The organism is Nocardia sp. CDC159 (assembly GCF_023740735.1).
Classification (GTDB): Bacteria; Actinomycetota; Actinomycetes; order Mycobacteriales; family Mycobacteriaceae; genus Nocardia; species Nocardia pulmonis.
This window is the reverse complement of record NZ_JAMRXH010000001.1, coordinates 57,672-285,476: the sequence shown is the minus strand read 5'-3', so window position 1 is coordinate 285,476 and position 227,805 is coordinate 57,672. Positions and strand designations below refer to the sequence as shown.

Genomic DNA, 227,805 nt, shown 5'->3' with positions numbered 1-227,805 from the left:
GCGACGATCGCGAGCACCGCGACCGGAATGTTGAGCAGGAATACCGAACCCCACCAGAAGTGCTCGAGCAGGAATCCGCCCAGCGTCGGGCCGAGCACGATGCTGACCATGGACACCGTCGACCAGGCCGCCATCGCCTTGCGGCGCTCGTCCTCGGCGAAGGTGGTCATCATGATCGACAGCGTCGAGGGCATGAGTACCGACCCGCCCACACCCATGGCGGCGCGGGCGGCGATCACCTGCCACGGTTCGGTCGCCAGCACCGCGAACAGCGACGCCGCGCCGAAGATCGCCAGTCCGGTGATCAGCGCCAGGCGGCGGCCGAACCGGTCGGACAGGCTGCCCGCGGTGAGCAGCAGGCCGGCGAAGACCAGCACATAGGCGTCGAGGATCCACTGGATGTCGGCCGGGGTGGCGTCGAGTTCCCGGATCAGCGACGGGATCGCGAGATTGAGCACGGTGCTGTCGAGCCCGATCACCAGCACCGACAGGCACAGCACGCCCAGTACCCACCAGCGACGCGGATCGCGGGCGATTTCGGCGGCTGCTACTCGTACATCGTTCGATTTCACTCGCACAGCGTACGATAAAACTGGAACAGTGTGCGAGAGAATTAAGGTGATGGGGTGACCAAGCCGTTCTCCTCCGTGTGGCTGCGCCCACCGCGCCAGCCCAAGACCTCCGGCCTGCGGCGCGAGCAGATCGTGGCCGCGGCCGTGGAACTGCTCGACGCCGAGGGGCTGGACGCGCTGAGCATGCGCAAGCTCGGGGCCAGGCTGGGCGCGGGGGCGACGAGCCTGTACTGGTATGTGGCCAACAAGGACGAGCTGCTGGAGCTGGCGCTGGACCAGGCGTGGGGCGAGGTCGAACTACCGGATCCCGAGCGCATGTCGTGGCGCGAGGCCTCGTCGAGGGTGGTCTACAGTCTGCGCGCGACCATGCGCGCGCATCCGTGGATGGCCGGTCTGATCGGACGGCTACCGAGCGTGGGACCCAACGCCTTCGCCCTCACCGATGCGATGCGCCGGATGTTCGTCGCGGCCGGATTCGTCGACATGGACGTCTACTACGCCAACAGCACGCTGATCAGTTTCGTCTTCGGCCAGGTGATTCCGGAGGTCGCGATGACGCAGTCGATGGGCCGGGTCGAGGACTACGACATCGACGGCATGCGAAGCGCCATGAACCAGCTCGCGGGCCAACAGTATCCGGAGATCGTCGCGGACTACGAGAGTGTCGGTCCGCAGGACGTGACCACCGCGCGGGCGGTGGCCTTCGATTTCGGATTGCTCTGTGTGCTCGACGGATTGCAGGCCCGGCTCAACTCCACTGCTCCCGCACGCCCGCGAACTCCTCGGCAGCCGGATCCGCGGTGATCTGATCGTCGTCGGCGTCGTAGTCGTAGAGTTCGGCGTAGCGCCCCCAGTCGATGGCGATATCGAGCTGGCGGCGCGCGTCGTCGGGACCGAAGCCGCGGCGCAGCAGATCCAGGAAGAAGCTCGACCGCAACCGGCCGTCGGCGCTGCCCGCCAACCCTTTACAGATCGTGCGCACCAGCGGCGCGCGGTGGCGGGCCTGCTCGGCGAAGATCTTCTTGCTTTCCTGGATATCGGCGGTGGTGAAGCGGGTGCCGGTCGCGGTGAGCGCCACATCGCCGGATTCGACGGTGATGAAGCCGAGCATGGCGGCGGCGTCGACCAGCGGCAGCAGATCGTCGATCTCGAAGTTCAACTCGTCGGCGATCTCGGGCAGATCGGCCCGCCCGCCCGAGGCGTAGACCAGCTCGACCAGACCGGCCAGCCCGCCGACCGAGGCGTCGGGCAGCGGCGTGGCGGTCGGGGTGGCCTTATCCGGTTCGGGCAGGGCGCGTTCGGTGTCGCGGCCGGTGAGCAGGCCGTAGATCTCGTCGACGAGCAGTTCGAATCCCGGGGCGCGGCGGTCGCGCGGGCGCGGCATGGTCACCGGGATGTCGGCGATGATGCGGCCCGGATTCGAGCCCAGCACCACCACCCGGTCGGCCAGCAGCACCGCCTCCTCGATGTTGTGGGTCACCACGCAGACGCACCGGGTCGGGAAATCGTCGGTCTCCCAGAGGTTCACCAGTTCGGTGCGCAGGTTCTCCGCGGTCAGTACGTCCAGCGCGGAGAACGGCTCGTCCATCAGCAGCAGGTCCGGTTCGAGCACCAGCGCGCGGGCGAAGCCGACCCGCTGGCGCATGCCGCCGGACAGCTCCTTGGGATAGGCGGTCTCGAAGCCGTCGAGGCCGATGAGGTCGATCGCCGCGAGCGCGCGGCGGCGGCGCTCGGCGGGTGCGACGCCGCGCGCGGCCAGTCCGAGTTCGACATTGTCCTGCACGGTCAGCCACGGCATCAGCGCGAAGGACTGGAACACCAGTGCCGCACCGGGATTGGCGCCGTCGAGGCGGCGCCCGCGGTAGCGGACCTCGCCCGCGGTCGGCGCGATCAGGCCCGCCATAGTACGCAGCAGCGTCGACTTGCCCGAGCCCGAGCGGCCCAGCAGGGCGACGAATTCCCCGTCGTACAGCGACAGATCGATGCGCTCGAGTACGTCGAGCCGGTCGCCCGCCGCGCCCCGGAACGACATGCCCACGCCGTCGACCTGCAACAGGACCGCACCGGCCCCGGTTTGCGTTGTGGTCATGAAAGCCCTCCTGTCACAACGAGTATCGGCGTTCGGCCAGGGCGTACAGGCGGCGCCAGAACAGTCGGTTGATGCCCACCACGTACACGCTCATCACGACCACACCGACGAGGATGCGCGGCCAGTCGCCGGTGGTGGTGGCCTCGGAGATGTAGGCGCCCAGCCCCGCCGCGGTGAGGGTGGTGCCGCCGTGGCTGACCACCTCCGCCACGATGGAGGCGTTCCAGGCGCCACCGGCGGCGGTGATCGCGCCGGTGACGTAGCTGGGGAAGATGGCGGGCAGAATGAGCTTGCGCCACCACAATCGGCGCGGCAGCCGCAGGTTCGCGGCGGCCTCGCGCAGATCGTTGGGCACCGCGCTCGCCCCGGCGATCACATTGAACAGGATGTACCACTGTGCGCCCAGGGCCATCAACAGCGCCCCGGCCCAGTTCAGGCTCGCACCGGTGGCCACGAGCACCGCAGTCACCAGGGGGAACAGGAAGTTGGCGGGGAAGCTGGCCAGCACCTGCACGACCGGCTGGGCGAAGCGGGAAACCCGGGGATTCAAGCCGATCCACACCCCGACCGGCACCCAGATCAGGCTGCACACCACGAGCAGCACCAGCACGCGCACCAGGGTGAGCGCGCCGAGTCCGAACGCGTGGGCCACCTCGCCGAGGCCGACGGTGTCGGCGATATAGGAGACCACCCGGTAGCAGCCCCATCCGACGACCGCGGTCAGCACCAGCCCGAACGCCACGTCACCGGCGCGCCGCCGTCCCGCCGCCACATGCAGCGGATGTTCGGCCAGCCCGAACACCCGCATCAGTCGGTCGAGCGGAAAGACCAACGGCCCCAGGATCTTTCCGAGCAGCTCGGGAATGTGGGAGCGACGCAGCAGCTCCAGGGTCACGCTACGGGGGGCCTGTGCGGACTTGGAATCCTCGAAGCGGAAGCGTTCGGCGAACGCGGTGAGCGGGCGCCAGAACAGTACATTGACCCCGATGACCATCACGATCATCACCGCGATCGCGATCAGCACCTTGCCGATATCGCCCTCGTCGTTGGCGGTGGCGACGTAGGAGCCGATGCCGGGCAGCATGTAGGTGTGGTTGTTCACGCTGATCGCCTCGGAGGCGACCAGGAAGAACCAGCCGCCGCCGAAGCTCATCATCCCGTTCCAGATCAGCGGGAACATGCCGCTGGGCACGTCCACCCGCCAGAACCGTTGCCAGCGCGACAATCTCAGGTTGCGGGCCGCCTCGTCGATCTCGCGCGGCTGCGACACCAGGCTGTGGTAGAAGGCGAAGGCCATGTTCCACGCCTGCGAGGTGAAGATGGCGAAGATCGACGCGCATTCCAGCCCCAGCTGCGACCCCGGAAACAGGGCGATGAACGCGGTGATGGTCACCGACAGGAAGCCCAGGATCGGCACCGACTGCAGGATGTCCAGCAGCGGCAGCAGCACCGTGCGGGTGCGCCGCAACCGGGCCGCGGCGGTGGCGTAGACGAAGGTGAACACGATCGACAGCCCCAACGCCGCGAACATGCGCAGCAGCGAGCGGGCGGCGTAGTAGGGCAGATCGGCGGCGTCGGTGGAGACAGTGGTATTCGTCTCGCCCTCGTGGAAGGGCACGTTCAGCCCGCTCGAGACGTGCACGATCAACCAGATCAGCACGGCCGCGCCGAGGAAGACGACCACGTCGGCGACCCGCGAGCGCGGGCGGTCATAGGTGCCGTGGGCGGGGTAGGAGCGCAGGAGGGTCATCAGTGCTCCGATCCGGTGGCCACGCCGATATTCCAGCCGACGCTCGTCACCGACGGCTCGAGGCTGAGGCGGCTGACCGCGGATTCCATCTGGCGGTCGTCGCGCTGATCGCCGACCAGTTCGGCAAGCACCTCCACTTGGCCGGGCGCGTCCTCGGAATTGCGGCTCGAGATCGACACCAGGCGAAAGTCGGTGCGCGTCAATGCCTGGACCAGCAGTGCGCGCACATGGGCCACATGGGCGTCGCTGGTGACGGCGGTGAACACATAGGTGGTGGTCTGCTCCTGCCCGGCCTCGGGGCGGCGATCGACCGCGCGCCCGGCCCAGCGCAGCGCGATATTGACCGTGACGATCACGACCGTGCCCGCGGCGGCGGTGTCGAACATGCCCGCCCCGGCCAGCGAGCCCACCGCGGCCGAACACCACAGCGTCGCGGCGGTATTGAGCCCGCGCACGGTGAAGCCCTCGCGCATGATGACGCCCGCGCCGAGGAAGCCGATGCCCGAGACGATCTGGGCCGCGACCCGGGTGGGATCGGCGGTGGCGCCGTGGAAGCCGTGCGCCGACAGCAGCACGAACAGCGTCGCGCCCGCGGCGACCAGGGTATTGGTGCGTAGCCCGGCCATGCGGGCGCGATACTGCCGCTCCAGGCCGATCACCGCGCCGCAGCCGACCCCGGCCGCGAGCCGTAGCAGCATCTCCAGCGTTGTCATGGCACCCTTCCGGATTCGGCGGCGACCCGCGCCGCGGAGGCTACCGGACGGGAATCGGAAATCCCTGCCGCCCGCGGGGGTCGTCGAGTGAATAGTTGGCGAATCGGTATGGAGAACTGCCATCAGGCATGACGACCACCTCCTTTCGGGCGCAGGGCTAGCAGGCGCTTGCGAGTTAACACCGGATGGAAGTAGTTCGCAACTTTCTCGACGCCCCGACGCAGGAGGGGTCAGCGATACATCGCGCGGTACGCGGTAATGACCGCGACCAGATGATCGACCACCTGATCGCGCGTCACCCGCAGCGACCCGTTCAACCACGCCGAGAACATGCCCGCATTCCCCGAGGCCATGGTCACCGCCGCCAACCGCCGCCGCTCGGGATCGTCGATATGGGTGAACAGATGATCCTGGATGAGCCGGGTGAACGCGGGCATGACCGCGATGGTGGTCTGGCCCAGCCCGGTACTCGAATACGGCTCGACCAGAAACAGCCTCGACTTGCGCGGATCCTCGAGCACCTTGTCGACCAGCAGTCCGGCCAGCTCCCGGTCGCGGGCCGGATCGTCGGCGGCGGCGAAGGCGGTCATCGGTTCCAGGAATTCGTCGGCCACCTGGCGGTAGAGGGTGTCGAGCAGCTGGTCGCGACTGCTGAAGCTCTCGTAGAAGTAGCGGTCGGTCAGTCCGGCCGTGCGGCACACCGCGCGCATGGTGACCGCCCCCGCGCCCGCCTCGCCGATCAGCTCGAGCGCCGCCTCGAGCAGCGCCGCGCGGCGCGCCTCGCGGCGCTCGGTGAGGGTGGTCCCGCCCCAGATGCGGGGTTCACCGCCGGTGGAGTCCTGACCTGTGCGCACGGGCCAACAGTAGTGCCCCCGGGCCGCGCCGCGGCGGGTGCCCGCCGGTCGAGCGGTGGACCGGTCATCGATACGGAGTGATAACGGGCCGTTAACTCCCCGGGCATAGCGTCCACCCGAAAATTCAGTGGTTCGTCGGAAGGTGGGCGTGTGGGCAACCCCGGTACTGGGGTCTGGGCGGGGGTCGGCGGATTCGGGGCGACGGCGGTGACTACTCCGCTGCGACGCGTTGCCGCAGTTCAGGATCGGCCCCCCGCGTCGGTGCCGCTCGCCGCTCCGGCCGCCGTGCCGCGTCCGCGCCATATCCCGATCGCCCCGGCGCAGGAGCGGATCTGGGCGGCCGCCCGCGTGGGGCGGTCCGGTGACTGGAACGTGGCTCGGGCATGGCGAATTCGTGGCGGGGAGGTGAATCCCGCGGCGCTGGCGAGTGCGGTCGCCGATGTGGTGGCCCGGCACGCCCCGCTGCGCACGCGGTATCGGCTCACCGAGCACGGTCCGGCGCAGGTGGTGGCCGAGCCCGGCGGCGCGCGGGCGGATATCGCGGTGGCGGCGATCACCGAGGACGAGTTGGCGGCGCGGGTGCGCGAATGCGCCCGCGCGGAACTGGATCTGGTGCACGAGCTGCCGCTCCGGGCCCGGGTGTTCGTGCTGGGGGAGCGGGATGTGGTGTTGGCCTTGACGATTCATCACATCGCCGTCGACGGCCGCTCGGTGGCGCCGCTGGTGCGCGATCTGACGACGGCGTATCGGGCGCGCTGCGCGGGGCGGGCGCCGCGGTTCGCGCCGTTGCCGGTCGACTACATCGATTACACGCTGTGGAAGCACGCCCAGCTGGGCGACTACGCCGACCCGTGGAGCCGGGCCTCGGCCCAATTGCGGTACTGGGCCAATGCTTTGGTGGGACGGCCCAGCCCGCTGGCCTTTCCGTACGACCGGCCTCGGCCCGCCCGTCCGGACACCGAGGGCGCGCTGGTGCCCGTCGCCTTCGACGCCGCGGTCCAGCGCGGCCTGCTCGAGCGCGCGCGGCGGGCGCGGGCCAGTGTGTTCATGGTGCTGCAGGCGGCATTCGCGCTGTGCGTGGGCGATTTCGCGCGCTGTCCGGATGTCACGGTCGCCACCGCCGTGGCCGGTCGCGAGCATCGGGTACTCGACGAGCTGGTCGGCAATTTCGCCGACGACGTGCTGATGCGCGTGCGCCTGGACCGCTGCGCGGACGCGGGCGAACTGCTCGAACAGGTGCGGCGGGTGGCGCTGGCCGCGTTCGCCCACCCCGATACGCCCAATCCGCGGCTCGAGCGCTGCCTGCCGCAGGACGCGGAGCATCCGCTGTTCCAGGCGACGCTGATCCTGCAGCGTGGCGTCGTGCACGGCCCCGGCCGCGCGGTTCCGGCCATCGACGAGATCGCCACGGGTGTGACGATCGCCAAGCACGATCTGGAGTTCGCGCTGACCGAGCTCTACCACCGCGACGGCACGCCCGCGGGCATCACCGGATCGCTCTGCTATCCGACCGCGCTGTTCGATCCGGCGACGGCCACGGCGTTCGTGCGACGGTTCATGGCCACGGTCGACCTGCTCGCCGGTGGGTACGACGGCGGGCTGCGTTCGCTGCTCGCCGCGGCCCGGGATCGGTAGCGTGGGGGCATGGGTTTCATCGGTGAACTGTTCCCCGGCAAGAAGCTGGTCGACGAGGGCAGCGAGGACAGCGACGGGCAGACCCATCGGCCTCGGCTCGATCTGGATCTCGACGCGGGAGTGATCCGGTTGCGCCCGCCGGGCACGGGTGATCAGCCCAAGAGCTCGTCCACGTAGCACCAGCGCCACTTCTCACCGGGTTCGACGCTGCGCATGACGGGGTGGCCGCTGTCGTGGTAGTGCCGGGTGGCGTGGTTGCCGACCGAGGAGTCACAGCAGCCGACCTGGCCGCAGCTCAGGCACATCCGCAGGTGCACCCAGGTCAGGCCCTCGGCCACGCATTCGTCGCAGGACTCCGGCAACTGTGGCAGGGGGACCTTCGGGGCGTCACGCAGATGGTCACACCCCGCCGCTCCCGGGACGAGCAGGGGTTCGCCCGGTTCGTCGTCGGCCTCGGCCACGCGGTCGATGGTCGACTCCTCGATGTCCAGGGTGGTCAGGACGTGTTCGAGCACCTCGTGGTCGTAGGTGCCGGAATCGCGTGCGCGCAGGAGGGTTTCGCGTTCGGCGGCCAGCATGGCCAGGCGCAGCCGCCGATATTCGCCGCTGGGGGTGATGCGCACCGATTCGGCCCGGCCCAGCTGTTCCCAGGCGGCATTGGCGCGGCGGGCCACCCGTTCGCGCAGCGCGGTCACGATCTCCGGCGGCGTCTCCGGGGCGATCTCGGATTCCAGCGCGGCCAGGCCCGCGGTGGTGGCCTGCTGCAGCAGATTCGCCTCGGCCAGCGCGTCCTCGGCGCGGCTGGGTCCGCGCAGGCGCAGCAGCCGGATCAGCCAGGGCAGCGAGAAACCCTGCAGCAGTAGCGTTCCGCCGACCACCACCAGCGCCAGCAGTTTCAGCGTCGCCAATTGCGGTGTGTCCGTGGGCAACAGCAGCGCACCGGCCAGGGTGACCACCCCGCGCATACCCGCCCAGGACACCACCGCCGGGGCGGTCCAGGCGGGTTTGGGCTTGCCGCGCGGGCGGCTCTCCACGAACCAGGCGAAGTAGATGGTCGGGAACACCCAGATCGGGCGGACCACGACGACGGTGGCGAGTACCGCGGCGCAGGTGAGCAGCAGGGTGGTGTGGCCGATGCCGCTGGCCCAGGCGTCTTCCAGGATATGGCGCACCTCGAGGCCCATGAGCAGGAAGACGGCGTTCTCCAGGATGAATTGGATGGTGCGCCAATTGGTTCGGTCGGCGATGCGCGAGGCCGCGCTCTGCCACACCGGCGCGCCCTGGCCCAGGATCAGTCCGCACACCACCACCGCGATGACCCCCGAGGCGTGCGCGGCCTCGGCGGGTAGATAGGCAGCGAACGGCGCCAGCAGCGACAGGCTGGTGTCGAGCACCGGATCGGTGATGCGGCGGCGCAGCACCGCGAGCACCGCGGCCGCCACGATGCCGATCGCCGCGCCGCCGACGGTGGCGATCGCGAAATCGGCCCCGGCGTGCCAGATGCTGAACGCCCCGGCCATGGCCGCGATGGCGGTGCGCAGGGTGACCAGCGCGGTCGCGTCGTTGAACAGCGCCTCGCCCTCGAGCAGTGTCACGATCCGCCGCGGCATCCCGACCCGGCGCGCGATCGAGCTGGCCGCCACCGCATCCGGCGGTGAGACCACCGCGCCGACCGCGACCGCCGCAGCGAACGGCACGTCCAGCAGCCGCCACACCACCAGCGCCACCGCGAACGTGGTGAACAGCACCAGCCCCACCGACAGCAGCGCGATCGACAACTTCTTGGGCCGGAACTCCACCAGCGAGGTGTTGATGGCCGCGGTGTACACCAGCGGCGGCAGCAGCCCCAGCATCACGATCTCGGGATTGATCTCCACGCTGGGCACGAAGGGCAGATACGAGGCCGCGATCCCGGCCAGCACCAGAAACAGCGGTTCGGCCACCCCGATTCGCCGCGCCAGCGCGGCCAGCCCGATCGCCGCGGCGACCAGCGCCACCAGACCGAAGGCGATATGCACCCGATCATCCTGTCATTGCGGATCGCGACCAGGGACATCGGATCGATCTTGTCGTCAGGGGTGCGGCTGTGGCCTGGAGGCTGTCGGCGGGCCACAGCCGATAAACGCTGATCGCGGCCTTCCAGACATACTGGTTGGCGTGAGCGCGTTTCGGGAGAGCTTCTCGTCCGGCCCGATCGGCACCGGATCGGGACCGATCGGACTGCCCAAACCGCGGCGCACCGAGCTGGTGTTGTGTGTGGCGGCGGTGGCGCTGGTGGCGGTGGCCGGACTGGGGATGGCGGCGGCGGCCGGCGGGGGTGAGGGGAGTTCGCTGCAGTGGGCGCTGGGGGTGTTCGCGGTGCTGTCGCTGCTGGCCCATCTGGCGGTGCGGGTGCTGGCGCCCAAGGCCGATCCGGTGATCCTGCCGTGCGTGATCCTGCTCAACGGGCTCGGCCTGGTGCTCATCGATCGGCTAGACCGCGCCGAGGCGGCCACGGCCGCCGCGGCGGGCAAGGCCGCGCCCTCCTCGGACGCGGCGCACCAATTGATCTGGACCGCCGCGGGCATCGCGCTGTTCGCGCTGCTGCTGGCGCTGGTGCGCAATCACGGCCAGCCCGCGAAATACGCCTACACCTGTGGCCTGGCGGGCCTGGTGGCGCTGCTCGTCCCGGCGGTGCTGCCGTCGCGGTTCAGCGAGGTCAACGGCGGTAAGAGCTGGATCATGTTCCACGGCTTCTCGATTCAGCCCGGCGAATTCGCCAAGGTGCTGCTGCTGATCTTCATCGCCGCGTTCCTGGTCGACAACCGCGATCTGTTCGGCACGGCGGGCAAGCGCTTCCTCGGGATGACCGTGCCGCGACTGCGCGATCTCGGGCCGCTGCTGCTGGTGACGTTCGTATCGGTGCTGGTGCTGGTGTACGAGAAGAACCTCGGCTTCTCGCTGCTGGTGTTCGGGACCGTGCTCGCGATGGTGTACATCGCGACGCGGCGGGCGTCGTGGCTGTTCATCGGCGTCGGCATGTTCGCGATCGGCGCGGTCATCGCCTATCAGCTGTTCGCGCACGTGCGGGTGCGGGTGCGGGTGTGGGAGGACCCGTTCGCGACCTACTACACCAACGGCTATCAGATCGCCCAGGGCCTGTTCGGACTGGGCACCGGCGGCCTGTGGGGTGCGGGCCTGGGCGGCGGCCGCCCGCAGGAGGTGCCCTTCGCCAAGACCGACTTCATCATCGCCACCATCGGCGAGGAACTGGGCCTGTTCGGCCTGACCGCGGTTCTGCTGCTGTTCACCGTGATCACCATCCGCGGCTTCACCGCGGCCCTGGCCACCCGCGACGCCTTCGGCAAACTCCTCGGCGGCGGCCTGGCCTTCTCCATCGGCTGGCAACTGTTCGTGGTCGTCGGCGGCGTCACCAAACTGATCCCCCTGACCGGCCTCACCACCCCCTTCATGTCCTACGGCGGCTCCTCCCTGCTCGCCAACTACGTCATCATCGCCCTGCTCATGCGCATCTCCCACGACGCCCGCACCGTAGCCACCCCCGCCGCACCCCCACCCGCCCCCATCGCCGAGGCAATGACCGAACACATCCGCCAACCGGGGCCGCTGCGCCGGGCGCGGTAGCGAGGTGTCAGCGCTCGGCCCGCAGTGCGGTGACACTCGCCCGGACGGGTCGTGCACGAAGATGTTCCGCCGCGGCCGATTCGGGCCGTGGACTCGGTGAGAGGTAGCGGTCAGCTGGTGGGCGGGCCAGGTGGAATCGGGTGGGACTCCAACGGTTTGCCCGCATCTCGCCAGGCGAGGATCCCTCCGGCGAGGGTGGTGGCCTCGTGGCCCGCGCGGCGGGCCAGGGCGGCGAAGCGGCGGGAGTTCTCGCCGATGGGGCAGACGAAGACGAGGGGGCGGGTGCGGGGGAAGGGCATGCCGTGGGTGAGCATGTCGTCGAGATGGTCGTCGCGGATGTTGATGGCGCCGGGGACGTGGCCGATGCGGTAGGCCATGGCGCCGCGGGTGTCGACGATGATGGGGGAGTCCAGGGTGGGGAGGTCGTCGGGGGGCAGGGCGGGGACGGCGGCGAGTTCCTCGGGGGTGGGGGTGGGTGTGTGGGTTGCGGTGCGGCCGAACAGGTCCGGGCGGCGTTTCTTGAGATAGGACACGTACGGCTCGATGCGGTCGCAGACGATGACCACCGCGACGAGGGGGCGCTCGGCGTCGATGGGCGGGAGCTCGGGGGCGCCGAGCAGGTCGACGGCCGCGGCGTAGCTCGCGCCGCTGGTCGGGCCGGCCAGGACGCCGTGGCGCAGGGTCAGGTCCAGGGTGGCCTCGATGGCGCGCGCGGAATCGACGGTCACGATGCGGTCGTAGAAATCGGGCTGGAACAGGCCGACATCCCACATCTCGGTCTCCGAGCGGATGCCGGGGATGAAATCCGATCGCTCCGACACGACCGCGATGGTCCGCAATTCCGGATGGTGTTTGCGCAGATATGTGGCCGCGCCCCGGGTCGATCCGGTGGTGCCCAATCCGCCGATCAGGTAATCGATCCGGGTGATGCCGTCGCGGGACAGGTCCTCGTGGATCTCGCGGCCGGTGCCGTGATAGTGCGCCTCGATATTCTTCTCGTTGGTGTACTGCGAGGGATGGTGATACGCACCGGGGTTCTTGGCCATCGCCGCCTCGATCACCGAGGACACGTCGTTGGGGGTGGTGGGGTCCGGGCACTCCGACAGCCCGGGCAGCTCCTCGATCTCGGCGCCGAACAGCTCCAGCAGCTCGCGCACCTCGGCCACCTTGATCCGATTGGTGACCGCCCGCAGTCCGATGCCCCGCACGGCGCCCAGAATCCGCAGCGCCTTGGCCGTGTTCCCGCTCGACGCCTCGATGAAATGCTGTCCGCGCGCGGCGATCTCGTCGATCTCGTCGCGGACCATGCCCCACGCCACCCGGTCCTTCACCGATCCGAACGGATTGTAGAACTCGAGTTTCGCGTACAGCTCGACCTCGGCCAGCCCGTGCACGGCCGGATCCAGTCGCAGCAGCGGGGTGTTGCCGATCAGATCGGTGATGTGGTCGTAGCGCATCAGGGCCTCACCAGCGCCGGCTCGTACTCGCCGTCGCGGCATACCCGGAATTCGCCCGCATGCCGCGTCACGGCGAGCTTGGGCGGCAGCGGATGCATGGATGCGGCGGCCGCCGACAGATCCGAGTGATAGCCGGCCGTATTCGCGAACACCACCGGGTCACCAGGCCGCGGGCAGTGCGCCAGCCACACCTTGTGATTGGTGATCATGTCGCGCTCGAGGCACAACCGCCCGGCGAAGAACACCCCCACCGGCGCATCGTCGCACTCGCCCGCCCCGGCGCGGGGCAGCAGCACCGGATCCACCATCACCTCCTGATCGGCCGGGGTGACGGTGTCGCGGCTGAGGTCCAGATTGACCAGCACGCTCCCGTCGGCGGCCCGTTTCACGAATTCCACCCGGGCCACGGTGATTCCGGCGTGGTCGACCAGCGATTTGCCGGGCTCGAGCCACAGCTCGAGCAGGTTCTCCTCGGCGACCTGCGCGACCGTGCGTCCGCCGTGCGCGTCCAGCGGCGCGGTGAGCAGATCGGCGAGCATGCGGGCGGCGGGCACGGTATTGGCGTACTTGTGGAACACCGGTGTGCCGTGCACGCCGGTGTCGTCGATATGGAAGCCGAAGGTGTTGGCGCCCCAGGTCATCGGCTCGCCGCGGCCCAGCAGCGCCGCGCGCAGCGCCGCCACGTAGCCGTCGAAGCGGTCGGCGTCGGCGGTGAACACCTGCCGAAAGCCGCCGCCGATATCGATGACCGTGGGCGCCAGCCCGTGGCCGTAGGCGCGCTCCACCAGCCCCAGGCACTCCTGCACCGCGCGCACCCGCTCGGCTGGCTCGCCGGAGTCGAGATGAAAGGCGAAGCCGCGCAGCTCGATCCGGTCGCGATGCGCCGCCGCGATCGCCAGTGCCTGCTCCGCCTCGGCGAGCGCGATGCCGAATCGGCTCAGCGCGCTCGCCGGGAATCCCGAGACGCGCAGCAGGACGGGCACCTGCCCGCCCCCCGGCGCGAGTTCGGCCAGCCGCCGCAGCTCCCACACATTGTCGACATTGACCGTCACCCCCGCCTCGGCCAGTTCCCGCAGGAACCGCTCGCCCTTGGGCCCGGTCACCTCGATGCGCTCCGGTCCGAACCCCACCTCCCGCGCGGCCGCCAGCTCCCGCGGCGAGGCCGCGTCGACCGAGATCCCGGCGTGCTCGGCCGCGCGCAGTAACGCGCGCGAGCGATTCACCTTGTGCGCGTAGCAGATTCGGTACCGCGACAGGTGCAGATCGAGTACGGCGCGCAACCGCGCCAGATTGTCGTCGAAGACCTGGGGGAACACCAGGTGCGCGGGCGAGCCGAACCTGCGCAGCGCCCGATCGACCGCGTCGGGGGTGTCGAGGAACGCGCGCACCAGCGGATCGATCTTCGCCGGTAGCGCGGGCGGCACGTCGGTCATACGGCCGTTTCCGTGGGCTGCGGCTCGTCCGGAGTCGTGGCCGGGCGTACCGAGACCGGGTTGTAGCCGCCGTCGCGCAGCGCCTCGAAGGCGCGATGGCGATTGCGCGGGCTGCGGAACTCGGCGACCACGCGCTTGCTGATCAGGTCGATGTCGTGCACCCGGATCTGCATCGACTCCAGCACGCCGGTGATGGTGTGCACGCAGTGTTTGCAGTTCATGTCCGGGACATAGAACACCCGATCCTCGGCCGCGGGCGCACTGGTCTCGTCGGCGCTGTCGCCGGGCACCTCGGCGACGGTGAGTCGGTCGGCGATCGCGGTGAACGTCTCGACGAACCGATCGACCACCACCGGCAGGATGCTGTAGTGCCCGCCGTCGACCTGATGCGGCATGGCGGCCAGACAGGCCGGGCGGGTGCCCGGCGGCAGCAACGCGTACTGGCGCGAGATCAGATCGAGCTCCTCGTGGTAGCGGGCGATGGCCGCCTCCACCGACAGGCCCTCGTGCCTGGTGGCGCGGCGCATGACGGTGTGCGCGTCGTCGATGGTGGCGTCCTTCATCGCGCGCAGCGTCGCGACCGTGTCGGCGGTGTAGCGGACGGTCCCGTCGGGCTGCACCGCGAACCGCACCGGGATCATGCCGCGCCGATAGGTCGAGGCCTGCAGTTCCCAGTACCAGCGGGTGGCCACGGCCGAGAAGATCCCGGAATCGCGCATGCCGCAGGCGAATTCGGCGGGCGTGCGGTACGGCGTCCAGCGCGCCAGCAGCGCGTGCTGGGCCAGCGCCCGGCCGGTGGCCTCGATGCCGACCCGGAAGATCTCGATCGGTTCGTGATCGGTGGTGGTCGCGACCAGGATCGCGCGATCGCGCGGGCCGACCATCGAAATGCGTTCGGCCAGTGCCTGATTCGACTTCAGCGCATGCCACAGCGCCAGCACGGTCTCGCGGGCGGCGATCGGCACGATCGGCCCCAGTCCGCCGGAGTGGTGGAAGCCGGTATTGGGAATGCCATCGGAATCGGTCCAGGCGATGCGATGGGTGGCGCTGGTGACCTGATCGGGGCGGCACGGCCGCATGAACCGTTCCAGATACAGCCGCTGCGACAGGGTCAGATGACTGTTCGGCTCGGAACGCACCACCGCGCAGGTGTATTCGATGCGCGCGGGTCGCGCGGGCGGCAGCTCGGCGAACAGGCCGGGCCGGGCCAGTCCGGCGAGCACCCGGGAGGCGGCGCGCCGGTCGTAGCTGGGGGAGCTCATCGGACCTCCGAGGCGATCGAGGCGACACATCGAACGAACCGGTCGATATCGTCGCCGGTGGTGTGGACGTGGGTGCGCACCCGCACCGAATCCGCGTCGGCGGCCCACCGGTGGACGCCGCGTCCGGCATCGGCGGCGCGGCCGGGGTGGGGGCGGTCGGCCGCCTCGATCACCGGCAGCGGCCTGTGCGTGGTCGAGGCGCTCGCGCGATGGAACTCGGCGACGGCGAGGAACAGCTCGCGGATCCGCGCCGGATCGAAGGGTCGGTCGGAGGCGGCCGCAGACCGAGGAAGGACCGGCAAAGACGCAGGTGACCGCAACGCGACGCTCCCTTCGGGTCGTACGCTCCGACTCCACCACGATACGCACTTTCCGACGACCGGTCCGAAGGTTCTCGCCTACAACGGGTTTGGTCGATCTCTTGGTAAGTTGATCACCATGGCACTGAGTGCGCAGGAGCGCGAGCAGTTCTTGGCCGAACCCCATATCGGCGCGCTGGCGGTCGATGCCGGGCCCGGGCGGGCACCGCTGACCGTCCCGGTCTGGTACGACTACGAGCCGGGCGGTGAGCTGTGGCTGCTGACCGGGGCCGAGTCGAAGAAGATCGAATTGATCAAGGCCGCGGGCCGGTTCGGCATCATGGCCGAGCGGCAGGAGCCGTCGGTGCGGTATGTGAACGTGGAGGGTCCGGTCACCCGGATCACTCCGGCCACCGACGAGCAGCACCTGCACATGGTGCGGCGGTATCTGCCCGAGGAGAAGGTCGAGGCGTATCTGCGGGTCGCCGCCGAGCTCGGCGAGCAGGTCGTGGTGGCTATGCGGCCCGAGCATTGGTACTCGGCCGATTTGGGCGCGCTGTAGGCGAATTCGACACGCCAAGACGCGACTTCACTCGGATGCGGTGAGCTGACTCACTCGGTACCGTCATGCCGGTGAGTGCAACGGGCGTGGGGACCAGGATGCTGGCGGTGCTGGGCGATCCGCGCCGCGGCGGGCTACCCGCGTCCGCGCTCGACGACGCGGTGACCGCGCTCGCCTCGCTGTGGCTGGTCACCGGCTTGGCGCTCGGGAGTTGGGCGCATGCGGCGGTGCCGGAGCCCGGATCGTTGTTCGCCGCCTGGCATCTGGTGTTCGACAGCGGATTCGCCGCGCTCGCGGGGTGGACGCTCGCGCTGGTGTGGCGACGGGCCCGCGGCGGCGCGCGCGGCTTCGCGGCCGTGCCGGTGGGCTATCGGTCGACGGTGGTCGCGGTGGCCGGTTTCACGCTGTCGGCGGTCGTGGATGTGGTGTGGCATGCGGCGTTCGAGGGGGAGGGCGGCATCGGAATCCTGTTCTCTCCCGGACATCTCGGGCTCGCCCTGTCGATGCTGGTGCTGGTCACCTCGCCGGTGCGCTCGGCCATGGGCCGCGCGGACGTGGGGGAGGCGCCGCCGCTGCGGTTGCTGTGGCCGGCGCTGCTGACGATGGGGCTGGCCGCGGCGCTGGTGATGGTCATGGTGGGCTACGGCAATGCGATCACCTATTCCGCCGTGCGCATCGTGGAGGCGCTGTCGCGACCGGAGGACGGTGCGGCGCGCGAGCTCGCGGCGGCGCTGGTGCTCACCGCGGCGGTATTGCTGCTGCCGCTGCTGTTCCTGGCGCGGCGGTGGCGGCTGCCGTTCGGCGCGGCGGCGCTGACGATGCTGCCGGTGGTCGCGGTGTCGGGGGCCGAGACCGGCGGGGACAATGTCAGCGTGCTGGTCGCGTTCGCGATCGCCGCGGTCGGGGTGGATCTGCTGATCCTGTGTCTGGATCCGTTCGCGGCCCGGCCCGGGGCGTACTGGGGATTCTCGTGCGCCGCGGCGTTTTTCACCTGGTCGCTGTATATCGGCATCGCCTCGGCGGCAGCCGGGCAGGTGCCCTCGGCGGTCGAGCTGTGGGTGGGCGTGCCGATCATGGCCGGACTGCTCGGGTGGTTGCTGGGCATTCTCATGCTGCCGACCCGGCATCCCGTGCCGCCTGTCGTCCCATAAGTGCGTGCGATGCGAAGGTGCGTGGGATGCCACCGCGGGGCGTTTCTGCTCGGCCGGTGGGCGACCCGCGGCAGGGAATTCCGGTGGCGGCGGGTGGGGTTCGTGACCTACCGTCCGGTCCGTGGAAATCGGAAGAGGTTGGGACAGCGTGGCGACGCTGGTCGACGGCTGGGTGTGGCGGCGGGCGCAGCGGGCGGAGATCGTGCCGCAGTTGCTGCGCGAAACTCGGATCATGCCGTGGCTGGCTCCGCGCCTTCCGCTGCCGGTGCCCGTTCCCGAGCCGATCGACGGTGAGCCTTTCGCGGTGCGGCACCGCATGATCGCGGGCGCCGCGCTGGCGGGGCCGACGGCGGCCCATGGAATGGCACTCGGTGCATTTCTGCGCGCACTGCACGATTGTCCGGTCGGTGAGGCGCTGCGACACGGGCTGTCGTCGGCGGAACGCACGCGCGCGAACCGGGCGGCGGACGTCGAGGAATTCCGTGACCGGGTGGTTCCGCTGCTACCCAGCGATATCCGGCCGCGTGCGCTGGAACTGCTGGACACCGTCGCGGAGCTACCGGCCGATACCGTGGTGCACGGCGATCTGGGGCCCGAGCACATCCTGGCCGACGCCGACGGGCTCACCGGCATCATCGATTTCGGTGATGCGCAGATCGGCGACAGCGCCATCGATCTGGCCTGGGCGCTGTACGGTACGCCGCCCGCGTTTCGGCAGGCGCTGGCCGCGAGCTACGGCGTGACCGATGCCCAGCGGGAGCGCGCGCTGGTGTGGCACCGGCTGGGGCCTTGGCACGAGGTCACCTTCGGGCAGCTCACCTCCGACGACGAGCTGATCGACAGCGGCGTCGCGGGTGTGATCGCGCGGCTGACGGACACCGTGCCCGCTGGGTGAGGCCGTCAGTTTCCGGCGGGGTCGGGTCCGCCCGGATTGCACATCGCCTGCACGGTCGCGTCGTAGCCGACGGCCGTACGCCACGGCTCGAGGTTCCAGCTCGGCTTGTTCGGTTTGACCAATCGTGCCCATTCCCAATGGCATCGGAACTGGTCGTACATGCCGGGAGTGTCGGCGTCGGGGGCGGCGGTGAGCACCTCGGCCCAGGCGCGGTTCAGCGCCGCGGGGAAGGTGTCGGCGCGTCCGGCGGCGGTGGGATAGACGCGCAGGCGGCGGCCGTCGGCGTCGGCGGTCCAGTCGGTGTGATCGATGAGCGCGCTGTCGGCGAATGGGTCGGTCGTCGGGATCGCGGGGGTGGTGGCGACGACGGTTGTGGTCGTCGGGTGCGCCGTGGTCGTCGCGCGCTGCGCCACCGGCTCGGACCGATCCGGGGCGCCGCAGGCGCCCAGCGCGGGGATCAGTGCCGACAGTGCCAGCGCGCCGATTCGCAGCATGCCCAGCCGCACCGGAAATCCCTTCTGTCGTGGCCGTCTCGCCCCCGCCACGGTACCCGCGGGTCCGATCGGCACGTCTGTCTTGCCCGAAATGCCGGTCGGGGCAACGTACAGTAGGACGCGTGGCCGCTCAGCTGACCAGGGGACAGGTGGACCGACTCACCGTCGACGACATCGTCGTGGCCGTCCGGCACAGCGAGCCGGTCGACGTTGCCGCACTGCTGCTCGATGCCGCGGGCCGGGTCCGTGGCGAGGGCGATCTCATCTTCTACAACAAACCGACCGGACCGGGCCTGCGCCTGATGCCGGGCGACGAGCCCGCGCTCGCCCTCGAACTGCGCCGCGTTCCGGCCGATGTCGATCACGTTCGGGTGGTGGTGACCCTCGACGACCGCCAGGCGCATTTCGGCGACTACCCGCCCACCGAGCTGCGCATCGTCGATCCGGCCGGAAATATGCTCTACCAGTACCTGATCGAGGGGCTGGGGCCCGAATCCACGGTCATCGCCTTCGATCTGGACCGGGTCGGGGCGGACTGGCAGGTGCGGGTGCTCGGGCACGGCTATGCGGCCGGATTCGAGGCGCTGGTCAAGGCGCACGGCGTGCCGATCGGCGGCGTGCCGGGGGAGCAGTGGGTCTATCGCGGTCCGGCCGTGCTGAATCCGGGCCAGGAGATCTCGCTGCAGGAGATCCGCAAGGGCGAGCTGACCATGGTCAAGCTCGGTCTGCAGTGGGATCCGGTGAAGGTGCACAGCGCCCGCGGGCTGCGCGATGTGGAGATCGACCTGGACGCCTCGGCGCTGCTGTTCGTGGGGCACGATCTGGTGGATTTCGCCTTCTACTACCAGCTTTCGTCCCGCAACGGGGCGGTGCGCCATTCCGGCGACAATGTCACCGGTGAGGGTAAGGGCGACGACGAGATCATCACCGTCGATCTGTCGCGGTTGCCTGCGCAGGTCAGCTCGTTGGTCTTCGTGGTCACCTCCTACGCCGGGCACACCTTCGAGCGCCTGCGCAACGCGTTCTGGCGTTTGATCGACGGCACCACCAATGCCGAACTGGCACGGGGCAATCTGCGCGCGGGCGGCCAGCACACCGGCATGATCGTGGCCAAGGTCTATCGCGACGACGCCACCTGGCGGCTGGCCGCCATCGGCGAGCCGATCCAGGCCGGACATCCGGTCGAGGCCGTGGCGCCGGTGACGCGCTTCCTGTAGGTCGCGATGCATGCTGAGCAATTGTTTGCCGGGTCTGGTTTTCCGGCCGCGGCGAACCTACTATGTCCTCTCGCGGGGGCGGCCCGAACAGTGCGGGTCCCGTCCCGTCGAAGCGGGAAAGCGGAAGCGTCGACCGTAGGGGTGACATGACATCACCGGCCGTGAAATGCCTTGTCTGGGAAGTGGACAACACCCTGTGGGACGGTGTCGTCTGTGATTCGACCAGCGGTGCGCTGCGACCGGACGCCCTGCGGGCGCTGCGCACCCTGTCCCGCCGCGGCGTGCTGCACGCGGTCGCCAGCCGCGGCGAATGGGCATGGACCACCGGCAAATTGCACAAACACGGCCTGCACGGACTGTTTGCCGCCGTCGAGGTCGGCTGGGGCCGCAAATCCGCAGCAATCCACCGTATTGCCCACCAACTCCGCCTGGACCTCACCACCATCGGCTACATCGACGCCGAACCCCTCGAACGCAGCGAGGTAGCCCACGCCCTCCCCCAGGTCCGCTGCTACGCCGCCCGCCACGTAGACGTCCTCACCGCGCTCCAAGAATTCCGCGCCCCCGCCACCACCACCCCACCCCCCACCTCCCCAATGGGCTTCGCCCACATAGCAGCCCAGTAACCCAACCCGCGGTCCGCCGCTCACCTACCCGCCCGCACGATTCCCACTCGTTCCGCTCGGATACGTCGCTTCTCCGCCCAGGTCGCCCACGAACTCCCCTCGGCCCGCGACCCCCGCTGCGGGTGGTTACGGATTTTCGCTCGGGGCCGCGGGTTCCTGGCCTCGGCGGCCACGGGTTCCCCCATCGAGCGGTCAGCCGTTCCCACGCTTGGGTGGCCGTCTGTTTCCGCGCCCAGCGGCGATCTGTTTCCCCGGCGCGGCGGCCACTCATTTCCCCCGCCGAGCGAAGCGAGGCGGGGGTCAGGCGCTTTCGGTGGTGATGTGGACGATGGGCAGGTGTAGGGCCGCGGGGGCGGTGGCCGGGACGGCGGGGTGGTTGGGTGGGGTGGGGGAGATGCGGCGGTAGGGCTCGGTTTGGGGTGGGCGGGTGTCTTTTTCGCCCTTGTTGGGCCAGAGGGCGGCGGCGCGTTCGGCCTGGGCGGTGATGGTGAGGGAGGGGTTGACGCCGAGGTTGGCCGAGACGGCGGAGCCGTCGACGACGCTGAGGGTGGGGTAGCCGTAAACGCGGTGGTACGGATCGATGACGCCGTGATCGCGGTCCGCGCCGATGACCGCGCCGCCGAGGAAGTGGGCGGTCAGGGGGATGTTGAAGACCTCGCCCCAACTGCCCCCGGCAATGCCGCCGATCTTGTCGGCCACGCGGCGGGTGACCTCGTTGCCCGCGGGAATCCAGGTCGGATTCGGTTCGCCATGGCCCTGTTTGGAGGTGAGCTTGCGGCCGAACAGGCCGCGCTTGGTGTAGGTGGTGATCGAATTGTCCAGATGCTGCATGACCAGGCAGATGATCGTGCGCTCGCTCCAGTTCTTCACCGTCAGCATCGACAGCAGCCGCACCGGATGCTTCAGCACCTCCAGCACGAAGCGCAGCCAGCGCGGAATCCGCCCGCCGCCGTCGACCATCAGCGTCTGCAGCAGCCCCATCGCATTCGAGCCCTTGCCGTAGCGCACCGGCTCGAGATGGGTGTCCGCGGTGGGATGAATGGAGGAGGTGATCGCCACGCCCCTGGTGAAATCGCGCGCCGGATCCACCCTGCGGGTCGCCGCGCCCACGATCGACTCGGAATTGGTGCGGGTCAACTGCCCCAGCCGCGGCGAGAGCTCCGGCAGAATTCCCCTGTCCCGCATGGCGAACAGCAGCTTCTGCGTCCCGCGCGTCCCGGCCGCGAGCACCACATGCCCGGCGGTGTAGGAGCGCGGCGCCTTGCGCACCCACGCCCCGGTGCGCTGGGTGTCGACCTGCCACCCGCCCTCGGGCAGCGGCCGCACCGCGGTCACCGAGGTCATCGGAATCACCTGCGCCCCGGCCTTTTCCGCGAGATACAGATAGTTCTTCACCAGCGTGTTCTTCGCCCCGTGTCGACACCCGGTCATACATTCGCCGCATTCCAGACACCCCGTCCGATCCGGACCCACGCCACCGAAGTACGGATCCGGCACGGTCTTGCCCGGCTCGCCGAAGAACACCCCGACCGGGGTCTGCACGAAGGTGTCCCCGACACCCATATCCTCGGCGACCTGCTGGAACACCTCGTCGGCCGGGGTGATGTGCGGATTGCGCACCACACCGAGCATCTTGGTGGCCTGCTCGTAGTACGGCGTCAGCTCGTCGCGCCAGTCGGTGATGTCGCGCCACTGCGCGTCTCGGAAAAACGGCTCCGGCGGCACGTAGAGGGTGTTGGCATAGTTGAGCGACCCGCCGCCCACCCCCGCGCCGCCCAGTATGAGCACATCGCGCAGCAGATGGATGCGCTGGATGCCGAAGCAGCCCAGCCGCGGCGCCCACAGGAAGTTGCGCAGATCCCAGCTGGTCTTGGGCAACTCGTCGTCGGCGAAACGCCGCCCGGCCTCGAGCACCCCGACCCGATAGCCCTTCTCCACCAGGCGCAGCGCCGTGACGCTACCCCCGAAGCCCGAGCCCACGATGAGCACGTCGAAATCGGTGTCGCGCTGGGGCATGTGCAACTCCTTGCTCGCGGTCGCCTGTGACCTCGGTAACGGTACTCCCGGGTACGCTACCTGTGTCGCAGGGTACCTCTTACCAGCCTGGGTCGCCGGCGAGCGGGATGTTCACCCAGCTCGGCCGGTTCGGATCCAGTTCCAGGTGCTGGGGCCGCAGCCCGCTCTCGTTGAGCAGCGGCCGCAGCGGCAGGCTGCGCGGGAAGTTCAGCGCGAACACGTCCACCCGCAGCCGATGGCCCGGCGCCAGCACGCCCTCGGTCGGATTGAGCCCGATGTCCACGACGGTGGGCTCGCCCGGCACGACGGGCTGCCGGGTGTCGAGGGTGAGGATCGGATAGGGATCGGTGTAGTCGCCGTTGGGCGAGCGCGTCGCCCGGTCCTCGTTCACCGCGCGCAGCGATGCGGTGAGCTGCCCGTAGGTCCATTGGGTGGAGCGCCCGTCGGGCGCGACGTCGTTGACCGTCACCGCCCAGAATCCGTCGGTGGCGTCGAGCACGGTATTCAGATGGACCGCGATCGGCCCGGATACCTGGGTCGGCGCGGTGACCGGGGGACTGGTGAAGGTCAGCGCACCGGTCTCGGCGATCCGGGAATCCTTGGTGCACAGATCGAGGACGGCCGTGAACCCGCCCGTGCCGGTCGCCGCGTCCTGCGAGCACATCGTCGCCAGCCCCGGGGCGACGGTCAACCGCGCCGGTGCGCCCGGGGCCGCCGCCAGACTGCCGTCGTGGGCGCTGATCGCGACGGTCCCCGACGGCGCGGCATCCAGATACAGCCGCCGGTAATCCATTCCCGGCCGCGGGAATTCCGGTGCCGAGATCCAGCCGCCGCCCTGCTGCCACACCGTCACCGGCGCGAAGCCGTCGATGCCGTTGTCGATGCCCTTGAGCCACTTGTCGAACCACGCGCGTTGCAGCACGTCCAGCCGCGGCGGCGCGCCCGGCGCGCCCAGTCCCGAACTGGAGGAGACGTGGAAGGTGTTGCCCATGATCAGTTTCTTGTGGCTGCCGGGCAGTGGAATCGCGCGATACAGCGTGGTCTGGTCGTAGCTGAAGATGTCGTGCCAGCCGCCATAGAGGAAGGACGGAACCTCGATCCGGCCGGGATCGCCCAGCCAGGCGGCGCGGATCGGGCTGTCGTCCTCGATGAGTGCGCGCAGATAGTCCGGCACGGCATCGATACTCGGCACGGTCAGCGCCGCGATCAGATAGTCGACGAAGGTGAACGGATCGGCGAGTCGATCGGCCAGCCAGCGCATATCGAAACGGCCGGTCAGCAGCGATTGCACATCCGGGATCAGCTTGCTGCCGTCGACCGCGGCCAGCCACATCGGCAGGAAGCCCGTGCCCACGCCGCCACCGGTCGCGGCGATATCGCGCAGCAGATCGTTACCCGGCACCACCGGGAAGATGGCCTTCAGGCCCGCGGGACGGCGTTCGGCCGTCTGCAATTGGTTGATCGCCGAATAGGACACCCCGGACATGCCAACCGCGCCGTTGGAAAACGGCTGCCGCGCCGCCCATTCCACCACCTCCGCGCCGTCGCGCTGCTCGCGCTCGCCGAAGACCTGCCAGGTGCCCTGGGAGAAGCCGGTGCCGCGGACATCGACCACCACCTGCACGTAGCCGCTGCGAATCAGGTTGCGGTCCGCGGTGAACGTCCGCGCCAGTCCGCCCGGCAGCGCCTTGCCCAGATCCGACGCGCCGCCCAGCCCGATTCCGGACAGGTCGAAGCCGCGCAGGAAGTTCATCAGCGCCTCGGAGAGCACGGGCACCGACAGCATCGAATCGGCCACATTGGACACGAGTTTCGTATAGGGCGTCAGATTGACCACGACCGGCAGCTGCTCGGTGACCGGACCGGCCGCGTCGGCCGGGCGATACACATTGGCCTTCAGCACCGTGCCGTCGCTCATGGTGATCGGCACGTCCCAGTCGATGTGCACGCCCGGATAGCGAGCCGGACCGTCGTGCAGGGCGGTCCAGGCCCCGCCCGGATCGGGGTCGGCGTGGGTGACCGGTGCGAGGGCCAGCGCGCCCAGCACGAGCGCCGAAACCGCCGCGGTTAGAAATGTCCGGATTCGACGACGTCGTCGAAACATATTGTCACCCCACGCTATTCACCCGATCGGGGCCCGCTCCCGACCACTACTGGGCGGTAACCGTAACCTGTGTCACTCCGGGCCACAACTGTGATACATCCCATTGGGATCGGGGATCACCTTTGTTTGCACTGCTCTCCCTATGGCACCCTGTGCGTCATGACGGGGACCACACCGCGGGCGCGGGCGCGCGCCCGAACCATGGCCGACATCGTCCGCATCGGCCGCGAACATCTGGCCGTGCACGGGGCGGCGGCGCTCTCGCTGCGGGCGGTGGCGCGGGATCTGGGCGTGGTGTCCTCGGCGGTCTACCGATACGTCCGCAGCCGTGACGAATTGCTCACCCTGCTGGTGGTCGACGGCTACAACGAACTGGCCGACGCGGTCGACGCCGCACTGGCCGCCGCGCCCGACGATCCGGCGCAGGGGCTGCGGGTGCTGGGGCGGGCCGTGCGCGAATGGGCGCTGGCCGAACCGGCGCGCTACGGGCTGCTGTTCGGCACCCCGGTGCCGGGGTACCAGGCCCCCGCCGAGCAGACCGTCGCGCCGGGCGTGCGGGTCATCGCCGCGCTGCTGCGGGTGATCGAAAGAGCGTACGCCGCAGGGATTCTCGCCGAACCCGCTCCGCTGCCGATGATCGAACGGCCGCTGTCGGGCGACTTCGCGCGCATCCGAGTCGAATTCGGGCTCCAGGTGCCCGATTGGCTCCTGGCGCGGGGGATCTCGGTGTGGACCGGCCTGTTCGGCGCGGTGAGCTTCGACGTGTTCGATATGTACGGGGCCGACACCTTCGCCGACCGCGCGGACCTGTTCGAGCGGCATCTGGACAATTTGGGCGGCATACTGGGATTACCGGCGGCGTCCACGCCCTAGTGCGCCCGCCGCCGCGGATGTGCATTTGTCGCAGACATCGTGCAGGATGTCACAACCTGATGAAAGGCACTCTCAGCTTCCCCTCAGCACGGTGATGTGAGACTGAACGGCGAGATGAACGATCAAACCGAACCGATCCCGGTCGTCCCGGACCCCCGCCCCCGTGGTCGCCACGCCCGGCACGCGCGAGCCGACGATCAGGCCGCCGATCGGTCCGGTGCCGCGCCCACCCCGGCCGAACACACCCCTCGCCTGGACCCGGGCGAGCCGTCGCCCGAGGTCGCGCCTCGCCGGAGTCGCCGGGCCGAGGCCGCGGCTGGCAGCGCCGATCGCCCAGCGGCACGCCGCGGCGACGCCGACGAGCCTTCCGCGCGTCGCGCCGAGCGTGGTGCGGCACGCCCCGCCGCCCGGGCTCGTCGGGGCAACCAGGTCGAGGAAACCGCCCACCGGGCGGAGCGGCCCGCGCGCCGATCCCGCGCGGCCGCAGCCGAATCCGACGCCGAGACCCGCCGCCCTCGCGGCAAGGGCGCCACGGCCGCCGATCTCGCCGACGCGCCGACCGACCGGTACGTCCCGGCCAAGCCGAATCGGGGCACCCGCCGGGCCGTCGCCAAGCGGACGAGCCGACGGGGCCGGGCGGTGCGGATCGTGGGCAGGCTCGCCGCGGCGGCGACCGCGGTGGTCGTGGTGTCGGGCACGGGATTCGCCTACTACACCGAGAAGGCCGTGAACGAGGGCTTCACCCGGTCCAACGTGATCAGCGAGGCCGATGCGGCCGCCCTCGACGGCGATATGAACATCCTGCTCATCGGCCTGGACACCCGAAAGGATCAGAACGGCAACGACCTTCCCAAGGACATCCTCGATCAGCTGCACGCGGGCGACGGCAGCGAGGGCGGCTACAACGCCAATTCGCTGATCCTGGTGCACATTCCGAAGGATCTGAAGAAGATCACCGCCTTCTCCATCCCGCGCGACGACTACGTCGCGGTCACCGGCATCCCCGGCTACGACCACGTCAAGATCAAGGAGGCCTACGGCCTGAAGAAGGCCCAGGTCGAGCAGAAGCTGCAGAATCAGGGCGTCAAGGACAAGATCGAGCTGGAACGCCAGGGCCGCGAGGCCGGGCGCGAATCCATCGTCCAGACCGTCAAACAACTCACCGGCGTGCCGATCAACCGCTTCGCCGAGGTCTCCCTGGTCGGCTTCTACGATCTGGCCAATATTCTCGGCGGCGTCGACGTCTGCCTGAACCACGCCGTCAACGACGAGTACTACTCCGGCGCGGTGTTCCCGGCCGGACGCCAGCACCTGGACGCGGCCAACGCGCTGGCCTTCGTGCGCCAACGCCACGGCCTGGACAACGGTGACCTCGACCGCACCCACCGCCAGCAGGCATTCCTCACCTCGGTCGCCAAGCAGCTCAAGGACTCCGGCACGCTGACCAATGTCGGCAAGCTGCAGGCGCTGATCACCGCCGCGCAGAACGACATCGTGCTCTCGCAGGGCTGGAATCTGCTCGACTTCGCCCAGACCATGGGCAAGGCGGGCTCGATCCCGATCGAATTCCACACCCTGCCGGTGAAGGCCTACGACAATATCGACGGCCAGGACGTCAACATCATCGATCCGGCGCTGATCAAGAAGACCGTGCGCGCGGCATTCGGCGTGCAGACCCCGCAGCCGACCACGCCCAAGTCCGCGCCGCTGAGCACGGTCGACGTCCGCAATGCGGGCGCGGCCGCCGGAATGGCGGCCAAGGTGTCGAACTTCCTGGCGGACAAGGGTTTCCACCAGGGCGACGCCGCCAACGCGCAGTACGGCGACGGGTCCAGCTCGGTGGTCTACTATCCGGCGACCAGTACCGACGCCGACGCCACCCAGGTCGCCGACATGCTGGGCGGGCTGCCGACCGCACCGTCGAAGAATGTCGAGCCGGGCCGCGTGCGCGTGGTCATCGGCAGCGATTTCACCATGCCCGACAGTGCCTCCGCGACCGGATCGGCGTCGACCACCTCGACCGCCGATCCCTCCGGCACGAGCACCTCGACCTCGACCCCGACCGGCAGCGGCGCCTCGGCCTCGGCGACGCCCGCCGACGGCGCACCGGATTCCGGCAAGCCGGTTACCACCAGCATCGGCTCGGACATTCCCTGCGTGAACTGAATCCGCGTGGGTGCGCGGGCCGCTCGGCGGCACCGCTTAGGATGCCCCGGTGACCGGATACGACGACGCGTTCGACCATCTCGACACCTCGGCCCTGCCGCCGCGCCAGCAGCGCATCCTCGCCACCATCCAGGAGTGGGTGGTCCGGCACGGATATCCGCCCGGCACGCGGGAGTTGGGCGAGGCGGTGGGACTGCGATCGACCTCGTCGGTGTCCAAACATCTGAAGGCGCTGGAGGACAAGGGTTTTCTGCGCCGCGGTGAGACCGTGACGCGGCCCATCGATGTGCGGCTGTTCCTGCGCGCGGCCGCACCCCGCGAACGGGACGAGGATTCGGTGCCGGTCCCGGTGGTCGGCGACATCGCTGCGGGCACGCCGATCCTGGCCGAGGAGCACACCGACGACATACTCACCATGTCACGCCAGATGGTCGGCCGCGGAACGGTTTTCGGGCTGCGGGTGCGGGGCGATTCGATGATCGATGCGGCCATCTGCGATGGCGACATCGTGGTGGTGCGCCAGCAGCACGAGGCGAACTCCGGTGACATCGTGGCCGCCATGATCGACGAGGAGGCGACGGTGAAGGTGTACCGCCGCCGCGGCGGGCACGTCTATCTCGAACCCCGCAATCCGGCCTACGACGTCATCGATGGCGATCGGGCCGTGGTGCTGGGCAAGGTGGTGTCGGTGCTGCGGCGGGTGTGACGCCCCGTCCGGTTTGGCCGGAATCGCGCCGGGTACGACCGTGGTCATGAGCGGAGCAGTGACGAACCGGGCCGCGGATATCGTGGCGGGCTGGCCGCAGCCGTCCCGCGCCGCCGCGCTGGCGGTGCTCGACGCCTACGGTGAACCGCACGAGGCCACCGACAGCGCCCTGATCTGGCACGGGGTCGGACCGTGGCGGCGGCTGGTGGCCTCGCGCAGTTACTGGGAGCACAACTTTCCCGCGCCGCACACCGATTCGGTGTCGGGTGTCGTGGAGTATCCGGTGCCGGTGGCGATGTATTCGACGCTGGCGCGATTCGACGGCGGCCTGACCGTCGATCGCACCACCGGCGAGGTGTCGTCGCTGTGCCACGACGAGCGGTCCAACCTGCTGGCGCTGAATCTCATGCACGACATCGTCAGCGGTGCGCGTTCGCCGGAGCAGGCGCGCGACTACTACACCAAGGAATTCCTGGATCACCGCCGCGGCAAGCCCACGCCCTATATGGAGGGTCTGCGCTTCGAACCGCGATCGGCCCCCGATCCGGACGAGCGCCTGATCTCCGAGGCGGATCTGGCCGCGGCGGTCGCGGAGCGGGGCGATCGGCCTGAGCGGTGATCATCGGTTCCGGCTCAGGCGCCCACGTAGGCGGCCAGATGCTCGCCGGTGAGGGTGGAGCGCGCGGCGACCAGTTCGGCTGGTGTGCCCTCGAAGACGATCGTGCCGCCGTCGTGGCCCGCGCCGGGGCCCAGGTCGATGATCCAGTCCGCGTGGGCCATCACCGCCTGGTGGTGTTCGATGACGATGACCGACTTACCGGCGTCGACGAGGCGGTCCAGCAGCCCGAGCAGTTGTTCGACATCGGCGAGGTGCAGGCCGGTGGTCGGCTCGTCGAGCACGTAGATGCCGCCCCGGTCGGCCATGTGGGTGGCGAGTTTGAGGCGCTGGCGCTCGCCGCCGGACAGGGTGGTCAGTGGCTGGCCGATGGTCAGATAGCCCAGGCCGACGTCGGCGAGGCGCTGCAGAATGGCATGCGCGGCAGGGTTTTTGGCCTCGCCGGAGCCGAAGAACGCCTCGGCCTCGGTGACCGGCATGGCCAGCACCTTGCTGATATCGTGCCCGCCGAGCTTGTACTCGAGCACCGACGCCTGGAATCGCTTGCCCTGGCACTCCTCGCAGGTGCTCGCCACCCCGGCCATCATCGCCAGATCGGTGTACACCACGCCCGCGCCGTTGCAGGTTGGGCAGGCGCCCTCGGAATTGGCGCTGAACAGGGCGGGTTTGACGCCGTTGGCCTTGGCGAACGCCTTGCGGATCGGATCGAGCAGGCCGGTGTAGGTCGCGGGATTGCTGCGCCGGGAGCCGCGGATGGGCGTCTGGTCGACCGACACCACACCCTCGCTGGCCGGAATGGAGCCGTGGATGAGCGAGCTCTTGCCGGAACCGGCGACCCCGGTGACGGCCACGAGCACGCCGAGCGGAATGTCGACATCGACATCGCGCAAATTGTTGGCCTTCGCACCGCGAATCTTCAAGGCACCGGTGGGCTTTCGCAGCGTCTCCCGCAGCGCGGCCCGATCGTCGAAGTGGCGGCCGGTGACGGTGCCGCTGGTGCGAAGCTTGTCCACGGTGCCCTCGAAGCAGACCGTGCCGCCCGCCGCCCCCGCGCCGGGACCGAGGTCGACGATGTGGTCGGCGATCGCGATGGTTTCCGGCTTGTGCTCCACCACCAGCACCGTGTTGCCCTTGTCGCGCAGCCGCAGCAGCAGCTCGTTCATCCGCTGGATGTCGTGCGGGTGCAGGCCCGCGGTGGGCTCGTCGAAGACATAGGTGACATCGGTGAGCGCGGAGCCGAGATGTCGAATCATCTTGACTCGCTGCGCCTCTCCGCCCGACAGGGTGCCCGCCGGTCGATCCAGCGAGAGATAGCCCAGCCCGATCTCCACGAACGAGTCCAGGGTGTGGCGCAGCGAGGCGAGCAGCGGCGCGACCGACGGCTCTTTCAGTCCCGCAACCCATTCGGCCAGATCGCTGATCTGCATGGCACAGGCGTCGGCGATGCTCCTGCCCTTGATCTTCGACGATCGGGCGCCCTCGTTGAGGCGGGTGCCGTCGCAGTCGGGGCAGGTCTGGAAGGTGACCGCCCGCTCCACGAACGCGCGGATGTGCGGTTGCAGCGCGTCGACGTCCTTGGACAGCATCGACTTGCGGATGCGGGGGATCAGGCCCTCGTAGGTCAGGTTGACGCCGTCGACCTTGATCTTGGTGGGCTCCTTGTAGAGCAGGTCGTCGAGTTCACGCTTGGTGTACTTGCGGATCGGCTTGTCCGGATCGAAGAAGCCGCAGCCGGTGAAGATCCGGCCGAACCAGCCGTCCATGCTGTAGCCCGGAATGGTGAGCGCGCCCTCGTTGAGCGATTTGCCGTCGTCGTAGAGCTGGGTCAGGTCGATATCGTTGACCGAGCCGCGCCCCTCGCAGCGCGGGCACATGCCGCCGGTGATGCTGAAGCTGCGGCGCTCCTTCGTCATCGTCCCGCCACGTTCCACGGTGACCGCGCCCGCCCCGCTGATCGAGGCGACATTGAACGAATACGCCTGGGGCGAGCCGATATGCGGCGTGCCGAGGCGACTGTAGAGGATGCGCAGCATGGCGTTGGCGTCGGTGGCGGTGCCGACCGTGGAGCGCGGATCGGCGCCCATCCGCTGCTGGTCGACGATGATCGCGGTGGTCAGATTCTCGAGCACGTCGACATCGGGTCGGGCCAGGGTGGGCATGAAGCCCTGCACGAAGGCGCTGTAGGTCTCGTTGATCAGCCGCTGCGATTCCGCGGCGATGGCGTCGAACACCAGCGAGCTCTTACCCGAACCGGAGACGCCGGTGAACACCGTCAGGCGGCGCTTGGGGATCTCGACGCTGATGTCCTTCAGATTGTTCTGGCGCGCCCCGGTCACGCGAATCAGCTCGTGGCTGTCCGCACCGGACGGGGCGGTCGAGCGGGCGGCCTTCGTGGTGGCCTTGGCCATGGTGTCTTCCTCTCTCGGCCGGGCCGCCGTCGGCGTGCTCGACGGCGGCCGCGGCGGGGTGGAGTTCAGCCGACTTGCTGGATTCGAATCATGTTGCCCGCCGGGTCGCGGAACGCGCAGTCGCGGACGCCGTAGGGCTGGTCGGTTGGTTCCTGGACGACCTCGGCGTCGGTCGCCTGCAACTTCTCGAAGGTGGCATCGACATCCTCGGCGGCCAGCACCAGGGTGGCGAAGGTGCCCTTGGCCATCATCTCGGTGACGACCCGGCGCTCCTCGTCGGTCAGGCCCGGCGTGGCCTGCGGCGGATACAACACGACATTGATCTCGGGCTGCCCCGCGGGGCCGACGGTGATCCAGTGCATGCCGCCGTAGCCGACATCCTTGCGAATCTCCCAGCCCAGGGTGGTGCCGTAGAAGGCCTTGGCGGCCTCCGGATCGTTGTGCGGAAGGAAGCTTGCGTGAATGGTGGTGTCCATGTCGCTCACGCTAATTGCGACCCCGCGGGCGGTGCTTCTCGATTCCTGATCGGTCTGGTGACCTGTTTGGCGACGCACGACGGTATCCCCTCGGTCGCCTGCGCCGCCTCGCGCCGATAGACGCTGGGCGACATGCCCACCAGTTCGGTGAAGCGGGTGCTGAAGGTGCCCAGCGACGAACAGCCGACCGCGAAACACACCTCGGTGACACTGAGATCACCGCGCCGCAGCAGCGACATCGCGCGCTCGATGCGCCGGGTCATCAGATAGGAGTAGGGCGATTCGCCGTAGGCGGCCCGGAACTGGCGGCTGAGGTGTCCCGCCGACATGTGCGCGTCGCGCGCGAGCGCCTCCACGTCCAGCGGCTGGGCGTAGTCCCGGTCGATCCGGTCGCGGACGCGACGCAGCCGCGCGAGATCGCGCAGATACTGATCACCGGCGGGTTTGCTGGTCACCTACGAGATCGTGTCACGTCATATCCGAGTTGCCCAGTTTGCTTCCGGATGGGGCGATGCGGCCTATGCCTGCCGTCCGAAATCGGGCATGGCGACCTCGCGCGGCGACTTGTCGGGGCGCAGCCCGCGCCAAGACGGATGGCGTAGGCGGCCGTCGCCGGTCCATTCGGTGAAGGTGACCTCGCCGACGAGTTGCGGATCGACCCAGATGGCGTCCTTGACGTCGGCGGAGACCGTGGGGGTTGGGCGGCGTAGGGGGCGCAGTCGGGTCTCGAGGTCGGTGAGGGTGGCCTGGGTGAAGCCGGTGCCGACGTTGCCGATGTAGCGCAGCGCGCCGGTGTCGTCGTGGACGGCCATGAGCAGCGAGCCGATGCCGCCCGCGCGTCTGCCGGTGCCGGGGCGCCAGCCGACGATGACGACCTCCTGGTCGCGGGTGTTCTTGACCTTGATCCACAGTGGGGTGCGGCGGCCGGGTAGGTAGGGGCTGTCGAGGCGTTTGCAGACGATGCCTTCCAGGCCGAGGCGTTCGGCTTCGGCGAGGACCTCCGGGCCGCTGCCGGACAGGCGCGGCGGGACCTGCCAGCGGGGGCCGCGCGGGTCGAGCTGTTCGAGGAGTCGGCGGCGCTGGTCGTAGGGGAGGTCGATCAGGGCGCGGTCACCGATGTGCAGCAGATCGAAGATCAGGTAGGTGGCGGGCACCGAGCGGGTCAGCGCACTGATCATCGCGGGGTTGCGCTGATGCATGCGCGGTTGCAGAGCCTCGAAGGAGGTCCGGCCGTCGGCGGTGAAGGTGACGATCTCGCCGTCGACGACGATGGGTGGGTCCGCGGGGGCGAGATCGGCGAATTCGGGCCAGGCGGCGGTGATGTCCTTGTCGTTGCGCGACATCAGGCGCAGGGTGTCGCCGACGTATCCGATGGCCCGGATGCCGTCGAATTTCACCTCGTAGTTCCAGCGCGCCCCGTCCGCCGGCAGGGCGCCCGCCGTCGCCAGCATCGCCGCGTAGTACGGCAGCCGTGTCACACCCGCCTCGTCGTCATCGCCGGTCCTCCGGGAGCTCGAACGGTGCTCGACAATCGATCGGATGATACCGACCGGTCGAACTAATCGAGTGGAGCTGGCGGGGTGAGTCCGCTGGTGGTCAGCGGCAGCAGTTCGGATCGAGGACCACGCACAGGGCGGTGAGGGCGTCGCGGCGGGCGCGGTGGAAGGTGTTCATGCCGCGGCGCTCGGATTCGATGAGTCCGGCGTTGCGAAGCTGGCCGAGATGATGGCTCACCGTCGATTCCGACAGCCCGACCGCCGCGGCGAGATCGCCGCTGTTCTCCGCACCGCCCGCGCTGGTCAGCAGCAGCGACATCAGCTTCACCCGCACCGGATCGGCAATCGCCTTGAGCCGCAACGCCACTTCGAGGGCGGCGGCGTCGTCGACCGGCCCCGCCGCCACGGGTGGGCAGCAGACGGGTGCGGACATATCGATGACGGGCAGCGCCTTGGGCATGAGATCGACTCTAGCGACTTTATTGACATATGTCGAAGAGGTGGGGCAGACTCGGGTCGTCAGTTCTTCGATATATGTCTCACAAGTGGAGGTTCGAAGTCATGTCCCGCATCCAGCTCGCCCTTGATGTCGACGATCTCGACCAGGCGATCCGGTTCTACTCGACGCTGTTCAACGCCGAACCGGCCAAGCGCAAGCCCGGCTACGCCAATTTCGCCATCGCCGAGCCCCCGCTGAAGCTGGTGCTCATCGAAAACCCCGGCCGCGGCGGCGGCATCAACCATCTCGGCATCGAGGTCGAATCCTCCGAACAGGTGCACGGGGAGATCGCGCGGCTGTCGCAGGCGGGGTTGTTCACCGAGGAGCAGATCGCGACCACCTGTTGTTTCGCCACCCAGGACAAGGTGTGGGTCACCGCCCCGGACCGGGAGCGGTGGGAGGTCTACACCGTCCTGGCCGATAGTGAATCCTTCGGTACCGCACCGGAACTCGACGATGCCGAGGCGGTGCGGATGTGCTGCGGCCCCGCCGCGGAGGCCGCCGCCGAGGGTGGGTGCTGCGGCAGCGCCGCGGAGGAAAAGGCGGTGGCGTCCGGGTCGAGCCGCCGCTCCTGACCCTCCGGTGCGCGGTGGAGTTCATCGGCCGTTCGCTTGCCCACGATATAGATGACCGTCAATATCGATGCATGTCGAATCCAGTGCCGATAGGTGTGGCCGCATCGGTCTGTGCGGCCACACCCCGCACCCGCTCGCCCTTGGACGCCGAGACCGCGACCGAGCTGGCCGTGATGTTCAAGGCGCTGTCGGACCCGGTGCGGCTGCGGCTGCTGTCGGCGATCGCATCGCGGGCGGGACAGGAGGCGTGCGTATGCGAGGTGTCCGACGGTCTCGACGTCGGCCAGCCCACCGTGTCCCATCACCTGAAGGTACTGCGGCAGGCCGGGTTGCTGACCAGCGAGCGCCGAGCGTCCTGGGTGTACTACCGGGTGGTTCCCGAAGCGCTGCAACGGCTTTCGGACCTGCTGGCAGCCGAGGCCGGATCGACGGTGACCGCGTGATCACCCTCTCCACTCTGGACCGGTTCCTGCCGGTATGGATCGGCGCGGCCATGGCCGCGGGACTGCTGCTGGGCCGCGCGGTTCCGGGTCTCGGGCAGACGCTGGCGACGGTCCAGGTGGACGGTGTCTCGCTGCCGATCGCGATCGGCTTGCTGGTGATGATGTATCCGGTGCTGGCGAAGGTCCGCTACGACCGGCTCGGCTCCGTCACCGGCGACCGCCGCCTGCTGTTCGGCTCGCTCATCCTGAACTGGGCCATCGGTCCCGCGCTGATGTTCGCCCTGGCCTGGGCGCTGCTGGCGGATCTGCCCGACTTCCGGACCGGGTTGATCATCGTCGGCCTGGCCCGGTGCATCGCGATGGTGATCATCTGGAACGATCTGGCCGGTGGCGACCGCGAGGCCGCCGCGGTGCTGGTGGCGTTGAATTCGATCTTCCAGGTGCTGATGTTCGCCGTGCTCGGCTGGTTCTACCTGGCGGTGCTGCCCGGTTGGCTGGGCCTGGCGCGGAGCGAGATCCATGTCTCGCCGTGGCAGATCGCGAAATCCGTGCTCATTTTTCTGGGTATCCCGCTGCTGGCCGGTTTCCTGACTCGTCACTTCGGTGAAAGGGCAGGAGGCCGAGACCGGTACGAGAACACCGTGCTGCCCCGGCTGGGCCCGTGGGCGTTGTACGGACTGCTGTTCACGATCGTCATCCTGTTCGCGCTGCAGGGCGACCGAATCACCGCCCACCCCCTCGATGTCGCGCGCATCGCGATACCGCTGCTGGCGTATTTCGCGCTCATGTGGGGCGGGGGCTACCTGCTCGGCGCACTGCTGGGCCTGGGCTATGAACGCACCACCACCCTGGCGTTCACCGCCGCGGGCAACAACTTCGAACTCGCCATCGCCGTCGCGATCGCCACCTACGGCGCGAGCTCCGGCCAGGCACTCGCGGGGGTGGTCGGCCCGCTCATCGAGGTCCCCGTCCTCGTCGGTCTGGTGTACGTCTGCCTGGCGCTACGAAACCGTTTCCCGCGCAATCCCATCGAGCATCCAACCGGAGCACTGTCATGACCGGCGACGCGACTACTCCCATCCCCAGCGTCCTGTTCGTTTGCGTCCACAACGCCGGGCGCTCCCAGATGGCCGCCGCCTTCCTCACCCACCTGGCCGGACCCCGCGTCGAGGTCCGCTCGGCCGGATCGGATCCCGCCGAGCGCGTCAATCCCATCGCGGTGGCGGCGATGCGCGAGATCGGCATCGATATGTCCGCCGAGGTGCCCACCGTGCTCACCGGCGCCGCGGTCGAGGCGTCGGACGTCGTGATCACCATGGGCTGCGGCGATGCCTGCCCGTTGTTCCCCGGAAAACGCTATCTGGATTGGAAGCTCGACGACCCGGCCGGTCAGGGCATCGACGCGGTGCGCCCGATCCGCGACGAGATCGAACGCCGAGTCCGTGGTCTGCTGGCCGAACTCGGAATACCGTCAGTGGCCTAGGGCTGCTCCGGAACGATCACCGTGATCTCCCCGCCGAGGTGGTAGTCCCCGCTCAGCCGCAGGTGGTCGCCGCTCCAGAAGCGGCCCGGGTCATACCAATTGGGCCGCTTCTCCGGCAGCAGACCCATGGCCTGATAGGTCAGGGCGACGATCTCCGCGCAGTAGGCGTTCTCGAGACCGGTGTCGCGCTTCTTCCGCCGCGGCAGCGGCACCCGGCCCGCGAACCAGCGGCTCGCCAGGGCTCCGGTGGACGGGAAGGGCATGCCGTCCAGCCGCGCGACCGTGCGCAGCGCCGCGTCCTCCATGTCGCGGGTCACCGGGCGGTCCAATTGGCGCAGCCACGCCTGCTGCCCGTATTCGTGGGCCCAGCGCAGGACCGCGGCCCGCAGATCGTGCAGTTGTGCGCCGCGATGGTGGTTGCCCGACCACAGGTCCGGCAGGGCGCGGCCGAGTTCGGCATGCCACATCAGCGGCGGCAGGTCATCGATGACGACGGCCATGCCGACATGGTTGACCGGGCTGTTGGTCAGGCTCCGGATCGTGCGGTCGGCGCCGGAATGACCGCGGAACAGCCACAGATCCCCGGTGCGGGTGAGCTCCACGGCGGCGTCGAGACCGATGCTCGAGGGCGATTCGCGTGACACGGCGACTAGCCTAGGCGCATGCGCTGGTGGAAGATATTGGGTCTGGCAGGGATGGCCGGTGTCGCGGCGACCGGGGTGGTCATCGTGCGCGACCAACGCAAGCGTCGCGCCTACACCCCGGACCAGGTCCGCGAACGCCTGCACGCGCGGCTGAACGAGCGCCAGCCGTAGTGTTCGACTACGACGCCGAACTGCGCCGTCACCAGTCGCGGCTGACGGCGGCCCTCGAGGTGGGCCCGCGCGACATCGTGCTCGATATCGGTTGCGGCACCGGACAAACCACCCGCACGGCGGCGCGGCTCGCGGTGCGGGGCACCGCCTTCGGCGTCGATATCTCCGCGCCGATGGTGGCGCGCGCCCGCGAACTCGCCGCGGCCGAGGGCATCGGCAATATCGGTTTCGAACACGCCGACGCCCAGGACCATTCGTTCCCGTCCGCGCATTTCACCCTGGGCATCAGCCGATTCGGCACCATGTTCTTCGCCGATCCGCTTGCCGCCTTCGGCAATATCGCGCGCGCGTTGCGCCCGGATGCGCGGCTGGTGCAACTGGTGTGGCAGCGTGGGGACCGGCAGGAGTGGGTCGTCGCGATGCACCGGGCACTGACCGGCACCGATCCCGCGCCCGCCGACCTCGCCGGCGGAGCGTTCTCGCTGGCCGACCCGGACGCGATGGACGACATTCTCACCACCGCCGGATTCCGCGACATCCGCCGTACCGAGGTGCGTGAATCCCTGTGGTACGGCACCGATCCCGACGCCGCCGTCGCCGCCGTGCGCGCCCTGCGCATGGTCGCCGACCTGCTCGCGCCGCTGGCCGCCGCCGACGCCGCCGACGCGCTCGTCCGGCTGCGCGCGACCATGGCCGCGCACTGCCGCGCCGACGGCGTCTGGTTCGACTCGCGCGCCTGGCTCGTCACGGCGCGCCGCTAGACGAAGCGAGTCAGGAAGGTGCGCAGTACGGTGATCAGCGCGGCCGGATTGTCTTCCTGCACATTGTGTCCCGCGTCCGGCACGACCGCCAGCTCCCACCCGGGTAGGCGCGCGACCAGCCGTTCCGCCGTGCCCTGGGCGAGTACCCGGCTGCGGGCGCCGCGGACCAGTAGCACCGGCAGTCCGCTCAGCCGCGCCGGAATCCGGTCGGTGGCGGCGAGAATGGCGTCGAAGTCGGGTGGGCGCAGATCGCCCTTCGGCACCCACTCGCCCGCGGGCGTCCGGCGGAACAGCGTGCTCATCCGGTAGGCGACGGTGGCATGGTCGGCTCGCGGACTGATCCGCAGCGCCGCCCCGATCACCGTCCGCAGATCGCGCACCGGGCCGAGTCCGGATATGAATGTCCGCATCAGCCAGGTACTTTCGAAGTCCACCCCGGGCGCGACATCGATCAGCGCCAGCCATGGGACCCGATCGCGCCACGCCCGGGCCACCTGCGCCGCGACTACCCCGCCGAGCGACATGCCGACCAACCCGAATCGCTGCAGGCCCAGGTGATCGGCCGCGGCGACGACATCGGCGGCCATGGTGTCGATGCGGTAGCTCTGCGTCCAGTCGCTGTCGCCGTGGCCGCGCAGATCCAGCGTGACGAGCCGGGCCGTGTCGCGCAGACCCAGGCAGACGAAATCCCAGGTGTGCGCGGTCAGCCTGCCGCCGTGCAACAGCAGGATCGGCGATCCGGTTCCGCCCCAGTCGAATCCGTGCAAGCGGCAGCCCGCGTGGAAGAAGTGGAACGCACGCGGCGGCGTCGGGTCGTGGATCCGCACGCCCAATGCCGTCGCCAACTCGGTCATCGCCGGAATGCCGAACGATCCGTCCATACTCCACCTCGCTACCTCGATACTTCAAGGTAGCGAGTCTTACCTTGACTGGTCAAAGTAAGACGGGTCACTCAGCGTTCGATGGGTTCCACCGGTTCATCGCAGCTCGACGGTGGATCCACCTGTGAGCAGGGGACCGGCGGGCGGGTGGGGTGGTAGGTCGCCGGGACGCCGCCGGTGCGGGCGAGGGTGGCGAAGGCCTCCACCGCGTCGGTGGGGTGGCGGACCAGTTCCGGATCGTCCACCACATTGACCGTGTAGAGGCCGAAACGCGGTGTGTAGGAACCCCATTCGTAGTTGTCGGTAATGCTCCAGTAGTTGTAGCCGATGACGTTCATGCCGTCGGCCTTGGCGCGCTGCAGCCAGTAGATGGTGTCGCGCAGGTGGTCGGCGCGGGTGTAGCCGTCGGGGCGGGGATTGTTGTTCTCCGTGGGCATACCGTTCTCGACGACGTAGAGCGGTTTGCCGGGAAACTGCCGGGCGTAGTGGCGCAGTGCGTAATAGATGCCCTCGGTTTGCAGGGGCAGGTGCCACATGCCCGCCGCACCGGCGGCGGTGGCGCCCTGCTGGGGTCCCGGGTCGGGGCCGAAATAGTAGTCCACGCCGATGAAGTCGAGCCGGTCGCGGACCTTGTCGACGAAGGGTTGGTTCACCTCGGTCTCGATTCCGGGCACGAAGCCGATATTGCTGGTGACCCAGGCCTTCGGCTGCACCTCGTGGATGTGGTCGTAGATGGCGTTGTGCGCCTGGGCGAGCCGGTCCATCGCCTCGGGCCACTGCTCGTCGGTGAGCGCGCCGATCCGCCGCTCGGTGCCCAGATACGCGCCGGGCTCGTTGATGGTCACCCAGATCGGATCGCGGGAGGCGAAGTGCTCCACCATCTTCCGGGCATTGACCAGCCAGTCCTCGACCATGCCCTGGTGGCGCCAGCCGCCGCGCTCGGCGGCCCAGCCGGGATAGACCCAGTGGTCGAGGGTGAGCATGGGCGTCATGCCCGCGGCGAGGATGGCATTGACGATCGCGTCGTAGATGGACAGCTCGGCATCGTCCCAGCGATCCGGTGCCGGCTGCACCCGGGCCCATTCGAGGCTGATCCGGAACACCTTCGCGCCCAGGCGGGCCGCACGGTCGATGTCGGCGGCGTAGCGGTCCAGGAAGCGCACCGAATCGCGATACGGATCGACCGTGCCCTCGGCGATGAACCGAGTCCAATTGCTGTCCGGCGCACGGCCTTCGGACTGGAAGCCGGAGGCGGCAACGCCCCACAGGAAGTCCTGGCCCAGCGCGGGCAGCTCCGGCGCGGCCTGGGCGGGCGCGGTGGCCGCGACCGGACCGCCCGCCAGCACGCAGGCCAGCGCGGCCGCCGTGGCCACCAGCCGTCGATGCGTAGACTGTCGCATTCCGCAACAGTAGCTACGAAATAGCCCAAAACCGTGTCGCGACCCGGCGTGTCGGGTGGGTCAGGACGTTGTGGTCACCGCTTCGGTTCGAGGCGGCCGGATTGTTAGGGTGATGGGGTGAATTCCCCGGAGGCGTCCAGAAGCTAGCCGCCCGGCCCGTGTGCCGGGCGGCGTTGTGAGCGTGGCACCCGCCCGTCGTCGAACGACCGGCGTGGTTCGGGATCTCGCAACGCCGGATGCTGCCAGTTTCCTGGTGGCCGGTGATGGCTCGCCCGCCACCGCAACTCGTCTCGGGCGCCGCGGGATGGCGCCTGATGTATCCGGGGAGTTCTATCCATGCCCATTGTGGTATTCGTGCTGGCTGTCGCCGTTTTCGCGCAGGGCACATCCGAGTTCATGGTGTCGGGGCTGCTGCAGCGGATCGCGGCCGATGTCGGGGTGTCGCTCGGTGCGGCCGGATTGCTGACCTCGCTGTTCGCGGCCGGGATGGTGGTCGGGGCACCGATGATGGCGGTTGTGGCGGGCCGGTTGCCGGTCCGGTACTCGGTCACCGTGTTCCTGGGGGTCTTCTGTATCGCGCATGTCATCGGGGCGGTGACAACCGGGTTCGCGGTACTGCTGGTCACCCGGGTGGTCGCGGCGGTCGCCAATGCCGGTTTCCTCGCGATCGCGCTGGCGGCGCTGCCGCGGCTGGTGGGCGCGACGATGGTCGGGCGCGCGACTTCGGTGGTGGTGTCGGGGGTGACGGTGGCCTGTATCGCCGGCGTACCCGCGGGCACGCTGCTGGGGCAGGTCTGGGGTTGGCGTTCGGCGTTCTGGGCGGTGGCCGTCGTCGGTGCGGTGGTGCTCGTGCCGGTGTGGGCGATGCTCGGCGGTGCGGCGCGCGCGGGCGATGAGCTGGCCGGGGCGGCGCGGTCGATGCGCGGCGAATGGTCGGTGCTGCGGCAGCGGCCGACCCGGATCGCCGTTGTCGCCGGAGTTCTGGTCAACGCGGCGACCTTTGCCGGGTTCACCTATCTCGGCACCATCACGACCGGCATCGCCGGCGGCGGCCGGTGGGTTCCGGCCGTGCTCGCCCTGTTCGGTGTCGGATCGTTTCTGGGGGTGACGGTCACCGGTCGCTACAGCGACCGTCACCAGCGCCGCATCGTGACCGCCGGAACGGTTGTCCTGACCGGAAGCTGGCTGGTGGCCGCCCTCACCGCGCACACGCTGATCGGGGTGATGGTGATGTCGACGGTGGCCGGTGCGGTCGCGTTCGGCGTCGGTTCGACGCTGATCGGCGCGATCGTGCGGACCGCCACACCGGCCGCCCCGCGGCTCGCGGGCGCGGTGGCGACCACCGCCTTCAATATCGGGGCCGTTCTCGGTCCCGCCACCGCCGGTCTGGTCGTCGACCACACCGGGCATCCGGTGACGGCGCTGTGGTGCGGCGCGGCCTTCACCGCGGCCGCGGTGGGTGTCGTCCTCGTGAGCCGAGGTCGGCCGATCGCGGACGCGGTCGAACCGGTGCGCGCCGATGCGCGCTAACGCCGCACTGTCGGTGCGAGATCGGCGGCGGCTGGTCGAGCGGTGCCGGGACCGCCCGATCGCGCGGGTCGCCGCCGAGCTGGGCATCTCTCGCCAGTGTGCGAGCAAGTGGGTCAATCGGTTTCGCCGATATGGGGAGCTCGGTCTACTCGATCGGTCCTCGGTGCCGCGGCATCAGCCCACCGCGACCGCCGCGGACGTGCTCGGGCGGATCGAGCGGCTACGGCGCGAACACGGTTGGTCGGCGCGGCGCATCGCCGCCGAACTGTCCGCCGGAGGCGTTGCGGTGTCGGCGCGCACGGTCGGTCGGCATCTGGCCCGGCTCGGGCTGAACCGGCACCGCGAGCCCGGCGCGGGCGCCGAACCGGCTTCGCGCCGCGTCATCGCCCGCCGACCGGGACAGCTGGTCCACGTGCGCGTCGAGAAGGTGGGGCGCGTCCCCGGCGGCTGGCGAACCCGGGACAGAGATCTCGGCCACGCCGAGGCCGTCGTTCGACCCGGAACCCACGGCAGCCGTGCCGAATTCGCGTTCCGGTACACCGCGGTCGACGACTACGCGCGACTGGCCTACGTCGAAGTGTTGCCCGACGAACAGGCCGCCACCGCAATCGGGTTCGTCGTCCGAGCGCGATCCTACTTCGCCGCGCACGGCATCGATCGGATCGAATGGATCCTGGCCGGCAACGGATCGTGGTACCGGACGCAGGATTTCGCGAAGGGTCTGCTCGGTGCCGGCCACCGGCGTCTCCCGGCCTAGGCGGCCGCCGTCTTCGCCCGCCGGGCTCGTGCTCGCCGGGCGAAGCCGTAGGCCGCGATCGCGGCCGGGATGTTCATGAGCACCCCGTACACCGCGGGCGGCACGGCCATGGCCTTGTCGTGCAGAACCGAGGTCGCCACCGCGATGGCCAGCGCGCCGTTGTGGATGCCGATCTCCATGGCGGCGGCGATCGCCTGATCGGCCTCGATGCGCAGCAGGCGCGGGACCGCGTAGCCGACGGCCAGTCCGATCGTGGCCAGCAGCAGGCAGACCGCCGACAGCGCGCCGATATTCGTGGTGAGCGTGCGGAAGTCGCGGGCCACGGCCGCGAGCACCACCAGGGCGAGCACCACGATCGAGGCCACCTTGACGGTGCCGCGGGCGCGCTCGGCCCAGCCCGGGAAGCGGTGGCGCACCCACATGCCCAGCGCCACCGGGACCAGCATGATCGCGAACACCTGGGCGAACTTGTCCGGCCGCAGGCCGATTCCGGCGTCCCCGTCGAGGAACAGCGTGTACGCCAGCCCCACCCACAGCGGCAGCGTGAACACCGTCAGCACCGAATTGACCGCGGTCAGAGTGATATTGAGGGCGACATTGCCACCGGCCACGTGACTGAACAGATTCGCCGAGGGCCCGCCCGGCGTCGCGGCGAGCAGCACCATCCCCGCCGCGACCGCACCCTCGAGCCGGAACAGATAGATCAGCCCCAGGCACACCACCGGCAGCAGCACCATCTGGCATACCAGCGCCACCGCGGCCGCCTTCGGATAGCGCAGCACCCGCGCGAAGTCGGCCACCGTCAGCGTCAGGCCCAGACCGAACATGACCAGCGCCAGCGCCAGCGGCAAAAACACCGCGAACAACGATCCCACCGTCAACTCCTCCTGCGTGCCAATCGGATTCGAGACTAGCCGGTCTTGTCCAGTGCGAGCGAGGACGAGATGCCTAGCGAGAGGTAAAGATGGGCTCGGCGAAACGCGAATCGCGCGCGCCGACAACCTCGGCGACGCGCGCGATTCATCCTTCCGTCCCGGCCTCCTTTCGCCTGGACCGGGACGGAAGCCCTTCCCCTGGGCCGATTTTCAGCAGTTGTTCGGCGCGGGCTTACCCGCGAAGCGATCCGCGAGGTAGTCGATCGCGCGTGGGGCGTTGAGCATGCCCGTGCCGTGGTCCGCGCCGTGCAACATCTCGAACTGCACCGGGGTGCCCGCGTGGCAGTACCGGGCGACGACCTCGCGGACCAGCTGCGGGTTCACCACGTCGGCGTCGCCGTGCCACTGGTAGATCGGCGACTTGGGGACGCCGTCGAAGGTCTCCAGGCTGTTCGCGTGCAGGATGTGGATCTGGGTGGCGTTGACATCGTCGGGGGTGCCGTTGAAGTAGTCGGTGAACTTCTTGTTGGCCGCGTCGGCGATGATCTGCTCGGTGCACGCGTTGGCCATCCGGTTGCGCAGCGCGAGTCCGGCCGGATTCAGCCACTTGTCCAGCGACATATCCTTCGGATACTCCCGCTCGAGTCCGATCGCACCCGCGAAGCCCAGTCCGAACAGCGGATTCGGGGCGCCGGACACGTCGAGCGCCAGCTTGCCGATGTTCTCCGGCACACCGCCGAGCGCCGTGCCCACGATCCGCAGTTCGGGCGCGTACTCGGGAGCGAGCGCGGCCGCGAAACCGGTCACCATGCCGCCGCCGGAATAGCCCGCCAGCCCGATCGGGCTGTCGGTCAGGCCGATCTGCTTGAACCGCTTGATCGCCCGCGCGCTGTCGAGCACGAGCCGCCCGCCCATCCGGGCCGCACCGTAGGCGCTGGTGGGCCCGAGGTAATCCGGCACGGTCACCGCCCAGCCCCGGGCCAGCAGCAGGTTCAGCGCCACCGACTCCTTCACCTCACCGGTGAACAGCCCATGCGAAGGTGCACACTGCAATCCGAGCGCGTTGATGAACGGCTGATACGACACCAGCGGCTGATTGTGGCCGCCGCCCGGCGGCACCAGCACGGTGGTCACCGCCGCGATCGGATCGCCCGCGGAGTTGGTCGACCGATACACCAGCTGCCAGGCGGTCGAACCCGGGAACAGGCCCTGCGGAAGCTGTCGGCTGCGCACGACATCTCCGGGCTTGTAGTTCCCGATGTCGCCGGGCGCCGCGTAGAAGGGATCCGGGTCGGCGGTCGGGTAGATCGCCGCCTGGGCGGGGGTGGCCGTCGCCAGCCCCGCCGTGAGGGCCACCGTCGCCACCGCGAGCCGTGCTGCCATGCGCCGCACAGTCGCTCGCCAGCGTCGTCCCGCGCGAATTCCGGTCATCGTCATACCTGCCACTTCTTGCCGTGTCGCAAACTGGGGAAAAGGGAAGCGGCGCGCTTTTCGCGTCGCCCCGCGATAACTCGTGAAACTTTCTTGCATTTGCCGTGGAACAATGGGGTCGACCTCACGCCGCGGCCTGGATCTCTTCATCGGGCCGCCCGTAGGCGGCCAGGATCTTGGCGCGCTTGCGCGGAGCGATATTGGCACGACTGATGTCGCCGTCGAGGTGCTCGAGCAGCCGTTCGTCCATAATCCGCCGCCACAGCGGGGGGATGACCGCGAACAGGATCATCGTCGCGTAACCCGCCGGCAATTGCGGCGATTCCTCGCTGCTACGCAGCGTTTGATACCGACGGCCCGGATTGGCGTGGTGGTCGCTGTGTCGCTGCAGATGGAACAGGAAGATATTGGTCACCAGCCGGTCGCTGTTCCAGCTGTCGCGCGGCGAGCAGCGCGCCCACCGGCCGTTGGGCCGCTTGGCCCGCAGCAGGCCGTAGTGCTCGATGTAGTTGACCGTCTCCAGCAGCGCCGCGCCCAGCACCGCCTGCAGCAGCAGATACGGCAGGATGCGCCAGCCCCACACCGCGATCACCGAACCGAACAGCACCAGCGTCATCGACCACGCCTGCAGGATATGGTTCTGGATGGTCCACCAGCCGAGGCCCTTGCGGCGCAACCGATTCCGTTCCAATTCGATCGCCGAGCGCAGCCCGCCGAACACGCTGCGCGGCAGGAACTCGTACAGCGATTCACCGAAACGCCCGCTCGCCGGATCGTCGGGGGTGGCGACGCGCGCGTGGTGACCCTTGTTGTGCTCGACGAAGAAGTGCCCGTAACCCGATTGCGCCAGTGCGATTTTCGCCAGCCACTGCTCGGCCCGCTCCACCCGGTGACCCAGTTCGTGGGCCGCATTGATCCCGATGCCGCTGACGAAGCCGAGCGTGGCCGCCAGTCCGAGCTTGTCCACCAGGCTCAGCTCATCGCCCGCCCACATGGCACAGGCGATGAGCAGGCCGATCAGCTGAACCGGCAGGAACAGGAAGGTGCACCACCGGTAGTACTTGTCATTGGACAGCGCTTCGTAGTCCTCGTCGCGAGGGTTGTTGCCGTCCTCGCCCACCACCCAGTCCAGGACCGGGATCACGATGAAGATGATGATCGGACCGATCCACCAGAACACCGGCAACCCGGTGCGTAAAACCAGCTGCGACGGCAGCAAGGCGCTGGCCGGCGCGATGAGCCCCAAAACCCACAGGTGACGCTTGGGGTCTGGGGAATTCGTTCGTTTGCTGAACGTTAGCATGCACATTCCCTCATATAGATACCCGAGACCCCTGGTTGACTGCCCGTTGTCGCTCCCAGGTCTGTTATCACGCGTTACATATAGCCGTCCTGACGTCGAAATTCCACTCGGAAGCGGCCGTTTTTAGCCCGGCTAAACTGTTTTCAGTTGGCGTGAACGACGAGGCCGGTCGGTCCGAAGAATCTTCGAGATCTGCGCGAGATTTTCCCGTGATAGATGTGACCACGGGTTGTGTTCCGGGTCACCCCCGGCCGGGTGAAATCTGAGTGTGATATCGGTGTCCGGCGGTTTGCCGAGGTCTAATCGGCGATGCGGGTGACCAGATCTTCGATGTATGCGCGGAAAAGCGCCACCATGTCCACTTTGTCCGAATCAAGCAACCATTGCAGCTGTAAACCGTCCATCATCGCCAGTACCTGACGCGCCACCGCGGCGGTGTCGACGTCGGGCCGGACGGTGCCGTCGGCGATGCCGTCGTCGAGCGCGCGGGCCAGCCAGGCCGCGCCGTGGCGATAGCGCCCGACCGCCCACGCGTGCGCGGGATGGGTATCGGCGACCGCCTCGCCGGTGACCACGGTGAACAGCCGGGCCAGCCCGGCCGTGCGGACATTGTGTTCGACCAGCCGGACCAGCGCGTGCAGCACGGCCGGGCCGCGCAGTTCCTCCTCGTCGCCGAGGCGCTCGGCGTCGAGCCGGTCGCGATAGTCGAGCACGGCCGCCAGCAGCGCCGCCTTGGTGGGGAAGTGATGCAGCAGCCCGGGCTGCGACAGCCCGCACCGATCGGCGATCTCGGCGATGGACGCGCCGCGAAAGCCGTTGTCGGCGAATGTCTTCAGCGCGACCTCGAGAATGCGCTCCTTACGCGCGTCGCCGCGACTCGGTGTGGGCATGTCCGAATCCTATCGCGATCGTCGGGTGTTACCTACCGAGTACTCGGTTAGTATGGCCGTCATGGCACACGGTCGTGCCAGTCGTGCAGAGAGGGTCCCTGATGAGCCGCGCCACCGAAGGCCGCATCGCATCGATTTCGCTGCGGGGAGGTGCGGGCGCCCTGGCCGGATGGGAATGCGCCCCACCGCCGGGGGTGGCCGGGCGCGGCACGGTGGTCCTGGTGCCGGGTTTCACCGGGTCCAAGGAGGACTTCGCGGCCATGCTGCCCATTCTCGCCGATGCCGGATTCCGTTGTGTCGCATACGATCAGCGCGGTCAGTTCGAATCCGACGGTCCCGACGATCCGGCCCGCTACGGCATCGACGACTTCGCGGGCGACCTGCTCGGCATCGTCGAGGGGCTCGGCGCGCCGGTGCATCTGGTGGGCCATTCGTTCGGCGGCTATGTCGCGCGGACCGCGGTGGTGGCGCGTCCCGAACTGTTCGGCAGCCTCACCCTGCTGGCCTCGGGTCCGTCCTCGGTGGAGGACATCGCCTTTCCGTCGCCCACCCGGGTGGAGCAGATGATCGAGGCCGGCGGTCAGGACGTGGTGTGGCAGATGCTGGCCGAGGCGGGCGCGGCCGCGCATCCGGACGAGGCGAAAAGGCAGTTCCTGCACCGCCGTATCCACGCCACCAAGAAGGCGAATCTGGTCGGCATCGTGCGCGCCATGCGGACCCGTCCGGTCGCTCCCGCGCTCGTGCGCGCGGCCGGGATTCCGATCCTGGTGGGCTACGGCGATACTGGCGACCTGTGGGCGCCCGAGATCCATGCGGATTTCGCGCGTCAACTGGGCGCACGGGTGGCAGTGTATCCGGGAGTGGGTCATCTGCCGAACGAGGAACGGCCGCAACGGGTTTGTGCCGATCTGGTGGCGTTCTGGAACGGGATCGAGCCCTGAGCGGACGCGCGGACCGGCCCGATAAGTAACGATTCATTCTGGGTAGATCCGAGTAGTTTGAGGGGCGATAATCGGTCGTCCAACAATGAGAGAAGCTGCAAGAGAAGTTTTCTCAATTTCAGAAAACGATCTTGTTGACTTGATAAGTTAATGACTATTCCTTTCTCATGCGCGACACCGGCGGCCGTTGCCCGGCCGGCGGCTCGACGAGGAGTAGCCACAATGGATCAACTCAGTAGGCGCAAGGCACTGTTGGCGGGCGGAGCCCTGGGCGCATTCGGTGCGCTGGCCTGGGTGACCCCGGTGCGGGCGGAACCGTGGTCGTGGTCGCCCGCGGGCTCGGTGGCCGGTGGCGGGAACGGCGCGGATCCGCTGTCGGTATGGGATCCGGAGGCCGATCCCGTGGTGGCGGCGTTGTTCGAGCGCGGAGAGGTGGCACGGGTCAACGATCTGCTGCGGACCTGGACGCGCAACGGTCAGCCGCTGCCCCCCGGCCTGCCACCGGACCTGCGTGATTTCATGGAGTACGCGCGGCAGCTGCCGCCGTGGGTCGATCCCGGCAAGCTGGCCACCGCGGTGGAGTTCAACAAGAAGCGCGGGCTGTATCTCGGTGTCCTGTACGGGCTCGCCAGCGGCATGATGAGCACCGTCATCCCGAACGAGGCGCGCGCGGTCTACTACTCCAAGGGCGGGGAGTATCTGAAGGACCGCATCTCCAAGACCGCCAAGCTCGGCTACGACATCGGCACCGCCAACGCCTACGCCCCCGACGGCGAAATGATCGTGACCTGCCTCAAGACCCGGCTGGTGCACGCCGCGGTGCGCCATCTGCTGCCGCAGTCCCCGCACTGGAAACAGTCCTCCGGGCACGACATCCCGATCAGCCAGAACGACATGCTGGTCACCTGGCACAGCCTGCCGACGACGGTCATGCGGAACCTGGTCGCGTGGCGGGTGCCGATTCCGGCGTCCGAATCGGCGGCGTTCCTGCATTCGTGGCAGCTGTGCGCGCATATGCTCGGCATCCGCGACGAATACATTCCCAACTCCTGGGACGAGGCGAATGCCCAGGCCGGGCAGGTGCTCGATCCGGTGCTGGCGCCGACCCCCGAGGGCATCGATCTGGCCCATCGGCTGCTCGGCCTGGGCGCGCAACTCGATCTGAGCCTGCTCAGCCGCGGGGTGCTGGGCGCGTTCACCCGATTCCTGCTGGGGGACAGGATCGCCGACTGGCTGGCCATCGGCCGCGAGCCAGTGTGGGATCCGCTGCTGCGGGCCAGCTGGGGGCCGTTCATCGCCGTGCGCGAGGGCCTGCTCCCGGTCGTGCCGCTGGCGCCGGACGCCTATTGGCTGTTCGACGAGTTCCTGCGCCAAGCCGCCCTGCTCTATCTGGCGGAACTGCGCATGCCGATCAGTATCGAACTGCCGCAGGCGAATCGGGCGCGCTGAGTGCGGCGGCGGACGCTCACCCGTGCGGGTGCAGGGCGCGCGGCGGCCGTCCGTGGTGGCGGCGGAAGGCGGTGCTGAAGGCGAAGGGATTGGTGTAGCCGACCTTTCGGGCCACGGTGGCGACCGGCTCGCCGCGGGCGAGCAGGTCCGCGGCAAGTGTCATGCGGCGGCTGGTGAGGTAGGCCAGCGGGGATTCGCCGAACAGGGCGGTGAAGCGGCGGTAGAGCGTCGCCCGGGAGACCGCGGCGTGTGCGGCCAGCGATTCGGCGGTCCAGGGGCTGGCCGGGCTGGAGTGGATGGCGTAGAGAATCCGGGCGACGACCGGATCGCGCAGCGCCGCACGCCATCCCGGTGAATCCGGTTCGGCGCCCGCGAGCCAGGCCCGCAGCGTATGGGCCAGCAGCGCGTCGAGCAGGCGGTCGCGCACCACCTGACGGCCCGGGCCGATGGTGTCGATCTCCTCGTCGAGCAGCGCCAGGGCGGGCGAGGCGCCGGATTCGGCGGTGACGCAGACATATTCGGGCAACGCGTCGAGCAGTCGCCGTCCGGCGATATCGGTGCTGCCGTAGGTACCGGCGATCACGACCGCGCGCGGTCCGTGACCGGGCGCGGGCGCGCGCAGCGCGGTGCACCGTCCGCCGTCCACCGGCGCCGATCCGTCCGCGCCGCTCTGGGGCCCGGGCCCTCTGATCAGGGCGACATCGCCCGCACCCAATTCGTCGGCCGTGCCGTCACGACTGATCGAGGCGTGACCGTGCAGCACGGCGTAGAGGGTCAGCGGCGCGGCCCGATCGGCCAGCCACGACCACGGTGCCTGCCGATCGGCCCGCCACAGCAACGAGCCCTCCGCGCGGATTCCCTGCAACATCTCCGCGAGCACATCCACGGCTACGACGCTACCGACTGCGGCGCACCGGACACGAAGTATGCGCGTCACCCGGCCACGACACGCCAGCGCTCGGTCAGTATGCGGGCGCGGGCGGCTGCGGTGAGTCCGCCCACGCGGCGCGGGTGTAGCGCGCGGCCGGTACGGTGAGCCCGCTTACGCGGCGCGGATGTAGCGCGCGGCCGGGTACGGGCGAGCCCGCCCACACGGCGCGGGTGTAGCGCGCGGCCGTCCTGTCGCGGGTGGCGCACTCGCCACCGTCCCGGTCCTGTTGTCCGCGCGGGGATTCGTGCTTATGCGGGTGCGCGGCCCGGTGAACAACTGGGAGCTCGCCGACAAGCGGCAGGGGCTCAGGGCGCGTTCGCGAGATCGTATTCCGCGCGGCGGCGGGCGAGTGAGCGCAACGCGAGGTCGGAAACCTCGTCGCGCACGAACGCGGGCCGCAGATCCGGATCGGGCGGATCGTAGTAACGGTGGAAGGTCGGGGTCAGCCCCGAGGAGATCGGCGGATTGACCCAGCTCCAATCCGTCGGGCAGCCGCGCCCCGCGGCCTTCTCCCGATCCACGTGATCGCAGAACTGCTTGGCCACGGAATGGTGATCCACGATGCGCGCACCCGCCTTGCGGAACGAGTGCAGCACCGCGCGATTGAGCTCGACCAGCGCCCGGTCCCGCCACAGCGTCCGCTCGTGGGACTGATCCAGGCCCATCAGCTCACCGATCAGGGGGAGCGTGTTGTAGCGGTTCGCATCGGTCAGATTGCGCGACGCGATCTCGGTTTCGACGAAATTGCCGCTGAACACCGTCAGGTAGGACAGGCCGCCGACCTCCAGGCGCATATTCGAAATCGCCGGCAGGGCATGCCATTTCAGCCCCAGATCGGCGAACCAGTCGAATTCGGGATGTTCGATCGCCACCTCGAGCACGACCTCGCGCGGCACCTCGAACCAGTCGATCGACCGGTCCGCGGAGTGGATCATCACCGGCAGGATGTCGAACGGGGTGCGCTCACCGTGCCAGCCGAGGTCTTCGGCGAGTTCGGTCAGTTCGATGTGCAGGGGATCGCCGGTGACCGAGCCGTCGGGGTTGCGATAGCCCGCGTACCGGATCAGCTGCGGGCTCAGGATGTGCATGCCGTCGCCACCGACCGGACGCGGCGGCCCGACCAGGATCATCGGCCGGATCGCGCCACCATTGGTCGCCGCGGCCATATAGTCCCAGCACGCCTCGGCCAACTCGCGCGGAGTGCGGACGTGTCGCGCATCGCGTAGCGTCAACGCCCGCCACATCGCCCGGCCCACACAGCGATCGGCATTGCGCCAGGCCAGCCGGGCGCCGATGGCGATCTCCTCGGCGGTCTGCCAGTAGCTTCCGGTCGAGGCCAGGATCGCCAGCGCCACCCGGCGCCGGTCGGGCGGCAGATGCGCCAGTTCGGGTAGTCGGAAGAATTCGTCGCAGTCGCCCAGTTGCTCGAGCAGTGCGGGATCAATCGGCATGGGCCGCCCCACTCCCGTGGCGGAACATTTGCCAACCGGGCGGTCGGATCGCTTCATCAGGGCTGATCAATTGTGCTGCTGGGCAATTCACGGCAGATCTCCGGGTGGTGCGGAAGTATGCTAGGCGTAAGCTGCAGCGCCTCCGGTATGTTCCCACAATCTTGCGTCGGCACGATGGCGTTTCAGAACAACGATGCTCCCGTCGGTTCGACGGTCCCGATGACCGGAGCCGTCCGCATCGCCTTGATCTCGTCCATTCCAGCCAGCCGGTCGGTCGGGACCAGCCCGAGATCGTCGGTATCGCGGCAGTTCACGGCGGCGACGAGACTGGTCGGCCAGTGGCGACGCGCCGCCGGAGCCCAGCGGGGCAGCCAGGGCGGTCCCGATGTACACCAGGGTGGCCGGGCAGAGCATCGATCCAGCAGCCGGTCTCCAGGGGAATCCGACTGTGGCGGGGGATATGTCGACGGAACCGGGAAATTCCGCTGTGGCACTCACGCGAGTGTCGCGGTGTCGGGGTTGGCGTATCGGAGCCGATTCGAGGTGCCGGGGTGTATCCACTGCGACCGGTATCGCGGCCGCGACCGGTGTCGCCGGGTTGCTACTGATTCCGGCGGCGGATGGGGTGGTCGCGGCGCGCGCCTGAACGGATTACTGACCGCGGACGAAGCGCAGCGACTCCCGGATGGCCGCCATATCGATCTGGAGGCTCGGATCGCGTTGCTGCGCTTCCTCGAATTCGAGCATGACATCGTCGATCGTGCTACGCCGCGCCATGGCGACGAGTTCGGCGTGCACGTGCTCGCTCAGCGACACGCCAGCGGCGGCCGCGCGGCGGCCTAAGACGGACCACGCCTCGTGCGGTAGGTCGTACGTGTGGATCAGTGCCGTCGCACCCGGATCGGCCGGTGCCGCAAGCTGATCCGGCCGCTCGGATTCGAGGAACTCCACCACGGCATCAATCGGCGCCGGTCGACCGGCGAGCGCGATCAGTTCGCGGCGTACGTAGTCGACCGGCGGAAGGCCCGCCGCCCGGGCGCGGCGGCGCAACACGTCGGCGGTCCGTGCGGGAAGATCGTCGATCTCGATGAGCGCCATAGCCACACACCGTAGTGGATGAGTCCGATTGGAGCGGTCCTAGCGAGGTCTCGGTTTCGACTCGAACTTCGGTGGCTGTTCCGGTCGCCGCGGGGCGTCATCTCGCCGACCCATGAATTCCGTTGTGGCGCAGAGCTGTACGTCGGGTTCGGCGTGAGCGTGGCCGGGCCGGCCGCGAACCGGCCAGCGGACGTCGCCGCCCGCTGGGCGGAATTCGCGCCGGGTATCGGCGCGTCGTGCCGGGGCGTGCGCCGCCCACGGTGCGATGGGGGTCCGAGGCTCTTCTTGATTCGGCGATGAGCAGCGCTGGGGTGTGCGCCGGGGGAGTGCGGCGATGGCCTGCGGTCTTCGGCAGTGGGGTGGATGCGAACACGCGTTCGGGGGGAGTGGAACTGGGCCGCGGGCGCGTCGGACCGATCGGCCGATGGCGAATTCGGCGGCGGTGCCGAAGTTTTGAGGGCGAACTCCATGACGGTGCGGCGGGTGTACTCGGAACCCGTTGAGCGAGAGGGGATCACGGTGATCGAGGCCGCCGCCGTCTCCGGTGGCGGTGGCGGCGGTGGCGGCACCGACAAGGAGGGAGCGAAGGGGTCCGGGGGCGGGTTCGGAATCGGTGCCAAACCGGTCGGGATCTATGTGGTCAAGGACGGGCAAGTCAGCTGGCGGCCCGCCATCGATGTGAACCGGCTGATGACGGTGGTCGGCATCGTCGCCGTCACGGCGTTGGTCGTCGGGGCGCGCATCGCGAAATGGCAAGCGCGGCGCTAGCGTTCAGGAGCGCAGGCGCAGACCCAGCGCCAGAATCGCGGCACCGAGGATTACGCACACGGGCTGTAACCAGCTGCCGGTGCGAATCACGGCCAGTTGCACCAGGATCCAGCCGATCAGCGCCGATCCGCTGAGGACCGCGGCGGCGGCAGTGCGGCGATTCTTGTGTGCGGCCCACCAGGCCGTGGCCGCCATCGGTGCGCCGACGATCAGCGCGAGCATGATCGCAGCGAAGGCCGGACTGTGCCACGGCAGTCGCTGTTCGAGCGTGCCGCCCAAGGAGACGACACCGGTGGCGAGACCGGCGGCACCGGTGAGGGCCCAGATTGCCACGAGCCCGGACAACAGTGCCAGCGTGAGGCGAAGGGTTCTGGTGCGTGCGTCGATCCTCATGCTCCGACTGTGCTGCCCGGCGGACACCGCGGAAAGGGCCGAGAGTCCCCGCCATGCGGGCCGCGCGACCATCGTCTCCATATCGCCTGCGGATGGCCCTCGCGGTGAGGACCTTCGGCCATCCCGCCCGCGATCCGGACCGCCGATGCTGAAGGCAACAGGAGCTGAAAGGTGGAAAACCGTGATCGATTTCAGTGGGAGAAGCGCGATCGTGACCGGCGGTGCGCGGGGCATCGGCGCGGCCGTGGCCGCGGCCCTGGTGCGGGAGAAGATCGGCGTCGTCATCGCCGATCTGCTCGAGCATGAGGGCGCCGCGGTGGCCGAATCACTGGGGCCGGAGGCGATGTTCCGCCGGCTCGATGTCACCGACGAATCCGGCTGGCAGCGGGTTATCGCCGATGCCGAGGCGCAGTTCGGGCCGTTGGCAGTGCTGGTGAACAACGCGGGCATCGTCGATTTCGGCAGCGTCGAAACCGAATCCCCCGCGCTGTTCCGCCATGTGGTCGATGTCGATCTCTACGGCGGCTGGCTCGGCATGCATCTGTCCGCGCCGCGGCTGCGAGCCGCCGGCGGAGGAGTGATCGTGAACGTCTCCTCCATCGCGGGGCTGGCCGGATACGCCGGGATCGCGGGTTACGTCGCCGCCAAATGGGGCCTGCGTGGACTGACCAAGGCCGCCGCGGTCGAGCTGGGGGCGGCGGGAATCCGGGTGTGCTCGGTGCATCCGGGGCCGATCCACACGCCGATGACGGCGGGAATGAGCGAGGCGGTCGCCGCGGCGCAGCCGCTGCCGCGCTTCGGTGAGCCCGAGGAGGTCGCGGCCATGGTGCGGTTCATCGTCACCGAGGCCACCTTCTCCACGGGCTCGGAGTTCGTGCTCGACGGCGGCGCTACCGCGGGCCAGTGGCTGGCCCTGCCCGAAGCGTCCTGACGGAGGACCCGATGTCGAACGCCCATCCTGATCCGGACACCCTCCGCGCCGCGCTGACCATGGCGGTGCGCGCGCCCTCGGTGCACAACAGCCAGCCCTGGCTGTGGCGCGTGGGCGAGCGCACGGTGCAGCTGTACGCCGACCCCAGCCGCCATTTGCCGCGCACCGATCCCGATTACCGCGATCTGATCGTCAGTTGTGGTGCGGCGCTGCATCATCTGCGCATCGCGGCGCGGGCGCTCGGCTGGGAGACCGTGGTGCACCGGCTGCCGAATCCGGCCGACACCGATCATCTCGCCGCGGTCGAATTCCGTTCGAGCACACCGACGATCGAGGCGGTGGAGCTGTCGCGCGCGATCTCCCGGCGGCGCACGGACCGTCGCAGGTACACCTCCTGGGAAGTGCCGACCGCCTACCTGACCGCGATCGGTGCGGCCGCCGCGGCGAACGGCGCGCTGGTGACGCATGTCGAATCGGGACCGGCGCGGGCGACATTGCTCGAGGCCTTCGAGCAGGCGGCCGCGCGGCATGCGCGCGATGCCGATTACAACGCCGAGCTCGCCCGGTGGAGCGGCCGCCATGCCTCCCCGGCGGGAGTTCCGGCGCGCAGTGCCGTGGTCGCCGACGAGCCGACGACACGGAGGTTCGCCGATCCGGTTCTGCCCCAGGTCGTTGTCACCGATATCGACGCTGTCGACCGGCTGCTAATGATCAGTACCGCTAGCGATGACCGGGTGTCGAGGCTGCGAGCCGGGGAGGCGCTCAGCGCGGTCCTGCTGACCGCGACCAAGCTCGGCCTGGCCAACTGTCCGCTCACCGAACCGCTGGAGCTCCCCGAGACCCGCGCCGCCATTCGCGGGCGTGCTGGGCGATAGCGGTCACCCGCAGTTGATCGTCCGGATCGGCTGGGCGGCAACGAGTGCGGACCTCGCCCCCGCGACACCGCGGCGGGCCCTGAACGATGTCGTGTCCCCGCTGTAGGCGGACCGGCGATGACTCTCAACGAATATCGAGGAGAACCCATGAGTGAGCAAGCAATCGTCGCCGCCGTCGACGGCTCGTCGGTGTCGTACAACGCGGCCGCCTGGGCGGCCGCCGAGGCGGCGCTGCACGGTCGGCGTCTGGAACTGGTCACCTCAGTGAACGTTCCGGTCGGGTGGGGCCCGGGCGCGGTGATGACCGATATCGATATGGATTGGCTGCGCAAGGACGGTGAACGGATCCTCGCCGAGGCCGCCCGCATCGCCCGCCTCTCCGTATCCGAATCACCCGAGATCACCACGACGCTGACCTTCGACCCGATCATCTCCGATCTCATCGCCCGCTCGAAGCGTGCACACATGATTGTTGTCGGCAGTCGTGGTCAGGGAGCGCTGCGGCGTGGACTGCTCGGCTCGGTCAGCACCGCGGTCACCCGGCACGCGGATTGCCCGGTGGCCGTGATTCATTCGTGGTCGGCGATCGACCCCGTGTCGGCGGACAAGCCGGTGCTGGTCGGCGTGGACGGCAGCGAGTACAGCATGCCTGCCCTCGAGCTGGCTTTCGACGAGGCCTCGCGGCGCAAGGTCGGCCTGACCGCCCTGCACGCCTGGAGCGATGTCCCCATCGGCATGGACGTGCCGATGATGGGCTGGGACAACACCGTCCGGGAAACCGAGCAGGCAGCGTTCGCCGAAAGCCTGGCCGGCTTTTCCGAGCGCTATCCGGAAGTGCCGGTGCGGCGAATCCTGGTGCAGGACCGGCCGGTGCGTGCGCTGGTGGACGAGTCCGACAACGCCCAGCTGGTCGTCGTGGGCAGCCACGGCCGCGGCGGCTTCACTGGAATGCTGTTGGGCTCCACCAGCAATGCGGTACTGCACTCGGTGGAAACCCCGCTTGTGATCGTGCGCCGGCGGAAGACAGAAGAAGAGACAGGATAGGGAGCCGGGCCCTTTCGTTGCCGCTGCCGCGTGCCGGAGAACCTTCGGAACGCGGCATCGCCATGCACGCTATTTCGTGCGTCGGCGCGTCCTGCCGGGCTCAGCAGCCAGTTCGGCCCGATATCCGATGTTCGCCACCGGCATAGGCATAGGATCACTGCGCGGCGCGTATCGACTCGTCGCACCGACCACCGGCTACCTTTGCGCCGGTGGGATGCCTCTCTGAATAGCCAGAGAGGTGGATCGAGGCCCGGGTGCCAGTCCGGCGATTCTCACCCCTCTGCCGCACATACGCTGGCACCGGTGTGGCGGAGCCGACCCAGGGCAGAGTTGCCAGACGAGTGCCGCCGGACTTTGCAGGAGCGGATTCGGCGGCACCGTCTGGCATACACCAGCCCAACCAGAACACCGGTGTCCCAGCTGACAAACGCCGGCGCCCTGTTCGGGTGGCTCCAGGGGGAATGTACGGCCCGCGCGGTAAGCGGATTGCCCCACACCGGTCCGCAAATCTCCACGGCGGATCTCGAAGCATCAAGCCATTCCATGCCATAGACCAGGCCCTGCGGGGTTGTCGGCGGCGGTGTTGGATACCCGCGACCATGCCGCACGGCAGCGCGGCAACGGCGACAGTCGTGCTGCTGTGTCAATGGCCAGTTGGTGCTCCCCATGGGCGGCCTGTTGTTCTCCCCGCTGGCGGCCAGTTATGAGTCCCCAGCGGCGGCCAGTTGTTTCCCCATGGCCAGTTATCTCCCCACCGCCGCAAACGGTTTCGCGGCGGTGGGTGGTTGGTCATCGCAAGGGCTTCACCCCTTGCCCGGAGGTTGCTTGGGCGAGCCGAAAGCTGTCGCCGGAGGTGACCACGACATGAGCGTGATGAAGCAGGCGATCGACTGTGGCGGTGGCCAGGGTCTTGGGCATGATCTCGTCGAAGCCCGACGGGTGCAGGTTGCTGCTGACGGCCATCGCTCGGCGCTCGTAGGCGGCGTCGACGAGACGGTAAAACCCTTCTGCGGCATCGGGACTGACTGGCAGCAGGCCGATGTCGTCGACGATGATCAGGTCGCTGCGGATCAGTCGGGTGATGGCGCGGGCGATCGAGTCGTCGACGCGGTGGCGGCGGATGAGCGCGCCGAGGTCTTCGATGGTGAACCAGGCGACGGTGAGTCCTTCCTCGACCGCGGCCTGGCCGAGTGCTTCGCAGAAGTGGCTCTTGCCGGTGCCCGACGGCCCGCAGATGCAAAGGTTCTCTTTGTTTTTCACCCATTCGAGGGTTTTCAGTGCGTCCTGGGTGGGGCGCGGGATCGAGGACGCGGTTTCGTCCCAGTCGCCGAAGGTCTTTCCGGCGGGGAACCCGGCGCGTTTGCGGCGGGTCCGCAGGTTGGTGGCGTCGCGGCCGGCGGCTTCCTCGGCCAGCAGCACCCGCACGACCTCGGCGGGATCCCAGCGTTGCGCTTTGGCGGTCGGGACGAGATCGGTCAGGGCGCGCCGCAGGTAGGGCAGTTTCAGTCGCTTGGTCAAGGCGATGGCCTCGGCCAGGGGGTCGCCGTTGGATGCGGCGATGCGCAGTGGGGCGGACATCAGTGATCGCTTTCGAAGTCGTCGTCGGTGGCGGCGGGCAGGCCGAAGTTGGACCAGGCCGAGGTGCCCGGCTGCAGGCTGTGGCTCTCGCTGGGCCGGGTCGGTTCGGTGTGCTGGCGGCCGCGGTTGTGGGTCAGGATGCGGATCAGGTCGTTCTCGGCGAAACGGCCTGCGATGGCGGCGATTCCGAGTGCTCGGTCGACGTCGGCGGGCGGGTGCAGCTTGGCCAGGGTGACGGCCTCGGCCATCTTCGGGCGGATGCGGCGAGTTCCGACGGCCGCGGCTTCGGTCAACCACGCTGCCGCGCCCGGCCCGAGCGCGAGGAACGCGGCCTCCTCGGCGCTGGCCGCGCGCGGGGTGCGTTCGCCGTGATGGTCCGGGCGGGGCGGGTAGTGCTCGTCCTTGATCGACGGCTTGCCCGGCCTGGACCGATCGTGGCGGGCGACCTCGGTGGGCCCGTGATCACCGACAGCGGTGACGATCAGCTCGTCGCCGTGGAAGCGGACCCAGACCCGGGTGTCGACCAGGGTGTGGGGGACCGAATACTTCACGCCCTCAACCGAAACCGTCGAATCCCAGTTCACTCGCCGGGTGGTGCCGAACGCGACGGTGAACGCGGTCGCCGGCAACGGATGCAGCCGGGTCCGTTCCTCCGCGAGGGCCTCGACCGGACGGCGCCGGGTCTCGCGGTGCTCGCGGTCGTTGACCTGCTCGCAGAACTCCCGGCAGGCGGTCTCGAGCTCGCCGAAGGTGCGGTAGGCGGGCAGCAGGTTGGTCATCGTCGGCACCAGATCGGCCTTCGCGATCCGCACCGTCGCCTCCGATCCGCCCTTGGTCCGCGGGCATGCAGGTGCGGATCGTCATCCCGTAATGCCGTGCGACATCGACGATTTCGGGATGCCGCACCGCGATCCCGGCGATGTGCTCGACCGAGACGGTCTTCTCGTTGTCGGTCAACGCATAGGTCGGCACTCCACCGATCCGGCGCAGCGTGGTGTCCAGGCACGACACCACAGTCGGCAGCGTCTTGTCCATCACCGGAACGACCACCCGAAACCGCGACCACGCCAGCCACGCGCACCACAACTGTGTTTGGCGGCCACCGATTTTCGGGCCGTGGCCCCAATCCCACTGCAACCACAACCCCGGCTCCGGGATCCACGGCCGAAACACCCGCCGCTGCCCCTCCCGCAGCCGCTTCTTCACCTCCGCGACCGCGCGGCGGGTGGTGCGTTCCCCGCCGGTGAAACCCATCGCGGTGATCCGTTTGTGCACCACATCGGCACGAATCCGGCCGTCGGAACGAACCACCAACTCCTCGATCTTGGGCAGATACTCATCGATCGGACGCGCCCGATGTTCCCGCGCCACCGGGCTCTGCCCGGCCGCCCGCAACGCCACGTACCGCGCGACCGTGTGGTGATCGCAGCCCGCCAGCTCGGCTGCTGCCCGGTAACTCCCCCGTAAGGTCATACGCCTCAAGGATTTCCATGATCTCCCTACTGGACTTCACGCCACACGAGGCAACCCGCGCAGCAACCCAGAACATGCTCAACACGCCGGGGAAGTATCTGGCCGCCCACGGGGAACTCGATGGCCGCCAGCGGGGCCCTATATGGCCGCCCGCGAGGAGTATCTACTGGCCGCCGTCACTGCTGAGAAGCTGTGGGTCAGTGCTCGAGGGAGGTGGCGTGCTCGAGCAGGAGCCGGCGCTCTGCTGCGGCGACGGCGCGGCGGGTGTCGAGTAGGGCGTCGGGGGTGACCGAGATGGAAGTGATGCCCATGCAGACGAGGTGCTCGGCGAACTCCGGGTGGGTGGAGGGGGCTTGCCCGCACAGAGACGAGGTGATGCCGAGGCGGCGCGCGGTGGTGACGATGGCGGCCGATCGCGTCGAGGACGGCGGGATCGGATTCGTCGAACAGGGAGGCGCATTCCTCCGAATCGCGATCGACGCCGAGGATCAACTGGGTCAGATCGTTGCTGCCGATCGAGACTCCGTCGATGCCCAGGCCGACGTATTCCGGTAGCCAGTGGATCACCGACGGCACCTCGGCCATCACCCAGCGGTGCATGTCGCGGTGGCGGCCCAGTGGTGTCGCGTCGATCAGTTCCAGGCAGGCCTCGAGTTCCCAACGGGTGCGGACGAACGGGATCATCAGGTGCAGGTTCGGGGTGCGTTCGCGGACGCGGGCCAGGACGGCCAGTTCGAGCCGGAACACCTCGGGGTCGCGGATGTAGCGGTAGCAGCCGCGGTAGCCGATCATCGGGTTGCGTTCCTCGGGCTCATAGCGGGTGCCGCCGGTCAGCGAGCGGAATTCGTTGCTGCGCAGGTCCGTTGCGCGATAGATCACGGGACGGGGTGCGAAGGCGGTGGTGATGCGCGACAGCGATTCGGTCATCGAGTCGAAGAACGTGCGCTGTTCGCCGCGGGCGATGAGTTCACGGGGATGCCAACCGCCGAGGGCCTGGGTGAGCAGCGTCTCCGCGCGCAGCAGGCCGACGCCGTCGACGTCGGTGACGGCCACTCGCTCGGCGACATCGGGCAGTGCCAGGTTCACATAGATCCGAGTCCCGGTGACCTCGGAAAGGGCTGCGGGAGAAGGTGATTCGGCGGCCACGTGAACAGCGGCCGTGGATGTGCCCGCGCGTGCGGCGCGGACCTGCCCGGTGGTGCCGTCGACGGTGATCCACCGGCCGTCGGAGAGCGTGGAGGTCGCGGTGCGGGTGCCGACCACGCACGGGACGCCGAGCTCGCGGGCGACGATGGCGGCGTGGCAGGTCATGCCGCCGCTGTCGGTCACCAGCGCCGCGGCCCGCGCGATCGTGGGCAGCCAGTCCGGATTGGTCATGGGTGCCACCAGCACTTCGCCCTTGTCCAGCGCTGAACCCTGGTCCGGGGACACCAATACCCGAGCGGGGCCGCTGGCCTGGCCGGGGGCGGCGGCCAGGCCGCACCTCGATGCTCGTCGTGGTCGGTGTCTCCGGCTGGGGTTGGTCGTGCAGGGTCGTGATCGGACGTGCCTGTACCAGCCACAGGTCGGTGTCGTCGAAGGCCCATTCGACGTCTTGCGGGCGGCCGCTGTGGTGCTGCTGGACCTGCAGGGCGAGGCGGGCGACGGCGAGAATCTGGGATTCGTTCAGTACGGTCGAATCGGTTTGTGCCTCGGGCAGTTCCACGTGCTGGTCGCCGTCGGGGCCTGCCACGATGGCGTAGTTCTGGCGGCCGGGGTGGGTGGCGATCAGGGTGGGGCCAGTCGCGTCGAGCAGGTAGGTGTCGGGTGTGACCGACCCGGATACCACCACCTCGCCCTGCCCGTGCGCGGCCTCGATGACCAGGCGGTCGCGGTGGCCGGTCGCCGGGTCGGCGGTGAATGCGACGCCTGCGGTACGCGCGGTGACCATTTGCTGCACGACGACGGCCATTTCGGGAGTGTCGATCATCTTGCGGCGGGCCCGGTAGGTGATGACGCGGGGCGTGAACAGCGAGGCCCAGCAGTCCCGCACGGCGGCAAGCAGTTTGTCGTCACCGCGGATATTGGTCCGGGTGACGTTCATGCCCGCGAAGGAAGCGGTCGCGCCGTCCTCGCCGACCGCCGAGGAACGGACCGCGACCGAAACGGCTTCGCCGAGTGCGTGATAGGCCGCCAGTATCGCCTCGCGCACAGCGCCGTGGAGGGGCGTGTCGAGGACGAGTTCCCGCATGCGCCGGCACAATTCGTCCAGCTGTCGAGCGTCGACGGCGGGGCTTGCCGCAGCGGCTTGAAGGGCGGCGGTGTGCATGGCCGCCAGCTCGGCTCCGTGCGGACCCTGGTCGATCACCTGTTGATAGCCCGCCCGTAGCAGGACGAAGCCCGGCGGCACGGGCAGTTTCGCCGCCACGAGCTCCCCGAGATTCGCGCCCTTGCCGCCGGCTCGGTCGGCGTCGGCGAGCCGAAGTTCGTCGAGCCCTGCCACATAGTCGCCCATCACGACTCCGATCCGTTGAGGTGAAGCATTGGCCTGCAGCCAGATTCGCCGACGAACGGGTCTGAGCACTATGGCCGAAGGTCCTCGACCGCAGGGCCTCAGTTCGAGGATTTTCGATCACCGCGCACTTTGGAGGCGTAGACGGCGGCCTGGGTGCGCCGTTCCATGCCGAGCTTGGCCAGCAGGCGTGAGACATAGTTCTTGACCGTCTTCTCCGCCAAGAACATTCGTTCGGCGATCTGCCGGTTGGTCAGGCCCTCGCCGAGCAGATCGAGCAGGGTGCGTTCCTGTTCGGTGAGGTTGGCCAGGGGGCCGTCGGGTTCGGTGCTGCGGCGCAGTCGATCCATGAGGGCGGCCGCGGCGCGATTGTCCAGCAGTGAGCGGCCGGATCCGACGGTTTTGATGGCTTCGGCCAGTTGCATGCCTTTGATGTCCTTGACGACGTAGCCGCTGGCTCCGGCGAGGATGGCGTCGAGCATGGCCTGTTCGTCGGTGAAGGAGGTGAGGATGAGGCAGCGCAGGTCGTCGAGCCGGGACAGCAGTTCGCGGCACAGTTCGATGCCGTTGCCGTCGGGTAGTCGCACGTCGAGCACGGCGACGTCGGGGCGCAGGGCGGGGATGCGAGCCAAGGCCTGGGAGACGTCGCCCGCCTCGCCGATTACGGTGAGCTCTGGGTCGCCCTCGAGCAGGTCGGTCAGGCCGCGGCGGACGATCTCGTGGTCGTCGACCAGGAACACCTTGATCATGGGGTGGTGTCCAATCGGTAGCGGTGGATTGAGATCACAGTAGGTGGGCCGAACGACTGTCGAACATGGCCGAAAGTCCCTTTCTACGCGAGTCGGAGCCGACGCTCAGTATTCGCGGATTTCCAGGACATCGGTGAGCGGTCGGCGGGGCGTCGGCGGCAGTTCCTGACGATCGGGGGCGGTGCCGATGCGCACGACGACCTGGGGCAGGGTCGGCTGTGACAGCAGGGTCGCCACCGTGCGTCGCCCGGCCGCGAGTTCGGTGATGTGCGTGACGGGGCAGGTGGCCAGTCCCGCAGCCGTGGCCTCGAGCAGGATCGCCGACAATGCCTCGCCGGTGTGCAGCCACACCATCGGGGAGTCGGTGTAGGAGCCGAGCACCACCAGCTGGGACCGGTCGGTGAGATCGGCGCGGCGCGCGGAATGCGCGGTGGAGGGAAATTCTCGTCCGATATCGACGCGCGCGCGCTCGGCGGCCGACACCAGCGCGTGGGGCGGTATCCCTTCGGCGGTATCGGAATTGCCTGCCCACCAATGCAATTCGTGCTGATACATCATGTCGTAGCGGCGGGCGGAGGTCGTATGCTCGGAGACCGCGGCCAGCCGCGCGTGACCCTGTTCGCCGAGCACATCGAATTCGAGGCCGTGCGGGGTGACCAGTGCGCGCAGCCTCGGAACGAGGTCGGTCCAGCCCTCGGGCGCGAGCATCGGCAGTCGGTCGGTGTAGCGATCGACGATCGCGCGAGCGCGGGGGGCGATGCCGGTGGGCGGGTCGGGCCAGGGGCGGAAGGTGATGCTCGCCAAATGGTCGGGACGTTCGTAGTCGGGCAGCCGCACGGTGTCGGTGTGCCAGCCGTAAGCGGCGAAGGCGGTGCGGGCGTGGTGCAGCGCCGCGCCGCAGCTGATCGTGCGTTGGCGGCCGTGCGGGTCGGCGGCGGGCAGCATCCGGTCCGGGTCGGCGTGCAGATGCAGCTCGACGCCGTCGAAGGTCCACCGCCAGGGTTGGGTGTTGTGCACCGAGGGCGCGCGGACCGCGAGGCGCATGACCGCCAGCAGCGTCGCATGGTCTGGGACCGGGGTCGTCGTGAGGGGGTCGCTTGTTGTCATGGTTCGAGCATTGCCCTCGCAGCCCGGCGCGCATACGGCCTTCGGGCCTCGGGGCCGAAGGCCCATGGTCACTCGCCCGGCAGTGCACCGCGTGCCGGACGGGGAGCGCGGCGCAAGTGGTCGATCGCGGCGGCGAGCAACCGATGCGCTTGCTCGGCGATATCGGCCAGAGCGGGCTGGGCGGTGGCGCGAAGCACTATCCGCGGATCCGCGGCCTCCACCACGGTGTCCGTGCCGGTCGTACGCACCACGACATTGCACGGCAGGAGAAGTCCCGCTTGCGGATCGGCCCGCAGCGCACGGGCGGCCAGGCTCGGATTGCAGACACCCAGAATGAGGTAGCGGTCGATGTGCTCGCCGAGCTCCTCGCACAGGGTGGATTGGACATCGATCTCGGTCAGGACGCCGAAACCTTGTTCGCGCAGGGCTTCTCGGGTCGACTGCACGACGTCGTCGAAGGGCTCGGTCCGGTGGACGGTCATGGCCAGCGGAGGGGCCACCGGGACGCGGATTTCGGTGATCAAGCGCCTCGGGTCGGTGACCTCGTCGGGGCCGACCAGATACACCTCGCTGGGCTGCCCGATCCTTCGATAGCCGGATTCGCGTCCCCACAGCTTGAGGGCGCGGTGCGCCGAGGCCAGGCCGCCGTAGTCGCCTCGATGGCAGGTGCGGGCGATCAGGGTCGCGGGTGCGATGACGACCTCCGCGCCGGAGCCGGGGCCGAGCATCGTTCCGGGCTCGACGGGTATCTCGAAGTCCACCACGGTACTCTCGGCCACCCGGGGGTCGTCGCGGTAGCAGATCGCGGGGGAGCCGCACGCAGTGAGTTCCGCCCGGCGCAGCGCCGTGTTCAGCGCGGCCATTCCGGCGGTGATGTCTTCTCCGGGACGGTCGGCGCGAATCCTCTGGGACACCCGCAGGACCGCCCGGGGGACCACTTCGCAGACGTCCACTCGGTAGTCCATCGCGAGAATCCTTTCAGCGTGGTTGGCGGATGAGTTGGGCGGCGATATCGGCGGCCCAGGTGCAGATCTGGCTGCGATTGCGGTAGTCCCCGGCCGCCTTCTTGGCCATGGCGGCGGCCGGGAAGCCTGTCGCGTCGGCCTTCAGGCGGCCACCGAAGAGGGTGTGATCGCGAGCGTGGAGACGCTCGGCGACCGTTCGAACAGCGTTGCCGCCCAGGATTTTCGGCGGGTTGGGCCCGTCGAGGGAATGGTCGAGGGGACCGCTGCCGAAAACCCAGACCGGGCGCTCGCGCAATTGCTTGCCGAATCGGCGGGCGAATCCGCGCGCGTGACGATGCCAGCGGCCCATATAGAGTGCCCCGCCGAGCACGACGGCGTCGTATCCGTCGAGCGAACGGATCTCACGGGCGTTCGCGATGTCGGCGGGGATGTGCGCGGCGCGCAATTCGTCCCCGATCCAGTGCGCGATTTCCGCGGTGCCGCCGCGCTTGGAACCGTATGCGATCAGAACCGAGGGCTGGGTCATGGCGAATCTCCTGCGGGTCGGCGTTGTCGAGATCCACCGTCCCAGCGCGGGGATTCGGGCAGTAGGGGCATTCGTTGTCGTGCCCGAGGCCCAATGGCAGCGTCGAATTCAGGCCAGCGGAACGGCCCATCTCAGCCGTGTCCCGGGACCGAGCGCGCTCGCGGTGGCCGCCGGTGCGGTGGTGAAGGTGCCCTTGCGTTGTTCGGCGCGGCTGGCCAGGTTGTCGAGCCCGCTGGGCGTCACCGACTGCGGGAGGCCGCGTCCGTTGTCCTCGGCGACGACTTCGACGTCGTCGCCGACCGTCACCGTGATGGTGAGGGTATCGGCGCCGGAGTGGCGGACGGCGTTGCTGGTTGCCTCGCGTACAACGGCTTCGATGTGGTCGGCCAGTTCGCCGTCGACGACCGAGAGCGGGCCGGTGACGCGCAGTGAGGCCGCGAGGGGTGTGTCGGCGGTCTGCTGGTGGATCGCGTCGTCGAGGCGTTGGCGCAGGCGGGTGACGCGGCCGTCGCCGCCGTGCAGGTCGAAGATGGAGGTGCGGATCTCCTGCACGACCTCCTGCAGGTCGTCGACCGCGCGGGAGATCCGTTCGCGCACTTCGGGTTTGTTGCTGCGCGAGATGGTGCCCTGCAGGGACAGGCCGATCGCGAAGAGCCGCTGGATGACGTGGTCGTGCAGGTCACGGGCGATGCGGTCGCGGTCGGTGAGCACGCCGAGTTCGCGCATCTGTTCCTGGGCGGCGGCCAGTTCCATGGCCAGGGCGGCCTGGTTGGCGAACGACGTTGTCAATTCCAGGGTTTCGTCGTCATAGGGGGGCGCCTCGGGCGACCGGGCGGCCACCAGGACGCCGAGGCTGGATTTCGAGGTGTGCAGGGGCAGCAGCAGGACCGGGCCGGAGGTGGGCAGTTCGTCGGCGAGACAGGCGGCCGCGGGGCTGTCGAAGCGGTACGCGGTCTGCTCGGTGAAGGCGCTGCCGACCCCGGTGCCGCGGGTGGGCAGTTCGCGCCCGGCGAGCTTGCCGGCGGGGCCGTCGCACCGGGTGATGCGCAGCGTCGCGACTTCGTCGGGCGGGAGATCGGTATCGAGGCTCACCGCGAGAAAGGCGGCCTCGGATTCGGTCAGCCGCCGGGCGTGGTCGAGCAGATGCCCCAGTACCTGCTCCGAGTCGGTGCCGGCGAGGAATTCGGTGGTGATGTCGCGGGTGGCGGCGATCCACCCCTGGCGGCGGCGGGCCGATTCGTAGAGGCGGGCATTGTCGATGGCCACCCCGGCCGCCGCGGCCAATGCCTTCACGATCACCTCGTCGTCCTCGGTGAACAGCTGCCCGCCGAACTTCTCGGTCAGATACAGGTTGCCGAAGACCTCGTCGCGGATACGGATAGGCACCCCGAGGAAGGTGAGCATCGGCGGGTGATGGGGCGGGAAGCCGACCGAGGCCGGATGGTCGGCCAGGTTGTCCAGGCGGATCGGTTTCGGCTCGTCGATGAGCACGCCCAGCACGCCGCGTCCTTCGGGCAGGTGTCCGATGTGGGCGCGCAGTTCGTCGTCGATGCCTTCGTAGATGAATTGGATCAGTTCGTGGCCGTGGCCGCGCACGCCGAGGGCGCCGTAGTCGCTGCCGACCAGGGTGATGGCGGTGTGCACGATGGTGCGCAGCGTCTGGTCGAGTTCGAGTCCGGCGGTGACGGTGAGCATCGCCTCCACGAGGCCGTCCATGCGGTCGCGGGCGTCAATGATCTGCTCGATCCGGTCGCGGACCTCGGCGAGCAGTTCCCGCAGCCGCAACTGCGAGAGCGTCTCGCGCACGGAGTAGGCGTCGTTGGACGGGCGCTCGGTCACCGGAAGGCCTCCCTGGTCGGGCTGCTCGCTCCGGAGCCGCGGCTACGGGACTCTGGGAGGGAGTCGGACCTATTTTAGGCAGCCGTTCAGATCCTCGGCGAGCGGAACGGCGAGTGGCAGCACTAGGGCCGAAGGTCCTTCGTCGGAAGCGACCGACCTGTCGCTCGGGACTTCGGTCCTTCCCCGCGACCACCGGTTGCTCTTTCGAGTACCGCAGTCGGCCTGTGAAATCGACTCGTGTGGACCAGGGCGGGCTCGGCCCGGCGCAAGGAAGGCTGTCACGATGTCGATCGTTACCTTGACGATGAATCCGGCGATCGATCTTGCCACCAGCACACCACGATTGGTGCCCATCGACAAGATGCGTTGCACGACACCGCGATTGGATCCGGGCGGCGGGGGAATCAACGTGGCGCGCACCGCGGCCGTGCTGGGGGAGACCGTGACGGCGATGTTTCCCGCGGGTGGGCACACGGGCCGGCTGCTGGAGCAGTTGGTGGCCGAGGCGGGCATCTCGATGCGGCTGGTGCCGGTGGCCGGGCTGACCCGGGAGAACATTTCCGTCACCGACATGTCCTCGGGCGCGCAGTACCGGTTCGTCTTTCCCGGTGTTGCGCTCGATGCCGACGAGCAGCTGCGTTGCCTGGACGAGGTCGAGGAGATCGCCTGCGGCGCAAGATTTCTCGTCGTCAGTGGCAGTCTTCCGTCGGGAGTTGCGCCGGATTTCTTTCAGCGGTTGGCCGATCGCGCGGCGAGCTGGACGGCCCGGCTGGTGGTGGACACCTCCGGTGCGGCGCTGCGGGCGCTGCGCGGCGGGGTGTATCTGCTCAAGCCGAGTGTGCGGGAATTGGGTGACTGTGTCGGTCGGCCGCTGCGAGACCGAGACGAGCAGATCGCGGCGGCACGCCAGCTGATCACCGAGGGTGTGGCTCGTATAGTCGTGGTTTCGCTGGGGGCGGAGGGGGCGTTGGCTGTCACCGAGGGGTCGGCCGAATGGTTCGCGCCGATCCGGGAACCGGTGATCAGTGGCATCGGCGCGGGCGATGCGATGGTCGGTGGCATCACGGTGGGCCTGTCGCGCGGTCTCGGATTGTCTGCCGCAGTCCGGCTGGGGATCGCGGCCGCCACCGCGGCCCTGGGCACCCCGGGCACCGCCCCGGGACGACCCGAGCACATCGACGAGCTGTATCGGCGGCTCGACGGGCGCGCCGCGCCGGAAACGGACGGGTCGAAGGTCGATTCCACGGATTACCTCTGGGACTCCCCGAGCGGGACTGCGAGCGTGACGCTGGACAGGTAACGAAGGCAGCTTTTGAAAGTCGGCGTACTCGGCGTCGGCGGCTGTCGTGAAGGCGCTCGTCATGACCGAATTGCGCCCGCTGGACACGGGTTTCATTGAACTGGAGGACTCCGACCGCCACATCAGCCTGGGGATCGGAGCGGTCGCGATCATCGCGGGGGCACCGCCGAGCCGGGAGGAGTTCCGGGCCGGAGTGGCCGTCGGATTGGACCGCAATCCACGCCTGCGTCAACGAGTGCGCCGGGCACCGCTCGATGTTAAGGCGCCGACCTGGCAAGACGATCCAAATTTCGACCTGGCGCATCATATCCGGTGGACCGCTTTGCCCGGGCCCGGTGACGAGCGGTCGCTGCGGGAGCTGGTCGCGAACGAGCTCGTCGAGCGCCTCGATCGCGACCATCCGCTGTGGGAGTGCGTCGTGGTGGACCACCTCGCCGGGGACCGGTGGGCCGTGCTGGTGAAGGCCCATCACAGCATGGTTGACGGCATCTCCGGCATCACGCTGTTCGAGAGCTTCTGTGACCGGGCGACCGGCGAGGGGAACGCCCAGCGCGCCGAAAAGCGTGGACCGTCCACCGTTTTCGAGACGGTGACGCGTGCGCTCCGCCTGCCCGTCACCGCGGCGCGGCTCGCTGTGTCGATGCTGCGCACGTTGCCGCCGGTGCTGTATGCGGCCGCCGGCCCGGCGACCGGATCGTCGTTCAACGGTCCGATCGGGCGCCAGCGGCGCTATGCGATCGCCCGCGCGTCGCTGCCTGAGATCCGAGAGATCGGCAGGGCATTCGGCGTGACGGTCAACGACGTCGCGGTCGCCGCGGTGGCCTCGGCGTATCGCGAGGTTTTGCTGGGGCGTGGTGAACAGCTCACTCCTGGCAAGGTTCGTGTCTTGGTGCCGGTGTCGGTCCGTGCCGAAGACGCGAAATATGTTCCGGACAACCGCGTTTCGGCCATGGTGCCGACGCTGCCGGTCGAGGTGGCCAATCCGGTCGAGCGATTGAAGGCGGTGCACGGACAGATTTCGGCCCACCGCTCGCGCGGCGAGGCCGAGGCGCAGCGGTCACTGCTGTCGCTGGCCGGGCTGCTGCCGTTCCCGATGGTGGCGTGGACGTTCCGACTGGCGTCGCACTATCCGCAGCATGCGATCAGCGCGCTGGCGACCAATGTGCCCGGCCCCCGCCATCGGCTGACGATGCACGGCCGTGAGGTGCTCGAGATCCTGCCGTGCATCCCGATCGCCATGCGCCTGCGCACGACGATCGCCATTCTCGGTTACGCCGATCGCCTGGCGTTCGGCATCACCGCCGACTACGACAGCACGCCTGATATCGACGCGCTGGCTGCGGGGATCAAAGCCGGTGTGGGTGAGCTGCTGTCGCGGGCCCGCGAGCGCGGGTCCGGCTAGCGGAAAGTGCCTTCCCGGGACTTTCGGCTCTGCACGGCAGGGGTGGTGAGCTGATGGGATAGCGGGCACGTCAGTGCAGTGGAAGGAGGCGAGCGACGGTGAATCCGGGCGAGCCGAAACCGACGATCGAACCGAAAGTTCTGATCACGACGAGTGGACCGGTGGCGGAGCGGGAAGTCACCCGTGCCGAAGGGGCCTTCGTTCGCGTCATGCGCCGTCATCGCCTCGATCTGCTCGTCCAGGTACGTCTGACGGCGCGACCTGCGGACGAAGCCGCGGTACTGGTGCAGGCCGGTCTCGCATTGCCGCGGACACGGGTGCGCACGCAGCTCGCGAGTCCGGTCGGCTTCGCCGCGACCTTGGCGGCGCATCGGCTGGATTGCCAGCTGGTGCGGATTTCCGCCGGACGGTTGATGCGTGGGTGGCCCGATCCGGCGCGTCGCCCGCTGGCTTATTCCAGCGGGCGGGCCTCGATCGTCCGGCGCAAGGTGTGCCCGCTCGGCGCCCACGGCCTGGACGAGGCCGTCGCGATGCTCGACGCGCTCGATTACGACGCCCTGTTGTTCACCGATCGGGGCACGGGTGAGGACGCGATCGTGTACTGGTCCGGGCCGTTCGGGATTCGGCTCGCTCGCCAGCACAGCATGCGTCCTCCGGTGCGGGCAGGGGTGCCGTGGACGGTCGACCCGCATCCCGCTCGGACGTCCACCGAGACCGAGGCGGCCGAGTGGCTGTGCCGGTACGGGTTGCCGTTCGTCTTCTGTACCGACCCGTCCGATCGGCGCGGGCGGTTGCTGTATCGCCGCTACGACGGGGATATCGGGGTCGTGGTTCCGGCGGGCACCGGTTCATGAGGTGGCGGCCCAGGCGTGGGTGGCTCGGGCGACGGTTTCTCCCAGTGGGATGGTGGTGTCCAACCCGACGGCCTCGGGCCACGAAGTATCGTCGTGTGCCATGGCGGCCGCGATGGCCGGGGTTGCCTCGGATTCGCCGCCGGTGCGGGCGGCGATGCGCGCCGCGGTGACCGATTCGGGTGCGCGGCAGACGAATTCGAGCAGGGCGGCGTCGGCTTCCTCGGCGAGTGCGGCGGCGCGCCGACGTTGTTCGGCGTCGGTCCAGCTGGCGTCGAGGATGACCGATCGGCCGTGGCCGAGGTGGGTGCGCGCCTCGTCGAGCAGCGCGGTGTAGACCGCCGCCTTGGCCTCTGGCGAATAGGCCCCGTGGCCGTATTCACCGCTGGCGCCGTGGATTTCGCCGGTTGCGCGCAGCCTGGTGCGGATGTGGTCGCTGGACAGGACGACGGCTTGGGTGGCCGCCGCGAGTTCGGCGGCGACGGTGGACTTTCCGGTTCCGGGCAGCCCGCCGACCAGTGCGAGGCGAACCGCGCCGGCTTCGAGGTGGCGCAGCGCGATCTCGCCGTGCCGTACGGCATGGTCGGCCGACTCGGCGCCGCCCTGCTGGTGGCGGATGCAGTTCACCTTGGCCCGCACGACGGCGCGGTAGGCGAGGTAGTGGTGGCGCAGCGACGGTGGGGCGGGATCGCCGGTGGCGGTGCAGTATTCATCGATCACGGTTGTGGCCAGGTCGGGGTGTCCGAGGAATTCCAGGTCCATGGCGAGGAAGGCGATGTCGTCGAGGCGGTCGAGATGGCGCAGCTCGTCGTCGAAGTCGAGGCAGTCCAGCACACGGAAACCGTCGGGCAGGGCGAAGATGTCCCCGGCGTGCAGGTCGCCGTGCCCGTCGACGATGCGGTGCTCGGCGATCCGGCTGTCCAGCAAGGGTTTACGGCCGTCGAGGAAGCGGTGTACCAGGGTGGTGATTCGCTTGATGGTGTCGCCCGGGACCGGCGGATCGGTGAGCCCGTCCAGCAGTAGCGCCCATCGGTCGCGTAGGGCCTCGATGGTTCCGGCGCGGTCCACCTCCGGGCCGTGGTCGGTGCCGTCGTGGAACCGTGCCAGCATGGCCAGCAGTGCCGACAGTGCGGTGCGCGCCCGCTCCGGGTCGTCGAGCATTCGGGTCAGCCGGTCATCGTCGGGCATGCGGCGCATCACGAGTACGGGTTCGCTCGGCCCGCCCTCGGGGTCGTCGAGATGGGAGACGCCCAGGTACACATCCGGCGACAGCCGGCGGTTGAGTTCCAGCTCGCGGGCGATCGCTCGCTCGCGTCGTTCGGGCGTGCCGAAGTCGAGGAAGTCGGTGACCACCGGCTTCTTGATCTTGTAGGCCCGGTCTCCGCACAGCAGCACCAGCCCGATATGGGTTTCCTTCATCTCGGCCCATGGCGCGTTGGTTGGGGTCATGACTTCGATGGTCCTCTCAGTGGCTGAAACGGAACGCGCGGCGATGAATCTGAAATGCGGGAGTGCGCGCGCGGCGGGCGGGGAGGAGGGGCCGCGCTCGGAAGAACCGGTGCTTGGTGATCTCGGCCAGGGCCAGGTACAGCACGATCATGACGGCCAGAGCGAGGAAGAAACCACCGGGCAGCGGTGGGAAGCCGAGGGCATGGGCGACGGGGGTGGACGGGAACAGTACCGGCAGTAGCCGTGCCCAGCGCGTGCAGGACCGCGGTGCCGGGCAATGCGGACGCGGACGCCGCCGACAGCCACGCGCGCGGACGGTCCGCCGGAATGCCGCTGCGAGGCAAGGGAAGTCACGATCGCCCCAGCGGCTCAGGGCGCTGAGGGAGTGTCCGCGATCCGGAGGATCTCGGCTAGCGGTCGACGTGGTGTGCGGGCCGGAGCGTCGGTTGCGGCGGGTGCGTTCCCGACGCGGATCAGGGCTTGCGGCAGCGCTGTGCGGCCGGTGAGTTCGCCGACGATGGTGCGGCTGCGTGGAAGCTCGGTGAGATGGGTGAGGGTGCAGGTGGCGTAGCCGGCGACAGTGCATTCGAGCAGCACCGCCGACATCGCCTCGCCGCAGCGCAGCACGCTGTCGTGGTCGTCGGCGTCGGTGGACAGCACCACGATTCGGGAATGATCGACGATTCCGCTGCGGCGGGAGTCCCCGTGCGTGGTCGGGAATGTGCGGCCCACCGCAACACGATCGCGCTCTTCGTCGTTGATCAGCGCGGAGCGCGGAATACCGGACGCGGCCACCACATGTCCTGCCCACCACTGTAATTCGGCCTGATAATCCGATTCGTAGCGGCGCAAGGCGATGGTGAGCTCGGAGGCGTGGGACAGCCGCGGGCGGCTGTCGTCGCCGAGCACGTCGAGTAGCGCATCGTCGGGATCGACGAGGGTTCGCAGTAACGGTGCGAAGTCGGCCCAGCCCTTCGGCTCGGTGAACGGCAGCCGGTCGGTGCGCCGGGTGGTGATGGCCGCGACGCGCTCGCGGTCGGCGTCGGTCACGATGGGTGTGGGAGTGAATCGGACCGTCGCGAGGTGATCGAAGCGGTTCGGGTTCGGGAAACGGACGACATGGGTGCGCCATCCCGCGGCGGCCATGGCCGCGCGCAGATGATCGAGTGCGATGCCGCAGCTGAGGATAAGCTGTCGTCCGGAGGGGTCGGTGGTCGGCAGCATCCGTTCGGCGACCGCGAACAGTCGCAGCGCCGTGCCGTCGAAGACCCAGCGCCAGGGCTGGCTGTTGTGCAGTGACGGCGCCCGCCCGGCCAGTCGGACGGCCTGTTCGATGATCTCGCCGGTGGGCACGGGGTTCATGAATCCTCACGGTAGGCAGCCGCGAGCGGGGCGGGCAGGGTCGTTGGTCCTCGACCGGACGTGCCCCCGACCCCGGGAGCGGGCGCTCCGGCGGGACCTACGACTCTTCCTGTCACGGTCGGTGCGGGCGCAGGCTGGAGCTGTGCAGGGCAGTGACGAACCGAAGGTGTTCCTCGATCCGCGCCGCTACGACGCGGTGATCTTCGATATGGACGGTGTGGTGACCGACAGTGCGCGCATCCACGCGGCGGCCTGGCGGGAGCTGTTCGACGGCTTTCTTGCCGAGCGCGATTCCGGGTTGGGGGAGAATCTCGAGCCCTTCACCGAGACCGACTACGAGCGTTTTGTCGACGGCAAGCCACGGGCCGACGGAGTCGCGGATTTCCTTGCCTCTCGCGGCATTTCGCTACCGTGGGGCGCGCCCTCGGATCCGCCCGACGCGGTCACCGTGTGCGGGCTCGGCAACCGCAAGGATCGGATGTTCCTCGCACGCATCGCCCGCGACGGCGTGCCCGCGTTCGCGTCGACGGTCGCGCTGGTGCGCCGGTTACGCGCGGCGGGCATCGGCAGTGCGATCTTCTCCGCCAGCCGCAATGCCGCCCAAGTGCTCCAGGCGGCCGGAATCGGGGATCTGTTCTCCGTCCGGGTCGACGGCCTGGTGGCCGAAAATCTGGGCCTGGCGGGCAAACCGGATCCGGCGATGCTGCACGAGGCCGCGCACCGGCTCGGCGCGGACCCGGAGCGGACGGTGGTCGTCGAGGACGCCGAGGCGGGGGTGGCCGCCGGACGGCGGGGTGGTTTCGGGTGGGTCGTCGGTGTGGACCGGGTCGGGCACGCCGACCGGCTGGCCGCCGGTGGGGCCGACGTGGTCGTCACCGATCTGGCGGAGATCGGGATTCACGACGGTTTCCGGCGCATGTCGGAGCTGCCCGATGTGTTCACCTACTGGCCGCGCATAGTCGATCTGGTCGACGGCGAAAAGGTCGCGGTGCTGGCCGATTTCGACGGCACCCTCGCCAAAATCGTCCCCGATCCGGCGGCGGCGCGACCGGCCGAGCACGTGGGGGAGACCCTCGCACGCTTGGCGCGGCACTGTCCCGTCGCGGTGGTGAGCGGGCGTGATCTCGCGGACCTGCGGGAGCGCGTGGGAACTGAGGGGATCTGGTACGCGGGCAGCCACGGCTTCGAGCTGCTCGCCCCGGACGGGACCCGCCATGTCCACGAGGCCGGTGCCGCGGCCGAACCCGCGATCGCTCGGGCCGCGGTCGAACTCGGGGACCGGCTGCGCGATATCGCGGGGGTCGTGGTGGAGCACAAGCGTTTCGCCGTCGCGGTGCATCATCGCAATGTCGCCGCGGACCGGGTGGCCGCGGTGGTGGCGGCCGTGCACGAGGTCGGGGGACAGGCCGGACTGCGGGTCACCGGCGGCCGCAAGGTCACCGAGCTCCGTCCGGATCTGGACTGGGACAAAGGCTATGCGCTGCGATGGATCCTCGATCGCCTCGACGCTCCCGCGCTGCCGGTCTACCTGGGTGACGATCTGACCGACGAGGACGCCTTCGACGCGATGGGTGCCGACGGCGTGCCGGTCGTGGTGCGCCACAGTGAAAATGGTGATCGCCGCAGCGCCGCTCACTTCGCCGTCGACGGTCCGGCGCGGGTGCGGGAGCTCCTGGGCCGGCTCACCGAGCTGTTGTCGGGCGCGGCCACCGCGATCGCTTCGGAGTCGTGGCTGCTCACCTACGACGGGTATGTGGCGGCGGAAGAGAAGCTGCGCGAGGCTTTGTGCACGGTCGGCAACGGCTATCTCGCCACGCGCGGGGCCGCACCCGAATCGCGGGCTGGGGCACAACACTATCCGGGCACCTATGTGGCCGGGGTGTACAACCGGCTGCGGGATGGGGTCGCCGGGCACGTGGTCGACAACGAGAGCATGGTCAACGTCCCGAACTGGCTGCCGGTGTCGTGGCGCATCGATGGCGGCGCCTGGTTCTGCGTCGACGAGGCCGAATTGCTGTCCTATCGACAGGAATTCGATCTGCGCCGCGCTGTTCTGACCCGCCGCCTGCGTTATCGCGACAGCGAGGGCCGTATGACCACGGTCTGCCAAAGCCGGTTCGCCGCGATGCACGCACCGCATCTGTGTGCACTGGAAACGACCGTGGAACCGGAGAATTGGTGCGGAAAACTGACGGTGCGCAGTGCGATCGACACCGGCGTGCGCAACAGTCTGGTCGAGCGGTATCGGGAACTGTTGGATCGCCATTTCGCCGTGGTGTCCACCGAACGGCCATCGCCCTCTACGGTGCTGGTCCTGGTGCAGACCAACCAATCCCGTATTTCGATCGCGACCGCCGTGCGCGTGGCGGTCCGGAAGAACGGCGGTCCGTGCGAGGCGACCGGCCGACCCGTCGACGAGGACGAGATGGCTGGCGACGAGTTCGATATCGAGGTCCACGCCGGGGACGCCGTGACAGTGGAAAAGATGGTCGCCGTTTTCACCGGCCGCGATCACGCGGTCTCGGCCCCACAGGTGCAGGCGGTGCGCGAACTCGACGATCTCGGCGCGTTCGCGGATGTCCTGCACGCGCATACGGTCGCGTGGGAGCACCTGTGGGCCCGACTGCGAATCCATCCCGACGGCAATGCGCAGGCGGCCAGAACGGTGCGGCTGCATCTGCTGCACCTGGCGCAGACGCTGTCGCCGCACACCGCCGCTCTCGACGTCGGCGTACCCGCCCGGGGGCTGCACGGGGAGGCCTATCGCGGACATGTGTTCTGGGACGAGCTGTTTGTGCTGCCCGTGCTGAACGTGCGCATCCCCGCGATCACCCGGTCGCTGCTGGGGTACCGGTATCGGCGGCTGCCCGAAGCGCGGCGGCTGGCGCGCGAAATCGGTTGTGCGGGTGCGCTGTTCCCCTGGCAGTCGGGCAGCGACGGCCGGGAGGAGAGCCAGCGGCTACATCTGAACCCGCGGTCGGGCCGCTGGCGACCGGATGCGAGTCCGCGAGCCCGGCATGCCGGAATCGCGGTCGCCTACAACGTGTGGCAGTACTACCAGGTGGCCGGGGACCTGGACTTCCTGGCCGCGGTCGGTGCCGAGCTGCTGGTCGAGATCGCGCGATTCTGGGCGAGCAGCGCCGTCTACGATCCGGCTGACGACCGCTATCACCTGCGCGGGGTGATCGGGCCCGACGAATTCCACTCGGGCTATCCGGACGCTCCCTACGACGGCATCGACGACAACGCCTATACCAATGTCATGGCGGGGTGGGTGATTCGCCGGGCGCGCGAGGCGCTGGATCTGCTCGCGCCGCGGGCCCGGGCCGAGTTGATGGAGTCGCTGGGCGTCGCGCCGCCGGAGCCCGCGCACTGGGCCGAGGTCGCCGATCGGCTCGTGGTGCCGTTCCACGACGGGGTGATCAGTCAGTTTGCCCGGTATCAGGAATTGGCGGAATTGGATTGGGACGACTACACCCGCCGCTATGGCGACATCGGCCGCCTGGACCGCATCCTCGAGGCCGAGGGCGACGACGTGAACCGCTACCGGGTCGCCAAGCAGGCCGACGTGCTCATGCTGTTCTATCTGCTGTCCGCCGACGAACTGCGAGAGCTGTTGGGGCGCATGGGCTATGAGCTGCCTGCGGAGATGATCCCCCGAACGATCGACTACTACCTGGCCCGGACCTCGCACGGTTCCACCCTGAGCGCGGTCGTGCACTCGTGGGTGCTGGCCCGCGCCAACCGCGACCGCGCGATGGAGTTCTTCGGCAATGTACTGGAATCCGATGTCGCCGATATCCAGGGCGGAACCACTGCCGAAGGTATCCATCTGGCCGCCATGGCGGGCAGCGTGGACCTGCTGCAGCGCTGCTTCACCGGCCTCGAGATCCGAGCGGACCGACTGATCTTCAATCCACGCTGGCCACGAGCGCTGTCGACGCTCACCTTCCCAATGGAGTACCGCGGCCATCGGCTCACCGTCCGCATCGATGCGGACGTCCTCGAACTCGGCTCCGATCCCGGTGAGGCAGCGCCGATCGAGATCGACTGCCGGGGCCGCCGGGAATGGCTCGTGCCGGGTGGCTCGATTCGGCAACCCGTCCGGGAGATGCCCGAATAGCGACCTTCGGCGTTGAGGGTCGGGACCTGTTCTCCTAGGGACAATGGGTTCGCTGGCGGTGTGCTGTACGCATGATGCCTCTTGCAGTTTCGGAGACAGTCAGCGGTGATCCCGCGCCGTTCACCTGGACCACCGCGCTCTCGATGCTCGTGTTCTGCGCACTGCTGTGCGTCATCGTCCGATATATGCAGCTGCACCCGCGCGCGTCCATGGGGGTGTGGGGCCTGTCGATACTGACCTTCCCGCTGTGGATCTGGGGGCCCGGCCGCGATATCGGCCTGGTCAACTGGTTCTCCTGGGCCAAGATCCTGTCGGTGCTGATTCCGCTCACGCTCGTGGGCGCGATGCGAGTGGCGGTGGCCGAGGAGCGCGCGGGGGTGCTGTGGCGGTGGTTGCGAGACCCGCGGTTTCTGTGGTTCCCGTACGCGATTCTGTTCCTCAATATCGCCGAGGAGACGATCCGCGACGTCGATCTGGGGAATTACTGGAACGCGGCCGTCGGGCTAGGTCTGTGTCTAACCATTCCCTACAGCCCGCGCTTCTGGGAGATCACCGCCGGACCGAACGCTGAGCTGATCGCCTACACCACCGTCGCGTGGAACTTCATCTACACCTCGTGGAACCTGTGCTTCACCTTCGGCGGCTATCCACCGCAGGAAGAACATTTCGCGGGCAGCATCTGCATTCTGGCCGTCGCGGAGATCTATCCGCTGGTGATGCGTCGGCCGGAGCTCTACATCATGGCGCGCATCTACACCCTGCCGGTGCTGATGCTCGTGATCGGCATCTACAACGTCTTCCCGACGCTGATGCCCTCGCACGGCTGGTTCAACGAACGCGTGTGGATCATTTGGGGCGCAGTCAATTTCGTGATGCTGGTGCCGATGCTGTTCTGGCACACCTGGCAGTTGCACACCGGTCGGGCGTTCGTCACCTTCCGCCGCGGACAGGCGCGGCAGAACTTCATCGATGAGCATGGGCGAACGGTCGGGGTGCTGGTGGCGCTGGCACGTTCGCTCGACGCCGGTCGCGCGTCGCCGGCCGCACGGCCACCCGTGGATGAGAAACCGAAGACCCCCGCGCGGGAGGACCTTGTGCTCTGAGATCGGCCCGTGTGGACCGGAAGACTCTTCACCAGCCACAGTCGAAGGAGCAGATCATGACATCGCGCCACGCATTCGTCTCGAACCCGATCAACCCGCCCATTCTGGTGGGCGTGGACGGCTCGGCGGTGTCGCTGCGGGCGGCCGCCTGGGCGGCCACCGAGGCCGCGCTGCACCACTGCCCACTACACATCCTGACCTCCTTCGGCGTCGCACCCGGCGACGGCCTGCAGGCGGTGGTCGCCGAAGGTGAGAAGCAGTGGCTGCGCGCCGACGGGGAGCGGATGCTGGCCGAGGCGGCGTCGATCGCCCGGCATACGGTGTCCGACATCGAGGTTCCGATCACCACCGAACTGACCTTCTATCTGGCCACCCCCACTCTGATCGACCGCTCGGCACGACTGCGGATGATCGTCGTCGGAAACAACGGCCGCGGCGCGATCCGCCGCGCAATCCTCGGATCGGTGTCAACCGCGCTGAGCCGACATGCGCACTGCCCCGTCGCGGTGATCCACGACGACCGCCCGGCCGACCCGGGGTGGGCGGAGCGGCCGGTGCTGGTGGGTGTCGACGGCACCGCCAACAGCGCCCTGGCCGTCGAGATCGCCTTCGACGAGGCATCGCGGCGCAAGGTCGGCCTGATCGCCCTGCACACCTGGAGCGATATCAGCGGCTATGACCTTCCGGTGTCGGGTTGGGAGGGGATTCGCGAGCACGAGGACACCGTGCTGGCCGAAGGCCTGGCTGGTTGGTCCGAGCGCTACCCGGACGTCGCGGTGGAACGAATCGTGATGTGCGACAGCCCGGTCCGCTCACTGCTCGACCATTCCCGGCTCGCGCAAATGGTGGTCGTCGGCAGCCGTGGCCGCGGCGGATTCGCGAGCATGGTGCTCGGCTCGACCAGCACCGCGCTGCTGCATCTGGCCGAGTGCCCGGTCATAGTCGCCCGCGAGAAGGCCTGAGAACACACGTTTCATCGGCCTTGCTCAGTTTTATTGGACCATTAAAGGCAACGTGGCCATAAACTCGGCACGCGAACGGGATTGAAACCACGCTGCACATTGGGCGGGCGGGGGTGACAGCGGTCTAGAAGTAGGTCGAGGGAGGGTAGAACGTGGAGTCGAGTGCTTGGCGGAGGGGGTCGTAGCTGCCGATCGGTTCGTGGCCGTTGAGTAGGGTGCGTGCCACGGTTCGCAGCGTTGCTGCGATGACACTGTGTCGCTTGGCCGGGCCGGCGCTGCGGACCTCGAAATGGTTCCGCAGAAGGATGGCGGTCAGTGCTACAGCGTCGGGATACCAGCAGGCGTAGGCGCGGGGATCGGCGCGGCCGCTGCTTGCGGTGCATTCGAGTTGTTCACGGCGGCGCACGATTTCCGGAGTCCTGTCGCTGTTGATGATGCCGTGGTGTTCCCAGTACACGAATGCCCGGATCGCGTCGCTGAAGGCTTCGGAGCTGTCGATGACTCCCGCTTGACGGGCGATACTGTGGTGACGAGCGGCAGCTTTGATGATATCGGGGTGTCCGGTCACCGAGAACTGTTGATGTGCATCGCATTTGAGATACGGGCCGCCGATCCACCGCTGATGCCGCCGGCACAGGACCCGGTAGTGATCGGCGCGGACCACCACGGTGGTGTCGGTGTGCCCGGTTTTGACTGCGACGCATCGCTGACAGGCGTAGCAGGTAAGGGTTCGGGGATTTCCCGGCAGAGTCCGGGTGGCGATCGGGATGGAGGGACTGTAGTCGGATAGTTCCGGTAGTGCGTTGAGGAGATTGGCGGCGGGATGTCCGCTGTAGGCGGCGAGCGCGTGGGCAGGGTCGTAGGCGGTGGTGACCGCCTCCCACAGATGGCCGATGCTGTGGTGGTTGGTGCCGGCCAGGCGGCTGATGTAGCCGCGCATAGTTTCACCGTGCAGGGGCGCGACGCTGATCGGTAGTTGCCGAATGGTGGTCGTCATCAGCGAGGTTGTCCTGGGTCGGTGTAGTCGTGGTGGGTGCTGGCGTAGCTGTCGGCGTCTTGGTCGAGGCTGACGCCGTCAAGCAGTGTGCGGGTGATCTTTTCGGTTCCGGTGTCGATCGCCTCGCATGCGGCGTCGGTGAGTAGTTGCCTCAGTGAGCCGACCATGCCGCCGGTGCGGTGAAACAGATACTCGGCCAGGGGTGTGAGATCCTCGGGCCGGTAGTCGCACAGCGGGAGGTCTCCGGCGAACGATTTGACCAGCTGAATCCATTCGGCGCGCCGGGTTGGGGCGTCGAGGCTGCAGGCCTGCATGTCGTAAGGGATGGTGCGCTTGCGCCATTGTTCGCCGGCGCGTCCGGTGAACAGGGGGGCGGTGTCGAGGTCGATGCCGGAGTAGATCATCGAGGTGTCGGTGTGTTCGGCGAGGCGTTTGAGTGCGTTGGCGGTTTCCGCGCCTTGGGATTTGCGCAGATCGAGGTGGTGGACTTCGTCGACGAGCACGAACCGGGTGCCCAGATCACGCATGAGCGCGGAAATGATGTACATCCGTTCCTCGATGGTGCCGCGTTTGGGCAGTTCGATTCCGTAGAACTGTGCGAAGGCGAACCACAGCTTGTTGGCGTTGTTGATGTCGCTGATGGTGATGTAGGCGATCGGGACGAACGATCTGTCGTGTTCGCGATCGCAGCGCTTGCGCAGGGACCGTTCGAGGCGTTTGCCGACGTGGATGATGGCGGTAGATTTTCCCGTCGTCGACGGCCCGGATATGCGTAACCCGCGCCGCACCACCGATGTCTTGCTGCGGGAGCGATCCAGCATGCGGCGGGTCTGCTTCTCGATGGCCGCGATGTTGGCGGTTTGGTAGACGCGTTCGTCGTCGATGTAGAGACGTCGGGTGGTGTCGTAGACCGCGCGTTGCTCGGCCGAGAGTTTGCGCAGGTTCCGCATCGGCATCGGCGCACCGTCGCCGAGCGGCATCGGTTCGGTGTAGCAGTGCTCGTACCACAGTTCACGGGTTATCGGTGGTGCCATGAGGTTTCACCTGCCTTCCGTGTCGATGCACGACAGTGGGACCACCCACGGGTCACAGTGGTGCGGTGACGCGCACTCGCCGCCGCGGCGAGTGGTCGGCTCCGCGCGTGGTGCTGGCCGACTCGCCTCGAATGCCGTTGTGGCACAACATGATTCGGTCAAGGATCGCCATGGTGCGTGTGGTGTCATTGTCTGGTCACCAGATTTCGTTGTAGTTCGCCGAGCGCAGAGGCGGCAGGGCGAGGTCATCGACGGTGGGGTCGGCCGCGCGAGACCGGGGCCGCTCACGCGCCGGGGACGCACGCGGGGGGCTTGGTTGCGGAGAGGACAGTGCGGGATCTGTGGGCGGTGGGTCGGACGCGGCCGGTGGCCCCACCGGTTCGGGCTGCGGACCGGTGTCGGTCGTGTTCTCGCTGTCAGCCGCCGGGATCGGCGGGGTCGGTCGGAGGATGTCGTGGCTGCTGACCTCGTCGAGGCGCACGACCTCCACGTTGCGGACAGCGGCGCGGCGTTCGCGGTGGGTGGGAGAGCGTCGTGCTTTGGTGCGGCGGCGTGTGCTCGTCGCGGAGTTGGCCGGCCCGGCGAGGAGCAGGGCGTGCAGGCGCTCGGAACGTTCGAGGACTTCACGGTCGGTGACGTGGCGGGGGTCTCGCACGGCGGCGCACACGGCGTCGAGGACGTCGAGTCCGAACGGGACGGTGGCGTGGCGGGCCAGCACCCACGTGGCCTCCAGCCACAACGGATCGCTGTCGGCTCGGCGAGGGTCGTCGTTGCGCACCCAGACCTGCATCAGGTTGTACGGGTCGTAGCGGATGTTCCATTTGCCGTCGACGGCGGTCCGGGTGGACCGTGCCCGAGCCAGGCGGCGCACCGCGTCGCTGCGATAGACGAGCTTATTGACCCGCACCCCGTAATCGTTGATGCGTTGATCCACCGCCGGGAGCAGCGCGATCCATTCCTCGCGTGTCAGCACCGACGCCCGACCCGGCACACATTCACTCATGGCCTTGAACATCGCGTTGGGTGAAATCGCGACTGTCGGCGCCCCCGGCAGCGTGAGCCCGCTGTGGGGACGGTTTTGATACACCGAGACGATCCATTCCTCGAGCAGGGTCTGCAGCACCGGCAGCGGCCACACCGCGTCACGTTCGGGATGGCGCCCGCGGCGGGCGACCGAATTGCCTTTGTAGCCCTTGACCCAGCGCACGAAGTCCTCACCGAGGCTGCGGAAGAAGCTCTCGATGATCGGCTTGGCGGTCGGTTCGCCTTTCCCTGCGAGCCGGTAGCTGATGCCACGGGTTTCCAATGCTCGAAGGAAGGTGTCGCAGACGAAGATCCGGTCCCGGTCGACGATGACCGACTCGACGTCCAGGACGGGTTTGGCGGCAATGTCGGTGGCGAGCTGACCCGCGGGCACTGTCAGCTCTTCGGGCAGATACGACTGCGCCACCGACAGTTCTCGCTCCCAGCCCGGCCGCATCGGCAGCGGCGTCATCACGCGCAGCAGCAGGTTGGTGGCGTCGACGGCCTTGGCGGCGACCGGCCGCAGCAACGCACCGCCGACGGTGCGGGTCGCGACGTCGACACCGGCAGCCAACGCGATCTTCTGGGTGCTCCCGTCGACGGTGCGGGCGAAAAGATCTAATGGCGTGGTGTCGAACTGCAGTTGCTGGCCGGGATACATCGCGAGCGCGACGTCGAAGTCGCGGTGCGGGCTGGAATTACGGCTGCGGCGCGTGGTGGCCAGCCCGAAGGTGTGGCTGCCGCGGTCGGTCTCGTCGAGCAGCGTGTAGAGCCTGCTGCGGCTCGGGATTGGGATCCCACGCTCGGCGGCTTCGCGGGTGACCAGTTCGATGACTTGCTTTTTCGAGGGAGTGGATTTGCTGGTGAACCGGCGCCGGACTGCGTCGATCACCTCGAGCAGCTGCGGGTCGTAGGCGGGTCTGCGGGTGCGGCGGGGTAGTCCGCGCTTGTCGGCGACACCGATGATTCCGCGGCGGGTGAATTCGCTCCAGCGTCGCCACATCGTCTGCATCGATACCTCGATGCCCTTGTCGCGCAGCGCGTCTCGCTGCGCGGCCAGCCGCTGCGCGACGGTGCCCGCCGGGGCAGGCGGGTCAGCGGCCATGACCGCCCGTTGAGACGGGCGGATACCGTGGCGGACTTCATACATTTCGTCGAACCAGAACGCGGCCTGTTGCCGCTGCGCCTCGCTCATCGAGTCGAGCAGATGCATGTCGGCCAGACTGGGATGCGGCTCATCGGTGCAGTAACTGCGGTCCGACAACACGGTCACCACCGGGATGGTCAGCTCGGATCCGTCATCGGTGCGCACCAGATGCGCGTCGACGCCGACGACATCGAGCACCCGCCAGCGTGCGCCTCGATAGCCGATCACGGTGCCGGCCCGCAGGCTGCTCATACTGTCACCAACGCGGACATGGTGAGCGGGCGATCCAGGCGTACCTGCAGCCGACGCTGCCACAGCAGGTGATAGACCCCGGACAACACCGCCGACCGCTCAGCGCCGGCACCGGCGGCGGTGACCCGGGTAACCAGGTCCTGCAGACGCGCCGCCGGCGCCGCGGCGGCGGTGATCGCCGCCGCGACCGCGTCAACGGGAGCGTATCGAGGGTGCCGGCACCGCGCGAGGATCGCCACGTTGTCCAGCATCGGTTTGCCCAACGTGTCGATGCGCCGATAGCACCACCCCAGCTCGGCGCAGACCTGTGTGGCCGCATGCATGGCCGCGTCGTCGTCCTCGTCGATCAGCGCGGCCGGCCGGACCTCGATCAGGGTGGCGGTGCCGTCGCGGTCACGCCCGAAGTAGGACGGGACGCTGGTACGTGCGCTCATATCCGCGGGCCAGACGAACCAGAACGGTTCGGCCGCGATGGACTGCAGAGAGGCCTCGAAATCCAGGACCATCAACGCCATTTCGTCGAACACCGATCCGCAGCGCACGTGCGCACGCGAGCGTGAGTACCAGTAGCCGCCCTCGTGATGGCGGCATCCCGGCCACCGGACCACCGGCCGGATGGGCGGCATGCGATCGAATCGCAGCTGCGCCACCCGTTCGTCGATGCGGATCACTCGCTCGCCCAGTACCGGATCCCGGTACGCGATCAGCGGGTAGGGTGCCGATCCCACCGGCGGCCACCCGGGTGAATCCGTGCGGCGTCTTCTCATCGGTCATTCCCTCATAGTTTTTCGAGCCCGGAACGGTTGAACGGCAAACGCAATGGGAGTACGAATAGCGCCGAATCGTGGCTGGCGACGATCGGGAATCGTACGGCAGACCGGGATGCAGCGGCCGTGAATGCCGCAAACAAGAAACAGTGACACCAGTGCCGGCGGTCGTCGAACTCACACTGCGCCTTCGATTCCCGACATGAGGGCCCGTCGTTCAGCCCGAGCCGTCTGCTCCCGGTGTCGCTTTGCGGCCGTAGCCGTGTTCGGCGGGCCCCGGCACCCGGCGGGATGGACGCCCAACAACTTCCAGCTGTCGCAGCGACCTGTCATGGTCGCGTCGACACCGGCAATCACGCAGGGGCACAGCACAAGCGATCCGATGTCGCCGATCATCACCGAAACCGGCCGCAGCTCGCCACGCCCGGCGATGTCGGACATACAACAGGCCTCACCAGACAACGCTGCCCGTGGGTTACTGCCCGCCTGCACCGCCCCGGCCGGTGCCGGGCTCCGCGTCCGTTCCGCCGCCGGCCTGCGATGCTTCAGCCTGCGGCGGCCCGGCTGCCGTCAGTCGCGGTAGCCGGATGGTCGACAGCCGAGTACGGGTGGCCTGGAGGGCTCCCCGCGGACGCGGTCGAGAGGAGAACAGCTGGCCGAGTCGGCGCTTATGGGCGGGGAGCGACTCATCGACCCTTGGGGCGCGGTAGGACACAGCCAGCGAGACGATGTCGGATCCACGCAGGACCATGTAGGTCCAGCGGTCCGGAAGTGGCTTCGGCTCCTCGCCGGTGTTCTGCTCGGGCTTCGGTTTGGTAGCAAGGGGCTGAGCGAGGATCAACTCCCGATCGGCCACCTCCAGGTCCGGCGAGTACTCCGCGACGCGGCCGAACCACACCGATCCATCCGACATTCCCGCCCGCACGTGCACCTCCGTACCCTCGGGCGCCCGCACCCGCATCACCTGCCGCCACGTCGAGGTGTAGGAGATGCCGCCCTTGTGCTTACGGTGCAGCAGCAGGAACAGCACCCATGACACCAGCAACGACAGGACGACGAACACCAACGACGTCACCGCCGTAGGCACGACATGATCAGCGACGTAGCGGCTACCCTGCGTAATCAGCGACGACGGCACCGGAAACGGCTTCCAGCCCCGCCACGCCATCACGGCGGCGGCCCCAGCCAGCAACGCCGTCGCAGTCACACTGCACACCGTCGAGATCAGGGCCACCCGGCTGATTTCGGTGAAGGTCGACTCGCGGCGTTTGACCCGTTTCCGGGCGCTGAGCTGATCGAACAGCAGCCCAGGCGCGACGAACAGGAAGAACGCGAGAAACGTCAACCACGAACTCGGCGTCAACGATCTACTCCCTAGTCTTCGAAATCGCCCCAGACATCGGCGGCCGCCGCACCGCTTCCACCGGACTGTTCCGCCCCGCTGCTCTGGTCCTGCTGCTGCGTCACCACGAATGCCGGCGGGACGTAGACGGCGTCCAGCCCCTTGTCGAAATACCCTGAGCCGCGGACCGATTCGGTTTCCCGTTCACGGTCGGACCCATCAGATCGGGTCAATTCCAAATCTCCTATCTCCGAATCCGCCCGCAGGCGGAAGTAAAACAACGTTTTCTCCACTAAGCATATCGTCCAGACCCACCCTCCCGCTTTTCGATACCACCTGGAAGGAATAGTCCAATTTGTCGCCGACAGCACGCAACGGACGGCTCCCTTTTGTAGATGTTTCAGAACGATGACCGTACGGTTTTAGTACGTCCAGGAAGGGCGAGATGCCCGAGTTGTGGTAGATGCTCGACCGCGGAGTCGAGACAGAACCGGAACGAGGTGCACCGCGCCACAGCCGACAGCATCCCACCAGCCACCGACTTTCAGACCCTGACATTCGCATTCCGAAACCAATTGGGAGGCACTCCTTAGTGCGGTGTTATCCATCGGGCGAGGATTTGGTCGCTCGCGGAGGACCCCGGTTGCGACACCGGTAGCCGTTGGCGCAACCGCGCGACCCGCACCGAGGCACCGACCGGCATCCTCAAGTCGATCTCCATCCATTCGGCGGTCGACAGCGCGCTGAGGTCGACCGTATCCGTAACGAGGGCCGACGTTCTCAGATTTACCGTATCCGGGCCCTGAACAAACAGGCCCGAGACCCGGACTGCGACCCCCAGGTGGGCCGACTCGTCGACGCCTTGGAAAGAATTTTCGCTGATGAAATTGATGCGTCTGGACTCGAACCGATCTCCAGTGGAGGCCGTGAACGCAACGGTGCATCTATGCCGAGGCAAGACCACCCGGCTGGTAGCTTCGACATAAAGCGCGCAGTCCAGAAGCAATATTCGCTCAGGAGCCCCAGCTGCACCGCGGTTCGGATTGTCCCGAAGCTCTACCATCGGGCTGATCAATTCCAGTTCCGGGACTTGCGCCGACCGTTGGAACAGGGACAGTATTTCTCGGCGCGAGGCGGAGCGAATTCTCGTTCCCGCTCTCCACGGGACCTCGCGAGTGATAGCACCGGCGCTATCGGTCTTCACCACGAAAGGCGCCCTGTCGGTCTCGAAGGCCAGGCATACGACACGGCCGTGATCGGTAGCAACGTTGAGGATGTGGATATCCGGGGCTGTCTCGTCCGCGAATTTCGATTCGACTCTGGCCCACCAGTCGGCGGGATCGGTGTCCGGCTGGGAAACGACTTGCCGTCCCGCCTCGTCCAGGCCGATGATCCAGAGAATCGATTGCCCCCCTGCGGCGTTGGCCATGCCGGCGATCCGACGGGCGGCCTTCTGGGGATCCTGCGGCCAGATGGCTTTCGCTTCCACCAAGTCGTCCTCGACCGTACCGCCGCCGAGCACATGGTCCACCGCGTCGAGAACTCGAAGTTCGATGCGGAGTCGGTTCACGATCACAATCTTTGCCTGATGTATCGGTGGTAGCCACCGGGTTCCCAACCCCACACCAGCGCATATCGTCACTGTGACGATTCACCGCATAAATCACACAGGTCGCGCGTCGGCCCGCCGACCAGCCCGGGGGAGTGCGGACCGACGCGACACCACACGAGCATTACGCCGAACCACCCCCGCAACCACCCACCCGTGTGAGCCGGACCCGTTGCGGCCGATAACCATCGCCAACCTTGTCGGCAGCCACTGTTACCATCCTGGCTGAGATTCGATTGACGCGAGGCGCATTGTTGGAGGGGGCCAGTGGCGGGCGGGGAGTTCAGCGCACAGACAAAGGCACTCGTGGCCGCTCGGGCCGGCTACATGTGCAGCAATCCCGAATGCACCCGACTGCTCGTCGGACCGGAGCTGACCTCACCGGACACATACATGAAAGCGCGGCTCGGGCAGGTCGCGCACATCCTCGGCGAGAAACCGACCGCAGCCCGCTACGACCCGGCAATGACCAACGCCCAACGTGCAGCGCCGGACAACGCGATCTTGTTGTGCCCCACGTGTCACACACTCGTCGACAACAATAGCGGGATCGCCTTTCCGCCGGAGGTGTTGAGGGACTGGCGCACCGAGCACACAGCGAGGGTCCGCAAACTGCTGAAGAGTCCGCGAATGGCGTTGTTGCCGAAGCTGATGCGCCAAGAACAGAACGCGAAGGTAGTCGAGCACGTCTTTGAGGTACTGGCCGACAAACGCTCCCTGCACGAGCACGCGGAGCTGGAGACGTTTCTCCACGTGGTGAAGGCACTCGGACATGTCCGCGGGGAACTGACCGCGGCATTGCGGAAAGTCGACGACGACCCCAAGCTGAAGACCGACATCAGGGCGATCGGTACTGCCGCACGCACGTTCATGGCGAAGGTGATTCTCGATAAGTCGGGCGCCCCGGCCAAGGGCTTCGAGCACGCCGAGCGGCATCTGACCGTGATGCGAGAAGAAATCGCCTCCATCGTCGCCCGCTTGTCCGACAGCTTCGCCATCCCCGTGCCGCCTGCATTGCAAAGCCAGGCGTGGCGGGACTTCTGACCGCCGGAAGAATACACATGCGGTCCAAAGTGAAGTCCGCGGGCGGGTGGGTGCGCCCCCTCGATCCGTCACTGTGACGTATCGAAGGGGATGAGGGGTGGGGAAGAGGCAGACCTCACTCGCCACCATCACCCAGACAAGGCGCGTGGAACTAATCAGCGCGGCAGCCAGCTCTTAGCCGTCTCGTCCACCATCGCCCAACATCTGTACCAGATGCACCGATCCGCCACGCGACGGGCCGACTCACGCGCGAAGCGTGGCGACGCCGTGGCGAGCAAACTCTTCAAGGAAGAGGGTTGGGAGCTTCGACCTGACATAATTCCTTATTATCGGCAAAATCGTTGCGGCACAACACAATCCAGGGGACAAGCCCGACCTGCAGCCGAATCCACGAAAACCCGAGAGCACGACCGACGTCCCCAGCCCGTCCAGAAAAACATGAGAGCGCCGAACCGACGCCCCGAACCAGCCGAACACACACGGTGGCCACACCAGAAATCCACCCATACCTGAGAGTGCCGAAGCCACAAACCCCAGGATGCTGCGCGAGCCCTCGACACCGACGCGGAAATCCAGGAAAACCTGAGAGTGACCACAAGCACCCAGTATCGCCACACAAGTCACACCAGTAACATTCGTCACAGTGACAGAACCCAAAGGTGAATGACTATGCGGCATCATGAATCAAACACAAGTCCAACACCCAGGTTTTCCTGGATTTCAGGTCCAACCGAAGCAACTCCCACACACCGCGGATTACTCTCACCTTTTCCTGGACCGAACACCTCGGAAAACGCTGCGCCACAACACAAACCAAGATCACCAACCGCCCTCGTTGTTACGCCGATAATTGACATTATGTCAGGTAAAGCCTCAAACTCTTCCGCACCGGGTTGGGCGCTGGATCTGCCGCCGCGATCCCGCCATCACACTCCCCTGCACCGAACTGATCGAAATCGGCTCGGCCGCAATCCCGTACGTGATCCCGGAAGTCGCCCTGCTGTTCAAGGCCAAGGGCCTGCGGCGCAAGGACCGCGAGGACTTCGCGAGTGCCGCCGCTACTCCCCGACCACCGCGTCGACCGGCTGACGCGGTGGCTCGCGCGCGTACATCCGCACCACGAATGGCTCACCGTATTGACCGACTCGCCTCGGGCAGCGCGACGAAACCTCTTCTAAAGAAATCTTTCTAAAGCTATCTTTAGAAGATGGATCGCCCGCCCTCCACTCGCCTCACCGACCCCCGCGCCCTGCGCGCCTACGCGCACCCCACTCGCCTGGCGCTGGTGGCGCTGTTGCGCCGCCGCGGTCCCCTGACCGCCACCCAGGCGGCGGAGGCCATCGGCGAGAGTGTGGCCAGCTGTTCGTTTCATCTGCGTCAACTGGCGAAATACGGGCTGGTGGAGGAGGCCGGGGGTGGGCGGGGGCGGGAGAAGCCGTGGCGGGCGAGCGCGATGTTCACCAGCTGGGAGGACGAGAGCTCCGATCCGGTGGCGGCGGCGGCCGCCGAGGCGCTCGAATTGTCGGTCGCCGAGCGGTATTTCGAGCTCACCACGCGGTGGATTCGCGACCGCGCCGGGGAGGAGGCGCAGTGGCGGGAGGCGGCCTGGTTCGGCGATACCGTCCTGCACCTGACCGCGGCCGAGCTGCGTGAGCTCGGTGCCCGGATGGACGAGCTCGTCCGGCCGTTTCTGGATCGGCTCGAGGATGGGACCGCGCGGCCGGCGGGGTCGCGGCCGGTGACCGTGTTGCGGGTGGCCTTTCCCGTCGACCGGGCCGAGGATGCGGGCAACAGATCGTGAGCGCCTCCCCCGCCGACCACGAGCCGGGATCCCCTGCCGCGGCTTCACCCGATCGCCCACCGAGCCTGCTGCGCGACAACGCCTTCCGCCGATACTGGGTGGGGCAAACGGTGTCGGTGTGCGGCGACCAGATCTCGTTGTTCGCGCTCCCGCTGGTGGCGATCATGGTCCTGCGCGCCGAGAGCGTGCAGGTGGGCTATTTGTTGGCCGCGGTGTGGCTGCCGAGTCTTTTCGCGCTGTATGTCGGCGCGTGGGCCGAGCGGCGTCGGCGTCGCCGCCGAATCATGATCGCCGCCGATCTCGGCCGCCTGCTCCTGCTCGCCACGATCCCGCTGGCGTATGCCTGCGACGGGCTGACGCTGGTTCAGTTGTACGCGGTGGCAGTGGGGATGGGTGTGCTGGCGGTGGTGTTCGATGTGTGCAACGCGCCAGTGTTCACCGCGCTGGTGCCCGCGCATCGCTATATCGCGGGCAACTCCCTGCTCGGTGCCAGCCGGGCGGCGGCTCAGGTGGCGGGGCCGGGGGTGGGTGCGGTTCTGGTGCAGGCGCTTTCGGCCCCCTTGGCCCTGCTGGCCGACGCGCTGTCCTATGCGGTGTCCGCATGGGCGTTGTCGCGGATCGCGCCGCGAGAGCCGCCCGCGGTGGCGGGGGTGCGCGGCGGGCTCGTCGAGGGGGTGCGGTTCATCGCTGGCACACCGGTGATGTGTCGTGCGCTGGCGGCCACCGCCACGGTCAACCTGTTCACGATCATGGTGTTCACGCTGTTCAGTTTCTACGCGATCAGCACGTTGGGGTTGAGTCCCGCTCAGCTCGGATTCGTCGCGAGTGTGGGCGCTGTCGGGGGTCTGGCCGGGGCGATGCTGGCGGGCCGGGTCGGCGACCGGATCGGGGTGGGACCGCTGTTGTTTCTGGGCTGTCTGCTGTTTCCCGCTCCCCTGCTGGCCATACCGGCCGCCCATGGAACCGGTTCGGTGGTCGTGGCGGTGCTGACCGCGGCCGAATTCGCCGCCGCGGTGGGTGTGGCCTGGCTCGACATCGCCGCCTCGTCCCTGCTCGCCGCGCTGACGCCGGAGGGGGTGCGCGGGCGGGTGTTCGGCGCGTATCGGACGGTCAATTTCGGTACCCGTCCCGTCGGGGCCTTGGTGGCGGGCGCGCTGTCGGCCGCGATCGGGGTGCGCCCGACATTATGGGTGGCGGCGGTGGGCGGGGTGAGCGGGTGTGTGTGGCTGCTGTCGTCGTCGCTGTGGCGGATCCGGACGCTGCCGGGCGGGACATCGGTGGAAACTGCCGGCGAATCGGCCGCGATCGGCGATGCTGGTCGGTGACCGAAGGAACCCCGCGGCAGGGTCTGTCGTGGGTGAGGTGTAACCGGACACAAGGAGGTGCGGCATGAGCAGGGCAGCTGCTGTGCTGGCGGCCGCGGTGGCGGCGGCCGGGATGACGGCGGTGGGTGCACCGGCCGCGGGTGCCGCACCGGTGTGTGCGGGCGCGGGGCAGCCGACCGCGGTGGTGGCCAGTGCGCCGGGGGCGGCGTTCGAGGGGCTGACGGTGGATGGGCGTGGACGTGCCTACACCACCGATCTGGTGAGCGGGCGGGTGTATCGGTTCGACGCTCCCCGGGCGGCGCCGGTGGTGGTGGCGACGGTGCCCAGCGGTGGCGCGGGGGCGTTGGCGTGGACTCCCGACGGGCAGTTGCTGGTTGGTTACGGTGCCGATGCGCGGGTGCTGGGCGGTGATGGGTTGCGCCACGCCGGGATCGTGCGGGTCGATCCCGACAGCGGGGCGGTGACGCCGTATGCGGCGGGGCTCAGCGCCGCGAACGGGCTGGCGGTCGCCGCCGACGGAACCGCCTATGCCACCAATGATTTCGGCGGTCTGGTCGGCCGGGTGCCCGCCGGTGGGCCCGCGCAGGCCGATTGGGCGCGCTTCGCCAGCGCCAACGGCGCGGTGCTCGACCGCGGCGACGGGTATCTGTATGTGTCGCGCACCTTCGCCGCGCCCGGTGTCAGCCGTATCCCGCTCGCCGCACCGGGCGCGCCCGAGTCGCTGCTGGATCTGGCCGGTGCGGATACCTTGGCGGCGCCGGACGGTTTGACCCTGGATTCGGGTGACCGTCCGGTGGTGCCGTTCAACCCGTCGGGGACGATCGTGCGCGTCGACTCCCCCGGCTCCTACTGTGTGCTGGGCGTGGGCGCGCCGATGACCAGTGTGGTGAGTTACGGCCGGGGCAGCGGCGGCTTTTCGGCGGGGCGGCTGTTCGCGGCGACGTTCACCGGCGTGGTGTACGAGGTGCCGGGCGGTTTCGATGCCGCCGCCACCGCGCGCTGACCCTCAGCGGGGCAGGGAGCGCAGGGCGGTGGTGACGGTGGCCAGCGCCATGAGGCGCACGGTGTCGACGTGGGCGGGGTGGGCGCCGGTGGCGGCGGCGATGAAACCGTCGCCGTCGAAGCGGGTATGCGGTGGGGTGAGGGCGCGCGCGAGGCCGTCGTGGGCGCCCTGGGCGACGATGCGGCACTCGGTTTTGGTGAGGCGGGCGTTGGTGAGGATCACGCCGATGGTGGTGTGGGTGCGGGTGGGCTCGAAGGCGAAGGGGCGGTTGAGGTTCGCCACCGAGTCCAGGGAGATCTCGCCGCGTCCGTCGTCGATGTCGCCGAAGGCGTTGACCGCGCACAGGGCGCCCACGATCAGGCCGTCCAGTTCCTGTTCGGCGTAGACGATGCCGCCGGGGCGGCGCTGGTCCGGACCGCGCCACTGCGACACATACGCCCCGGTGCCCGCGCCGACGCGTCCGCTCAGCCGCTGCTCCCCCGCGGCGGCCTGCGCGGCGGCGTAGCCGTGCTCGGCGGTGGGGCGCGCGGCCGGATCCCCGGCGGCGAGGTCGAACAGGGCCAGCGTGGGCACGATCGGGACTCGCCCGACGGGAGTGAATACCCCGCGCCCGGCCTGTTCCAGGTACCGCAGCACGCCGTCGGCGGCGGCCAGGCCGAAGGCCGAACCTCCGGTCAGCACAACGGCATCCACGCTGAGGACGGCCTTGTCCGGCGCCAGCGCGTCCAGCTCCCGGCTGGCGGGCGCGCCGCCGCGCACCTCACAGGAGGCGACGGTGCCCTCCGGCAGCAGCACGACCGTGCAGCCGGTCTGCCCGACCGGGTCGGTCCAATGCCCCACCCGCACCTCGGGGATCGCGATACTCATGCCGCCTCCTGTCTGTCGATCCGGTTGTCCCCCACCATTGTCGGCGGGCGGTTACCGCCGATCATCCCGCTCGTCACCGCGGCGGGAACACCGTCGCATGCGCGGCATGCACCAGCTCGACCAACTCCTTGCCCTCCCGCTCGTCGAGCACCGCGAAGGCGGGGGCGACCAGGGCGTCGGTGCGCTGCTCGGCGTGTTCCCAGCGCTGCCGGATCTCCGGCGTGGGCTGCTCGTACGGTTCGGGCCAGCCGAACAGGCGGGCCTGGGTGGGGCCGTCGTTGAACGGGGATCCGGCGATGAGCACCGCCTGCAGCGGGGTGAGCCCGGCGGCGGTGACGGCGAGGAGATGGTGGCCACCGCGCAGTTCGCGCAGCACGTGCATCAGCTGCAGCGCCCGCGCGGGGGCGTCGGCGGGCAGCGGCTGGGCCCGCCAGCCCGCGAACAGCGGCACCCCGGTCACGTCCGCGGCCCGGGCGACGGCCTCGAGCAGTTCGGCCAGTCGCCCGGCCTGCTCGAATCCGGCGAGTTTGCGGCGACCGAACTGTTGGATGACCTCGCGGTAGGCCGCGGTTGCCGCGGCGGCGGGCAATCGCACCGATTCCCATGCCGCGCGCACGGTTCGGGGTTCGAAGAACCCGAAGGCGGCGGTCACCACGTCGGCGTCGACGTCGCCGAGCACGCCGCCGCGGCCGCGGGTGTAGGGTCCGAGAAAATTCTCGACACCGGTGCTCGCGGCGTAGGCCTTGGCCTCGCGGGAGAACATGAACGCTCCGCCGACGTGCTGGATCTGCGTTTTGACCGCGGCAGGCACCGACACGGTCAACCCCTTTCTCTGCGAACCACATTCGCCGCGAGCATATCTCGCTATCGTCCACTAAGGCCAGACCCGAAATAATGCCGCCCGGATGCAACTAAGTGACACCCGGACGTAACAGCTTGTGACAACCGACGATTACCTGCGCGAGGAATGGCATATTCTCGGGGCCGGGCCCGGGACACCACAGCTTCGAAGCGAGCGACGATGGATCATGACCTCGGCGCGACCGCACCCGACCCCGGTGCCGACCGCGCTACCGTGACGCGAACCGCGTTGACAAGTCTCGTTGCCCAATTCGCGGAGAATTGGCAACTTTCCAGCGAACCACCGGACCTGTCGGCGCACCTGCCCACCGAACCGGCCCTGCGCCGCAGCGCGCTCATCGAACTGATCAAGGTCGACCTGCACCAACGCTGGCAACGTGATCCCGACGCCCCCCGCCTGGCCGACTACCGCGACCGCTTCCCCGAACTGGCCGCCCACCCGCTGCCCCCGGATCTGATCTACGAGGAGATCACCGCCCGCAGCCGACGCAACGACGTCGACCTCACCGAATACGAGCACGACTACCCCACCCAGATGGCGCGCATCACCGAACACGTCGAGGCCACCGGCGATTTCACCCAGGGCATGCGCACCACCCTGCTGGCCGACCCCACCGCCCTCGACGCCCTCGACACCATCAACCCCGGCGCCACCGTCGACGACTTCGACCTGCTGCTGCCGCTGGGTCAGGGCAGCTTCGCCCGCGTGTTCCTCGCCCGCCAACGCTCCCTGAGCCGGTTGGTCGCGGTCAAGATCTCCCACGACCGCGGCGTCGAACCGCAAACCCTGGCCCAACTCGACCACGACCACATCGTGCGCGTCTTCGACCAACGCCAGATCACCGAGCAGCGGCTGAAACTGATGTACATGCAGTACGTCCCGGGCGGCACCCTGCTCGGCGTCCTGCGCCTGGCGCGCCGCACCCCACCCGAACGCCGCAGCGGCGCCCTGCTGCTCGAGGCCACCGACGCCGCCGCCACCACCGGCGGCATCCTCGAACCGCGCGACTACGCCACCCCCGGCCGCGCCCATCTGGAAAAGCTCAGCTGGCCCGAAACCGTCGCCTGGCTCGGCTCCCGGCTGGCCACCGCCCTGGACTACGCCAACAGCCGCGGTGTGCTGCATCGCGACATCAAACCCGCCAACGTCCTGCTCACCGCCGACGGCCAGCCCAAACTCGCCGACTTCAACATCAGCTTCAGCCGCCACCTGCCCGGCGCCAACCCCGTCGCCTACTTCGGCGGCTCGCTGCCCTACATGTCCCCCGAACAGCTCGCCGCCTGCCACCCCACCCTCGACGCCAGCGCCGCCGACCTCGACACCCGCAGCGACCTCTACGCGCTGGCGGTCGTGCTGTGGGAACTGCTCACCGGGCGCATCCCCTTCGACGACGAACACGGCGCCGGGGAATCGGAGAAATCGTTGCAGGACATGATCGATCGCCGCCGCCGCGGCGTCGACCCCCGCTTCGAGGCCGACCTGCCCGCCGACACCCCCGCCGTCCTGCGCCACGCGCTGCTGACCTGCCTGTCCCCCGATCCCGCCGACCGCTACCCCACCGGCGCCGCCCTGGCCCACCAGCTCGAACTCAGCCAGGACCGCGCCGCCCGCGACCTGGTCGACCCGCCCGCCCACACGCTGCGCGCCCGGCTGCGCAACCGCCCGGTGCCGGTGGTGATCCCCTCCAGCCTGTTCGGGCAGCTGCTCGCGGCCCTGTATCTGGTCGGCCACGACCTGAAACTCATCCGCGGCGCGCTCGGCCCCGAGGCCACCGACCAGTTGCAGCGGCTGGGTCTGCTGCTCATCGTCATCGGCTACCCCATCGCCATCGCCGTGCTGCTGTACTGGTGTCGGGCGATGTTCCTGGTACCCAACGGTTTACGCCGCGGCAAACAATTCGACCCGGCCACCCTGCAACGCGCCCGCGCCGACACCCTGGCCTGCGGCGACCGCATCGCCGCGGCCACCTTCGCCGGATGGATCGCCGCGCTGGCGGTGTTCCTCGTGCGGCTGCAATCCCTCGGCGACCTACCGATCGGGCTGACCATCGATCTCATCGGCTCCTACCTGATCGCCGCCGCGGTCGCGGTCGTCTACACCTACTTCCCGGTGACCTTCTTCGGATTGCGCTGGTACTACCCGGGTTTGGTGGCCGCCGGGCACACCGTGCCCGCCGACGCCGAGCGGCTGCGCCGGTTGGTGCGCCGCACCCGCGTGTATCTCGGTGTGGCGGCATCGGTTCCGCTGATCGGCGTGCCCACCGGGCTGATCTTCCTCGAACCGGCCCAGCAGCAGACCGTGATCGGCTCGATCGTGGCCCTGTGTGTCGGAGGGCTTTTCGGGTTCGTGGTGGCCCTGCGCACCTTCTACGCCCTCGAGGCCGACCTCGCCGCGCTGAACCGCATCGTCGGCGCCGACTGAGACACCGAGACGGTCATACGATCAAGATCGTCTACTCTCGAGCTGGTGCTAGGACATTCACATGCGACCAGTGGGGCGCTGGCCTGGGCGGGAGCCGCTGCCGCGCTACCACTTTCGGTACTCACCTTCCCGGCGCTGCAGCCCGGGCGGCTGGGCACCGTCGATCTGCTGATGGGAACCTTCCTGACCGCCGGGGCCGCGCTGCTGCCCGACGCCGATCACCCCAACGGCACCATTTCGCATGTACTGGGCCCGATCTCGCACGTCGCCTGCAAACTCATCGCCGCGGTCACCGGCGGCCACCGCCACGCCACCCACTCACTCGCCTTCGTCGCCGCCGTCTCCTACGGCACCTGGGCCGGGGAACACTGGATCGGCCGCTGGTTCACCCTCGGACTCGTATTCTTCCTGCTCGCCTTGGCCATTCGCGCCCTCAACCTGTGCCCGCCCGGCACCGGGCCGCGCTCCTACTTCACCATCACCGTGCTCGCCGTCGCGGGCACCTTCGCCATGGACTACTGGATCTCCGACAAACCCTCCTGGCTCCCGTTCTGCGTCGGCCTGGGCTCACTGGCGCATCTGATCGGCGACTGCCTGACCGACCGCGGCTGCCGACTGTTCTGGCCGCTGAAGATCCGCACGGCCGTGCCGATCATCGACCGCACCGGCAACAAATTCGAGGTCTGGGTGCTCTCGCCGCTGTTCGTGCTCGGCACCCTCGCCGTGCTCTGGTACACCATCACCCACCAACCCTGATCGCCGGGTTCCGGGCCGCCGACGCGGCCCGGAACCCGAAAACGGCCGCACCCCTTCGTGTGCGGCGGTCAGTGGACTGCCGACACCGCCCACCGCCGCGATCGAGTCACCACCCCGGCCGAGGCTCGGACTCGCGCGCGGAAATCGACTCCGCCATCGCGGCCCCGACGACCTCGTCCACCGGCACGGCCACACTCTGGCCGCGGCGGTACCCGGTGACATGCGAACGACGCTCGGGCCGCAGCACCTGTGCGGTGCCCGGGCCCTCCTCGACCAGAATTCGGGCGATCCTGTCGCCGCGCAGCAGAAACTGCAGGGACACCGGAACGATATGAACCTTGTCCACCAGCGGCTGCCCGGGCTCGGCCAGGTCGATATCGCTGCGGGCTACCAGGATCTGACATGCCCGCGCCCACACCCGCAGGCCGAACTCGTCGAACTCGGTCTCCTGCACCAGCAGCGTCTCCGAGACCGCTCGGCGGGCGCCGATCAACCAATCCCGCACCGCCTGCGCACCGCGCGCCACGGTCCACCCGAACACGACCACGCTCACGTCCTCGGCGTAGTAGGTGTCGACCACTCGGCGATAGTCGGCCGTGTTGTACAGCGCGATGTAGTTGGCGAACGCTGCCTGATCCATCGAAACCGCCGCCTCTCTGCTCACCCCTCATTGAAGAACCACTCGGTACGTCAATCTTCACATGGTAGCGGACGCCTGTCACGGGAAGGGTGAGTGAGCTCACTCGCGGGACGGCCCGGCAAGCCCGGGCGCGGCGTCGGCTACTCTTCCCCGAGCACGCGGAGGGAAGGAACGAGATGTCGCAACGCGAGGAACTCACCTGGGAGCTGTTCGGCACGGCGAGTAGGCAATTGGCCGAACAGGTCGCCGCGGACGGATTCGAGCCCGACCTCATCCTGTCCATCGCCCGGGGCGGACTGTTCGTCGCGGGCGCGCTCGGCTACGCCCTCGACGTGAAGAACCTGCACGTGATGAACGTGGAGTTCTACACCGGCGTGGACCAGCGCCTCGACATGCCGGTCATGCTGCCGCCCGTACCCTCGGCCGTCGACCTCGCCGGGGCGCGGGTGCTGGTCGCCGACGACGTCGCTGACACCGGCGCCACCCTCAAACTTGTGCGCGACTTCTGCGCCGACAAGGTCGCCGAGGTCCGCTGCGCGGTCGTCTACCAGAAGCCGCGCAGCGAGGTCGACTGCGAATACGTGTGGAAGCACACCGATCGCTGGATCAACTTCCCCTGGTCGGTGCTGCCGCCGGTCACCCGGCGACAGCCGCGCGTCCTGGAAGCGTAGCGATCAGACCAGCTGAGCCGACACGATCGTGATCGGCTCCTTGGGCACATCCTGATGTCCCGCCCGCGAACCCGTGGGCACGCCCTCGATGGCATCGACCACATCGGTGCCCTCGACGACCCGGCCGAACACCGCATAGCCCCAGCCATCCTGGCCCGGGTAGTTCAGGAAACCGTTGTCGGCGGTATTGATGAAGAACTGCGCGCTCGCCGAATGCGGATCCGACGTGCGGGCCATCGCCACCGTGTACTTGTCGTTGCGCAGACCGTTGTTCGCCTCGTTCTCCACCCGATTCGGCGCCGGCTTCTGCTGCATCTCGGCGGTCAGCCCGCCGCCCTGCACCATGAAATTCGGAATGACCCGATGGAAGATCGTGCCCGCGTAGTGGCCCGACTTCACATAGTCGACGAAGTTCGCCACGGTCTTCGGCGCCTTCGCCTCGTCCAGCTCCAGGGTGATGTCCCCCGCTGACGTGTTCAACAGCACTTTGGTCATTCGGCCATCGTAGGTGGCCCAAATCCTGCGGCCACACGGCCCTTCCCCGCTCAGGGCTGGAGGTGAGCGGTTCGAGTCCAGAGGTTCGCAGGAGAGGTGAGACGACACGCGGGTCTCTTGGAGTATTCATGCATGAATACGCACATCCCCATTTCTTACTGACTCAACTCGCGCTCACGATTCGTACAGCTCGAGCGGCAGATCGTCCGGATCGAAGAAGAAGCCGAACCGCTTGCCGGTGTATTCGTCGACTCGGACCTCCTCGGTTCGCACTCCCCTCCCCCGCAGTTCGGCCAGCGCCGCGGCCACATCGGCCACCACGAATGCCAGGTGCCGCAGCCCGCACGCCTCCGGCCGGGACGGCCGCGCCGGTGGAGCGGGGAACGAGAACAGCTCGAGCTGCGAACCGTCCGCCAACGCCAGGTCCAGCTTGTAGGAATCCCGTTCCGCCCGATAGTTTTCCGCGACCACGCGCAATCCGAGCACCTCGGTATAGAACGCCTTGGAGGCGGCGTAGTCCGAGGCGATGATCGCCGCGTGGTGAATCCGCTGCAACTGCATTGGCACGAGGGTAGCCGACCCAGCCCGGGGCTCAGCCGCGCGCGGGTCGCTCCAAATCGCGCAGCCTGCGCACATGCGCCAACTGCAAGTCACCGGCGCGGGTGAGGAAGTCGACGATCACCTCCACCTCGCCGCGGCTGTAGCGGGTCAGCAGCTCGCGCTGCCCCTCCTCCACCAGCGGGCCGATCAGCGCGAAGACATCCGCGGCGGCGGCCTCGGTGGCGCGCACGATCAGCCGCCGCCGATCGGTCGGATGCGGTGAGCGGGTGATGTAGCCGAGCTTCCCGAGCCGATCGAGCATGGTGGTCACGCTGCCCGTGGTCAGACCCAGCCGATCGGCCAGCAGCCGCGGCGTGGCCTCCTCCGGTACGTCGCGGATCAGGATCTCCAGACAGCGCAGATCGGTCTCGTTGACCCGCAGTAGCCGGGCCACCTCCCGGTCGAAATCGTCGACCGCCGCCTGGTACCTGGCCACAGCCTCCCCCACCGCGGCGGCGACCGGAACAGAATCGCTTGACATTCGAGCGAATTTCCTTTCATACTCGAGTAGCTTGGTAATCAAGCTACATGACCAGCGAGCTTTGTAGTAGCTGGTCGTTCCAGCGATTCAGGAGTTCTTCGTGTCCCACGCATTGATCATCGGGGGCGGCGTCGCCGGTCCGGTCCTGGCCATGGCCTTGCAGCGGGTCGGCATCGAGTCCAGCATCTACGAACGCGATCCCGCCGGCGCCGACCAGCGCGGCTCCTGGCTGAACTTCCAGGCCAACGGCTTGGACGCATTGGACGCCATCGATGCCGCCGGGCCGGTCGAGAAGCTGGGCTTCGAGGTCGACACCCTGGCCTTCCTCAACGGCAAGGGCAAGAACCTCGGTCGCATCCCCATGGCCGCCGCCCGCCCCGACGGGCGGCAATCGCTGATGATGGCCCGCGCCGATCTGTACGGCGCCCTCGGCGAACTCGCCCGGCAGCGCGGCGCGCGGGTCGCCTACGACAAGACACTCGTGGATGCCACCACGACCGCCGACGGCCGCGTCCAGGCTCGCTTCGCCGACGGCACCACCGCCACCGGCGACCTGCTCATCGGCTGCGACGGCATCCACTCCCGGGTCCGCACCCTGATCGATCCGCAGGCGACAGCGCCGCGCTACGTGCCGGTCCTCAACACCGGCGGCTACATTCCGGACTTCCGAGTCGACGCGCCCGAGCGGGAGTTCCGAATGCAATTCGGCACTCGCTGCTTCTTCGCATGGACCAACACCCCCGACGGTGGCACGGTCTGGTTCGCCAACCCGCCCATGGCCCGCGAGCCCGAACGCGGCGTCCTGTCGAGCATGTCCGACGCCAACTGGCGCACCTGGCTGCACGAGTTGATGGCCGCGGATGTCGGCCCCGCCCACGACATCATCGATGCCGCCCCCGGCCCGCTCCTCGGCTGGGCGACCTACGACCTGCCCGTCGTCCGGCGCTGGCACAACGGCACCAACATGATCATCATCGGCGACGCCGCCCACGCCACCTCCCCCGCCGCGGGCCAGGGCGCCTCGATGGCTCTCGAGGACGCGGTCATCCTCGCCAAATGCCTGCGCGACTGCCCCTCCCCCGCAACGGCATTCACGACCTTCGAAGCCCTACGCCGCGACCGCGTGCAGAAGATCGTCGCCCACGGCCACCGCTCCTCCAACTCCAAGGCCGCCGGACCCATCGGCCGCATCGTCCGAGACCTGATGTTACCCATCGTGTTCGGCAGGCTGGCCAAAGACGGCGGCACATCGATGATGTGGCTGCAGGGCCACCACATCGACTTCGACGAGCCCGTCACGCCGGTCATCCGATACGGTCACCGATAGCGGTCGGCGGTGAGGAGCAATGCGGTGACAGGCGGTGGGCTCGCTCGCAGTCTCGGCCTCGGCGATGCGGTCGTGGTCGGTCTCGGCGCGATGATCGGCGCCGGGATATTCGCCGCACTCGGTCCGGCCGCCCGCGCGGCCGGGCCGGGACTGCTGATCGGCCTCGCGGTGGCGGGCCTCGTCGCATACTGCAACGCGACCTCGTCGGCCCGGCTGGCGGCGCGCTATCCCACCTCCGGCGGTACCTACGTCTACGGCCGCGAGCGACTCGGCGAATTCTGGGGCTACCTCGCGGGCTGGAGTTTCGTCGTCGGCAAGAGCGCATCGTGTGCCGCGATGGCACTGACGGTCGGCGCATACGTCTGGCCGAGCCACATGCATGCCGTGGCCGTGGCGGCGGTGGTGGGCCTCACCGCGGTGAACTACACCGGAATCCAGAAGTCCGCGTGGCTGACCAGAATGATCGTCGCTATAGTGCTGTCGATTCTCGCAGCGGTGGTCGCGACATCGCTCACCAGCGGCCGAGCGGATCCGGCCCGGTTGGAATTCGGCGGCGCCAGCACCGCGGCCGGGGTGCTGCAGGCGGCGGGATTGCTGTTCTTCGCATTCGCTGGATACGCCCGCATCGCCACCCTCGGCGAAGAGGTCCGCGACCCCGAACGCACCATTCCCCGCGCGATCTCCGCGGCCCTGGGCATCACCCTGGCCGTCTATGCCGCGGTCGCCGTCGCCGCCCTGCTGGTTCTGGGACCATCGCGGCTCGGCGCGACGGCCACTCCACTGTCGGACCTGGTCCGCGCGGCCGGACACGAGTGGATGAGCCCGGTCGTACGGATCGGGGCCGCCGTGGCGGCCGCGGGCTCACTGCTGGCGCTCATCCTCGGCGTCTCGCGCACCGTCCTGGCCATGGCCAGGGATCGGCACCTGCCCATCCGCCTCGCGGCGGTACACCCCCGCTTCGCCGTCCCGCACCGCGCCGAGGTGGCTGTGGGCGCGATCGTCGCGATAGCCGCCGCCACAACCGATCTGCGCGCGGCGATCGGCTTCTCCTCATTCGGCGTGCTCATCTATTACGCCGTCGCCAATGCGGCCGCCTGGACCCTCGCGCCGACAGACAACCGACCGCCGCGGGTGATCCCCCTCCTCGGCCTGATCGGCTGCCTCGCCCTGGCGTTCACCCTGCCCCCGACCTCGGTGCTGTCCGGCACCGCCCTGATAGCACTCGGCGCTCTGGTGTACGCACTGCGCCGAATCAATCGATCCCAGCCAGCTGAAAAGCCCTGACCGGCAGAAGCGCGACAGACCCAACGGCTGGGTTGGGACGCGACTGCCCCTCCCTTCGTCTGGGCTTGTTCGAAAAGTGCCTCGGCTGGATCTGGACGTTGTGACATGGAGGGATTACATAGTTAGATGCGCATATCTATATTAAGGTATTTTTTAATGTGCCTGACCTGGCCGACAGGAGCGATCGGCATGGTGTCTACCCGGCCAAAATCGCCCGTGCGGCGTCGAGGGTCCCCGCTCGGTACGCTCCCCCGAACAGCGCCACGTGCACCAGTAGCGGATAGAGCTGATGTAGCGGAACGCGTTGCCGCCAGCCAGCTTCCAGCGGAGCGCTCTCCTGGTAGGCGGCCAGGATGCGGTCGAGGTGGGGCGCGCCGAACAGGGCGAGCATGGCCAGATCTGTTTCGCGGTGGCCGCCGTGGGCGGCCGGGTCGATGAGCCGGGCGCCGTCGGGTGTCCAGCGGATATTGCCGGACCAGAGGTCGCCGTGAATGCGGCTGGGAGGTTCCGATGGGCCTGCGAAGTTGTCGATGGTGAAGATGACGCGTTCGATCGTGTGCACTCCCTCCTCCCCCAGGGTTGGGGCCGCCGCCCGCAGCATGGGTGCCAGGCGGTGCTCGGCGTACCAGCTGCCCCACTCCCCTGTGCTCTGCGAATTGTCCTGTGGCAGTGCGGCGATGAAGCCGGGCCAGGGTGCGCCGTAGGCGTCGGGGGTGCGGGAGTGCAGGGCGGCCAGTTCGCGGCCGAATCGTTCGGCGGCGGGCGGGGCGGGGGCGGTTTCGGGGAGCCAGGGCAGGACGAGGGTGTCGGGGTCGGCGGCGAGTACCTCCGGGATGAGGCCGTCGGTGTCGCCCTCCCCCAGCCAGCGCAGGCTCGCCGCCTCCGCGGCCAGGGCGCGGCCCGCGTCGGGCTGGCGGTGCGGGTCCAGGGCCTTGACGAAGATGTCGCGGCCGTCGGCCAACCGGGCGCGGCGCAGGGTCCAGGCGTGGCTGTGACCGAGGTCGGTGACAGCCACGACAGGAACGCCGAGCAGGGTGTGCAGCCGGGTTGCCGGATCGCTCATTGCTCCGATTGTGCCCGGGTGCGCAGGAATTCGGCGGTGGCGGGGTCTGCGGGGAAGAACGATTCGATGGCCAGTTCGGCGACGGTGACGTTCATCGGGGTGCCGAAGACGGTCATGGCGCTGATGAAGGCCAGTTCGGTCTCGCCCAGGCGCAGGCGCAGGGGGACGACGGCCTGTTCGGGTTCGGGCAGGCCGGGAGGTTCCTCGCCGCCGGGGTAGCCGAGCAGTTCGCGGTGCAGGGCGGTGAGTTCGGCCGAGCCGGAGATCTCGATCTGGCGTTGCAGGCGTTCGAAGAGGTGGCCGCGCCATTCGGCGAGGTTGGCGATGCGGGAGGCCATGCCTCGCGGGTGCAGGCTCAGCCGCAGCGCGTTGACCGGCGGTGCGAGCAACTCGTCGGGGATGCCCTCGAGGAACAGGGCGACGCCCGCGTTGGCGTCGACCATGTTCCAGTTCATGTCGACAGCCAGCGCCGGGTTGGGTTCGTGGCCGACGAGGATCTGTTTCAGGGCGGTGCGCACGGGAGCCATTTGCGGGGTGTCGAGGGCGGGTTCGGCGTAGACGGGTGCGTATCCGGCGGCGAGGAGCACTCGATTGCGTTCGCGCAGCGGGATTTCCAGGTGTTCGGCGAGATGCAGGATCATCTGGCGGCTGGGTGTGGCGCGTCCGGTCTCGATGAAGCTGAGGTGGCGGGCGGAGGTTTCGGCGCGCCCGGCCAGTTCGAGCTGGCTGAGGCGGCGGTTGACCCGCCAGTGGCGAAGTAGGTCGCCCGCGTTCTGGGTTGGCACGTGGTCGATCGTAGAGAGCGGGGTGTGGGGCGACGATTACGCGCGAGGTAATGGTTCGGCGGGACCGAGCAGGTCCCAGCGGTTGCCCGCGATGTCGAGGAAGACCGCGACCCGGCCGTAGGGTTCGTCGCGGGGAGTGGTCAGGAATTCGATGCCCCGGTCGGTCAGGCGGCGATGCGCGGCATCGAAGTCGTCGACGCGCAGGAAGAAGCCGACGCGGCCCGCGGTCTGGTTTCCGACTGCGGCGCTTTGGCGTTCGCCGTCGGCGCGGGCGAGCAGGATGCCGGTGTGGGCGCCGGGTGGGCGGACGACGACCCAGCGTTTGGGGCGGCCGTCGTTGGTGTGGGCGGGTGCGTCCTGTACGAGGTCGAAGCCGAGTCGGTCGACGAAGAAGGCGATGGCGGGGTCGTAGTCGTCGACGATGAGCGTGACGAGTTCCAGATGTACCGGTTCGACGGTACCGGGAGGCAGGGCTGTCAGCCGTGGCGGTGGGCGGCGAAGGCGGCCAGGGTGGTTGGCGGGTGGCCGCCGTAGCGTTCGATGGTGGGTGTGATTTGGTAGAGGTTGGTGCCTTCGCCGAGCAGGCGGAAGATCTCCCAGAGTTTGGTGAGGTGTTCGGCGGCGTGCGGTGAGCGGTAGAAGTCGAGGGCCCAGCGGTGCCAGCGTTCGGGTGGGGTGTCGGTGTAGGTGCGGCCGAGGGTGCGGGCGGCGGCGCCGATGGGCTGGATGTCGCCGGTGAGCAGCAGCACGGGGTCGGCGGGGCGGGTGGGGTCGGTGAGCAGTCCGGCGGCGACGCGGGCGACGTCGGTGGCGGCGACCAGGGGTAGGACGGTGGTCTCGGGGCCCAGGGGCAGGGTCAGGCGGGTGCCGTCGCCGGTGTCGGCGAGTAGGGCGAGGTTTTCGTGGAAGACGGCGGCGCGCAGGTGGATTGCGCCGATGTCGGCCCAGTCGAGGATTTGTTCGGCGACCCAGTGCTGGCGCATGCGCGGGGTGAGAGCCTGTGGTCCGGCGGCGAGTTGGGAGACGGCGACGACGCGGCCGAGGCCCGCGTCGTGGGCGGCGACGGCGAATGCGCCTGCGGCGTCGAGGAGTCCGTCGATGACGGGGTAGGTGAAGTAGGCGGCGCGCACGCCGTCGAGGGCGGTGCGGTTGGTGGTGTATTCGCGTAGGTCACCGACGATGACCTCGGCGCCGAGTCGGCGCAGCGGGGCGGCGCGCTCGTCGTCGGTGTGAACCAGGGCGCGGACGGGGATGCCGCGGCCGAGGAGTTGGGCGGTGAGGTGGCGGCCCGTCGAGCCCTGTATTCCTCCGGCGGCTCCTGTGACGAGTACCGGTTGCATTGATTCACGGTACCGGGTTGGTGTTGGCTGCCAGGGTGTTTCGATGCCGGGCGGGCATAGGGGTGCGTGTTCGGGCTATTGCTGTGGCAGGACAGCGAGGAAGGGATCTGGCATGGTGTCGGATATGAAGACGATCCTGATCACGGGGGCGACATCAGGCATCGGGCTGGCGGCGGCGCGGCAAATCGCGGCGGGGGGCGAGCGGCTGGTGCTGGTGGGACGCAATCCGGAGAAGCTGGCGGCCGCGGCGGAACAGGTGCGCGCGGCCGGTGCGGCGGCGGTGGACACCTTGGAATGCGATGTGTCGTCGCAGGATTCGGTGCGCGGTTTGGCCGAGGCGGTGCTGGATCGGTACGAGCGCATCGATGTGCTGGCCAATAATGCCGGGAGCTTTTTCCTGAGCCGGTCGGAGACCGTGGACGGGGTGGAGTCGACGTTCGCGACCAATCATCTGGGTGGGTTCCTGCTGACGGAGTTGCTGCTGGATCGGGTGGTGGCCAGTGCGCCGGCGCGGATCGTGTTCACCTCTTCGGTGATGCATTACGGGGCGTCGCTGGATTTCGATGATCTGAATTTGCGGCGGGGGTATTCGGGTCAGAAGGCCTACAGCCGGTCGAAGTTGGCGAATGTGTTGTATGCGCGGGCGTTGTCGCGGCGGTTGGCGGGGACGGGGGTGACGGTGAATGCGTTTCATCCGGGGGCGGTGGCGACGGGGATCTGGAATGCCGCGCCGTGGTTCGCCAAGCCCGCGATGGAGGTGGTGAAGAAGATCTTCATGGTGTCGTCGGAGGACGGCGGGCGGCGGTTGACGTATGTGGCGACGGATCCGGATCTGGGTGCGGTGACGGGATGCTATTTCCAGAAGGATCGGGTGAAGGCGCCGTCGCGGGTGGCGCAGGACGATGCGGTGGGTGATCGTCTGGTGGCGGTGAGTGCGGAGTTGGTGGGGTTGCCCGCGCCGTCGCGGTAGTGGGGATCTGTGGTGTCGTTCAGCCGTGGTAGCGGCGGTAGACCGCGGCCGCGCCGGTGTGCAGCGGGATGCCGTCGGTGCCGATGAGTGAGCGCATATCGAGGAATTGGGTGCCCGCGGCGACGTCGGGGACGAGCCGGTCGGCGCGGGTGAGCAGTCCGTCGAGCAGGCTTGTGAGGCGGTCGGTTTCGGTGACCGCGCCGCGGAAGGTGGCGGCGGCGTGGTCGGGGATGGCGGGGCCGAGGGGGTCCAGGCGAATGGTCAACGCGGTCAGCGGGTTGCGCATGGCGTGGGCGGTGTCGGCGACGATTTGGCGTTGGGCGCGCTGGGAGTCGCGCACGGCGGCGGCGACGGCGGCGCGGCGGGTCACGTTCTCGAGGCGGGCCACCAGTTCGGCGATGCGGGGCGGTTTGATGACATAATCGTCGGCGTTGCCGCGTAATCCGCGCACGATGGAGCGTTCGTCGCTGCGGGCGGTGAGGATGACGACCGGTACGGTGCTGACCTCGCGCAGTTGCCGCAGCACCTGCAGGCCGTCGCCGTCGGGCAGGCCCAGATCGAGGATGACCGCGTCGTAACCGCGGTGGGCGATGAGCAGATCCGCGCCGCGGCGCATGCGTTTGGCCTGGTGCCCGCGCACCGTCAGGGCTGCCACCAGGGCGTCGCCCACACCGTCGTCGTCTTCGACCACTGCCAACCGCACCGCGTCAAATCTCCAGTTCGTCCGGAATGCTCCGAGCAGCGATGGTATCGCCCCGGCGGCGCGGGTGATCCAAAACGCTGGTGGCGGGCGGGTTCAGGAGGTGGGCGAGACCGCGGGCAGTTCGTCGGTGGTGGGTACCTCGGTGCCGCGCAGCGAGGCTCCGGCGGTTTCGCGCAGAAATGTCCACGCGCACAACCCGACCAGGCAGGCGGCCACGGTGTAGAACGCGGGGAACAGTGTCCAGCCGGTGCGGCCGATGACCCATTCGTTGACCAGCGGGGCGGTGCCGCCGAACGCGGCGGTGGAGACGTTGTAGGCCAGCGCCATGCCCGCGTAGCGCACCTGGGTGGGGAAGATCGCGGGGAAGGTCGCCGAAATGGTCGACAGCTGCGGCACATACAGCAGGCCCAGGACGACGAATCCGGTGATGGCCCAACCGGTGCCCTGTCCCATCAGCCAGTACATGGGCACCGCCAGCACGCCCAGCCCGAGCAGCGACACCAGCCACATCGGTCGTCGCCCGACCCGGTCGGACAGGGCCCCGGCCAGCGGCAGCACCAGCATCATCACCAGTTGCCCGACCAGCATCATGGCGGTGGTCTGTTTCTCGCCCAGGCCGATGGTCTTGTTCAGGTAGGTGGGCTGATAGGCCAGCAGCGTGTAGTTGACGACGTTGAGGGCCACGACCAGTCCGCCGAGGGTGAGCAGTTCGCGTCGGTAGTCGCGCAGCAGGGTGCGCAGCACCGCGGTGGGTCGTTGTGGGGGGCCGTCGTCGGCGATCTCGGTGAATACCGGTGATTCCGCGAGCCGGGCGCGCAGGTACCAGCCGATCAGGCCCAGCGGCACCGCGAGCAGGAACGGGATGCGCCAGCCGTAGCTGTGCATGGCGTCCTCGCTGAGGACGAGCTGGCAGGCCAGCACGACCGCCGAGCCGCCGACGAATCCGCCCAGGGTGCCGAATTCCAGGAAGCTGCCGAGGAATCCGCGGCGGCGGGCGCTGGCGCATTCGGCGATGTAGGTGGCCGCGCCGCCGTATTCGCCGCCGGTGGAGAAGCCCTGCACCACGCGCAGCGCGATCAGCAGGATCGGGGCGGCCACGCCGACGGAGGCGTGGGTGGGCAGCAGGCCGATGGCGCCGGTGGCGGCGGCCATGAGCAGAATCGTGGTGGCCAGCACCGCTTTTCGGCCGATGCGGTCGCCCAGCGGGCCCCACACCATGCCGCCGAGCGGGCGTAGCAGGAACGAGATCGCGAAGCCGAGCAGGGTGCCCAGGGTGCCGAGGCTGCCGGGGAAGAAGGCGTCGGTGAGATATCCGGCGGTGGCGGCGTAGACGCCGTAGTCGAACCATTCGGTGGCGTTGCCCATCGCGGCGGCGGCGACGGAGCGGCCCTGCGGAATCGGTTCTGGCTCGTGTTCGTCCACGCGGCTTTCCCTTCGGTTGTCCGAACCGGCCATCGTGCGGACCGGCACGGAATGGGCATGTACCCGGGCGACGTACCGGGCAAACAAGACGCGAACCGGGACGGGGGTGGGTGCGGGCGTCCCGACGTGCGGTGATAGCGTCGATTGTGATCGTCGTCACGGTGGGATTGTCCGGGTGCGGACGGGACACGGCGGCTGTGGGCGCGCCGGTGGCGATTGGGGCGGTTAGGGTGGCCGAGCGATGATGGCGTTGGTGCGGGCTGCCCCCGAGGGGGTGCGGTGACCACGACCGCCGGGCGAGCCCGCGCGCGGGTGGCGGCGTGGCTGCTGCGCGGCGCCGAGGACGACCGGTTCTCCCGTCATCCCGGGCCGATGATCAAATCCGAGCACGCCGCCTCGCAGCGGTCCTGGTGGCAGGTGATGTGCCTGACCGGCGTCGACTACTTCTCCACCCTCGGCTATCAGCCGGGTATCGCCGCGCTCGCCGCCGGGGCGCTCTCCCCGCTGGCCACGCTGGTGCTGGTCGCGCTGACGCTGTTCGGGGCGCTGCCGGTGTATCGGCGGGTGGCCGCGGAATCCCCGCACGGCGGCGGCTCGCTGGCGATGTTCGCCGCGATCCTGCCGCGCTGGACGGGCAAGCTGTTCGTGCTCGTGCTGCTCGGCTTCGCCGCCACCGACTTCGTGATCACCATGACGCTGTCGGCGGCCGACGGCGCCGCGCACATCGTGGAGAATCCGTACCTCCCCGACCCGCTGCGCGCGCATGCGCTGGCCATCACGCTGGCGCTGCTGGCGGGATTGGCGGCGATCTTCCTCAAGGGGTTCGCCGAGGCCATCGGGGTCGCGGTGGCGCTGGTCGGCAGTTACCTCGCGCTGAATCTGATCGTGGCCGTCGTCGGGCTCTATCACGTCGCCACCGCGCGCGGGCTGGTCGTGGACTGGACCCACGCCATGACCACCCAGCACGGCAGCGTCGCCGCGATGATCGGGATCTCGCTGCTGGTGTTTCCCAAGCTGGCGCTGGGACTGTCCGGATTCGAGACCGGGGTGGCGGTGATGCCGCAGATCACCAGCGCGCCCGGGGAATCCGAGGACGATCCGCGCACCCGGATCCGCGGCGCGCGGCGGCTGCTGACCACCGCGGCGTTGATCATGAGCGGTTTCCTGATCGTGTCCAGTGTCATCACCGTGGTGTTGATCCCGGAACAGGAGTTCCGCTCGGGTGGGTCGGCCAACGGGCGGGCGCTGGCGTATCTGGCCCACCGCTACCTCGGCAACGGGTTCGGCACCGTCTACGACATCGCGACCATCGCGATCCTGTGGTTCGCCGGCGCCTCGGCGATGGCTGGGCTGCTCAATCTGGTGCCGCGGTATCTGCCCCGCTACGGGATGGCGCCGGAATGGGCGCGCGCCACCCGGCCGCTGGTGCTGGTGTTCGCGGCCGTCGCGTTCGCGATCACCTGGTATTTCGATGCCGATGTCGACGCCCAGGGCGGCGCGTATGCGACCGGGGTGCTGGTGCTGATCACCTCCGCGGCCGTCGCGGTCACCCTGTCGGCGGCCGCCCGCGGCGAGCGCGGCACAACCGTCGGATTCGGTGTCGTCACCGCCGTTTTCGTCTACACCACCATCGCCAATATCGTGGAACGGCCCGAAGGTGTGCAGCTGGCGTCGCTGTTCATCGTGTCGATCATCGTGGTGTCCTTCGCCTCCCGGGCCCGGCGCGCATTCGAACTGCGCGCGATCGAGGTCCGCTTCGACGACAAGGCCGCCTGGTTGATCGACAGGATCGCCGCCAGCGGCACCATCCGGGTGGTCACCCACGACCGCGAGGCCGGGGAGATCCGCCATCCCGACGACTATCGGGAGAAGGAGGCCGAACAGCGTCTGGAAAGCCACATTCCCCGCGGCGATCCGGTGCTGTTTCTCGAGGTCATCGTCAAGGACGCCTCCGAATTCTCCACCGACCTGCACGTCACCGGGCTGGAACTGGGCTGCTACCAGGTGCTGTCGGTGGAGGCCGCCGCGGTCCCCAACTCGATCGCCGCGATCCTGCTGGCCATCCGCGATCGCACCGGGCTCAATCCGCATGTGTATTTCGAATGGACCGAAGGCAATCCGATCGTGAATCTGGTGAAGTTCCTGTTCGTGGGTGAGGGGGAGGTCGCGCCGGTGACCCGGGAGATCCTGCGGCGCGCGGTGCCCGATCCGCATCAGCGCCCGCATGTGCATGTCGACTCGTGAGCCGGCAGCGTCGTTGTGGGACAGCGTATTACGGACGGTGAGTACGGCGAGATCGCCCGATTCGCTGAATCGTTTCGCCGCGAGCGAATCGGCGACGGTCCGTAGGCGCGCTCCGGGCAGAGGAACGGCCGGGTCACGATCGGACAGCGGGGGTGCGGGTCAGCTGGCGTGGCGGACGGGGTGAATGCTGGCCAGGGCGCGCAGGACATCGGCGCGCGAGATCAGTTCGTCGTGGTCGTCGAGGTCGGTGACGGCCGCTTCGCTCCATTCGCGGATCAGCGTGGACACACCGACGCCGCGCTGCTCGGCCAGTTCCTTGATGCGCGTGTGCAAGGCCAGCGGCAACCGGATCGAGGTGGTCACCATGATGTCCTCGCCGGGCTGCAACCGCGGCGGCAGCTGTCCGGCCGGTACCGGCTCGTCGCGGAAACTCAGCCGGTCCATCAGCGCGCGCACGTCGTCGGCGCTGGTCGGGAAATCCTGCTCGCCCATCACCGGTTCTCCTGTTCCCACTTTTCGAACTCCGTCAGCTCCTGCGCGCGCATCTCGCGGGCGCCCACGATCAGCCACGTCCACTGATCGACCTGGCGCGTCACCACGATCAGCGCCCGCCCACCGGCGCTGCGGGCCCAGATCGACAACACCGTGACATTGCCGTCGTCGGCCGGTCGCGGCCAGCGCCTGGCCATGCCGAGGACCTCGCGGACCTCGTGGGGTTCGACGCCGATCAGGTGCGCCAGCGCCCAATCCGGCCATTCGAAACCCACAACCCGATAATACGCGCGTAGTAACCGCAGGTCACCGTCAGTGGGTCGGCCAGCCCGAGTCGGCGAGGATCTTGGCGGCGTCCACGGCCTGGCGCACGCCCGATTCGTAGGCCGGGGCCAGCGCGGCGGGATTGAACACGTCCGGGCCGAACGCGGCGATCGACATCGTGTCCGGGACGATCGAGACCGCGGTCGCGCCCGCGAGATCCCCGTCGGAGGGCAGATGACCGAACATGTGCGCCAGCGGTTCCACGATGACCACCAGATCCGCGCCCGCGGCCAGATGGGCGTTGATCGGGGAGCCGATGCCGCCATCGATGTAATGGCCGCCCGCGATCGGCACCGGCGCGAACATCCCCGGCACCGCGGTGCTCGCGGCCACCGCCTGCGCCAGCGACGCCTCGTCGGCGCGGGTCCACCCGCGCAGCCGGCCACTGGCCACCTCGACCGCGGTGATCACCAGATCCCGCCGCGGCCACTGCGTCATCCCCAGCATCGCTTCCATCCGGGCCACCTGCTCCCCCGCGTCCCCGGCCCGGGCCGCCATCGCCAGCTCCCCCACCTTGCGTCGCGCCGCCGCCAGATCCAGCCCCGGCTCCCGCAGCGGCGCGAATACCGCCATATCCATGGCCACCGCGGGCTCGGACGCGGTGGCCGCGCCCAGGGTCAGCACCGCGACCGGGTCACCGCCATCGGCGAGCACCGCCGCCACGATCGCCCCCGCCGAGGTGCCCACCAACCGATCCGCCGCCCCCAGATCCACCCCCTGCCGCCGCAACTCCCCCGCCAGCCCGGCCAGCCAGGCCACCCCCACCGGCCCACCACCACCCAGCACGAGTGCGATCCGGGAAACCTTGGGCGACAGCGGCTCCGACATGATCACCACCCTACCCATGCCGAGCAGACGCCCCGGTCTCACTCACGATGCCGGGCAGCCGCAGCGATGACCCGCAGAGTGCCGGTGTGGTCGACTTCGAACCAAAACTCGATCTCGGGGGCACGACGATGACCGGGAAAGTCGATGGCCCGCTCGTCGTCTTCGGTCTTGAACTTCACCATCACGTAGTTGTCGCGCACGGGGAGGTTTCTCGCGCTGCGCAGCGCCTCGGACAGCCGAGCGGTGAGCTCGTCGGCCGGGATGCCGACTTCGCCGGCGAATGCGGCCAATTGGTCACCGTCGACGGCCGCAGTCAGCTGAGCGGGGGTGACCGGGTGGTTCGGGTCGGCCGCGTCCCCGAGCGACGTGCGGCGAAGTCTGGTCAGGTCGATGTCGAGGTGAACGCGGTCCTCGCTGTGATCGTCGGGGTCCATCAATACCTCCCGTGGTCGATGCGCGCACGTCTGTCCGGACTACCACCGGCAGGTGTCGCCAAACAGACCGACCGCTGGGGCGCGGACCGCTGCGACACGTCCGCGCGGTCGCGAAGGATGGCCGACGCCAGCCGGGCGGGCCGAATCGGTACGCGGTCACGCGGCCGAATCGTGTTGTCACCAGCCGGGTTTCGGCGACGGGCGGCAGCAATCGCATTCCGGCGCGGTAGGCGGCCGCGAAACGTGCTCTGCCGGTGACTGTTCGGAAGCAGCCGATCCCTTTCGGTTGCGGCGCAACGGGTGCGCATTCCGGCAACTCCCCACCGCTGATCACCGCCGCAGTGTACGCCGACGAACCGCCGCGTCCGAGCGTCGCGCTGGTTCTCACGACGCGCACCGACCCGATCGAAGGCCTCACAGCCAACTAGTGGGTGAACGCTGCGACCCGTTCCCGGTTCACCGCGAATCGGGTTGGGGTGAACCGAGCCGCGCATCGGACGTTCCCGCCAACCGGACCGCGGCTCGGTTGAGCATCGCACGAACGACGAACGGATGAATGCGCCGGATCAGGGCGAAGTAGGCCCGACCGCGGCGGTTGTGCAGGTGGACGAGCCCGGTCAGGACGATCCGTCCCGGCTCGCGCCGCACCGAGGTGCGGAAGTCCAGGTGGCCCGCGTCGGCGCCGAGGAGCACTTCGTCGTCGTTGTCGGCGAGCACGGCGAAGGCGTCGGGGGTGCCTCGATCGATTCCCGCGAGTGCGACCAGGCGCTCACGCACCGCCATGAGCGCGCCGACCCACGGTGGTAGATCGTCGAAGATCGCGCGCGCCCAGACTTTCGGGTCGTCGGGTGTCTCCCGGCGGCGCTCGATCGCGAAGGCGTCGCAGTGGTCGACGCGGCCGAGCGCGCCAGCGGTCAGATCGGTCGGCGAGACCGCCACCGCGCGGGCGCGCGGGCGCTCGAACCGGCGCAGCACCCGCGCGTAGGCCGACGGGACGGCCCGGCTCGGGGGCGGCGCACCGACCGCGGCCTGCAGGCGGTCCAGCAACTCCTCGAGGACCGCGTCGTGCGCCGCTCGGATCGCGGCATGCCAGCCGAGCCAGGCCACCACGGTGGCCTCGGCCTCGACCTCGTGCCGCACCCGTGCGCGCCGCGGGGCGAGTGAGGTCACGGTGAACGTGTGGATCCCGGTGATACCCATGCCGCTCGGGAACGTGATCTCCAGCAGCCGACCGGGCTCGTAGGCGCTGATCGTGCCGTGCGTGCCGCTCGCGCCCACCGCGACGGGCCCGTCGAACCGCATCGGTGCCCACCGCGGCGGGTAGAGCACGTCACCGGGCTGGCCGAGCGTGGCCAACAGCGGCGCGATGTCCGCGGGGTCGGCGTGGACGACCCGCTCGTGGATGTTGTGGATTCGCATGCCCTCTCCTTCCATACGCCACCGTATGGTTTGCCATACGGTACCGTACGGAGATGCCGCAGCGACAGCGTCTCTCCGCCGCCGATTGGACCTCCGCCGCGCTCGAGGCATTGGCCGACGGCGGGCTCGCCGCCGTCGCCGTCGAGCCGATCGCCGCCCGCCTGGGCACGACGAAAGGCAGTTTCTACTGGCACTTCCCGGGTCGCGACGCGCTCGTCACCGCCGCGCTGGAACTGTGGGAGCGCGTCGACACCGAGGAAGTCATCGCGGAGATCGACGCGCAACCGCCGGGGCTGCCCCGGCTGCGGGCACTGATCGTCGGGGCGGTCGAGGGCCGCACCGGCGACGCGGCGCGCGCGGAACTGGCGCTGCTGGCCACCGCGCGCCATCCGCTCGTTGCCCCGGTGCTGGCACGGGTCACCAGGCGACGCCTCGACTATCTGGCCGAGCAGTTCGCCGAGCTCGGCTTTCCGCCGGAGGAGGCGGCGCGGCGCGCACAACTCGCCTACACCAGCTACCTCGGAATCGCCCAGCTCGCCCACGCCACACCGGACGAGGCCGATCTCTCCCCCGCCTACCTCGACACCATGCTCCGAACGCTCACCGCATCCCCGTGACCGCGGCGCCGCACCGGCAGCCGCGAGCATTCACGAGATCGCTTGGCGACCAAGGCAACCCTGGTTGCAGAGCAGCGACGGCGGGCAGCCCGTCCAGGCGTCGACGGCGATATTGCGCAGACCTTCGCGTCGATCCCCACCACCCGGATGGCCGGCGAACCCGAGGGTGCTGAAGCGCCTGCACGCCGGTGCAGAGGAGATCGATCGCCTCAGCGTCCCTTCCACACCGGTGCCCGCTTCTGCGCGAACGCCAGCACCCCCTCCGCGGCGTCCTCCGACGACAGTGCCGCCGCGGCCGCCTCGCCCTGGCGGATGAACGATTCGGCGCTCGACCAGTCGGGGCAGGAGTCGATGATGGTTTTGCTCGCCGCGATGCTCAGCGGGGCGTTGACCGCGATGCGCTGGGCCAGCTCCAGGGCCGCGTCCAGGGCCCGGCCCGGATCGACCACCTGGTTGACCAGACCGAGTTCGGCGGCGCGGGTGGCGGTGACGGGGTCGCCGGTCAGGGCCAGTTCCATGGCGATCGCGCGTGGCAGTCGCTGCGCCAGCCGCAGCACACCGCCGCCGACGGCGACCAGGCCGCGTTTGACCTCCGGGATGCCGAAGCTCGAATCTCGCGCCGCGACCACCAGATCCGCCGACAACGCCAGCTCGCATCCGCCCGCCAGCGCGGGGCCCTCCACCGCGGCGATCAGCGGTTTGACCGGCGGGCGCGCGGCGATGCCGAGCGGGCCGCGCCCCTCGGTCATCGGTACCTCCCCGCGCGCGGCCGCCTTGAGGTCCATGCCCGCGCTGAAATACCCGCCCGCGCCGGTGATGATCGCCACCTGCGCCGCCGCGTCGGCCTCGAACGCGTCCAGTGCCCGCTCGATGCCCAGGGCCGCGGCCAGGTTGATGGCGTTGCGCACCTGCGGCCGGTTCACGGTGATGATCGTGACCGGGCCGCGGCGCTCCACCAGCACCGGCGGCTCCGGCGGGGCCGGTAACGGCACCGGCGTCGCACCGTCGATCCGGACGCCCTCCCCCGAGACCGTGACCGGCAGGCCCAGCAGATCCCGCTCGAGGCAGGCGGTGATGGTCTCGGAGTCGGTGGCGCGCACCAGGTTTCGCTCGCCGGAGGGGGTGATCAGGCTCAGCACCGCCGCCTCGGGGACCTCCTCGCGGGTGTAGGCGACGGTGTAGGCCTCCACCACCGCCGGACCCTCGGCGCCGCTGCGCGCCGGGCGGGCCGGGGGATGGTCGATCACCGGGGTCAGATGCCGATACGGCTGCCGTGGTGGGTGGGTGGAATAGACGCCGAGGGCGTGCTTGGTGACATACCAGCCCAGCGACGTGGACAGCCCGTAGCTGCCCGGGTCCGCACGCAGCCGCCGCACCAGCGTGGCCACCGCATGCCCGCCGTAGTTGTTGCCCGGGCCGCCGCCGAAGGTGAGTCCGCCGGTCACCGACAGCGGGCGCGCGGGATCGTCGGTGGGTAAACCCAATTCGCGGGCCGCGATCTGCACCGCCACCGGGAAGCACGCGTACAGGTCCACATGCGCCAGCTCCGCGGCGGTGATGCCCGCATGCGCCAGCGCGGCGGCGCCGAGGGTGCGGATCGCCGGGGAGGCGGCCAGCTCGGCGCGTTCGCTGGTGAACCACTCGTCGTGGCCGGAGGCGCCCGCGTGCAGGAATACCCAGCGGTCCTGGGCGATTCCGGCGGCCTCGGCGGCCGCGGCGCTGCACACCACGATGCCGCTGGCCATGTCCACGCTCAGGTTGGCGCATTCGAGTTTGGTGTAGGGGGTGGACACCATGCGGTTGTCCGCCGACACCGCCGCGATCTGCGCGGCGCTCAGTTGTTCGGGCTGCCAGGCATATTCGTTGCCCGCCGCGACCGCCGACAGCCGCGACCACAGCTCGGCGATCGCGGTCGCGTGCTCGGCCACACCGCGCCCGAGCCGATGCCGATTGGCCGATTCCAGCAGCGCGTACATGTTGATCGGGGCGATCAGCCCGGCGGCGGTCTCGGCGGCATTGTTGGCCGGGCGATCGATGCCGACGGTGCGGGTCGGCGCGACCGCGCCGTCCTGCACCGGCCACCCCGGCTCACGGCCCGCGCGCTGCGCCGCGGCCTGGGTGGCGCCCGCTTCCGCGCCGGTGACCAGCACGATCTCGTAGTCACCGGCGGCGATCGCGGCGGCGGCCTCGTTGATCACCAGCTGCCCGCCGTCGCCGCCGAAGGGACTGGACTGCACCGTGTCCACCCGCTCGGCGCCGACCCGCTCGGCCACCGCCGCCCCCAGATCCCGGTACTGCCAGGACGTGCATGCCACCGCGAACACCGCCTGCGCCCGCCGCAGCAGCGGCGCTCCCGGCCCGGCGTCCTCGGCCGCGCGGCGCAACGCCCGCGCCGCCAGCTCGGCCGGGTCCGCGTCCGGATCCGGGGTGCGGCCGACGAATTGACCCACACCGACCAGCACCGGGGTCCGCGGATCCAGCTCCCGCCCCGACGCCCGGTGATACACCGGCTCGCGCGCCACCCGCGGGCGCAGCGGGCCCGCCGCGGCGATCGCCCCCGGCAGCCGGGCCAGCGACTGGGTCATCGCGTCACCGAGGCTGCGCGTCACCGATCCGCCCAGCGGACCCTCGATCGGCGGACCCGCCACCCCCGCGTCGAAGGACACCAGCGTGCCGGATCCGGTGTCCGACACCGTGATCCAATACCCCAGCCGCACCTGCTGCGGGGCCTGGCCGTGCAGCTCGAAGCCGTGCTCGCCGACCGCGGCCACCCGCCAGCGGATATCCACCGGCAATCCCATCACCTGGGCCTGCTGGGTGAATTCGAGGCCGGGTCGCACCGCGCCCGGCGGCGCACCACGCCAACCGGAATGCAGGGTGAACCACTCGCCGAGCCGGTCCAGATCGCACAGATACGCCCACACCGCCTCGACCGGGGCCGCCATCGCCTGCTCGGCGTGCGCGGATTTGGCGAACTCGGCCAAGCCGGGCGGCAGCTCACGCGCGGGCGCGGGCGAGGGCGCTGCCCCGGCGCCCAGCAGGCCCGCCACCAGGTCGCGGGCAATGCGCGGATCCTTGCGCACCGCGTCCACCAGCGCCGCTCCCGCGCGAACCTGCTTGCGCGCGGCGCGAATTCGATCGAAGCCCGGCACAGCCGACACGATCCCACCTCCTCCTCGAGTGTGAGACCATTACAGGGGCAATAGTCTCACCACGTCAAGGGTCGCGCGGAAGGAGCAGCCATGACCAGACCCGGCACTCCACTGCCCAAACTGCTGCGCCGCGCCGCCGGACGCGCGCTGGGCGGGGTCCGCCCCGACCCCAGCGACACCGACGCCGCCATCCTCGACGCCGCGGTCGCGGTGCTGGCCCGCCGCGGCACCCGCGCGGCCACCATGACCGAGGTCGCCGCGGCGGCCGGGGTCGGGCGCGCCACGCTGTTCCGCCGCTTCGCCGGTAAGGACGAACTGTTCGAGGCCGCCCTCACCCGCGAGATCACCGCCCTGCTCGATGCCCTCGCCGCCCGCCTGGCCACCATCGACGACCCCGCCGAACAGGTCGCCGCGGGATTCGCCCTGTGCCTGACCCTGCATCGCCATCCCCTGCTGGCCGCCGAAACCCCGCACCGGGGCGACCTGCTCGCCGCCCTGACCCACGGTGACCCCGCCCCCATCGCCCTCGCGCACGCCCGCGTCCGCGCGCACATCGCGCACGCGCAATCGACCCACCGGCTGCCCCCGGGCGACCCCGACGCCCAGGCCGACGCCCTCATCCATGTCACCCTCGGCTATCTGCTGACCCCCAGCCTCGCGGTCGATCTCGGCGAACCCGCCGACGTCGACCATCTCGCCCGCGTGGCCATCGCGCCGATTCTCACCGGCCCGCCGTCGCGCTGAACTGGTGCGCCGCAGGGGATGTCGGATGGCTGCCCACTCGCCGTTCGCCACGGGCGCCTACCCGACGGTGGGCCGGGTCGCGCACACCGAACTCTGGGCGCGCGGGTCACACATCGGCCGTTCGCTCACTCGGTGACGCCGAACCCACTGGGTCGGACAGCAGTTCACGCGCCAGCGCTTCGGTCCACCAGTCTTCCACGCGCTGCGGTGACCAGCCCCGTTCGACGGTGAGGGTGACGTAGACGTCGATGTTGCACAGGGCGGCGTAGATGTCCACGGCGGTGGCCACATCCAGACCGGGGCGCAGGGTGTGGGCGGGCCAGGTGGACAGGACCTGGACGCGGGTGCGGTCGCCCAACACTCGGCCGCGCTCGTAGACCGCGGCCAGCTCGGGTTCGCCGCGTCCCGCCTCGCGGATCAGGGTCAGCAGGTCGCCGGAGCGTTCGAACAGGCGGCGGTCGTAGGCGGCCATCGCGGCCAGGTGACGACGCGGGTCGGCGGTCGCTTCCAGTTCGGCGAGCTGCCGGGCCGGGTCGGCGGCCAGGTCCGCGGCATCGGCCAGCGCCTGCACCAGGCCCTTCTTGTTCTCGTACGCCGCGTACACCGTCGGCACCGATACCCCGGCCGCGCGCGCCACATCGCGCACCGTGGTCGCCGCCCAACCCTTGGCGACGAAGAGCTCGCGGGCGGCCACGGCGATGTCGGCGTGCGTCTGCTGGGCCTGGGCCAGTCTGCGCATCGAGTCGTAGCGGCGGCGGGGAGTCGTCGAATCAGTCATTGCCCCCAGAGACTATCAGACCTATATTCATTAGAGGTTGCGTAAATCCAATTTGGGGAGGAAGCCATGACCTTCACCGCGCTGGCGGGGTGGGCCGGAATCGGATTCGTGGTGCTGGCGATCGCCATCAATGCCGCCTACCTGCGCGGCAGGTTGCCGATGCCGGTGGGTGCGGGCAGTTTCGACGAGGTCGTGGCCGCGTTCGCCGCGGCCGCCGACGCACTGCGGAAGCCATCGGTGGCCGCCCCGGCCGGATGGTTGTGCACCACGGTGTTCGCGGCGGGCATGCTGTCGGTGCTGTGGCACGGCGAGACCGACGCCGCGGCGTGGGCGCTGGTCGGCTTCGCGGGCGTGCTCATGCAGAACGCCACCTTCACCGTCGTCGAGGCTTTGCGCTTCGGCCTGGCCGCGGCCGCCCGCCGCGACCGCGACTCGGTCGCGGGCCTATGGGGTACGACCACGGTGCTGTTCGGCCTCAACCAGACCTTCCTGGCCCTGGCCCTTCTGGGCTTCACCGCTGCGGGCGCCCACACCGGCTTCCTGCCGACCTGGCACGCCATCCTCGGATACCTCAGCGCCGCACTACTTTTCGCCTCGGCATCACTGAGCCCCTACAACGCCGACGGCCGAAGCACACTCGCCCCGATCGGCCTGGTCGGCTGGCTCGGCTGGGCGAGCTGGATCATCGCCAGCGGCGTCGCCCTGATCGGGTACTGACCCCCCGCGGTGGACGCGGGTCCCGATATCGACAGACCCACCCGCTCCACCGCGCACATCCGACTGCGAGATCTGCAGTTGCCGAGCGATCGCCATCGGCCGCAATGTCGAAGAAGCCGAAGTCCATGTTTGACAACACATCTGCGCGATAACCCGAACAGAAGCGAAGAGTCGACCCTTGGAGGTGCCGATGAACCACACGAGTCACCGCAGCGACGGCGTCCACCTCGAGATCGATCTGACCAAACTTCCCCAAGCATCATCCTGGGCCGCCGACGACCCGAGCGCACCGGTCACCCCCGCTCAGCTGGCCGAAGCCATCGACAGTGAACGACTAGCAGAATTCGCGGCCGAGGTCGGCATCCCGGCCGACACGATCACCGCTCACCTGTCCGAAACACTGCCCGAAGTCCTCGAGCACGCCACTTCGGACCCATCGGCACCCCGTACCCGGCGCATCGGACCACCCACAAAACCCCTCGATATCGAGTTCACCTTCTACACCGATAGTCCGCGCGGGGATGCCCGCACCGGCGTGACGGTGGGCGTCGACGCGGCGCGATAGGCGCAGAGACTCTTCCGCTCTTCTCGAACGGCGCCGCAGCACATCACGTCACAGGTCGGGATTCCCGGAGCCGCATGGGGTTGTTGTGCGCCGTAGGCGGTGTGACTGTCCGGTACCTGTCCAGCAGCGGACGGTTGGCCAAGCGTCCGCTATGTCGACGCATTCATGCCGATTATCGCGCGTTCGACCGGCCCGCCGGCATGCGGGTCCAGAAGTCGGCCGAACACATCGCGGTATTGTCTTTGGCCATCAACGGGTTTCGATGTTCATGCCTGCGAAGACAAGTGTGGAATTGAGGGCCAGGCTCTTGTGGGGGATGCCGGGTTCGATGGCGCTGACCTCGTTCAGGCGGGTGAGGTGGGCCGGGTCTAATTCGACATCGAGAGCGCCGAGGTTGTCTTCGAGCTGGGCCGGGGTGCGGGCGCCGATCAGCGGCGCCGTTATATCGGGGTTGTGCAGGATCCAGGCGAGAGCGACCTGCGAGGGCGTCTTGTTCAGTTGGGCGGCCACCTCTTTCACCACATCGGCGATCGCCAGGCCGCGCTCGCTGAGCGAGCCGAAAGCGGCGGCCAGGCTCTTGCGCGAGCCCGACGTCGCGGAGGCCACCACTTCGGCGTCCAGGTCGGTGCGGCTGTATTTGCCGGTGAGCACGCCACCGCCCAGTGGTGACCAGGGCACCACGCCCAGTCCCATCGCGCGGGCCATCGGGATCAGGTCGCGCTCGCCGGTCCGCTCGATCAGGTTGTACTCGATCTGCAAGGCCACCAGCGGCGACCACCCACGCAGGTCGCCGAGGGTCTGCATGCGTGAGATCTGCCAGGCCGGGGTGTTGCAGATCGCGACGTAGAGCACCTTGCCCTGGCGGACCAGATCGTCCATGCCGCGTAGGATTTCCTCGACCGGGGTGGTGAAGTCCCACACGTGGAGATAGAGCAGGTCGATGTAGTCGGTGTTCAGGTTCCGCAGGCTCGTCTCGACCGAGGCGATCAGGTTTTTCCGGTGATCGCCCACCGAATTCGGATCGCCCGGCCGCCGCGCCATCCCGTATTTCGTTGCCAATACCATGCTTTCGCGGTTGTCACGGGTGAACTCGCCCAGCAGCTGCTCCGCCCCTTCGTAGGTGGTGGCAGAGTCGATGAAGTTGCCGCCGCGCTCGACGTAGGTGTCGAACAGCTTGCGGGCGTCGTCGTTGTCGGCGCCCCACCCCGGGCCAGCGCCGAAGGTGCCGGTGCCCAGACCCAGCGGCGAAACCCGCAGCCCGGAACGGCCCAGCAGGCGATAGGTGTCCAGTGTCAGAGACATGATTTCCTCCTCAACTCGGGTCGGCAAAGGCTTCCGCGGCGTGCTGGGTATCGAAGTACTCGTGGACGCTGTGGATCTTGCCGTCGCGGATCTGGAACAGGTGGTGCAGGGGGGTGTTGTAGATCTTGCCGTTGGCGAGCTTGCCGTAGCTTTCGCCCTCCACGGCGACACGGTCGTCTTCGGCTGTGAAAGTGGTTGGGGTGAAAGCGATTCCATCAGGCGCGGCGTCGCGCAACCCGTGCAGTGCCGCCACCAGCTCGGCCTTCGGGTGGGTGCCCGCACCCGGCATGCGGGTCGGATCACCGGGCACCACCTGGACCGCATCGTCGGCCAACAAGTCAGCCGCCTCATCGACGCGGCCGCCGGAGACGAGCTCGAAATAGCGTCGAACCACCTGCTTGTTCTCTTCGGCTGTCATGGAAACGACCTCCATGGTTCTGAACTGTCTCCGGCATGTCCGGAGAAGCGTTTCTGGAAATCAAACTCCCAACCGGCGAAAACCACAGCCTGGTGTTGGGTGTCGTTGTATTCGCGCACGCCGCGTATTTCGCCGTGGCGGATCTGGAACGAGGTTTTGCGGCCGGGTCACCGGGGGCAGCGTCCGCGTCACATCGTCGGCCACCCGGTCCAATGGCCGGCGCGACGTCCTTGTCGTGTGCACCTGTCATGGGGGCCTTCTCCTTGTGCGTGACCCCGTCCCTGCACCGTTTGTGAACCGTCCCTGGGCGGTCCGAGGCTTCATTGCGATTGCCGCGGTGATGGTTTGACGACGGTGAACTTGAATGGTCCGCCTTCGGCGGCGGCGTGGTCGATGGCCTTGTCGATGTCATCGAGAGCGAATTCGCTGATGTCGAACTGGTCGAGATCGAACAGGCCGGAGCGGGTGAGGGCGATCAGGCCGACGTTGGCCTCGCGCGGGTACATCAACTGGCCGCGCACGGTGATGTTGTTGGTCACGAACCAGTTCCAGTAGGGCAGGGACAGATCCTCCCCGCCCAGCGAGCCGACCCCGCCCATGAGGATCACCCGGCCTCCCGGGCGCACGGTCATGATGGCGGTGCGTACCGCGGTCGCCGGGGCGGACGGTGAGAGCATGTCGAACACCACGTCGATCGGTCCAGGCGCGGCGCGGCGCATCCGTTCGCGGTCCTCGTCCTCCTGTCCGGACAGCTCAACGGTGCGGACTCGGGAACCGAAGCGTCGCTCGAGTTCGGTCAACACTTTCTGATTGCGGCCCGGCGCGACGACGCACCCGGCGCCCATCGCGATCGCGAGGGAAACCGCCGCACTGCCGTAGTTGCCGGTCGCGCCGCTGATCAAGATCGTTTCCCCGGCTTTCAGGTCGGCCGCGAGCAGGCCGCCGTAGGGGGTTGCGCAGTTGTTCACCGCCACCCATTTACCAACGTCGGCAGGGTCGATCGGGCCGATCGGGTAGGCGTTCTCGGTCGGGATCAGCAACTGCTCGGCGTAGGAGCCGTTGCCGAAATACCGCATCAGCGGCAACGCACTCTCGCCATTGGCGGTCCCGCCCTGCAGATAGATGTCCGGACTGCGCACATCATCACGCGAGCGGACGGTCGGATCGCACCACACCCAGTCCCCCAGCGACAGTCGGGTCGCGTCCGGTCCGAGGGCACGTACCCGGCCCACCGCCAAGCCGCCGGGCACCACCGGCAGGTCGAGCAGGTAATTGTCTCGCTCGCCGCTGAGAATCGCACCCATGTGCACCGGCACACCGGCCGCGGCCACATCCACGATCACCTCACCGGTCCCCAGCGCCGGATCGGGCACGTTCTCCACCGACAACGGCGAGCCGAATTCCTTCAACAGCACAGCCTTCATGGTGTTTCCGCTCCTCTCGTCTCGACCGGTCCCCGCCCGGGAACGTTGGTTCTTCAGAGCTGGCAATCATGGGCATTCTCTGCTTAGAGGCAAAATTTCAGCGATCTGCGGGAGTAGCTCCCAAATCGGGGCACAACAGTAGTGTACAAACAACTTGTACAAACGTACATGGATGTGATGGAGGAGACAGTGAACGATCAGCAACCGGCGCGGCGGCGGAAGCCCTCCCGGCGGCGCGACCAGCTGGCCGCGGCGGGAGAGCAGGTCATCGCCGAACGCGGCCTGGAGGGACTGACCCACCGCGCCGTCGCCGAGACCGCTGGAGTGCCGCTGGGCTCGACCACCTATTACTTCGCCGACCGTGACGATCTCATCGCCGTGGTCCTGGCACGCGCGATCGACGACCACGCCGACTATCTGCGGGCCTGGTCCGAGCAACACGCAGGCGACACCCTCGAACAGGTCATCGCCGCCCTGGTCGACACCGTCGCGGCTCGCCTCGCCGACCACCGTCGACACAGCATCGTGCAACTCGAGCTGATCATGGCCGCCCTACGCAGGCCCGACCTCCAACCGATGGCACAACGCTTCTACGACCAGGCAATCGACTCGCTGACCCCCCACTTCACCGATCCGACCACCGCCACCACGGCCGTCAGCGTCATCACCGGCTATATCCTGCACGGACTCATCCGCCCCAACCCACCCGACCGCGACGAGATCACGGCAGTACTGCACTGCGCTTTCGGCCTCCCCGCACCGGCGAACAACCAACACGCCCATGAGAAGTCGCAAACGCCGTAGGCCGAACACGAAGGTGCCCAAGCAGTCTCCGGAACGAGCAGATACTCCCAGACCACGGCTTCGACCAGAATGTCCGCCAATGCCGCGTTCCGTGCGTTACCGAGGTGGCATGGAAGCCGGATCGACCCGTTCCGCTCCGCCCACTTCTGCGACCACACAGAGATAGAAGAGCACGTCGGGGAGCGACTGATTAGGGAGCGATCGGCCCAGTCGCCTGGGCGAGTTCCCGCTCGACGGTTGCCAAGTCCGCGGACCGATCCCGTGCGACGGTTCGTCCCGCCGTCGCAGCCTGAGGCTGGTCGCTCGGGTCGGTAATCTCTGTCCGGTGATCGACCCTACCGACCTGATGCGGATGCATCTGGTCCATCCAGACCAGCCTTTCCCACCTGTCGAGCTGGCGGATCCGTCCGGGCTGGTCGCTTTCGGCGGGGATCTGTCACCAGAGCGGCTGTTGGGCGCCTATTCCGCGGGAATCTTTCCCTGGTACAACCCCGGCGAAACGATCCACTGGTACTGCCCGGACCCGCGGAGCATTCTGGTGCCGACCGACCTGCGGGTGACCAAGTCCTATCGCCGATCTGTTGCCAAGGCCGACTACGCGGTGACCATGGATCGCGCCTTCGCCGAGGTCATATCGAATTGCGCCGGACCGCGCGACAAGGCGGCCGGAACCTGGATCGGCTCCGACATGCTGGCGGCCTACCTGCGGCTGCACCACCTCGGTCAGGCGCACTCAGTCGAGGTGTGGCGCGACGGCGACCTTGTCGGCGGCCTCTACGGCGTCGCATGCGGTCGTTCCTTCGCCGGCGAGTCCATGTTCTCCCGCGCCCGGGACACCTCCAAGGTCGCGCTGTATTGGCTCTGCGCCCAACTGGCCGCCTGGGATTTCGCCCTCATCGACTGCCAGGTCACCTCCGGCCACCTCACCTCTCTCGGCGCCATCGACCTCCCCCGTGCGGACTACCTGCACCTACACACCCAGGCCGCCGCCCGTCCCGGCCTCCCCGGCCCCTGGCAGTTCGAAATCCCGGTCCCCAACTCCCCCCACCATCTCCCGGCGTGAATGGATCACCGAGGCGATAGGTCGGCAACATCATGGATCGACGGGCCGGATTCGCGTTGCCACGGCCCGCATCGCGCCTCGATCGACAGCCTCGTCTCGACGTCGATGCGCCGGACCCGGCACCAAGGGACTACTACCAACGGACCCTTGGCTCCCCGGGCCGACAACGGCAATGCTGAATCGGGGGTGCGGATCGCCGGGCGAACCGCGCACCCGCCAGCTGTCCCGACGAGAAGGCCGTCCGCCCGGCGACGCTACAACCGGATACCCAGCAGCGCGTCGACCGCGTCGACCACCAGCCCCGGCGCCGAACGATCCGGTCCGCCGTACTCGAGCGCCTGGGCGGCCCAATTGTCCACCGCCGCCAGCGCTTTGGCGGTGTCCAGATCGTCGGCCAGATGCTGGCGCAACCGGGCCACGGTGTCGTCGGCGGCCGGGGCCGACTCGAGCGCCGCGGCCTGACGCCAGCGCGCCAGCCGGGTCTGGGCCTCGGTGAGCACGGCGTCGGTCCACTCGCGGTCCTGGCGGTAGTGCCCCGCGAACAGGCCCAGCCGCACCGCCGCCGGATCCACCCCGGACGCGCGCAGCTTCGACACGAACACCAGATTGCCGCGCGATTTGGACATCTTCTCCCCGTCCAGCCCGATCAGCCCGGCGTGCACATAGTGGCGGGCGAAGCGTCGATGTGCCACCAGGGCCTCGGCGTGGGCGGCGGAATACTCGTGATGGGGGTAGATCAGATCGCTGCCGCCGCCCTGGATGTCGAACTCCGGGCCGATGCGGTTCAACGCGATCGCCGCACACTCGATATGCCAGCCCGGCCGACCCGCGCCGAAGGGGGCGGGCCACGACGGCTCATCCGGGCGCGCCGCCCGCCACAGCAGCGCATCGATCGGATCGCGCTTACCCGGCCGGTCCGGATCGCCGCCGCGCTCGGCGAACAACCGCTCCATCGTGGCCCGGTCGTACCCGGACTCGTAGCCGAACTGCTCGGTGGCGTCGTGGCGGAAATAGATATCGGGAAACTCCGCGTCGTCGACCACGTATGCCGCACCGCAGGCCAGCAGCTTGTCCACCAGCTCCACGACCTCATTGACCGACTCCACCGCGCCCACGTAATCGCGCGGCGGCAGCACCCGCAGCGCCGCCATGTCCTCGCGATACAGCGCGATCTCCCGCGCGCCCAGATCCCGCCAGTCCAACCCGTCGCGCGCGGCCCGCTCGAACAGCGGATCGTCGACATCGGTCACGTTCTGCACGTAGTGCACCCGATGCCCGCCGTCGCGCAGCACCCGGTTGACCAGATCGAAGGTGAGGTAGGTCGCGGCGTGGCCGAGATGAGTGGCGTCGTAGGGGGTGATGCCACAGACGTAGACGGTGGCGGTGGCGCCGGGGGTCACCGGGCGCACCTGCCGATCGGCGGTGTCGTACAACCGCAACGGCGGTCCGGATCCGGGGACGGTCGGGACAGCTATTTCGGACCAGGACTGCATGATTCGAGGGTAAAGGTCAGATCGAGACCCGGCCCGCCCGCCCCCGTCCACCGGTGGCCCACGCCACCACCGTGGCCGTGCACGACCTGCATTTCGGCAGCGTGTGCCGGAAAGTCAACAATTGCAATCTTGCGGCACCGTATCGATGCCCGGCAGACGGACTCAGAACGCGGGCCAGGGGATCGGGCGCGCCGACACCGGCAGCGGCAGCACCGGATCGTCCAGCAGCGCCCGCCCGCGCGCGGCCAGCGCCTCGATCTCCTCGTCGGTGATGTGGCCGGCCAGCGCGTCGCCGGTCTCCCCGGGCAACGCCTTGACGAATTCCGCGATATCGGTGAGCAACTCCTCGCCCACCGGCTCACCCGCCCAGCCCCACAGCACCGTGCGCAACTTCGGCTCGGCGTGCAGGCAGATGCCGTGATCGACACCGTAGACCCCGCCGTCGGCACCCGCCAGCGCGTGCCCGCCCTTGCGGTCGGCGTTGTTGAGCACCACATCCAACACCGCCATCCGCCGCAGCCGCGGGTCGTCGGCATGCACCAGTGAGACCTCCGCGCCGGTGCCGTCCACCGCGCGCAACACCTCCCGGAAACCCGGCGGCACCGCCCCGATCGGCACCAGATCCACCAGATCCAGCCGCCCGCCCACGTCCGGATCGGCCGACTCCACCCAGCGCTGCACCATCCCCGGGCCCAGCGGGCCCTCCCGCAGAATCGTCTCCGGGATCACCGACCAGCCCAGTGCGGCCGACACCAGATACGAGGCCACCTCGCGCCCGGCCAGGGTGCCGTCGGGAAAATCCCACAGCGGCCGCTCCCCGCGCACCGGCTTGTACACCACCCGCGCGTCGGTGCCGTCGAGCTCGCACACCAGGGTGAGATTGCTGGCGGTGGTGACCCGGCCGATCACCGACAGCTCACCGGTATAGAACGGGTCGCCGTCGGTGCTCACGCGTTCAGTCCTCCTCCAGATCGGCCGCGCCGAAGATGTCGCCGCGCTTGTAGCCGTTGGTGCGCACACACATGTGCCCCTTCACCGACAGCGGCTCCCCGCACAGCGGGCATGGCGGGCGCCCGGCGGCGATCACCTTCGCCGACCGTAACGCGAACTCCCGCGCCTGCACCGGGGTCAAGAACACCCGCACCGCGTCCGGGCCCTCCTCGGTGTCGTCGAGCACCACCGACTCGTCGACCTCGGTCTCGGTGATCGCCAGCAGCTCCACCACCACCGCGCCCGCGTCCGCGTCCCAGCCCAAACCCATTGTGCCGACCCGAAATTCGGCGTCGATCGGCATGCGCAGCGGGGCGGTGTCGCTCACCTCCTCGGCCTGCGGGGGCACCGACGCGCCGAAGCGGCGCGCCACCTCGTCCAGCAGCAGCCCCATCCGGTCGGCCAGCACCTTCACCTGCTGCTTCTCCAACAGCACGCTGACCACCCGGGGCTCCTGCACTGCCTGCAGATAGAACGAGCGATCGCCTGGTTCACCGACCGTCCCGGCGACGAAACGATCGGGGGTGCGAAATACATGGATTGCTCGGGCCATCTGCACCTCCTGATACCGGCTGCACTACTCACTACGCGATTCGGGGCGTTCCGCATTCCCATTATCCGTACCCGCGGCGGCGCCCACCTCACCGCCAGGGACCGGTCCGGCCCGCTGCCCCGATCGTTGCTCGACGGTTGCCACCAGCGCCGACAGATCGGCGCCGGTGTCGTTTACCCGCCAGACATACGGGGCGGTCGGGGTGTAGCGGACCACGCTGATCGACGCCGGTTCGACCACGATGCGCTGGAATCCGTCCAGGTGCACACCGAACGCGTCGGCCAGCACCGCCTTGATCACATCACCGTGGCTGCACGCCACCCACAGCACGTCGCGGCCGTGTTGCTCGCCGAGCCGTGCGTCGTGGGCGCGGACGGCGGCCACGGCCCGATGCTGCACCTGCGCCAGCCCCTCGCCGCCCGGGAACACCGCCGCGGAGGCGTGGCGCTGCACCACCTTCCACAGCGGCTCCTTCACCAGCTCGTCCAGGGTGCGGCCGGTCCAGTCGCCGTAGTCGACCTCGGCCAGCGCCTCCTCGACCTGTGGTCGCAGGCCCAGCTTGTCCGCCAGCGGGGCGATCGTGCGCTGACAGCGCAGCAGCGGCGAGGCCACGATGTGCTCGATCGGCAGCGCGCCCAGCCGCGCCGCGACCGCCTGGGCCTGCTCGCGGCCGCGGTCGGTGAGATCCACCCCCGGGCTGCGCCCGGCCAGCGTGCGCGCGGTGTTGGAGGCCGACACCCCGTGCCGCAGCAGGATCACCGTCATGGCCCCCAGCGTAGGCGATCATGGCCGGTGCGCCAGCGCGGCCGCGTGACACCGTCCGGTACGAACTTCGGCCGCGCGGGATGGGTGCGGGCCGATCACCTTGGCGCGCAACGGTTTCACGGCGATGGGCGCCCGGCCGCGGGGCGGGCGGGGTTTCGCGCACCGCGAACGGGGCGGGGGCGCGGCGGGAGTCGCGCGCGGTCCGGGAACGGGCGGGCCGGCGACAAGTTCGGCGGTTCGCGGGGGGATAGCCGGTTCCGAACCGGTTGTGGCCCTAGGCTCTTACCCCGTGACGGAAGTGTGGGCACGGTGATGGAACAGCGAGTGGTCGGGCGCAGCGGATTACGGGTGTCGCGGATAGGGCTGGCCACCCACACCTGGGGCCGGGAAACCGACGCCGACGACGCGTCGGTGCAACTGGTGGCCTTCGTCGAGGCGGGCGGCACGCTCATCGACACCTCCCCCGCCTACCACGGCGGCGCCTCCCAGCGGATCCTCGGCGGGCTCATCGACGAACTCGTGCCGCGCGGAGATCTGGTGCTGTCGGGCTGCGCGGGCCTGGTGCCGGTGCCCTCGGTCATCGATCCGGCCGGGTCGCCCGCCCCCGAGATCCACTGGGCCGTGGACGCCTCCCGGCGCACCCTGATGCGCCAACTCGACCACACCCTGGCCGAATTGGGCACCGACTACCTCGACATCTGGAGTGTGGCGGCCTGGGATCCGCACACCCCGCTCGAGGAGATCGCCACCACGCTGGAATACGCGGTGCGCTCGGGCCGGGTCCGCTACGCGGGCGTGCGCGGCCTCAACGCCTGGCAGCTGGCCACCCTCGCCTCCGCCGCGCCGATCACCGCCGCCGCGGTCCCCTATTCGCTGCTCGCGCGCGGCCCCGAACGCGATATCGTGCCCGCCGCCACCCACCACGGCGTCGGCCTGATCGCGACCACCGCGCTGGCCGGGGGCATCCTCACCGGCAAATACCGCGACGGCGTACCCGCCGACTCCCGCGGGGCCGACGAGGCCACCGCCGCCGAGATCCGCGACCGCCTCGACGAACACGCCACCCGCGTGGTCGACGCCCTGGTCACCGCCGCCGACGGCCTGGGCACCTCCCCCCTCGCGGTCGCCCTGGCCTGGATCCGCGACCGCCCCACGGTCGCGAGCATGATCGTCGGCGCCCGCGACATCGCCCAGCTCACCGGCATCCTCGCCGCCGAAACCCTGGAACTGCCCCGCGCCATCGCCGCGGCCATCGACGACGTCAGCCGGGGCTGAGCCCCCGCGGGCGCGGATGCGACCGGTTCCGGCGAGCGCGGCGACACGCCGGATTCGGCCGAACACGCCGCGGCGCAAGCGGTTTGTGTCGTAGCCGTTGCGTAGGGTGCCGCGACGGCGTCGATCATCGAGCGGGTCGGAGGGACGCCGGTGTGTCCGGGAGAACCGCGGGTGGTGCGAGAGGTCTGGCGCCGTACCTCTTAGGCTTGCCTCATGAGCTGTCTCGCCCGTGTTCGGTCTCCGCGCATCCATCGCACTCGATCGGCGACCCGCGTTCTGTTCGCGGTGTTGGCGGTGGTGCTGGTGGGTGGGGTGAGTGCGTGTGGCGGTTCCGGCGGCGAAACCAGCGCGGGGCAGGGACCGGCCACGGCCACCCTCGCCGATCCCGATCCGGTGCCGATCGGGCCCGCCCCCACCCCGCAACTGCCCGCGACCGTGCCCTCCTTCGACGGCGGCCAGGTCACCGTCACCGACGCCAGTCGCATTGTCGCCGTCGACCGGTACGGCACCCTCGCCCAGACCGTGTGGGCGCTGGGGCTCGGCGGCAATCTCGTCGGACGCGCCTCGGCCGCGCCCCCGGCTATGCAGCACATCACCAACGTCGCGGGCGGCAATGGCAGCATCAGCGTCGAAGCCGTTGCGGCGCAACGGCCCACGGTGTTCCTCACCGACACGGTGACCGTGACCCCCACGCTGCGGGACCAGCTGCGCGCATTGGGGATCACCGTCGTGTTCTTCGACCCGCAGCGCACCCTCGACGGTGTGGTCCCACAGATTCAGGCGGTGGCCGCCGCGCTCGGAGTGCCCGCCCAGGGGGACAAGCTCGCCCAGCGCACCCGCGACGAAATCGCCTCCGCCACCGCCGCGGTCGGCCAGCACGAACCCAAACCGAAGATCGCGTTTCTGTACCTGCGGTCCACGGCCATCACCATGATGGGCGGGCCCGGTTCGGGCGCCGATGCGCTGATCGGTGCGCTCGGCGGCGTCGACGCGGGCACCGCGGCCGGGCTGAAGGAGCCGTTCGTCCCCATCACCAGCGAGGCCATGATCGCCGCCGCCCCCGACGTCTTCCTGGTCATGTCCGATGGGCTGGCCTCCATCGGCGGTGTCGACGGGCTGGCCAAGGTGCCCGGTATCGCGCAGACGCCCGCCGGGCGGAGCAAACGCGTCGTCGACATGTCCGACAAGGTCCTGCTCAGCTTCGGCCCCAATACCGGTCGCGTGCTGAGCGCCCTCACCAAGGCCCTCCACGGCACCCAGGCATGAGCGACACCCGCCCCGATTCCCCTACCGCCGAACATCATTCGCCCGATAGGCCGGCCACCGCGCCCGGCACCGCCGAAGCAGAGGCGGCCGACGGCATCGACACCACGAACTCACCGCCGACCGGACCGCAGGTCACCCCGGCCCCTGCCCGGCGCTGGTCGCGGGTGGCGATCGTGAGCGCGATCTCGGTGGCGGTGCTGATTGTGCTCGCGGTGGTCTCGGCGGCCGTCGGGCAGGTGCCCACCACGCCGCTCGAGGTGGCGGGCAGTGTGGCGCACAAGATCGGTCTGGACTGGGGGCCGTTGCCGCATCATCCCGCCGGCGAGGTGACCCTGTGGCAGGTGCGCTTCCCGCGGGTGGTGCTGGCGCTGTTCGTGGGTGCGGCGCTGGCGACCGCGGGTGCGCTGCTGCAGGGAGTCTTCGCCAATCCGCTGGCCGAACCCGGTGTCATCGGCGTCTCCTCGGGGGCGGCGGTCGGCGCCGGCATCGTGATCGTGATCGGCGGGGCGTTCGCCGCGGCCTGGTCGGTGGCCGGGGGCGCGTTCGTCGCCGGGCTGCTCACCACCCTGCTGGTGTATCTGCTCTCGCGCTCGGGCGGGCGCACCGAAACCGTGACGCTGGTGCTGACCGGTGTCGCGGTCAACGCCTTCGCCGGGGGCGTGATGTCGTTTCTGCTGTTCACCGCCTCCCCCGCCGCCCGCGATCAGATCGTGTTCTGGCAGTTGGGCAGCCTCAACGGCGCCACCTGGCAGGCGGTGAGCGTCGTCGCCCCGCTGACCGTCCTCGGTTTCGCCGCCGCGGCGCTGCTCGCGCCCCGGCTGGATCTGCTGGCGCTGGGCGAGTCTGCGGCTCGCCACCTCGGCGTGGATGTGGAACGGTTGCGCCGCAACGTGATCGTCATCGTCGCCGTACTCGCCACCGCCGGTGTCGCGTTCACCGGCGTTATCCTGTTCGTCGGCCTGATCGTCCCGCATGTGGTGCGTATGCTCGTCGGCCCCGCCCACCGCGTCCTCATCCCGCTCTCGGCGGTGCTGGGCGCCGTCGTGCTGCTGGCCGCCGATATCGGCGCGCGCAGCCTGGTCGCCAATGCCGATCTGCCACTGGGCATGTTGACCTCGCTGGTCGGCGGGCCGTTCTTCTTCTGGCTGCTGCGCCGCACCCGCGCCCGCTCGGGAGGTTGGGCATGAATTCCGCACTCGCGCCGGACCATACCGCCACGATGCCGCGCACCGCCCAACCCATGCCCACCCACAGCGCCAGCAGCGACACCCGGTCCCCGGTACCCCGGGCAGGAGAGCGATGAGCAGCATCACCCGCGGCGTCAGCCGAATTCTCGGTCGCGCGCACGGAATTCCGCAGACCCCCGCGCCCGGTGCGGTCACGCTGCGGGCCCGTGGCGTGTCGGTCGAGCGCGGAGCCGCTCGGCGGGTGCTCGACGAGGTGGATCTCGACGTGGTCGCCGGAGAGATCCTGGCGCTGGTCGGACCCAACGGGGCCGGAAAGTCCACCCTGCTGGCGGCCCTGGCCGGGGAACTCGAACCCGTCACCGGCACAGTCGAACTCGACGGGCAGCCGGTCCGGGCGTGGACGCCGATCGACATGGCGCGCAGGCGGGCGGTACTGCCACAGAACCATCTGGTCGGATTCCCGTTCACCGCACACGAGGTCGTGGCGATGGGCCGCTCCCCCTGGGCCCGAACTCCCCGCCAGGACGACGACGAGAAGATCATCGCCTCCGCCATGACCGCCACCGACGTGCACCACCTCGCCGCCCGCCCCTTTCCGGCGCTGTCCGGTGGCGAACGCGCCCGCGTCGCCCTGGCCCGCGTCCTCGCCCAGGACACCCACACCCTGCTGCTCGACGAGCCCACCGCCGCCCTGGACCTGGGCCACCAAGAACAGATCCTGCACCTGGCCCGCGCCCGCGCCGCCGCCGGTGCGGCGGTCGTGGTAGTGCTACACGACCTGGGCGTGGCCGCGGCCTACGCCGACCGCGTAGCCGTCCTGCGCTCCGGCCGCCTCGTCGCCGCGGGCACCCCCCGCGAGGTCCTCACCACCGACCTGCTCACGAACGTCTACCAGCACCCGGTGGAGGTCCTCGACCACCCCGTCACCGGAGCCCAACTCGTCCTGCCGGTCCGCCGCTGATCCTCGGCGTCGGCCACCTTCGACCCCTAACCTGCGGCCCCACTGCTCCGCCGGTGGCATGGGGAGCGAGCGAGCCCGCTCGAACCGGGGAGCGACGTGTCGCACTCGATCCGCTTCGACCAGCGACACCTGTGAGCCGTCCCCGTCACCATCGTGCGCGGTGCGCAGTGAATTCGTTTCGCGACCCGCGTGGGCCGCCCATCGCCCGTGACGAACTCCGGCGAGAGTTGCCGGTGATTGCCGGGCCCGCGAGCGAATCGCGGGCGCTCCGGCTGTGTCCTCGTTTCCGGGCCGTCCGGCTACTCGGCCGGGGAATCGTCCTCGTCGGGGCGGGCGTGGTCGGGCTTGCCGGGGGTGGGGTCGCGGTCGAGGTCGATCAGGGGATGCAGGGCCGCGCCCTCGGGGGCGGCGTGGCGGCCGTGGGGGGTTTGCTGAGATTCTTCCGGGTGAGTCACGGACCCTAGGTTAACGGGGGTTGGCACGGGGGCTTGCGACACCCGGGGCGGGTGGTGGCGTGCGGAATGCGCTGGCGGGTACCGGGCGGTCCGGATTAGCTTGGCGGAGTGACTCATCCGCTGCTGTTCCTGCTGGCCGCCACCACGCTGATCGCCATTCCGGGGCCGAATCATCTCTACATCACCGCGCGCTGCATTGCCGAGGGCCGCCGGGCCGGAGTCGTCTCGGCGCTGGGGGTGGAGACCGGGACGCTGGTGCATGTGGCGGCGGCGGCCGCGGGGTTGTCGGCGTTGATCGCCGCCTCGGCGACCGCGTTCACCGCCCTGCGCTATGCGGGTGCGGCCTATCTGCTGTATCTGGCCTACCGCACGCTGCGCGGCGGGGAGGACGCCGACGCCCCGGTGCTCGGGGCGCGCCCGCTGCACCGGGTGTATCTGGACGGGGTGCTGATCAACCTGTTCAACCCGAAGGTGGTGCTGTTCTTCCTGGCGTTCCTGCCGCAGTTCGTCGATCGCGACGCGGGCAACGTGCCGCTGCAGATCGCGATCCTGGGCGTGCTCACCGCCTTCATCGGCGTCGCCTCGGATCTGGTGTACGTGCTGGCCGCGGGCACGCTCGGCGGCTGGCTGCGGGCGCGGCCGGTGTTCCGGCGCCGCCAGCGCTACGCCACCGGCATGATCTATCTGGCCCTGGGCGCCCTCGCCGCATTCGCCGGACCCGAACCTCGCAGCGCGAGCTGAACGGCCGAAACCCTCACCGCCACACCAATTTCAACACCGCGGGCGTCAGCAGCATGCGAATGACCGTGGCGTCCAACAGCAGTGCCGCGATCATTCCGTAGGCGATGTATTTCATCAGCACCAGATCCGAGAACCCGAACGCCCCGGTCACCACGATCAGAATCGCCGCCGCCGAGGTGATCACCCCACCGGTGTGCGCGATCCCGTAGCGGATCGCCTCGGGCGCATCGGCACCGCCCGCGCGCGCCTCGGCCATCCTCGACTGCAGAAACACCTCGTAATCGGTGGACAGCCCGAACAGCACCGTCACGATCAGCACCAGCACCGCGAACATCAACGGCTGCGGCGTGAAATGAAACACCCCCGCCCCGTGCCCCTGCACGAAGATCCAGGTCAGAATCCCCAGCGTCGCTCCCAGCGACAGCGCGCTCATCACCACCGCCTTCACCGCCAGCACCAGCGACCGGAACGCCGCGTACATCAACGCGATCGCCGCCGCCACCAGAATCGCCACCAGCACCGGCAGCCCGTCGATGAGCCCGTGAATGGCATCGCGCTCGAGCGCCGGAACCCCCGCCACCATCACCCGAACCCCCGGCGGATCGGGAATCGCCCGCAGCGCCGCGATCGCCGTATCGGCCGCGCGCTTGTCCACCAGCCCCGTCGACAACACATTGATCCCGTCGGTGGTCGGCGCCGACGCCTCGAACGGACCGGTCAGTCCGGGCGCGAAATTCGCCTGAAACCGGATGTCGGACAGCTGCTCCCGATTCGCCCCCACCACCACCAGCTTCAGCGGTTCGGTCCGAAACGCCGGAAACAGCCGATCGAAGCTCTCCTGCGCCACCCGCGCCGGATTGTCCGCGGCCAGATACCGTTCGCTCAACCCGCCGAACTCGATGTGCCGGAACGGAACCAGCAACATCAGCAGCCCCAGCACCACCGGCACGATCACCCGTACCGGCCGCCGCATCGCGAACACCGCCAGCCGCGAGAAGAATCCGCGATCGATCTGCTCGGCGGTCCGGATACTCGCCAGCCGCCCCCATCCCCACAGATCGATGCGCCGCCCCACGATCGACAGCGCCGCGGGCAGTGCGGTCACCGACAGCACCGCCGCCAGCAGCACCGAGGAGATCCCGCCGTAGGGCACCGACCGCAGCACCCCGTTCGGATAGATGAACAGCGCCCCCAGGCTCACCGCGATGATCGCCGCCGAGAACAGCACCGTGCGCCCGGCGGTGGCCACCGTGCGCGCGGTGGCCTCCTCGACGCTGCGCCCGGCCGCCAGCTCCTCCCGGAACCGCGTCACCGCGAACAATCCGTAATCGATCGCCAGGCCCAGACTCACGAGCGTGACCACCGCCGAGGCGAAGACGTTGATCTCGATGTGATCCGACAGCAACCGCATGATGCCCTGGCTGCCCAGAATCGTCATCGTGCCGATCAGCACCGGCAGCGCCGCCCCGATCACCCCGCCGAAGACGAAATACAGCAGCACCGCCACGATCGGCAGTGCGATCAGCTCCGCCCGGCGAATGTCGTGCTGCATGCCGATATTGATGCCCTCCACCACCGGCTGCAACCCGGCCAGCTGCACCGTCGTCCCGCCGGGGCCCGCGCCGGGCGCGCCCGCGCCCAGCTCGTCGCGAATGGCCAGGAAGTTGTTCACCGATTCGGTGTCGGCCCCGCGCAATCCGATACTGGCGAAGGCGTGCGTGCGCTCGGCGTCGGCGAACTGGCCCATCATCGGGCCGTCGAAATAGCTGTCGATCTTCTGGATGCGATCGGGATACCGCTGGCGCAGCCGGGTCAGCGCGTCGGCCACCGCGGTGCGCACGGGCGGGTCGTCGACGGTGGCGCCGGGCGGGGCGGTGTAGAGCACGATGACATCGGCGTCGCGGTCGCGACCGAAGGTGTCGTCGGCCAGTTTGGAGGCCACCACCGATTCGCTGTGCTCGTCGAACCAGCCGCCCTGGGTCAGCCGCGACCCCAGATCCCGGCCGTAGAATCCGCTCACGGCCACCAGCGCCACGAAGACCGCGAACACCGCGAAGCGGTGCCGGTGGACGAAACGGCCCCACCGCAACGCCTGCGTCTGCACCATCGCGACTCAGCCGCAGGCGGGGGTCTTGTAGTCGGCCGAGCGCAGGATGCCGCACAGATCGGTGCGCGAGATCTTCCACGTGCCGTCGATGTCCACGAAATGCACGATGGTGGTGCGCACGTTGGTTCCGGTGCCGTCCTTGTCCAGGCGCATGGTCGCGGTCAGGGTGCCGTCGTGGTTGTCGAAGACCGGATCGACCACCCCGTAGATCGCGCGCGGATTGTCCTGCAGCGCCTTGTACATGTCCGGGATGGCCTCGGTGAAGGCGTCGCCGTCCTCGATCAGCGCGGTGCGCTCGGAATCGGGCAGCGACGGATCCAGCGCCCGCTTGATCTGCGCGTCCAGCTGCGCCGCGGTCGGAATCGGCGGCCGATTGGCCCGGCTGGACGCCGCGGCCTGCGACGACGAGGTCAGTGCCGCATACGCCGAGGACCGCGCCGCGGCCACCGACGCCTCGTCGGAGCCGCTGTCGCATCCGGCGACCACCGCCCCCGCCGTCGCCAGCGCCACTGCCAGGCACATCGCGCGCCGCACCGCCATTCCGCCCTCGCCGCCTGTCGAAGTTACCGGTAGTTCTCGTACAGTCTGCCAGGTTCGGCCAAGATCGCCGAGTAGGCCCGCGCGGCCTCCGGAACACCGTGGCGCGCAGCGGATTTCGGTCAGATTCCCTCGATCACCGCGCCCAGGCGGCCGAGGAGGGCGCGCACGGTCGTCGGCCCGCGCTCGGCGGCGGTCGGCACGGCGGTGGGGATCAGATCGCGGATCAGGGCGGTGACGCTGCGCTCGTCGTCGAGGTCGACATCGGTGACGCGGACCTGCGCCGAGGCGACCACATCCTCGGGGCCGGGCACCGCGGCCGCGGTGTCGGGGCGGTAGATCTCGAGCACCAGCGTGGCCCGGAAGGTGCGGAAGGCGAACGACCGCCCGTCGCCGGTGGTGCCGAACCCGTGCGCGAACGGACCGACGGTAATGTCTTCTACGAGGAATTCAGACGTATGGTCGGTTTCCAACCGGGACTCCCTGCATCGTCGGCCGTTCACCTCCCACGGTAACCCTGGCCACCGACAACCGCGGTCGCCGCGAGCGTGCCTCGGCCCCCGATCGCCCGCCCGCGCGGACGGTCCTTCCCGGCGGAATGACCCCGGTGAGCGGCCCGCCTCGGTCACCATGGTCAGATGAAGAGGTACGCATGAGTGGCGGGTAGAAGGAGTTCGGTGTATGCGCGGTCCCCACGGGAACCGACCGGTCCGACGGCGAGCCCCGTCGGCGCTGGTCGCGGCGACGCTCGCGGTCGCGGCGGTCGCGGCACTGGGCGGCTGCGCCAAGCGCACCGGTGACGACACCGCCCCCTCCCCCGCCGCACCGGCCAGCGCCGCCGTCGCCCCGGTGCCCGCCCGCACCCCGGCCGGAGTCGTTACCGCGGCCGCGCCCATCGCCGCCGCCCTGAGCGAACCCGCCACCGGCCGCCTCGCCCTGCTCGACCCCGACGGGCGCGGCGTGCGCGTGCTCGATCCCGCCACCGGCGACCAGCGCACCGTCGCCCTGCCCGCCCCGGCCACCGGCTGGGCGCTCGGCGCGCCCGGGGAGATCCTGCTCGCCGCGGGAACCCAACTGCTGCATCTGGATCCGGCCGCCGCCAGTGTGCGCGCCACCCCGCTCGACGCCGAGGTCCGCGCGCTCACCCGCCGCCCCGACGGCACCCTCGCACTGGCCCGCGCCGACGGCAAGGTCGAAATCCGCGACGCCGCAAACACGGTGCGCACCACCGTCACCGGTCTGAAGGCGGCCGACGAGCTGGCCGCCGCGGGTGACGCGGTGGCGGTGCTGGACCACGACCGGACCACCCTCACCCAGCTCGACCTCGACGATCGCCGCCCCGGGCTGTCGCTGCGCGCGGGCCGCGGCGCGACCAACCTCGTCGCCGACCACTTCGGCCGACTCCTGGTCACCGACACCGCCGGGGGCGCACTGCTGGTCTACACCGCCGATCCGCTCGTGCTGCGCCAGCGGTTCCCGGTAGGCTCGTCGCCCTACGCACTCGCCTACGATCGTTCCACCGAGACCGTGTGGGTGACGCTGACCGGCAGCAACGAGGTCGTCGGCTACGGCCTGTCGACGGGTATACCGGAGGAAGTGGGACGCTTCGCGACGGTACGCCAGCCGAATTCGGTGACGATCGATGACCGCACCGGCGAGATGTTCGTGGGATCCGCGACCGGTGACGGTCTGCAGCGGATCGGCGCGGACCAGAGGAAGAGAGGGCAGTGATGACTCAGGCCTCGGCGCACCGTTCGCAACGCCGACCCACGCTCCCCGCGGGCTGGGAGGAGACCACCCAGGAGGGCGAGGGTGAATACGAGTACGTCCCGTTACGGCTTCCCCCCGACGTCAACCGGGTGACCGCCTCCATGCGCCTGGCCATCCAGGCCGAATTCGGCGGCTGGGAACTCTCGCGCGTGCGCGCCTACACCGACGGCAGCCGCCGGGTGCTGCTGCGCCGGCGCAAGACCGCACAACCCACCCCGGAACCGGGGATGTGAGGGGCCGCATGTACTCGCTCCTACTGCGGCTGATGTTCCTGCTGCCGCCCGAACGCGTCCACCACCTGGTCTTCGCCGCACTGCGCCTGGCCACCGCCACGCCCGGACTGCGCGCGCTGCTGGCCCGGCTCACCGGCGCCGCCGACCCGATCCTGGCCACCCGCGCCTTCGGCGTCGACTTCCCCGCCCCGCTCGGGCTGGCCGCCGGATTCGACAAGGACGCGGCGGGCGTGAATGCCTGGGGCCCACTGGGTTTCGGCTTCGCCGAGATCGGCACCGTGACCGCGCACGCCCAGCCCGGCAATCCGGCCCCGCGGCTGTTCCGGCTGCCCGCCGACCGCGCGCTGATCAACCGGATGGGCTTCAACAACCACGGCGCGGCCGCCGCCGCCGAACGCCTGCGCCGCCGCCGCGCGGGCGGGGTGCCCATCGGCGCCAACATCGGCAAGACCAAACTCGTTCCCGCCGAGGCGGCCTCGGCCGACTACGTCACCAGCGCGCGGCTGCTGGGCCCGCAGGCCGATTTCGTGGTGGTCAACGTCAGCTCGCCCAACACCCCGGGCCTGCGCGATCTGCAGGCCGTGGAATCGCTGCGGCCGCTGCTGTCGGCGGTGCTCGACAGCGTCGAGGTGCCGGTGCTGGTCAAGATCGCCCCCGACCTGTCCGACGACGATATCGACGCCGTGGCCGATCTGGCGGTCGAACTCGGCCTGGCCGGAATCGTGGCCACCAACACCACCATCCGCCGCGACGGCCTGGCCACCCCGGCCGAGGAGGTCGCGGCCATGGGCGCGGGCGGGCTGTCCGGCCCGCCGGTGGCCGAGCGCTCCCTCGAGGTACTGCGCCGCCTCTACACCCGCGTCGGCGACCGCCTGGTGCTGATCTCGGTGGGCGGCATCGAAACCCCCGACCAGGCCTTCGAACGCATCCTGGCCGGAGCCACCCTGCTGCAGGGCTACACCGGTTTCATCTACGGCGGCCTGTTCTGGACCCGCCGCATCCACCGCGGCATCGCCGCCCGCCTGCGCGCCCGCGGCTTCACCAGCCTGGCCCAGGCCGTCGGCGCCGATCACAAACCCGGACTGGAACAGTCGGCGTGATCCCCGCATCGGGTGCACGATTCGAATCGTGCACCCGATGCGGGTTCGCACGAGCCGCCGGAATCCTTGCGGCCCCGACGTTTTCCCCTGGACGTCGATCCCTTCGCGCGCGAATCACGGGCGCACCCGTTGTCCCGCGCCTTCCCGCAGATCGTGAGCCGAATAAGACTCGTCACATTCGCGCGCTTCGTCGGTAGGATGGGTGACCCGCATCACACGACCGGCAACCTTCCGCACGGGCGTCCGATTCGTGACGTGCACCAGCGGCGGGCCGGGATGCGGGATCGCACAACCGGGAACAAGGGATATGACGACAGACATCGGTTACACACACCACTCCGGCGCCATGGTCTCCACCGTGCCGCAGGCGTTCCAGCAAACCGTGACGCTGCGCCCGCATCAGGTCGCCCTGCGCACCGTCGGCGGCACCCAGCAGATCACCTGGGCCGAGTTCGACCGCAGAGTCCGCGCCCTCGCCGCCGGACTGGCCGAACTCGGTGTCGCACACGGCGACACGATCGGCATCATGCTGACCAACCGGCCCGAGTTCAACCTCGTCGACACCGCGGCCCTGCACCTGGGCGCCACCCCGTTCTCGGTCTACAACACCAGCTCCCCCGAGCAGATCGCGCACGTGTTCACCAACGCGGGCAATCGGATCGTCGTCACCGAGCGCGCGTTCCTCGACGCGGTCAAGGGCTCCGGCGTCGCCGTCGACCACATCATCGTCGTCGACGGCCCCGCCGCCGACACCATCACCCTCGACCAGCTCGAGTCCAATCCCAAGGCGGACTTCGACTTCGACGCCGCCTGGCAGGCCGTGACCCCGCGGGATCTGGCCACCATCATCTACACCTCCGGCACCACCGGCCCGTCCAAGGGCGTGGAGATCACCCACGCCAACGTCATCGCCCAGATCAAGGCGCTGATCGAGGGCCCGCTGACCGTCGGCCCCGACGACCGCGCGGTGTCGTATCTGCCCGCCGCGCACGTCGCCGACCGCATCTCCGGGCACTGCCTGGCCCTGTGCACCGGCATGACCGTCACCTGCGTGCCCGATCCGCGCGAGATCGCCGCCGCCCTGCCCGACGCCCGCCCGACCGTATTCTTCGGCGTGCCGCGGGTCTGGCAGAAGATCAAGGCCGGAATCGACGCCAAACTCGCCACCGAGGCCAGTCCGGTGAAGAAGACGCTGGCGAACTGGGCCATCGGCGTCGGGGTCGCCAAGGCGCGCGCCGAACTCGGCAGCGGCGGCGGCCCCGCGCTGCTCGGCCTGCAGCACAAGCTCGCCGACGCGCTGGTGCTGTCCAAACTGCGCCACGCCCTGGGCCTGGACCAGCTGCGCGTGGCCTCCTCCGGCGCCGCCGCCATTCCGCCGGAAACCCTGGAATACATGCTGGGACTGGGCTTCACCGTCAGCGAGATCTGGGGCATGTCGGAGACCACCGGTGTGGGCACCTACACCGAACTCGACCGCCCCCGCCCCGGTTCGGTCGGGCGCGTCGTCGACGGCTGCGAGATCCGGCTGGACTCCGACGGCGAACTGCTCATCCGCGGCCCCATCGTGACCCGTGGCTACCGCAACATGCCCGACAAGACCGACGAGGCCCTCGATGCCGACGGCTGGCTGCACACCGGCGACGTCGCCACCATCGACGGCGACGGCTACGTGACGATCGTGGACCGCAAGAAGGAACTGATCATCAACGAGGCCGGCAAGAACATCTCCCCCACCAATATCGAGAACGCCGTCAAGGCCGCCTCCTCGCTGATCGGGCAGGTCGTCGCCATCGGTGACGCCCGGCCCTACATCGCCGCGCTGGTGGTGCTCGATCCGGACACCGCCGCCGTGCGGGCCAAGGCACTCGGCGCCCCCGACGCCGATATCGCCACCCTGGCCACGCGTCCGGAGATCATCGACGAGGTCCGCGCCGCCATCGAGGCGGGCAACACCAAACTGTCGCGCGTCGAGCAGATCAAGCGCTTCCGCATCCTGACCCGGCAGTGGGAGCCCGGCGGTGACGAGATCACCCCCACCCTCAAACTCAAGCGCAACCCCATCGCCACCAAATACGCCACCGAGATCGCCGAACTGTACGTCGACCCGCTGCCGGAGGGCGTGATCAGCCTGAAGTAGCCGAAAACGACGGCGGCCCGGGCGTTTTCGCGCCCGGGCCGCACTCGCGTCGGCGGACTACTTCTGCTCGTAGGTTCCCACGATCACCGCGCGCGCGATCGCATGGGAGAACAGGTTGAAGCCGAGGAATGCCGGGCTGGCGTCCGCGCCGATCCCCAGCGACTCCACATCCACCGCGTGCACCGCGATGAAATACCGGTGGTAGCCGTGTCCGGGCGGCGGCGCGGCCCCCACGAATCCGGCGAAGCCGCCGTCGTTGCGCAGCGTGATCGCACCCGCGGGCAGCGCACCGCCCTCGCTGCCCGCTCCGCTGGCCAGTGACGTCGTGCTCGCCGGGAGGTCGGCCACGGCCCAGTGCCAGAATCCCGACGCGGTCGGCGCGTCCGGGTCGTACACCGTCACCGCGAAACTCTTGGTCTCGGCCGGGAATCCCGACCACGACAGCTGCGGCGAGACGTCCTTGCCGCCGGCGCCGAACACACCGGAGACCTGATCGTTGCCCAATGCCTCGCCGTCGCGCACATCGGTGGAGGTCAGGGTGAAGCTCGGCAACGGCGGCAGCGCCGCGTACGGGTTGTAGGAGTAGTCGGGCACGGGTGGGCCGTCCTTTCCGAATCGTCAGCTGTGCAAGAGGAAATGTTCCAGGACCCGGGTGCCGAATTCCAGCGCGTCGACCGGAACCCGTTCGTCCACCCCGTGGAACAGCGCCGAGAAGTCCAGTTCCGGGGGCAGCCGCAGCGGCGCGAACCCGAAGCAGCGAATCCCCAACTTGGCGAACGCCTTCGCGTCGGTTCCGCCGGAGAGCATGTAGGGCACGGTGCGCCCGGCGGGATCGTGGGCCAGGATCGCGGCGTTCATCGCATCGACCAGATGCCCGTCGAAAGTGGTCTCGTAGGAGTCCAGGTGCGTGATCCACTCCCGCTCCACATCCGGGCCGATCAGCTCGTCCACCTCCCGCTCGAACGCGGCCTGGCGACCGGGCAGCACGCGGCAGTCCACCACCGCCTCGGCGGTCTGCGGAATCACATTGGCCTTGTAGCCCGCCCGCAGCATGGTCGGATTGGCGGTGTCGCGCAGGGTGGCGCCGATGATGCGGGAGATGGTGCCCAGCTTGGCGAGCTGGCCCTCGATATCGGGGCCGTGCGGATCGAAGTCGATGCCGGTCTCCTCGCCGACCGCGGCCAAGAATTCCGCCACCGAATCCGAAATCACCAGCGGGAAGGTGTGTTTGCCCAGTCGCGCCACCGCGTCGGCCAGAATGGTGACCGCGTTGTCCTCGTGCACGAACGAGCCGTGTCCGGCGCGGGCCTTGGCGCGCAGGCGCATCCAGGCCAGCCCCTTCTCCGCGGTCTCCACCAGATACAGCCGCCGCTCGGTGCCGTCGCGGCGCGGCACGGTCAGCGAGAACCCGCCGACCTCACCGACCGCCTCGGTGATGCCCGCGAACAGGTCCGGGCGGTTGTCCACCAGCCAGTGCGATCCCCAGCGGCCGCCGTTCTCCTCGTCGGCCAGGAACGCGAACACCAGATCGCGCGGCGGCACCGTGCCCTCGATCTTGAACTGGCGCGCCACCGCCAGCATCATCCCGACCATATCCTTCATATCGATCGCGCCGCGGCCCCACACGTAGCCGTCGCGCACCGCCCCGGAGAACGGGTGCACGCTCCAGTCCGAGGCCTCGGCGGGCACCACGTCCAGATGTCCGTGGATGAGCAGCGCGCCGCGCGAGGGGTCCGCGCCGGGCAGCCGGGCGAACACATTGCCGCGCCCGGGCGCACCCGATTCGACGTACTCGGTGGTGTAACCGGCCTGATGCAGCTGATCGGCCACCCACTGCGCGCATTCGCGTTCGCCCTTGGTGGTTTCCAGCTCGCCGGTATTGGAGGTGTCGAAGCGGATCAGCGTGCTGACCAGCTCCACCACCTCCGACACGGCGCGCGACGACTTCTCGATCTTGTCACCGGGTGCAGACACGCCTTCCTTCCTACCACCCGGGCGCAGGCGCGGAATCCGTTGGCCGCGGCGTGCGCGCAATCAGACCGCGTGCACCCGGGCCGCGCCGATGCGGGCGATGCGCTCCTGACCCCAGCGGCCCAGCGGCTCGAGGGCCGCATTGAGCGCACGGCCGGTCTCGGTCAACGAGTACTCCACCCGCGGGGGCACCTCCCGATACACCTCGCGGTGCACGATGTCGTCCTCCTCGAGTTCGCGCAGCTGCTGGATCAGCATCTTCTCCGACACCCCCGGCAGCGCCCGGCGCAGCTCACCGAAGCGGCGCACCCCGCCGGTGTCGAGCTCCCACAGGATCAGCGACTTCCATTTGCCGCCGACCACATCCATCGCCGCGTCGATACCGCAGAAATATGGTCCGGATCTCTTCTCGCTCATGCCTCGGGTTTCCCACCTGGATACATACGAATCGGTAAGTACCGCACAAATTAGTCAGTACTTGGCCGATGGGCCAACAAGGGTGAGCATAGTGGCGGCGCCGCAGTTCGATAAGTCCGCTCACACGCTCGTAAGGAGTTGTCCCGCAATGCCATCCACCCCCGTAACCCTGCTCGGACTCGGCGCGATGGGCCGGGCCCTGGCCGCGGCTCTACTGCAGGGCGGTCATCCGACCACGGTCTGGAACCGCACCCCCGGCCGCGATGAGGACCTGCGCGCCGCCGGGGCCACCGCCGCGGCCACCGTGGCCGACGCGATCGCGGGCAGCGGCCCGATCATCGCGGTCCTGCTCGACCACGCCTCGGTGCACGCGACCCTCGACCCGGTCGCCGACAAGCTCGCCGGCCGCCAGCTGGTCAACCTGACCAGCACCGCCCCCGACGAGGCCCGCGAACTGGCCGCCTGGGCCGCCGCGCACGGTATCGACTACCTCGACGGCGGCATCATGGCCGTGCCCTCGATGATCGGGCAGCCCGGGTCCTCGATCCTGTACTCCGGGTCGCGGGCGGTGTTCGACGAACACCGCGAACTGTTCGAAACCTTCGGCGCGGCCGAGTATTTCGGTCCCGACGCCGGACTGGCCTCGCTCTACGATTTCGCGCTGCTGTCGGCGATGTATCTCATGTTCGCGGGCTTTGCCCACGGCGCGGCCATGGTGGCCACGGCGGGGGTGAGCGCCCAGGCCTTCGCCGAACGCGCGATTCCGTGGGTGCAGGCGATGGCCGCGGGGCTGGGCGGGCATGCGGCGTACTTCGACAGCGGCGACTACACCGCCGAAACGCAGTCGCTGCATTTCAACAAGGCCGCCCTCGACGCCATCGTGCGCGCCACCCGGGCGGCCGGGGTGCGCCCGACGGTGCTGGCACCGGTGAAACACCTCATCGACGAACAGGTCGCCGACGGCCATGGCGCGGAATCGTTCGCCCGCGTCTTCGAGGGGCTGCGCGCCTGAAAACGCCACCGCCGCCGCCGATTTCGATATTCGGCGGCGGCGGAATCCGGCTCAGGCGGCAACCCGCTCGGGTTTCGGCCGGGCGGGCTCGCTCCAGCCGGGCGGGCCGAAGACGTAGCCCAGTCGCCCGCGCCAGCTGCGGGCGCGGCGCACATCGCCGACCAGCGCGGCGAATTCGTGATAGTTCACCTTCACCGGATGGTCGGTGCCGATGTTCTTGGTCAGCCCGTAGCGGATCGGCTCGCTCTCGGCGGCGAAGGTGCCGAACAGCCGATCCCAGACGATGAACACCCCGCCGTAGTTCCTATCGATGTAGGGCGTGTTCGACCCGTGGTGCACCCGGTGGTGGGCCGGGGTGTTGAAGACGAATTCGAGGGGCGCCCACAGGGTTTTCACCCGCTGGGTGTGGATCGGGAACTGATACAGCAGCCCGAGGGTGATCAGCAGGAAGATCATCCACACCGGAAAGCCCAGCAGCGCCGCGGGCACCCACGCCAGACTGCGCGGAATCGAGGCCACCGGATTGAGCCACGGCAACCGGATCGCGGTGGACAGATTGAAATACGTCGACGAGTGATGCACGCTGTGCGCGGTCCACAGCAGCCGGATCCGGTGATCGGCCCGATGCGCCCAGTAGTAGCAGAAATCGGTGACCACCAGCCCCGCCACCCACACCCACCACCGATCGGCGGGCAACCGCAGCGGCGTCAGCGACGACGCCGCCACGATCGTGGAGAACGGCAGCGCGTACTGCAGCAGCGGTTTGCTCACCAGATCCAGCCCGTAGGTGATCCAGTTGGTGGTGGTGTCACGGGCGGAGAATCCGCTCGGCCCGTCGCGGTTGCGGCGCGCGTCGAGCCACTCGACGAACATCAGCAGCGCGAAGGCGGGCACCGCCAACAGGCCCAGATCGGTCATCCTCGAACTCCTTCATCCGGTTTCGGCTCCCGGCGCCGACGCTACCGCCATTGACCTGGCAAAACATCGCGCCGCGGAGGGAGCGGGCGTCCCTCGCGCGGGGGACGGCACCGTCGCGGCGGGCCGGTATCGTCGCGGTTCGTGCGAGAAAATCGGCTCGGGGTGTGGGCGCGACGGCGCGCGCGGGCGTCGCTGCGCGGCTTCGCGGCCGTCGGCGGCGAGCCCGGCACCGTGCGCCGTTCGCTGGCTCGCCAATCGGTCCTGGTGGCCGTCGCCGCCGCCGTGGTGGACATCCTCGTCTTCACCATGAGCGGCATCTACGCCGACGCGCCCGCGCTCGCGGTTCTGCTCAGCGTCGCCATCGTCGCCGCCGATCTGGCCCTGGCCGCCCCGCCCAGCACCGCCGCCGTCGTGGCCGCCGCCCAGGTGGCGGTCCGGCTCGTCCAGTGCTGGCTGCTGCACCGTCACGGCCTGCCGCTGCGCGTCGCCGACGTCGGTTTCCTCGTCGCGGGGTATCGCGCCGGGGCGTGGCTGTCACCGCGGGCCTCGCTGGTGACCGTGCCGCTGCTGGGATTGGGCGCCTCCACCGCGAGCCTGCTCTCCGGCAGCCCGGCCGCCCACGACTGGCGGCTGCTGGCCACCCAGGCCGTCTCGGCCGGACTGGTGCCGTGGCTGGTCGGCCGCTACACCGCCGCCCGCGGGGCCTACATCGCCGAACTCGAACAGCGCGAACGACTTCGCCAGCAGGAACACCGCGCCGCCCTCGACCGCGCCCTCACCGACGAGCGCGAGGCCATCGCCCGCGACCTGCACGACGTCATCTCCCACCACGTCGCCGCCATCGGCATCCACGCCGGGGCGGCCCGGCTGGCCCTGCCGTCCGGCGACACCCGAGCCGCCGAATCCCTCACCGCCGTCGAGGCGTCCAGCCGCGCGGCCATGAACGATCTGCGCCGCCAGCTCGATCTGCTGCACGGCCGCGACGACGCCGGTCGCCGCCAGCCCGGCCTGGCCGATATCGAGGAACTCGTCGACACCGTGCGCGCCGCGGGCCTGGACATCACCGTCGAACTCGACGCCGCCCCCGACGCGCCGCCGCTGCCGGAATCGCTGGACGTCATCGTCTTTCGCATCGTTCAGGAGCTGCTCACCAACGCCCTGCGCCACGGCGACGGCACCGCGGCCCTGCGGGTGCGCCGCGACGGCCGTCGGCTGCGCATCGATCAGACCAATCCCCTTGCCGCCCAGCCGGATCCAGGTACCGGCGTACGTCGCGGACTGGACGGCATCCGCCGCCGCGCCGAACTGTTCGGCGGCGCCGTCGAACACGGCGCCGCGGCGGACCGCTGGCACATCACCGTCACGCTGCCGATCGGAGCCTCATGACCGCCCCCATCCGCGTGCTCATCGCCGACGACCACGCCATGTTCCGCTCCGGGCTGCGCGCGGTCGTCACCGCGCATCCGGATCTGCAGTGCGTCGCCGACGTCGGCGACGGGCGCAGCGCCATCAGCGAAACCGCCCGGCTGCGACCGGATGTCGCGATCCTCGACGTGCGTATGCCGAAACTGGATGGGCTGGCGGCCACCGAGGCCATCGTCGCCGCGGGCGGCACCCGGGTGCTGGTGCTCACCACCTACGACAGCGAGGCCAGCCTGGCCCGCGCCCTCGCCGCCGGGGCGAGCGGATTCCTGTTGAAGACCCTGCCGCCGGAGGAACTGGTCGCCGCCATCCGGGTGGCCGTGCGCGGTGACGCGATCATCGATCCGTCGATGACCCGCCGCCTGGCCGCCCGCCTGGCGGGCACCCTCGCCCCCGCCCCGCCGCCGCCGGAACTGGCCACCCTCACCGCCCGCGAGCACCAGGTGCTGCTGCTGCTCGCCGAGGCGGCCAGCAACGGCGAGATCGCCGCCGCCCTCGGGGTGGGCGAGGAGACGATCAAGACCCACGTCTCCCGCATTCTCGCCAAACTCGGTGTGCGCGACCGCATTCACGCCGTGGTCTACGCCCACCAGTACGGCCTGCCGCGCGGCTAGTCGCGTCGATCGGCGGGGAAGTACTCCAGTGCCTCGGCCAGCGGTTTCCGCCGCAGATCCGGGACCTCGCAGTCGGGGGCGGGATAGCCGACCGGGAACAGGATGTAGGGCCGCTCGGTCGCGGGCCGTTCCAGGATCTCGGTGAGAAACCCCATCGGATTGGGCGTGTGGGTCAGGGTCGCCAGACCCATCGCGTGCAGGGCGGTGATGAACAGTCCGCACGCGATGCCGACGCTCTCGTTGACGTAGTAGTTCTTGCGCAGTGACCCGTCGGGGCGCGGGGTACTCTTCTCGGCGAACACCACCACCAGCCACGGCACCACCTCGAGATAGCCCTTGTCGGAGGTGGTCTCCAGCGGCGCCAGCGCCTCCCGCCACGCCTCGGGCAGCCGCCCGCCCTCGTAGTTGATGCGCTCCTCGTGCTCGGCGGCCTCGCGGATGCGGCGCTTGATCCCCGGGTCGGCGACCGCGACGAACTTCCACGGCTGATGATGCGCCCCCGACGGGGCGGTATTGGCCGCCGCCACCGCCAGCTCGATCATCTCGGCGGGCACCGGATCGGCGGCGAAGAACCGCACACTGCGGCGAGAATCCAGCTGCTGCAACAACTCCCGGCCCCGCCGCAGGCCCGCGGCCGGATCCAGCCGCGGCGGACGATACGGCACGAACGGGTGGGCGTGCTCGCGCGGGGTGGTGATCTGGTCGGTCATGGCAACAGGGTAATCGTCAACCCCGCTGACGCCCTTGGTGTTTGACACCGGCGTACCGAGGCATTACCCGACCTACCAACCGAACTCGACGAGGAGGTTCAAGTGTCGGGTGCAGTACTGGCCGTGGTGATCGTCGTCGTGGTCGCCGCGGTCCTGATCGTGGCCGCACTGGCCGCGCGGCCCGCCCTGCGCAGGCGCCGGTTGCGCAGCAGATTCGGGCCCGAATACGACCGCATGATGCAGCAGGCCGAGGATCGCCGCGCCGCGGAAGCCGAACTGGCGCAACGCGAACGCCGCCATGCGCGGCTCGAGTTGCGGCCGCTGTCGGAGCAGCAGAAGCAGCGCTATCAGCTGGAGTGGGCGCGCATGCAGGAGCAGTTCGTCGACGACCCCGCCGCCGCACTCGGCGCGGCCGACCGGCTGGTGACCGCCATCATGGCCGAGCGGGGCTACCCCACCGAAAGCCACGAGCAGAAGGTCGCCGACCTGTCGGTCGAACACGCCGAACCGCTCAGCGGCTACCGCGTCGCCCACGACATCACCGTGCGCGCGGGCGACGGCGTCGCCACCACCGAGGATATGCGCACCGCCATCGTGCACTACCGCGAACTGTTCGCCGATCTGCTCGGCACCGACCCCACCCCCACCTCCCAGCCCCAGTGAGACCCGCCATGAGCATCTTCTCCCACCGCGACGCCGACACCGACCGCCCCACCCGGCCCGACGACGCCTCCACCGTCGGCGACGCCGACCAGCGCGACGCCGAACCCCGCACCGGCCCCGCCGCCCAGTCCCATCGCGCCGAAGAGGACGCAGAACGGCAGGGACACGCGGGCGATTCCCCGATCGCCGCCGTCGATCCCCGCACCACCGAGCGGGACCTGCACGCCTCCGGCGGACCCGCCACCGCCCCGAGCGGCTACAGCAGGGGCGCGGTCCCCGATGAGCCCGACGCCGCCGCAGTGACCGGCACCCAGGGCGGCCACGGCAGGGACGCGATCACACAGGGCGGCCACGGGCGGGACGCGGTCACCGATGATCAGGCTGCCGTCGCCGGCTCGGTCGTGCCCGACGAGGACGCCCGCACCGTCGACTCCGCCGCGAAACCTCCGCAGCCCCATTCGGATTCCCCCGAACACGACGCACCCCTGTTCGCCGAGGCCGACCTGGAACGGCTGCGCATCGAATGGCGCGAGGTGCAGTCGCTGTTCGTCGACGACCCGCAGCAGGCCGTCACCCGCGCCGACCAGTTGGTGAGCACCACCATCGACCAGCTCACCGCCGCGGTCGCCGATCGCAAGCGCGCCCTGGAGACCCGCTGGCGCGCCGGGCAATCCGCCGACACCGAGGATCTGCGCCAGGCCCTGCGCGGCTATCGCGGCTTCTTCCACCGCATCCTCGGCGCCAACTGAATATCCGGCCGGTTCGAGCGCCGCGACGGCGATGGGTGCGCTCGGACCGGCCGGTGCGTCAGCGCTGGAAGATGCTGTCGCGCAACGGCTGTGGCAGCCCCGCCACCAGCCGGGTGATATAGCGCTGGATCTGCCCCACCCGCAGCTCCGCGGGCAGGGTCTGGTGGACGTGGCGGATCAGCGCACACGCCTGATCCGGCTCGCCCTGGCGCAGCAGCATCGCGGCCAGATCCAGATCCAGCAGCGCCCGGCCCACCTGATCCTTGTCCGCCATTGGCAGCTCCAGCACCCGCGCACGCATCTCCTCGGCGGCCTTGCGGTCCCCGAGCGAGGTCAGCGCGTGCGACTGATGCCAGCGCAGAATGTATTCCGAGGTGCCCAGATTGTCATCGGTGGTCGCGGTGGCGGGCAGCGCCGCGAACATCCGCTCGGCCGCGGCGATCGCGCCCATCGCCTCGCGGCGCCGCCCGATGCGCGCCTGAATCCCGGCCTCGGCCAGCAGCCCGAACACATACGCCGAGCGCGATCCGGCCGACTGCGCCGAATGCGCCGCCGACAGCCCCTGATCCAGGGCGTGGCGATAACACTCGTGCACATGGGCCAGATGCGCGCGCAGCCACGCCTCGACCGCCACATCCCCGGCCTGCCGCGCCGCGCGCCGGGCCTTGTACAGCCACATGAAGGTGTCGTGGATATCGGCGATGTCGTTGAGCCGGAATGCGATCAGCCCCGCCACGATCGCCTCCACCCGCAGCAGCCGCCGATGCAGCTCCGCCGAGCGATCGGCCAGCATCAGATGCTGAATCTTCGCCAGATCCCGCATCCGGGCGGGGATGTACTCCGATGGCGGCTGGATGTACACCAGATAGCCGCTGAGCTCGAGGCTCTCCTCCAACGCGCGCACGGTATCCCACACCCCCGGCTCCACCGCGGGTGCGGGCGCCGCGGCGGGGGCGCGTTCGTCGGTGTAGTCGTGGCCGAATCCGAGCCGATCGGGACGGGTCCTGTACAACCGGCACAGCGCGTCGAGGAACTGGTAGGACGGCATGTCCAGGCCGGTCTCCCAGCGCGAGACACTCTGATGTGACACACCGGGATTGGCCACGCCCGCCTCGCTGAGCAATTGCCGCAACCGCGCGGCCACATCGGCCAGCGTGTAGCCGTGGGCGATCCGATGTGCTCGCAACAACGACGCACCACAGTGCGCCCGGATCGCCTGGACCGCCTCCCACCTCGTCCCCCCGGCGGCCTCGATATCACGCACGATCCGGCGTGCGCACGCGATGCTGTGTGGGCTGTTCACAACATCTCCCAATTCGCGAGTGTTGGACGAGCATGGGGCTCTGCGTCGTCCGAGCTCAACACTAGTCCTCGGATCGCCAGCTTGCGTTCGCACAGCGACTGTTCTGCGCGCGAGACGTGCAAGCCGGTGACTCGCCCTGGCGGACGCAGGCGCACCGATCGCAGGCTGGGCGCCATGAGAAAAAGCGCATTCGTCGGCAGGGCTCCGACGCACACCCCTCGCAAACACCTCCACGACCAGAGCGGCACCGCATCGCTCGCGACCCAACTGATCCAACTGATGTCGGCGGCGGCCACCGTCGTCACCGCGCTGGCCGCCTACATCGCCTGCGCGTCGGTGATGAACATTCCGACCGTGTCGATCCTGTCGGCCGCCTGCCTGGTGGCCGGATGGCTGGCCCGCTCGCGGCCGTGGCGGCATCCCGCACAGCAACCGCAGCTGCCCCCCGAGGCTCCGGACGATCTCCCGGAACCGGACGATCGACTGCTGCGCCGCCTGCGGTCCCGCAAGGATCGCTGACGAGTGAACGCCACCTCGCGGTCGGGGAACAAACCGACGGCGATTGCTGAAAATCCGCCTGTTCCATACCGGTTGGAATTTACGAGCCGGTAGCCGGAGACGGTAGGTACGCTGGCGGTATCGATGGCACGGCAATCGTACGTGGTAGCAAGATCACCGACCTGCGAGGTGTCGCGGCGCTGGTGTTACTGACCGCGTCGTATGCCATGTTGACGGTGTTCACCAAATATCTGGACACCGGCTTCACCGTCGCCCAGCAGGTGTATCTGCGCACCGCGGTCGCCTTCGCACTCGCTGCCGTCGTCTTCGCTCGTCAAGTGCGCTGGCGCGTCATTGTTCGGGCCGGGGCACGGGAATGGACGGTCGTCGTCGTGCGAACCGCGCTGCTGTATGTCGTGGGCACCCTGCTGTTCGCCAAGGCCGCCACCATGACCAGTGTCGCCAACGTCTCCTTCATCGCCGCGCTCCCGCTGGCCGCCGCCCTGGGACTGCTGCTGCGCCAGGTTCGCGCCACCGTTGCCCGGCTCACCTGCGTCGCGGGATCCGCGGCGGGGGTGGCGATCATGTCGGGATTCAGCCCCGGACCCGGCGGCGCCTGGATGGCGTGGAACCGCGGCGATCTCATCGCGCTGGTGGCCGTGACCGCGATGGCACTGAGCTACATCGGCCGCGAATGGCACGGCGGTGTGCTGAACAATTCCGAGATCACCACACTCACCGTCGGAGTCGGCACCGTCGGGGTGGCACTCGTCTCGGTGGCTCAAGGTCAGGGACTGCCCCGATTGCCCGCGGAGCTCTCCCCGGTGGTGCTGTGGGGCGCGATCGCGGTGGCCGGAGCATTGAGCGTGCTGAACGTCTTCCTCATCAACTACGGCTTCGATCGGGTGGATTCGGTCAAGGCGGGCAACCTGATGACCGTGGAATGCGTGTGGGGACTGCTGTTCGGGCTGGCGTTCTACCAGCAGATTCCCACGATGAACGGCCTGGTCGGTGGCGCGCTCATCGTGGGCTTCGCCATCGGACTCAATGCCGCCGAAAAGGGTACGGCCACAGGCGAATCCGAGGAGCTTCCGCGCGCCGAAGTGAAGCGGCTGACCAGTATTGATCCTTCCGCCGAGCCACCCGATCCCCGCGACAAGGTCGCCTGACCTCTCAGCGCCGCGAGCGTCCCAGCTCGGCGAGCATGGCGTTGTAGGCGGTCAATTCGTCGTCGTCGGGATAGGCGTCCTGATGGCGATCGGTGCGCGCGGCCACCCTGCGGTCCTGGCGCGCCCACTGCGACAGCAGCGCGCCGACCACCAGCAGCACCGGCACCTCCCCGGAGATCCAGGCCAGGCTGCCGCCGATCTTCTGATCGGCCAGCAGATCGTGCATCCAGCCCAGTTGCAGCTGCGGATAGTAGGTGCCGCCGATCAGCGACTCCATCGACATCACCGCCACCCCGAAGAACGCGTGGAACGGCATGATCGCGAACAGCATGCCCAGCCGCCCCAGATGCGGCAGTCGCCGCGGCCCGGGGTCGATGCCTATGATCGCCCAGTAGTACAGGTAACCGGTGATCAAAAAGTGGATGTTCATCAGCAGATGCCCCCAGTGGAAGCGAATCAGCTGATCGAACAGCGCGGTGAAATACAGCCCGTACAACGAGATCACGAACACGATCAGCGCCACGATCGGATTGGCCAGCACCCGGGTGAAGCGCGAATGCATCAGCGACTGCGCCCATTCCCGCGGCCCCGGCGGATTGCCCCGCCCGGCCGGGGCCACCGCCCGCAGCAGCAGCGTCACCGGACCGCCCAGCACCAGCAGCACCGGGATGAACATGTTCAGCGCCATATGACCGCCCATGTGCGCACTGAACATGCCGTATCCGTAGGCGCCGATTCCCGACGAGGTCACCACCAGCAGCGCCGCACAGCCAGCGACCCACGACACCGTCCGCCACCGCGACCACTCGTCACCGCGTCGCCACAACCGCAGCGCCCCAACCAGATACGCCACCGCGGCGAGGATCGCCGCGGTCCCCAGCACCACATCGAAGCGCCACACCGTCGCGAACCGCCACACGCTCGGCGGTTGCGGCAGATCGAAGCCCAGGAATACCTGCTGTGCGGTGAAATCGCGCCGCGCGAACGCCGGCGCGGGCTGCACGGCCATCACGGTGGCGATTCCGAGCCACACCACCGCCGCGGCCGAGGCCGCCACCAGCAGCGCATAGCGCCGGTGGGTGCGCGCGCCCGGACCGTTGCGCACCAGCGCGCGCGAGTTCGGCTCGTCCGCCGCTTCCGCTGTCGTCCGACGGGGCGCGCTCGTCGGCGGGTGGTCCGGCGTGCCTGATCCGGTTCGCCCGAGGCCGCTTCGGGCCGGGCGGCGACCCAGAACCCAAACGAGCACGGCATGCCCGCCCAGTAGCACGGCCGCCGCGACGCCCAGCCAGCCGTACACCCCGCCGAAGGTCGAGGGCGGGGCGAGGATGGCGACCAGGATCGCGGCGGTGGGGAGCATGACCGCCACGGCCAACGCCACGATGATGCGGTAGCGGCGCAGCGCGACCGTGGAATCAATTGTGCGACGGCAGTTTTGGGCGACGCACCAGCTGAGACCGGCCAGCGGTGCGAGGGCCAGGGCGAAGGGGATGACCGCCCCGGTGGCGTAATCGTGGTTCGGTCCTTCTCCGGCATTGCCGGTCACCGCGGGCGCGAGCACCGCGATCGCGCTCACCGCCGTCAGCCCGAACAGGCTGTTCCACGACAGGGCCAGTCGCAGCAGCACCGCCACGACCAACACCGCCAGGCTCGCCACCAACCAGGCCTTGGGCTTCTCGGCCGCGGTGAGCAACGGCCCCAGCGCGCCCAGTCGCAGCGCCTTGGCCAGCGACAGGCCCGCCGAGTCGGCCGCCGTCACCGGAATCAGGGCGACCGCGGCCACCAGCCAGATCACGGCCGCGCGTTCGGCCAGCCGCACCCCGGCATATCCCGCCACATCGACGCGGCCCTGGGCGGTGGGCGCGGTACAGAACAGCGCGAACAGCAGCGGCCCGAGGGTGAATCCGCCCGCCAGCGCCGCGATCAGGCGCAGCAGCACATAGCTCGCCGCGTGCACGTATCCCGGAAACTCCAGGCCCTGTTGCTGATAGGCCTGCGTGCCGACCTGCGCGGTGACCGCCAGCGCCAGCCCGGCCGCGAGGACGGCCGCGAGTGCGACAACGGCCGCGCCCCAGCCTCGTTCGACGTGGCCGGGGCGGAGGGGGGTGGCGTCGCGTCGTGGCATCACCGGCGGAACTCGCGCAGGCGCAGGCTGTTCCAGACCACGAAGAACGACGAGAACGCCATCGCCGCGCCCGCGATCAGCGGATTGAGCAGCCCCGCGACGGCCACCGGAATGGCGGCGACGTTGTAGCCGAACGCCCACACCATATTTCCGCGGATGGTCCGCAGCGTCGCCTGCGCCAGCTCGATCGCGTCCGGCACCGCGCCCAGATCCTCGCGCACCAGGATGATGTCCGCGGCCCCGATCGCCACATCGGTGCCCCGCCCGATCGCCAGCCCCAGATCGGCGGCCACCAGCGCGGGCCCGTCGTTGATCCCGTCCCCGACCATCGCCACCCGATGCCCCTGGCCCTGCAACTGCCGCACCACGTCGACCTTGCCCTCCGGCAGCACCTCCGCGATCACCTCGTCGATACCGACCTCATCCGCGATCGCCTGCGCGGCACGGGCATTGTCCCCGGTCAGCAGCAGCGTCCGCAGCCCCAGCCGATGCAGCCGCGCCACCGCCGCCGCCGCACTGGACCGCACACTGTCGGCGACCGCGATCACCGCCACCGCCTGGCCATCCAGACAGAAGTACACCGCGGTCCGCCCATACCGCTGCTCCCGAGCCAGCGCCCGCCGCAACTCCTCCGGCACGCCGACACCCTCGGCCTCGATCAGCGCCGCGCGCCCGATCAGCGCCGCCCGCCCGGCCACCGTTCCCCGCGCGCCGAGTCCGGGCAGCGCCTGAAAATCGCTCACCTCGGGAAGGCGCGCCACCTCCGAATCGGCGTCGTCCTCGATCCGCGTCGGCTGCTCGGTCCTCCGCGCCACCGCAGAACTCGCCACCCCGATCTCACCCGGCTCACCACTTTCGGCGGTCTCCACCGCCGACACCGCCCCATCGACGCGCGCCGCCACCGACCGCTCGATCTCCCGCCGGGCATAGGCGGTGATCGCCGCCGCCACCGCATGCTCGGAGGCCGCCTCCAAACCGCCTGCCAGCGCGGCGATCTCGCGGGTGGAGTGGCCCGCGGCGGTGTGGACCGCCACCACCGTCATCTCGCCCTCGGTGAGGGTGCCGGTCTTGTCGAACACCACGGTGTCGACGCTGCGGCTGGTCTCGAGGGCCTGCTGGCCCTTGATGAATACGCCCAGCTGGGCGCCGCGTCCGGCGGCCACCATCAGGGCGGCCGGGGTTGCCAGGCCCAGCGCGCACGGGCACGCGATGACCAGGACCGCCAGGCCCGCGCCCACCGCCTTGTCCAGGCCAGCGCCGGAGATCAGCCACGCGGTGAAGGTGACCGCCGCGATGCCCAGCACCACCGGCACGAACACCCCGGCGATCCGGTCGGCCAGCCGCTGCAGCGATGCCTTGCCCGCCTGGGCCTCCTCCACCAGCCGGATCATCGCCGCCAGGCGGGTATCCGCGCCCACCGCACCGGCTTCCACGATCAACCGCCCGGTCAGCGACACCGTGCCGCCGGTCACCGCCATGCCGGGGCCGACCTCCACCGGCACCGACTCCCCCGTCATGGCCGAGGCGTCGATGCTCGAATGTCCCTCGACCACCAGGCCGTCGGTGGCCACGGTCTCCCCCGGCCGCACCACGAAGCGGCGGCCCTCGGTGAGTTCCTCGACCGGAACGGTGATCTCGCGGCCGTCGCCGGTCAGCACCGTGACGTCCTTCGCGCCGAGGGCGGCCAGCGCGCGCAGCGCCCCGCCCGCGCGGCGGCGCGCCTTGGCCTCGAAGTAGCGGCCCGCGAGCACGAAGACCGTGACGCCGCCGGCGACCTCGAGATAGATCGAATCCGCGCCCAGGATCGCCGCCCACACCCCGTGCCCGGACGCGGCCGGGGCGGGCCGGGCGAACAGCGTCACCACCGACCACACCGTGGCCGCGGTGATCCCGATCGACACCAGCGTCTCCATGCTGGTGGCTCCCGTGCGCAGCCCGGCCAGTGCCTTGCGGTGCAGCGGCGCGGCCGACCACACCACGATCGGCAGCGCCAGCGCGAGCAGAATCGCCTGCCACCCGGTGATCCGGGTGCTGGGCACGGTGGCGAACATGATCGACAGATCGGCCAGCGGGAAGAACAGCAGCAGCGCCACCACCAGGCGGCGGAACAGATCCGCGGCGATGCGATCCTCCGGGCCGGTGTCGAGCACGGTGGTCGTGCCCTGCACGGGAGTGGCGCCGAAGCCGATCTCGGTCACCTTCTCGCACAACAGGTTCGGGTCCAGCTCCGCCGGGGCGTCCACGGTGGCCACACCGGTGGCGAAGTTCACGCTGGCGGTCACCCCGTCGAAGCGGTTGAGGGTGCGCTCGACCCGCGAGGAGCAGGCCGCACACGACATCCCCGACACCGCGAGCCGGACCCGGACGCGGTCGGCGGCGGTGTCCTCGACGGGAGCGAGAGAGTTGGTCATGGGATTCGGATTCCGTTGGCTCGGGCCACCGAAGCGGATTCGGCGGCAGGCGGATTCGGCGTGGTCTTTCGGCGCCCGCTCAGGCGGCGGGATCGTGCGTGGAGCGCAGGTGGCCGGTGCGCCGTCCCGCACGCGCACCCGGTGGCATCGCCAGCGGTCCCGGTTCGGCGGTGACCTCCGGCGGTTCGCCGCCCGCGCGACGCCGCAGCAATACCAGCACCAGCAGCCCGGCCAACAGCACCACATGCGATTCGGCGCGGGTCGCGCTCATCTGCCCGCCGATCAGATCGTGGGCGACGAACACCGACACCACCGCGGCGAAACTACCGAATACCGCGATCAGCCCGCTCACCGCCCGCACCGACAGCGCACCCCACACCATGCCCGCGCCGAGGGCGAAACTCCACGCGGTGCTCTCGTTGAACAGATGCGAGCCGACCTCGTGTTCGGCGTGCACACCCACCCCGTGCCCGACCAGCTGCGCCAACCCCAGCGCGCACTGCACCGCGCCGATGCCGAGCAGGATCATCCGCAGCGCCGAGGTCGACAGCCCGCGCCGCCGCGGCGTCACGCCCACGAATTCGGCCCGCGCCAGGATCTGGTCGGTCAGATCCGGGGTGACCGGCGCGGCGCGCATGCGCAGGGTGCGGGTCGTCGCGCCCGCCGCCGCGTACCAGTCGGTGCAGGCCCGGCACTCCTCGAGGTGCCGATCGACCTGCGCCGAGGGCACCGGTTCGGGTTCGCCGTCGATCCGGGCCGACAGCGCTTCCCGGCAGACATCGCAGTTCACGGTGCAGTAGTCGGTTCGGGGGCCGCCGAAGTTCCCGGGATTCGCTGTGGCGTGAAACACCCTACGCCCGGTAGTAGATCTTTTTTCGGGCCGGGCTAGGGTGTCCGGCATGGCAACGGAGTCCAGCGACGATCGGATCACCGCGCTCGCCCTGGCCGCGGGCCGCGGGGATCGGCAGGCGCTGGAGGAGTTCATTCGCGCCACCCAGTCCGACGTGTGGCGCTTCATCGCCCACCGGGCCAGCCCCGCCCGCGCCGACGACCTCACCCAGGAGACCTACCTGCGCGCCCTGGGCAGCCTGCGCCGCTTCGAGGCGCGCGCCTCGGCCCGCGCCTGGCTGTTGTCGATCGCCCGCTACGTCTGCGCCGACGAGGTTCGCGCCGCCATGGCCCGCCCGCGCGTCGCCGCCGACGCCGACTGGGAGGCCGCCGCCGACCGCCGCCGTTCCGGAAGCAGCACGGCCGCAATAGAATTCGCCGAACTCCGGATCATGCTCACCGCCCTCCCCGAGGACCGCCGCGAGGCCCTGATCCTCACCCAACTCCTCGGCCTCTCCTACGAGGAGGCCGCCCAGGTCTGCGGCTGCCCCGTAGGCACCATCCGCTCCCGCGTAGCCCGCGCCCGCGAGGACCTGATCGGCGAGGTCCGCGCGGGCGAGGCCGCGGGCAGCTGAGCCGCTACCCCGACGCCAGGCCGTTCACCGGACGATCCGGGGTGGCCAAGGCGGCGGTGAGCAGACGTTGGAAAGCGGTGGCGTGGGTGGTCAGGTCTTCGACGCCGAACAGGTGGGGGTTGCCGCCGACCACGAACTCCATGGCGTCGGGGCGGTCGTAGAAGTAGAAGCCGATGTCCTCCTCCACTCCGGCGGTGACGTTGTGGATGGTCGCGGGGGTGTCGGCGAAGTGGGGTGCGAAGTCGAAGGGCATGACGTTGGCCAGCGGGCCGTAGGCGCGGTCGTGGTCGAAGGCCGGGCCGAGGTCTCGCCAGAGGTCGACGACTCGGTACCGCAGGTGCGGGGCGCTGTCGCGCAGGAAACCTTCGATGTGCTCGACGGCATCGGAAAACGTTGTCCGTGAGTCGAATTCGGCCCAGTAGTACACGACATTGATGACCGTGCACGGCACCCGCGCCGCCGGGGTGCCCGCGCGGGCCAGCACCGGCAGGCACAACCGGATTTGCGACTGTCCGGTCACGCGGTGCACATAGGTGGCCGCCGCCGCGAGCAGTGCGGTGGCCGAACCGCCGCGCTCGCGCAGGCGGGCCAGCAGGTCGGGATCGAATTCGGTTGCCGTTCTCGCCATCCGGCCGGTCATCGGCTCGGTGCGCGGGGCGACGATCGGCGGGGCGGGGCGGTCGCGGTGGTAGCGCAGCCAGTAGTCGCGGGCGGCCGCGTAGCCGGGGCCGTCGCGTTCGGACTCCTCGTGGGCGACCACCTCGGCCAGCGAACCGAACCGGGACGGGGCGGGTTCGCGTCCGGCCAGCAGGGCGGTGTACACCTGGGCGACCCGCCGCGCGACCTGCGCCAGCCCGTAACCGTCGAGCAGGATGTGATGCACCCGGTGGTACCACCACACCCGCTCGGATCCCAGCCGCAGGATCGCGTGCGTGAACAGCTCATCGGCCACCAGATCCACCGGGGTGTCCAGATCGGCGGCCATCCACGCCGCGGCCGCCGCGAGCGGATCGTCGTGGCCGCTGAGGTCGACCGTGCGCACCTCCCACCGCGGCGTACGCGGCCGCAGCCGTACCCCCGCCGGCGTCTGGGCGAACCCGAGGTTGCACACCTCGATCTCCCCGACCGCCCACCGAATCGCCCGCGCCAGCACCGTTTCCGACACCGGCCCGTGAAACTCCGCGTACTCGGCCACATTGAACATGGCCGTCACCGGATCGGGCCCGTCCTGCTGGTAGTGCCAGAACTCCTCCTGCGCCGCGGTCGGCCGCAGTTCATTACTCGGCACGCAACCGCTCCCACCACTGCCGCAGCGTCGGCTGCTCGATCAGATCCATGAACCCGATCCGCGCCCCCGCCGCCCGCCACCGCTCCACCAGCGCCAGCACTCGCACCGAATCCAGCCCGGCCGCGAACAGGTCCGCCTCCGGATCCAACTCCTCCGCGGTCAGGTACAGTTCGGCCGCCACCTCGGCCCGCAGTTGCGCGAAACTCACCCCCGCACTCATCCGATCCTCCGAACACCGCTGGGCCACAGCGGTTCCCGCAGCTGCCGCCGTAGGATCTTGCCACTGGGATTGCGCGGAACCCGCTCCACGAACTCGAACCGGGACGGAATCTTGTATCCCGCCAGCCGATCGGTGCAGTGCACGAACAACTCCCGCGCCGACACCTCGGCGCGGGCGGCGACGAAGGCGTGCACCCGCTCCCCGAACCGCTCGTCCGGCGCGCCCACCACCGCCACATCGGCCACCGCCGGATGTCCGGCGATCACATTCTCCACCTCGGCCGGATAGATGTTCTCCCCGCCCACGATGATCATGTCCTGCAACCGATCGCACAGGAACAGGTAACCCTCGTCGTCGAGGTATCCGGCATCGCCGGTGCGGATCCAGCCGTCGACCAGCGTGGCCGCGGTGGCATCGGGCCGCCGCCAGTACTCGACCATATGCCCCGGGGTGCGCAGCCACACCTCCCCGACCCGGCCCGGCCCCAGCGGGTCGCCGCGCTCGTCGCTCACCCGGATCGCGAAACCCGGATACGCTCGCCCGGCCGCCTGCAGCCGCGGGCTGCCCGGATAGTGCTGATCCGGCGGCAGGCACACCGCGGTGTTCCCGGTCTCGGTGAGCCCGTAGATCTGGGCGAATTCGCAGTCCAGGATCGACATCGCCTGTCCGAGCAGGCTTTCCGAGATCGGCGAGCCACCGTAGACCAGTTTGCGCACACTCGCCAGCGCCGCCCGGTCCGCGCCCGGCTCGGCCAGCATCAACCGCAGCATGGACGGCACCACGCACACCGTGCTGATCGCCCGCTCCCGAATCAGCTCCACCGCCGTCGCCGGATCGAACCGCGGCATCGCCACCATCGTCGCCCCCGCGCCCAAACCTTGAGTGGCCCACCAGATTCCGCCGACATGGAAGCCGGGAATCCCGATCAGCCCGATATCCCCCGCCCGCCAATCGATCCAACCCTCCCCCGCCGCGGCCAGCGCCGCGCGCACGGCGAAGAAGCTGCGATGCGCCAGCACCACCCCCTTGGGCAGTCCGGTGGTGCCGCTGGTGTACAGCTGTACCACCGGGGTATCGGCATCGAGGTCGAGCTCCGGCGGCTCGGCGGGCTGCCCGCCGTACCACTCGGCGAAGGATTCGGTGTCCAGACAGCGAATCGTCGAGCCGAGGTCGAGCCGCGCGCGCAGCGACGCATCGGCGATCAGCACCTCGGCCCGCGAGTCGGCGAGGATGTGCCCGATCTCCTCGGGGGTGAGCCGGAAGTTGATGGGCACCAACACCGTCGCGCTCCGCGCGCACCCCAGCAGCGTGGCGTAGTAGTCCACCGACTCCAGACCCAGATACGCCACTCGCGCGCCCGGCGCCAGCCCCGCCGCCGACAACCCGGCCGCGATCCGGTCGGCGGCGCGGTCGAGGTCGCCGTAGGTCATCGTCCGCGCGCCGCAGACCACCGCCGTGGCCGCGGGATCGTGCCCCCGGGTCAACTCGGCCAGGGTCCGGCTCATCGGCCCGCCCCCGTATCGACGACCACCAGGCGAATCCGGCCGTGGCAGACACCGGTCCCGTCGGTGAACCGGAAGCCGGTGTGCAACGCGATCCGCTGCGCCCCAGCGGAATTGGTGTAGGCATCGGCGGCCCCGAGGGTGAACTCGCCGGTGAACGCCGTGGAGTCGATGGGCCGCTCGAATTCGGTCCGTACCTCGGCGATGAGAATGTCGGGCAGATAGCGGCGGTGGAAATCCGCCATCGCCCAGTCCGCGAACGCTGGATGCAGCCCGTGCCGCACGACGGTGGCCACGGTCTGATACATCAGCTGGTTGAAGCAGATGATGACCTCGACGGCATTGAGATGTCCGGTGTCATCGATATAGCAGGGCGCGCCGATGCCGAACTCCCCCGTGCCCACGACGGTCTCGCCGTCGGTGCGCACCGACGCCGTGCGCAGATACCGGCAGTGCGGCTTGTAGCAGCGCTGCACCTCGGCAAGGAATTCGGGTTCGACCTCGAAAACGGCGGGTGCGGCGATCATTTCAGCAGATCCCTGTCGTCGTACACGGTCACCCGCCAGGACACCGCGGGCTCCACCCGGTCGCTGTGCACCGCCCGGTGCACCAGGCTCAGGTTGTCCCACAGCAGCAGATCCCCCACCTCGAAGCGCTGCAGATGCACCGCCGGATGCGCGAGATCGGATTGTCCGGTGACGGCGAGCAATTCGGCCAGCAGCTCACGCCGCTGGTTGCCCTCGGCGTCGAGCACGGTCTCGGTGAACCCCTCGCTCACGTACACGATCGGCTCGCCGGTGTGCGGATGCGACAGCACCGTGGGGCGGTGCACCGGCGGCGTGCGGGCGTCGATCTCGTCGAGAATCTCCCCCACCGGCCGGAACACGTCGTCGGGGCGGATCTTGAAACAGCGGCGCACGGTGTGCACAGCGGTGGTGTCGGCGATCGCGGCACGCAACTGCGGGGTGAGCCTGCCGTACGCGGCGGCCAGATCGATGAACAGCGTCCCCCGGTTGCTGCTGGGCACCACCCGCGGATAGGTCAGCGTGATATCGAACGGGCGCGGCATGAACTGATAGTCCGAATGCCAGAACCGCCCGGTCTTGGGCACGCCGATCTGGCGGCCGTCGGGTTCGGCGGTGGCCGAGACGAACACCTCCGGCACCTCCGGGTGGTGGTAGACCGGCTCGTAGTAGGCCTGCGGTGCGCCCAGGCGGCGGCCGAGCGCGAGAAAACTCGCCGGATCGTGGTGCTGGTTCTTCAGCACCACGATCTTGTGGCGGTAGATCGTCTTCTTCAGAAGTTGAACGTCCTCGTCGGCGGTGGGATCGAAATCCTCGACGATGACGCCCATACCGGCCTGCGGGCTGGTCCTCACAATCGCTTCCTTCGTGGGGAGGGGGCGCCTGGGCTTGGACGGCGCCGGTACTCCGATACGTCGGCCGCGGCCCGTCCGCGGTTCCGCGCTGTGACATGGCCGACATCCGGGAACCCCGGCGGGGTGCGGGACGACGTGAGACAGCGTGTGTTTCGTGCGAACCCTGCGCCGCCGGTCCACCGCGGCGATCCTGTGCGCCGTCGCGGTGGCCGCGCTCGCGGGCTGCGGTCGACCGGCCGAGCAGGCCCCCGCCGACCAGCCCGCGACCGCCGCGCCCACCGGCTATCCGCTCACCCTCGACAACTGCGGGCACGCGCTGACCTTCCAGCGGCCACCGCAGCGGGTGGTGCTGCTCAACGGCGCGTCGGTGGCCGAGGCGGAAAGCTTCGTGACCCTGGGACTCGCCGACCGCATCGTGGCCAGCAGCCAGCACTTCGGGGTCTCCGACCAGTCCGGCATGGCCGAGGCGGTGAACGCGCTCCCCAGTGCCGGATTGCGCCGAGACGACAGCGCCGAATTCTCCCGCGAGCAGATTCTCGCGCTGCATCCGGATCTGGTGATCTCGACCTGGGCGGGCGGCTTCGACGATCGCACCGGCCCGATCGGTCGGGACGCGTTGAACCGGGCCGGAATTCCCGCCTTCGTCACCCCGTCCAATTGCGCGCTCGGCGACCCGAACGCCAGCGAAGCCGCGCGCCGGGACCTGGCGCGGCAGTCGGTGAGCTCCTCGGACGAATTGCTGCTGACCCTCGGCCGCATCTTCGACGTGCAGCAGCGCGCCGCCGATTACGTCAATGCCCAGCGCGCCCGCATCGCCGCGGTCACCGCGCGCGTCGCCGACCGCCCGCGACCCACGGTGCTGCTGGTGTATCCGGGCATGTCCGCGATGAACAGCAACGGCCTGCCCGCCGTGTTCGGCGGCGGCATCTACGACGACATCATCGCCAAGGCGGGCGGCCGGAACGCCTTCGCGGGCAAGACCTCCGACGAACTGGCCCAGATCAATGCCGAGGCCCTCGCCTCGGCCCCGGTCGACCTGGTCGTCATCGGCCGCTACCGTCCCGACGAGGACGCCGATCGGATGGCGAGCGAGCTGTTCGCCCGCTTCCCCGCCTGGCCCGCCGCCCGCACCCACCGCTATCTCACCCTGTCCGACTCCCCCTACCTCGGCCCGCTCAACGCCACCGCCGTGGAAAAGATCGCCGATGCCCTCGCCCACCCGCAGTGAGGCTCGCGATACTCCGGTCGAAACCGCCGCGACCCCCCGGCGTTTCGACGGGCGGCTGGTGAGCCGGATCGGTGTGCCGGTGCTGCTGGCGCTGGCGCTGGGCGCGGCGATGGTGATGGCGATCGGGTTCGGCACCGTCGCGGTCGCACCGCCGACGGTGCTGCGAGTCGTGCTGGCGCACACCGTCGGTGGTGCGGGCACGGACCCGCTGTCCGACCAGATCGTGTGGCAGTTCCGCGCACCCCGGGTGGTGCTGGCCGCCCTGGTCGGCGCCGCGCTCGGACTGGCGGGGGCCTGCCTGCAGACCCTGGTGCGCAATCCACTGGCCGATCCCTATCTATTCGGGGTCACCTCCGGGGCCTCCCTCGGGGCGGTGCTGGCGATGACCGGAATCGTCTGGGTGACGGGCACTCTCGGCGTCACCGGCTGCGCCTTCGTCGGGGCCATGCTCAGCCTGCTCGTCGTGTTCGTCCTCGCCCAGCGCGGCGGGCAGGTGCGCGGCGCGGATCTGGTGCTGGCGGCCATCGCGGTGTCGTATCTGGGCACGGCCGTCACCAGCTATCTGCAGCTGCGGGCCAAACCCGCCGAACTGCGCGGGGTGATGTTCTGGCTGCTCGGCTCGCTGTCCTCGGCCGACTGGAACGATCTGATCGCCCCGGCCGTGGCCGTCGCGGCGGCGCTGCTGGTGCTGCCCGCCCGCGCGCAGGCCATGAACGCGCTGACCCTGGGCGACGACACCACCGCCGGTCTGGGGGTACATCCGAATCGGTTGCGGCTGTTGCTGTTACTGGTGTCCGCGCTGCTGACCGCCACCGCGGTCGCCGTCGCCGGGGGCATCGGCTTCGTCGGCCTGATCGTCCCCAATGCCGCCCGCCTGCTGGCCGGGCCCGACCACCGCCGCACCCTGCCGATCGTCACCCTCGGCGGCGCGCTGTTTTTGGTCCTGGTCGACCTCGCGGCCCGAACCGTCGACCGCCCCAACGAAATTCCCATCGGGATCATCACCGCCGTCCTCGGCGCACCCGCCTTCCTCGTCCTGCTGCGCCGCCGCCGAGAGGTCGCCTCGTGAGAATCGTCGTCGACGGACTCGGCGTGGAACTGACCGGCACGCCGGTGCTGACCGAGATCGACCTCATTATCGAGCCGGGCTCGTTCACCGGCCTGGCCGGACCCAACGGCTCGGGCAAGAGCACCCTGCTGCGCTGCCTGTACCGCGCCCTGCGTCCCACCGCGGGCGTGGTTCGCATCGGAGCCGACGACGTGTGGCGCACCGGCACTCGCCGAGCGGGCCGCCGCACCGCGGTCGTCGCCCAGGACCACGGTCTCGAGCACGCCTTCACCGTGCTGGAAACCGTTGCCATGGGCCGCATTCCGCATCAGGACCGCTTCGGCCGCGAACGCGACCACGACCGCGAGATCGTGCGCGCGGCCCTCGACCGGGTCGGTTTGGGCTGGGCCGCCGAGCGCCGCTTCGCCGCCCTGTCCGGCGGCGAACGCCAGCGCGTTTTGCTCGCCCGCGCCCTGGCCCAGCAGACCCCCGTCCTGCTCCTGGACGAGCTGACCAACCACCTCGATCCGGGCGCACAGCTCGAATTGCTCACCCTGGTCCGGGAACTGGGTCTCACCACGATCGCGGCGCTGCACGACCTCGATCATGCCCTGGCCTACTGCGACGCCCTGGTCCTGCTGCACGACGGCCGCGTCGCCGCCACCGGCGCCCCCGCCGACGTCCTGACCCCCGACCGCATCGCCGCCATCTTCGGCATGCGCAGCGCCATCGTGCCGCACCCGCTCACCGGCCGCCCGCACCTGGTGACCGCGCTGCCCGAACAGCACCGACCGGAAACCACTCACCGGACACATCGCTGACCGCGCCGCCCGTGCGGTGCTAAGCCTCGAAGGGTGGATCGAGAGCCAAACCCATTGCCCTACGAGACGTTACGGCTGAGCGTGCACGAGCGCGTCGCCACCATCACCCTGCACCGCCCCGAGCGCCGCAATGCCTACACCCGCCGCATGGGCAGCGAACTGTCCCTGGCCTATCGGCGCTGCGATGCCGACGACGACATTCGCGCCATCGTCCTCACCGGCACCCCACCCGCCTTCTGCGCCGGGGCCGACCTCACCGCCGGTGAGCGGACCTTCACCGACCCGGGACAGGACTTCAGCGCCGAGGGGGCCGACCCGCCCGCCTGGCGGCTCCGCAAGCCGGTGATCGCCGCGGTGAACGGCCACGCGCTGGGGATCGGGCTCACCCTCGCGCTGCAATGCGACCTGTGCATCATGGCAGTCGATGCCAATTACGGTGTGGTGCAGGTGCGCCGGGGCATGGTCGGCGACGGGTACTCGCATTGGATCTTGCCGCGGTTGATCGGGATGTCGCGGGCCGCTTACCTGCTACTGACCGGTGCCACCATCGACGGCCGCCGCGCCTACCAGCTGGGCCTGTGCCACGAGGCACTGCCCGCCGAACAGGTCCTCGACGCGGCGCTGGGCCTGGCCCGCGCTATCGCCGAGCACACCGCGCCGGTCGCGGTCGCGACAAGTAAGCGGATGCTGTGGTCGTCGTTCGAATACGACGCCGCGACCGTCGGCGCGCTCGAGACCGAGGCACATGTGGCGCTCATGGGCCACGACGATGCCCGCGAGGCCATGCGCGCCTACCTGCGGCGCCGGACCCCCGCGTGGACGGGACGGCCCAGCCAACTGCCCGCCCTCGATGTCAACGCCGGGCGCGCGGCGAATGGCGCAGCGCCGCAACCAGATCGGTGAGCTGCGGCGCGGGCGGAGCGTAGCCGGGAAAGTAGACGCACACCCGCTGCGCCACCGCGCCGAACCGTGCCACGATCTGCGCCGCGCACTGCTCCGGCGTCCCGCGCACCGCGATCGCCGCGAGGAGTGCGTCGTCGACCAACTCGCTCATCGCCGCCACCGCACCGCGTTTGGACAAATCGTTGAGCCGCGGCCGCAGCTCCGCCCGCCCCTCCACCTCCAGCACCGGCGCGTACGCCGGGGTCGAGCCGTAGAACGCGATCAGCCGCCGCACCCCCGCCTCGGCCCGCTGCCGCTCGCCCTCGGTGCGCCACATCGCCGCCATCACCTGCGGCACGATTTCCAGATCCGCCGCCGCGCGGCCCGCGCGCGCCAGGCCCTCGGCCACCGCGGGCAGGGTGCGCTCGCGGAAATGCCGCTCGCTGTTGAACGGCATCACCAGCAGCCCGTCGGCGACCCGCGCCGCGGTGCGCACCATGCGCGGGCCCAGCCCGCCCATCAGCACCGGCGCGATACCGTGCGGATTCGGGCCCGGATCGAAGGTCGGCGGCATGAGGGTGTGGCGGGTGAACTCGCCGCGGAAGTTCAGCGGGGTCCGCTCCTGCCAGGCGGTCAGAATGGTCTTCACCGCGGTCACGAATTCACCCAGGCGCGCCGCGGGCCGCGACCAGCTCGCGCCGTACCGATTCTCGATATGCGGGCGGATCTGCGAACCCAGCCCCAGCCGGAACCGCCCGCCGCTGAGCAGGTGCAGATCGTAGGCCATATGCGCGACGTGCAGCGGACTGCGTGGAAAGGCCACGGCCACATTGGTCGTCAGCTGCACCGGTACCGTCGGCGCGACCGCCGCCAGCGAGACGAAGACGTCGTGGGCGCCCTCGAAGGTGAACAACCCGTCCACGCCCGACGCCGTCAACTCCCGCGCCCGCTCGATCACCCGGTCCGGCCGCGCGTCCAGCTGAATATCGATCCGCATCCACCTACGCAATCACGCCCGCACACCGCCCGGCGCACGGTGGTTCCGGCCAGTGGGACCTGCTTCTTCGGCGCGCAGGCGGGTATGGGAAGGGCATGGCGATCTCTCTGCACCGGGCGGTGCGCACCCCACTGCTGTATTTCTTCATCCTCGGGGATGTGCTCGGCGCCGGGGTGTACATCCTGGTCGGGCAGGTGGCCCGGGCATCGGGCGGGGCGGTGTGGTTGCCGCTGCTGGTAGCGCTGGTGATGGCCGCGCTGACCGCGGCGTCGTACGCCGAACTGGCGACGAAGTATCCGCGCGCGGGCGGGTCGGCGCACTATGTGACCCGGGCGCTGGGACCGGCCGCCGGATCGGTGATCGGCTGCTGCATGCTCGCGGCCGGGGTGGTGTCGGTGGGCGCGCTGGCCCGCGGTTTCGCCGGTGACTATCTGCGCGCCCTGGTCGAACTGCCCACGATCGCGGTGATCGTGGTGTTCCTCGCGGTGCTCGCGCTGCTCAATGTCAGCGGCATCAAACAATCGCTGGGCGCCAATGTGGTCGCCACCGTGATCGAACTGAGCGGTCTGCTGCTGATCATCGGGCTGGGCGGCTGGGTGCTGCTGCGCGGCGACGGTGATCCGAGCCGACTCACTCACATCGGCACCGCCGAGCACGGCGTCATCGGCGCGACTCTCGCCGGGGCGGTGCTGGCCTTCTACTCCTTCGTCGGTTTCGAGACCTCGGCCAATCTCGCCGAGGAGGTGCGTGATCCGCGCCGGTCCTATCCGCGGGCGCTGTTCGGGGCGCTGCTCACCGCCGGGGTGGTCTACCTGCTGATCGGCATCGTCACCAGTGCCGATGTGCCCACCGACCGGCTGGCCGAATCGAGCGGGCCGCTGCTCGAGGTGGTGCGGACGGCCGGGGGCGTGCCCGATCGGCTGTTCAGCGTCATCGCCCTGGTAGCCGTGGCCAATGGTGCGCTGCTGACCGGGATCATGTCCTCGCGGCTGGCCTATGGCATGGCCCGCGACGGGCTGCTGCCGCCGGTGCTGTCACGCCTGCTGCCCGGCCGCCGCACCCCCTGGGTCGCGATCGCCGCCACCACCGCGGTCTCGCTCGCCCTCGCCCTCACCGGCGAGGTCGACGCGCTCGCCGAAACCCTGGTGCTGTTGCTGCTCATCGTCTTCACCGCCGTCAACGCCACCGTCCTGCTGCTGCGCCGCGAGTCCGGCGACGCCCCCGATCACTTCCGCGTCCCCTGGCCCGTCCCCTGCCTGGCCCTGGTGTCGTGCCTGTTCCTGTTCACCCGCATCGAGGCCGGGATCTGGTTGCGCGGCGGCATACTCGTCGGCCTCGGCCTGCTGCTCGCCGCGGTCAATATCGTCCGCCGCAGGCGGCACACTCCCGGCGAGATGCAACCCACGAGCGCCTGAAGCGCTCAGCGATCGACGAGGTGCGCGGTCGGCTCGTGCCGGTCGACCGCCGACGGCGCGAACCACGTCAGGTAGAACGTGTAGCCGAGGGCCGCAAGCGAACCCATGATCACCAGTCCGAACAGCAGCGGGTGGGTCGCCATCGGCACCGCCAGGAATCGGATGCACAGCAGCGTCCCGGCGAACAGGACCGCACCCATCGCCACCACCCGCACCCGGGCCCGGTCCCAGCCGCGATCCGGATCGCGCAGCGCCGATTCCACCGTCAGACCCAGCGCCGCGCCCACCACCAGATCGATGCCGTAGTGCGCGCCCAGGCCCAGCGTCGCCACCAGCGTGCACACCAGCCAGAACGCCCCGCCCCAACGCAGCCACCACGGCCCGCGCCGGGAATGGATGAACAGTGACAGCGCCCACGCGGTATGCAGCGAGGGCATGCAGTTGCGCGGGGTGATCGCGTCGAAAGCCAACGGCCCCACCGCCGTCGGCGCGGCCGGGACGATATTCGGCCACACGTCGGCGATCTGGAAGCCGTGTCCCTCCGGGCCGTACGCCAGCACCGGGCCGACCACCGGAAAGACCACATACCAGATCGGTCCCACCAGTCCGAGGGTCAGAAATGTCCGGACCAGATGGTGCCGCGGCCACACCCCCGCGGCGACCCCGCGCAACTGCCAGCACGCCACCACCATGGCCGCCACCGGCAATTCGAAATACACCCACCGCACCACGCCCAGCGCCACCGGTCCGGCCGCGGCCAACCACTGGCCGACCAGCCACGACGGATTGCCCAGCGCATGATCGGCGGCCTGCACATACGCGTCGAGCACCGTCGGGCACGCCCAGGCGGTGATGTCGAGCCAGATCTCGCTGACCTTGGTGGCGAGAATCAGCAGCGCCCCGATGCCGATGGTGCGCAACGCCGTTCGCCGCCGCTCCCCCGCCCAGCGCAGCACCACGACCACCGCCAACGCGGTCAGCACCAGCGTCGGCCCATTGCCCACGGTGAATTTGTGCCCCCCGACCGCACGCGCCGCCACGAACACCAGATCGATCCCGACCGCGGCCGCCCCCGCCACGATCCGCTCGCGGGTGCGCAGTCCGACCAGCGCCAGCCCGAATCCGGCCCACGAGGTGGTCGCCGACTTCGGCGATCCGGCGAAATCGCGGGCCAGACTCGTCAACGGCCCCAACGCCCCGATGTGCGCGGCCATCAATTCCCCGCCGACGAGCGCCACCACCGCCGCCGCCCCGGCGCACCACCACAGCACCATCCGCCATCGACGTCCACCGGGTCCCTCACCAACCACCGGATCGGCCGCGGGCGTCGAGCCCCCTTGCACGTCGTCCACAAGCATTGGGACATCGTAAACACGATGTGAACGAGAACCGTCCACCGAATGATCTTGTCGGTCTCGCCCACTGGAACCGGCCCGTGCGCCGCGCCGCCCGAGCGCGGGTGGCGCCCCGCTAGCTGGAGGTCGCCGACATGTCGAACGGCGACTGCGGCAGCACCGTGCCGGTCTCGAGCAGCGATTTGAGATTGGCCAGCACGGCCGGCCAGCCGTGCGCGATCCCCTGGTACATCTCGTCGTTCGGCAGGTTCTCGTGGGTGACGGTGAGCCGGACGATGTCGAGGTGGGGCTCGATCCGGAAGGTGACGATCGAGCGCTCCCGGTCCAGATGCGGGGAATCCTCGAAGGTGAGCACCAGCCGATTCGGCGGCTCGGATTCGAGCACCTTCCCGACCACGTCGACCACCCCCGAGCCGTCGACGCGTCGATGCTCCCAGTCCGAACCCGGTTGCCAGTCCGACACATTCGCGTTGCCCCAGTAGCGCGCGCTCAGATCGGCATCGGTCAGCGCCTGCCACACCTGCTCGGCGGTGGCGCGAATGTAGGTGACGTAGACGTAGGTGGGGATCGCTGTTTTCATGGCCAACTCCTCTGCCCGGGATTTGATGCCGCCGATGATGTCCAGCCGCGGCCTGTCGAACACCGAGATCCAGCGCTGTTCGATGTCGTGGATCGGTGCGGGATTGATGTAGTGCACCCGCTCGCGCCCGCGCCGCAGCACGGTGACGAGTCCGGCCCGCTCGAGGATGTCGAGGTGCTGGGTCAGCGACTGCCGCGCCATCGCCACACGCTCACACAGCTCGCGCAGGGTCTGCCCGTTGTGCTCGCGCAGGCGATCGAGCAGCAGCCGCCGGGTCGGGTCGGCCAGGGCCTTGAAGACCGCGTCCATATCCGTTTCGGGTGACACCACCAAATCATGCAGGTATTTACCTGCATAAGTCAACGGGCAAACGAGAAAGCCCCGGGCCGCGGCCGTGCGAGGCCGTCGGACCCGGGGCGTGCCCGAGATCGGTGCGGGTCAGCTGACGAAGGGCAGGTATCCCGGATAGACGAAATTGGCGCCGCCGTTGAGCTGCTGCCAGCCGACAATCGCCGGGAAGTTGACCGGCAGCTGCTTCAGCTGGTGCGGGTTGCCGTTGTGATCGGCCTGCCAGCACTGCATGATCACGCCGTGGAAGGCGGTGCAGACCACGCGGGTGCTGTTGCCGTAGGGCGAGGTGAGGCGGTAGCTGGTGTCGAGCGGATTCCAGTAGGCCGGATTGTCCGGCGTCAGAAAGCCTTTCGCGTCGAATACCGACACCGGGCTGTTGGGCTGCTGTACCGGCCATTCGTCGGCGGCCGCGGTACCCGCGCCCGCCACCATCACGGTGGCCGTCGCCGCCGCGGCGGCCGCTCCCAGGGCCACCCGTCGGGCGAACGTCATGTTCTTCACCTTTGGCACCACCCTTTCGATCGACACTGACGAACTCTTCCGACATCGTCGGCACCCGGGGGGTTCGTTACAGGACGCCAGCGGCGCGGCGACCCCGTAGGGGCACAGGAAGCGGGGGCTACCGGCGTCAATCCCGCTTTCCTAGCGTGCACCTATGCACCGGACAGTCACGCGCGTCGCCCTTACCCTGGTGGCCTCGGCCGCCACCCTGTTCGCCCTGGCGGCCCCGGCCCAGGCCGCCCGAACCACCTTCTCCACAACGACTCTCACCAGCGGACCGTGTGTCGGCCGCCAGGACATCACGGCGAGCACGTCGCCCGAATATCCCGATTCGGTCGGATTCGCCTGGCATATGCCCACGGTCGTGTCGGGTCTGCCGATCGCCTGCTCGGCCCGGATGACCCTGCGCTGGCACAACACCACCACCGGCGCCTCGGGCGCCGATTCCTTCGACATCTCCTTCGCCCCGAACAGTTGCGATGTCATGATCTGCATCGCCTACACCGCCAAGACGGGGCCGGGCCGGATCACCGCCGAACTGACCTCGAACCGCCCGCATCAGGCGGGTAAGACCGAGATCACCGTCCCGTAAGACCGATCGGTCCGCCCCCGGCGGTAGCGTGAAACCCCATGAGCACGCCGGGAATCGATCTGCGGGACCACCTGAGCGCCGAGGACGCGTTCGCGCGGGGCGCCGCCCTGCGCGAACGGACGCCGTTCGTCTGCCGCGATCGCGCGGCCGCCGGTCCGCGTCGGCCCGATGTGCTCGACTTCTTGGCCGCCACCAACGCCGACCGGCTGGCGCATCTGGTTCCGCTGCGGATGGGCCGAATGGCCGCCTCGCCCTACGCATTCTTCCGCGGGGCGGCCGGGCTCATGGCCGCCGATCTCGCCGACGCCCCGGTCAGCGGCCCGCTCGCCCAGTTGTGCGGCGACGCGCACGCCGCGAACTTCGGCCTCTACGGCACCCCGCGCGGCGAAATCATCATGGATATCAATGATTTCGACGACACCATCGCCGGGCCGTGGGAGTGGGATCTGGAGCGGCTCGCGGCCAGCCTGGTGCTGGCCGGACGCGAGGGCGCCTCCTCGGCCGCGGACTGCTTCGCCGCCGCCCGCGATGCCGCGACCTCCTACCGCACCGCCGTGGTGCGGCTGGCCGAACAGCCGTTCCTGGCCTCGTGGAATGCGCTGCCCGACGAGTCGGTGATCGCGCACTCGCGCGCCAACGCGCTGCTCGACGATTTCCGCCGGGCGGCCAAGAAGGCCCGCCGCAACACCAGCGCCCGGGTGGCGCGCAAGTGGACCGAACACCTCGAGGATCACGAAACCGGTATCCGCCAGCGGCGTTTCGTCAGCGATCCGCCGATCCTGACCCCGGTCGAGGATGCGGTCGAGGCGGCCGTGATCGACGGCCTGCACGCCTACGCCGACACCCTGATCGGCTCGCGGGGCAATCTGCTGGCCCGATTCACCGTCTCCGACATCGCCTTTCGCATCGTCGGCACCGGCAGCGTGGGATTGCGCAGCTATCTGGCGCTGCTGCACGGCAATGGCGAGGAGGTGCTGGTGCTACAGGTCAAACAGGCCGCCCCGTCCGCGCTGGCGCCCTTCGTCGCCGCCGCTGCCCCGCGCCACGAGGGCGAGCGCATCGTGCGCGGCGCGCGGCTGGTGCAGGCCGAGAGCGATATGTTGCTGGGCTGGACCACGATTCGCGTCGATGGCGGGGAGCACCCGTTCATCGTGCGGCAGTTCCGCAATCTCAAGGGCGGCATCGACCCCTCCGAACTCGAGCCCGAGGACCTCGACGACTACGGCCGACTCGCCGGGTCGCTGCTGGCCCGCGCGCACGCGCGCTCGGCCGATCCGCGCGTGCTGGCGGGCTATCTCGCCGACGCCGACGAATTCGACGACGCGGTGGCGCGTTTCGCGGTCCGCTACGCCGATCGCACCGAGGCCGACCATGCGACTCTGGTGGCGGCCGTCCGCGCCGGGCGCATCGCCGCGGAGCCCGACGGCGACTGAACCGCCCGCGCGCCACCGCTATCGCAGCGCGCCCACGATCAGATCGGTCAGCGCCGTGACCGCCTCCTCGACGGTCGTGCGGCCGCGATTGAGTTCGTCCGCGATCGCCTCGGCCGCGCCGAACACCCCCACGCAGCGCAGTCGCAGCGCCGCGGGGCCGAGCGCGGTGTGCGGCGCGAACGCGGCGGCCACCATATCTGCGTAGCTGTCGTACATCTCCCGCTGCACCGCCTCCATCTCCGGATCACCCTTCAGCGCGGCCGAAATCGCGGTGAACTCCGGCATATCGGTGGCGCAGGCGAAGTAGGCGGCACTGGTGGCGCGGGCGATCGCGCCCGGATCGGGCCCGGCCGCGCGCAGCGCCCGCGCCGAGGCCCCCCGATGCCGTTCGTCCAGCCGCCGATACAGCGCCAGCAACAGCCCGGGCCGGGTGCCGAAGTGGTCGTAGACGACGGGCCTGCTCACCCCGGCGGCCTCGGCGAGGGTGACCAGGGTCAGCGCGTCGGCGCCGTGCGTGCGCACGATCGCCAGGGCGGCGTCGAGCAGTTGCTCGCGCCGGGCCGGTTTGGACAGGCGAACCGGTGTCGTCATCGAACCTCCCTTGCGGTACCGCCCCAGCTTAGCTACAAAGTGTAGGCTACAAAGTGTAGGTATAGCGATCGGAGTGAAAGTCATGGCGGCACAACCGAAATCGGTATTGATTCTGGGTGGTTCGGGTCAGGCGGGGGCGGGAGCCGCGCATATGCTGCGGCGGTGGCACCCGAGCCTGCCGCTGACCCTCGCGGGGCGCGATCGCTCGCGATTGCGGCGGGTGGCCGAAGAACTCGGCGATGCCGAGACGGTGACGATCGATCTGGATCGCGACGATCTCGGCCTGACCGAGCACGAGCACACGGCGGTCGTGGCGGCCCTGTGGGACCGGCGGCTGCGGGGCCTGCGCTATGCGCAGCGGCACGGACTGCCGTATCTGAGCATCTCCAGCGGACTGGCCGAAATCGGCCCCGAGGTCATCGCGGGCGCGCAACGGCCCTCGGCCGCACCGATTCTCCTCGCCAGCCACTTCTTCGCGGGTCTGGCCACCCTGGCGGTCCTGCACGAGGCCGCGCGGTTCGCTCGGGTCGACAGCGTCCGCGTCAGCGCCATCCTGGACGAGACCGACACCGGCGGGCCCGCCGGATTGGCCGATGTGCAGCGTCTGATGGCCGCGGGTGACGCTGCGCTCGTGCGCCGAGACGGCGTGTTCACCTGGCTGCCCGCGGCCGAGGCACAGGTCCGGGTGCGCGGCATGGACGGCGTCGAGCTGGCCGGCCAGAGTATCGCCGTTCCCGATGTGCCCAGTGTCGCCCTGGCCGCCGATGCGGCGAACGTCCGTTTCGATTGGGCCATCGGCGAATCCGGGGGCCGCCGCCGCGGCGGATCCCCGACGGCGGAGATCGCCATCGACCTCGAGGGCGTGGACCGGTCGGGCGCGCCGCGGCGGGTGACCCGCTATGTCGTGCACCCGGACGGGCAGCGGCCGCTGACCGCGCTCGGTATCGCCCTGGGCGTCGAACGACTGCTCGGGCTGCGCGGCGAGCTCGTCGCACCCGGCATCCACACCCCGGAGTCGCTGATCGATCCGACGCACGCGGTCGAGCGGATGCGCGAGATCGGGACCGTTTTCGCCGACGCCTGAGGCGACCCAGAGTCAGAACCCGCACCCCTAAGGGGTTTCCCGCCCAGCGGGTTCCGCGCCCCGGCGCGGGGCGGGTCCGCAGATAATGATTCCGACAGCCCCCACCACCCGAAAAATCAAGGAACGAACGGTGGAACGTCGAACATTTCTGCGCGCAGCGGTCATCGGCGCCGGTACCTCGGTAGCCCTCGGATTCAGCATCACAACCCAGGCGCTGGGCTATCCCGCCCGCGCCGGGGACAGCCCCTACGGACCCCTCCAACCGGCCGACGCCAACGGGATCATGCTTCCCAGCGGCTTCACCAGCCGGGTCATCGCCCGCACCGGCACCAAGGTGCCCGGGACGGCCTACACCTGGCACGGCGCCCCGGACGGCGGCGCCTGCTTCGCCGACGGATCCGGCTGGATCTACGTCTCCAATTCCGAAATCGGCTTCGGCGGTGGCGGAGTCGGCGCGGTGCGCTTCGCCGCCGACGGCCAGATCATCGGCGCGTACTCGATCCTGTCCGGCACCAACCGCAACTGCGCGGGCGGTGCGACGCCCTGGCAGACCTGGCTGTCGTGCGAGGAGGTCGACCGCGGCTACGTCTACGAGACCTACCCGGCGGGCGGCAGGCAGGCCGTACGGCGTCCGGCGCTGGGCCGGTTCAATCACGAGGCCGCCGCGGCCGATCCGGATCGCCGCGTCGTCTACCTCACCGAGGACGAATCCGACGGCTGCTTCTATCGATTCATCCCGACCACCTGGGGCGACCTGTCCGCAGGCAAGCTGCAGGTGCTCATCGATGCGGGGCAGGGCGCGGTGGGGTGGGCCGACGTGCCCGATCCCGACGGCAGCCCCACCCGCACCCGCCGCCAGGTCGCCGCGGCGCGCAAGTTCAACGGCGGTGAGGGCTGCTACTACCGCGCGGGCACCTGCTTCTTCACCACCAAGGGCGACAACCGGGTCTGGGCCTACGACGCGGCGGCCAATACCCTCGCCATCGCCTACGACGACGACCTGACCGCGAACGCCCCGCTCACCGGCGTGGACAACATCACCGGCAGCGCGAGCGGGGATCTGTTCGTGGCCGAGGACGGCGGCAATATGGAGGTCTGCCTCATCACCCCCGACGATATCGTCGCCCCGTTCCTGCGGGTGAACGGCCAGTCGCGCTCCGAATTGTGCGGCGTCGCCCTCGATCCCGCGGGCAGGCGGCTGTACTTCTCCTCCCAGCGCGGCACCACCGGATCCAGCAGCGGCGGCATCACCTACGAGGTGACCGGGCCCTTCCGCTGAGACCATGCCGGGCGGTCCGGAACCCCTACGCGGTGTTCCGGCACCCCTGATTTCGTCCCGCCCCGAACCCCTACTGGTGTGCAATCACAGTACGGGCCTGGTGAGTTCTCACCGAGATGGCTTGTACCGCAATTCATTACGACCCCTGGATGCCCCTGCTCCGGGTGTCATTCGCGAAAAGGTTGTGCACCATGGGCATGCAACGCTCCTCAGCCCGACGCCGCTGGCGCGCGGTGACCGCGCCAGCGGTGTTCCTCGTTCTGGCCCTGGCGGCCGGGGCGCCCGTCGCCGCCGCACCCGCACCGCCGGGTGCGCCCGCACCGCCCACGCCGGGCTCCGACGGACTCGGCGATCCCTACTACCCCAAGGACGGCAATGGCGGCTACGACGCCCTGCACTACGACGTCGCCATCGATTACGACCCGCCCAGCCGCCGCCTGACCGGGAAGACCACCATCACCGCCAAGGCCACCCAGGACCTGTCGGCATTCAACCTCGACTTCGCCGGTCCCCCGGTCAAGGCCGTCACCGTCAACGGCGTCACGGCCCGCTTCGCGCGGCAGGGCGAGCACGAACTCGTCGTCACCCCGGCCGCGGCACTGCCGTTGAACCAGCAGTTCACGGTGGTCGTCGACTATCAGGGCACCGCCCAGAACACCCAGGGCAACGGCTGGACGATCTCCCCCAGCGGCGGTGCGTTCGCGGCGGGTGAACCCCATTCGGCGACAACGTGGTACCCGCTCAACGACACCCCGCTGGACAAGGTCACCTTCACCGTGCGCGCGACCGTGCCCACCGGCTGGGGCGTGGTCTCCAACGGCATCCAGACCTCCGACACCCCCGCCGGATCCGGTAAGCACACCGTGGTCTGGGAGCACAAGAATCCGATCATCGGCTATCTCACGACGATCGGAATCGACAAGTTCAAACCCCTGACCCAGCGGCGCTCCGACGGCACGCCGCTGCTGAGCTATTTCGCGCCCGGTGCGGAGAACAAGCAGAGCCTCGAGCGGCGACTGCCGCAGGTGCTCGATGTCGTGGAGCAGGTGTACGGCAAGTATCCGTTCGAATCCGGTGGCGGCCTGTACGTCAGCACCAATCTGAATTTCGCGCTCGAGACCCAGACCAGACCCATTTACGCGCCCTGGGTGGATCTGAACACCGTGGTCCACGAGCAGGGACATCAGTGGTGGGGCAACGCGGTGTCGATCAAGCAGTGGAAGGACATCTGCATCAACGAATGCTTCGCCAGCTACACCGCGGATTTCCTGTGGCCGGAGAAGGCGGGCAACCAGAATCCCGACCAGATCTATCGCAACGCCCTGGCGGCCGCCGATCGGGCCAACGTCTGGCGCACACCGCTGTATGATCCGGGCAGAGGCAACGAATTCACCGTGGTCTACACCCGCGGACCGCTGTTCCTGCACGCCCTGCGCCGCTATGTCGGTGACAACGTCTTCTACCCCGCACTGAAGGATTTCCTGGCCAAATACAAATATGCCAACGCCTCGATCCCGGATTTCCGGGAATTCGTCCAGTCCCGCACCACCAAGAACCTGACCGGCTTCTTCAACGCCTGGCTCAACGGCAGGCAGCGGCCCGCCGACGAATATCTGTTCCCCGGCAGTCTGAGCGCCGGTCCCAGGTCCATGCAGGAGGAGCAGCTGCCCGGCGAGTGGGCGAACTGGCCACTGGGACAGGGTGATCGCAAGGGTCGGAGGTGACGCACCCGGGTAGACCAGTGATATGGCCGACCCCGGCGGGTGCCCTGCGCCGCGGTCGGCCTTTGCGCCGAACGGCCCCGCGACAACCCGCTCCGTTGCTATCGTTTTCGCCCATATCGGACCCGCGCGGTGATCGACACCGCGCGGCCGGGAGAAGGTGGAGATGTGGCGCCGGACGACGAACGGGTGATCGCCGCGCCGCAGCACACGCGGCCCGAAGACGCCTCAGCGCAAGCGAATTCACCGAATCGGCCGATCGTCGCCGCCGATGACGACGATGCGCGGGTGCAGGCCGTGGAGGTCGACGAGCAGGAGCGGCCCGCGCGTGAGCTGCGCGGCTGGGCCGAGCGGGTGGTCGCGGGCGTATCGTTCGCGGTGGCGCTGCTGGTGCTGTGGCAGGTGTTCCGGCCACTGCCGCAGGGCAGTCAGTACTACCTGGTCATCTTTCTCGCCGGGACGCTGCCGCTGGTGTTCCTCGCCTACCGGTCCGGGGCGCGCTGGCTCGATCGCGGCGCGAGCGGGCCCGGGATCGTGGACTGGGCGCTGGCCGCGCTCGCGGTGGTGGTGTGCCTGTATCCGGTGCTGCCGTGGCAGATCGGTTCGGGCGCGGGCGGATACGACGCCTTCCTGAACCGGCAGGGCCTGCTCGACCCGCTCGACGTCGCCCTCGGCGCGGTGCTGCTGGTGCTGGTGCTCGAGGCGTGCCGCCGCACCACCGGCTGGGTGCTGCCCGCGGTATGCCTGGCCTTCCTGGCCTACGGCTACTACGGCGGGCTGCTGCCGCAGCAGTGGAGCGTGGCGCACGCGGGACTGGACTTCGCCCAGATCGTCGACGCGCTCTACAACTCCGGCAGCGGGTTCTACGGCACCCCGCTGGATGTGGCCGCCACCTATATCGTGCTGTTCACCCTCTACGGCGCGGTTCTCGAATTCTCCGGCGCCGCGCAGTTCTTCGTCGACCTGTCGGTGGCGGTGTTCCGGCGCTCGCGCAGCGCGGCCGGGCGCACCACCGTGGCATCGGGCTTTCTGCTCGGCACCGTCTCCGGATCGGGCACCGCGACCGCGGTCAGCGTCGGGGCGGTGACCTGGCCGATCCTGCGTCGCGCGGGCTATCCGCCGGAGCAGGCGGGCGGCATGCTCGCCGCGGCCGGTGTCGGCGCGATCCTGTCGCCGCCCACGCTCGGGGTGGCGGCGTTCATCGTCGCCGAATATCTGAACGTCTCCTATGTGACGGTGTTGGGGTGGGCGCTGATTCCGACGCTGCTCTACTACCTCGGCATCCTGCTGGCCGTGGAGATCGATGCGCGCCGGTTCGGCACCCGGCCGGTCGAGATCGCCGGGCCCTCGGCGTGGGCGCTGCTGGGCCGCTTCGGATATCACTTCCTGTCACTGGTGGCGATCGTGGTCCTGCTGCTGCTGGACGTGTCGGCCACGCGCGCGGTCGTCTACGCCACCGCGCTGGCCTTCGTGCTCGCCCTCTTCGATCGCCGCACCCGCGCGGTCGCGACCTCGCCGCGGCGGGTGTTCGAGGCGCTGGGCAGCGGGGTGCGCTCGGCGCTGCCGGTGGTCGCGGTGTGCACGGCGGCCGGGGTGATCACCGCCGTCACCACCAAGACCGGGCTGGGCGCGCAGGCGGCGGCGTTGCTGGTGCGGGCGGCGCGGGCGCTGTCCGAGGATCACACCGTAGTCCTCGCCACCACAGTGGTTTTCGCGGCGATCGCGCTGGCGCTGCTCGGGCTCGCGGTGCCGGTGACCGCCTCGTTCATCATCGGCTGGGCGGTCATCGGACCCGCCTTGCTCGCACTGGACGTGCCCGCGCCCGCCGCCGCCATGTTCGTCTTCTACTACTCGGTGCTGTCGGAGGTGACGCCGCCGACCGCGCTGGCCGCCGTCGGCGCGGCGGCGATCACCGGGGGCCGGACCATGGCGACCATGCGGCAGGCGCTGAAGTACGCGTTGCCCGCATTCCTGGTGCCGGTGGTCTTCGTGCTCAGCGGGCCCGGCGATCACCTACTCGGCCGCGGGCCGCTGCTCGGCGTGCTGTGGACGACCGTGGTGGCCTGCGTCGCGGTGGCGGCGCTCGCGATCGCCACGGGCGGTTGGCTTTTCGGCATCGGCCCGGCCGGGGCGCCCGCGCGGGTGTGTGCCGGGGCGGGCGGGCTGGCCCTGCTGTATCTGGAACCGGTGTCGATGCTGGTGGGTGCGGCCGCGCTGGCCACCGCCACCGGGCTCGCGCTGCTCGATCGAAGGAGAAACGCATGAGAACAGCCGCACTGGTGTGCGCGGTCGTCGTGGCGACCGCCGGACTGGCCGGATGCGGCGGCCGCCGCGACGCGCCGTCCGGCGCCGCCGACGGACCGGTGACCTGTGAGGTCGGGCAGGACACCAGGATCGGCATCGCGACCGGCAACGCCACCGGGGTGTACTTCGCGCTCGGCAACGCCTACGCCGATCAGATCTCCCAGGCCACCGGCGGGCGGGTCAAGGCGACGGCCGCGGAAACCGGTGCGTCCGTGCAGAACATCCAGCAGCTGGTCGCGGGCACCTATCAGGTCGCGTTCTCCCTCGCCGACACCGCCGCCGACGCGGTACTCGGCAAGGACAGCTTCGAGGGCAAGAAGCAACCGGTGCGGGCGCTGTCGCGGCTGTACCCTAACTACACCCAGGTCGTCGTGCGCACCGGCGCGAATATCGGCTCGCTCGCCGATCTGCGCGGTAAGAGGGTCTCCACCGGCTCGCCCAAATCCGGCACCGAGGTGATCGCGCAGCGGGTGCTGCGCGCGGCCGGACTCGATCCCGAACGCGACATCGCCGCGCAGCGGCTGGATCTCACCAAGACCGTCGACGGCATGAAGGACGGTTCCATCGACGCCATGTTCTTCTCCGGCGGCCTGCCCACCCCCGGCATCACCGACCTGTTCACCTCCGCCCGCGACCGCGTCCAGCTGCTCGACATCTCCGCGGCGCTGCCCCGCCTGCGCGAGATCAGCGCGGTCTACGAGGCCGCCCCCATTCCCGCGGCCACCTACAAACTCCCCGCGGACGTCCCCACCGTCGTCGTCCCCAACGTCCTGCTGGTCCGCGACGATCTCGACCCCAACCTCGCCTGCGTCCTCACCAAGACCCTCTACGACCGCAAACCCCAACTGGAACAGGCGAATTCGGCCGCCAAGGGCATCAGCCGCGACACCGCCCGCAACACCGATCCCGTTCCGCTGCACCGGGGTGCGGACCAGGCCCTGTCCTGACCGGCATCGGCAAAGCACGGATTCGGCGGCGGCGACGGGCATAGACTCGTCGGGTGGAGTGGGAGACGCCGGAGCAGCGGGCGATCCGCCGCAAACACCGGATGCGGCTGGCCGTCGTCGGACCGATCGCCGTGCTCGCCGTGGGAATCGCGGTCGTGGCCTATATGCGCGATCCGGAGAACACCAATTCCCCCGCGCCCCAGGTCTCCCCGGCCTTCGTCGGGGAATGGCGCGGCGTCGCCGACAACGGCCGCGACACCTTCGACATCGTGCTCCGCATCACCGGCGACACCGCCGACCGGACGGTCACCAACAAGGCCTCCGGCGCCCGCTGCGAGTACGCCGAACGCGTCAGCGCCGCCACCGAGACCGAACTCACCCTCACCGCCCGCTCCAGCACTGGCATGGGCTGCGACACCGACCCCCGCACCACCGCCCAACTGCACACCGACGGCGGCCTCGCCTACCGCACCGGCCCCGCGGGCAGCACCGTCACCGGGACGCTGCGCAAGGGCTGACTACGGGCGGGCCGCGACCGGTTCCTCCTCCTGGCGCTGCCTGTTCTCACTGATCATGGTGAGCACGAGCAGCAGCACCGCGGCCACGCCGCCGCCGATGAGAATGGCGAAACCGCCGTTCCAGCCGAGATGGTCGACGGTGAAGCCGATGACGGCGCTGGCCGCGACCGATCCGCCCAGATAGCCGAACAGGCCGGTGAATCCGGCGGCCGAACCGGCCGCCTTCTTCGACACCAGCTCCAACGCGTGCAGACCGATCAGCATGACCGGGCCGTAGATGAGGAAGCCGATGACGATCATGCACGCCATGCTCACCGCGGGCATATCGGCCGGGGCGATCCAGAACATCACCGTGGCCGCGGTGACCAGACCCATGAAGAACACGCCGGTGGCGCCGCGATTACCGCGAAACACCTTGTCCGACATCCACCCCGCCAGCAGGGTGCCGGGAATGCCCGCGTACTCGTAGAGGAAGTAGGCCCAGGAGGACTTGTCCAGGGTGAAGTGCTTGACCTCCTTGAGATAGGTCGGCGACCAGTCCAGCACGCCGTAGCGCAGCAGGTAGATGAACACGTTGGCGAAGGCGATGTACCACAGCAGCTTGTTGGGCAGGATGTAGCGGGTGAAGATCTCCTTGGCGGTGAGCTCCACCTCGTCGGCGGCCGAGTAGTCCTTCGGATAGTCGTTCTTGTACTCCTCGATCGGCGGCAGACCCACCGACTGCGGGGTGTCGCGCATGAGCAGATAGGCGACGACCGCGACCGCCACCGCCATGAACGCGGGCATGTAGAACGCCGAGCGCCAATCGTGGAACCAGGCCATGCCCAGCAGGAACAGCAGCGGCGGCAGGCCGCCGCCGACATTGTGGGCGGTGTTCCACACCGACACGATGCGGCCACGCTCGCTCTGCGACCACCAGTGCACCATCGTCCGTCCCGCGGGCGGCCAGCCCATGCCCTGGAACCAGCCGCACACGAACAGCAGCACGAACATCACCAGCACGCTGGAGGTGGTCCACTCCACGAAGCCCATGACGATCATGACCGACGCCGACAGCACCAGCCCCAGCGGCAGGAACACCCGCGGATTGGCCCGGTCGGAGATCAGGCCCATCACGAACTTCGACACCCCGTATGCCAGTGAGATGGCCGAAAGCACAAGGCCCATCTGGCCTTTGGTGAAATCGCCGTGCTCGCCGTCGGTCAGGTACGGAATGGCCAGCGCGAAGTTCTTGCGCACGAGATAGTAGGCCGCGTAGCCGAAGAAGATGCCGATGAAAATCTGCCAGCGCAACCGCCGGTACAGCGGATCGATCCGGTTCTCGGGCAACCGCTCCCGGTGGGGTGCGGGCGCGAGGATGCTCAGCATTCGGCCTCCAGGCACTTACGACTGTCGAGCATGCGGGATCACCTCATGCCGGGCCCTCGCCGCACCTGGGGAGGGCCAGCGTGCGACGTTAGCTGTGAATTGTCTGAATGGGCAAATCCCGCCGCCAAGGACCGGGCTATCGGATGCCGAGCGCCAGCCGCAGCTGACGGGCCCACCAATCCAGCTGCGGCCCCGAGTCGTCCGCCGCGGCCCCGGTGAGCCCCGCACTGCGCCGGAAGTCGCTGCCGTACAGCGACTCGGTGACCATCGCCTGGTGCAGCGCCGCGACCGCGAGCCGGGTCTCATCGAGCGCACTCCCCGGCGCCCGCAGCCGGTGCAGTGCCTCGACCACGGGATCGAGCATCCCACTCCCACGATCCCGCCACCCCGCCGCGCGCAGCGCCACCGCCAACTCTCCGTAGCCGCCCCGATACGCCGCCGCGAGCTCCTCGACGAGCTCCGAAATATCGGCGCCGCGCGCGAGCCAGGTCCCGAGAACTTCCGAGATCGCCTCCCGAATCCGCCGCCCGCCGTGTCGAAGCAGGGCCCCGAGCAACTTCTCCCGATTCCCGAAATGATGTGTCACCCCGGCATCGGTCATCCCCACCCGCGCGGCCACCGCCCGCACCTGCACGGCACCGACCCCACCCTCGGCCAGCAGCTCGGCCGCCGCGTCGAGAATCAACCGGCGAGCCTGCTCCGGACTCCTGCGCACTCGCGGCGTGCTCACCCCCGCAACTCTACTTTGACCCGCCAAGGTCGTCTCACGGGGAGAGTGAGATCTGGGTGTGCGTCGCGGATCGAGCTGGGCGGCGCCACTCGGGGATCCGAAGCATCAGCCCGGCGGTGATGTCGTCGAGCGCGACGTTGTCGCCGCCGTTGAGCTTGGCCCGGTACATCGCGGCATCGGCGCGACAGGCCAGCGTTGCGGCGATGTGGTCCGAGCCATGGCGGCGAGCCTCGTCGATGCCGATCGCCGCCACTCCGATGCTGGCGGTGACCGCGACCGGATCGGCCGTTTCGGCGATGGCGCGGCGCAGCCGCTCGGCGACCGCGTATGCCTCGACTATCGGCAGTCTGACGACGACGGCGAATTCCTCACCGCCGGTGCGGGCGATGACGGCGTGCGAGGGGACCGTGGCGCGGAGCCGGTCCGCGGTTCGCACCAGGACGTCGTCGCCGATGTGATGCCCGAAGGTGTCGTTGACCTTCTTGAAGCGGTCGAGATCGATGACCAGCACGCACACCGGCAGGCGCCCCGCCTGTTCGACGATCGCGCGCCCGCGCGTCCGGAGGCCGCGGCGATCCCACAGCCCAGTCAGCGGGTCGGAGAGCAGCTCGGTCCACAGCACGCCACAGACGAAATGCAATCCGGGTAGCAGCACACAATTGGCAACCAACACCAGCACGAGAAAGGACACCACGACCGCGAGCGGCTTTCCCTGCCGCGCCAGCCCCGCCGTCAAGACCATCGCGAACACCACCGACCACACCACATGAGCGGCGAGGACCTTCGCGTTGTGGAAAAGTCCGAAATAGATGCCGATGGCGAACAGCAGCAGCACGCCGGCCCAGGTGACGAAGACACCCCCGATCGGCACGCAGAGCGCCGCGGTGAGCACATCCGCGACCGCGAACAGGGCCACGGCCTGCGATTCGTCCGGCATCGGCCGGGTCAACCAGCGCAGCCCCCACAGCGCCGCCGCGGCCGCGCCGACCGCCGCACCCACGTGCCCCCCGATGCCGGTATTGCGGTCGAACAGCGAGATCGACAGCGCGATGACGCTCACGGCCCAGGCCACCGTCCCGACCGTCGCCTTCAGCCACACCACCGCGGAACGCGACGCGATGATCTCCATCAGCGGGAAGTAGAGATCATTCCCGCGCCACAACCTGCGCAGCAGTTGCCGATCGTCCATGCGCTGACTCCCAAAAGGCCAGTCTCAGAGCGACATCCCCAGCAAAGGTAACCACGGGTGGCAGATAGATAGCTACCGCTTGGCAAATAAGGTTAGCTCGCGCGGGGCGACATGGATACCGCGGCGACTGTGACGATGAACAACTTCGCCGCTCGACACCGGCGGCGAACACGACCTATGCCGCAATAGGCCCAACCGTCACCGGGCGCGGCCGGCTCACTACGCGGTGGCGACCACCCGCCCCAGCATCAGCTGCTTCAGGTAGTGGTGGGAAATCAATGTGCAGTAGTGCTGCCCCTTGAACGCCTCGGGGATGCCGGGGGTACTCAGCGGCACGTACAGCGACTTCGACGGAATGTGCAATCGCTGGGCGGCGTCCACGAGGGCCACCGGGAATTCGGCGACCCACTCCTGCCCGGTCGCGGCGACCGTATCGGGGTCGATCACGACGTCCTCGGGCCGATGCACGAGCTCCCGACGTTCGGCGGGGGTGAGCATCGCGGCCACCTCGCGCACCGTCTGCCGGTTGACGGCGGCGCAGTCGGCTTCCGGACCCGCGATGTCGGCTCCGTACACCGCGGCGATGTGATCGGCCGACTTTCCCTTGCAGCGCACCTGTTTCGGCTGGCTGTTACCCGCATCCGCATAGGTGTTGTATCGGGTGGTTGTCAGCGGCTGCACCTGCGGCTTGGACGCCGCGAACGACGCCATATCCGGGTAGTCGACGTTGCGCAGCGAACCACCGGCCCGGCGAAAGTCGATGACGTCCAGATTCGCCGTCTGGGCCTGCGCGCGCAGGCAGAGGTTACCGAACAAAGTCGGCTCCGGTGCGGCCGCGGACGCCGTTGCGCCGCTGCCGATTCCGAGCAATGCCGCCGCGGCCGTCGACAACGCCGCGAGCAGGGAGAAGGATCGGATACGCACGGGGACTCCGTTCTCGGCGTTTCTCCAAGAGAAACATTGTTTCATTTCTCCTGGACGAGGGTGCGGCCCAGCTGCCACGGTCGTCAAGCCCTTCGGCCGAACCGCGGGAAAATTCCGGCGCGCCCGGGCCTGGGCGGCTCGAATTCCGGATCCACGAACCATCTTTCGGTGCACACGAGCGCCGCCAGCAGCACCGCCTCACCGGCATTGCCGAGCGGCGGGATCACCGTTCCTCCCGCCGCGGCGGCGAACATTGCCCCCGCCCCGAGCGCGAGCCAGGGCCAGCGCCGCCGTCGCCACGCGCGGACCCCGGCGGCCAGGAGCACGACCATGACGATCAGCGCCGGAATCGGAGCCGTCGGGTCGGCGGGTGCGTAGCGCAGCGTGTCGGCGAAGGTCCGCGGGACCAGCTCCAGATGCCGCAGCTCGACGAGGACACCCCAGCCGATCAGCACCACCACGACCGCCCACGCGTCGCGCCGGTTCCGCCCCGACAGCGCCGCCGCCCACGGCACCAGCAGTGGCGTGAGCACCGCATGGGCGAGGAAGCGGCCAAAGCTCGCATCCCGCAACACCTCCCCCTCCCCCACGACGGCGCCGAGCCCGAAAACCGCCGCGTCGTAGGCGAGTCCGAGCGCGACCACGCGCAACAGCCAACGCCGCATCGCACCCTCGCCGCGCACCCGCCCGACCGCGACGGCCGATCCGAGTTGCACCGCGGCAATGACCAGCAGCGCCGCCGACAGCATCCACCCGCTCCGATCTCAGAACTCGCGCAGCAGCCGCCCCGCCCCCTCGACGCGATCGTCGATGCCGTGCTCGCGCAACGCATGCCAGAGCGTGGCCGCGTTGATGGCGATGACGGGCTTGTCCAGCACCCGCTCGAGCTCGTCGGCGAGCGCCACGAACGACAGATTCGTGCCCACCTGCACGATGGCCTCCACATCCGGCCCGTCGAGCTCGGCGACCACCGCGCGCAGCCGGTCCGGTTCGACCCGGGCGATATCCATCGCCGTGGGACAGCGCAATCCGGTGATCGCGGCGACCTCGAAACCCGCCTCGGTGAAGAACCGGCCGACCTCGGTATCGGCGATCGGCTGATACGGCGAGAACACCGCGATTCGGCGGCAGCCGAAGGTGCGCAGCGCCGCCCGGCACGAACTCGCACCGGTGGTCACCGGCAATCCGGTCCTATCGCGCAGCCGCTGCTCGAAGGCAGCATTGCCCGCCACCCCACCCCAGAACGTCTCCGCCGACATGCCCATGACCATGCGGTCGGGCTGGGCGGTGAGCACATCGCGGACCGCGGTGTCGATCGATGCCCGGATCTGGGCGATCAGCGCCTCGAAGTCGCGATCGTCGCCCATCACCGGATTCGGGATGTACATCGATCCGGCGCGATAGGCGATGTCCGGCACCCCCGCACGCCAATAGTCGTGTTCGACAACGGTATTCGTGCTGGGCACGACGACGCCGAAGACGGCCCTGGTGCCGACGACATTGGTCATATCCGATCCTTCGCGAGTAGGCCGTCCACGGCGCGGTGTGCGCGGTCGCGGTCGGCCGGGCGGTCGAGCAGCAGCACGTCCACCAGCAGCGGCGACACGATCGCGAGGGCGGCCTCCGCGATCCGGTCCTCGTCGGTGAAGCCGAGCGCCCGCAGCGCGCGGTGGAACGGTGCGAGCAGATCCCCGACGTAGCGGTGGCGCAGCGGCACGCAGTCCGGATCGGCCGACGAGGCGCTGACGAGGGCACGTAGGAACGCGCCGACGGGCTTGTCGCGCAGGCGATCACAGAGCAGATCGACCTCTGCGCGCAGATCGGCGACCGAATCGCCGGTGGGTCGCGGCGACGGATGCGGTGCGACCGAGATCAGCGCCGCCAGTACGTCTTTCGGCGTGGGCCAGTGCCGGTAGATGGTGGTGCGGGCCACGCCGGTGGCCGCGTGCAACCGCTGCGGGGTCAGGGCCGCGGCGCCCTCGGCGAGTACGAGTTCCAGGGCCGCCGTCAGCACGAGTTCCTCGGTCTCCACTGCCGGGCCCGCAGGTCGTCCGGGTCTGTTCACAGCAATAAACGATACAGGTTGTTTTGGATTCGCATTAGCAGTACATTCTGTAGCGAAAATATTCGCCTCCCTCAGGAGCCACCATGCGTCCGCATGTAGAACTCATCGATGAACGCGATCTGATCTGGCACGTCGCCGAATTCGAACTCGCCACCGGCAGCGCCGAACAGCGCAACCTCAGCTACGACGAGGAGGACGGCTCGGCCTCGCTCAAGGTTCGCTTCACCAGCGACTGGTCCCGGCCCGCGGGCGTCCACGACGCCGACACCGAATGGTTCGTGCTGTCCGGCCGGGTCACCATCGGAGACACCGAACTCGGTCCCGAGGGATTCTGGACCGCGCCGAAAGGCGTATGGACACCGCCGATCTCGGTGGCCGAGCGCACCGAGATCCTGCTGTTCCGCGAGCACGGTGGCTGGCACTTCGAGCGGGCGGACGCCGGCCGCGATTTCGTGCGCGAGGATCAGAAGCTGGTCGTGCTCGACGCCGCGGCAATGCCGTGGATCGATGTGAAGGACGGCAGCCCGATGCGCTTCGACCTCGGCGGCACCCCCGTCCCCGGCCTGTACATCAAACTCCTGCACCGCGACCAGAAGACGGGTTTCTATACCCGCCTGATCAAGGCCAAGCCGGGCTGGCGCGAGGAGCCCCTGGCCCACCATCCGTGCAGCGAGGAGGCCTACTGCCTGGCGGGCGGTTTCGACTACAACTACGGAAAGATGTGGCCCGGAACGTATTTCTGGCGCCCCGCCCTGATCCGCCACGGCGACTTCACCGCCGACGCCGAACAGGGCTGCACCTGGATCGTGCGCTCCGACGCCGATCTGGTCGACTGGTACACCGACAACCCGAAGGTCGTCATGTCCGGCCAGCCGACCAACTGGGGTCCGGAATTCCCGAACACACTGGCACCCAAGCTCGTCGAGCCGGTCCGCTCCCGATCCATCGGACCCTGGGCCGATCCCACCTACCAGTAGCCTCCCCCGGCCCCTTCTCGGCACGCCGGAGACCCGTGTCACAGTTATTGATAACGACAGTCGTTTTCATTACTGTTTCACCGTCCCGATCCCCCGGTGCCGAGGAGGAGCCATGTCAATCGCCGTCGACGATTCGATCGCGCAGGAGGAGAAGCCCGCGCGGCCGGGCTGGTTCGTGAGTCCGCGCGTCGACATCGTGCTGGTGTTGGGGCTGGGCGCGCTGCTGTCGGTGGTGCTGTCGCTGACGACCGCGCACAAGGGCGCGTTCCTGGTCGCGGCGGTGGCCTTCTCGTTGCTGTCGGACTATCCGCACGTGCTGGCCACCTCGGCGCGGGTATGGCTGGATCCGCGGGAGCGGCAACGGTATTGGCGGCACTACCTGATCAGCTGGGTGGTGGTCGCGGCCGTGCTGAGCACGCTGATGTTCTCCGGGGCCACCGTGGTGGTCGTGGCGGTGTGGGCCTACTGGCAGGTGTTCCATGTGCTCAAGCAGCATTTCGGGATCATCAATATCTACGCCGCGAAGAACGGCTACCGCGGACCGCGAAAGCTGCTGAAATACAGCCTGTTCGCGGCCTGCCTCGCGCCGTTCGCCTATCGGGCCAGCCAGGGGCTGCGCTTTTCCGACTACGAGGTGCTGGGGCATCGGCTGCCGTTCTCGGAGCTGACCGTGCCGACGCCGCCGATCCCGATGCCGGTGGTGTACGCGGGTTTCGGGGTCGCCGCGGTGCTGGTGGCACTGCTGGCCGCCGAGCAGCTGCGCCTGCACCGCTCCGGTCGAAGCGCCCTGCCCGCCATGGCGTGGGCCACCTTCGGGCTCGCGGTGGTCTCGTACAACCTGTCGTATCTGCTGGTGTCGGACCTGTTCGCGCTGATCCTCATCGCGACCACCACGCACAGCCTGCAGTACCACCTGATCAACTGGACCCGCAACAACACCCGGTTCCGGCTGTCCACCGATCCGGCCGAGCGGCGGCTGCTGCTGGCCCGGCTCTCCAGCCGCAAGGCGCTGCCGCTGTACGTGCTGGCCTTCGCGGTGCTCGGGGTGATCGCCGGACAGCTGGATATCGTGCTGCTGGGCGTGATCCCGCTGACCTTCGTCTTCCACCACTTCTACATGGACGGCGCGCTCTGGAAGAGTCAGGGCAATCCCGAACTGGCCTACGATCTGGGCATCGCGAAGCGATGACCGTCACCCGCGTCGAAAGCGCCTCGCAGCGCCGGGCTTTCATCCGAATGCCGTGGCTGGTCAACGCCGCCGACCCGAATTGGCGGCCGCCGCTGCGCCGTGCGGTGGCCGCGGGGATGCGCGCGAGCGATCCGTTCCACGCCGAGGCCGATATCGCGCACTTCGTCGCCCACCGCGGCCGACGACCGGTCGGGCGCATCGCGGTGACCCTGGATCGCGAATACATCCGTCGCTACGGCAATTACGCTCTGTTCGGCTTCTTCGACTGCGTACCCGACGCCGGGGTGGCGCGGGAGCTGATGGCCGCGGCACAGCAGTGGGCCGGTGCGCGCGGCGCGCGCCGGCTGAGCGGACCCTACAACTACTCGCCGCGCCACGACATGGGGCTGCTGGTGGACGGTTTCGAGCAGCCGCCCACGCTCATGCAGCCGCACAACCCGGCCTACTACGCGGACCTGTTGTCCGCATGCGGTTTCGGGCGACGGTTCGACACCACCACCTACCACTGGTCCCGCGAGACCCACGGCGAGCAGGCCGAACGGCTGCGCTCCCGAGCACGAAAGGTGCTCGCGGCCGGTCGCATCCGGGTGCGCCCACCGGATCTGGGCAACTTCGGCGCGGAGGTGGAGCTGCTGCGCGGCATCTACAACGAGTCCTTCCACGACCATCCCGAGCACGTGCCGATCTCCGCGCCGGTATTCGCCGCGCTCGCCGGAGATCTGAAGGCCGTGCTGGATCCGGCGCTGATCCGCATCGTCGAGGTCGACGACCGCCCCGCCGGATTCGCCATGCTGGTGCCGGATCTCAACCAGATCACCCCGCGCTCGGGCCGGTTGACCCCGGCACTGGCCGCGCGGCTGATCGCCAAGCGCGACAACCGCATTCGCGGCATCGACACCGCGGTGGTGGTCATGATCGGCGTCGCGCCCGAACACACCGGACTGGGCGTGGGCCGCGTGGTGGCCGGGGAGATCGCCGAGGTGGTCCTGTCCGGCCGCTACCGGCAGGTCACCACCACCTGGATCCACGAACGCAATCACTGGTCCAAGGCACTGGTGGCGCAGCTGAAGGCCGCACCGGCCCGGCGCTACCGAATCTACGAGAAGGCGATCGCATGACCGAAGCGACATTGGTGACCGGGGCGAGCGGATGTCTGGGCGCCGCGCTGACCCGCGCGCTGGTCGCCGACGGGGAGCGCGTGGTGGCCCTGGTGCAACCGGGCGCGGGACCGGGCGGGCTGCGAGATCTACTGGACGATATAGAGATCCGCTACGGCGACGTCACCGATCCCGAGGCGCTGGCGCGGGCCTTGCGCGGCGTCGCGCGGGTGTACCACCTCGCGGGCATCGCGGTCCCGCTGAACGGCCTGGCCGCGCACATGTGGGAGGTGAACGTGCTCGGCGCGCAGCTGGTGGCCCGGGCCGCGGCGGCGGCCGGGGTGCGGCGGATGGTGCACGTATCCTCCAGCGCGGCCGTCGGCTACCCGCCCGCCGACACCATCGCCGACGAAACATTCGACGTCCGCGATTCGGTGACCACCACCGCCTACGGCACCACCAAACTCTGGGGTGAACGGCTCGTCCTCGACCAGGCCACTGCCGACTTCGACGTCGTTGTCGTCAATCCCACCGCCGTCTACGCCCCCGGCGGCCACCCGCACTGGGGCTGGTCGCGACTGGTGAGCGCGGCGCGGCGCGGACTGCTACGCGTCGCGCCGACCGGCGGCACGGCCGTGTGCGCGGCCCACGACTTCGTCGACGGCACCCGAAAGGCCATGCGGCACGGCCGATCCGGGCGGCGCTACCTGCTCGGTTCCGCGAATCTGAGCTACGCCGAGATCGGCGCGGCGCTGTCGGCCGCCCTCGGCCGCGACGACCGGATCCGCGAGGTGCCCGCCAAGGCCCTGCGGACCGTCGCCCGCCTCAATGCGGGCATCGCCCGGCTGCGCACCGATCCGCTGCGCTCACCGCTGCTGGTGCCCGAGAACGCCGACCTCATGACGCGGCGGCTCTACTACAGCCCGCGGCGGGCCGTAACGGAGCTCGGCCTGAGCCAGACCCCGGTCGAGCAGCTGTTCCGGGACCTGGTCGACGGGAGCGCGCGATGACCGCGACCACCACCGCATCACGTGCGGCGCTGGGTATTTCGATATCGGAGGCGCGGCGGCTGGTGATCGATCTGAAGCGGCCGATCGCCTGGATCTACTGGGTCGACCTGCTCGCGTCGGTCACCGTGGGGGCGACCGCGTTCGCCCTGTTCCCGACGCACGATCCGCTGTCGGTGGGCGCGGCCGGATGTGTGCTGGTGGCGGCCTTGGCGTTCTACCGCGCGGTGCTGTTCGTGCACGAACTGGTGCACGCCGCCGAATCCCTGCGCTGCTTCTCGCTGGCCTGGCATCTGCTGGTCGGAATCCCGCTGCTGGTACCGAAATTCGTCTACGAGTTCCATCAGGAACACCACGCCTCGCGCAGCTACGGTACGGCCGCCGACGGCGAGTACGTCGATTACGCGAGCGGGCCGCGCTGGCGGGTGCTGCTCACCCCGCTCACCGCCGCGGCCGGGCTGCCGGTGTTCGTGCTGCGCTTTCTGGTGCTGGCGCCGGTGAGCTGGCTGGTGCCCGGACTGCGGCGCTGGACGCTGACCCGCGCCTCGGCGCTGGCGATCGACGCCGAGTTCGCCCGGGTCCTGCCGCCCCGGCTCCCGCGGCACTGGATCGTGCAGGAGGCGGCGTGCTTCGGCTACTGCGTCGCGGTCGCGACGCTGCTGCTCACCGGGCACATTGCGCCCATTCGGCTGGCCGAGGCGTACGCCGTGATCACGGTGCTGCTGTTCGTCAACTGGCTGCGGGTGCTGGCCTCGCACCGCTACGCGAGTGCCAACGCGCCCATGTCCTTTCCGGAGCAGATCCTCGATTCGGTGGACCACACGTCGTTCCCGCTGCTGGCCGAGCTGTGGGCGCCGCTGGGGCTGCGCTATCACGCCGTGCACCACTTCTTCCCCTGGCTGCCCTATCACGCGCTGCCGCGAGCGCGGCGACGGCTGGCCGCGGCCATTCCCGCCGACGGCGGTTACTGGCGCACGGCCGAACCCTCACTGCGGGCGACGCTGCGCGGGCTGCTGGGGGATCGAGACACGAAAGGAGAGCGGGCGTGACGCAGGTGCGAGCGCACGAGTCGCGGGAGACGACCTATTCGCGGCGGCTGCCCATCGTTCCGGTCGAGGCGCGCGGCACCCGCGTGCGCGGCAGCGACGGCCGCTGGTACCGCGACTGCCTGGCCGCGGCGGGCGCGATGTCGCTGGGCTGGAACCATCCGGTGGTGACCGAGGCGGTGCGACGCACCCTCGATTCCGGAGAGCCGTTGCTGTCGTTGGACTTTCACACCCCGGCCCGCGACGCCTTCGTCGAGGCGCTGTTGCCCGCGCTGCCGCCGGGACTGGCGCGCGACTGCGTGATCCATCTGTGCGCACCCAGCGGGGCCAATGCCATCGAGGCCGCCCTGACGGTGGCCGAGATCGCGACCGGCGGCCGCGCACACGTCGCGGTGCAGGGCGGTTTCCACGGGTGCAGCCGCGCCGCCCGCTCGGTGAGTTCCGGTGGGGGCCTGCGGCACTCGCGCGTCGTGCTCGGCCCGGAGGTGCGGTTCCTGCCGTTCCCGCAGCCGTATCGATGCCCGTTCGGCGTCGGCGGGGAGGCGGGGGTGGATCTGGCCGTGCGCGCGGTCGACAACACCTTCACCGATCCGCACAGCGGGCTGGCCGACCCGGCCTCGATCGTAAGCGAATTCGTCCTCGGCGAGGGCGGCGTGCACCCGGCCCCGCCGCGCTGGGCACGGGCGCTACGGCGCGCGGCCGATACCGCGGGGGTGCCGCTGATCGCCGACGAGATCCAGGCCGGGATGTACCGCACCGGCCGGGCGTGGGCATTCGAACACTGCGGCGTCGAACCCGACATGATCGCGATCTCCAAGGGCCTGGGATCGGGAATTCCCATGGCGGTCCTGGTGATCCGCCGCGGTTTCGACGCCTGGGAGCCGGGCGTGTTCACCGGCACCTTCCGCGGCAATGCCCTGGCCTTCGCGGCGGCGACCGCGGTGCTGCGCTACGCCGCCGAGCACCGGCTGGGCGACCACGTCCGGGCCGTGGGCGCGCGACTGGAGGCGGGCCTGCGCGCGGTGGCCGCCACCGCGACCGTGATCGGGGAGGTGCGCACGGCCGGGCTGATGGCCGGTGTCGAGATCATCGACCCCCTGCTGCCCGCCGACGAGCGCGGCATCGGCGCGCCGGGCACCGCACTGGCCGCGCGCATCCAATCCGCCTGCCTGGACGCGGGTCTGATCGTGGAGACCGGCGGACGCCACGGCAATGTCATCCGCTTCCTGCCGCCGCTGATCATCGACGCCGAGGAAATCGCCGCCGTGGTCGAGATCTTCGCCGACGCGGTGCAGCGCGTGCAGCGCGCCCATGCCGCGAGCCCGGTGGGGGTGGCGTGAACGAGCGCACCGTCGAGACCGAATTCCTCACTCCCGCCGGGTTCGAGCGCTACCGCGCGGTCATGGCCACCGCCGCCGAACTGGTGACCACCGGGCTCGCGCACCGTCTCGAGCGGCCCTCGGCGCTCGGCCATCGTGCCCTGCGGCAGCACCTTGCGGCCGTACCGGTCGCACCGGAGCGGGGGGTGGGACTGCCGGACGCGCTGGACGAGGCGGCGCGGCTGCTGATTCCGCATTCCACCCCGGTCGCCGACCCGCGCTACACCGCACACCTGCACTGTCCGCCCGCGATCTCCTCGCTGGCCGCCGAGGCGCTGCTCAGCGCGCTCAATCAGTCCATGGACTCCTTCGACCAGGGACCGGCCGCCAGCGTGATCGAACAGCGCGTGGTGTCCTGGATGTGCGCGCGGCTCGGCTACGACCGCGCCGCCGACGGCGTATTCACCAGCGGCGGAACGCAATCCAATCTGCAGGGTCTGCTGCTGGCCCGCGATCGTTACGCGCGCACGCGGCTGGGCCACGATATTCGCGCCGACGGGCTGCCGCCCGAGGCATCCCGGTGGCGCGTGGTGTGTACGGCCGACACCCATTTCACGGTGGCGCGGGCGCTGGGCCTGCTCGGACTGGGAACGCGGGCCCTCGTACCGGTTGCGACCACCGCGCAGGGACAACTGGATCCGCGCGCGCTGGTGCGAATTCTCGACGAGTGCGACCGGGCGGGCGAACCCGTCATCGCGATCGTGGCCAATGCGGGCACCACCGATTTCGGGACCGTGGACCCGCTGGCGCGGGTGTGCGCGATCGCCCGCGCCCGCGGCATCTGGGTGCACGTCGACGCCTGCGCGGGCGGGTGCCTGCTGCTCAGCGAGCGGCACCGGGGGCTGCTCGACGGGATCGCCGACGCCGATTCGGTGGCGGTCGACTTCCACAAGCTGCTGTTCCAGGCGATCAGCTGCGGGGCGCTGTTCGTGCGGCGCGGCCCGGAACTGACCGCACTGTCCGGGCACGCCGACTACCTCAATCCGGCCGACGACGATCCCGACGACGCCCTGCACCTGGTGGGGCGGTCGCTGCAGACCACCCGGCGGTTCGACGCGTTGAAGGTGTGGGTCACCCTGCGCGCCCTCGGCCGCGCGGGCGTCGCGGATCTGATCGATCGCACCATGGCCGCCGCCGCGGCCGCGCGGACCGCGGCCGCCGCCGACCCCACGCTGCGGGTGCTCGGCTCGGGGGTCACCAATACGGTCGTGGTGCGTTGGGAGAGCAGGGATTTGCCCGCGTCGGCACTCGACGAGGTGAACGCGGGCATCCGCCGCACGCTCGCCGAGAACGGCCGGGCACTGCTCGGGCGCACCCGGGTCGCCGGCGCGACCGCGCTCAAGCTGACCTTCGTCAACCCGGTGTGCACGCCCGCCCTCGCCCGCACGCTCATCGCCGAGATCGCCGCGTGCGGGGCCGAACTCGCCCACCGGACGAGGAGTGCCGATGTCCCTGCCTGAGCTGACCGTCCGGCGAATCCGTCCCGGCGACAGCGCCTTTGCGCGCGCCAAGCGCTGGGAGTACGAGGTGTTCGGCCGGGAGAACGGCTACACCTGCCCGGCCGACGACGCGGCCGGGGAGATGACGCACTATCGGCGCTGGGAGTCCTCCTCGGAGTTCTATCTCGGCTTCGCCGGGTCCGCGGCCGAACCCGCCGTGGTGCTGCGCGCGCTGCGTGCGGATACCGCGCTGGGCCTGAACAGTTTCAGCACGCTCGCCGATCTCGGCGACGGCCTGGATCCGCCGTGGGCGCGGCGCTTCGCCGCGACCGCCCCCGAGACGGTGGCCGAACTGGCCACCCAGGCCGTGCGCCGCGCCCACCGCGGCGCGGGCGTGATGGAACAGGTGTGGGCCCGATTCGCCGACGAGCTCACCGCCGAGGGCGTGCGCTATCTGACCGTGGCGCTGGTGGTTCCGCTGTTCGATTGGTACCGCATGGTTTTCGGCACCGCCATCGACCGGATCGGCCCCCTGCTGCCCGACTACATCGGCGCCGACTCCATACCCGCGGTGATCGACCTGCACCGGCTGCTCCCGACCATCCCACCGACAGTGAAAGCGACGCAATGACATTCGAGCTCGAGACCCAGCACATCGACATGGTGAGCACCGTCGACGCCCCGATCCAGGCGGTCTGGGCCGCCGTCACCTCCCCCGAGGGCATCAATGCCGAACTGCGCCCGTATCTGAGGATGACGGTGCCGGGCCCGTTCCGTGGCCGCACCATCGCCGACATCGAACCGGGAACCCGCCTGGGCCGCAGCTTCTTTCTGCTGTTCGGCGTGCTTCCGATCGACTTCGACGACATCACCGTCGCCGAGATCGACCCCGGCCGCCGCTTCCGCGAGCAGTCCACCATGCTGTCGATGCGCAGCTGGGCGCACGAGCGCACCCTGCGCGCCGTCGGCGACCGCACCGAGGTCGTCGACGCCGTCACCTTCACACCGCGCGCGCCGCTGGGCCTGATCCCCGGCTGGGGCGCGGTCCTGCGGGCCTGCCTGTCGTTGCTGTTCCGGCATCGGCACCGCCGCCTGCGGGCACACCTGTCGGGTGCGCGCGGGTGAGCGCCATTCGCACCCACGGCCTGGCCAAGACCTATCCGGGCGCCGACAGCGGCGCGGTGAACGGGCTCGACCTCGAGATTCCCACCGGCGTCGTGTACTGCCTGCTGGGCCGCAACGGCGCGGGGAAGAGCACCACCATCCGCATGCTCACCACCCTGCTGCCACCGACGGCCGGGACCGCCGAGGTGCTCGGCGTACCGCTCACCGACGTGCGGCGGCTGCGGCCGCTGATCGGGGTGGCGCTGCAGGAGGTGGCGCTGGACCCGTGGCTCAGCGCCCGCGAACAGCTCGAATTCGGGCTGGCCCTGGCCGGATGGGCACGCACCGCGCGCCGCGGCCGGGTCGATGCGCTGATCGAGCGGTTCGGACTCGAGGCGGTGCAGCGCAAGCGAATCGGGACCCTCTCCGGCGGCATGCGCCGCCGCGTGGACGTGGCCCTGGCCGTCTCGCACGATCCGCGCCTGCTGTTCCTCGACGAGCCCTCCAGCGGACTGGACATCGAGGGCAAGGACGAACTGTGGCGGGTGATCTCGGGCCTGCGCGACGAGGGCCGCACCGTGGTGCTGACCACCCACGACATGGAGGAGGCGATGGCGCTTGCCGACCACGTCGGAATCATCAAGGCGGGCAGGCTCATCGCCTCCGGCCCCGCCGCCGAGCTCACCCGCGCCCGCGGCGCGCGAGCGCGCCTCACCACACCATGGCCCGTATCCGCCGAGGCGAGCACCGGACTGCGCGCGGCGGGCTTTCCGGTCACCACCGACGGCGACCGTGCCCTCACCGTCGAACTGCCCGCCGCTAACGCCCGCGAAATCGCCCGGCTCACTGCGGAATTGCGCAGCGCCGGTCTTGCCGACGCCGAACTGCGGATCGACACCACCTCCCTGCGCGACGCCTTCCTGGAGGCCACGAGATGAAAACGGGACTGCTGTTCCTGCGCTATCTGGTGGTCGGCCTGCGCCAGCCGGTATTCGGCTTCCTCTTCCCGATCGTGTTCCCGGTCGTGCTGGTGGTGTTCGTGCGGGCCATGTTCCAGCGGGTGGCACTGCTGCCCGGCTTCCCGGTGCACTCCTACACCGCCTACATCGCACCGGGCATCATCATGCTGATCCCGATGATCGGATCCGGCTACGGGGCCAGCACCCTGCTCGAGGAGGTCGGCTCCGGATTCGTGGATCGGCTTCGGCTGCAGGGCGTTACCGCCCGCCAGGTGATCACCGCCAAGGTGGGTTTCGAGGCCGTGCGCATCCTGCCCGCCGGGGTGGTGGTGATCGCGCTGCTCGCCGCCCTCGGCGCGCCGCTGCGGGCCGGGATGGGGACGGTGCTCGCGCTGCTGGCGCTGATGTGCCTGTGGTCGGCGGCCTACAGTTCACTGTTCTATCTGGCCGCCGTGCGCACGCTCAATCCGCAGGCGCCGATCGCGCTGCTGCCGTTGGCCCTGCCGGTGCTGTTCGTGAGCCAGGCGCTGATGCCGACCGATTTCCTACCCACCTGGCTGCGGGTGTCGATCGAGCTCAACCCGTTCTCCCACGTCGTCGCCGCCGCGGCCACCCTGATGTACGGCGAGTTCGACCTCGCCCGGCTGGCCGCCGGAACGGCCTTCGCCGCAATCGTTTTCGTCGTTCTGCACCTGCTGTTGCTGCGGCTGGTCCGCCGCCGCATCGGCAGGTGAACCAGAAAGGAGTGCCCATGATGGCCACCATCGAACAGATCCTGCGCGAGATCCTCGTCGAGGATCTCGACCTGTCCCCCGCGGAGTTGCGGCCCGAGGCCGACCTGGTCGCCGACCTCGGTTTCGATTCGCTGTCGTTCGCCACCGGCGTCGCCGAGATCCGTGAACGCCTCGGCGTGACGCTGAGCAAGGACGCCGTGTTCTCCTGCCGCACCCTCGGTGATCTGCAGCGGCTGATCGCCGGTCAGCTGGCCGCGGCCTGATCCGGTAGCGACGAAAGAGAGTGGACGACAGGTGAATCGGTTCCTCACGGCCCTGCTCGACAGCGCCGCGCGCAGCGCCACCGGCATGCGCACCGGCGATCCCGCCGCACCGACGCGCCGAACGTGGGGCGAGGTGCATGCCCAGGCCCGCCGCATCGCGGGCGGACTGATCCGCGCGGGGCTGCGGCCCGGCGGCGCGGTCGCCGTCCTGGCCGGCGCCCCCGCCGAGATCGCACCGGTCGTACAGGGCAGCTGGCTGGCGGGCGGCGCGGTCACCATGCTGCATCAGCCGACCCCGCGCACCGACCTCGCCGCATGGGCGGCCGACACCCGCCGCGCCCTGGCCGTCATCGATGCGCGACTGGTGGTGCTCGGCGCTCCCTTCGGCGAGGTGGCCGCGAATCCCGCGGTCCTGCAAGCCGATTGCGTCACCGTCGAACAGCTGGCGGCCGGACCCGACACCGCGCCGGTGGACACCCGCGACGACGATCTGGCGTTCCTGCAGTTGACGTCCGGTTCCACCGGCGCGCCCAAGGCCGTGGCGGTCAGCTACGCCAATATGTACGCCAACATCCGGGCGATGGAGTTCGCCTCGCTGATCAATACCCGCCGCGACGTCATGATCAGCTGGCTGCCGCTGTTCCACGACATGGGCATGATGGGATTCCTCGTCGCGCCGATGTTTTTGGGCGTGGAGCTGATCTCGATCACCCCGGCCGATTTCCTGGCCGACCCGCTGCTCTGGGCGCGGCTGATCGGCGAGCATCGCGCGACCATGTCCGCCGCACCCGATTTCGCCTACGGCCTGCTGGCCCGCAAACTCGAGCGCGCCGCCGACGGCGCCTACGATCTGTCCTCGCTGCGCTTCGCGCTCGACGGCGCCGAGCCGATCGATCCCGCTGTGCTGCAGCGCTTCCTGGCCGCCGGGGCGCGCTTCGGACTGCGCCGCGAGGCGATCGTGCCCGCCTACGGCATGGCCGAGGCGACGCTGGCCGTCTCGTTCACCCGCCCGGGCGTCGGACCCGCGATCGACGCGAACGGACACGTCCGGCTCGGCCCGCCGCTGCCCGGAATCGAGGTGCGCGTGCGCACCGCGGCCGGTGCCCTCGCCGGGCCCGGCGAGGTGGGTGAGCTCGAGGTGCGTGGGGAGAGCATCATCCGCCGCTACCGCACGACCGACGGCTTCGTCGACGCGGTCGACGGGTCGGGCTGGCTGGCCACCGGCGACCTCGGCTACCTGCACCCCGACCGGCAGATCGTCGTGTGCGGGCGCAAGAAGGAAATGCTCATCGTCTCCGGCCGCAACCTCTATCCGGTCGACATCGAACGGCTCGCCGCGGGGGTGGACGGCGTGCGGCCCGGCAATGCGGTGGCCGTGCGCACCCGCGCGCCGGGTGCGGGCGAGGGTTTCGCGGTGATCGTCGAATCGCCCGTCGGCGAGGATGCCGACGAGCGCACCCGCATTGCCCGCGAGGTCGCCCACCGCGTACAGGCCGGGCTCGGAGTCGGGCCGCGGCGCGTGGAAGTGGTTGCGCCGGGCCGCATTCCGAAGACCCCCTCGGGTAAGCCGCGCCGGCTCGCCGCGGCGGCGCTGCTGCCGGACGAGATCCGGTGCTGAGCCCGGCCGTGCGCACCCTGGGCCGCACGGTGCTGCTGGCCGCGGCGGCGTTGGGCTGGCTGCTGCGCGACAGCGCCTCGGGCCGGTTGCCGTGGCGGGACGCCGTCGTGCAGAGCTGGTTCGTCGTGAGCGTCACCGCCGTCCCGGCCGTCTTCGTGGCGGTGCCGTTCGGAGTGATCGTATCGGTGCAGGTGGGTCAGCTGACCCAGCAGATCGGCGCGACCTCCCTGGCCGGAGCCGCCGCCGGGGTGGGCGTGGTGCGCCAGGGCGCCCCGCTGGTGGCGGCGCTACTGCTCGGCGGGGCGGCGGGCGCGGCGATCGCGGCCGATCTGGGCTCACGCACCGTCCGCGAGGAGATCGATGCCATGCGGGTGATGGGCATCGATCCGGTGCGGCGGCTGCTGGTGCCGCGCCTGGCGGCGATGGTGTTCGTCGCGCCGCTGCTGTGCGTGGTGGTCGTCTTCATGGGCCTGGCAACCGGCTACGTCATCAATGTCGGCATCCAGCACGGCACCGCGGGCGGCTATCTGTCCTCGATCGCGGCCTTCGTCTCGGTGCCCGATCTGATTGCGGCGCTGGTGAAGTCGGCGCTGTTCGGCCTCGTCGTGGTGGTGCTGGCCGGTGCGCGCGGGCTCACGGCCACGGCCGGACCCAAGGGTGTGGCCGATGCGGTCAACGCGGCGGTGGTGCTCGGCGTCGTCGCCACGTTCGCGCTGAATCTGATCGTGACCCAGGCCCTGTCGGTATTCGGGGAGCTACCGTGATCGCCGCCGGACTGGATCGGCTGGGGCACCAGTTGGATTTCGGCGTGCGAGTCGTGGCCGCGCTCCCCCATGCGGCGCGTGCCTATCGCCGGCAGACCATGGTCGTGCTCACCGATATCGTCTGGGGCGGTGGCGGTTTGGTCGTGGGTGGGGGCACGGCGTCGGTGCTGATCTTCCTGGGCGTCGCGATCGGCGGCTCGGTCGGCGTCGAGGGGCTGGACACCCTCGAGCGCGTCGGGATGGGGCCGCTGACCGGATTCGTCTCCGCCTATGCCACCACCCGCGAGCTCGCGCCGATCGTGGCGGCCGTCGGTTTCGCCGCCCAGGCCGGATGCCGGATGACCGCGGAGATCGGGGCGATGCGGATCGCCGAGGAGATCGATGCGCTGGAATCGCTGGCGGTGCGGCCGGTCGCCTTCGTCGTCGCGACGCGGGTGATCGCGGGCGCGGTCACCATCGTGCCGCTGTTCCTGATCGCGCTCATCGCGGCGTACCTGTCCTGCGCGGCCGCGGTGAATGTGGTGCACGGGCAGTCGCCGGGCACCTACTTCCACTACTTCGGCGCGTTTCTGCGGCCCGCGGACGTGGTGTGCGCGGTGCTCAAGGCGGTCGTGCTGGTGACCGTGGTGATCGTGACCCACTGCTATCACGGATTCCACGCCTCCGGCGGACCCGAGGGAGTGGGCCGCGCGTGCGGGCGCGCCATCCGGGCGAGCCTGGTGCTGGTGATCGTCGTCGACATGATGCTGACCGCCCTGTTCTGGGGTGCGGACAGCGGAATCAGGATTTCGGGATGAACATGATCGGTACGCGGCGCGGTCGCGGCGCGGCCGTGGTCGTCGCGGCGATGGTCGCGGGCGCGGTGGTGCTGGCCCAGGCGCAGGGGCGTTTCCACGACGGGCTCGATCTGGTCGTGGACGCGCCGACGGTCGCCGACGGGCTGGTGGCGGGCTCGGACGTGAAGTTCCACGGCATGGTGATCGGGCGCGTGCGCGAGGTCACCGACGCCCGCCGGGTGCGCCTGCGGATCGACCCCGGGGCCGCCGCCGCGCTGCCGGGGGCGCTGGTGGCGCGGTTCACCTCGACCAATGTCTTCGGTTCTCCCGCGGTCGAATTGGTGGCCCGGGGTACGGGTGGACGGGTGCGTGATCGGGCCGTGATACCGCTGGCCGAGGACGCGATCGAGGCGTCGAGCACCGCGGTACTGCAGCGCTCCGGCCGCCTCACGGCCGTACTCGACTCCCCGCAGGTCCGGCGGCTGATGGACTTGGCCGCCCGCGATCCGGGCATCTTCGTCCCGACCGTCGATGCCATCACCGAACTCGCCCGCGCCGTCGCCACGAATCGGCGCGGCGATATCGGCTACTATCTGCGCATCGCCGGAAACCTCGCCGCCGGTTCGGCCGAACTGGAACCGGCGATGGCGCACGCGCTGGTCGCGCTGCTGGATCAGAGCGCCTATTTCGACGACGAGGCCAACCGCGCCCGCACCCGCACGGCCATCGCCGGTCTGAGTCGGGAGTTCCTCCCCGGATACGCCGAGCTGTTCGGCGGAAATCTGGACTCCTTCACCAAGATTCTGGCCGTCGTCATGGATCTCGGTGTGCCGCTGGGCATGTCGTACGGCAGCCTGGCACCCGCCTATCAGCGGCTGCCCGAGCTGATGGATCGGATCGGCGCGGCCTTCCCGGTGGTGGACGGCCGAGTGCAGTTGCAGCTGCGCATCATCGGGGAAACCCTGCCGCAGGTGGCGCGTTCGGTGGGGGCGCGATGATCCGGGTGCGTGGCGCGGCGATCAAGCTCGGACTGTTCCTGATGCTGGTCGGGCTGTGTCTGAGCCTGCTGATGTCGACACTGCGCGGACCGCGGCCGGACCGCGCGGTCGAGTACGCGGCGCTGTTCACCGATGTGTCCGGGCTGGCGGTGGGCGATGCCGTGCGCACCTCGGGGGTACAGGTGGGGCGGGTGACCTCCATCGCGATCACCGCGACGGCGACCGCACGGGTGGGATTCTCGGTCGACGGCGCGCACCGGGTGGGACCCGGCACCGGCGCCGCCGTGCGCTACCAAACCCTGCTGGGCCAAAGGTATGTGGAGCTCACCGGCTCCGGACCCGACGCCCCGCTCCCGCCCGGCGCGACCATTCCGCTGGACCGCACGGTGCCCAGCTTCGACGTGACCCGGCTGTTCAACGGCTTCGAACCGCTGTTCCAGTCGCTGGACACCGCACAGCTGAACCGGCTCGCGGAAAACCTGCTGCACGTGCTGCGCGGCGACGGCGCGGGCATCGGGCCGGTGCTCGACGATCTGCACGCCCTGCTGCGCTTCGCGAGCGACCGTGACGCGGTAGTGGCGCTGCTGATCCGCAATCTCGGCGAGATCGCCGAGCAGATCGGCGGCAAGTCCGAACAGGTCGGCGCGCTGATCAAGCAGGTCGCGCAGATCATCGGCGTATTCAGCGGGCGGGCACGGGAATTGGTGGATTCGCTGCGGGTCGCCGCACACGGGCTGGAACCGGATGTCGGCATTCTGACCGAACTGGAGTCGCTCTACGACGACAGCGCGCAGCCGCTGCTCGAGCTGGTGCGGCGGCTGGTACCCGACAGCGACCAACTCGCGCAACTGCTGACGCTGGTGCCCGGGCTGATCCGCGGACTCAACGCCAACTACCCGGGAGCGGACCGATGAGGCGGCTCGGCGGGCGCGAACTGCGCTGGGGCATAGCGGCATTGGTGATCGCCATCGTCGCGCTGATCGGCCTGGCTTCGGTCCGGTGGGTCGCGGTCGGGGAGGACACCTACGCGGCCGAGTTCCGCAATTCCGGCGGGCTGCGCGCGGGTGACGAGGTGCGGATCGCGGGGGTGCGGGTGGGCCGGGTGCGGGCCGTCGAACTCGACGACGACCACGTCCGGGTCGACTTCGCCGTCACCTCCGGCACCCCGGTCGGCGATCGATCCAGCGCCGGAGTGCGGCTGCTCACCCCGACCGGCGGGCACTACCTCGCCCTCGCGCCGTCGGGTGGGAAACCGCTGGGCCGCCAGCCGATTCCGCGCGAGCGGACCACCACCCCCTACGAGCTGACCGATGTGGTGCAGCAGGCGACCGCGCCGCTGCGCCAGACCGACGGGCAGACCCTGCGGGCGACCATGGCCGAACTGGACCGGGCGCTGGCGGACCGCCCCGACGCGGTGCGCGGCATCCTCGGCGATCTGCACCGGCTCATCGGAGTCGTTGCCGCACAGGCGGATCGGCTGGATCGCGCGGTGACGGTATCCGACGAATACGTGGCGGCCACGGCCGCCGACCGCGCGGTGCTCGCCGACTTCGTCCGGCGGCTCGGCGCGATCTCGGCCGAGCTCGCGGCGGGCAAATCCGAGGTGATTCGGGCATTTCAGCTGCTGCGGCGGCTCATCGAGGTGACCCACCGCCCGATCATGGCCTACGCCGATCAGGTGGAGCCCCTGATCACCCAGCTCGAGCAGCTGCTGGCCAAGGTCGCCGACGCCCCGCAGCGCCTGGACGCCGCGATCGCGGGAATCGACGAATTCGTGCGCAAGGTAGGGCCGCTGGTGGGCGCGGCGACCGGACGCTGCGCGCCGGGACGGGAGTGCTGAGATGCGCATCGGAAAACGGCTCGGCTACCCCGTATTCGGGGCGATGGTGGTAGCCCTGCTCACGGTCTCGGGATCGGCGGCGGTGACACCGGTCGCACGGCTGCGCTACGGCAAGCCGATCTGCGCCGAATTCGCCGATGTCGCGGGGCTGTACCGCGGCAATCAGGTTTCGGTGCTCGGCGTGCCGGTGGGAGTGGTGGACCGCATCGACGCGCGTGGCGATCGGGTACGGGTTTCGATGCGGGTCCGCGCCGATATCGCGGTCCCCACCGACACCGCCGCGGTCACCCTGGCCGACTCGATCGTGACCGACCGCCACATCGAACTCGTCCGGCCCGCGTCCGGACCCGAACTGCCGCATGGGGACTGTATTCCGCTCGCGCACACCAGGACTCCGGTCGGCATCAGCGAGACCTTCGCCGCCATGCGGCAATTGAGCACCGATCTGGGCGGGGACCGCACGGTCGGCGACACGCTGAGCACGCTCGACCGCGCCGTCCACGGCACCGCCGACACCGCCAACGACCTGCTGGGGGGGCTGTCGGCCGTGGCCGGGGACCCGCATACCCGCGACGCCGCGCTGCGACGGCTCATCGACAACCTGGACACCCTCACCACGATGTTCACCGGGAACTGGCCCGATATGGAACTGCTGCTGACCCATCTGCGCGACGGACTCGAGGTGGTGGAGGGGCTCTCGGCGAATTTCGCGCCCATGATCGATCTGTCCAACCAGCTGCTGCCGGTGCTGGCCCGACTCGCCGACACCTACGGGCCGCGGGTCTACCCGCTGCTCGACACGCTGGTCCCGCTCGCGCACGCGGGCCTGCGGAACGCGGGCGGCATTCGCGAACTGCTGTCGCATCTGTCGGCCGCGGCCGAAACGGGACGGCGATGATGCGCCGGGCCCTGCTCGCCTGTTCGGTGGCCGCGCTCGTGGCTGGGTGCGGCGTCGACCCCGCGGAGATCCCACTGCCCGGCACGGCCGTATCGGGCGCGAGCTATCCGATCCGGATCGAATTCACCGGCGTGCTCAACTTGCCCGCCAAGGCGAAGGTGATCGCCGACGGCGTCGAGGTCGGGGTGGTGGACCGGGTCGAGCTGCGCGATCGGCTGGCGGTCGCGACCGTGACCGTGCGTGCGGCGGTACGGCTTCCGGAATCGACGCGGGCCGAGATCCGGCAGGCGACGATACTCGGCGAACCGTATGTGGCGCTGATCCCGCCGCGCACGGCGACCGGGCCCACCCTGGCCGCGGGCGCGGTGATTCCGGTCGGCCGCACCCGGGCGCCCGACAGCGTGGAGGATCTGCTGCGCGGCATGTCGAATATCCTGGCCAACGGGCGATTCGGCGATCTGGCCGCCGCGGTGGCGCGCGCCGATGCCGCCTTTCCCAGCGATGCGGAGTATCGCGCCCTGGCAGCCGAGATCCGCACCGACCTGCGCGATATGACCGCGAGCACCGCGGATCTGGATCGTATCCTCGACGGCGCGGCCCGCATGAGCGCCGATCTGGCCGCGCGCAAATCCGCGGTGGACCGCGCGCTGGTACTGGGGCCGGGCCGGGCGGCCGGGCTCGCCGACGTGCTGTTCGGCGTGGTCGATCTCGCGGTGGGCCTCGGCCGCCTGGCCGGACCCGCGGGGGATCTGGTGTGGCCCATCTACCCGCAGACCATGGACATCTACCGCGCCATGCGCCCACTGCTGCTGACCATCGCCTCGGCCGACACCACCGTGCCCATGAATATCGACAAGCTGATCGCGCTGTTGCGCGACAAGCTGGTCCCGTACTTCAGCGCGCCGCCGAACGTCCGGGTGGTCGAGCCGGCCCGGCAGGCCGACGAGCTCGTCACCGTCCTGCGATCGATCGGAATGGTGCCGTGACCGTACGACATTCGGCCTCCCTCGTCGCGCTGCTGGCGACCACCGTCGCCACCGTGGCCTACCTCGGCCTCGGCGTACTCGATCTGAATCCCGTGCGCCGGACCACCACCGTCACCGTGCACATGCCCTCCTCCGGCGGGCTGCTGGCTACCTCGCCGGTGCACCTGCGGGGGCTGCGCATCGGCCGCGTGCGTGAGCTCGACCCGACCTCGGACGGCGTCGACGCGGTCGTGGAATACGATGCGCACCATCGCATTCCGGCTGCCAGCGCGGTGCTGGTGGCGAACCTGTCGGCGGCCGGGGAGCAGTATCTGGAATTTCGGCCCGAGTCGGCGGACGGCCCGTACCTCACCGAGGGCGCGGTGATACCGACGCAGCGCGTACGGGTGCCGGTCACCGCCGCCGAGGCCATGGCCGGGCTCGATGCGCTGCTGGGACAGGTGGATCCGGCGGTGCTGGCCCGCCTGGTCGACACCGCGGACGCGGCGACCCGCGGACGCGACGGCGATGTGGATCGGCTCGCCGAGAACGCCGATTTGTTCGCGCGAACCCTGCGCGACAAACGCGACGCCATCGCGCGACTGTGGCACAACCTGCAGTCGCTCGCCGACGACCTCGACGGCCACTCCGCCACTCTCGCCGAGGTCGCACCCGTCATCGCCCGCGCCGATCCGGAGGTCGTCCATCTCATCCGGGCCTTCCAGGACTACTCCGTTGTCGGCGAGCACATCTGGGACGACTCGCTGAATCCGGTGATGCACAAGATGAACGACTACGCCGGAGCCCTCGCCCCCGATCTGGCCCTGCTGGCCGCCGCCCTGCGGCCGGTGACCGCGCCGCTGCGCTCGCTGCGTCTGGACGCGGGCTCGATCGTCGATCTACTGGAGCAGACCTTCCCCGGTGACGGCACCGCCCACCTCCCCATCCCACCCTCAGGAGCACGATGACCCTCGAACTCGACCACCCCGCAACGACTTCCGACACCGGCGAGCAGCCCGAGACCCGGCCCGCCCGCGCCCGGTGGCTGCCCTGGTTCGCCGCGACCGCGCTCGCGGCCGTGGCGGTGTGGCTGGGCTGGGGATGGCATCAGCAGGCGCGCGAGCTGGCGGCGCTGCACGATCGCACCGCGAATTCCGACCGCGCCGCGGCGGTGGCCAAGGAGTACGCGACCAAATCCCTGACCTACGACTTCCACCACCTCGACGCCTTCTTCGACAGCGTGCGCGCGGGTACCACCGCGAGCCTGGCCGACCGGTACACCACCGTCCACGACACCCTGAGCAAGATCATGACCGAGGCCCAGGTGGTCGCGCACGGCGAGGTCGTGGCGACCGCGGTGAGCACCTCCGACGACAAGACCTACACCGTCACCGTCTTCGCCACCCAAACCACCCAGAACGCCCGGCATCCCGATCCGATCACCGCCTCCACCCTGCTCACGGTCACCGTCCAGCACACCGACGACCGCTGGCTGGTGTCGGACTATCACGCCCGCTGAGGCCGCGCCCCGAATTCGTAACGGCGCGGGTCGAATCGGCGGGTGGCCAGCGCATACCCGATATGCGATCCGGGCCAGACCGCGAACACCTTTCCGTCGGCGGTGTGATACCAGCCGGGGCAGCCGGTGGTGAACACGGTGCGGGCCAGTCGTCGGCGCAGCCGGGCATTGAAGCGGTCCTGGACCTCGCGCCGCACGTCGATCCAGCCGCCCGTGCGGGCGATGTGCCGCAACGCCATACGCACATACCGCGCCTGCTTCTCCAGCAGGAAAATAATCGTATTCGTGATCGAGCCGGTGTTGGGCCCGTACATCATGAACAGATTGGGGTAACCCGCGACGGAGATCCCCAGATACGCCTCGGGGCCGTCCTTCCATTCGGTGTGCAGCTTGCGCCCGTCCCGGCCGGTGATATCGATCGGTGCGAGATATTCGTCGGCGGTGAAGCCGGTGCACCACACGATCACATCGGCGGCGACCTCGGAACCGTCGGCCAGCCGCAGTCCGTCCGGGCGCACCTCGCGCACCCCGTGCGGATGCAGGGTGACATGGTCGCGATCCAGCGCCGGATACCAATCATTGGACAGCAGAATGCGATTGCAGCCGACCCGGTAATCGGGCGTGACCGCCGCGCGCAGTGCCGGATCGGAGATTTCGCGCCGAATCTTGCCGCGCAGCCACGCCTCGAACAGGCTGCGCACCGGATCCAGCGCGGTGAAGATCAACGGGACCCGCGCCTCGAACCAGAGCCACTCGACATTGTGCTCGAGCCGCGCCAACCCCGGCACCTTCCGCAACAGCCGATGCGGTATTCCGTCGGTGCCGTGGTTGTACTTGTTGGCCACCCAGTTCGGGGAGCGCTGGATGACGTGCAGCTCATCGACCTCGTCCACGATCGCCGGTACCAACTGGATGGCGCTCGCGCCGCTGCCCACCACGGCCACTCGCTTACCACGCACCGAGACCGCCGGATCCCATTCGGCCGAATGGAACTGCGCACCAGCGAAACTCGACCGTCCGGGCAGGTCCGGAATACGCGGCCGCGACAGCTGCCCGGTCGCGCAGATGAGCGCGTCGAAACCGCGCCGCTCCCCGCTCGCCAGTTCGATCTCCCAGCGACCGTCGACGAAGGTCGCGGCCGTCACCTCGGCGCCGAACCGGATCCTGGGGGTGACACCGTACCGATCCGCGCAGCGCCGCAGATAGGCATGGATCTCCGGCTGGGTGCCGTAGCGGGCCGACCACCGCGTCTCCAGCTCATAGGAGAACGAATAGGTCGGCGACGGCACATCGCAGGCCGCACCCGGATAGGCATTCGCACGCCACACCCCGCCGACCGAATCGGCCCGCTCGAACACCTCGTAGTCGATCCCATGGCGCCCCAACTCGATAGCCGCCGCCAGACCACCGAATCCGGCCCCGACGATCGCCACCGATGGCGTCCCGTCCTCCGCCCGCATGGCGCACCTCATCAGAGTCAAGTTTCGTCAGACGAAACATCGTTTCCTGATGCGATCCTCTCAATGCCATGCCCACCCGTCAATGGCCGCACCGATCACGCGCTCATGCGGCGACCGAGTCGTAGTAGAACGCTTTGCCCGTTCCGCCGTTGCGGCCCACCGCGATCGCGATGTTCAGCTGTGCCATCGACTCCAGCAGCCGGGAGTTCGCGAGCTCGCCGACCTGTACCGGGGCGAAGCCGAGTTGGTCGGCGAGTTCGGCCACCCGGTCCGCGGCCGGAGCCGGTCCGGCGATGAAGGCTGTGACCCGCCGCGCCGTCGGCTCGGTCACCGCCGGTGCGGTCATGACGTCGGCGAAGATCGCGTTGAACGCCTTGACCACGATCGCCTCGGGCGCCGCCGCCTGGATGACCTCGGCGGCCGAACCACCCTCGCCGAGCGGTATCGGACGCCAGTCGCCGGCGGTCACCGGGTTCGTCGCATCGATCACGATCTTGCCGGTGAGGAATTCCCGCACGGAGGCGACGACCTCGCCCGCGGTCTCGAAGGGCACGGCGATCACCACCACATCGGCCCATTCGGCCGCGGCGGCGAACGCCCCCGCCGGAGACCGGCCGCTCAACCGCGTTTCACAGCCCGCCCCCTCGGCCAGCCGCGCCAGCGCCCGAGCCACATTGCCACCGCCGAGAAAACCTATCTTCATGGTCTCACCTCTCGTAACGCTCTAAATTGCTTAGAACGTTATCACATCAGGTAGGGCCTAGACTATGACTCATGTCCTCGTCGATGCCCGCCTCCCTGCGCCGCGCCCGGGCGCTGGCCAACACGATCGCCTACCTCGGCCACGACGACGAGCTGGCGACGCCGGAGCAGGCCGAGCGCTGGTTGCGGGAGATGGGCTGCGATGCCACGGTCGACGACACCGCCCTCGAACGCCTCCGGCAGTTCCGCACGGCCGTCCGCGCCTGGGTGGCCGCCCTCGCCGATCCGCAACCGGCGCGGGCTTCGGCGCTCGGTGGGGTCACGCTCGGAGTGGAGGTCGCCGACAATGCCTGGCGGTTACGACCCCTCGGGTCCGGTATCGACGCCTTCCTCGGCGCGATCGCCGCCGACCTCGTGTACGCCTGCGCGGCGGGTGTGAGCGATCGCCTCAAGCTGTGCTCGCACGAGCGGTGCGCGATCGCGTTCTGGGACACCACCCGCAATCGCTCCGCCCGCTACTGCAATCCGCGCACCTGCGCGAACACGGTCCGCCAGCGCGCCTACCGAATTCGCCGCGACGACACCGGATCCCGCTCCTGACCGACCCTTCGGACGTCCTCGTTCTCCAGCACCAGCGTCTCGAACAGCAGCACCAGGGTGTCCAGGGAGATCGGATCGCTGGCGGCCGCGGCGTGAGCGAAACCGTCGACCAGGGCGGTGATCATCCGCGCGACCTGTCCGGGATCCAGATCGGCGGGAATCGCCCCGGCCTGCTGGCCCGCGCGCACGGAGTCGGTGAGCGAGTCGTGCATGGCGGTGGCCCAGCGCGAATAGGCTTGCGACAGTTCGGGATAGCGGCGGGCATCGATCGGCGCGGTCACCACGAAACCGGCCAGCTCCGGGGATTCGTGGTTGATCAGCATCGATACCTCGAGCACCGCGCGCAGCAGTTCACGCACCGAGCGGGCGTCGGTGGTCCGGGCCTGGGCGCGCTGCAGAATGGTGCCGTACACCTCGTCGCACACCGCGGCGAACAGTCCGTCCTTGGTGCCGAAGTGGTAGTAGACCGCGCCCGCGGTCACGCCCGCGACCCCGGCGATCTGGCTGTTGGTCGCCGGTCCGTAGCCGGATTGGGCGAAGCAGCGAATGGCCGCGTGAATCACGCGCCTGCGCGTTTCGACACTGTCGATTCCGGCGGGACGACCGGGACCGTTGCGGGCCGGTTTGCGCTGCGTCATCTATTCATTATCCGGAGGGGCTTTCCCGCCTACATCTCCAGGATGCCGAGCGTGGTGCCGACCGGATACTCGGTATCGGTCTCGGCCGCGCCGTGGCGCAGGATGCCATCGGAGGGGGCGGGAATCTCGGTCTCCACCTTGTCCGTTGCGACGGTGTACAGCGGTTCGCCCGCCGATACCGCGCCGCCGTCGGGCACCAGCCAGCCCAGGAAGGTCCCGTCGGTCATCGAGACGTCCAGCTTGGGCATTTTGATCTCCATCGGTCTTCGCCTCTCCTACCTGCCGTCTCGGGTCTCGATGCGCAGCGCCCGCGCGGGGCAGTCGGCCACCGCGGTCGCGGCGGCGGATTCGTCGGGGACGCCGGGCCGCAGCACCCGGGCGATGCCGTCGTCGCCGACCTCGAACAGCTCCGGGGCCGCCGCCTCGCACAGGCCGTGGCCCACGCACAGCTCGCGATTCACGACAACGCGCACATCCGCTCCTTTCGTCATCGGGTGAGCAGCGTGCAGCCACTCAGCCCGGGGGCTCCGTACACGTGGGAGAACGCCACCCGGGGCGGCCGCGTGATCTGGCGCGCCCCGGCCGCACCGCGCAGTTGCAAAACGTTCTCGTGGATCTGGCGCAGTCCCGACGCCCCGATCGGTTCGCCATTGGCCAGGCAGCCGCCGTCGGTATTGATCGGCAGCGCGCCGGTGAGTTCGGTTGCGCCGCGGTCGATCAGATCGGTCTGCTCGCCGTGTTCGCACAGCCCGGTTTCGGCCAGATGGATCAGCTCGGCCCCGGCGTCGGTGTCCTGCACCTGCGCGATATCGACCTCCTCCGGCGCGATGCCCGCCTGTTCGAACGCGGCGCGAGCGGCGGCCACGGTCGGGCTCGGGCCCCGCTGGATCGACAGCGAGGGGCTCAACACCTCGAACGATCCGGGCGTGCGGGTGCGAATGGCGGTGGCCGCCACATACACCGGATCGGGCCGATAGCGCGCCGCCCGCTCGGCCCGGCACAGCACCAGCGCCGTCGCCCCGTCCCCGGGAGAGCAGAGCATATATCGCCGCAGCGGATCGCTCAGCATCATCGAGGCGTCGATCTCGGCCTCCGACAGCGATTTTCGCCGCCACGCGTTGGGGTTGCGGGAGCCGTTGCGAAATGCCTTGGCGGCCACCACGGTCAGCAGCCGGGGCGGCAGGTCGTGCTCGTAGAGGTAGCGTTGGATCTTCAGCGCGAAATACTGTGAGGTCAAGGCCATTCCGGTGGCGCCGTACCAGGGTCGCAGACCCATCTGCTCGGGCCGGATGCTGAACGCGCCGCGCGGATGGGAGTCGAAGCCGACCACGACCGCCAGCTCGGCCGCCCCGGCGGCGAGGGCGTGTACCGCCGAGCTCAGCGCGCTGCTGCCGGTGGCGCAGCCGTTGAAGACATTGAGAAACGGCACCCCGGTGAGGCCGAGGTCGGCCACGAGGGTATCGGCCGGACCGCCGGACATGCTGCCGCCCACCGCATATCCGATCGCCTCCCAGCCCACCCCCGCATCGCGCAGCGCCGCGCGGATCGCGCGCACGGCCTCCTCGCGCACGGTGGTGTCCTGATAGCGGCCGAAGGGGCGGCAACCGATTCCGATGACGGCGGCGGGTGGCATCACCGATCTCCTTGTTCGACGGGGGCGAAGGCGAAGGTGGTCGCCGGTTCGCCGCAGTGGGTGAGCACCTCGAGCGGAACCAGCCGCATCGACATCCCGATCCGCAGTCGCGCCGGATCGGATTCGGTCAGCAGCGCCTCCACGATCACCTCACCCGGCAGTTCGACATAGCCCACGCCGTAGGGTTGGAACTCCTCCCCGCGTGGCACGGCGGGCGGACTCGGCGGCGGAAAGCGTTGCACGGTCCAGCTCCACAGCAACCCACGCTGGGACAGCCGCACGACCGCGGTCCGGTCCCCGCCACAGCGGCGGCAGGATTCGGCGGCGGGGAACTGGATTTCGCCGCACTCGGCGCAGCGGCCGCCGAGCAGGCGAATCTCGCCGTCGGCCAGTTCCAGAATGGCCGCATCGATGGCCCGGGTCGTCATGGTCGATGTCCTCCCGATTCGGGGCGCACCCCGCGTTTGAGCACGACGACATCGCCGTGCACGACGGCCTGGCATGCCAGCCGGACGTGTTGCCCGCGGCTGCCCAGGGTGCCGGTGAGTTCGGCGATGGCCGCCCGCTCGTGCGCGTCGGGTTCGGACAGCCGCTCCGGATGTTCGAGCACCTCGACATAGCAGACCCGGCAGTCCCCCACGCCGCCGCAGACGGTCGGCCAGCGGTATCCGGCCGCCGCGGCGGCGGCCATGACGGTGCTGCCCGCGGCGGCGGCGAAGCGAATTCCCTTGGGGCGCACGGTCACCGTGGGGTCGGTGGGCAGCATCGGCTCACCCGCGCCGCAGGTCGCGCCACGGGCGACCGCGATCCGGATCGGGTTCGCGATCCAGGCCCAGCACGCGTTCGGCGATGATGGTGCGCTGGATCTCCGAGGTGCCACCGGCAATGGTGAGGCGGCGGCTGTCGAGCAGCCCGAACGCCTCGGGGCCGAGCTCGTCCCCGTCCCAGCAGGCCGCGGCCGGACCCGCCGTCTCGAAGGTCAGCTCGCAGATCCGTTGCGCCAGTTCGGATTGCACGAGTTTGGTGACCGAGCCCCGCGCGTCGCCCGGGCGCACCCGCCGCGTGGTCAGGGACAGGGCGTGCTGGGTGGCGATCAGCCCGGTCAGTCGGTCGCGCACGACCGGATCACACCAGGCACCGCTGCTCCGGGCCGCCGCCAGCACCGGCCCCAGGGCGACACCCGCGGCCTCGGAGTCGCCGGACAGTCCCGAACGCTCGGCGTGCAGCGTCGACAGCGCCACCCGCCAGCCCTCGTGCGCAGGACCGAGCCGGGCCGCGTCGGACACCTCGACCTCGTCGAGGAACACCTCGCAGAAATGCTCGTCGCCGGTGAGCTGCCGCAGCGGCCGCACCGTCACCCCGGGCAGGCTCATATCGAGCAGAAAGCAGGTGAGCCCGGCATTCTTCGGCCGATCCGGATCGGTGCGGGCCAGCAGCAGTCCGTAGCGGGAGATATCGGCGAACGAGCTCCACACCTTCTGTCCGGTGACGATCCACCGGCCGTCATCGGTCGGTACCGCTCGCGTCGCCAGGCTCGCCAGATCCGACCCGGCGCCCGGCTCGCTGAACAGCTGACACCACATATCCGCGCCCGAGGCGATGCCCGGCAGATACCGCCGCTGCTGTTCGGTTGTCCCCCAGGTCAGCAACCCCGGCCCTACCAGGGTGATCGGGACGAAGTGCTGCGGCGGCAGGTCGGCGCGATACTTCGCGAGCACCGCGCGCACCACCGCGCTCTCCTCGCTCGACAGTCCCGCGCCGCCGAACTCCACGGGCCAGTGCGGCACCAACCACCCGCGTGCGCTCAGCTCCGCGTACCAGCGCCCGCTCGCCCGCATCGCGGCGAGATTGGCCCGCACCCACCGCTCGACCTCCGCGCCGAACGCGGCCAGGGTGTCCTCGTCAGTCATACCGTCCGTCCCGCAGATCGATCAGATCGGCCAGCCGACCCCGCTGGTGGGCGGGGCCGCCGGTGAGTGCCGACACCGCATGCGCCCGGCGCAGGTACCGGTGCGCCCAGTGCTCCCAGGTGATGGCGATACCGCCGTGCAGTTGCACCGCGGATTTCGTTGCCGTCAGGGCGGATTCGGTGGCCACGGACGCCGCGGCGGCCAGATCCACATCGGTGTGCACCGAGACCGGGTCCGTGGCCAGGCTCCACGCGGCGTTGTAGACCGCCGAGCGGGTCAGCTCCACGCTCGCCAGCAGGTCGGCGAGACGATGTTTGACCGCCTGGAACGATCCGATGGTGCGGCCGAATTGCACTCTTCCCTTGGCGTATTCCACCGTGCGGTCCAGCACCCGCTGGGCCAGCCCCAGCAGTTCGGCCGACAGCACCAGCTCGGCGCGGCGGCGGGCGGCCGCGAGTACCGTGGCGGCCGCGGTTCCGCTGAGCGCGAACAGCACCGGGGCATCGGCACATTCGACGCGGCCGAGGCCCCGGGAGAGGTCCAGGCCACCCAGTTCGGTGACCGCGACTCCCGGTGCGTAGGCGTTCAGCGCCACCACACCGACCTCGCCGCCGACCGCGACGTCACAGACGATCACCCGCGCCCCGGGCAGATCCCACACCGGTTCCACCCGGCCCGAGACCCGGGTGCCGTCTCGACTCGACCGCAGCGCCGGATCGGCCCCCGCCATCGAGACACCGAGCGCGGGAAGCGCTTTCCCGCCACGCAGGTCCGCACCGGGCCACCGCGCGGTCAGCGGCCCCACCGCCGCGGCCGATACCAGTGGCCCACCGAACAGTTCCGCCCCGGCCTCTTCGGCCACGATGGCCAGTTCTATTGCGGTGAAGGCCGTTTCGCCGTCCGACGGGCCGAAAACGACCTCGTCGAGGCCCAGCCCGGCGACCAGCCGCTCCCAGCTCGCCCGGCGGTCACCAGCACCGGCGTGGGCTCCCAGAAACCGCCGCATCACCTCGCGCAGGGCCTCGTGCTCGGTGGTGAATTCGAACAGCCGCGGCATCGCCGCCGCGGTTTCGGCCGCGCTCATCGACGCCTCCTGCGACTTCGGCCTGCGCCCCTCGATGTCCGCGACGTCATCACTCGCCACCTCCCGCCGTGACCGCGCCGCGGCGGGCCAGATATTCGCGGCGCAGACGGCGTTTGTCGATCTTGCCCATGGCGCTGCGCAGCTCGGTATCCACGAACTCCACGCGGGCGGGACACTTGTAGTGCGCCAACCGGTCCCGGCACCAGGCGATCAGTTCCTCGGCCGTCGGCCGCGCGGCCCCCGCGACCACCAGCGCGCACAACTGCTCCCCGAGATCGGCGTGCGGAATCCCGATCACCGCGACATCGAAGACCCCCGGATGGGCGCGCAACACGGTCTCGGCCTCGGCCGGATAGACGTTCACCCCACCGCTGACCACCATGTCCGACGCACGATCGGTGAGATACAGATAGCCCTCCTCGTCCAGGAAACCGATCTCCCCGACGACGAACACGTCCTCGGCGATATAGCTGCGCCGGGTCTTGTCCGGATCGTTGTGATAGCTCGGCTGCGCACCGATGAGGGAGCGCACGCACACCAGCCCCTGCTCCCCCGCGCCGAGAACCGCGCCGCGCTCGTCGCGAATCGTCAGCTCGTACCCCGGCATAACCCGGCCCACCGACCCCGGATGGGCGAGCCATTCCGCCGAGTCGATCATGGTGACCGTGCCGACCTCGGTGGAGCCGTACGCCTCGCGCAGCACCGGCCCGAACCACGCGATCATGGCCCGCTTCACCAGCACCGGGCACGGCGCACCGGTGTGCACGATGGTGCGAATACTGCTGATGTCGTAGCGATTTCGCACCTGTTCGGACAGCGCGAGCAGCCGGGAGAAGTGCGTGGGCACCATCATCGTGCCCTCGATTCGATACCGCTCGATCAGCCGCAGCACCCGCTCGGCGTCGAATTTGCGCAGCACCACCAGCGGGTTGCCCACCGTCAGCCCACGCACCCCACCGATCGGGCCGGTGTGATGCATCGGCCCCACGACGAGGTGCCGTCCCGTCGGCCGTACCGGGGAACCCTCGATGCGTTCGACGTGCTCGATCATGGTGCGGCCGCCGGGGAACATCTGGTCGGGCAGCCGCACCCCCTTCGGGACGCCGGTGGTGCCCGAGGTGTAGTACAGCGGCGCGGCCGGTGCGATCTCCGGCGACGGCTCCACGTCCGGATACCGCTCCAGCAGCCGCTCCAGCGACGCGATCCCGTCGGATTCGCCGGTCCCCCAGGCGATTACACGCACGCGCTCGCTCGCCGCCCGCGCCACCGCGGCGGTGCCGGCGCTGCACAGCACCGTGTGCACGGCCGCATCGTCGAGAATGTGCCGGACCTCGGCCGGGGTCAGCTGATAGTTGATCGGCACCACCGACAGGCCCGCGTAGGTGGCCGCCAGATGGGCCAGCGCCGTATAGGTCCCGTTCTCGGCGAACACGCCGATCCGCTGCCCGGCCCCGATGCCCGCCGACAGCAGCCAGCCGACCGCGCGATTGACCATCGAATTCAGTTGCGGCCAGGTCCATTCCACCGCCTCGTCGGTGACGGCGACGCCCGTGGGGTTCCGCCGTGCCGCCGCGTCCAGCCCGTATGCCACGCCGACCCCTCAGCTCACGACGCGACTGGTGGAACGCGCCAGCGCATGCCGAGCCGCCGCGACGATGCGCGCGGGTCCCGGGACGAAGGCGTCCTCGAGCGATTTGGCGTACGGGATCGGCGTATCGGCCCCGGCCACCCGCTGCACGGGCGCGGCCAGCTCGTCGAACAGCTCCTCACCGAGCAGCGCCGCCAGTTCCGCGCCGAATCCGCCGCGCCGCACGGCCTCGTGGACGACGACCGCATGCCGGGTGCGCCGCACCGACTCCAGGATGGTGGCTTCGTCCAGCGGCACCAGCGAGCGCAGATCGATCACCTCGGCCTCCACCCCCTCGGCGGCCAATTCCTCGGCGGCGGCGAGGGCATCGTGCACCTGGCGGCCGTAGGAGATCAGCGTGATGTCGCGCCCCGGCCGCGCTGTGGCCGCGACCCCGAGCGGCACCATATGGTGGCCCACCGGAACCGGCTGCGGGGCGGCGAAATACAGCAGGCTCTGCTCCACGATCACGCATGGATCGGGATCGAAGATGCAGGCGGTGAGCAGCCCCTTGGCGTCGGCGGCATTGCTGGGCACCACCACCTTCAGCCCCGGTATGTGGGTCAGCCACGCCTCGAGCATCTCCGAATGCTGGGCGCCGAACTGCATTCCGGCTCCGGCCGCACAGCGCACCGTCAGCGGCACCGACGTCTGCCCGCCGGACATATAGCGCAACTTGGCGGCGTGGTTGGCCAGCTGATCCAGGCAGACGGCCAGGAAATCCATCAGCATGATCTCCGCCACCGGCCGCATCCCCGCCACCGCCGCGCCGACGGCCGCGCCGAGGATCGCCTGTTCGCTGATCGGGGTGGCCCGCACCCGGTCGGCGCCGTATTTGGTGGACAGTCCGGCCGTCACCTTGAACACACCCCCGCTCGGATCGGCGATGTCCTCACCCAGCAGCACGACCGACCGATCGCGGCCCAGCGCATCGTCGAGCGCACTGCCGAGCGCCTGAAATCCCAGCATGGGCGCTGTCTGCACATCACTCATGGCTGTGTCCTTTCTCGGCATGAGCTCTGGGCCCTGCGTGGTTATGCTCCGCTGCCGCCTCCGGGCCCTGACCGCTCATGCCAATGCCTCCTCATAGACGTCGGTGTACAGTTCGGCCGGATCGGGCAGCGGGCTCTCGGCCGCGAAGCGCGCCGCGTCCTCGACCGCCTCCCGCTCCTCGACCTCGATCGCCGCCAGCCGCTCTTCGTCGGCGATTCCGCTGTCGGCCAACCAGTTCCGGAAGGCGACCACCGGATCGGCGGCGCGGGCGGCGTCGAGTTCGCCGGGTTTCATGTACTCGTTGCGGTCCGACATCTGATGGCCGTAGAAGCGAAACGTCATGGCCTCGAGCAGGGTCGGTCCCTCCCCGGCCCGCGCCCGCCGCACCGCCTCGCGGGCGGCGCGGTACATGGCGACCGGATCGTTGCCGTCGACGCGGACACCGGGCATGGCGTAGGCGGCGGCTCGGTCGGCGACGCGGGCCACGCTGGTGCCGTCCTCGAACGCGGTGTGCTCGGCATAGCGATTGTTCTGACAGCAGAACACCACCGGCAGTTTCCACAGCCCGGCCAGATTGCACGCCTCGTGGAAGGCGCCGATATTGCTCGCGCCGTCGCCGAAGTTCACCACGGTCACCCGATCGCTGCGCTGCAGCTGGGACGCCAGCGCCAGCCCCGCGCCGATGGGCAGTCCGCTGCCGACGATGCCGGTGGTGACCATCAGGCCGGAGGCGGGATGGGTGATGTGCATGGGCCCGCCCTTGCCCTTGCAGACTCCGGTTGCCCTGCCGAAGAATTCGGCCCACAGCTCGCGCAGCGGCACCCCCTTGGCCAGCTGGTCGTGCAGCCCGCGATAGGTGGTCACGACGTAGTCGTCGCGCCGCAGCAGCGCGGCCGTCGCGGCCGAGACGATCTCCTGGCCGCGCGGCGAGTAGTACTGGGCGCTGACCTGCCCGGCCAACACCAGGGCACGAAACTTCTCGTCGCACACCTTGATCCGAGTGGCGGTGATGAAGATGCCGAGCAACACCTCGGGCTCGATGTCGGCGGGAGCGGTCGGATGGTTCACGGTGGGCCTCCTCAGGCGTCGAGCATCGCGTCGAGATCGCGGTGGAACTGCCGAATCCGGGCCTCCTGGTAATTCGCCAGCGTCACACCGGGTTTGGTCATCGCCTTCAACCCGCGCTGCACCTTCGGCAGATTGGCCAGGTCCTGGTTGAACACCGCCGCCAACGCGTTCAGCTCCGGCGCGGCGGAGAAGTCCTCGTCGGGCCCGAGCCAGTGGATCGGCACGCCCTTGGGTTTGGGCGCGCCCGCGGGCAGCGGGTAGAGCATCATGATCTCGAAGACGCAGCGATCGGGATCGTTGCGGTAGGGCCGGAATCGGTAGGTCAGCGGGGAGCCCACCCCCGCCCAGGGCACCAGATTCGGGAAGACGAAATACTCGATGGCGTCGAGGATTTCGGAGTCACTGGTGGCGCTCAGATCCGCGCCGGTGACCTGTTCGAGGCGGGTGCGCAGCGCCGCGGCCACGGTCGGCCGCGCGGACTGCCCCTCGGGCACCTGGATGCTGCCCACGCCCTCGGGATAGAAGTCGCGGAACATCGCCTCGAGCACGTCCTGCGGCTCCAGTTGCTCGCCGAGCTGGGGGCTGCTGGTGGCCTGCGGGGTGATCATCCGGTGAAAGCCCGGCAGCCCATCGCTGCGCGGATAGATGTCGTACTGGGTATTGGCGTCGCCCAGATACTCCAGCAGCTGCGGATGGGTGGCGATGACGTGATAGGACTCGATGAACGCCTCCAGCCCCACCTTCCAGTTGCAGTCCACCACCTTGGCCACGTGCACGCCCTTGAACCGCCGGTCCAGGTCGAAGTAGGCGAAATGCTTGTCCAGGTTGCCCAGATACGTCGCCAGCGGCACCGCGTCGGGGTCGGGGTTGACGAAGACGAATCCGGCCCATACTCCGGTGAGGGCCTCGGGCAGGGCGAATTTCGCGTCGTCGACGTGCGGGAAGTCCCAGCGGCTGGGCACGTCGGTGAGCGCGCCGTCCAGATTCCAGGTGAAGCCGTGGAACGGGCAGCGCAGCTGTGCCGCGTGGCCGGCGTTGTCGCACAGCCGGGTTCCGCGATGCAGGCACGCGTTGTGATACGCCTTGATCTCCCCGCCCGGAGTGCGCATCACGATCAGCGACACCTCGGCGATGTCGTAGACGATGTAGTCGCCCGGTTCGGGGATGTCCTCCTCGCGGCAGGCCATCTGCCACACCCTCTTCCACATCCGCTCGACCTCGCGGCGGTGGAAATCGGCGCTGACATAGCGCCGCACGTCGATGTCGTCCGAGCCGAGGAATTCATAGGACTCCTCGAGCAGCGGCGGCGGCACCTCGCGGGTGTCGGCGGCCAGCAGGCTCTGCACGGTGGGTCCCGTTGAGCGCGCCTGTCCGGGTCCGGCCGTTCCGGGCGTTTCGATATCGGTCATGTTCGTCCTCCGTTGACGAATCGGGTTGGCGCGGAACGGTTCACGACGCCGAGACGGCCTGTTCGACGTGGCGCCGCACGGCAGCCGCGATGAAGGCCGAGCCGTTGATCGACCAGCCGCCGTCGACGAACAGCACCTGGCCGGTCACATATCCGGCGGCGGGCGAGGCGAGAAACCCCACCGCCGCGGCGATGTCGTCGGGGGTGCCGAGACGGCCCAGCGGCATGGCCGCACCGATCGCGCGCGCCACTCCCGGGTCACCGAATTCGCCCCGCGTGCCCTCGGTCAGCACCAGCCCCGGGCCGACCGCGTTCACCCGAATGCCCAGGGGGGCATACTCGGCCGCCATCTGCCGGGTGAGCCCGACAATGGCCGCTTTCGACGCCGGATAGGCTCCCCGGCCCGCGCCACCGGTCGCGGCCAGCACCGAGGTGAGATTCACGATCGCCCCACCGGTGGCCGGGAACTTCGGCACCAGCGCCCGGGTGATCAGCCAGGTGCCGATCACATTGGTGCGAAGCACCCGCTCCACCTCGTCGAAGGTGCTCTCCCCCAACGCTTTCGACCGCCAGATCCCGGCATTGTTGATCACGGTGTCGACCGCGTCCACGGTTTCGGCCAGCGCCGCCACCGCGGCCTCGTCGCCGATATCGCAGGCCGCCGCGACACCGCCGACCTCGCGCGCGGTGGCCGCGGCCGCCTCGGCGTCGAGATCGACCGCGACGACCCGCGCTCCGTCGGCGGCGAGCCGGTGCGCGATGGCCCGGCCGATTCCCTGTCCGGCACCTGTCACAAGAGCTTTCATGCCCGATCCTCCGATCTCCGGGCGATTCCCCCACCCCATTGCGCATGACCTGTATCACTATTATATTGGTCGACTAATTAGTCAAGTACGAGCCGATCGGCTCACTCGGTTCCGGAATCTTCTCCCGGACAACACCTTTGGAGGCGGCCTTGACCGCGACCTCGCCCTACTCCATCACCGACTTCGATCCGCTGGACCCGCAGACCCTGCAGTGTCCGCACGGCTGGCATCGGGCGCTGCGCGCCCAGGCGCCGGTGCATTTCGTGGCCAGCCGGGGGATGTGGTTCGTGACCTCTCGGGAGCTGGTGACCAGGGCGCTGGCCGACC

At 69.5% G+C, this 227,805-nt stretch carries 221 protein-coding genes and 3 pseudogenes (2 of these 224 running past the window's edge); 105 read left to right on the top strand and 119 right to left on the bottom strand.

Annotated elements, in window-relative coordinates; all coding sequences use genetic code 11:
- On the bottom strand, positions 1–572 hold the 5' end (the start) of the coding sequence (locus NDR87_RS01340; protein WP_251909207.1) for an MFS transporter. Its footprint begins 904 nt before the window's first position; only the first 572 of its 1,476 coding nucleotides appear in the window; the start codon lies at positions 570–572; its stop codon lies beyond the left edge, outside the window.
- Between the two features lie 54 nt (positions 573–626).
- On the opposite strand from NDR87_RS01340, the gene NDR87_RS01335 reads away from it, so the two are divergent.
- Positions 627–1,376, top strand: coding sequence for a TetR/AcrR family transcriptional regulator (locus tag NDR87_RS01335; protein WP_251909208.1), 750 nt, complete (start codon positions 627–629; stop codon positions 1,374–1,376).
- On the opposite strand, the gene NDR87_RS01330 is transcribed toward NDR87_RS01335, so the two are convergent.
- The 4 genes from NDR87_RS01330 to NDR87_RS01315 form a co-directional block, all read right to left on the bottom strand.
- Positions 1,321–2,661, bottom strand: a complete 1,341-nt coding sequence (locus NDR87_RS01330) for a nitrate/sulfonate/bicarbonate ABC transporter ATP-binding protein (protein WP_251909209.1) — start codon at positions 2,659–2,661, stop codon at positions 1,321–1,323. The two genes, NDR87_RS01335 and NDR87_RS01330, sit on opposite strands and share 56 nt — an antisense overlap.
- A 13-nt stretch (positions 2,662–2,674) precedes the next feature.
- Positions 2,675–4,411, bottom strand: coding sequence for an ABC transporter permease subunit (locus NDR87_RS01325; RefSeq protein WP_251909210.1), 1,737 nt, complete (start codon positions 4,409–4,411; stop codon positions 2,675–2,677).
- Positions 4,411–5,124 (bottom strand): MgtC/SapB family protein, encoded by a 714-nt coding sequence (locus NDR87_RS01320; RefSeq protein WP_251909211.1) that lies wholly within the window; start codon positions 5,122–5,124, stop codon positions 4,411–4,413. The genes NDR87_RS01325 and NDR87_RS01320 overlap by 1 nt, the downstream gene beginning before the upstream one ends.
- Positions 5,125–5,354: 230 nt before the next feature.
- Positions 5,355–5,978, bottom strand: a complete 624-nt coding sequence (locus NDR87_RS01315) for a TetR/AcrR family transcriptional regulator (RefSeq protein WP_251909212.1) — start codon at positions 5,976–5,978, stop codon at positions 5,355–5,357.
- 150 nt (positions 5,979–6,128) lie between these two features.
- Here NDR87_RS01315 and NDR87_RS01310 point away from each other — a divergent pair, with 150 nt between their 5' ends.
- A complete protein-coding gene (locus NDR87_RS01310) occupies positions 6,129–7,613 on the top strand; it encodes a condensation domain-containing protein (RefSeq protein WP_251909213.1) in 1,485 nt (494 codons plus the stop codon).
- Between the two features lie 9 nt (positions 7,614–7,622).
- Complete coding sequence (locus tag NDR87_RS01305) at positions 7,623–7,790, top strand: hypothetical protein (RefSeq protein WP_251909214.1); 168 nt, start codon at positions 7,623–7,625, stop codon at positions 7,788–7,790.
- Here NDR87_RS01305 and NDR87_RS01300 read toward each other — a convergent pair.
- Positions 7,766–9,631, bottom strand: coding sequence for a Na+/H+ antiporter (locus NDR87_RS01300; protein WP_251909215.1), 1,866 nt, complete (start codon positions 9,629–9,631; stop codon positions 7,766–7,768). The genes NDR87_RS01305 and NDR87_RS01300 overlap by 25 nt on opposite strands.
- A 139-nt stretch (positions 9,632–9,770) precedes the next feature.
- On the opposite strand from NDR87_RS01300, the gene NDR87_RS01295 reads away from it, so the two are divergent.
- Positions 9,771–11,237: an FtsW/RodA/SpoVE family cell cycle protein gene (locus tag NDR87_RS01295; protein WP_372494069.1), complete on the top strand. Its 1,467-nt coding sequence runs from the start codon at positions 9,771–9,773 to the stop codon at positions 11,235–11,237.
- A 110-nt stretch (positions 11,238–11,347) separates the two neighbouring features.
- Here NDR87_RS01295 and NDR87_RS37100 read toward each other — a convergent pair whose 3' ends face one another.
- Genes NDR87_RS37100 through NDR87_RS01270 form a run of 4 tightly spaced genes read right to left on the bottom strand, consistent with a single transcriptional unit; the run spans position 11,348 to position 15,691 of the window.
- Positions 11,348–12,694, bottom strand: a complete 1,347-nt coding sequence (locus NDR87_RS37100; protein WP_286012933.1) for a pyridoxal-phosphate dependent enzyme — start codon at positions 12,692–12,694, stop codon at positions 11,348–11,350.
- The gene (locus tag NDR87_RS01280; protein WP_251909216.1) at positions 12,694–14,127 is read right to left on the bottom strand and encodes an alanine racemase; all 1,434 of its coding nucleotides are present in this window, start codon (positions 14,125–14,127) and stop codon (positions 12,694–12,696) included. Before NDR87_RS01280 ends, NDR87_RS37100 begins: the two co-directional genes overlap by 1 nt.
- On the bottom strand, positions 14,124–15,389 hold the full coding sequence (locus NDR87_RS01275; protein ID WP_251909217.1) for a heavy-metal-associated domain-containing protein: 1,266 nt from the start codon (positions 15,387–15,389) through the stop codon (positions 14,124–14,126). The genes NDR87_RS01280 and NDR87_RS01275 overlap by 4 nt, the downstream gene beginning before the upstream one ends.
- Positions 15,386–15,691 carry a hypothetical protein gene (locus tag NDR87_RS01270; RefSeq protein ID WP_251909218.1) on the bottom strand — a complete coding sequence of 102 codons (306 nt, stop codon included), beginning with the start codon at positions 15,689–15,691 and terminating at the stop codon, positions 15,386–15,388. Before NDR87_RS01270 ends, NDR87_RS01275 begins: the two co-directional genes overlap by 4 nt.
- A gap of 136 nt (positions 15,692–15,827) precedes the next feature.
- On the opposite strand from NDR87_RS01270, the gene NDR87_RS01265 reads away from it, so the two are divergent.
- The 3 genes from NDR87_RS01265 (at position 15,828) to NDR87_RS01255 (ending at position 18,296) form a co-directional block, all read left to right on the top strand.
- The gene (locus NDR87_RS01265; RefSeq protein ID WP_251909219.1) at positions 15,828–16,250 is read left to right on the top strand and encodes a pyridoxamine 5'-phosphate oxidase family protein; all 423 of its coding nucleotides are present in this window, start codon (positions 15,828–15,830) and stop codon (positions 16,248–16,250) included.
- A 71-nt stretch (positions 16,251–16,321) separates the two neighbouring features.
- Positions 16,322–17,401 carry a hypothetical protein gene (locus tag NDR87_RS01260; protein ID WP_251909220.1) on the top strand — a complete coding sequence of 360 codons (1,080 nt, stop codon included), beginning with the start codon at positions 16,322–16,324 and terminating at the stop codon, positions 17,399–17,401.
- A 121-nt stretch (positions 17,402–17,522) separates the two neighbouring features.
- A complete protein-coding gene (locus NDR87_RS01255; RefSeq protein ID WP_251909221.1) occupies positions 17,523–18,296 on the top strand; it encodes a phosphotransferase in 774 nt (257 codons plus the stop codon).
- 5 nt (positions 18,297–18,301) lie between these two features.
- Here the strand turns inward: NDR87_RS01255 and NDR87_RS01250 are convergent, their stop codons facing one another.
- Positions 18,302–18,802 (bottom strand): DUF2599 domain-containing protein, encoded by a 501-nt coding sequence (locus NDR87_RS01250; protein ID WP_251909222.1) that lies wholly within the window; start codon positions 18,800–18,802, stop codon positions 18,302–18,304.
- A gap of 110 nt (positions 18,803–18,912) precedes the next feature.
- Between NDR87_RS01250 and NDR87_RS01245 the strand changes: the two genes are divergently transcribed.
- Together NDR87_RS01245 and NDR87_RS01240 are read left to right on the top strand one after the other, a co-directional pair.
- Positions 18,913–20,007, top strand: coding sequence for a TerD family protein (locus NDR87_RS01245; protein ID WP_251909223.1), 1,095 nt, complete (start codon positions 18,913–18,915; stop codon positions 20,005–20,007).
- A 146-nt stretch (positions 20,008–20,153) separates the two neighbouring features.
- A complete protein-coding gene (locus NDR87_RS01240; protein WP_251909224.1) occupies positions 20,154–20,633 on the top strand; it encodes an HAD-IIIC family phosphatase in 480 nt (159 codons plus the stop codon).
- A gap of 300 nt (positions 20,634–20,933) precedes the next feature.
- Here the strand turns inward: NDR87_RS01240 and NDR87_RS01235 are convergent, their stop codons facing one another.
- Complete coding sequence (locus NDR87_RS01235) at positions 20,934–22,649, bottom strand: GMC oxidoreductase (RefSeq protein WP_251909225.1); 1,716 nt, start codon at positions 22,647–22,649, stop codon at positions 20,934–20,936.
- A 79-nt stretch (positions 22,650–22,728) separates the two neighbouring features.
- Positions 22,729–24,753: a CocE/NonD family hydrolase gene (locus tag NDR87_RS01230; RefSeq protein ID WP_251909226.1), complete on the bottom strand. Its 2,025-nt coding sequence runs from the start codon at positions 24,751–24,753 to the stop codon at positions 22,729–22,731.
- Positions 24,754–24,912: 159 nt separating this feature from the next.
- Here NDR87_RS01230 and NDR87_RS01225 point away from each other — a divergent pair, with 159 nt between their 5' ends.
- From NDR87_RS01225 to NDR87_RS01210, 4 genes are all read left to right on the top strand, one after another.
- Entirely contained in the window at positions 24,913–25,626 is a 714-nt protein-coding gene (locus NDR87_RS01225; protein ID WP_251909227.1) for a TetR/AcrR family transcriptional regulator, read from the top strand.
- Positions 25,627–26,265: 639 nt separating this feature from the next.
- The gene (locus tag NDR87_RS01220; protein ID WP_372494072.1) at positions 26,266–27,792 is read left to right on the top strand and encodes an LCP family protein; all 1,527 of its coding nucleotides are present in this window, start codon (positions 26,266–26,268) and stop codon (positions 27,790–27,792) included.
- Positions 27,793–27,841: 49 nt separating this feature from the next.
- Positions 27,842–28,498, top strand: coding sequence for a transcriptional repressor LexA (lexA, locus tag NDR87_RS01215; RefSeq protein ID WP_251909229.1), 657 nt, complete (start codon positions 27,842–27,844; stop codon positions 28,496–28,498).
- A 46-nt stretch (positions 28,499–28,544) separates the two neighbouring features.
- The gene (locus NDR87_RS01210) at positions 28,545–29,117 is read left to right on the top strand and encodes a hypothetical protein (RefSeq protein WP_251909230.1); all 573 of its coding nucleotides are present in this window, start codon (positions 28,545–28,547) and stop codon (positions 29,115–29,117) included.
- A gap of 14 nt (positions 29,118–29,131) precedes the next feature.
- Here the strand turns inward: NDR87_RS01210 and NDR87_RS01205 are convergent, their stop codons facing one another.
- The 5 genes from NDR87_RS01205 to NDR87_RS01185 form a co-directional block, all read right to left on the bottom strand.
- Entirely contained in the window at positions 29,132–31,522 is a 2,391-nt protein-coding gene (locus NDR87_RS01205) for an excinuclease ABC subunit UvrA (protein WP_251909231.1), read from the bottom strand.
- A 65-nt stretch (positions 31,523–31,587) separates the two neighbouring features.
- Positions 31,588–31,998: a VOC family protein gene (locus tag NDR87_RS01200; protein WP_251909232.1), complete on the bottom strand. Its 411-nt coding sequence runs from the start codon at positions 31,996–31,998 to the stop codon at positions 31,588–31,590.
- Between the two features lie 5 nt (positions 31,999–32,003).
- Positions 32,004–32,453 carry a helix-turn-helix transcriptional regulator gene (locus tag NDR87_RS01195; protein WP_251909233.1) on the bottom strand — a complete coding sequence of 150 codons (450 nt, stop codon included), beginning with the start codon at positions 32,451–32,453 and terminating at the stop codon, positions 32,004–32,006.
- Between the two features lie 63 nt (positions 32,454–32,516).
- The gene (gene ligD / locus NDR87_RS01190; RefSeq protein WP_251909234.1) at positions 32,517–33,476 is read right to left on the bottom strand and encodes a non-homologous end-joining DNA ligase; all 960 of its coding nucleotides are present in this window, start codon (positions 33,474–33,476) and stop codon (positions 32,517–32,519) included.
- Positions 33,477–33,594: 118 nt separating this feature from the next.
- Complete coding sequence (locus NDR87_RS01185) at positions 33,595–33,954, bottom strand: Rv2640c family ArsR-like transcriptional regulator (protein ID WP_251909235.1); 360 nt, start codon at positions 33,952–33,954, stop codon at positions 33,595–33,597.
- 101 nt (positions 33,955–34,055) lie between these two features.
- Here NDR87_RS01185 and NDR87_RS01180 point away from each other — a divergent pair, with 101 nt between their 5' ends.
- The 4 genes from NDR87_RS01180 to NDR87_RS01165 all read left to right on the top strand — a co-directional run bounded on the left by NDR87_RS01180 (position 34,056) and on the right by NDR87_RS01165 (position 36,494).
- On the top strand, positions 34,056–34,568 hold the full coding sequence (locus tag NDR87_RS01180) for an ArsI/CadI family heavy metal resistance metalloenzyme (protein ID WP_251909236.1): 513 nt from the start codon (positions 34,056–34,058) through the stop codon (positions 34,566–34,568).
- A 71-nt stretch (positions 34,569–34,639) separates the two neighbouring features.
- Positions 34,640–35,011 carry a helix-turn-helix transcriptional regulator gene (locus NDR87_RS01175; RefSeq protein ID WP_251909237.1) on the top strand — a complete coding sequence of 124 codons (372 nt, stop codon included), beginning with the start codon at positions 34,640–34,642 and terminating at the stop codon, positions 35,009–35,011.
- Positions 35,008–36,069 carry an ACR3 family arsenite efflux transporter gene (arsB, locus tag NDR87_RS01170; protein ID WP_251909238.1) on the top strand — a complete coding sequence of 354 codons (1,062 nt, stop codon included), beginning with the start codon at positions 35,008–35,010 and terminating at the stop codon, positions 36,067–36,069. Before NDR87_RS01175 ends, arsB begins: the two co-directional genes overlap by 4 nt.
- Positions 36,066–36,494 (top strand): arsenate reductase ArsC, encoded by a 429-nt coding sequence (locus NDR87_RS01165; protein ID WP_251909239.1) that lies wholly within the window; start codon positions 36,066–36,068, stop codon positions 36,492–36,494. The genes arsB and NDR87_RS01165 overlap by 4 nt, the downstream gene beginning before the upstream one ends.
- Here the strand turns inward: NDR87_RS01165 and NDR87_RS01160 are convergent.
- Positions 36,491–37,138 carry a hypothetical protein gene (locus NDR87_RS01160; protein WP_251909240.1) on the bottom strand — a complete coding sequence of 216 codons (648 nt, stop codon included), beginning with the start codon at positions 37,136–37,138 and terminating at the stop codon, positions 36,491–36,493. The genes NDR87_RS01165 and NDR87_RS01160 overlap by 4 nt on opposite strands.
- Positions 37,139–37,156: 18 nt before the next feature.
- On the opposite strand from NDR87_RS01160, the gene NDR87_RS01155 reads away from it, so the two are divergent.
- A complete protein-coding gene (locus NDR87_RS01155) occupies positions 37,157–37,309 on the top strand; it encodes a hypothetical protein (protein ID WP_251909241.1) in 153 nt (50 codons plus the stop codon).
- Entirely contained in the window at positions 37,309–38,070 is a 762-nt protein-coding gene (locus NDR87_RS01150) for a class I SAM-dependent methyltransferase (RefSeq protein ID WP_251909242.1), read from the top strand. The genes NDR87_RS01155 and NDR87_RS01150 overlap by 1 nt, the downstream gene beginning before the upstream one ends.
- Here the strand turns inward: NDR87_RS01150 and NDR87_RS01145 are convergent.
- Complete coding sequence (locus NDR87_RS01145; protein WP_251909243.1) at positions 38,067–38,951, bottom strand: alpha/beta fold hydrolase; 885 nt, start codon at positions 38,949–38,951, stop codon at positions 38,067–38,069. The two genes, NDR87_RS01150 and NDR87_RS01145, sit on opposite strands and share 4 nt — an antisense overlap.
- A gap of 71 nt (positions 38,952–39,022) precedes the next feature.
- Complete coding sequence (locus NDR87_RS01140) at positions 39,023–40,351, bottom strand: family 1 glycosylhydrolase (protein WP_251909244.1); 1,329 nt, start codon at positions 40,349–40,351, stop codon at positions 39,023–39,025.
- A gap of 336 nt (positions 40,352–40,687) precedes the next feature.
- Between NDR87_RS01140 and NDR87_RS01135 the strand changes: the two genes are divergently transcribed.
- Positions 40,688–41,881 (top strand): Cmx/CmrA family chloramphenicol efflux MFS transporter, encoded by a 1,194-nt coding sequence (locus tag NDR87_RS01135; protein WP_251909245.1) that lies wholly within the window; start codon positions 40,688–40,690, stop codon positions 41,879–41,881.
- Positions 41,871–42,629, top strand: a pseudogene (locus tag NDR87_RS01130) (helix-turn-helix domain-containing protein); the annotation flags it as partial. The gene NDR87_RS01135 and the pseudogene NDR87_RS01130, both read left to right, overlap by 11 nt.
- Before the next feature lie 5 nt (positions 42,630–42,634).
- Here NDR87_RS01130 and NDR87_RS01125 read toward each other — a convergent pair.
- The 4 genes from NDR87_RS01125 to NDR87_RS01110 all read right to left on the bottom strand — a co-directional run bounded on the left by NDR87_RS01125 (position 42,635) and on the right by NDR87_RS01110 (position 47,137).
- Positions 42,635–43,513 (bottom strand): bile acid:sodium symporter family protein, encoded by an 879-nt coding sequence (locus NDR87_RS01125; RefSeq protein ID WP_251909246.1) that lies wholly within the window; start codon positions 43,511–43,513, stop codon positions 42,635–42,637.
- Positions 43,514–43,723: 210 nt separating this feature from the next.
- A complete protein-coding gene (locus NDR87_RS01120) occupies positions 43,724–44,896 on the bottom strand; it encodes a lipase family protein (protein ID WP_251909247.1) in 1,173 nt (390 codons plus the stop codon).
- A gap of 172 nt (positions 44,897–45,068) precedes the next feature.
- Positions 45,069–46,088, bottom strand: a complete 1,020-nt coding sequence (locus tag NDR87_RS01115; protein ID WP_251941052.1) for an alkane 1-monooxygenase — start codon at positions 46,086–46,088, stop codon at positions 45,069–45,071.
- 458 nt (positions 46,089–46,546) lie between these two features.
- Complete coding sequence (locus NDR87_RS01110) at positions 46,547–47,137, bottom strand: TetR/AcrR family transcriptional regulator (protein ID WP_251909248.1); 591 nt, start codon at positions 47,135–47,137, stop codon at positions 46,547–46,549.
- A 101-nt stretch (positions 47,138–47,238) separates the two neighbouring features.
- Between NDR87_RS01110 and NDR87_RS01105 the strand changes: the two genes are divergently transcribed.
- Positions 47,239–48,078 carry an alpha/beta fold hydrolase gene (locus tag NDR87_RS01105; RefSeq protein ID WP_251909249.1) on the top strand — a complete coding sequence of 280 codons (840 nt, stop codon included), beginning with the start codon at positions 47,239–47,241 and terminating at the stop codon, positions 48,076–48,078.
- A 222-nt stretch (positions 48,079–48,300) separates the two neighbouring features.
- Positions 48,301–49,527: an oxygenase MpaB family protein gene (locus tag NDR87_RS01100; RefSeq protein WP_251909250.1), complete on the top strand. Its 1,227-nt coding sequence runs from the start codon at positions 48,301–48,303 to the stop codon at positions 49,525–49,527.
- A 16-nt stretch (positions 49,528–49,543) separates the two neighbouring features.
- Here NDR87_RS01100 and NDR87_RS01095 read toward each other — a convergent pair whose 3' ends face one another.
- From NDR87_RS01095 to NDR87_RS01085, 4 genes are all read right to left on the bottom strand, one after another.
- Positions 49,544–50,413, bottom strand: a complete 870-nt coding sequence (locus NDR87_RS01095) for an AraC family transcriptional regulator (protein WP_251909251.1) — start codon at positions 50,411–50,413, stop codon at positions 49,544–49,546.
- Between the two features lie 350 nt (positions 50,414–50,763).
- Positions 50,764–51,909: a nitric oxide synthase oxygenase gene (locus tag NDR87_RS01090; protein WP_251909252.1), complete on the bottom strand. Its 1,146-nt coding sequence runs from the start codon at positions 51,907–51,909 to the stop codon at positions 50,764–50,766.
- Positions 51,910–52,091: 182 nt separating this feature from the next.
- Positions 52,092–52,223 (bottom strand): hypothetical protein, encoded by a 132-nt coding sequence (locus NDR87_RS37095; RefSeq protein WP_286012931.1) that lies wholly within the window; start codon positions 52,221–52,223, stop codon positions 52,092–52,094.
- A 337-nt stretch (positions 52,224–52,560) separates the two neighbouring features.
- Complete coding sequence (locus NDR87_RS01085; protein ID WP_251909253.1) at positions 52,561–53,007, bottom strand: hypothetical protein; 447 nt, start codon at positions 53,005–53,007, stop codon at positions 52,561–52,563.
- A 519-nt stretch (positions 53,008–53,526) separates the two neighbouring features.
- Here NDR87_RS01085 and NDR87_RS01080 point away from each other — a divergent pair.
- Entirely contained in the window at positions 53,527–53,775 is a 249-nt protein-coding gene (locus NDR87_RS01080; protein WP_308212029.1) for a sporulation protein, read from the top strand.
- Between the two features lie 3 nt (positions 53,776–53,778).
- Here the strand turns inward: NDR87_RS01080 and NDR87_RS01075 are convergent, their stop codons facing one another.
- A complete protein-coding gene (locus NDR87_RS01075) occupies positions 53,779–54,168 on the bottom strand; it encodes a hypothetical protein (protein WP_251909255.1) in 390 nt (129 codons plus the stop codon).
- 181 nt (positions 54,169–54,349) lie between these two features.
- On the opposite strand from NDR87_RS01075, the gene NDR87_RS01070 reads away from it, so the two are divergent.
- From NDR87_RS01070 to NDR87_RS01060, 3 genes are all read left to right on the top strand, one after another.
- Positions 54,350–55,099, top strand: a complete 750-nt coding sequence (locus NDR87_RS01070) for an SDR family oxidoreductase (RefSeq protein WP_251909256.1) — start codon at positions 54,350–54,352, stop codon at positions 55,097–55,099.
- An 11-nt stretch (positions 55,100–55,110) separates the two neighbouring features.
- Complete coding sequence (locus NDR87_RS01065; protein ID WP_308212028.1) at positions 55,111–55,974, top strand: NAD(P)H nitroreductase; 864 nt, start codon at positions 55,111–55,113, stop codon at positions 55,972–55,974.
- Positions 55,975–56,121: 147 nt separating this feature from the next.
- Complete coding sequence (locus NDR87_RS01060; protein ID WP_251909257.1) at positions 56,122–57,018, top strand: universal stress protein; 897 nt, start codon at positions 56,122–56,124, stop codon at positions 57,016–57,018.
- 789 nt (positions 57,019–57,807) lie between these two features.
- On the opposite strand, the gene istB is transcribed toward NDR87_RS01060, so the two are convergent.
- The 8 genes and pseudogenes from istB to NDR87_RS01020 all read right to left on the bottom strand — a co-directional run bounded on the left by istB (position 57,808) and on the right by NDR87_RS01020 (position 67,746).
- Positions 57,808–58,596, bottom strand: a complete 789-nt coding sequence (istB, locus tag NDR87_RS01055) for an IS21-like element helper ATPase IstB (RefSeq protein WP_251909258.1) — start codon at positions 58,594–58,596, stop codon at positions 57,808–57,810.
- A pseudogene (gene istA, locus NDR87_RS01050) lies at positions 58,596–60,109 on the bottom strand (IS21 family transposase). Before istA ends, istB begins: the two are co-directional and overlap by 1 nt.
- 157 nt (positions 60,110–60,266) lie before the next feature.
- Positions 60,267–62,563: pseudogene (gene ppsA, locus NDR87_RS01045) on the bottom strand (phosphoenolpyruvate synthase).
- A gap of 98 nt (positions 62,564–62,661) precedes the next feature.
- Complete coding sequence (locus tag NDR87_RS01040) at positions 62,662–63,309, bottom strand: response regulator transcription factor (RefSeq protein WP_251909259.1); 648 nt, start codon at positions 63,307–63,309, stop codon at positions 62,662–62,664.
- A gap of 105 nt (positions 63,310–63,414) precedes the next feature.
- Complete coding sequence (locus NDR87_RS01035; protein WP_251909260.1) at positions 63,415–64,416, bottom strand: hypothetical protein; 1,002 nt, start codon at positions 64,414–64,416, stop codon at positions 63,415–63,417.
- 68 nt (positions 64,417–64,484) lie between these two features.
- Positions 64,485–65,381: a DUF302 domain-containing protein gene (locus NDR87_RS37620; RefSeq protein ID WP_308212027.1), complete on the bottom strand. Its 897-nt coding sequence runs from the start codon at positions 65,379–65,381 to the stop codon at positions 64,485–64,487.
- Positions 65,382–65,394: 13 nt separating this feature from the next.
- A complete protein-coding gene (locus NDR87_RS01025) occupies positions 65,395–65,907 on the bottom strand; it encodes a flavodoxin domain-containing protein (protein WP_251909261.1) in 513 nt (170 codons plus the stop codon).
- Positions 65,908–66,015: 108 nt separating this feature from the next.
- Positions 66,016–67,746: a GAF domain-containing sensor histidine kinase gene (locus tag NDR87_RS01020; RefSeq protein ID WP_251909262.1), complete on the bottom strand. Its 1,731-nt coding sequence runs from the start codon at positions 67,744–67,746 to the stop codon at positions 66,016–66,018.
- Positions 67,747–68,029: 283 nt separating this feature from the next.
- Between NDR87_RS01020 and NDR87_RS01015 the strand changes: the two genes are divergently transcribed.
- From NDR87_RS01015 to NDR87_RS01005, 3 genes are all read left to right on the top strand, one after another.
- The gene (locus NDR87_RS01015; protein WP_251909263.1) at positions 68,030–69,046 is read left to right on the top strand and encodes a 1-phosphofructokinase family hexose kinase; all 1,017 of its coding nucleotides are present in this window, start codon (positions 68,030–68,032) and stop codon (positions 69,044–69,046) included.
- A 61-nt stretch (positions 69,047–69,107) separates the two neighbouring features.
- Positions 69,108–70,448 (top strand): wax ester/triacylglycerol synthase family O-acyltransferase, encoded by a 1,341-nt coding sequence (locus NDR87_RS01010; protein WP_251909264.1) that lies wholly within the window; start codon positions 69,108–69,110, stop codon positions 70,446–70,448.
- 161 nt (positions 70,449–70,609) lie between these two features.
- Positions 70,610–71,302, top strand: a complete 693-nt coding sequence (locus NDR87_RS01005; protein WP_251909265.1) for a sigma 54 modulation/S30EA ribosomal C-terminal domain-containing protein — start codon at positions 70,610–70,612, stop codon at positions 71,300–71,302.
- Here the strand turns inward: NDR87_RS01005 and NDR87_RS01000 are convergent.
- Positions 71,297–72,748, bottom strand: coding sequence for an AAA family ATPase (locus NDR87_RS01000; RefSeq protein ID WP_251909266.1), 1,452 nt, complete (start codon positions 72,746–72,748; stop codon positions 71,297–71,299). The genes NDR87_RS01005 and NDR87_RS01000 overlap by 6 nt on opposite strands.
- On the opposite strand from NDR87_RS01000, the gene NDR87_RS00995 reads away from it, so the two are divergent.
- A complete protein-coding gene (locus NDR87_RS00995) occupies positions 72,747–72,989 on the top strand; it encodes a hypothetical protein (RefSeq protein ID WP_251909267.1) in 243 nt (80 codons plus the stop codon). The genes NDR87_RS01000 and NDR87_RS00995 overlap by 2 nt on opposite strands.
- A 128-nt stretch (positions 72,990–73,117) precedes the next feature.
- Here the strand turns inward: NDR87_RS00995 and NDR87_RS00990 are convergent, their stop codons facing one another.
- Positions 73,118–74,110, bottom strand: a complete 993-nt coding sequence (locus tag NDR87_RS00990; RefSeq protein ID WP_251909268.1) for an NAD(P)H nitroreductase — start codon at positions 74,108–74,110, stop codon at positions 73,118–73,120.
- A 142-nt stretch (positions 74,111–74,252) separates the two neighbouring features.
- Here NDR87_RS00990 and otsB point away from each other — a divergent pair, with 142 nt between their 5' ends.
- From otsB to NDR87_RS00975, 3 genes are all read left to right on the top strand, one after another.
- Positions 74,253–78,233: a trehalose-phosphatase gene (gene otsB, locus NDR87_RS00985; RefSeq protein WP_308212026.1), complete on the top strand. Its 3,981-nt coding sequence runs from the start codon at positions 74,253–74,255 to the stop codon at positions 78,231–78,233.
- 71 nt (positions 78,234–78,304) lie between these two features.
- Complete coding sequence (locus NDR87_RS00980) at positions 78,305–79,336, top strand: hypothetical protein (RefSeq protein WP_251909269.1); 1,032 nt, start codon at positions 78,305–78,307, stop codon at positions 79,334–79,336.
- A 56-nt stretch (positions 79,337–79,392) separates the two neighbouring features.
- Positions 79,393–80,298 (top strand): universal stress protein, encoded by a 906-nt coding sequence (locus tag NDR87_RS00975; RefSeq protein WP_251909270.1) that lies wholly within the window; start codon positions 79,393–79,395, stop codon positions 80,296–80,298.
- 124 nt (positions 80,299–80,422) lie between these two features.
- Here the strand turns inward: NDR87_RS00975 and NDR87_RS00970 are convergent, their stop codons facing one another.
- From NDR87_RS00970 to NDR87_RS00935, 8 genes are all read right to left on the bottom strand, one after another.
- Positions 80,423–81,295 (bottom strand): TniQ family protein, encoded by an 873-nt coding sequence (locus NDR87_RS00970; RefSeq protein ID WP_251909271.1) that lies wholly within the window; start codon positions 81,293–81,295, stop codon positions 80,423–80,425.
- Positions 81,295–82,329 (bottom strand): ATP-binding protein, encoded by a 1,035-nt coding sequence (locus tag NDR87_RS00965; RefSeq protein ID WP_251909272.1) that lies wholly within the window; start codon positions 82,327–82,329, stop codon positions 81,295–81,297. Before NDR87_RS00965 ends, NDR87_RS00970 begins: the two co-directional genes overlap by 1 nt.
- Before the next feature lie 196 nt (positions 82,330–82,525).
- Positions 82,526–84,565 (bottom strand): Mu transposase C-terminal domain-containing protein, encoded by a 2,040-nt coding sequence (locus NDR87_RS00960; protein WP_251909273.1) that lies wholly within the window; start codon positions 84,563–84,565, stop codon positions 82,526–82,528.
- Positions 84,566–84,747: 182 nt separating this feature from the next.
- A complete protein-coding gene (locus NDR87_RS00955) occupies positions 84,748–85,479 on the bottom strand; it encodes a TnsA-like heteromeric transposase endonuclease subunit (RefSeq protein WP_251909274.1) in 732 nt (243 codons plus the stop codon).
- Positions 85,480–85,695: 216 nt separating this feature from the next.
- A complete protein-coding gene (locus tag NDR87_RS00950; RefSeq protein ID WP_251909275.1) occupies positions 85,696–85,959 on the bottom strand; it encodes a hypothetical protein in 264 nt (87 codons plus the stop codon).
- A 34-nt stretch (positions 85,960–85,993) separates the two neighbouring features.
- Entirely contained in the window at positions 85,994–86,881 is an 888-nt protein-coding gene (locus NDR87_RS00945; RefSeq protein ID WP_251941050.1) for a DUF6338 family protein, read from the bottom strand.
- A gap of 11 nt (positions 86,882–86,892) precedes the next feature.
- Positions 86,893–87,153 carry a hypothetical protein gene (locus NDR87_RS00940; protein WP_251909277.1) on the bottom strand — a complete coding sequence of 87 codons (261 nt, stop codon included), beginning with the start codon at positions 87,151–87,153 and terminating at the stop codon, positions 86,893–86,895.
- A 296-nt stretch (positions 87,154–87,449) separates the two neighbouring features.
- A complete protein-coding gene (locus NDR87_RS00935) occupies positions 87,450–88,430 on the bottom strand; it encodes a helix-turn-helix domain-containing protein (protein ID WP_251909278.1) in 981 nt (326 codons plus the stop codon).
- Between the two features lie 306 nt (positions 88,431–88,736).
- Here NDR87_RS00935 and NDR87_RS00930 point away from each other — a divergent pair, with 306 nt between their 5' ends.
- From NDR87_RS00930 to NDR87_RS00915, 4 genes are all read left to right on the top strand, one after another.
- Positions 88,737–89,513, top strand: a complete 777-nt coding sequence (locus tag NDR87_RS00930; protein ID WP_251941048.1) for a hypothetical protein — start codon at positions 88,737–88,739, stop codon at positions 89,511–89,513.
- Between the two features lie 1,207 nt (positions 89,514–90,720).
- Positions 90,721–91,314 (top strand): helix-turn-helix domain-containing protein, encoded by a 594-nt coding sequence (locus tag NDR87_RS00925; RefSeq protein ID WP_251909280.1) that lies wholly within the window; start codon positions 90,721–90,723, stop codon positions 91,312–91,314.
- A complete protein-coding gene (locus NDR87_RS00920; protein ID WP_251909281.1) occupies positions 91,311–92,639 on the top strand; it encodes an MFS transporter in 1,329 nt (442 codons plus the stop codon). The genes NDR87_RS00925 and NDR87_RS00920 overlap by 4 nt, the downstream gene beginning before the upstream one ends.
- A gap of 64 nt (positions 92,640–92,703) precedes the next feature.
- Positions 92,704–93,642: an SMP-30/gluconolactonase/LRE family protein gene (locus NDR87_RS00915; RefSeq protein WP_251909282.1), complete on the top strand. Its 939-nt coding sequence runs from the start codon at positions 92,704–92,706 to the stop codon at positions 93,640–93,642.
- A 3-nt stretch (positions 93,643–93,645) separates the two neighbouring features.
- On the opposite strand, the gene NDR87_RS00910 is transcribed toward NDR87_RS00915, so the two are convergent.
- Together NDR87_RS00910 and NDR87_RS00905 are read right to left on the bottom strand one after the other, a co-directional pair.
- The gene (locus tag NDR87_RS00910; protein WP_251909283.1) at positions 93,646–94,509 is read right to left on the bottom strand and encodes a P1 family peptidase; all 864 of its coding nucleotides are present in this window, start codon (positions 94,507–94,509) and stop codon (positions 93,646–93,648) included.
- A 73-nt stretch (positions 94,510–94,582) separates the two neighbouring features.
- Positions 94,583–95,326: a hypothetical protein gene (locus tag NDR87_RS00905; protein ID WP_251909284.1), complete on the bottom strand. Its 744-nt coding sequence runs from the start codon at positions 95,324–95,326 to the stop codon at positions 94,583–94,585.
- Between the two features lie 273 nt (positions 95,327–95,599).
- On the opposite strand from NDR87_RS00905, the gene NDR87_RS00900 reads away from it, so the two are divergent.
- Positions 95,600–97,792, top strand: coding sequence for a serine/threonine-protein kinase (locus tag NDR87_RS00900; protein ID WP_251941046.1), 2,193 nt, complete (start codon positions 95,600–95,602; stop codon positions 97,790–97,792).
- Between the two features lie 45 nt (positions 97,793–97,837).
- The gene (locus NDR87_RS00895; protein WP_251909286.1) at positions 97,838–98,548 is read left to right on the top strand and encodes a metal-dependent hydrolase; all 711 of its coding nucleotides are present in this window, start codon (positions 97,838–97,840) and stop codon (positions 98,546–98,548) included.
- Between the two features lie 106 nt (positions 98,549–98,654).
- Here the strand turns inward: NDR87_RS00895 and NDR87_RS00890 are convergent, their stop codons facing one another.
- The gene (locus tag NDR87_RS00890; protein WP_251909287.1) at positions 98,655–99,188 is read right to left on the bottom strand and encodes a hypothetical protein; all 534 of its coding nucleotides are present in this window, start codon (positions 99,186–99,188) and stop codon (positions 98,655–98,657) included.
- A 176-nt stretch (positions 99,189–99,364) separates the two neighbouring features.
- On the opposite strand from NDR87_RS00890, the gene NDR87_RS00885 reads away from it, so the two are divergent.
- Positions 99,365–99,859, top strand: coding sequence for a phosphoribosyltransferase (locus NDR87_RS00885; RefSeq protein ID WP_251909288.1), 495 nt, complete (start codon positions 99,365–99,367; stop codon positions 99,857–99,859).
- A 3-nt stretch (positions 99,860–99,862) separates the two neighbouring features.
- On the opposite strand, the gene NDR87_RS00880 is transcribed toward NDR87_RS00885, so the two are convergent.
- From NDR87_RS00880 to NDR87_RS00870, 3 genes are all read right to left on the bottom strand, one after another.
- Complete coding sequence (locus NDR87_RS00880; RefSeq protein ID WP_251909289.1) at positions 99,863–100,354, bottom strand: peptidylprolyl isomerase; 492 nt, start codon at positions 100,352–100,354, stop codon at positions 99,863–99,865.
- Positions 100,355–100,528: 174 nt separating this feature from the next.
- A complete protein-coding gene (locus tag NDR87_RS00875) occupies positions 100,529–100,915 on the bottom strand; it encodes a VOC family protein (RefSeq protein ID WP_251909290.1) in 387 nt (128 codons plus the stop codon).
- A 31-nt stretch (positions 100,916–100,946) separates the two neighbouring features.
- A complete protein-coding gene (locus NDR87_RS00870; protein ID WP_251909291.1) occupies positions 100,947–101,435 on the bottom strand; it encodes a MarR family winged helix-turn-helix transcriptional regulator in 489 nt (162 codons plus the stop codon).
- 100 nt (positions 101,436–101,535) lie between these two features.
- On the opposite strand from NDR87_RS00870, the gene NDR87_RS00865 reads away from it, so the two are divergent.
- Entirely contained in the window at positions 101,536–102,762 is a 1,227-nt protein-coding gene (locus NDR87_RS00865; protein ID WP_308212025.1) for an FAD-dependent monooxygenase, read from the top strand.
- 24 nt (positions 102,763–102,786) lie between these two features.
- Positions 102,787–104,046, top strand: coding sequence for an APC family permease (locus NDR87_RS00860; RefSeq protein ID WP_308212024.1), 1,260 nt, complete (start codon positions 102,787–102,789; stop codon positions 104,044–104,046).
- A 196-nt stretch (positions 104,047–104,242) separates the two neighbouring features.
- Here NDR87_RS00860 and NDR87_RS00855 read toward each other — a convergent pair whose 3' ends face one another.
- The 4 genes from NDR87_RS00855 to NDR87_RS00840 all read right to left on the bottom strand — a co-directional run bounded on the left by NDR87_RS00855 (position 104,243) and on the right by NDR87_RS00840 (position 107,234).
- The gene (locus NDR87_RS00855; RefSeq protein ID WP_251909292.1) at positions 104,243–105,109 is read right to left on the bottom strand and encodes a fructosamine kinase family protein; all 867 of its coding nucleotides are present in this window, start codon (positions 105,107–105,109) and stop codon (positions 104,243–104,245) included.
- Complete coding sequence (locus NDR87_RS00850) at positions 105,106–105,894, bottom strand: helix-turn-helix transcriptional regulator (RefSeq protein ID WP_251909293.1); 789 nt, start codon at positions 105,892–105,894, stop codon at positions 105,106–105,108. Before NDR87_RS00850 ends, NDR87_RS00855 begins: the two co-directional genes overlap by 4 nt.
- A gap of 36 nt (positions 105,895–105,930) precedes the next feature.
- Positions 105,931–106,293 carry a VOC family protein gene (locus NDR87_RS00845; RefSeq protein WP_251909513.1) on the bottom strand — a complete coding sequence of 121 codons (363 nt, stop codon included), beginning with the start codon at positions 106,291–106,293 and terminating at the stop codon, positions 105,931–105,933.
- Positions 106,294–106,370: 77 nt separating this feature from the next.
- Complete coding sequence (locus NDR87_RS00840) at positions 106,371–107,234, bottom strand: NAD(P)H-binding protein (RefSeq protein WP_251909294.1); 864 nt, start codon at positions 107,232–107,234, stop codon at positions 106,371–106,373.
- Positions 107,235–107,358: 124 nt separating this feature from the next.
- Here NDR87_RS00840 and NDR87_RS00835 point away from each other — a divergent pair, with 124 nt between their 5' ends.
- Positions 107,359–108,204 (top strand): SDR family oxidoreductase, encoded by an 846-nt coding sequence (locus NDR87_RS00835; RefSeq protein ID WP_251909295.1) that lies wholly within the window; start codon positions 107,359–107,361, stop codon positions 108,202–108,204.
- Between the two features lie 19 nt (positions 108,205–108,223).
- On the opposite strand, the gene NDR87_RS00830 is transcribed toward NDR87_RS00835, so the two are convergent.
- Complete coding sequence (locus NDR87_RS00830; protein ID WP_251909296.1) at positions 108,224–108,907, bottom strand: response regulator; 684 nt, start codon at positions 108,905–108,907, stop codon at positions 108,224–108,226.
- A 93-nt stretch (positions 108,908–109,000) separates the two neighbouring features.
- On the bottom strand, positions 109,001–110,272 hold the full coding sequence (locus NDR87_RS00825) for an MFS transporter (RefSeq protein WP_251909514.1): 1,272 nt from the start codon (positions 110,270–110,272) through the stop codon (positions 109,001–109,003).
- A gap of 477 nt (positions 110,273–110,749) precedes the next feature.
- Between NDR87_RS00825 and NDR87_RS00820 the strand changes: the two genes are divergently transcribed.
- Complete coding sequence (locus NDR87_RS00820; protein WP_372494074.1) at positions 110,750–112,573, top strand: amino acid transporter; 1,824 nt, start codon at positions 110,750–110,752, stop codon at positions 112,571–112,573.
- 159 nt (positions 112,574–112,732) lie between these two features.
- Here the strand turns inward: NDR87_RS00820 and NDR87_RS00815 are convergent, their stop codons facing one another.
- The 5 genes from NDR87_RS00815 to NDR87_RS00795 form a co-directional block, all read right to left on the bottom strand.
- Positions 112,733–113,065, bottom strand: a complete 333-nt coding sequence (locus NDR87_RS00815; RefSeq protein ID WP_251909297.1) for a hypothetical protein — start codon at positions 113,063–113,065, stop codon at positions 112,733–112,735.
- Positions 113,065–113,340 (bottom strand): hypothetical protein, encoded by a 276-nt coding sequence (locus NDR87_RS00810; protein WP_251909298.1) that lies wholly within the window; start codon positions 113,338–113,340, stop codon positions 113,065–113,067. The genes NDR87_RS00815 and NDR87_RS00810 overlap by 1 nt, the downstream gene beginning before the upstream one ends.
- A gap of 37 nt (positions 113,341–113,377) precedes the next feature.
- On the bottom strand, positions 113,378–114,217 hold the full coding sequence (locus NDR87_RS00805) for a patatin-like phospholipase family protein (RefSeq protein WP_251909299.1): 840 nt from the start codon (positions 114,215–114,217) through the stop codon (positions 113,378–113,380).
- A 38-nt stretch (positions 114,218–114,255) separates the two neighbouring features.
- Positions 114,256–114,651: a hypothetical protein gene (locus NDR87_RS00800; protein WP_251909300.1), complete on the bottom strand. Its 396-nt coding sequence runs from the start codon at positions 114,649–114,651 to the stop codon at positions 114,256–114,258.
- A 456-nt stretch (positions 114,652–115,107) separates the two neighbouring features.
- The gene (locus NDR87_RS00795) at positions 115,108–116,070 is read right to left on the bottom strand and encodes a DUF2867 domain-containing protein (protein ID WP_251909301.1); all 963 of its coding nucleotides are present in this window, start codon (positions 116,068–116,070) and stop codon (positions 115,108–115,110) included.
- Between the two features lie 53 nt (positions 116,071–116,123).
- Here NDR87_RS00795 and NDR87_RS00790 point away from each other — a divergent pair, with 53 nt between their 5' ends.
- Positions 116,124–116,687, top strand: coding sequence for a TetR/AcrR family transcriptional regulator (locus tag NDR87_RS00790; RefSeq protein ID WP_251909302.1), 564 nt, complete (start codon positions 116,124–116,126; stop codon positions 116,685–116,687).
- Positions 116,688–116,896: 209 nt separating this feature from the next.
- Here NDR87_RS00790 and NDR87_RS00785 read toward each other — a convergent pair whose 3' ends face one another.
- Positions 116,897–119,848: a crotonase/enoyl-CoA hydratase family protein gene (locus tag NDR87_RS00785; RefSeq protein ID WP_251909303.1), complete on the bottom strand. Its 2,952-nt coding sequence runs from the start codon at positions 119,846–119,848 to the stop codon at positions 116,897–116,899.
- 81 nt (positions 119,849–119,929) lie between these two features.
- Here NDR87_RS00785 and NDR87_RS00780 point away from each other — a divergent pair, with 81 nt between their 5' ends.
- Complete coding sequence (locus NDR87_RS00780; protein WP_251909304.1) at positions 119,930–120,583, top strand: TetR/AcrR family transcriptional regulator; 654 nt, start codon at positions 119,930–119,932, stop codon at positions 120,581–120,583.
- 106 nt (positions 120,584–120,689) lie between these two features.
- On the opposite strand, the gene NDR87_RS00775 is transcribed toward NDR87_RS00780, so the two are convergent.
- Complete coding sequence (locus NDR87_RS00775; protein ID WP_251909305.1) at positions 120,690–121,361, bottom strand: TetR/AcrR family transcriptional regulator; 672 nt, start codon at positions 121,359–121,361, stop codon at positions 120,690–120,692.
- 66 nt (positions 121,362–121,427) lie between these two features.
- On the opposite strand from NDR87_RS00775, the gene NDR87_RS00770 reads away from it, so the two are divergent.
- The gene (locus NDR87_RS00770) at positions 121,428–122,078 is read left to right on the top strand and encodes a hypothetical protein (RefSeq protein ID WP_251909306.1); all 651 of its coding nucleotides are present in this window, start codon (positions 121,428–121,430) and stop codon (positions 122,076–122,078) included.
- 190 nt (positions 122,079–122,268) lie between these two features.
- On the top strand, positions 122,269–122,643 hold the full coding sequence (locus NDR87_RS00765; protein WP_251909307.1) for a YidB family protein: 375 nt from the start codon (positions 122,269–122,271) through the stop codon (positions 122,641–122,643).
- Between the two features lie 249 nt (positions 122,644–122,892).
- Here the strand turns inward: NDR87_RS00765 and NDR87_RS00760 are convergent, their stop codons facing one another.
- The 3 genes from NDR87_RS00760 to NDR87_RS00750 form a co-directional block, all read right to left on the bottom strand.
- Complete coding sequence (locus tag NDR87_RS00760; RefSeq protein WP_308212023.1) at positions 122,893–123,972, bottom strand: aldo/keto reductase; 1,080 nt, start codon at positions 123,970–123,972, stop codon at positions 122,893–122,895.
- Positions 123,956–124,378 carry a nuclear transport factor 2 family protein gene (locus tag NDR87_RS00755; RefSeq protein ID WP_251909308.1) on the bottom strand — a complete coding sequence of 141 codons (423 nt, stop codon included), beginning with the start codon at positions 124,376–124,378 and terminating at the stop codon, positions 123,956–123,958. Before NDR87_RS00755 ends, NDR87_RS00760 begins: the two co-directional genes overlap by 17 nt.
- Positions 124,379–124,683: 305 nt before the next feature.
- A complete protein-coding gene (locus NDR87_RS00750) occupies positions 124,684–125,787 on the bottom strand; it encodes an alcohol dehydrogenase catalytic domain-containing protein (RefSeq protein WP_251909309.1) in 1,104 nt (367 codons plus the stop codon).
- A 189-nt stretch (positions 125,788–125,976) separates the two neighbouring features.
- On the opposite strand from NDR87_RS00750, the gene NDR87_RS00745 reads away from it, so the two are divergent.
- On the top strand, positions 125,977–126,591 hold the full coding sequence (locus NDR87_RS00745; RefSeq protein WP_251909310.1) for a TetR family transcriptional regulator: 615 nt from the start codon (positions 125,977–125,979) through the stop codon (positions 126,589–126,591).
- Between the two features lie 325 nt (positions 126,592–126,916).
- A complete protein-coding gene (aat, locus tag NDR87_RS00740) occupies positions 126,917–127,654 on the top strand; it encodes a leucyl/phenylalanyl-tRNA--protein transferase (protein WP_251909311.1) in 738 nt (245 codons plus the stop codon).
- Positions 127,655–127,908: 254 nt separating this feature from the next.
- Here the strand turns inward: aat and mshC are convergent, their stop codons facing one another.
- From mshC to NDR87_RS00720, 4 genes are all read right to left on the bottom strand, one after another.
- The gene (mshC, locus tag NDR87_RS00735) at positions 127,909–129,147 is read right to left on the bottom strand and encodes a cysteine--1-D-myo-inosityl 2-amino-2-deoxy-alpha-D-glucopyranoside ligase (protein ID WP_251909312.1); all 1,239 of its coding nucleotides are present in this window, start codon (positions 129,145–129,147) and stop codon (positions 127,909–127,911) included.
- A 162-nt stretch (positions 129,148–129,309) separates the two neighbouring features.
- The gene (locus tag NDR87_RS00730) at positions 129,310–130,098 is read right to left on the bottom strand and encodes an SCO1664 family protein (RefSeq protein ID WP_251909313.1); all 789 of its coding nucleotides are present in this window, start codon (positions 130,096–130,098) and stop codon (positions 129,310–129,312) included.
- A 4-nt stretch (positions 130,099–130,102) separates the two neighbouring features.
- Positions 130,103–130,690: a DUF3090 domain-containing protein gene (locus tag NDR87_RS00725; RefSeq protein ID WP_251909314.1), complete on the bottom strand. Its 588-nt coding sequence runs from the start codon at positions 130,688–130,690 to the stop codon at positions 130,103–130,105.
- A 24-nt stretch (positions 130,691–130,714) separates the two neighbouring features.
- Positions 130,715–131,455, bottom strand: a complete 741-nt coding sequence (locus tag NDR87_RS00720; RefSeq protein WP_251909315.1) for a histidine phosphatase family protein — start codon at positions 131,453–131,455, stop codon at positions 130,715–130,717.
- Between the two features lie 312 nt (positions 131,456–131,767).
- On the opposite strand from NDR87_RS00720, the gene NDR87_RS00715 reads away from it, so the two are divergent.
- The 4 genes from NDR87_RS00715 to NDR87_RS00700 all read left to right on the top strand — a co-directional run bounded on the left by NDR87_RS00715 (position 131,768) and on the right by NDR87_RS00700 (position 136,144).
- Entirely contained in the window at positions 131,768–132,730 is a 963-nt protein-coding gene (locus NDR87_RS00715) for an aldo/keto reductase (protein ID WP_251909519.1), read from the top strand.
- Between the two features lie 213 nt (positions 132,731–132,943).
- Entirely contained in the window at positions 132,944–133,996 is a 1,053-nt protein-coding gene (locus NDR87_RS00710) for a hemin ABC transporter substrate-binding protein (RefSeq protein ID WP_251909316.1), read from the top strand.
- Positions 133,993–135,183 (top strand): iron ABC transporter permease, encoded by a 1,191-nt coding sequence (locus NDR87_RS00705; RefSeq protein ID WP_251909317.1) that lies wholly within the window; start codon positions 133,993–133,995, stop codon positions 135,181–135,183. Before NDR87_RS00710 ends, NDR87_RS00705 begins: the two co-directional genes overlap by 4 nt.
- A 112-nt stretch (positions 135,184–135,295) precedes the next feature.
- Complete coding sequence (locus tag NDR87_RS00700; RefSeq protein ID WP_251909318.1) at positions 135,296–136,144, top strand: heme ABC transporter ATP-binding protein; 849 nt, start codon at positions 135,296–135,298, stop codon at positions 136,142–136,144.
- Positions 136,145–136,443: 299 nt separating this feature from the next.
- Here the strand turns inward: NDR87_RS00700 and NDR87_RS00695 are convergent, their stop codons facing one another.
- Positions 136,444–136,599 (bottom strand): hypothetical protein, encoded by a 156-nt coding sequence (locus tag NDR87_RS00695; protein ID WP_251909319.1) that lies wholly within the window; start codon positions 136,597–136,599, stop codon positions 136,444–136,446.
- Positions 136,600–136,707: 108 nt separating this feature from the next.
- On the opposite strand from NDR87_RS00695, the gene NDR87_RS00690 reads away from it, so the two are divergent.
- Positions 136,708–137,340, top strand: a complete 633-nt coding sequence (locus tag NDR87_RS00690) for a LysE family translocator (protein WP_251909320.1) — start codon at positions 136,708–136,710, stop codon at positions 137,338–137,340.
- A 13-nt stretch (positions 137,341–137,353) separates the two neighbouring features.
- On the opposite strand, the gene NDR87_RS00685 is transcribed toward NDR87_RS00690, so the two are convergent.
- From NDR87_RS00685 to NDR87_RS00675, 3 genes are all read right to left on the bottom strand, one after another.
- Complete coding sequence (locus tag NDR87_RS00685; RefSeq protein ID WP_251909321.1) at positions 137,354–139,447, bottom strand: MMPL family transporter; 2,094 nt, start codon at positions 139,445–139,447, stop codon at positions 137,354–137,356.
- Positions 139,448–139,453: 6 nt separating this feature from the next.
- A complete protein-coding gene (locus NDR87_RS00680; protein WP_251909322.1) occupies positions 139,454–139,987 on the bottom strand; it encodes a hypothetical protein in 534 nt (177 codons plus the stop codon).
- Between the two features lie 119 nt (positions 139,988–140,106).
- On the bottom strand, positions 140,107–140,457 hold the full coding sequence (locus NDR87_RS00675; protein ID WP_251909323.1) for a hypothetical protein: 351 nt from the start codon (positions 140,455–140,457) through the stop codon (positions 140,107–140,109).
- 208 nt (positions 140,458–140,665) lie between these two features.
- Between NDR87_RS00675 and NDR87_RS00670 the strand changes: the two genes are divergently transcribed.
- The 4 genes from NDR87_RS00670 to NDR87_RS00655 all read left to right on the top strand — a co-directional run bounded on the left by NDR87_RS00670 (position 140,666) and on the right by NDR87_RS00655 (position 145,224).
- Positions 140,666–141,715: a YncE family protein gene (locus NDR87_RS00670; protein WP_251909324.1), complete on the top strand. Its 1,050-nt coding sequence runs from the start codon at positions 140,666–140,668 to the stop codon at positions 141,713–141,715.
- Positions 141,715–141,987: a DUF5703 family protein gene (locus NDR87_RS00665; protein WP_251909325.1), complete on the top strand. Its 273-nt coding sequence runs from the start codon at positions 141,715–141,717 to the stop codon at positions 141,985–141,987. The genes NDR87_RS00670 and NDR87_RS00665 overlap by 1 nt, the downstream gene beginning before the upstream one ends.
- 8 nt (positions 141,988–141,995) lie before the next feature.
- On the top strand, positions 141,996–143,087 hold the full coding sequence (locus NDR87_RS00660) for a quinone-dependent dihydroorotate dehydrogenase (RefSeq protein ID WP_251909326.1): 1,092 nt from the start codon (positions 141,996–141,998) through the stop codon (positions 143,085–143,087).
- A 307-nt stretch (positions 143,088–143,394) separates the two neighbouring features.
- Positions 143,395–145,224, top strand: a complete 1,830-nt coding sequence (locus NDR87_RS00655) for a long-chain fatty acid--CoA ligase (protein ID WP_251909327.1) — start codon at positions 143,395–143,397, stop codon at positions 145,222–145,224.
- Between the two features lie 57 nt (positions 145,225–145,281).
- On the opposite strand, the gene NDR87_RS00650 is transcribed toward NDR87_RS00655, so the two are convergent.
- The 3 genes from NDR87_RS00650 to NDR87_RS00640 are packed head-to-tail and all read right to left on the bottom strand — an operon-like array spanning position 145,282 to position 147,612.
- A complete protein-coding gene (locus NDR87_RS00650; protein ID WP_251909328.1) occupies positions 145,282–145,818 on the bottom strand; it encodes a YbhB/YbcL family Raf kinase inhibitor-like protein in 537 nt (178 codons plus the stop codon).
- 24 nt (positions 145,819–145,842) lie between these two features.
- Positions 145,843–147,198, bottom strand: coding sequence for a M20/M25/M40 family metallo-hydrolase (locus NDR87_RS00645; RefSeq protein WP_251909329.1), 1,356 nt, complete (start codon positions 147,196–147,198; stop codon positions 145,843–145,845).
- A 60-nt stretch (positions 147,199–147,258) separates the two neighbouring features.
- Positions 147,259–147,612, bottom strand: a complete 354-nt coding sequence (locus NDR87_RS00640) for a helix-turn-helix domain-containing protein (RefSeq protein WP_251909330.1) — start codon at positions 147,610–147,612, stop codon at positions 147,259–147,261.
- Between the two features lie 148 nt (positions 147,613–147,760).
- Between NDR87_RS00640 and NDR87_RS00635 the strand changes: the two genes are divergently transcribed.
- Positions 147,761–148,624, top strand: coding sequence for an NAD(P)-dependent oxidoreductase (locus NDR87_RS00635; RefSeq protein ID WP_251909331.1), 864 nt, complete (start codon positions 147,761–147,763; stop codon positions 148,622–148,624).
- A 51-nt stretch (positions 148,625–148,675) separates the two neighbouring features.
- Here the strand turns inward: NDR87_RS00635 and NDR87_RS00630 are convergent, their stop codons facing one another.
- Positions 148,676–149,542 carry a sterol desaturase family protein gene (locus tag NDR87_RS00630; protein WP_251909332.1) on the bottom strand — a complete coding sequence of 289 codons (867 nt, stop codon included), beginning with the start codon at positions 149,540–149,542 and terminating at the stop codon, positions 148,676–148,678.
- Positions 149,543–149,683: 141 nt separating this feature from the next.
- Between NDR87_RS00630 and NDR87_RS00625 the strand changes: the two genes are divergently transcribed.
- Complete coding sequence (locus NDR87_RS00625) at positions 149,684–150,928, top strand: histidine kinase (protein WP_251909333.1); 1,245 nt, start codon at positions 149,684–149,686, stop codon at positions 150,926–150,928.
- On the top strand, positions 150,925–151,578 hold the full coding sequence (locus tag NDR87_RS00620) for a response regulator transcription factor (RefSeq protein ID WP_251909334.1): 654 nt from the start codon (positions 150,925–150,927) through the stop codon (positions 151,576–151,578). Before NDR87_RS00625 ends, NDR87_RS00620 begins: the two co-directional genes overlap by 4 nt.
- On the opposite strand, the gene NDR87_RS00615 is transcribed toward NDR87_RS00620, so the two are convergent.
- A complete protein-coding gene (locus NDR87_RS00615; protein WP_251909335.1) occupies positions 151,575–152,288 on the bottom strand; it encodes a nitroreductase family protein in 714 nt (237 codons plus the stop codon). The genes NDR87_RS00620 and NDR87_RS00615 overlap by 4 nt on opposite strands.
- 102 nt (positions 152,289–152,390) lie before the next feature.
- Between NDR87_RS00615 and NDR87_RS00610 the strand changes: the two genes are divergently transcribed.
- Positions 152,391–152,951, top strand: a complete 561-nt coding sequence (locus NDR87_RS00610; protein ID WP_251909336.1) for a hypothetical protein — start codon at positions 152,391–152,393, stop codon at positions 152,949–152,951.
- An 8-nt stretch (positions 152,952–152,959) separates the two neighbouring features.
- On the top strand, positions 152,960–153,700 hold the full coding sequence (locus NDR87_RS00605; protein ID WP_251909337.1) for a hypothetical protein: 741 nt from the start codon (positions 152,960–152,962) through the stop codon (positions 153,698–153,700).
- A 58-nt stretch (positions 153,701–153,758) separates the two neighbouring features.
- On the opposite strand, the gene NDR87_RS00600 is transcribed toward NDR87_RS00605, so the two are convergent.
- Positions 153,759–155,003: a helix-turn-helix transcriptional regulator gene (locus NDR87_RS00600; protein ID WP_251909338.1), complete on the bottom strand. Its 1,245-nt coding sequence runs from the start codon at positions 155,001–155,003 to the stop codon at positions 153,759–153,761.
- Positions 155,004–155,177: 174 nt separating this feature from the next.
- Here NDR87_RS00600 and NDR87_RS00595 point away from each other — a divergent pair, with 174 nt between their 5' ends.
- Both NDR87_RS00595 and NDR87_RS00590 read left to right on the top strand, forming a co-directional pair.
- Positions 155,178–155,522, top strand: coding sequence for a hypothetical protein (locus tag NDR87_RS00595; protein WP_251909339.1), 345 nt, complete (start codon positions 155,178–155,180; stop codon positions 155,520–155,522).
- 182 nt (positions 155,523–155,704) lie between these two features.
- Positions 155,705–156,670 carry a DMT family transporter gene (locus tag NDR87_RS00590; RefSeq protein ID WP_251909340.1) on the top strand — a complete coding sequence of 322 codons (966 nt, stop codon included), beginning with the start codon at positions 155,705–155,707 and terminating at the stop codon, positions 156,668–156,670.
- A 4-nt stretch (positions 156,671–156,674) separates the two neighbouring features.
- Here NDR87_RS00590 and NDR87_RS00585 read toward each other — a convergent pair whose 3' ends face one another.
- The 3 genes from NDR87_RS00585 to NDR87_RS00575 form a co-directional block, all read right to left on the bottom strand.
- A complete protein-coding gene (locus NDR87_RS00585) occupies positions 156,675–158,792 on the bottom strand; it encodes a cytochrome c oxidase assembly protein (RefSeq protein ID WP_251909520.1) in 2,118 nt (705 codons plus the stop codon).
- Positions 158,792–161,203, bottom strand: a complete 2,412-nt coding sequence (locus NDR87_RS00580) for a cation-translocating P-type ATPase (RefSeq protein ID WP_251909341.1) — start codon at positions 161,201–161,203, stop codon at positions 158,792–158,794. Before NDR87_RS00580 ends, NDR87_RS00585 begins: the two co-directional genes overlap by 1 nt.
- Positions 161,204–161,282: 79 nt before the next feature.
- Positions 161,283–162,053 (bottom strand): zf-HC2 domain-containing protein, encoded by a 771-nt coding sequence (locus NDR87_RS00575; protein WP_251909342.1) that lies wholly within the window; start codon positions 162,051–162,053, stop codon positions 161,283–161,285.
- Positions 162,054–162,102: 49 nt separating this feature from the next.
- Between NDR87_RS00575 and NDR87_RS00570 the strand changes: the two genes are divergently transcribed.
- A complete protein-coding gene (locus NDR87_RS00570) occupies positions 162,103–162,666 on the top strand; it encodes a sigma-70 family RNA polymerase sigma factor (RefSeq protein WP_251909343.1) in 564 nt (187 codons plus the stop codon).
- Positions 162,667–162,670: 4 nt separating this feature from the next.
- On the opposite strand, the gene NDR87_RS00565 is transcribed toward NDR87_RS00570, so the two are convergent.
- Genes NDR87_RS00565 through NDR87_RS00545 form a run of 5 tightly spaced genes read right to left on the bottom strand, consistent with a single transcriptional unit; the run spans position 162,671 to position 167,054 of the window.
- The gene (locus NDR87_RS00565; RefSeq protein ID WP_251909344.1) at positions 162,671–163,954 is read right to left on the bottom strand and encodes a condensation domain-containing protein; all 1,284 of its coding nucleotides are present in this window, start codon (positions 163,952–163,954) and stop codon (positions 162,671–162,673) included.
- Positions 163,944–164,174 carry a phosphopantetheine-binding protein gene (locus NDR87_RS00560; protein ID WP_251909345.1) on the bottom strand — a complete coding sequence of 77 codons (231 nt, stop codon included), beginning with the start codon at positions 164,172–164,174 and terminating at the stop codon, positions 163,944–163,946. Before NDR87_RS00560 ends, NDR87_RS00565 begins: the two co-directional genes overlap by 11 nt.
- Entirely contained in the window at positions 164,171–165,679 is a 1,509-nt protein-coding gene (locus NDR87_RS00555; protein WP_251909346.1) for a long-chain-fatty-acid--CoA ligase, read from the bottom strand. Before NDR87_RS00555 ends, NDR87_RS00560 begins: the two co-directional genes overlap by 4 nt.
- A complete protein-coding gene (locus NDR87_RS00550) occupies positions 165,676–166,203 on the bottom strand; it encodes an FcoT family thioesterase (RefSeq protein WP_251909347.1) in 528 nt (175 codons plus the stop codon). The genes NDR87_RS00555 and NDR87_RS00550 overlap by 4 nt, the downstream gene beginning before the upstream one ends.
- On the bottom strand, positions 166,200–167,054 hold the full coding sequence (locus tag NDR87_RS00545) for a TauD/TfdA family dioxygenase (RefSeq protein WP_251909348.1): 855 nt from the start codon (positions 167,052–167,054) through the stop codon (positions 166,200–166,202). Before NDR87_RS00545 ends, NDR87_RS00550 begins: the two co-directional genes overlap by 4 nt.
- Before the next feature lie 154 nt (positions 167,055–167,208).
- Between NDR87_RS00545 and NDR87_RS00540 the strand changes: the two genes are divergently transcribed.
- The 4 genes from NDR87_RS00540 to NDR87_RS00525 are packed head-to-tail and all read left to right on the top strand — an operon-like array spanning position 167,209 to position 171,054.
- The gene (locus NDR87_RS00540; RefSeq protein WP_251909349.1) at positions 167,209–168,282 is read left to right on the top strand and encodes an ABC transporter substrate-binding protein; all 1,074 of its coding nucleotides are present in this window, start codon (positions 167,209–167,211) and stop codon (positions 168,280–168,282) included.
- Positions 168,260–169,351: an iron ABC transporter permease gene (locus tag NDR87_RS00535; protein ID WP_251909350.1), complete on the top strand. Its 1,092-nt coding sequence runs from the start codon at positions 168,260–168,262 to the stop codon at positions 169,349–169,351. The genes NDR87_RS00540 and NDR87_RS00535 overlap by 23 nt, the downstream gene beginning before the upstream one ends.
- The gene (locus NDR87_RS00530; RefSeq protein ID WP_251909351.1) at positions 169,348–170,151 is read left to right on the top strand and encodes an ABC transporter ATP-binding protein; all 804 of its coding nucleotides are present in this window, start codon (positions 169,348–169,350) and stop codon (positions 170,149–170,151) included. The genes NDR87_RS00535 and NDR87_RS00530 overlap by 4 nt, the downstream gene beginning before the upstream one ends.
- 33 nt (positions 170,152–170,184) lie before the next feature.
- Positions 170,185–171,054 (top strand): enoyl-CoA hydratase/isomerase family protein, encoded by an 870-nt coding sequence (locus tag NDR87_RS00525; RefSeq protein WP_251909352.1) that lies wholly within the window; start codon positions 170,185–170,187, stop codon positions 171,052–171,054.
- Here the strand turns inward: NDR87_RS00525 and NDR87_RS00520 are convergent.
- Complete coding sequence (locus tag NDR87_RS00520) at positions 171,005–172,030, bottom strand: TIGR03617 family F420-dependent LLM class oxidoreductase (protein WP_251909353.1); 1,026 nt, start codon at positions 172,028–172,030, stop codon at positions 171,005–171,007. The two genes, NDR87_RS00525 and NDR87_RS00520, sit on opposite strands and share 50 nt — an antisense overlap.
- Positions 172,031–172,125: 95 nt before the next feature.
- Here NDR87_RS00520 and NDR87_RS00515 point away from each other — a divergent pair, with 95 nt between their 5' ends.
- Positions 172,126–173,445, top strand: coding sequence for an APC family permease (locus NDR87_RS00515; RefSeq protein ID WP_251909354.1), 1,320 nt, complete (start codon positions 172,126–172,128; stop codon positions 173,443–173,445).
- Positions 173,446–173,450: 5 nt separating this feature from the next.
- Here the strand turns inward: NDR87_RS00515 and NDR87_RS00510 are convergent, their stop codons facing one another.
- The 3 genes from NDR87_RS00510 to NDR87_RS00500 form a co-directional block, all read right to left on the bottom strand.
- Entirely contained in the window at positions 173,451–174,803 is a 1,353-nt protein-coding gene (locus tag NDR87_RS00510) for a phosphatase PAP2 family protein (RefSeq protein ID WP_251909355.1), read from the bottom strand.
- Between the two features lie 112 nt (positions 174,804–174,915).
- A complete protein-coding gene (locus NDR87_RS00505; protein ID WP_251909522.1) occupies positions 174,916–175,689 on the bottom strand; it encodes a metalloregulator ArsR/SmtB family transcription factor in 774 nt (257 codons plus the stop codon).
- 129 nt (positions 175,690–175,818) lie between these two features.
- Positions 175,819–176,223 (bottom strand): hypothetical protein, encoded by a 405-nt coding sequence (locus NDR87_RS00500; RefSeq protein WP_251909356.1) that lies wholly within the window; start codon positions 176,221–176,223, stop codon positions 175,819–175,821.
- 163 nt (positions 176,224–176,386) lie between these two features.
- On the opposite strand from NDR87_RS00500, the gene NDR87_RS00495 reads away from it, so the two are divergent.
- Together NDR87_RS00495 and NDR87_RS00490 are read left to right on the top strand one after the other, a co-directional pair.
- Positions 176,387–176,824: a hypothetical protein gene (locus tag NDR87_RS00495; protein ID WP_251909357.1), complete on the top strand. Its 438-nt coding sequence runs from the start codon at positions 176,387–176,389 to the stop codon at positions 176,822–176,824.
- A gap of 38 nt (positions 176,825–176,862) precedes the next feature.
- Positions 176,863–178,257, top strand: coding sequence for a DUF2252 domain-containing protein (locus NDR87_RS00490; protein ID WP_251909358.1), 1,395 nt, complete (start codon positions 176,863–176,865; stop codon positions 178,255–178,257).
- Between the two features lie 18 nt (positions 178,258–178,275).
- On the opposite strand, the gene NDR87_RS00485 is transcribed toward NDR87_RS00490, so the two are convergent.
- Positions 178,276–178,848 (bottom strand): TetR/AcrR family transcriptional regulator, encoded by a 573-nt coding sequence (locus NDR87_RS00485; protein WP_251909359.1) that lies wholly within the window; start codon positions 178,846–178,848, stop codon positions 178,276–178,278.
- Positions 178,849–178,930: 82 nt separating this feature from the next.
- Between NDR87_RS00485 and NDR87_RS00480 the strand changes: the two genes are divergently transcribed.
- From NDR87_RS00480 to NDR87_RS00455, 6 genes are all read left to right on the top strand, one after another.
- Positions 178,931–179,932 carry a saccharopine dehydrogenase gene (locus tag NDR87_RS00480; protein ID WP_251909360.1) on the top strand — a complete coding sequence of 334 codons (1,002 nt, stop codon included), beginning with the start codon at positions 178,931–178,933 and terminating at the stop codon, positions 179,930–179,932.
- Positions 179,933–180,062: 130 nt separating this feature from the next.
- The gene (locus NDR87_RS00475) at positions 180,063–181,211 is read left to right on the top strand and encodes an alkaline phosphatase PhoX (protein ID WP_251909361.1); all 1,149 of its coding nucleotides are present in this window, start codon (positions 180,063–180,065) and stop codon (positions 181,209–181,211) included.
- A 191-nt stretch (positions 181,212–181,402) separates the two neighbouring features.
- A complete protein-coding gene (locus tag NDR87_RS00470; RefSeq protein ID WP_251909362.1) occupies positions 181,403–182,935 on the top strand; it encodes a M1 family metallopeptidase in 1,533 nt (510 codons plus the stop codon).
- Positions 182,936–183,190: 255 nt separating this feature from the next.
- Positions 183,191–185,197 carry a TRAP transporter permease gene (locus NDR87_RS00465; protein WP_372494075.1) on the top strand — a complete coding sequence of 669 codons (2,007 nt, stop codon included), beginning with the start codon at positions 183,191–183,193 and terminating at the stop codon, positions 185,195–185,197.
- Complete coding sequence (locus NDR87_RS00460; protein ID WP_251909363.1) at positions 185,194–186,183, top strand: TAXI family TRAP transporter solute-binding subunit; 990 nt, start codon at positions 185,194–185,196, stop codon at positions 186,181–186,183. The genes NDR87_RS00465 and NDR87_RS00460 overlap by 4 nt, the downstream gene beginning before the upstream one ends.
- A 53-nt stretch (positions 186,184–186,236) precedes the next feature.
- Positions 186,237–186,701, top strand: a complete 465-nt coding sequence (locus NDR87_RS00455; RefSeq protein ID WP_251909364.1) for a hypothetical protein — start codon at positions 186,237–186,239, stop codon at positions 186,699–186,701.
- On the opposite strand, the gene glpT is transcribed toward NDR87_RS00455, so the two are convergent.
- The 7 genes from glpT to NDR87_RS00420 form a co-directional block, all read right to left on the bottom strand.
- Positions 186,702–188,069, bottom strand: coding sequence for a glycerol-3-phosphate transporter (gene glpT, locus NDR87_RS00450; RefSeq protein ID WP_251909365.1), 1,368 nt, complete (start codon positions 188,067–188,069; stop codon positions 186,702–186,704).
- A gap of 136 nt (positions 188,070–188,205) precedes the next feature.
- Entirely contained in the window at positions 188,206–188,799 is a 594-nt protein-coding gene (locus tag NDR87_RS00445) for a TetR/AcrR family transcriptional regulator (RefSeq protein ID WP_251909366.1), read from the bottom strand.
- Positions 188,800–188,833: 34 nt separating this feature from the next.
- A complete protein-coding gene (locus tag NDR87_RS00440; RefSeq protein ID WP_251909367.1) occupies positions 188,834–189,988 on the bottom strand; it encodes a GGDEF domain-containing protein in 1,155 nt (384 codons plus the stop codon).
- Positions 189,989–190,207: 219 nt separating this feature from the next.
- The gene (locus tag NDR87_RS00435; protein WP_251909368.1) at positions 190,208–190,912 is read right to left on the bottom strand and encodes a hypothetical protein; all 705 of its coding nucleotides are present in this window, start codon (positions 190,910–190,912) and stop codon (positions 190,208–190,210) included.
- 83 nt (positions 190,913–190,995) lie between these two features.
- Positions 190,996–191,661: a hypothetical protein gene (locus tag NDR87_RS00430; RefSeq protein ID WP_251909369.1), complete on the bottom strand. Its 666-nt coding sequence runs from the start codon at positions 191,659–191,661 to the stop codon at positions 190,996–190,998.
- A gap of 15 nt (positions 191,662–191,676) precedes the next feature.
- Positions 191,677–192,420, bottom strand: a complete 744-nt coding sequence (locus NDR87_RS00425; protein WP_251909370.1) for an arylmalonate decarboxylase — start codon at positions 192,418–192,420, stop codon at positions 191,677–191,679.
- Positions 192,417–192,977, bottom strand: a complete 561-nt coding sequence (locus NDR87_RS00420; RefSeq protein ID WP_251909371.1) for a TetR/AcrR family transcriptional regulator — start codon at positions 192,975–192,977, stop codon at positions 192,417–192,419. Before NDR87_RS00420 ends, NDR87_RS00425 begins: the two co-directional genes overlap by 4 nt.
- A gap of 83 nt (positions 192,978–193,060) precedes the next feature.
- Here NDR87_RS00420 and NDR87_RS00415 point away from each other — a divergent pair, with 83 nt between their 5' ends.
- The 22 genes from NDR87_RS00415 (at position 193,061) to NDR87_RS00310 (ending at position 213,549) form a co-directional block, all read left to right on the top strand.
- Positions 193,061–193,954, top strand: a complete 894-nt coding sequence (locus NDR87_RS00415; protein WP_251909372.1) for a DUF4437 domain-containing protein — start codon at positions 193,061–193,063, stop codon at positions 193,952–193,954.
- 112 nt (positions 193,955–194,066) lie between these two features.
- Positions 194,067–195,143 carry a hypothetical protein gene (locus NDR87_RS00410; RefSeq protein WP_251909373.1) on the top strand — a complete coding sequence of 359 codons (1,077 nt, stop codon included), beginning with the start codon at positions 194,067–194,069 and terminating at the stop codon, positions 195,141–195,143.
- Positions 195,140–196,261 carry an N-acetyltransferase gene (locus NDR87_RS00405; RefSeq protein WP_251909374.1) on the top strand — a complete coding sequence of 374 codons (1,122 nt, stop codon included), beginning with the start codon at positions 195,140–195,142 and terminating at the stop codon, positions 196,259–196,261. The genes NDR87_RS00410 and NDR87_RS00405 overlap by 4 nt, the downstream gene beginning before the upstream one ends.
- Positions 196,258–197,250, top strand: a complete 993-nt coding sequence (locus NDR87_RS00400) for an NAD-dependent epimerase/dehydratase family protein (RefSeq protein ID WP_251909375.1) — start codon at positions 196,258–196,260, stop codon at positions 197,248–197,250. Before NDR87_RS00405 ends, NDR87_RS00400 begins: the two co-directional genes overlap by 4 nt.
- Positions 197,247–198,296 carry a fatty acid desaturase gene (locus tag NDR87_RS00395; protein ID WP_251909376.1) on the top strand — a complete coding sequence of 350 codons (1,050 nt, stop codon included), beginning with the start codon at positions 197,247–197,249 and terminating at the stop codon, positions 198,294–198,296. Before NDR87_RS00400 ends, NDR87_RS00395 begins: the two co-directional genes overlap by 4 nt.
- Positions 198,293–199,633: an aminotransferase class III-fold pyridoxal phosphate-dependent enzyme gene (locus NDR87_RS00390; protein WP_251909377.1), complete on the top strand. Its 1,341-nt coding sequence runs from the start codon at positions 198,293–198,295 to the stop codon at positions 199,631–199,633. The genes NDR87_RS00395 and NDR87_RS00390 overlap by 4 nt, the downstream gene beginning before the upstream one ends.
- A 62-nt stretch (positions 199,634–199,695) precedes the next feature.
- Positions 199,696–201,132 carry a pyridoxal-dependent decarboxylase gene (locus NDR87_RS00385; protein WP_286012962.1) on the top strand — a complete coding sequence of 479 codons (1,437 nt, stop codon included), beginning with the start codon at positions 199,696–199,698 and terminating at the stop codon, positions 201,130–201,132.
- Positions 201,119–201,742, top strand: coding sequence for a hypothetical protein (locus NDR87_RS00380; protein ID WP_251909379.1), 624 nt, complete (start codon positions 201,119–201,121; stop codon positions 201,740–201,742). Before NDR87_RS00385 ends, NDR87_RS00380 begins: the two co-directional genes overlap by 14 nt.
- Positions 201,739–202,236, top strand: a complete 498-nt coding sequence (locus tag NDR87_RS00375) for a hypothetical protein (protein ID WP_251909380.1) — start codon at positions 201,739–201,741, stop codon at positions 202,234–202,236. The genes NDR87_RS00380 and NDR87_RS00375 overlap by 4 nt, the downstream gene beginning before the upstream one ends.
- Positions 202,233–203,153, top strand: a complete 921-nt coding sequence (locus NDR87_RS00370; RefSeq protein WP_251909381.1) for an ABC transporter ATP-binding protein — start codon at positions 202,233–202,235, stop codon at positions 203,151–203,153. The genes NDR87_RS00375 and NDR87_RS00370 overlap by 4 nt, the downstream gene beginning before the upstream one ends.
- The gene (locus NDR87_RS00365) at positions 203,150–203,908 is read left to right on the top strand and encodes an ABC transporter permease (RefSeq protein WP_251909382.1); all 759 of its coding nucleotides are present in this window, start codon (positions 203,150–203,152) and stop codon (positions 203,906–203,908) included. Before NDR87_RS00370 ends, NDR87_RS00365 begins: the two co-directional genes overlap by 4 nt.
- 17 nt (positions 203,909–203,925) lie before the next feature.
- On the top strand, positions 203,926–204,171 hold the full coding sequence (locus NDR87_RS00360) for an acyl carrier protein (RefSeq protein WP_251909383.1): 246 nt from the start codon (positions 203,926–203,928) through the stop codon (positions 204,169–204,171).
- Between the two features lie 85 nt (positions 204,172–204,256).
- Positions 204,257–205,789, top strand: coding sequence for a fatty acyl-AMP ligase (locus tag NDR87_RS00355; protein ID WP_372494076.1), 1,533 nt, complete (start codon positions 204,257–204,259; stop codon positions 205,787–205,789).
- Positions 205,783–206,553: an ABC transporter permease gene (locus NDR87_RS00350; RefSeq protein ID WP_251909385.1), complete on the top strand. Its 771-nt coding sequence runs from the start codon at positions 205,783–205,785 to the stop codon at positions 206,551–206,553. Before NDR87_RS00355 ends, NDR87_RS00350 begins: the two co-directional genes overlap by 7 nt.
- Positions 206,550–207,350 carry an ABC transporter permease gene (locus NDR87_RS00345; RefSeq protein ID WP_251909386.1) on the top strand — a complete coding sequence of 267 codons (801 nt, stop codon included), beginning with the start codon at positions 206,550–206,552 and terminating at the stop codon, positions 207,348–207,350. The genes NDR87_RS00350 and NDR87_RS00345 overlap by 4 nt, the downstream gene beginning before the upstream one ends.
- Complete coding sequence (locus tag NDR87_RS00340; RefSeq protein ID WP_251909387.1) at positions 207,347–208,327, top strand: MlaD family protein; 981 nt, start codon at positions 207,347–207,349, stop codon at positions 208,325–208,327. The genes NDR87_RS00345 and NDR87_RS00340 overlap by 4 nt, the downstream gene beginning before the upstream one ends.
- Positions 208,324–209,241: an MlaD family protein gene (locus NDR87_RS00335; RefSeq protein WP_251909388.1), complete on the top strand. Its 918-nt coding sequence runs from the start codon at positions 208,324–208,326 to the stop codon at positions 209,239–209,241. Before NDR87_RS00340 ends, NDR87_RS00335 begins: the two co-directional genes overlap by 4 nt.
- Positions 209,238–210,167, top strand: coding sequence for an MlaD family protein (locus NDR87_RS00330; protein ID WP_251909389.1), 930 nt, complete (start codon positions 209,238–209,240; stop codon positions 210,165–210,167). The genes NDR87_RS00335 and NDR87_RS00330 overlap by 4 nt, the downstream gene beginning before the upstream one ends.
- Before the next feature lies 1 nt (position 210,168).
- Complete coding sequence (locus tag NDR87_RS00325; protein WP_251909390.1) at positions 210,169–211,065, top strand: MCE family protein; 897 nt, start codon at positions 210,169–210,171, stop codon at positions 211,063–211,065.
- Positions 211,062–212,051 (top strand): MlaD family protein, encoded by a 990-nt coding sequence (locus NDR87_RS00320; RefSeq protein ID WP_251909391.1) that lies wholly within the window; start codon positions 211,062–211,064, stop codon positions 212,049–212,051. Before NDR87_RS00325 ends, NDR87_RS00320 begins: the two co-directional genes overlap by 4 nt.
- Entirely contained in the window at positions 212,048–212,998 is a 951-nt protein-coding gene (locus NDR87_RS00315; RefSeq protein ID WP_251909392.1) for an MlaD family protein, read from the top strand. The genes NDR87_RS00320 and NDR87_RS00315 overlap by 4 nt, the downstream gene beginning before the upstream one ends.
- Complete coding sequence (locus tag NDR87_RS00310) at positions 212,995–213,549, top strand: hypothetical protein (protein ID WP_251909393.1); 555 nt, start codon at positions 212,995–212,997, stop codon at positions 213,547–213,549. The genes NDR87_RS00315 and NDR87_RS00310 overlap by 4 nt, the downstream gene beginning before the upstream one ends.
- On the opposite strand, the gene NDR87_RS00305 is transcribed toward NDR87_RS00310, so the two are convergent.
- Positions 213,537–215,009: an NAD(P)/FAD-dependent oxidoreductase gene (locus NDR87_RS00305; RefSeq protein ID WP_251909394.1), complete on the bottom strand. Its 1,473-nt coding sequence runs from the start codon at positions 215,007–215,009 to the stop codon at positions 213,537–213,539. The genes NDR87_RS00310 and NDR87_RS00305 overlap by 13 nt on opposite strands.
- 103 nt (positions 215,010–215,112) lie before the next feature.
- The gene (locus NDR87_RS00300) at positions 215,113–215,712 is read right to left on the bottom strand and encodes an NADPH-dependent F420 reductase (protein WP_251909395.1); all 600 of its coding nucleotides are present in this window, start codon (positions 215,710–215,712) and stop codon (positions 215,113–215,115) included.
- A gap of 71 nt (positions 215,713–215,783) precedes the next feature.
- On the opposite strand from NDR87_RS00300, the gene NDR87_RS00295 reads away from it, so the two are divergent.
- Positions 215,784–216,311 (top strand): CGNR zinc finger domain-containing protein, encoded by a 528-nt coding sequence (locus tag NDR87_RS00295; RefSeq protein WP_251909396.1) that lies wholly within the window; start codon positions 215,784–215,786, stop codon positions 216,309–216,311.
- On the opposite strand, the gene NDR87_RS00290 is transcribed toward NDR87_RS00295, so the two are convergent.
- The 13 genes from NDR87_RS00290 to NDR87_RS00230 form a co-directional block, all read right to left on the bottom strand.
- Complete coding sequence (locus NDR87_RS00290; RefSeq protein WP_251909397.1) at positions 216,272–216,949, bottom strand: TetR/AcrR family transcriptional regulator; 678 nt, start codon at positions 216,947–216,949, stop codon at positions 216,272–216,274. The genes NDR87_RS00295 and NDR87_RS00290 overlap by 40 nt on opposite strands.
- A 29-nt stretch (positions 216,950–216,978) precedes the next feature.
- Positions 216,979–217,209: a biotin/lipoyl-containing protein gene (locus NDR87_RS00285; RefSeq protein WP_251909398.1), complete on the bottom strand. Its 231-nt coding sequence runs from the start codon at positions 217,207–217,209 to the stop codon at positions 216,979–216,981.
- Positions 217,210–217,224: 15 nt separating this feature from the next.
- Positions 217,225–217,422, bottom strand: a complete 198-nt coding sequence (locus NDR87_RS00280; protein ID WP_251909399.1) for a ferredoxin — start codon at positions 217,420–217,422, stop codon at positions 217,225–217,227.
- A gap of 14 nt (positions 217,423–217,436) precedes the next feature.
- A complete protein-coding gene (locus NDR87_RS00275) occupies positions 217,437–218,582 on the bottom strand; it encodes a thiolase family protein (protein WP_251909400.1) in 1,146 nt (381 codons plus the stop codon).
- Positions 218,582–219,010, bottom strand: coding sequence for a Zn-ribbon domain-containing OB-fold protein (locus NDR87_RS00270; RefSeq protein WP_251909401.1), 429 nt, complete (start codon positions 219,008–219,010; stop codon positions 218,582–218,584). Before NDR87_RS00270 ends, NDR87_RS00275 begins: the two co-directional genes overlap by 1 nt.
- Positions 219,007–219,348 carry a 2Fe-2S iron-sulfur cluster-binding protein gene (locus NDR87_RS00265; protein WP_251909402.1) on the bottom strand — a complete coding sequence of 114 codons (342 nt, stop codon included), beginning with the start codon at positions 219,346–219,348 and terminating at the stop codon, positions 219,007–219,009. Before NDR87_RS00265 ends, NDR87_RS00270 begins: the two co-directional genes overlap by 4 nt.
- Positions 219,349–219,352: 4 nt before the next feature.
- Positions 219,353–220,492, bottom strand: a complete 1,140-nt coding sequence (locus NDR87_RS00260; RefSeq protein WP_251909403.1) for an acyl-CoA dehydrogenase family protein — start codon at positions 220,490–220,492, stop codon at positions 219,353–219,355.
- A complete protein-coding gene (locus NDR87_RS00255) occupies positions 220,485–221,576 on the bottom strand; it encodes an acyl-CoA dehydrogenase (protein ID WP_251909404.1) in 1,092 nt (363 codons plus the stop codon). Before NDR87_RS00255 ends, NDR87_RS00260 begins: the two co-directional genes overlap by 8 nt.
- Positions 221,577–221,625: 49 nt before the next feature.
- The gene (locus NDR87_RS00250; protein WP_251909405.1) at positions 221,626–223,167 is read right to left on the bottom strand and encodes an AMP-binding protein; all 1,542 of its coding nucleotides are present in this window, start codon (positions 223,165–223,167) and stop codon (positions 221,626–221,628) included.
- A gap of 9 nt (positions 223,168–223,176) precedes the next feature.
- Positions 223,177–224,196, bottom strand: a complete 1,020-nt coding sequence (locus NDR87_RS00245) for an alpha-ketoacid dehydrogenase subunit beta (RefSeq protein ID WP_251909406.1) — start codon at positions 224,194–224,196, stop codon at positions 223,177–223,179.
- Positions 224,197–224,271: 75 nt separating this feature from the next.
- A complete protein-coding gene (locus NDR87_RS00240; RefSeq protein ID WP_251909407.1) occupies positions 224,272–225,264 on the bottom strand; it encodes a thiamine pyrophosphate-dependent dehydrogenase E1 component subunit alpha in 993 nt (330 codons plus the stop codon).
- Positions 225,265–225,275: 11 nt separating this feature from the next.
- Positions 225,276–226,673 (bottom strand): SRPBCC family protein, encoded by a 1,398-nt coding sequence (locus tag NDR87_RS00235; protein WP_251909408.1) that lies wholly within the window; start codon positions 226,671–226,673, stop codon positions 225,276–225,278.
- Positions 226,674–226,713: 40 nt separating this feature from the next.
- Complete coding sequence (locus NDR87_RS00230) at positions 226,714–227,478, bottom strand: SDR family NAD(P)-dependent oxidoreductase (RefSeq protein WP_251909409.1); 765 nt, start codon at positions 227,476–227,478, stop codon at positions 226,714–226,716.
- Positions 227,479–227,627: 149 nt separating this feature from the next.
- Between NDR87_RS00230 and NDR87_RS00225 the strand changes: the two genes are divergently transcribed.
- On the top strand, positions 227,628–227,805 hold the 5' end (the start) of the coding sequence (locus NDR87_RS00225) for a cytochrome P450 (protein ID WP_251909410.1). Its footprint extends 1,091 nt past the window's final position; the window shows 178 of its 1,269 coding nt (coding positions 1–178); its start codon is at positions 227,628–227,630; its stop codon lies beyond the right edge, outside the window.

Excerpts from the sequence above, each read along its gene's own strand:
- NDR87_RS00680 (WP_251909322.1), bottom strand. The coding sequence starts at position 139,987 with ATGGCGGTGCGGCGCGCGATGTGCCTGGCAGTGGCGCTGGCGACGGCG.
- NDR87_RS00380 (WP_251909379.1), top strand. The coding sequence starts at position 201,119 with ATGTCCCTGCCTGAGCTGACCGTCCGGCGAATCCGTCCCGGCGACAGC.
- NDR87_RS01040 (WP_251909259.1), bottom strand. The coding sequence starts at position 63,309 with ATGATCAAGGTGTTCCTGGTCGACGACCACGAGATCGTCCGCCGCGGC.
- NDR87_RS00780 (WP_251909304.1), top strand. The coding sequence starts at position 119,930 with ATGACCAGACCCGGCACTCCACTGCCCAAACTGCTGCGCCGCGCCGCC.
- NDR87_RS00950 (WP_251909275.1), bottom strand. The coding sequence starts at position 85,959 with ATGTCCGACATCGCCGGGCGTGGCGAGCTGCGGCCGGTTTCGGTGATG.
- NDR87_RS00720 (WP_251909315.1), bottom strand. The coding sequence starts at position 131,455 with ATGACGGTGATCCTGCTGCGGCACGGGGTGTCGGCCTCCAACACCGCG.
- NDR87_RS01225 (WP_251909227.1), top strand. The coding sequence starts at position 24,913 with ATGACGGGGACCACACCGCGGGCGCGGGCGCGCGCCCGAACCATGGCC.
- NDR87_RS00995 (WP_251909267.1), top strand. The coding sequence starts at position 72,747 with ATGACTTCGATGGTCCTCTCAGTGGCTGAAACGGAACGCGCGGCGATG.
- NDR87_RS00965 (WP_251909272.1), bottom strand. The coding sequence starts at position 82,329 with ATGGCACCACCGATAACCCGTGAACTGTGGTACGAGCACTGCTACACC.
- NDR87_RS00485 (WP_251909359.1), bottom strand. The coding sequence starts at position 178,848 with ATGACGACACCGGTTCGCCTGTCCAAACCGGCCCGGCGCGAGCAACTG.
- NDR87_RS00840 (WP_251909294.1), bottom strand. The coding sequence starts at position 107,234 with ATGCAACCGGTACTCGTCACAGGAGCCGCCGGAGGAATACAGGGCTCG.
- NDR87_RS00925 (WP_251909280.1), top strand. The coding sequence starts at position 90,721 with ATGGATCGCCCGCCCTCCACTCGCCTCACCGACCCCCGCGCCCTGCGC.
- NDR87_RS00335 (WP_251909388.1), top strand. The coding sequence starts at position 208,324 with ATGATCCGGGTGCGTGGCGCGGCGATCAAGCTCGGACTGTTCCTGATG.
- NDR87_RS00620 (WP_251909334.1), top strand. The coding sequence starts at position 150,925 with ATGACCGCCCCCATCCGCGTGCTCATCGCCGACGACCACGCCATGTTC.
- NDR87_RS00495 (WP_251909357.1), top strand. The coding sequence starts at position 176,387 with ATGCACCGGACAGTCACGCGCGTCGCCCTTACCCTGGTGGCCTCGGCC.
- NDR87_RS00365 (WP_251909382.1), top strand. The coding sequence starts at position 203,150 with ATGAAAACGGGACTGCTGTTCCTGCGCTATCTGGTGGTCGGCCTGCGC.
- NDR87_RS00655 (WP_251909327.1), top strand. The coding sequence starts at position 143,395 with ATGACGACAGACATCGGTTACACACACCACTCCGGCGCCATGGTCTCC.
- NDR87_RS01200 (WP_251909232.1), bottom strand. The coding sequence starts at position 31,998 with ATGGACACCACCATTCACGCAAGCTTCCTTCCGCACAACGATCCGGAG.
- NDR87_RS00410 (WP_251909373.1), top strand. The coding sequence starts at position 194,067 with ATGTCAATCGCCGTCGACGATTCGATCGCGCAGGAGGAGAAGCCCGCG.
- NDR87_RS00915 (WP_251909282.1), top strand. The coding sequence starts at position 92,704 with ATGAGCAGGGCAGCTGCTGTGCTGGCGGCCGCGGTGGCGGCGGCCGGG.
- NDR87_RS01175 (WP_251909237.1), top strand. The coding sequence starts at position 34,640 with ATGTCGAATCCAGTGCCGATAGGTGTGGCCGCATCGGTCTGTGCGGCC.
- NDR87_RS00270 (WP_251909401.1), bottom strand. The coding sequence starts at position 219,010 with ATGACGACCCGGGCCATCGATGCGGCCATTCTGGAACTGGCCGACGGC.
- NDR87_RS37100 (WP_286012933.1), bottom strand. The coding sequence starts at position 12,694 with ATGCGCTACGACCACATCACCGATCTGATCGGCAACACCCCGCTGCTG.
- NDR87_RS00505 (WP_251909522.1), bottom strand. The coding sequence starts at position 175,689 with ATGGACGCGGTCTTCAAGGCCCTGGCCGACCCGACCCGGCGGCTGCTG.
- NDR87_RS00585 (WP_251909520.1), bottom strand. The coding sequence starts at position 158,792 with ATGCCACGACGCGACGCCACCCCCCTCCGCCCCGGCCACGTCGAACGA.
- NDR87_RS00340 (WP_251909387.1), top strand. The coding sequence starts at position 207,347 with ATGAACATGATCGGTACGCGGCGCGGTCGCGGCGCGGCCGTGGTCGTC.
- NDR87_RS01010 (WP_251909264.1), top strand. The coding sequence starts at position 69,108 with ATGACCGAATTGCGCCCGCTGGACACGGGTTTCATTGAACTGGAGGAC.
- NDR87_RS01155 (WP_251909241.1), top strand. The coding sequence starts at position 37,157 with ATGCGCTGGTGGAAGATATTGGGTCTGGCAGGGATGGCCGGTGTCGCG.
- NDR87_RS00755 (WP_251909308.1), bottom strand. The coding sequence starts at position 124,378 with ATGGAGGTCGTTTCCATGACAGCCGAAGAGAACAAGCAGGTGGTTCGA.
- NDR87_RS00790 (WP_251909302.1), top strand. The coding sequence starts at position 116,124 with ATGCCGCAGCGACAGCGTCTCTCCGCCGCCGATTGGACCTCCGCCGCG.
- NDR87_RS00515 (WP_251909354.1), top strand. The coding sequence starts at position 172,126 with ATGGCGATCTCTCTGCACCGGGCGGTGCGCACCCCACTGCTGTATTTC.
- NDR87_RS00265 (WP_251909402.1), bottom strand. The coding sequence starts at position 219,348 with ATGCTGCCCACCGACCCCACGGTGACCGTGCGCCCCAAGGGAATTCGC.
- glpT (WP_251909365.1), bottom strand. The coding sequence starts at position 188,069 with ATGCTGAGCATCCTCGCGCCCGCACCCCACCGGGAGCGGTTGCCCGAG.
- NDR87_RS00560 (WP_251909345.1), bottom strand. The coding sequence starts at position 164,174 with ATGAGTGCGGGGGTGAGTTTCGCGCAACTGCGGGCCGAGGTGGCGGCC.
- NDR87_RS00775 (WP_251909305.1), bottom strand. The coding sequence starts at position 121,361 with ATGACTGATTCGACGACTCCCCGCCGCCGCTACGACTCGATGCGCAGA.
- NDR87_RS00425 (WP_251909370.1), bottom strand. The coding sequence starts at position 192,420 with ATGACCAATGTCGTCGGCACCAGGGCCGTCTTCGGCGTCGTCGTGCCC.
- NDR87_RS00885 (WP_251909288.1), top strand. The coding sequence starts at position 99,365 with ATGTCGCAACGCGAGGAACTCACCTGGGAGCTGTTCGGCACGGCGAGT.
- NDR87_RS01025 (WP_251909261.1), bottom strand. The coding sequence starts at position 65,907 with ATGACCCAGCCCTCGGTTCTGATCGCATACGGTTCCAAGCGCGGCGGC.
- NDR87_RS00910 (WP_251909283.1), bottom strand. The coding sequence starts at position 94,509 with ATGAGTATCGCGATCCCCGAGGTGCGGGTGGGGCATTGGACCGACCCG.
- NDR87_RS00870 (WP_251909291.1), bottom strand. The coding sequence starts at position 101,435 with ATGTCAAGCGATTCTGTTCCGGTCGCCGCCGCGGTGGGGGAGGCTGTG.
- NDR87_RS00440 (WP_251909367.1), bottom strand. The coding sequence starts at position 189,988 with ATGGACGATCGGCAACTGCTGCGCAGGTTGTGGCGCGGGAATGATCTC.
- NDR87_RS01240 (WP_251909224.1), top strand. The coding sequence starts at position 20,154 with ATGACATCACCGGCCGTGAAATGCCTTGTCTGGGAAGTGGACAACACC.
- NDR87_RS00385 (WP_286012962.1), top strand. The coding sequence starts at position 199,696 with ATGGCCACCGCCGCCGAACTGGTGACCACCGGGCTCGCGCACCGTCTC.
- NDR87_RS00715 (WP_251909519.1), top strand. The coding sequence starts at position 131,768 with ATGGAACAGCGAGTGGTCGGGCGCAGCGGATTACGGGTGTCGCGGATA.
- NDR87_RS00875 (WP_251909290.1), bottom strand. The coding sequence starts at position 100,915 with ATGCAGTTGCAGCGGATTCACCACGCGGCGATCATCGCCTCGGACTAC.
- NDR87_RS00665 (WP_251909325.1), top strand. The coding sequence starts at position 141,715 with ATGACTCAGGCCTCGGCGCACCGTTCGCAACGCCGACCCACGCTCCCC.
- NDR87_RS00805 (WP_251909299.1), bottom strand. The coding sequence starts at position 114,217 with ATGTCGGAGCCGCTGTCGCCCAAGGTTTCCCGGATCGCACTCGTGCTG.
- NDR87_RS01230 (WP_251909226.1), bottom strand. The coding sequence starts at position 24,753 with ATGTTTCGACGACGTCGTCGAATCCGGACATTTCTAACCGCGGCGGTT.
- NDR87_RS00510 (WP_251909355.1), bottom strand. The coding sequence starts at position 174,803 with ATGCTTGTGGACGACGTGCAAGGGGGCTCGACGCCCGCGGCCGATCCG.
- NDR87_RS01000 (WP_251909266.1), bottom strand. The coding sequence starts at position 72,748 with ATGACCCCAACCAACGCGCCATGGGCCGAGATGAAGGAAACCCATATC.
- NDR87_RS00605 (WP_251909337.1), top strand. The coding sequence starts at position 152,960 with ATGAGCATCTTCTCCCACCGCGACGCCGACACCGACCGCCCCACCCGG.
- NDR87_RS01205 (WP_251909231.1), bottom strand. The coding sequence starts at position 31,522 with ATGGCCAAGGCCACCACGAAGGCCGCCCGCTCGACCGCCCCGTCCGGT.
- NDR87_RS01330 (WP_251909209.1), bottom strand. The coding sequence starts at position 2,661 with ATGACCACAACGCAAACCGGGGCCGGTGCGGTCCTGTTGCAGGTCGAC.
- NDR87_RS00300 (WP_251909395.1), bottom strand. The coding sequence starts at position 215,712 with ATGAAGATAGGTTTTCTCGGCGGTGGCAATGTGGCTCGGGCGCTGGCG.
- NDR87_RS00550 (WP_251909347.1), bottom strand. The coding sequence starts at position 166,203 with ATGATCGCCGCACCCGCCGTTTTCGAGGTCGAACCCGAATTCCTTGCC.
- NDR87_RS00835 (WP_251909295.1), top strand. The coding sequence starts at position 107,359 with ATGAAGACGATCCTGATCACGGGGGCGACATCAGGCATCGGGCTGGCG.
- NDR87_RS00855 (WP_251909292.1), bottom strand. The coding sequence starts at position 105,109 with ATGAGCGATCCGGCAACCCGGCTGCACACCCTGCTCGGCGTTCCTGTC.
- NDR87_RS00555 (WP_251909346.1), bottom strand. The coding sequence starts at position 165,679 with ATGAGCCGGACCCTGGCCGAGTTGACCCGGGGGCACGATCCCGCGGCC.
- NDR87_RS00795 (WP_251909301.1), bottom strand. The coding sequence starts at position 116,070 with ATGCGAATCCACAACATCCACGAGCGGGTCGTCCACGCCGACCCCGCG.
- NDR87_RS01235 (WP_251909225.1), bottom strand. The coding sequence starts at position 22,649 with ATGCCCCAGCGCGACACCGATTTCGACGTGCTCATCGTGGGCTCGGGC.
- NDR87_RS00570 (WP_251909343.1), top strand. The coding sequence starts at position 162,103 with ATGGCAACGGAGTCCAGCGACGATCGGATCACCGCGCTCGCCCTGGCC.
- NDR87_RS00635 (WP_251909331.1), top strand. The coding sequence starts at position 147,761 with ATGCCATCCACCCCCGTAACCCTGCTCGGACTCGGCGCGATGGGCCGG.
- NDR87_RS00405 (WP_251909374.1), top strand. The coding sequence starts at position 195,140 with ATGACCGTCACCCGCGTCGAAAGCGCCTCGCAGCGCCGGGCTTTCATC.
- NDR87_RS00285 (WP_251909398.1), bottom strand. The coding sequence starts at position 217,209 with ATGGAGATCAAAATGCCCAAGCTGGACGTCTCGATGACCGACGGGACC.
- NDR87_RS01135 (WP_251909245.1), top strand. The coding sequence starts at position 40,688 with ATGCCCATTGTGGTATTCGTGCTGGCTGTCGCCGTTTTCGCGCAGGGC.
- NDR87_RS00535 (WP_251909350.1), top strand. The coding sequence starts at position 168,260 with ATGCCCTCGCCCACCCGCAGTGAGGCTCGCGATACTCCGGTCGAAACC.
- NDR87_RS01185 (WP_251909235.1), bottom strand. The coding sequence starts at position 33,954 with ATGCCCAAGGCGCTGCCCGTCATCGATATGTCCGCACCCGTCTGCTGC.
- NDR87_RS00700 (WP_251909318.1), top strand. The coding sequence starts at position 135,296 with ATGAGCAGCATCACCCGCGGCGTCAGCCGAATTCTCGGTCGCGCGCAC.
- NDR87_RS01035 (WP_251909260.1), bottom strand. The coding sequence starts at position 64,416 with ATGACAACAAGCGACCCCCTCACGACGACCCCGGTCCCAGACCATGCG.
- NDR87_RS01100 (WP_251909250.1), top strand. The coding sequence starts at position 48,301 with ATGGATCAACTCAGTAGGCGCAAGGCACTGTTGGCGGGCGGAGCCCTG.
- NDR87_RS00800 (WP_251909300.1), bottom strand. The coding sequence starts at position 114,651 with ATGGACCCCGACGATCACAGCGAGGACCGCGTTCACCTCGACATCGAC.
- NDR87_RS00330 (WP_251909389.1), top strand. The coding sequence starts at position 209,238 with ATGAGGCGGCTCGGCGGGCGCGAACTGCGCTGGGGCATAGCGGCATTG.
- NDR87_RS00770 (WP_251909306.1), top strand. The coding sequence starts at position 121,428 with ATGACCTTCACCGCGCTGGCGGGGTGGGCCGGAATCGGATTCGTGGTG.
- NDR87_RS00375 (WP_251909380.1), top strand. The coding sequence starts at position 201,739 with ATGACATTCGAGCTCGAGACCCAGCACATCGACATGGTGAGCACCGTC.
- NDR87_RS00980 (WP_251909269.1), top strand. The coding sequence starts at position 78,305 with ATGATGCCTCTTGCAGTTTCGGAGACAGTCAGCGGTGATCCCGCGCCG.
- NDR87_RS00470 (WP_251909362.1), top strand. The coding sequence starts at position 181,403 with ATGGGCATGCAACGCTCCTCAGCCCGACGCCGCTGGCGCGCGGTGACC.
- NDR87_RS01320 (WP_251909211.1), bottom strand. The coding sequence starts at position 5,124 with ATGACAACGCTGGAGATGCTGCTACGGCTCGCGGCCGGGGTCGGCTGC.
- NDR87_RS00660 (WP_251909326.1), top strand. The coding sequence starts at position 141,996 with ATGTACTCGCTCCTACTGCGGCTGATGTTCCTGCTGCCGCCCGAACGC.
- NDR87_RS00750 (WP_251909309.1), bottom strand. The coding sequence starts at position 125,787 with ATGAAGGCTGTGCTGTTGAAGGAATTCGGCTCGCCGTTGTCGGTGGAG.
- istB (WP_251909258.1), bottom strand. The coding sequence starts at position 58,596 with ATGTCCGCCCCACTGCGCATCGCCGCATCCAACGGCGACCCCCTGGCC.
- NDR87_RS01140 (WP_251909244.1), bottom strand. The coding sequence starts at position 40,351 with ATGCGACAGTCTACGCATCGACGGCTGGTGGCCACGGCGGCCGCGCTG.
- NDR87_RS01090 (WP_251909252.1), bottom strand. The coding sequence starts at position 51,909 with ATGCCGATTGATCCCGCACTGCTCGAGCAACTGGGCGACTGCGACGAA.
- NDR87_RS01275 (WP_251909217.1), bottom strand. The coding sequence starts at position 15,389 with ATGAGCTCCCCCAGCTACGACCGGCGCGCCGCCTCCCGGGTGCTCGCC.
- NDR87_RS00490 (WP_251909358.1), top strand. The coding sequence starts at position 176,863 with ATGAGCACGCCGGGAATCGATCTGCGGGACCACCTGAGCGCCGAGGAC.
- NDR87_RS00400 (WP_251909375.1), top strand. The coding sequence starts at position 196,258 with ATGACCGAAGCGACATTGGTGACCGGGGCGAGCGGATGTCTGGGCGCC.
- NDR87_RS01145 (WP_251909243.1), bottom strand. The coding sequence starts at position 38,951 with ATGGACGGATCGTTCGGCATTCCGGCGATGACCGAGTTGGCGACGGCA.
- NDR87_RS00480 (WP_251909360.1), top strand. The coding sequence starts at position 178,931 with ATGGCGGCACAACCGAAATCGGTATTGATTCTGGGTGGTTCGGGTCAG.
- NDR87_RS01060 (WP_251909257.1), top strand. The coding sequence starts at position 56,122 with ATGAGTGAGCAAGCAATCGTCGCCGCCGTCGACGGCTCGTCGGTGTCG.
- NDR87_RS00430 (WP_251909369.1), bottom strand. The coding sequence starts at position 191,661 with ATGCTGTCGGCGGCGCTGCTGGTCATTGCCGCGGTGCAACTCGGATCG.
- NDR87_RS01015 (WP_251909263.1), top strand. The coding sequence starts at position 68,030 with ATGTCGATCGTTACCTTGACGATGAATCCGGCGATCGATCTTGCCACC.
- NDR87_RS37620 (WP_308212027.1), bottom strand. The coding sequence starts at position 65,381 with ATGGACTACCGAGTGGACGTCTGCGAAGTGGTCCCCCGGGCGGTCCTG.
- NDR87_RS00710 (WP_251909316.1), top strand. The coding sequence starts at position 132,944 with ATGAGCTGTCTCGCCCGTGTTCGGTCTCCGCGCATCCATCGCACTCGA.
- NDR87_RS01180 (WP_251909236.1), top strand. The coding sequence starts at position 34,056 with ATGTCCCGCATCCAGCTCGCCCTTGATGTCGACGATCTCGACCAGGCG.
- NDR87_RS00990 (WP_251909268.1), bottom strand. The coding sequence starts at position 74,110 with ATGAACCCCGTGCCCACCGGCGAGATCATCGAACAGGCCGTCCGACTG.
- NDR87_RS01110 (WP_251909248.1), bottom strand. The coding sequence starts at position 47,137 with ATGCCCACACCGAGTCGCGGCGACGCGCGTAAGGAGCGCATTCTCGAG.
- NDR87_RS00235 (WP_251909408.1), bottom strand. The coding sequence starts at position 226,673 with ATGACCGATATCGAAACGCCCGGAACGGCCGGACCCGGACAGGCGCGC.
- NDR87_RS00395 (WP_251909376.1), top strand. The coding sequence starts at position 197,247 with ATGACCGCGACCACCACCGCATCACGTGCGGCGCTGGGTATTTCGATA.
- NDR87_RS00295 (WP_251909396.1), top strand. The coding sequence starts at position 215,784 with ATGTCCTCGTCGATGCCCGCCTCCCTGCGCCGCGCCCGGGCGCTGGCC.
- NDR87_RS00890 (WP_251909287.1), bottom strand. The coding sequence starts at position 99,188 with ATGGATCAGGCAGCGTTCGCCAACTACATCGCGCTGTACAACACGGCC.
- NDR87_RS00275 (WP_251909400.1), bottom strand. The coding sequence starts at position 218,582 with ATGCCACCCGCCGCCGTCATCGGAATCGGTTGCCGCCCCTTCGGCCGC.
- NDR87_RS01065 (WP_308212028.1), top strand. The coding sequence starts at position 55,111 with ATGTCGAACGCCCATCCTGATCCGGACACCCTCCGCGCCGCGCTGACC.
- NDR87_RS00615 (WP_251909335.1), bottom strand. The coding sequence starts at position 152,288 with ATGACCGACCAGATCACCACCCCGCGCGAGCACGCCCACCCGTTCGTG.
- NDR87_RS01120 (WP_251909247.1), bottom strand. The coding sequence starts at position 44,896 with ATGGCAGCACGGCTCGCGGTGGCGACGGTGGCCCTCACGGCGGGGCTG.
- NDR87_RS00685 (WP_251909321.1), bottom strand. The coding sequence starts at position 139,447 with ATGGTGCAGACGCAGGCGTTGCGGTGGGGCCGTTTCGTCCACCGGCAC.
- NDR87_RS00325 (WP_251909390.1), top strand. The coding sequence starts at position 210,169 with ATGCGCATCGGAAAACGGCTCGGCTACCCCGTATTCGGGGCGATGGTG.
- NDR87_RS00705 (WP_251909317.1), top strand. The coding sequence starts at position 133,993 with ATGAGCGACACCCGCCCCGATTCCCCTACCGCCGAACATCATTCGCCC.
- NDR87_RS00360 (WP_251909383.1), top strand. The coding sequence starts at position 203,926 with ATGATGGCCACCATCGAACAGATCCTGCGCGAGATCCTCGTCGAGGAT.
- NDR87_RS00245 (WP_251909406.1), bottom strand. The coding sequence starts at position 224,196 with ATGAGTGATGTGCAGACAGCGCCCATGCTGGGATTTCAGGCGCTCGGC.
- NDR87_RS00500 (WP_251909356.1), bottom strand. The coding sequence starts at position 176,223 with ATGACGTTCGCCCGACGGGTGGCCCTGGGAGCGGCCGCCGCGGCGGCG.
- NDR87_RS00255 (WP_251909404.1), bottom strand. The coding sequence starts at position 221,576 with ATGAGCGCGGCCGAAACCGCGGCGGCGATGCCGCGGCTGTTCGAATTC.
- NDR87_RS01165 (WP_251909239.1), top strand. The coding sequence starts at position 36,066 with ATGACCGGCGACGCGACTACTCCCATCCCCAGCGTCCTGTTCGTTTGC.
- NDR87_RS01105 (WP_251909249.1), top strand. The coding sequence starts at position 47,239 with ATGAGCCGCGCCACCGAAGGCCGCATCGCATCGATTTCGCTGCGGGGA.
- NDR87_RS00725 (WP_251909314.1), bottom strand. The coding sequence starts at position 130,690 with ATGGCCCGAGCAATCCATGTATTTCGCACCCCCGATCGTTTCGTCGCC.
- NDR87_RS01210 (WP_251909230.1), top strand. The coding sequence starts at position 28,545 with ATGAGCGGAGCAGTGACGAACCGGGCCGCGGATATCGTGGCGGGCTGG.
- NDR87_RS00975 (WP_251909270.1), top strand. The coding sequence starts at position 79,393 with ATGACATCGCGCCACGCATTCGTCTCGAACCCGATCAACCCGCCCATT.
- NDR87_RS00460 (WP_251909363.1), top strand. The coding sequence starts at position 185,194 with ATGAGAACAGCCGCACTGGTGTGCGCGGTCGTCGTGGCGACCGCCGGA.
- NDR87_RS00815 (WP_251909297.1), bottom strand. The coding sequence starts at position 113,065 with ATGGGCGAGCAGGATTTCCCGACCAGCGCCGACGACGTGCGCGCGCTG.
- NDR87_RS01085 (WP_251909253.1), bottom strand. The coding sequence starts at position 53,007 with ATGGCGCTCATCGAGATCGACGATCTTCCCGCACGGACCGCCGACGTG.
- NDR87_RS01075 (WP_251909255.1), bottom strand. The coding sequence starts at position 54,168 with ATGAGGATCGACGCACGCACCAGAACCCTTCGCCTCACGCTGGCACTG.
- NDR87_RS01280 (WP_251909216.1), bottom strand. The coding sequence starts at position 14,127 with ATGACCGACGTGCCGCCCGCGCTACCGGCGAAGATCGATCCGCTGGTG.
- NDR87_RS00640 (WP_251909330.1), bottom strand. The coding sequence starts at position 147,612 with ATGAGCGAGAAGAGATCCGGACCATATTTCTGCGGTATCGACGCGGCG.
- mshC (WP_251909312.1), bottom strand. The coding sequence starts at position 129,147 with ATGCAGTCCTGGTCCGAAATAGCTGTCCCGACCGTCCCCGGATCCGGA.
- NDR87_RS01305 (WP_251909214.1), top strand. The coding sequence starts at position 7,623 with ATGGGTTTCATCGGTGAACTGTTCCCCGGCAAGAAGCTGGTCGACGAG.
- NDR87_RS01325 (WP_251909210.1), bottom strand. The coding sequence starts at position 4,411 with ATGACCCTCCTGCGCTCCTACCCCGCCCACGGCACCTATGACCGCCCG.
- NDR87_RS00960 (WP_251909273.1), bottom strand. The coding sequence starts at position 84,565 with ATGCATCTGCTCGACTCGATGAGCGAGGCGCAGCGGCAACAGGCCGCG.
- NDR87_RS00825 (WP_251909514.1), bottom strand. The coding sequence starts at position 110,272 with ATGGGCAACGCCACCGAATGGTTCGACTACGGCGTCTACGCCGCCACC.
- NDR87_RS00880 (WP_251909289.1), bottom strand. The coding sequence starts at position 100,354 with ATGACCAAAGTGCTGTTGAACACGTCAGCGGGGGACATCACCCTGGAG.
- NDR87_RS00415 (WP_251909372.1), top strand. The coding sequence starts at position 193,061 with ATGCGTCCGCATGTAGAACTCATCGATGAACGCGATCTGATCTGGCAC.
- NDR87_RS00520 (WP_251909353.1), bottom strand. The coding sequence starts at position 172,030 with ATGCGGATCGATATTCAGCTGGACGCGCGGCCGGACCGGGTGATCGAG.
- NDR87_RS00630 (WP_251909332.1), bottom strand. The coding sequence starts at position 149,542 with ATGACCGATCTGGGCCTGTTGGCGGTGCCCGCCTTCGCGCTGCTGATG.
- NDR87_RS00320 (WP_251909391.1), top strand. The coding sequence starts at position 211,062 with ATGATGCGCCGGGCCCTGCTCGCCTGTTCGGTGGCCGCGCTCGTGGCT.
- NDR87_RS00290 (WP_251909397.1), bottom strand. The coding sequence starts at position 216,949 with ATGACGCAGCGCAAACCGGCCCGCAACGGTCCCGGTCGTCCCGCCGGA.
- NDR87_RS00595 (WP_251909339.1), top strand. The coding sequence starts at position 155,178 with ATGAGAAAAAGCGCATTCGTCGGCAGGGCTCCGACGCACACCCCTCGC.
- NDR87_RS00355 (WP_372494076.1), top strand. The coding sequence starts at position 204,257 with ATGCGCACCGGCGATCCCGCCGCACCGACGCGCCGAACGTGGGGCGAG.
- NDR87_RS00305 (WP_251909394.1), bottom strand. The coding sequence starts at position 215,009 with ATGCGGGCGGAGGACGGGACGCCATCGGTGGCGATCGTCGGGGCCGGA.
- NDR87_RS01265 (WP_251909219.1), top strand. The coding sequence starts at position 15,828 with ATGGCACTGAGTGCGCAGGAGCGCGAGCAGTTCTTGGCCGAACCCCAT.
- NDR87_RS00670 (WP_251909324.1), top strand. The coding sequence starts at position 140,666 with ATGCGCGGTCCCCACGGGAACCGACCGGTCCGACGGCGAGCCCCGTCG.
- NDR87_RS00260 (WP_251909403.1), bottom strand. The coding sequence starts at position 220,492 with ATGACTGACGAGGACACCCTGGCCGCGTTCGGCGCGGAGGTCGAGCGG.
- NDR87_RS00230 (WP_251909409.1), bottom strand. The coding sequence starts at position 227,478 with ATGAAAGCTCTTGTGACAGGTGCCGGACAGGGAATCGGCCGGGCCATC.
- NDR87_RS00310 (WP_251909393.1), top strand. The coding sequence starts at position 212,995 with ATGACCCTCGAACTCGACCACCCCGCAACGACTTCCGACACCGGCGAG.
- NDR87_RS00765 (WP_251909307.1), top strand. The coding sequence starts at position 122,269 with ATGAACCACACGAGTCACCGCAGCGACGGCGTCCACCTCGAGATCGAT.
- NDR87_RS00580 (WP_251909341.1), bottom strand. The coding sequence starts at position 161,203 with ATGACCAACTCTCTCGCTCCCGTCGAGGACACCGCCGCCGACCGCGTC.
- NDR87_RS00970 (WP_251909271.1), bottom strand. The coding sequence starts at position 81,295 with ATGACGACCACCATTCGGCAACTACCGATCAGCGTCGCGCCCCTGCAC.
- NDR87_RS00820 (WP_372494074.1), top strand. The coding sequence starts at position 110,750 with ATGTGCCTGACCGGCGTCGACTACTTCTCCACCCTCGGCTATCAGCCG.